Source organism: Pseudomonas sp. ANT_H4 (genome assembly GCF_008369295.1).
Classification (GTDB): Bacteria; Pseudomonadota; Gammaproteobacteria; order Pseudomonadales; family Pseudomonadaceae; genus Aquipseudomonas.
The window spans coordinates 1-228,522 of sequence record NZ_VOBG01000004.1 but is presented as its reverse complement, the minus strand read 5'-3'; the positions used below and the strand labels follow the sequence as shown (position 1 = coordinate 228,522).

General features: G+C 59.3%; 205 protein-coding genes, 1 tRNA gene, 1 other RNA gene and 4 pseudogenes (1 of these 211 only partly in view). 86 read left to right on the top strand and 125 right to left on the bottom strand.

Annotated elements, in window-relative coordinates; translation table 11 throughout:
• The 3 genes in view from FQ182_RS07380 to FQ182_RS07370 are tightly spaced (at most 4 nt apart) and all read left to right on the top strand, a layout consistent with a single transcriptional unit that may run on beyond the window.
• Positions 1–413, top strand: partial view of a circularly permuted type 2 ATP-grasp protein gene (locus FQ182_RS07380; protein WP_149412080.1) — the final stretch only. Its footprint begins 997 nt before the window's first position; the window shows 413 of its 1,410 coding nt (coding positions 998–1,410); its start codon lies beyond the left edge, outside the window; its stop codon occupies positions 411–413.
• A 4-nt stretch (positions 414–417) separates the two neighbouring features.
• Positions 418–1,368, top strand: a complete 951-nt coding sequence (locus FQ182_RS07375; RefSeq protein WP_149412079.1) for an alpha-E domain-containing protein — start codon at positions 418–420, stop codon at positions 1,366–1,368.
• Positions 1,365–2,168 carry a transglutaminase family protein gene (locus FQ182_RS07370; RefSeq protein ID WP_149412078.1) on the top strand — a complete coding sequence of 268 codons (804 nt, stop codon included), beginning with the start codon at positions 1,365–1,367 and terminating at the stop codon, positions 2,166–2,168. The genes FQ182_RS07375 and FQ182_RS07370 overlap by 4 nt, the downstream gene beginning before the upstream one ends.
• A 226-nt stretch (positions 2,169–2,394) precedes the next feature.
• Here the strand turns inward: FQ182_RS07370 and FQ182_RS07365 are convergent, their stop codons facing one another.
• Positions 2,395–3,195 carry a cytochrome c gene (locus FQ182_RS07365; protein WP_149412077.1) on the bottom strand — a complete coding sequence of 267 codons (801 nt, stop codon included), beginning with the start codon at positions 3,193–3,195 and terminating at the stop codon, positions 2,395–2,397.
• Positions 3,196–3,915: 720 nt separating this feature from the next.
• Here FQ182_RS07365 and FQ182_RS07360 point away from each other — a divergent pair.
• From FQ182_RS07360 to FQ182_RS07350, 3 genes are all read left to right on the top strand, one after another.
• Positions 3,916–5,121, top strand: coding sequence for an acetyl-CoA C-acetyltransferase (locus tag FQ182_RS07360; protein ID WP_149412076.1), 1,206 nt, complete (start codon positions 3,916–3,918; stop codon positions 5,119–5,121).
• A 16-nt stretch (positions 5,122–5,137) separates the two neighbouring features.
• On the top strand, positions 5,138–7,282 hold the full coding sequence (locus FQ182_RS07355) for a 3-hydroxyacyl-CoA dehydrogenase NAD-binding domain-containing protein (RefSeq protein WP_149412075.1): 2,145 nt from the start codon (positions 5,138–5,140) through the stop codon (positions 7,280–7,282).
• Positions 7,283–7,385: 103 nt separating this feature from the next.
• Complete coding sequence (locus FQ182_RS07350; RefSeq protein WP_149412074.1) at positions 7,386–8,108, top strand: amidotransferase; 723 nt, start codon at positions 7,386–7,388, stop codon at positions 8,106–8,108.
• A 21-nt stretch (positions 8,109–8,129) separates the two neighbouring features.
• Here the strand turns inward: FQ182_RS07350 and FQ182_RS07345 are convergent, their stop codons facing one another.
• From FQ182_RS07345 to FQ182_RS07335, 3 genes are all read right to left on the bottom strand, one after another.
• A complete protein-coding gene (locus tag FQ182_RS07345; RefSeq protein WP_149412073.1) occupies positions 8,130–9,101 on the bottom strand; it encodes a magnesium and cobalt transport protein CorA in 972 nt (323 codons plus the stop codon).
• 65 nt (positions 9,102–9,166) lie between these two features.
• The gene (locus FQ182_RS07340; RefSeq protein ID WP_149412072.1) at positions 9,167–9,889 is read right to left on the bottom strand and encodes a 1-acylglycerol-3-phosphate O-acyltransferase; all 723 of its coding nucleotides are present in this window, start codon (positions 9,887–9,889) and stop codon (positions 9,167–9,169) included.
• Between the two features lie 216 nt (positions 9,890–10,105).
• Positions 10,106–10,795, bottom strand: a complete 690-nt coding sequence (locus FQ182_RS07335) for a crotonase/enoyl-CoA hydratase family protein (protein ID WP_149412071.1) — start codon at positions 10,793–10,795, stop codon at positions 10,106–10,108.
• Positions 10,796–11,129: 334 nt separating this feature from the next.
• On the opposite strand from FQ182_RS07335, the gene FQ182_RS07330 reads away from it, so the two are divergent.
• Both FQ182_RS07330 and FQ182_RS07325 read left to right on the top strand, forming a co-directional pair.
• Positions 11,130–11,219 (top strand) — tRNA-Ser (locus FQ182_RS07330).
• Between the two features lie 262 nt (positions 11,220–11,481).
• A complete protein-coding gene (locus FQ182_RS07325) occupies positions 11,482–12,186 on the top strand; it encodes a DUF6602 domain-containing protein (RefSeq protein WP_149412070.1) in 705 nt (234 codons plus the stop codon).
• 262 nt (positions 12,187–12,448) lie between these two features.
• Here FQ182_RS07325 and FQ182_RS07320 read toward each other — a convergent pair whose 3' ends face one another.
• From FQ182_RS07320 to FQ182_RS07250, 14 genes are all read right to left on the bottom strand, one after another.
• Positions 12,449–13,966: a GNVR domain-containing protein gene (locus FQ182_RS07320; protein ID WP_149412069.1), complete on the bottom strand. Its 1,518-nt coding sequence runs from the start codon at positions 13,964–13,966 to the stop codon at positions 12,449–12,451.
• A 12-nt stretch (positions 13,967–13,978) separates the two neighbouring features.
• Positions 13,979–15,133, bottom strand: coding sequence for a beta-galactosidase (locus FQ182_RS07315; RefSeq protein ID WP_178114405.1), 1,155 nt, complete (start codon positions 15,131–15,133; stop codon positions 13,979–13,981).
• On the bottom strand, positions 15,120–15,860 hold the full coding sequence (locus FQ182_RS07310; protein ID WP_178114404.1) for a polysaccharide biosynthesis/export family protein: 741 nt from the start codon (positions 15,858–15,860) through the stop codon (positions 15,120–15,122). The genes FQ182_RS07315 and FQ182_RS07310 overlap by 14 nt, the downstream gene beginning before the upstream one ends.
• An 84-nt stretch (positions 15,861–15,944) precedes the next feature.
• On the bottom strand, positions 15,945–16,568 hold the full coding sequence (locus FQ182_RS07305; protein WP_149412066.1) for a hypothetical protein: 624 nt from the start codon (positions 16,566–16,568) through the stop codon (positions 15,945–15,947).
• A gap of 22 nt (positions 16,569–16,590) precedes the next feature.
• Positions 16,591–17,715, bottom strand: coding sequence for an acyltransferase (locus tag FQ182_RS07300; protein ID WP_149412065.1), 1,125 nt, complete (start codon positions 17,713–17,715; stop codon positions 16,591–16,593).
• A gap of 31 nt (positions 17,716–17,746) precedes the next feature.
• The gene (locus tag FQ182_RS07295; protein WP_149412064.1) at positions 17,747–18,988 is read right to left on the bottom strand and encodes a glycosyltransferase family 4 protein; all 1,242 of its coding nucleotides are present in this window, start codon (positions 18,986–18,988) and stop codon (positions 17,747–17,749) included.
• The gene (locus FQ182_RS07290) at positions 18,985–20,460 is read right to left on the bottom strand and encodes an O-antigen ligase (RefSeq protein WP_149412063.1); all 1,476 of its coding nucleotides are present in this window, start codon (positions 20,458–20,460) and stop codon (positions 18,985–18,987) included. Before FQ182_RS07290 ends, FQ182_RS07295 begins: the two co-directional genes overlap by 4 nt.
• On the bottom strand, positions 20,450–21,409 hold the full coding sequence (locus tag FQ182_RS07285; RefSeq protein WP_149412062.1) for a glycosyltransferase family 2 protein: 960 nt from the start codon (positions 21,407–21,409) through the stop codon (positions 20,450–20,452). The genes FQ182_RS07290 and FQ182_RS07285 overlap by 11 nt, the downstream gene beginning before the upstream one ends.
• Positions 21,406–22,245, bottom strand: coding sequence for an NAD(P)-dependent oxidoreductase (locus FQ182_RS07280; protein ID WP_149412061.1), 840 nt, complete (start codon positions 22,243–22,245; stop codon positions 21,406–21,408). The genes FQ182_RS07285 and FQ182_RS07280 overlap by 4 nt, the downstream gene beginning before the upstream one ends.
• Positions 22,242–23,198, bottom strand: coding sequence for a glycosyltransferase family 2 protein (locus FQ182_RS07275; protein WP_149412060.1), 957 nt, complete (start codon positions 23,196–23,198; stop codon positions 22,242–22,244). The genes FQ182_RS07280 and FQ182_RS07275 overlap by 4 nt, the downstream gene beginning before the upstream one ends.
• Positions 23,188–24,660, bottom strand: coding sequence for an exopolysaccharide biosynthesis polyprenyl glycosylphosphotransferase (locus tag FQ182_RS07270; RefSeq protein ID WP_149412059.1), 1,473 nt, complete (start codon positions 24,658–24,660; stop codon positions 23,188–23,190). Before FQ182_RS07270 ends, FQ182_RS07275 begins: the two co-directional genes overlap by 11 nt.
• Positions 24,661–24,705: 45 nt before the next feature.
• Positions 24,706–25,764, bottom strand: a complete 1,059-nt coding sequence (locus FQ182_RS07265) for a GDP-mannose 4,6-dehydratase (RefSeq protein ID WP_149412058.1) — start codon at positions 25,762–25,764, stop codon at positions 24,706–24,708.
• A 177-nt stretch (positions 25,765–25,941) separates the two neighbouring features.
• Positions 25,942–27,228 (bottom strand): lipopolysaccharide biosynthesis protein, encoded by a 1,287-nt coding sequence (locus FQ182_RS07260; protein ID WP_149412057.1) that lies wholly within the window; start codon positions 27,226–27,228, stop codon positions 25,942–25,944.
• 293 nt (positions 27,229–27,521) lie between these two features.
• Positions 27,522–27,881 carry a DUF2784 domain-containing protein gene (locus FQ182_RS07250; RefSeq protein WP_149412056.1) on the bottom strand — a complete coding sequence of 120 codons (360 nt, stop codon included), beginning with the start codon at positions 27,879–27,881 and terminating at the stop codon, positions 27,522–27,524.
• Positions 27,882–28,028: 147 nt separating this feature from the next.
• Between FQ182_RS07250 and FQ182_RS07245 the strand changes: the two genes are divergently transcribed.
• Both FQ182_RS07245 and FQ182_RS07240 read left to right on the top strand, forming a co-directional pair.
• Complete coding sequence (locus FQ182_RS07245) at positions 28,029–28,250, top strand: hypothetical protein (RefSeq protein WP_149412055.1); 222 nt, start codon at positions 28,029–28,031, stop codon at positions 28,248–28,250.
• A gap of 241 nt (positions 28,251–28,491) precedes the next feature.
• Positions 28,492–29,181: an HAD-IA family hydrolase gene (locus FQ182_RS07240; RefSeq protein WP_149412054.1), complete on the top strand. Its 690-nt coding sequence runs from the start codon at positions 28,492–28,494 to the stop codon at positions 29,179–29,181.
• Between the two features lie 623 nt (positions 29,182–29,804).
• On the opposite strand, the gene FQ182_RS07230 is transcribed toward FQ182_RS07240, so the two are convergent.
• A complete protein-coding gene (locus FQ182_RS07230) occupies positions 29,805–30,551 on the bottom strand; it encodes a 3-oxoacyl-ACP reductase family protein (protein ID WP_149412053.1) in 747 nt (248 codons plus the stop codon).
• Positions 30,552–30,678: 127 nt separating this feature from the next.
• On the opposite strand from FQ182_RS07230, the gene FQ182_RS07225 reads away from it, so the two are divergent.
• Positions 30,679–31,602 carry a LysR family transcriptional regulator gene (locus tag FQ182_RS07225; RefSeq protein ID WP_149412052.1) on the top strand — a complete coding sequence of 308 codons (924 nt, stop codon included), beginning with the start codon at positions 30,679–30,681 and terminating at the stop codon, positions 31,600–31,602.
• 12 nt (positions 31,603–31,614) lie between these two features.
• On the opposite strand, the gene FQ182_RS07220 is transcribed toward FQ182_RS07225, so the two are convergent.
• A complete protein-coding gene (locus tag FQ182_RS07220; protein WP_149412051.1) occupies positions 31,615–32,349 on the bottom strand; it encodes a phosphoadenylyl-sulfate reductase in 735 nt (244 codons plus the stop codon).
• Between the two features lie 153 nt (positions 32,350–32,502).
• Here FQ182_RS07220 and thrH point away from each other — a divergent pair, with 153 nt between their 5' ends.
• Positions 32,503–33,120 (top strand): bifunctional phosphoserine phosphatase/homoserine phosphotransferase ThrH, encoded by a 618-nt coding sequence (thrH, locus tag FQ182_RS07215; protein ID WP_149412050.1) that lies wholly within the window; start codon positions 32,503–32,505, stop codon positions 33,118–33,120.
• A gap of 109 nt (positions 33,121–33,229) precedes the next feature.
• On the opposite strand, the gene pabB is transcribed toward thrH, so the two are convergent.
• The 4 genes from pabB to FQ182_RS07195 form a co-directional block, all read right to left on the bottom strand.
• Positions 33,230–34,573, bottom strand: a complete 1,344-nt coding sequence (pabB, locus tag FQ182_RS07210) for an aminodeoxychorismate synthase component I (RefSeq protein ID WP_149412049.1) — start codon at positions 34,571–34,573, stop codon at positions 33,230–33,232.
• A 111-nt stretch (positions 34,574–34,684) separates the two neighbouring features.
• Positions 34,685–35,671: an alpha-L-glutamate ligase-like protein gene (locus FQ182_RS07205; RefSeq protein ID WP_149412048.1), complete on the bottom strand. Its 987-nt coding sequence runs from the start codon at positions 35,669–35,671 to the stop codon at positions 34,685–34,687.
• Positions 35,671–37,203 carry an inactive transglutaminase family protein gene (locus FQ182_RS07200; RefSeq protein WP_149412047.1) on the bottom strand — a complete coding sequence of 511 codons (1,533 nt, stop codon included), beginning with the start codon at positions 37,201–37,203 and terminating at the stop codon, positions 35,671–35,673. The genes FQ182_RS07205 and FQ182_RS07200 overlap by 1 nt, the downstream gene beginning before the upstream one ends.
• A gap of 5 nt (positions 37,204–37,208) precedes the next feature.
• Complete coding sequence (locus FQ182_RS07195) at positions 37,209–37,745, bottom strand: ATP-dependent zinc protease (RefSeq protein ID WP_149412046.1); 537 nt, start codon at positions 37,743–37,745, stop codon at positions 37,209–37,211.
• 272 nt (positions 37,746–38,017) lie between these two features.
• Between FQ182_RS07195 and FQ182_RS07190 the strand changes: the two genes are divergently transcribed.
• The 6 genes from FQ182_RS07190 to prpD all read left to right on the top strand — a co-directional run bounded on the left by FQ182_RS07190 (position 38,018) and on the right by prpD (position 46,345).
• Positions 38,018–38,740: a GntR family transcriptional regulator gene (locus FQ182_RS07190; protein ID WP_149412045.1), complete on the top strand. Its 723-nt coding sequence runs from the start codon at positions 38,018–38,020 to the stop codon at positions 38,738–38,740.
• The gene (prpB, locus tag FQ182_RS07185) at positions 38,737–39,630 is read left to right on the top strand and encodes a methylisocitrate lyase (protein ID WP_149412044.1); all 894 of its coding nucleotides are present in this window, start codon (positions 38,737–38,739) and stop codon (positions 39,628–39,630) included. Before FQ182_RS07190 ends, prpB begins: the two co-directional genes overlap by 4 nt.
• A 55-nt stretch (positions 39,631–39,685) precedes the next feature.
• Complete coding sequence (gene prpC / locus FQ182_RS07180) at positions 39,686–40,813, top strand: 2-methylcitrate synthase (RefSeq protein ID WP_149412043.1); 1,128 nt, start codon at positions 39,686–39,688, stop codon at positions 40,811–40,813.
• An 81-nt stretch (positions 40,814–40,894) separates the two neighbouring features.
• Positions 40,895–43,489, top strand: a complete 2,595-nt coding sequence (gene acnD / locus FQ182_RS07175; RefSeq protein ID WP_149412042.1) for a Fe/S-dependent 2-methylisocitrate dehydratase AcnD — start codon at positions 40,895–40,897, stop codon at positions 43,487–43,489.
• Between the two features lie 42 nt (positions 43,490–43,531).
• Complete coding sequence (gene prpF, locus FQ182_RS07170) at positions 43,532–44,722, top strand: 2-methylaconitate cis-trans isomerase PrpF (RefSeq protein WP_149412041.1); 1,191 nt, start codon at positions 43,532–43,534, stop codon at positions 44,720–44,722.
• Positions 44,723–44,860: 138 nt separating this feature from the next.
• Positions 44,861–46,345: a 2-methylcitrate dehydratase gene (prpD, locus tag FQ182_RS07165; RefSeq protein ID WP_149412040.1), complete on the top strand. Its 1,485-nt coding sequence runs from the start codon at positions 44,861–44,863 to the stop codon at positions 46,343–46,345.
• A 42-nt stretch (positions 46,346–46,387) separates the two neighbouring features.
• Here the strand turns inward: prpD and FQ182_RS07160 are convergent, their stop codons facing one another.
• Genes FQ182_RS07160 through FQ182_RS07140 form a run of 5 tightly spaced genes read right to left on the bottom strand, consistent with a single transcriptional unit; the run spans position 46,388 to position 51,850 of the window.
• Positions 46,388–47,116: an alanyl-tRNA editing protein gene (locus FQ182_RS07160; RefSeq protein WP_149412039.1), complete on the bottom strand. Its 729-nt coding sequence runs from the start codon at positions 47,114–47,116 to the stop codon at positions 46,388–46,390.
• Positions 47,117–47,118: 2 nt separating this feature from the next.
• Positions 47,119–48,111, bottom strand: coding sequence for a serine O-acetyltransferase (locus tag FQ182_RS07155; RefSeq protein ID WP_149412038.1), 993 nt, complete (start codon positions 48,109–48,111; stop codon positions 47,119–47,121).
• A 23-nt stretch (positions 48,112–48,134) separates the two neighbouring features.
• Positions 48,135–49,049: a PLP-dependent cysteine synthase family protein gene (locus FQ182_RS07150; RefSeq protein ID WP_149412181.1), complete on the bottom strand. Its 915-nt coding sequence runs from the start codon at positions 49,047–49,049 to the stop codon at positions 48,135–48,137.
• A gap of 24 nt (positions 49,050–49,073) precedes the next feature.
• Positions 49,074–50,933, bottom strand: coding sequence for a molybdopterin-synthase adenylyltransferase MoeB (gene moeB / locus FQ182_RS07145; RefSeq protein ID WP_149412037.1), 1,860 nt, complete (start codon positions 50,931–50,933; stop codon positions 49,074–49,076).
• A 23-nt stretch (positions 50,934–50,956) separates the two neighbouring features.
• Complete coding sequence (locus FQ182_RS07140) at positions 50,957–51,850, bottom strand: DMT family transporter (protein ID WP_178114408.1); 894 nt, start codon at positions 51,848–51,850, stop codon at positions 50,957–50,959.
• 150 nt (positions 51,851–52,000) lie between these two features.
• Between FQ182_RS07140 and FQ182_RS07135 the strand changes: the two genes are divergently transcribed.
• On the top strand, positions 52,001–53,425 hold the full coding sequence (locus FQ182_RS07135) for a PLP-dependent aminotransferase family protein (protein WP_149412035.1): 1,425 nt from the start codon (positions 52,001–52,003) through the stop codon (positions 53,423–53,425).
• Between the two features lie 56 nt (positions 53,426–53,481).
• Here the strand turns inward: FQ182_RS07135 and FQ182_RS07130 are convergent, their stop codons facing one another.
• The gene (locus tag FQ182_RS07130) at positions 53,482–54,300 is read right to left on the bottom strand and encodes a pyruvate, water dikinase regulatory protein (protein WP_149412034.1); all 819 of its coding nucleotides are present in this window, start codon (positions 54,298–54,300) and stop codon (positions 53,482–53,484) included.
• A 178-nt stretch (positions 54,301–54,478) separates the two neighbouring features.
• Between FQ182_RS07130 and ppsA the strand changes: the two genes are divergently transcribed.
• The 8 genes from ppsA (at position 54,479) to FQ182_RS07090 (ending at position 62,612) form a co-directional block, all read left to right on the top strand.
• The gene (gene ppsA, locus FQ182_RS07125) at positions 54,479–56,854 is read left to right on the top strand and encodes a phosphoenolpyruvate synthase (protein ID WP_149412033.1); all 2,376 of its coding nucleotides are present in this window, start codon (positions 54,479–54,481) and stop codon (positions 56,852–56,854) included.
• A 107-nt stretch (positions 56,855–56,961) separates the two neighbouring features.
• The gene (locus FQ182_RS07120; protein ID WP_149412032.1) at positions 56,962–57,951 is read left to right on the top strand and encodes an alpha/beta fold hydrolase; all 990 of its coding nucleotides are present in this window, start codon (positions 56,962–56,964) and stop codon (positions 57,949–57,951) included.
• A 221-nt stretch (positions 57,952–58,172) separates the two neighbouring features.
• Complete coding sequence (gene rraA / locus FQ182_RS07115) at positions 58,173–58,664, top strand: ribonuclease E activity regulator RraA (protein ID WP_133101682.1); 492 nt, start codon at positions 58,173–58,175, stop codon at positions 58,662–58,664.
• 25 nt (positions 58,665–58,689) lie between these two features.
• A complete protein-coding gene (locus tag FQ182_RS07110; protein WP_133101681.1) occupies positions 58,690–59,685 on the top strand; it encodes a zinc transporter ZntB in 996 nt (331 codons plus the stop codon).
• 85 nt (positions 59,686–59,770) lie between these two features.
• A complete protein-coding gene (locus FQ182_RS07105; RefSeq protein WP_133101680.1) occupies positions 59,771–60,016 on the top strand; it encodes a CrfX protein in 246 nt (81 codons plus the stop codon).
• Positions 60,017–60,018: 2 nt separating this feature from the next.
• Complete coding sequence (locus tag FQ182_RS07100) at positions 60,019–60,843, top strand: mechanosensitive ion channel domain-containing protein (RefSeq protein ID WP_133101679.1); 825 nt, start codon at positions 60,019–60,021, stop codon at positions 60,841–60,843.
• 87 nt (positions 60,844–60,930) lie between these two features.
• Positions 60,931–61,521: an RNA polymerase sigma factor SigX gene (sigX, locus tag FQ182_RS07095; protein WP_149412031.1), complete on the top strand. Its 591-nt coding sequence runs from the start codon at positions 60,931–60,933 to the stop codon at positions 61,519–61,521.
• Between the two features lie 107 nt (positions 61,522–61,628).
• Positions 61,629–62,612, top strand: coding sequence for an OmpA family protein (locus tag FQ182_RS07090; RefSeq protein WP_149412030.1), 984 nt, complete (start codon positions 61,629–61,631; stop codon positions 62,610–62,612).
• A 58-nt stretch (positions 62,613–62,670) separates the two neighbouring features.
• Here FQ182_RS07090 and cobA read toward each other — a convergent pair whose 3' ends face one another.
• From cobA to FQ182_RS07050, 8 genes and pseudogenes are all read right to left on the bottom strand, one after another.
• A complete protein-coding gene (gene cobA, locus FQ182_RS07085; RefSeq protein ID WP_149412029.1) occupies positions 62,671–63,408 on the bottom strand; it encodes a uroporphyrinogen-III C-methyltransferase in 738 nt (245 codons plus the stop codon).
• Between the two features lie 11 nt (positions 63,409–63,419).
• Positions 63,420–66,137, bottom strand: coding sequence for a nitrate reductase (locus FQ182_RS07080; protein ID WP_149412028.1), 2,718 nt, complete (start codon positions 66,135–66,137; stop codon positions 63,420–63,422).
• On the bottom strand, positions 66,137–66,454 hold the full coding sequence (nirD, locus tag FQ182_RS07075; protein ID WP_149412027.1) for a nitrite reductase small subunit NirD: 318 nt from the start codon (positions 66,452–66,454) through the stop codon (positions 66,137–66,139). The genes FQ182_RS07080 and nirD overlap by 1 nt, the downstream gene beginning before the upstream one ends.
• A complete protein-coding gene (gene nirB / locus FQ182_RS07070) occupies positions 66,451–68,904 on the bottom strand; it encodes a nitrite reductase large subunit NirB (RefSeq protein ID WP_149412026.1) in 2,454 nt (817 codons plus the stop codon). Before nirB ends, nirD begins: the two co-directional genes overlap by 4 nt.
• A 252-nt stretch (positions 68,905–69,156) precedes the next feature.
• A pseudogene (locus FQ182_RS07065) lies at positions 69,157–70,827 on the bottom strand (protein kinase).
• Positions 70,827–72,038, bottom strand: a complete 1,212-nt coding sequence (locus tag FQ182_RS07060) for a NarK/NasA family nitrate transporter (protein WP_149412025.1) — start codon at positions 72,036–72,038, stop codon at positions 70,827–70,829. The pseudogene FQ182_RS07065 and the gene FQ182_RS07060 overlap by 1 nt, the downstream one beginning before the upstream one ends.
• Positions 72,039–72,262: 224 nt before the next feature.
• Entirely contained in the window at positions 72,263–72,838 is a 576-nt protein-coding gene (locus tag FQ182_RS07055) for an ANTAR domain-containing response regulator (RefSeq protein ID WP_149412024.1), read from the bottom strand.
• Between the two features lie 15 nt (positions 72,839–72,853).
• Positions 72,854–74,080 carry a CmpA/NrtA family ABC transporter substrate-binding protein gene (locus FQ182_RS07050; protein WP_149412023.1) on the bottom strand — a complete coding sequence of 409 codons (1,227 nt, stop codon included), beginning with the start codon at positions 74,078–74,080 and terminating at the stop codon, positions 72,854–72,856.
• Between the two features lie 318 nt (positions 74,081–74,398).
• Between FQ182_RS07050 and sctC the strand changes: the two genes are divergently transcribed.
• The 4 genes from sctC to FQ182_RS07030 all read left to right on the top strand — a co-directional run bounded on the left by sctC (position 74,399) and on the right by FQ182_RS07030 (position 78,200).
• Positions 74,399–75,904 carry a type III secretion system outer membrane ring subunit SctC gene (gene sctC, locus FQ182_RS07045; RefSeq protein ID WP_149412022.1) on the top strand — a complete coding sequence of 502 codons (1,506 nt, stop codon included), beginning with the start codon at positions 74,399–74,401 and terminating at the stop codon, positions 75,902–75,904.
• 297 nt (positions 75,905–76,201) lie between these two features.
• A complete protein-coding gene (locus FQ182_RS07040; RefSeq protein WP_149412021.1) occupies positions 76,202–76,621 on the top strand; it encodes a winged helix-turn-helix domain-containing protein in 420 nt (139 codons plus the stop codon).
• Entirely contained in the window at positions 76,618–77,082 is a 465-nt protein-coding gene (locus tag FQ182_RS07035; RefSeq protein ID WP_149412020.1) for a transglycosylase SLT domain-containing protein, read from the top strand. The genes FQ182_RS07040 and FQ182_RS07035 overlap by 4 nt, the downstream gene beginning before the upstream one ends.
• A gap of 92 nt (positions 77,083–77,174) precedes the next feature.
• On the top strand, positions 77,175–78,200 hold the full coding sequence (locus FQ182_RS07030; RefSeq protein ID WP_149412019.1) for a quinone-dependent dihydroorotate dehydrogenase: 1,026 nt from the start codon (positions 77,175–77,177) through the stop codon (positions 78,198–78,200).
• A gap of 115 nt (positions 78,201–78,315) precedes the next feature.
• Here FQ182_RS07030 and rmf read toward each other — a convergent pair whose 3' ends face one another.
• A complete protein-coding gene (gene rmf, locus FQ182_RS07025; RefSeq protein ID WP_002553055.1) occupies positions 78,316–78,531 on the bottom strand; it encodes a ribosome modulation factor in 216 nt (71 codons plus the stop codon).
• 530 nt (positions 78,532–79,061) lie between these two features.
• Here rmf and rlmKL point away from each other — a divergent pair.
• A complete protein-coding gene (gene rlmKL, locus FQ182_RS07015) occupies positions 79,062–81,332 on the top strand; it encodes a bifunctional 23S rRNA (guanine(2069)-N(7))-methyltransferase RlmK/23S rRNA (guanine(2445)-N(2))-methyltransferase RlmL (RefSeq protein ID WP_149412018.1) in 2,271 nt (756 codons plus the stop codon).
• Positions 81,333–81,467: 135 nt separating this feature from the next.
• Positions 81,468–83,867, top strand: coding sequence for a GGDEF domain-containing protein (locus tag FQ182_RS07010; protein ID WP_149412017.1), 2,400 nt, complete (start codon positions 81,468–81,470; stop codon positions 83,865–83,867).
• Positions 83,868–83,931: 64 nt separating this feature from the next.
• On the opposite strand, the gene dacB is transcribed toward FQ182_RS07010, so the two are convergent.
• A complete protein-coding gene (dacB, locus tag FQ182_RS07005) occupies positions 83,932–85,392 on the bottom strand; it encodes a D-alanyl-D-alanine carboxypeptidase/D-alanyl-D-alanine-endopeptidase (RefSeq protein WP_149493975.1) in 1,461 nt (486 codons plus the stop codon).
• A gap of 235 nt (positions 85,393–85,627) precedes the next feature.
• Between dacB and FQ182_RS07000 the strand changes: the two genes are divergently transcribed.
• Complete coding sequence (locus FQ182_RS07000; RefSeq protein WP_133101662.1) at positions 85,628–85,972, top strand: YggL family protein; 345 nt, start codon at positions 85,628–85,630, stop codon at positions 85,970–85,972.
• 54 nt (positions 85,973–86,026) lie between these two features.
• Here the strand turns inward: FQ182_RS07000 and FQ182_RS06995 are convergent, their stop codons facing one another.
• Positions 86,027–87,217 (bottom strand): benzoate/H(+) symporter BenE family transporter, encoded by a 1,191-nt coding sequence (locus tag FQ182_RS06995; RefSeq protein ID WP_149412843.1) that lies wholly within the window; start codon positions 87,215–87,217, stop codon positions 86,027–86,029.
• 252 nt (positions 87,218–87,469) lie between these two features.
• Between FQ182_RS06995 and FQ182_RS06990 the strand changes: the two genes are divergently transcribed.
• Entirely contained in the window at positions 87,470–88,234 is a 765-nt protein-coding gene (locus FQ182_RS06990) for a GntR family transcriptional regulator (RefSeq protein ID WP_149412844.1), read from the top strand.
• A gap of 60 nt (positions 88,235–88,294) precedes the next feature.
• Here FQ182_RS06990 and guaD read toward each other — a convergent pair whose 3' ends face one another.
• From guaD to xdhA, 4 genes are read right to left on the bottom strand one after another with little or no spacing between them, the layout of a single operon-like run.
• Positions 88,295–89,599 (bottom strand): guanine deaminase, encoded by a 1,305-nt coding sequence (guaD, locus tag FQ182_RS06985; protein ID WP_149412845.1) that lies wholly within the window; start codon positions 89,597–89,599, stop codon positions 88,295–88,297.
• Between the two features lie 22 nt (positions 89,600–89,621).
• Positions 89,622–90,464 carry a xanthine dehydrogenase accessory protein XdhC gene (gene xdhC / locus FQ182_RS06980; RefSeq protein ID WP_149412846.1) on the bottom strand — a complete coding sequence of 281 codons (843 nt, stop codon included), beginning with the start codon at positions 90,462–90,464 and terminating at the stop codon, positions 89,622–89,624.
• Between the two features lie 12 nt (positions 90,465–90,476).
• On the bottom strand, positions 90,477–92,876 hold the full coding sequence (gene xdhB, locus FQ182_RS06975; RefSeq protein ID WP_149412847.1) for a xanthine dehydrogenase molybdopterin binding subunit: 2,400 nt from the start codon (positions 92,874–92,876) through the stop codon (positions 90,477–90,479).
• Complete coding sequence (gene xdhA, locus FQ182_RS06970; protein ID WP_149412848.1) at positions 92,869–94,323, bottom strand: xanthine dehydrogenase small subunit; 1,455 nt, start codon at positions 94,321–94,323, stop codon at positions 92,869–92,871. Before xdhA ends, xdhB begins: the two co-directional genes overlap by 8 nt.
• Before the next feature lie 280 nt (positions 94,324–94,603).
• On the opposite strand from xdhA, the gene FQ182_RS06965 reads away from it, so the two are divergent.
• The 6 genes from FQ182_RS06965 (at position 94,604) to ffs (ending at position 103,986) form a co-directional block, all read left to right on the top strand.
• Positions 94,604–95,263, top strand: coding sequence for a GntR family transcriptional regulator (locus FQ182_RS06965; protein ID WP_149412849.1), 660 nt, complete (start codon positions 94,604–94,606; stop codon positions 95,261–95,263).
• Positions 95,264–95,265: 2 nt separating this feature from the next.
• The gene (gene smc / locus FQ182_RS06960) at positions 95,266–98,754 is read left to right on the top strand and encodes a chromosome segregation protein SMC (RefSeq protein WP_149412850.1); all 3,489 of its coding nucleotides are present in this window, start codon (positions 95,266–95,268) and stop codon (positions 98,752–98,754) included.
• Between the two features lie 305 nt (positions 98,755–99,059).
• Complete coding sequence (gene zipA / locus FQ182_RS06955; RefSeq protein ID WP_149412851.1) at positions 99,060–99,908, top strand: cell division protein ZipA; 849 nt, start codon at positions 99,060–99,062, stop codon at positions 99,906–99,908.
• An 87-nt stretch (positions 99,909–99,995) separates the two neighbouring features.
• Positions 99,996–102,362: an NAD-dependent DNA ligase LigA gene (gene ligA / locus FQ182_RS06950; protein WP_149412852.1), complete on the top strand. Its 2,367-nt coding sequence runs from the start codon at positions 99,996–99,998 to the stop codon at positions 102,360–102,362.
• A 239-nt stretch (positions 102,363–102,601) separates the two neighbouring features.
• Positions 102,602–103,768, top strand: coding sequence for a putative zinc-binding metallopeptidase (locus FQ182_RS06945; protein WP_149412853.1), 1,167 nt, complete (start codon positions 102,602–102,604; stop codon positions 103,766–103,768).
• A gap of 121 nt (positions 103,769–103,889) precedes the next feature.
• An RNA gene (ffs, locus tag FQ182_RS06940) (signal recognition particle sRNA small type) lies at positions 103,890–103,986 on the top strand.
• Between the two features lie 174 nt (positions 103,987–104,160).
• Here the strand turns inward: ffs and FQ182_RS06935 are convergent.
• Positions 104,161–105,024: a LysR family transcriptional regulator gene (locus tag FQ182_RS06935; RefSeq protein WP_149412854.1), complete on the bottom strand. Its 864-nt coding sequence runs from the start codon at positions 105,022–105,024 to the stop codon at positions 104,161–104,163.
• A 102-nt stretch (positions 105,025–105,126) separates the two neighbouring features.
• On the opposite strand from FQ182_RS06935, the gene FQ182_RS06930 reads away from it, so the two are divergent.
• Positions 105,127–106,041: a DMT family transporter gene (locus FQ182_RS06930; RefSeq protein WP_149412855.1), complete on the top strand. Its 915-nt coding sequence runs from the start codon at positions 105,127–105,129 to the stop codon at positions 106,039–106,041.
• Between the two features lie 97 nt (positions 106,042–106,138).
• On the opposite strand, the gene FQ182_RS06925 is transcribed toward FQ182_RS06930, so the two are convergent.
• Complete coding sequence (locus tag FQ182_RS06925; RefSeq protein ID WP_149412856.1) at positions 106,139–106,453, bottom strand: helix-turn-helix domain-containing protein; 315 nt, start codon at positions 106,451–106,453, stop codon at positions 106,139–106,141.
• Between the two features lie 448 nt (positions 106,454–106,901).
• Between FQ182_RS06925 and FQ182_RS06920 the strand changes: the two genes are divergently transcribed.
• Positions 106,902–108,005 carry a methyl-accepting chemotaxis protein gene (locus tag FQ182_RS06920; RefSeq protein ID WP_149412857.1) on the top strand — a complete coding sequence of 368 codons (1,104 nt, stop codon included), beginning with the start codon at positions 106,902–106,904 and terminating at the stop codon, positions 108,003–108,005.
• Positions 108,006–108,023: 18 nt separating this feature from the next.
• Positions 108,024–109,715, top strand: a complete 1,692-nt coding sequence (locus FQ182_RS06915; protein ID WP_149412858.1) for a bifunctional diguanylate cyclase/phosphodiesterase — start codon at positions 108,024–108,026, stop codon at positions 109,713–109,715.
• On the opposite strand, the gene FQ182_RS06910 is transcribed toward FQ182_RS06915, so the two are convergent.
• Positions 109,696–110,454, bottom strand: coding sequence for an ABC transporter substrate-binding protein (locus FQ182_RS06910; protein ID WP_149412859.1), 759 nt, complete (start codon positions 110,452–110,454; stop codon positions 109,696–109,698). The two genes, FQ182_RS06915 and FQ182_RS06910, sit on opposite strands and share 20 nt — an antisense overlap.
• Positions 110,455–110,588: 134 nt before the next feature.
• Between FQ182_RS06910 and dnaX the strand changes: the two genes are divergently transcribed.
• The 5 genes from dnaX (at position 110,589) to FQ182_RS06885 (ending at position 116,263) form a co-directional block, all read left to right on the top strand.
• The gene (gene dnaX, locus FQ182_RS06905) at positions 110,589–112,664 is read left to right on the top strand and encodes a DNA polymerase III subunit gamma/tau (RefSeq protein WP_149412860.1); all 2,076 of its coding nucleotides are present in this window, start codon (positions 110,589–110,591) and stop codon (positions 112,662–112,664) included.
• A gap of 43 nt (positions 112,665–112,707) precedes the next feature.
• Complete coding sequence (locus tag FQ182_RS06900; RefSeq protein ID WP_133101643.1) at positions 112,708–113,046, top strand: YbaB/EbfC family nucleoid-associated protein; 339 nt, start codon at positions 112,708–112,710, stop codon at positions 113,044–113,046.
• A 267-nt stretch (positions 113,047–113,313) separates the two neighbouring features.
• The gene (locus tag FQ182_RS06895) at positions 113,314–114,348 is read left to right on the top strand and encodes an NADP-dependent oxidoreductase (protein WP_149412861.1); all 1,035 of its coding nucleotides are present in this window, start codon (positions 113,314–113,316) and stop codon (positions 114,346–114,348) included.
• Positions 114,349–114,414: 66 nt separating this feature from the next.
• Entirely contained in the window at positions 114,415–115,017 is a 603-nt protein-coding gene (gene recR / locus FQ182_RS06890; RefSeq protein ID WP_133101641.1) for a recombination mediator RecR, read from the top strand.
• 97 nt (positions 115,018–115,114) lie between these two features.
• A complete protein-coding gene (locus FQ182_RS06885) occupies positions 115,115–116,263 on the top strand; it encodes an acyl-CoA dehydrogenase family protein (protein ID WP_149412862.1) in 1,149 nt (382 codons plus the stop codon).
• A 5-nt stretch (positions 116,264–116,268) separates the two neighbouring features.
• Here FQ182_RS06885 and FQ182_RS06880 read toward each other — a convergent pair whose 3' ends face one another.
• Together FQ182_RS06880 and fnr are read right to left on the bottom strand one after the other, a co-directional pair.
• Positions 116,269–116,817 carry an adenine phosphoribosyltransferase gene (locus FQ182_RS06880; protein ID WP_149412863.1) on the bottom strand — a complete coding sequence of 183 codons (549 nt, stop codon included), beginning with the start codon at positions 116,815–116,817 and terminating at the stop codon, positions 116,269–116,271.
• A 79-nt stretch (positions 116,818–116,896) separates the two neighbouring features.
• Positions 116,897–117,631, bottom strand: coding sequence for a fumarate/nitrate reduction transcriptional regulator Fnr (gene fnr / locus FQ182_RS06875; protein WP_149412864.1), 735 nt, complete (start codon positions 117,629–117,631; stop codon positions 116,897–116,899).
• Positions 117,632–117,786: 155 nt separating this feature from the next.
• On the opposite strand from fnr, the gene FQ182_RS06870 reads away from it, so the two are divergent.
• Entirely contained in the window at positions 117,787–118,257 is a 471-nt protein-coding gene (locus FQ182_RS06870; RefSeq protein ID WP_149412865.1) for a hypothetical protein, read from the top strand.
• Positions 118,258–118,263: 6 nt separating this feature from the next.
• Here FQ182_RS06870 and hemN read toward each other — a convergent pair whose 3' ends face one another.
• The 14 genes from hemN to ccoN (FQ182_RS06800) all read right to left on the bottom strand — a co-directional run bounded on the left by hemN (position 118,264) and on the right by ccoN (FQ182_RS06800) (position 132,525).
• Entirely contained in the window at positions 118,264–119,646 is a 1,383-nt protein-coding gene (hemN, locus tag FQ182_RS06865; RefSeq protein WP_149412866.1) for an oxygen-independent coproporphyrinogen III oxidase, read from the bottom strand.
• 102 nt (positions 119,647–119,748) lie between these two features.
• A complete protein-coding gene (locus FQ182_RS06860; protein WP_149412867.1) occupies positions 119,749–120,432 on the bottom strand; it encodes a sulfite exporter TauE/SafE family protein in 684 nt (227 codons plus the stop codon).
• Entirely contained in the window at positions 120,425–120,652 is a 228-nt protein-coding gene (gene ccoS / locus FQ182_RS06855; protein WP_149412868.1) for a cbb3-type cytochrome oxidase assembly protein CcoS, read from the bottom strand. Before ccoS ends, FQ182_RS06860 begins: the two co-directional genes overlap by 8 nt.
• A 22-nt stretch (positions 120,653–120,674) precedes the next feature.
• A complete protein-coding gene (locus FQ182_RS06850) occupies positions 120,675–123,125 on the bottom strand; it encodes a heavy metal translocating P-type ATPase (protein ID WP_149412869.1) in 2,451 nt (816 codons plus the stop codon).
• Positions 123,126–123,236: 111 nt separating this feature from the next.
• Positions 123,237–123,776 carry a FixH family protein gene (locus tag FQ182_RS06845; protein WP_149412870.1) on the bottom strand — a complete coding sequence of 180 codons (540 nt, stop codon included), beginning with the start codon at positions 123,774–123,776 and terminating at the stop codon, positions 123,237–123,239.
• Positions 123,777–123,790: 14 nt separating this feature from the next.
• Positions 123,791–125,206: a cytochrome c oxidase accessory protein CcoG gene (ccoG, locus tag FQ182_RS06840; protein ID WP_149412871.1), complete on the bottom strand. Its 1,416-nt coding sequence runs from the start codon at positions 125,204–125,206 to the stop codon at positions 123,791–123,793.
• A gap of 359 nt (positions 125,207–125,565) precedes the next feature.
• Positions 125,566–126,543, bottom strand: a complete 978-nt coding sequence (gene ccoP, locus FQ182_RS06835) for a cytochrome-c oxidase, cbb3-type subunit III (RefSeq protein WP_149412872.1) — start codon at positions 126,541–126,543, stop codon at positions 125,566–125,568.
• Positions 126,540–126,725, bottom strand: coding sequence for a cbb3-type cytochrome c oxidase subunit 3 (locus tag FQ182_RS06830; protein WP_149412873.1), 186 nt, complete (start codon positions 126,723–126,725; stop codon positions 126,540–126,542). The genes ccoP (FQ182_RS06835) and FQ182_RS06830 overlap by 4 nt, the downstream gene beginning before the upstream one ends.
• Positions 126,726–126,730: 5 nt before the next feature.
• Positions 126,731–127,339 (bottom strand): cytochrome-c oxidase, cbb3-type subunit II, encoded by a 609-nt coding sequence (gene ccoO / locus FQ182_RS06825; protein ID WP_149412874.1) that lies wholly within the window; start codon positions 127,337–127,339, stop codon positions 126,731–126,733.
• The gene (gene ccoN / locus FQ182_RS06820; RefSeq protein WP_149412875.1) at positions 127,339–128,781 is read right to left on the bottom strand and encodes a cytochrome-c oxidase, cbb3-type subunit I; all 1,443 of its coding nucleotides are present in this window, start codon (positions 128,779–128,781) and stop codon (positions 127,339–127,341) included. The genes ccoO (FQ182_RS06825) and ccoN (FQ182_RS06820) overlap by 1 nt, the downstream gene beginning before the upstream one ends.
• A gap of 561 nt (positions 128,782–129,342) precedes the next feature.
• On the bottom strand, positions 129,343–130,263 hold the full coding sequence (ccoP, locus tag FQ182_RS06815; RefSeq protein ID WP_149412876.1) for a cytochrome-c oxidase, cbb3-type subunit III: 921 nt from the start codon (positions 130,261–130,263) through the stop codon (positions 129,343–129,345).
• Entirely contained in the window at positions 130,260–130,478 is a 219-nt protein-coding gene (locus FQ182_RS06810) for a cbb3-type cytochrome c oxidase subunit 3 (RefSeq protein WP_133101628.1), read from the bottom strand. Before FQ182_RS06810 ends, ccoP (FQ182_RS06815) begins: the two co-directional genes overlap by 4 nt.
• Before the next feature lie 3 nt (positions 130,479–130,481).
• A complete protein-coding gene (ccoO, locus tag FQ182_RS06805; protein ID WP_133101627.1) occupies positions 130,482–131,090 on the bottom strand; it encodes a cytochrome-c oxidase, cbb3-type subunit II in 609 nt (202 codons plus the stop codon).
• A 10-nt stretch (positions 131,091–131,100) separates the two neighbouring features.
• Entirely contained in the window at positions 131,101–132,525 is a 1,425-nt protein-coding gene (ccoN, locus tag FQ182_RS06800; RefSeq protein ID WP_133101626.1) for a cytochrome-c oxidase, cbb3-type subunit I, read from the bottom strand.
• 79 nt (positions 132,526–132,604) lie between these two features.
• Between ccoN (FQ182_RS06800) and FQ182_RS06795 the strand changes: the two genes are divergently transcribed.
• Positions 132,605–133,297: an alpha/beta family hydrolase gene (locus FQ182_RS06795; RefSeq protein WP_149412877.1), complete on the top strand. Its 693-nt coding sequence runs from the start codon at positions 132,605–132,607 to the stop codon at positions 133,295–133,297.
• Between the two features lie 85 nt (positions 133,298–133,382).
• Here FQ182_RS06795 and FQ182_RS06790 read toward each other — a convergent pair whose 3' ends face one another.
• A complete protein-coding gene (locus tag FQ182_RS06790; protein ID WP_149412878.1) occupies positions 133,383–134,948 on the bottom strand; it encodes a PAS domain-containing methyl-accepting chemotaxis protein in 1,566 nt (521 codons plus the stop codon).
• Positions 134,949–135,249: 301 nt separating this feature from the next.
• A complete protein-coding gene (gene acnA / locus FQ182_RS06785) occupies positions 135,250–137,991 on the bottom strand; it encodes an aconitate hydratase AcnA (protein WP_149412879.1) in 2,742 nt (913 codons plus the stop codon).
• Positions 137,992–138,183: 192 nt separating this feature from the next.
• Here acnA and rlmM point away from each other — a divergent pair, with 192 nt between their 5' ends.
• Positions 138,184–139,257, top strand: coding sequence for a 23S rRNA (cytidine(2498)-2'-O)-methyltransferase RlmM (rlmM, locus tag FQ182_RS06780; protein WP_149412880.1), 1,074 nt, complete (start codon positions 138,184–138,186; stop codon positions 139,255–139,257).
• 27 nt (positions 139,258–139,284) lie between these two features.
• A complete protein-coding gene (tusA, locus tag FQ182_RS06775) occupies positions 139,285–139,536 on the top strand; it encodes a sulfurtransferase TusA (RefSeq protein ID WP_133101612.1) in 252 nt (83 codons plus the stop codon).
• Here the strand turns inward: tusA and FQ182_RS06770 are convergent.
• Positions 139,533–140,933, bottom strand: coding sequence for an MATE family efflux transporter (locus FQ182_RS06770; protein ID WP_149412881.1), 1,401 nt, complete (start codon positions 140,931–140,933; stop codon positions 139,533–139,535). The two genes, tusA and FQ182_RS06770, sit on opposite strands and share 4 nt — an antisense overlap.
• A 143-nt stretch (positions 140,934–141,076) precedes the next feature.
• On the opposite strand from FQ182_RS06770, the gene pdxB reads away from it, so the two are divergent.
• Complete coding sequence (gene pdxB / locus FQ182_RS06765; RefSeq protein ID WP_149412882.1) at positions 141,077–142,219, top strand: 4-phosphoerythronate dehydrogenase PdxB; 1,143 nt, start codon at positions 141,077–141,079, stop codon at positions 142,217–142,219.
• A gap of 57 nt (positions 142,220–142,276) precedes the next feature.
• Here the strand turns inward: pdxB and FQ182_RS29710 are convergent, their stop codons facing one another.
• A complete protein-coding gene (locus FQ182_RS29710; protein ID WP_178114403.1) occupies positions 142,277–142,450 on the bottom strand; it encodes a PA1571 family protein in 174 nt (57 codons plus the stop codon).
• A 254-nt stretch (positions 142,451–142,704) separates the two neighbouring features.
• Between FQ182_RS29710 and FQ182_RS06760 the strand changes: the two genes are divergently transcribed.
• The gene (locus tag FQ182_RS06760; protein ID WP_149412883.1) at positions 142,705–144,480 is read left to right on the top strand and encodes an ABC transporter transmembrane domain-containing protein; all 1,776 of its coding nucleotides are present in this window, start codon (positions 142,705–142,707) and stop codon (positions 144,478–144,480) included.
• A 90-nt stretch (positions 144,481–144,570) separates the two neighbouring features.
• Here the strand turns inward: FQ182_RS06760 and FQ182_RS06755 are convergent, their stop codons facing one another.
• A complete protein-coding gene (locus tag FQ182_RS06755) occupies positions 144,571–146,499 on the bottom strand; it encodes a transglycosylase SLT domain-containing protein (protein ID WP_149412884.1) in 1,929 nt (642 codons plus the stop codon).
• Positions 146,500–146,711: 212 nt separating this feature from the next.
• Here FQ182_RS06755 and FQ182_RS06750 point away from each other — a divergent pair, with 212 nt between their 5' ends.
• Positions 146,712–148,622: an ATP-binding cassette domain-containing protein gene (locus FQ182_RS06750; protein ID WP_149412885.1), complete on the top strand. Its 1,911-nt coding sequence runs from the start codon at positions 146,712–146,714 to the stop codon at positions 148,620–148,622.
• 151 nt (positions 148,623–148,773) lie between these two features.
• Here FQ182_RS06750 and FQ182_RS06745 read toward each other — a convergent pair whose 3' ends face one another.
• Positions 148,774–149,211 carry a universal stress protein gene (locus FQ182_RS06745; protein ID WP_149412886.1) on the bottom strand — a complete coding sequence of 146 codons (438 nt, stop codon included), beginning with the start codon at positions 149,209–149,211 and terminating at the stop codon, positions 148,774–148,776.
• 104 nt (positions 149,212–149,315) lie between these two features.
• On the opposite strand from FQ182_RS06745, the gene FQ182_RS06740 reads away from it, so the two are divergent.
• The 7 genes from FQ182_RS06740 (at position 149,316) to FQ182_RS06710 (ending at position 157,726) form a co-directional block, all read left to right on the top strand.
• Complete coding sequence (locus FQ182_RS06740) at positions 149,316–149,753, top strand: hypothetical protein (protein ID WP_149412887.1); 438 nt, start codon at positions 149,316–149,318, stop codon at positions 149,751–149,753.
• Positions 149,754–150,269: 516 nt separating this feature from the next.
• Positions 150,270–152,417: a fatty acid oxidation complex subunit alpha FadB gene (gene fadB, locus FQ182_RS06735; RefSeq protein ID WP_149412888.1), complete on the top strand. Its 2,148-nt coding sequence runs from the start codon at positions 150,270–150,272 to the stop codon at positions 152,415–152,417.
• Between the two features lie 29 nt (positions 152,418–152,446).
• Positions 152,447–153,622, top strand: coding sequence for an acetyl-CoA C-acyltransferase FadA (gene fadA, locus FQ182_RS06730; RefSeq protein ID WP_133101602.1), 1,176 nt, complete (start codon positions 152,447–152,449; stop codon positions 153,620–153,622).
• 99 nt (positions 153,623–153,721) lie between these two features.
• Positions 153,722–153,958: a DUF1653 domain-containing protein gene (locus tag FQ182_RS06725; protein WP_010176359.1), complete on the top strand. Its 237-nt coding sequence runs from the start codon at positions 153,722–153,724 to the stop codon at positions 153,956–153,958.
• 114 nt (positions 153,959–154,072) lie between these two features.
• Positions 154,073–156,694: a type I DNA topoisomerase gene (gene topA, locus FQ182_RS06720; protein ID WP_149412889.1), complete on the top strand. Its 2,622-nt coding sequence runs from the start codon at positions 154,073–154,075 to the stop codon at positions 156,692–156,694.
• Positions 156,695–156,841: 147 nt separating this feature from the next.
• Positions 156,842–157,360, top strand: a complete 519-nt coding sequence (locus FQ182_RS06715) for a DUF6586 family protein (protein ID WP_149412890.1) — start codon at positions 156,842–156,844, stop codon at positions 157,358–157,360.
• 132 nt (positions 157,361–157,492) lie between these two features.
• Positions 157,493–157,726, top strand: coding sequence for a hypothetical protein (locus FQ182_RS06710; protein WP_149412891.1), 234 nt, complete (start codon positions 157,493–157,495; stop codon positions 157,724–157,726).
• Between the two features lie 161 nt (positions 157,727–157,887).
• On the opposite strand, the gene sulA is transcribed toward FQ182_RS06710, so the two are convergent.
• Both sulA and lexA read right to left on the bottom strand, forming a co-directional pair.
• Positions 157,888–158,364: an SOS-induced cell division inhibitor SulA gene (gene sulA, locus FQ182_RS06705; protein ID WP_149412892.1), complete on the bottom strand. Its 477-nt coding sequence runs from the start codon at positions 158,362–158,364 to the stop codon at positions 157,888–157,890.
• A gap of 10 nt (positions 158,365–158,374) precedes the next feature.
• The gene (gene lexA / locus FQ182_RS06700) at positions 158,375–158,983 is read right to left on the bottom strand and encodes a transcriptional repressor LexA (protein ID WP_003172575.1); all 609 of its coding nucleotides are present in this window, start codon (positions 158,981–158,983) and stop codon (positions 158,375–158,377) included.
• A gap of 263 nt (positions 158,984–159,246) precedes the next feature.
• Between lexA and FQ182_RS06695 the strand changes: the two genes are divergently transcribed.
• From FQ182_RS06695 to FQ182_RS06685, 3 genes are all read left to right on the top strand, one after another.
• On the top strand, positions 159,247–159,954 hold the full coding sequence (locus FQ182_RS06695) for a TetR/AcrR family transcriptional regulator (RefSeq protein WP_149412893.1): 708 nt from the start codon (positions 159,247–159,249) through the stop codon (positions 159,952–159,954).
• A gap of 170 nt (positions 159,955–160,124) precedes the next feature.
• Entirely contained in the window at positions 160,125–161,135 is a 1,011-nt protein-coding gene (nagZ, locus tag FQ182_RS06690) for a beta-N-acetylhexosaminidase (RefSeq protein ID WP_149412894.1), read from the top strand.
• Between the two features lie 220 nt (positions 161,136–161,355).
• The gene (locus FQ182_RS06685; RefSeq protein ID WP_149412895.1) at positions 161,356–164,652 is read left to right on the top strand and encodes a DEAD/DEAH box helicase; all 3,297 of its coding nucleotides are present in this window, start codon (positions 161,356–161,358) and stop codon (positions 164,650–164,652) included.
• Positions 164,653–164,713: 61 nt separating this feature from the next.
• Here FQ182_RS06685 and FQ182_RS06680 read toward each other — a convergent pair whose 3' ends face one another.
• Genes FQ182_RS06680 through mfd form a run of 3 tightly spaced genes read right to left on the bottom strand, consistent with a single transcriptional unit; the run spans position 164,714 to position 171,446 of the window.
• Positions 164,714–167,407, bottom strand: coding sequence for a DEAD/DEAH box helicase (locus FQ182_RS06680; protein WP_149412896.1), 2,694 nt, complete (start codon positions 167,405–167,407; stop codon positions 164,714–164,716).
• Positions 167,408–167,416: 9 nt separating this feature from the next.
• A complete protein-coding gene (locus tag FQ182_RS06675; RefSeq protein WP_149412897.1) occupies positions 167,417–167,986 on the bottom strand; it encodes a CsiV family protein in 570 nt (189 codons plus the stop codon).
• Positions 167,987–167,996: 10 nt separating this feature from the next.
• On the bottom strand, positions 167,997–171,446 hold the full coding sequence (gene mfd, locus FQ182_RS06670) for a transcription-repair coupling factor (RefSeq protein WP_149412898.1): 3,450 nt from the start codon (positions 171,444–171,446) through the stop codon (positions 167,997–167,999).
• A gap of 340 nt (positions 171,447–171,786) precedes the next feature.
• On the opposite strand from mfd, the gene FQ182_RS06665 reads away from it, so the two are divergent.
• A complete protein-coding gene (locus FQ182_RS06665; RefSeq protein WP_149412899.1) occupies positions 171,787–173,250 on the top strand; it encodes a glyceraldehyde-3-phosphate dehydrogenase in 1,464 nt (487 codons plus the stop codon).
• 64 nt (positions 173,251–173,314) lie between these two features.
• Here the strand turns inward: FQ182_RS06665 and FQ182_RS06660 are convergent, their stop codons facing one another.
• Positions 173,315–174,607, bottom strand: a complete 1,293-nt coding sequence (locus tag FQ182_RS06660; protein WP_149412900.1) for an MFS transporter — start codon at positions 174,605–174,607, stop codon at positions 173,315–173,317.
• 313 nt (positions 174,608–174,920) lie between these two features.
• On the opposite strand from FQ182_RS06660, the gene FQ182_RS06655 reads away from it, so the two are divergent.
• Both FQ182_RS06655 and sthA read left to right on the top strand, forming a co-directional pair.
• Entirely contained in the window at positions 174,921–175,892 is a 972-nt protein-coding gene (locus FQ182_RS06655; RefSeq protein ID WP_371923857.1) for an FAD:protein FMN transferase, read from the top strand.
• Positions 175,893–176,081: 189 nt separating this feature from the next.
• Positions 176,082–177,476 (top strand): Si-specific NAD(P)(+) transhydrogenase, encoded by a 1,395-nt coding sequence (sthA, locus tag FQ182_RS06650; protein WP_149412902.1) that lies wholly within the window; start codon positions 176,082–176,084, stop codon positions 177,474–177,476.
• Positions 177,477–177,518: 42 nt separating this feature from the next.
• Here the strand turns inward: sthA and FQ182_RS06645 are convergent, their stop codons facing one another.
• Together FQ182_RS06645 and FQ182_RS06640 are read right to left on the bottom strand one after the other, a co-directional pair.
• A complete protein-coding gene (locus FQ182_RS06645) occupies positions 177,519–178,241 on the bottom strand; it encodes a glycerophosphodiester phosphodiesterase family protein (protein WP_149412903.1) in 723 nt (240 codons plus the stop codon).
• A 66-nt stretch (positions 178,242–178,307) separates the two neighbouring features.
• Entirely contained in the window at positions 178,308–178,892 is a 585-nt protein-coding gene (locus FQ182_RS06640) for a PilZ domain-containing protein (protein WP_149412904.1), read from the bottom strand.
• A 94-nt stretch (positions 178,893–178,986) separates the two neighbouring features.
• On the opposite strand from FQ182_RS06640, the gene FQ182_RS06635 reads away from it, so the two are divergent.
• The 3 genes from FQ182_RS06635 to FQ182_RS06625 are packed head-to-tail and all read left to right on the top strand — an operon-like array spanning position 178,987 to position 182,232.
• A complete protein-coding gene (locus FQ182_RS06635; RefSeq protein ID WP_149412905.1) occupies positions 178,987–180,237 on the top strand; it encodes a lipoprotein-releasing ABC transporter permease subunit in 1,251 nt (416 codons plus the stop codon).
• A gap of 7 nt (positions 180,238–180,244) precedes the next feature.
• The gene (gene lolD / locus FQ182_RS06630) at positions 180,245–180,928 is read left to right on the top strand and encodes a lipoprotein-releasing ABC transporter ATP-binding protein LolD (protein ID WP_178114402.1); all 684 of its coding nucleotides are present in this window, start codon (positions 180,245–180,247) and stop codon (positions 180,926–180,928) included.
• Between the two features lie 59 nt (positions 180,929–180,987).
• Positions 180,988–182,232 (top strand): lipoprotein-releasing ABC transporter permease subunit, encoded by a 1,245-nt coding sequence (locus FQ182_RS06625; protein ID WP_149412907.1) that lies wholly within the window; start codon positions 180,988–180,990, stop codon positions 182,230–182,232.
• Between the two features lie 8 nt (positions 182,233–182,240).
• On the opposite strand, the gene FQ182_RS06620 is transcribed toward FQ182_RS06625, so the two are convergent.
• Together FQ182_RS06620 and FQ182_RS06615 are read right to left on the bottom strand one after the other, a co-directional pair.
• Positions 182,241–183,602 (bottom strand): heavy metal sensor histidine kinase, encoded by a 1,362-nt coding sequence (locus tag FQ182_RS06620; RefSeq protein WP_149412908.1) that lies wholly within the window; start codon positions 183,600–183,602, stop codon positions 182,241–182,243.
• Positions 183,602–184,282: a heavy metal response regulator transcription factor gene (locus FQ182_RS06615; RefSeq protein ID WP_149412909.1), complete on the bottom strand. Its 681-nt coding sequence runs from the start codon at positions 184,280–184,282 to the stop codon at positions 183,602–183,604. Before FQ182_RS06615 ends, FQ182_RS06620 begins: the two co-directional genes overlap by 1 nt.
• A 157-nt stretch (positions 184,283–184,439) precedes the next feature.
• Between FQ182_RS06615 and FQ182_RS06610 the strand changes: the two genes are divergently transcribed.
• The gene (locus FQ182_RS06610) at positions 184,440–184,970 is read left to right on the top strand and encodes a cupredoxin domain-containing protein (protein WP_149412910.1); all 531 of its coding nucleotides are present in this window, start codon (positions 184,440–184,442) and stop codon (positions 184,968–184,970) included.
• A gap of 69 nt (positions 184,971–185,039) precedes the next feature.
• Positions 185,040–185,870 carry an NADPH-dependent 7-cyano-7-deazaguanine reductase QueF gene (gene queF, locus FQ182_RS06605; protein ID WP_133101579.1) on the top strand — a complete coding sequence of 277 codons (831 nt, stop codon included), beginning with the start codon at positions 185,040–185,042 and terminating at the stop codon, positions 185,868–185,870.
• Positions 185,871–185,907: 37 nt separating this feature from the next.
• Here queF and FQ182_RS06600 read toward each other — a convergent pair whose 3' ends face one another.
• Both FQ182_RS06600 and FQ182_RS06595 read right to left on the bottom strand, forming a co-directional pair.
• Entirely contained in the window at positions 185,908–186,171 is a 264-nt protein-coding gene (locus FQ182_RS06600) for a DUF4404 family protein (RefSeq protein WP_149412911.1), read from the bottom strand.
• A gap of 122 nt (positions 186,172–186,293) precedes the next feature.
• Positions 186,294–186,905 (bottom strand): annotated as a pseudogene (locus FQ182_RS06595) (HAD family phosphatase).
• Positions 186,906–187,099: 194 nt separating this feature from the next.
• On the opposite strand from FQ182_RS06595, the gene FQ182_RS06590 reads away from it, so the two are divergent.
• The gene (locus FQ182_RS06590; RefSeq protein WP_149412912.1) at positions 187,100–187,786 is read left to right on the top strand and encodes a VacJ family lipoprotein; all 687 of its coding nucleotides are present in this window, start codon (positions 187,100–187,102) and stop codon (positions 187,784–187,786) included.
• Positions 187,787–187,845: 59 nt separating this feature from the next.
• On the opposite strand, the gene FQ182_RS06585 is transcribed toward FQ182_RS06590, so the two are convergent.
• Positions 187,846–188,145 carry a PilZ domain-containing protein gene (locus FQ182_RS06585; RefSeq protein ID WP_149412913.1) on the bottom strand — a complete coding sequence of 100 codons (300 nt, stop codon included), beginning with the start codon at positions 188,143–188,145 and terminating at the stop codon, positions 187,846–187,848.
• Between the two features lie 277 nt (positions 188,146–188,422).
• On the opposite strand from FQ182_RS06585, the gene rssB reads away from it, so the two are divergent.
• Both rssB and rssC read left to right on the top strand, forming a co-directional pair.
• Complete coding sequence (gene rssB / locus FQ182_RS06580) at positions 188,423–189,604, top strand: two-component system response regulator RssB (protein WP_149412914.1); 1,182 nt, start codon at positions 188,423–188,425, stop codon at positions 189,602–189,604.
• Positions 189,604–190,086 carry an anti-sigma factor antagonist RssC gene (gene rssC, locus FQ182_RS06575; RefSeq protein ID WP_133101573.1) on the top strand — a complete coding sequence of 161 codons (483 nt, stop codon included), beginning with the start codon at positions 189,604–189,606 and terminating at the stop codon, positions 190,084–190,086. Before rssB ends, rssC begins: the two co-directional genes overlap by 1 nt.
• Positions 190,087–190,152: 66 nt before the next feature.
• Here the strand turns inward: rssC and tal are convergent, their stop codons facing one another.
• Together tal and dusA are read right to left on the bottom strand one after the other, a co-directional pair.
• Positions 190,153–191,079, bottom strand: coding sequence for a transaldolase (tal, locus tag FQ182_RS06570; protein WP_133101572.1), 927 nt, complete (start codon positions 191,077–191,079; stop codon positions 190,153–190,155).
• A gap of 349 nt (positions 191,080–191,428) precedes the next feature.
• Complete coding sequence (dusA, locus tag FQ182_RS06565) at positions 191,429–192,439, bottom strand: tRNA dihydrouridine(20/20a) synthase DusA (RefSeq protein WP_149412915.1); 1,011 nt, start codon at positions 192,437–192,439, stop codon at positions 191,429–191,431.
• Positions 192,440–192,542: 103 nt separating this feature from the next.
• Here dusA and FQ182_RS06560 point away from each other — a divergent pair, with 103 nt between their 5' ends.
• On the top strand, positions 192,543–193,694 hold the full coding sequence (locus tag FQ182_RS06560; RefSeq protein ID WP_149412916.1) for a site-specific integrase: 1,152 nt from the start codon (positions 192,543–192,545) through the stop codon (positions 193,692–193,694).
• Here the strand turns inward: FQ182_RS06560 and FQ182_RS06555 are convergent.
• From FQ182_RS06555 to FQ182_RS06495, 13 genes are all read right to left on the bottom strand, one after another.
• Positions 193,669–193,944 (bottom strand): pyocin activator PrtN family protein, encoded by a 276-nt coding sequence (locus FQ182_RS06555; protein ID WP_149412917.1) that lies wholly within the window; start codon positions 193,942–193,944, stop codon positions 193,669–193,671. The two genes, FQ182_RS06560 and FQ182_RS06555, sit on opposite strands and share 26 nt — an antisense overlap.
• A 10-nt stretch (positions 193,945–193,954) precedes the next feature.
• Complete coding sequence (locus tag FQ182_RS06550) at positions 193,955–194,206, bottom strand: hypothetical protein (RefSeq protein WP_149412918.1); 252 nt, start codon at positions 194,204–194,206, stop codon at positions 193,955–193,957.
• Complete coding sequence (locus FQ182_RS06545) at positions 194,203–194,829, bottom strand: hypothetical protein (RefSeq protein WP_149412919.1); 627 nt, start codon at positions 194,827–194,829, stop codon at positions 194,203–194,205. Before FQ182_RS06545 ends, FQ182_RS06550 begins: the two co-directional genes overlap by 4 nt.
• A complete protein-coding gene (locus tag FQ182_RS06540; protein WP_149412920.1) occupies positions 194,822–196,501 on the bottom strand; it encodes a DNA cytosine methyltransferase in 1,680 nt (559 codons plus the stop codon). The genes FQ182_RS06545 and FQ182_RS06540 overlap by 8 nt, the downstream gene beginning before the upstream one ends.
• Positions 196,494–197,096 (bottom strand): hypothetical protein, encoded by a 603-nt coding sequence (locus tag FQ182_RS06535; RefSeq protein ID WP_149412921.1) that lies wholly within the window; start codon positions 197,094–197,096, stop codon positions 196,494–196,496. Before FQ182_RS06535 ends, FQ182_RS06540 begins: the two co-directional genes overlap by 8 nt.
• Positions 197,097–197,098: 2 nt before the next feature.
• Positions 197,099–197,419, bottom strand: a complete 321-nt coding sequence (locus FQ182_RS06530; RefSeq protein ID WP_149412922.1) for a hypothetical protein — start codon at positions 197,417–197,419, stop codon at positions 197,099–197,101.
• Positions 197,420–197,477: 58 nt separating this feature from the next.
• Positions 197,478–197,789, bottom strand: coding sequence for a hypothetical protein (locus tag FQ182_RS06525; protein WP_149412923.1), 312 nt, complete (start codon positions 197,787–197,789; stop codon positions 197,478–197,480).
• 43 nt (positions 197,790–197,832) lie between these two features.
• Entirely contained in the window at positions 197,833–200,550 is a 2,718-nt protein-coding gene (locus tag FQ182_RS06520; protein WP_178114407.1) for a toprim domain-containing protein, read from the bottom strand.
• A 12-nt stretch (positions 200,551–200,562) separates the two neighbouring features.
• Positions 200,563–200,796: a hypothetical protein gene (locus FQ182_RS06515; RefSeq protein WP_149412925.1), complete on the bottom strand. Its 234-nt coding sequence runs from the start codon at positions 200,794–200,796 to the stop codon at positions 200,563–200,565.
• A 76-nt stretch (positions 200,797–200,872) separates the two neighbouring features.
• Positions 200,873–201,244 carry a hypothetical protein gene (locus tag FQ182_RS06510; RefSeq protein WP_149412926.1) on the bottom strand — a complete coding sequence of 124 codons (372 nt, stop codon included), beginning with the start codon at positions 201,242–201,244 and terminating at the stop codon, positions 200,873–200,875.
• Positions 201,244–201,531, bottom strand: coding sequence for an ogr/Delta-like zinc finger family protein (locus tag FQ182_RS06505; protein WP_149412927.1), 288 nt, complete (start codon positions 201,529–201,531; stop codon positions 201,244–201,246). Before FQ182_RS06505 ends, FQ182_RS06510 begins: the two co-directional genes overlap by 1 nt.
• Positions 201,528–202,001 (bottom strand): YmfL family putative regulatory protein, encoded by a 474-nt coding sequence (locus tag FQ182_RS06500; protein ID WP_149412928.1) that lies wholly within the window; start codon positions 201,999–202,001, stop codon positions 201,528–201,530. Before FQ182_RS06500 ends, FQ182_RS06505 begins: the two co-directional genes overlap by 4 nt.
• 29 nt (positions 202,002–202,030) lie before the next feature.
• Positions 202,031–202,231, bottom strand: coding sequence for a DNA-binding protein (locus tag FQ182_RS06495; protein WP_149412961.1), 201 nt, complete (start codon positions 202,229–202,231; stop codon positions 202,031–202,033).
• An 85-nt stretch (positions 202,232–202,316) separates the two neighbouring features.
• Here FQ182_RS06495 and FQ182_RS06490 point away from each other — a divergent pair, with 85 nt between their 5' ends.
• The 3 genes from FQ182_RS06490 to FQ182_RS06485 all read left to right on the top strand — a co-directional run bounded on the left by FQ182_RS06490 (position 202,317) and on the right by FQ182_RS06485 (position 203,650).
• Positions 202,317–202,655, top strand: coding sequence for a helix-turn-helix domain-containing protein (locus FQ182_RS06490; protein ID WP_149412929.1), 339 nt, complete (start codon positions 202,317–202,319; stop codon positions 202,653–202,655).
• A 218-nt stretch (positions 202,656–202,873) separates the two neighbouring features.
• Positions 202,874–203,035: a hypothetical protein gene (locus tag FQ182_RS29705; protein WP_178114401.1), complete on the top strand. Its 162-nt coding sequence runs from the start codon at positions 202,874–202,876 to the stop codon at positions 203,033–203,035.
• 174 nt (positions 203,036–203,209) lie between these two features.
• Positions 203,210–203,650: a hypothetical protein gene (locus FQ182_RS06485; RefSeq protein ID WP_178114400.1), complete on the top strand. Its 441-nt coding sequence runs from the start codon at positions 203,210–203,212 to the stop codon at positions 203,648–203,650.
• A gap of 5 nt (positions 203,651–203,655) precedes the next feature.
• Here the strand turns inward: FQ182_RS06485 and FQ182_RS06480 are convergent, their stop codons facing one another.
• The 3 genes from FQ182_RS06480 to FQ182_RS06470 are packed head-to-tail and all read right to left on the bottom strand — an operon-like array spanning position 203,656 to position 207,899.
• On the bottom strand, positions 203,656–204,960 hold the full coding sequence (locus FQ182_RS06480; RefSeq protein ID WP_149412931.1) for a phage late control D family protein: 1,305 nt from the start codon (positions 204,958–204,960) through the stop codon (positions 203,656–203,658).
• Positions 204,957–205,397: a phage tail protein gene (locus FQ182_RS06475; protein ID WP_149412932.1), complete on the bottom strand. Its 441-nt coding sequence runs from the start codon at positions 205,395–205,397 to the stop codon at positions 204,957–204,959. Before FQ182_RS06475 ends, FQ182_RS06480 begins: the two co-directional genes overlap by 4 nt.
• 6 nt (positions 205,398–205,403) lie before the next feature.
• Positions 205,404–207,899, bottom strand: a complete 2,496-nt coding sequence (locus tag FQ182_RS06470; RefSeq protein WP_218575088.1) for a phage tail tape measure protein — start codon at positions 207,897–207,899, stop codon at positions 205,404–205,406.
• A 57-nt stretch (positions 207,900–207,956) separates the two neighbouring features.
• Here FQ182_RS06470 and FQ182_RS29985 point away from each other — a divergent pair, with 57 nt between their 5' ends.
• The gene (locus FQ182_RS29985) at positions 207,957–208,121 is read left to right on the top strand and encodes a hypothetical protein (protein WP_218575087.1); all 165 of its coding nucleotides are present in this window, start codon (positions 207,957–207,959) and stop codon (positions 208,119–208,121) included.
• A gap of 1 nt (position 208,122) precedes the next feature.
• Here FQ182_RS29985 and FQ182_RS06465 read toward each other — a convergent pair whose 3' ends face one another.
• The 23 genes and pseudogenes from FQ182_RS06465 to FQ182_RS06360 form a co-directional block, all read right to left on the bottom strand.
• On the bottom strand, positions 208,123–208,242 hold the full coding sequence (locus FQ182_RS06465; RefSeq protein WP_149412934.1) for a GpE family phage tail protein: 120 nt from the start codon (positions 208,240–208,242) through the stop codon (positions 208,123–208,125).
• Positions 208,243–208,250: 8 nt separating this feature from the next.
• Positions 208,251–208,577, bottom strand: coding sequence for a phage tail assembly protein (locus FQ182_RS06460; protein ID WP_149412935.1), 327 nt, complete (start codon positions 208,575–208,577; stop codon positions 208,251–208,253).
• Between the two features lie 49 nt (positions 208,578–208,626).
• Positions 208,627–209,142 carry a phage major tail tube protein gene (locus FQ182_RS06455; protein WP_149412936.1) on the bottom strand — a complete coding sequence of 172 codons (516 nt, stop codon included), beginning with the start codon at positions 209,140–209,142 and terminating at the stop codon, positions 208,627–208,629.
• Positions 209,143–209,199: 57 nt separating this feature from the next.
• The gene (locus FQ182_RS06450) at positions 209,200–210,375 is read right to left on the bottom strand and encodes a phage tail sheath protein (protein ID WP_149412937.1); all 1,176 of its coding nucleotides are present in this window, start codon (positions 210,373–210,375) and stop codon (positions 209,200–209,202) included.
• 91 nt (positions 210,376–210,466) lie between these two features.
• The gene (locus tag FQ182_RS06445) at positions 210,467–210,991 is read right to left on the bottom strand and encodes a tail fiber assembly protein (RefSeq protein ID WP_149412938.1); all 525 of its coding nucleotides are present in this window, start codon (positions 210,989–210,991) and stop codon (positions 210,467–210,469) included.
• Between the two features lie 1,292 nt (positions 210,992–212,283).
• Positions 212,284–213,099, bottom strand: a pseudogene (locus FQ182_RS30860) (phage tail protein); the annotation flags it as partial.
• Entirely contained in the window at positions 213,096–213,713 is a 618-nt protein-coding gene (locus tag FQ182_RS06435; protein WP_149412940.1) for a phage tail protein I, read from the bottom strand. The gene FQ182_RS06435 and the pseudogene FQ182_RS30860, both read right to left, overlap by 4 nt.
• The gene (locus tag FQ182_RS06430) at positions 213,713–214,624 is read right to left on the bottom strand and encodes a baseplate J/gp47 family protein (RefSeq protein ID WP_149412941.1); all 912 of its coding nucleotides are present in this window, start codon (positions 214,622–214,624) and stop codon (positions 213,713–213,715) included. The genes FQ182_RS06435 and FQ182_RS06430 overlap by 1 nt, the downstream gene beginning before the upstream one ends.
• The gene (locus FQ182_RS06425; RefSeq protein ID WP_149412942.1) at positions 214,621–214,965 is read right to left on the bottom strand and encodes a GPW/gp25 family protein; all 345 of its coding nucleotides are present in this window, start codon (positions 214,963–214,965) and stop codon (positions 214,621–214,623) included. Before FQ182_RS06425 ends, FQ182_RS06430 begins: the two co-directional genes overlap by 4 nt.
• Entirely contained in the window at positions 214,962–215,534 is a 573-nt protein-coding gene (locus FQ182_RS06420) for a phage baseplate assembly protein V (protein WP_149412943.1), read from the bottom strand. Before FQ182_RS06420 ends, FQ182_RS06425 begins: the two co-directional genes overlap by 4 nt.
• A gap of 72 nt (positions 215,535–215,606) precedes the next feature.
• Complete coding sequence (locus FQ182_RS06415) at positions 215,607–216,326, bottom strand: DUF4145 domain-containing protein (protein ID WP_149412944.1); 720 nt, start codon at positions 216,324–216,326, stop codon at positions 215,607–215,609.
• 91 nt (positions 216,327–216,417) lie between these two features.
• The gene (locus tag FQ182_RS06410) at positions 216,418–216,876 is read right to left on the bottom strand and encodes a phage virion morphogenesis protein (protein WP_149412945.1); all 459 of its coding nucleotides are present in this window, start codon (positions 216,874–216,876) and stop codon (positions 216,418–216,420) included.
• On the bottom strand, positions 216,866–217,348 hold the full coding sequence (locus FQ182_RS06405; RefSeq protein WP_149412946.1) for a phage tail protein: 483 nt from the start codon (positions 217,346–217,348) through the stop codon (positions 216,866–216,868). The genes FQ182_RS06410 and FQ182_RS06405 overlap by 11 nt, the downstream gene beginning before the upstream one ends.
• Positions 217,345–217,530: pseudogene (lysC, locus tag FQ182_RS29980) on the bottom strand (Rz1-like lysis system protein LysC); the annotation flags it as partial. The gene FQ182_RS06405 and the pseudogene lysC, both read right to left, overlap by 4 nt.
• Positions 217,445–217,888: an Rz-like lysis system protein LysB gene (lysB, locus tag FQ182_RS30165; RefSeq protein WP_149412947.1), complete on the bottom strand. Its 444-nt coding sequence runs from the start codon at positions 217,886–217,888 to the stop codon at positions 217,445–217,447. The pseudogene lysC and the gene lysB, both read right to left, overlap by 86 nt.
• Positions 217,885–218,088: a hypothetical protein gene (locus tag FQ182_RS06395; RefSeq protein ID WP_149412948.1), complete on the bottom strand. Its 204-nt coding sequence runs from the start codon at positions 218,086–218,088 to the stop codon at positions 217,885–217,887. Before FQ182_RS06395 ends, lysB begins: the two co-directional genes overlap by 4 nt.
• Complete coding sequence (locus FQ182_RS06390; RefSeq protein ID WP_149412949.1) at positions 218,085–218,927, bottom strand: N-acetylmuramidase family protein; 843 nt, start codon at positions 218,925–218,927, stop codon at positions 218,085–218,087. The genes FQ182_RS06395 and FQ182_RS06390 overlap by 4 nt, the downstream gene beginning before the upstream one ends.
• Positions 218,924–219,247: a phage holin, lambda family gene (locus tag FQ182_RS06385; RefSeq protein ID WP_178114399.1), complete on the bottom strand. Its 324-nt coding sequence runs from the start codon at positions 219,245–219,247 to the stop codon at positions 218,924–218,926. The genes FQ182_RS06390 and FQ182_RS06385 overlap by 4 nt, the downstream gene beginning before the upstream one ends.
• Before the next feature lie 45 nt (positions 219,248–219,292).
• A complete protein-coding gene (locus FQ182_RS06380; protein WP_149412951.1) occupies positions 219,293–219,505 on the bottom strand; it encodes a tail protein X in 213 nt (70 codons plus the stop codon).
• A complete protein-coding gene (locus FQ182_RS06375; protein WP_149412952.1) occupies positions 219,505–219,966 on the bottom strand; it encodes a head completion/stabilization protein in 462 nt (153 codons plus the stop codon). Before FQ182_RS06375 ends, FQ182_RS06380 begins: the two co-directional genes overlap by 1 nt.
• 102 nt (positions 219,967–220,068) lie before the next feature.
• Positions 220,069–220,770 (bottom strand): phage terminase small subunit, encoded by a 702-nt coding sequence (gene gpM, locus FQ182_RS06370; RefSeq protein WP_149412953.1) that lies wholly within the window; start codon positions 220,768–220,770, stop codon positions 220,069–220,071.
• A gap of 10 nt (positions 220,771–220,780) precedes the next feature.
• Complete coding sequence (locus tag FQ182_RS06365; protein ID WP_149412954.1) at positions 220,781–221,833, bottom strand: phage major capsid protein, P2 family; 1,053 nt, start codon at positions 221,831–221,833, stop codon at positions 220,781–220,783.
• Between the two features lie 46 nt (positions 221,834–221,879).
• Positions 221,880–222,725 carry a GPO family capsid scaffolding protein gene (locus FQ182_RS06360; protein ID WP_149412955.1) on the bottom strand — a complete coding sequence of 282 codons (846 nt, stop codon included), beginning with the start codon at positions 222,723–222,725 and terminating at the stop codon, positions 221,880–221,882.
• A 153-nt stretch (positions 222,726–222,878) separates the two neighbouring features.
• On the opposite strand from FQ182_RS06360, the gene FQ182_RS06355 reads away from it, so the two are divergent.
• On the top strand, positions 222,879–224,639 hold the full coding sequence (locus tag FQ182_RS06355) for a terminase ATPase subunit family protein (protein WP_149412956.1): 1,761 nt from the start codon (positions 222,879–222,881) through the stop codon (positions 224,637–224,639).
• Complete coding sequence (locus tag FQ182_RS06350; RefSeq protein ID WP_149412957.1) at positions 224,639–225,661, top strand: phage portal protein; 1,023 nt, start codon at positions 224,639–224,641, stop codon at positions 225,659–225,661. The genes FQ182_RS06355 and FQ182_RS06350 overlap by 1 nt, the downstream gene beginning before the upstream one ends.
• An 87-nt stretch (positions 225,662–225,748) precedes the next feature.
• On the opposite strand, the gene FQ182_RS06345 is transcribed toward FQ182_RS06350, so the two are convergent.
• Entirely contained in the window at positions 225,749–226,129 is a 381-nt protein-coding gene (locus FQ182_RS06345; RefSeq protein ID WP_178114398.1) for a DUF2513 domain-containing protein, read from the bottom strand.
• A 142-nt stretch (positions 226,130–226,271) separates the two neighbouring features.
• Between FQ182_RS06345 and FQ182_RS06340 the strand changes: the two genes are divergently transcribed.
• Together FQ182_RS06340 and FQ182_RS06335 are read left to right on the top strand one after the other, a co-directional pair.
• Complete coding sequence (locus tag FQ182_RS06340) at positions 226,272–226,547, top strand: BrnT family toxin (RefSeq protein ID WP_149412959.1); 276 nt, start codon at positions 226,272–226,274, stop codon at positions 226,545–226,547.
• A complete protein-coding gene (locus FQ182_RS06335; protein WP_149412960.1) occupies positions 226,525–226,833 on the top strand; it encodes a BrnA antitoxin family protein in 309 nt (102 codons plus the stop codon). The genes FQ182_RS06340 and FQ182_RS06335 overlap by 23 nt, the downstream gene beginning before the upstream one ends.
• Positions 226,834–228,522 lie beyond the last annotated feature (1,689 nt).

The following is a 228,522-nucleotide window of genomic DNA, read 5'->3' as shown; positions in this document are numbered from 1 at the left end:
AGCCGATCCTGAAGAATGTTCCGACCTTCCAGTGCCGTAAACCTGATGAATTGTCCTACGTGCTGGCCAACCTGCCTGAGCTGGTAGTCAAGGAAACCCAAGGCTCCGGCGGCTACGGCATGCTGGTAGGCCCGACCTCCAGCGCTGCAGAGATCGAAGCCTTCCGCGCGCGGATCAAGGCTAAACCCCACGCTTATATCGCCCAGCCGACCTTGTGCCTGTCCACCTGCCCGACCTTTGTCGAAAACGGCATTGCGCCCCGGCATATCGACCTGCGTCCGTTCGTGCTGTCCGGCAAGGAAACCCGCGTGGTACCCGGCGGCCTGACCCGTGTGGCGCTGCGTGAAGGCTCGCTGGTGGTCAACTCGTCCCAGGGCGGCGGCACCAAAGACACCTGGGTGGTTGAGGATTGATGCCATGTTGAGTCGAACTGCCTCGGATTTGTATTGGATGTCACGCTACCTGGAGCGCGCGGAAAACCTCGCACGGATGCTTGATGTCAGTTATTCGCTGTCGCTGATGCCCCAGGATGGGCGCGGCGATGGCCTGCACGAACTGGCGATGCCGCTGTTGATCACCGGCACCCTGGACGATTATCGCGAGCGCCACGGCGAACTGCATGCCGAGCGCCTGCTGCACTTTTTTGCTCTGGATGCCGCCAACCCGGCGAGTATCTACAGCTGCCTCGGTGCCGCCCGGGCCAGCGCCCATGCCGTGCGTGGGCGAATCACCGCTGACATGTGGGAAAACATCAACGCCACCTGGCTGGAGATTCGCGGTATTGCCCAGCAGGGCTTGAGCCGCTATGGCATGAGCCGTTTCTGCGAGTGGGTCAAGGAGCGCTCCCACCTGTTCCGCGGCGCCACCTACGGCACCATCATGCGCAACGACGCCTTCCGTTTTATTCGCCTGGGCACCTTTATCGAACGGGCTGACAACACCCTGCGCTTGCTGGACGCTCGATATGAAATGGCCGGCGATCAGGCCGAAGCCGTCATCGATGGCACTGCTCACGCCTATTACCAGTGGAGCGCGCTGCTGCGGGCCTTATCGTCGTTCGAGGCCTATACCGAGATTTACCGCGATGCTCCGGGTGCCCGACAGGTGGCTGAGTTGCTGCTGTTGCGGGCCGACGTTCCGCGTTCGCTACGGGCTTGCAGCGAGGAGATCGATCAGATCCTCGCCAGCCTGCCGGGTATCAACGGTCGTCCGGCCCAGCGCTTGGCCGCCGAGATGGACGCACGCCTGCGCTTTACTGCGATCGACGAAATCCTGGAGGAAGGCCTGCACGCCTGGCTGACCGACTTCATCCCGCTGGTGCGCCAGTTGGGTAACGCTATTCACAGTTCCTATCTGGAGGCGGCATGAGACTCTCCATCAGCCACGAAACCACCTACCACTACGAAGACCAGGTACGTGCCAGCATCCAGTATCTGCGCCTGACGCCCCACGACAGCGAGCGCCAGCATGTACTCAGCTGGCAACTGGACCTGCCGCGCCCGGTGCGAGCGCAATTGGACCCGTTCGGCAATATCCTGCATGTACTGACCCTGGATGAACCCCACGAAGCCATCATCATCTGCGCCCGTGGCCAGGTGGATATCGACGAGTTACGTGAGGCCGAGCATGAGAGCCAATCGGCGTTTCCGTTCCTGCGTTGCACCCGCTTGACGGAACCTGACGAAGCGCTGCGCAGCTTTGCCGAAAAGCAGTGCCAAAAGCGTCGAGATCGCAGCGCTTTGATCGACCTGATGCATGCTCTCAACCAGTACATGACCTACTCGCCGGGCGCCACCGAAGTCGACACCTGTGCCGCCCAGGCCTTCGCCGGTCGTGCGGGCGTTTGCCAGGATCACACCCACGCCTTCTTGGCCTGCGCTCGCAGCCTGGGGGTTCCGGCGCGGTATGTGTCGGGATATTTGTACAGCGAAGACAGCGAGCACCTGGCCAGTCACGCCTGGGCCGAAGCCTGGCTGGATGAAGCCTGGTACAGCTTCGACGTGACCAACCAAGTGGCCCGGCCGGAGCGGCATTTGAAGCTGGCGGTGGGGTTGGATTACCTGGATGCCTGCCCGGTACGCGGCATGCGGCGCGGCGGAGGCCATGAACAGATGCATGCCAAGGTGTTTGTGGCGCCAATGCCGATGTTTTCGGTGCAGCAGCAGTAGGATTTAGCCTGCTATTGCATGCTTGCTTGCAATGAGCATAGGTATTTACACATCGCGCAGCCCCGCTATTTTTCGTAGAAGCTGTCGAGCTTTAGCGAGGCGGCGTCGGGAGCGACCTAGTGTTGGGGTCTGATCTGGTGGCGGTGGTGCGGCCGACGTAGCCTCGCTAAAGCTCGGCAACTGCTACGGCGGTTCCTGCGATAAGGTCTTTCCAGTCACCTCAAGGCTACTGCTTACGCCCTGCCATATGCTTCAAATACCTCACCAGCAAATCCAGCTCGCTGTCTGGCAACACACTGGCCGCAAACGCTGGCATCTTCGCCTGGGGCCAATGCCTCATGCTCTGTGGATCACGAATGTAGCGCTTGAGGAAATCACCGCTGAAGTACTCGATCGGGCTGTAGGGGATATTCAGATCTGGCCCGACATGGGCATCACCGGCACCATTGAGCCGATGGCAGGCCAGGCAATTTTTCTGAAACAGCGCAAACCCCCGGTTGATCGGGTCATCCGCCGCCAGCTTGGGATCTGGCAACAATGCCGGGAAACGTTCGGCAACTGTCTTCAGCTGTTTGATTCCAGAGATCTGAAACGGCCATTGCTCGGGGCTGATATGGCCCGCTTGCGGGTTAGTCCAGACCAGATAAAACGGTCCGGCGCCAGGTTTGTCAGCTGCCAGTGCTGGCCACGGGTGAGCCGGATCTTCCACCGCCAGCCAGGCCCGGCTGCCGGTTTTTTCAAGCAGGGGAGCCGCCGTCAGCTCCGCGGCAAAGCCGTCGAGGGCCACTGCCTGCAGATGGTTTTCAGGTTGTACACCTGCAAGCAAAACTGCCAGCGGAACCGCACGATAGGTCATGGCGCGCTTGTAGGAAACGTCATAGGCGATCTGTACCGTTTGCGCAGCCGGGTGTTTGAGCAAATCAGCGGTTTGCCAGATTTTGCTGGTGTGATCCAACTCGATGGTCAACTGCGCAGCAGAGGCAGGCAAGGCCAGCAGCAGGGTCAAGAAGGCGATGATGTATTTCAAGGGCTGGCCCGCGATAGCTCACTGTTAACCGGCCTGACTTCCCAAGGCCGAAACCGTGGCTAACGATACCGGAAAACCACAAACAATCAGTACGCAAAAAGACAGCCCCTACGACGGGACAGCTGTACGCAATTTCCCGGTAGGTGCTGCCAAAGGCTGCATGCCTGGTGCTGTATGGGCACAGGTGGAGAATGAATCAGTCACCCAATGATCTTGGTCAGATTGGGCAAAATCAGAATCAGGGTGGTGGCGAAAAGAATGAGTCCCGCCTGACGTACTTTCGATTGTTTGAACATGGCTGACTGCCTTTTGTTGTTATTCCTGAGCGTCAAATGCGTGCCGGTACATTTCACTATGAAGGTCGAACATGTCGCTTTTCTTACAGGTGCCCCAGCAAAACCCGGTAGCCACCTTTTAAAGCTCCTACAAATTCAACCTTAGAGCCCTCGTTGTCCGTGGCTTAGATCCCTTTAATATCAACCGATATGAAAATCCTCTAAAAAATGCATGAGGCATATTGCCAGCTCGGCGGCAGCCCCTTGGCTAGACAGCTAAAACGATTAATCAGGGGTTTCCATTAGCCTCCTACCGTTCGTCTGAGCGTGCGCGTCAAGGTCAATGAGCGCTTCGGTCATTGAATACAACGCTTCTGCGCCTAAGGTAAGAGCACGGTCGGCTCTCGTCTTTGAGAGCTTCATTGCACAGCGGTTCGAGGACGACATGACCCAAGCTTTGATCTTTGATGCGATACGCACGCCCCGGGGCAAAGGCAAGGCCGATGGCGCCTTGCACAGTGTCAAGCCGGTGAACTTGGTGGCCGGGTTGCTGGCGGCGCTGCAGCAGCGCACAGGCCTCGACACTCGGCAGGTGGATGACATCGTCCTTGGCTGCGTCACTCCGGTGGGGGACCAGGGCGCGGACATCGCCAAGACCGCCGCGCTGGTGGCTGACTGGGACGTCAGCGTCGCCGGTGTGCAGATCAACCGTTTTTGTGCGTCCGGCCTGGAAGCGGTCAACCTCGGGGCGATGAAAGTGCGCTCCGGTTTCGAAGACCTGGTGGTGGTCGGCGGCGTTGAGTCCATGTCTCGTGTGCCCATGGGCAGCGACGGTGGCGCCTGGGTGCTGGACCCGCAAACCAACTTGCACAGCCACTTCACGCCTCAAGGCATCGGTGCTGACCTGATAGCGACCTTGGAAGGCTTCAGCCGTGAGGATGTCGACGGCTTTGCCTTGCACTCCCAGCAGAAAGCGGCGAGGGCACGTTCGGACGGCTCCTTCAAAAAATCGCTTATTGCGGTGCAAGACCAAAACGGCATCGTGCTGCTGGATCAGGACGAGTTCATTCGCGCCGACTCCACCCTGGAGGGCTTGGGCAAGCTCAAGCCCAGTTTCGAAATGATGGGCCAGATGGGTTTCGACGCCACCGCGTTGCGGGTCTACAGCCATGTGGAACGCATCAACCATGTGCACACACCGGGCAACAGCTCCGGAATCGTTGACGGCGCTGCGTTAATGCTGATCGGCTCCGAAGCCAAGGGTCGCGAATTGGGCCTGCAACCACGGGCGCGAATCGTCGCCACGGCGGTGACCAGCACCGATCCGACCATCATGCTCACCGGCCCAGCGCCTGCCACCCGCAAAGCCCTGGCCAAGGCCGGCTTGCGGGTTGAAGACATCGACCTCTTTGAGGTCAACGAAGCCTTTGCCTCGGTGGTGCTCAAGTTCATCAAGGACATGGGCATCGACGCCGCGCGGGTCAACGTTAATGGCGGCTCCATCGCCATGGGCCATCCCCTGGGCGCGACGGGTTGCGCGATCCTCGGCACCCTGCTCGACGAACTGGAGGTGCGCCAGCAGCGTTATGGCCTGGCCACCCTGTGCGTGGGCGGCGGCATGGGTATCGCTACCATTATCGAACGCCTCTGAGCCTAAGGAATTTGTCATGACCGATGCCATTCGTTACGAAAAAGGCCAGGACCAGATTGTGGTGCTGACCATGGACATGCCGGGCCAGAGCGCCAACACCATGAATGCGGTGTACCGCGAAGCCATGGCCGCCACCGTCGCACGCCTGGAAGCGGAAAAGGATTCGATTGCCGGAGTGATCATCACCTCGGCGAAAAAGACCTTCTTTGCCGGCGGCGACCTCACTGAATTGATCAAGATTGAAAAGCCCCACGCCAAGGCCTTCTACGACATGGTCCTGGGGTTGAAGGCGCAACTGCGCACCCTGGAGACTCTTGGCAAACCAGTGGTGGCGGCCATCAACGGCGCGGCCCTTGGCGGTGGCTGGGAGATTTGCCTGGCGTGCCAGCACCGCGTGGCGCTGGACCACAAGTCGGTACAGATAGGCTTGCCGGAAGTCACCCTCGGCCTGCTGCCGGGCGGTGGCGCAGTGGTGCGGATGGTGCGCATGCTGGGCTTGGAGAAAGCCTTGCCCTACTTGCTGGAGGGCAAAAAAGTCACGCCGCAACAGGCCTTGCAAGCTGGATTGATCGACGAGCTGGCGACGGATCGCGCCGAGCTGCTGGCCAAGTCCCGGGCCTGGATACTCGCCAACCCGACGGCCAAACAGCGTTGGGACGTCAGCGGCTACCAGATCCCCGGCGGTACGCCGTCGAGCCCGAAAGTCGCGCAAATGCTCGCCATCGCCCCATCGATTCTGCGCAGCAAAACCAATGGTTGTTTCCCGGCTCCGGAGAAAATTCTCTGCGCCGCCGTGGAGGGCGCCCAGGTTGATTTCGACACCGCGCAGTTGATCGAGACCCGCTACTTCACGGAGCTGACCACTGGCCAGGTGGCGAAAAACATGATCGGCACCTTCTGGTTCCAGCTCAATGAAATCAACGCTGGCGGTTCGCGACCACAAGGCTTCGCTCCATACGTCACACGCAAGGTCGGCATACTCGGCGCCGGGATGATGGGCGCGGGGATCGCCTACGCCAGCGCTTGTGCCGGGATCGAGGTGGTGCTTAAGGACGTCAACCTGGCCGCGGCAGAGAAGGGCAAGGCTCATTCTGCAGCGCTGCTGGACAAGAAGGTCAGCCGTGGGCAACTGACCGCCGAGCAGCGAGAAAGCACGCTGGCGCGGATTCATCCTGCAGAGCTCGATGCCGACCTTGCCGGCTGCGACCTGGTCATTGAAGCGGTATTTGAAGACCGAGACCTTAAGGCCAAGGTCTCGGCCGCCGCGCAACGGGTTGTCGGTGCCGACGCGGTGATCGCCTCAAATACTTCCACCTTGCCCATCGGTGGCTTGGCCAAAGCGGTGCCGGACCAGGGCAAGTTCATCGGTTTGCACTTCTTCAGCCCGGTGGAAAAAATGTCTCTGGTAGAGATCATCAAGGGCGCCAATACCAGCGACGAAACCCTGGCCCGAGGTTTCGATTTCGTACTGCAGATCAAGAAAACCCCGATCGTGGTCAACGACAGTCGCGGCTTCTTTACCTCGCGTGTGTTTGGCACCTTCACCAACGAAGGCATCACCATGCTCGGTGAAGGCGTGGCCGCGCCGATGATCGAGACTGAGGCGCGTAAGGCCGGCATGCCCGTTGGCCCGCTGGCGATTTCCGACGAGGTTTCCCTCAGCCTGATGAGCCATATCCGTCAGCAGACGGCCAAGGACCTGCAGGCCGAAGGTAAAACAATGCCTCAGCATCCGGCGTTCGCCGTGATTGATCTGTTGCTCAATGAATACAAGCGGCCTGGCAAGGCAGCCGGCGGCGGTTTTTACGAATACCCCAGCGGAGGGCAAAAACATTTGTGGCCGGAGCTGAAAAGTCGTTTCGAGAAAGCTGACCAGCAGATTTCGTCCCAGGATGTGCGGGACCGACTGCTGTTTATCCAGGCCATCGAGACGGTGCGGTGCGTGGAGGAAGGCGTACTGATGTCCACCGCCGATGCCAACGTCGGTTCGATTTTTGGTATTGGTTTTGCGGCCTGGAGTGGCGGGGCATTACAGTTCATTAATCAATATGGACTGAACGACTTTGTTGCGCGGGCGCGTTACCTGGCCGAGCAATATGGCGAGCGGTTTTCGCCGCCGGCCTTGTTGCTGGAAAAAGCGGCGCAGGGTGCGACGTTCTGACTGCAGCGAGGTAAAGACATAGGCTAGGGCTTGCCTTGCTGGGGTATTTCAAGGCAGGCTTCTTGCGTGTGCATTATTCCCATCACCGTGTCAGGTATTTTTTATGTCACTACGCGTCTGCATTCTGGAAACCGATATCCTGCGTCCGGAACTGGTCGATCAATATCAAGGTTACGGGCAGATGTTCCAGCGCCTGTTCTCCCAGCAGCCGATTGCTGCTGAGTTCACCGTCTACAACGTGATGCAGGGCGATTATCCGGCCGATGATCGGGTATTCGATGCGTACCTGGTGACGGGCAGCAAGGCCGACTCTTTTGCCACTGACCCGTGGATCGAAACCCTCAGGACGTACCTGCTGAAGCGCTATGAACGTGGCGACAAATTGCTAGGTATCTGCTTCGGGCATCAACTGCTGGCGCTGCTGCTGGGCGGCAAGAGCGAGCGGGCGACCCAGGGCTGGGGCGTGGGTATTCACAACTACAAACTGGCTGCCAAGGCTCCGTGGATGAGTCCGGTGGTGGAAGAACTGACACTGTTGATCAGCCACCAGGATCAGGTCACGGCGCTACCGGAAAACGCCACGGTCATCGCGTCCAGTGATTTCTGTCCGTTTGCCGCCTATCACATCAATGACCAGGTGTTGTGCTTCCAGGGTCATCCTGAGTTTATCCACGACTACTCGCGGGCACTGTTGGATATCCGCCAGCTACACCTGGGCGAACAGGTCTATCAGAAAGGTATGGCCAGCCTGGAGCATGACCACCACGGCGTGACCGTGGCGGAGTGGATGATGCGGTTTGTTGCGCACAAACCGCAGGTTGCCTGATCAATAAGCCTGCGGGGTGACTTACAACCACCCCGAACGCTTGAAACTTACCCACAACCCGATGCAGCCCGCCGCGATAAACCCTAATACGCCAAAATAACCGTAGTGCCATTGCAGCTCTGGCATGTTCTGGAAGTTCATCCCATAGATTCCGGCCACCGCCGTGGGGAACGCCAGGATCGCCGCCCAGGCGGCAAACTTGCGCTGCACCACGCTCTGTCGAGACGCTTCCAGCAACACCCCGATCTCAATGGTCTGGCTGGCGATATCCCGCAGGGTCGCCAGGTCTTCCATCTGCCGCGTGACGTGAATCTGCACATCGCGAAAATACGGGCGCATATTCTTGTCGATAAACGGAAAGCTCAGCCTCTGCAGTTCCTCACTGATCTCCACCATCGGCGCCACATAGCGGCGTAGTCGCAGCACATCGCGGCGCAGCCCGTGGAGATGCTGGACATCCCGTTCACTCAGGGAGTTGCATAGCACGTTGCGCTCCAGCTCATCGATTTCGGCATGAATCGCTTCGCTGACTGGCTGGTAGTTCTCGGTGACAAAATCCAGTATCGCGTAGAGTACGAAGTCTTCCCCGTGTTCCAGCAGCAATGGACGCGCCTCACAGCGTTGGCGCACGTAACCGTAGGACGCCGAGTGGCCATTGCGGGCAGTGATGATGTATCCGTTGCCGGCAAAGATATGGGTTTCGATAAACTCCAGCTTGCCTTCATGGCGAACCGGCGAGTAGGTCACGATAAACAGCGCATCGCCGAAGGTTTCCAGCTTGGGCCGGCTGTGTTTTTCCAGGGCATCTTCGATGGCCAGTTCATGCAGGTTGAACTGGCGTTGCAGATTGGCCAACTCCTGGGCGTTGGGCTCTTCGAGGCCAATCCAGACAAAATGGTCAGGCTTGGCGGCCCAGGCAGCACCTTCGTCGAGGGTGATGTTAGTGACTTTCTTCCCGGCGCTGTAGACGGCGGCGGCAACAACTCTACCCATAGTGCTGATCGCTTCTTTATTTGGATGGCTGCGGGCAGCTTAGCTTGAACAGGGCGCCAGCGGAGTCAGGTTGTTTGCAGCTGTTGATCCATTGCTGCAATACACACCACCATCTGCGCCCGACATTCCTCCATCAGTCGGGACATGTCATCTATCGTCAATCCGGCCGTAGGAATGGGCGGCAATGAACGAATCAACACATCACCACTGTTCCAGCGATTGAGCTTCATCTGCTTCACATAGGTACTGACGCACACCGGCACAATGGGCACGCCAGCGGCAATCGCCATTTGGAACGCACCTTTCTTGAACGCCAGCAGGGTTTCGCCGAGGTTGCGCGTACCTTCCGGGAACACCCATATCGAGGTGTCTTCGTGCTGCAACGTATGGGTGGTGGTGAGCATTGAACGCCGCGCCTTGAGGGCATTGCTCCGATCAATCAACACATTGCCCGCCAGCCAGAACAACTGCCCGAACAGCGGCACCCATTTCAAGCTCTTCTTGCCGATACACACGGTACGGTAGGGCACCACGTTACCGAATACGAACAAATCATAGTTGGACTGATGGTTGGCGATGATCACGCAGCTGTTGGGTTTGTCCCGCAGCGAGTCAACCTGGGCCTTGACCCGCAAGCGCAAAATCCACATCGCAGGCAACGCATAAAGGCGTGCACAAAGACGGCTATTGTCCGGGTTGAATGGCCGGCAAATCCCCAGCAGCACGCCCAGCACGCCAGCGACGATAAAATGCAGGCTCATCAATAACATGCGTACAGAGTAAAGCATCGATACGGCCCATTGGGACAAAAGGTGGCGCAGTGTACGGACGTGCACTGTATTCGGCAATTACCCCTGTAGAGGTAGGAGATGGGCGATGTTTAAGCGCATGTTTCAACATTCGGTGACAGACACTGTTTAGAGCGGTTGTGGCTCTTTTCAGAGTTGAGTGCAAGAAAAAGCCCGACTCAAGGTCGGGCTTCTAGTAATGCATGGGTTGTCGACTTAACCCAAGTGCTCCTGATCTTGAATGATCGCGCTATCCAGCGCTTCGAGCAGCGCCTTACGCACTTTCAGCTTGGTGTGCTTGTGGGCGTTCATATTGATTTTCTTCAACTGACGCGCCGCTTCCAACGCCGCTGCCTGCAGTTCTTCGGGTGCCACCACCTTGTCGAGGAAGCCGGCACTCAAAGCGTCTTGCGGGTTGAACATCTCGGCATTGATCACCGAGCGATGAAACGCCGACTTGCGCAGGCGATCGCGCGCCAACTCGATCCCGGCATGGTGCATGGTCATGCCGATCATCACTTCATTCAGGCCAATGCTGAACGGCCCTTCCACGCCAATCCGATAATCCGCCGACAACAACAGAAACGCGCCCTTGGCCACCGCGTGCCCAGGGCAAGCGACAATCACCGGGAAAGGGTGTGACAACAGGCGACGGGCCAGGGTCGAGCCCGACGTCACCAGGCTGACCGCCTCCTTGGGGCCGGCGGTCATCACTTTTAAATCGTAACCACCCGACAGAATCCCCGGCTGACCCGTGATGATCACCACTGCCCGATCTTTCTCGGCCTGATCCAGCGCTTCATTAAAGGCACCGACCACCGCAGGTGAAATGGCATTGACCTTGCCGTTGCTCAAGGTCAGGGTCGCGATACCGTCTTCGAGGTGGTAGGCAATCAACTCACTCATGACGCGATTCCTTTGTAATACATGTAATAGAAGTGCAGGCAGCAGACGTTACTCACCGCGCTCGCCCTGGTAAAGCGCCGTGACTGACTGGCCAGTCAGAATTTCCCCCAGCACCCGCCCGCGAGCAGCCTTAGGCAGGGCGCAGCAGCGACTCTAGGCAAGCGTTGTCTGTGCCTGAGAATGGCACAATCGTCTTGGTGAGTACGGCGCCTAATACGTCTGGAACGGTATAACCGTCTAAGCACATGAAAATTCTGAAAAAAACCTTTGCCATCAGAAAAGCTTTCGACTACATTAGCGCGCCTCGACAGACTGAATGAGTTTGACGAGATACGGTGAAGTGTCCGAGTGGCTTAAGGAGCACGCCTGGAAAGTGTGTATACAAGAAATTGTATCGAGAGTTCGAATCTCTCCTTCACCGCCACATTAAGTAAACACAAACCCCTGATTTTCCTAGAGAAAGTCGGGGATTTGTGGTTTTTGGCATCCAGAAAATTGCCCCATGGGAGCACCATGGGACTGGTGCTCCATTCTGGGGCGTAAAGAGGGACCTGTGACTGAGCGTGTAAGGGCCATTTCACCCGACCGTCGAGACTTGGATAAAGTGTGGCTACCTCTGGCCATTTGCAGCCGCTCACCGATTCCTAGAGAGTCACAATATTCATTTCCAAGAAAAGAGCACCTTAATGAAACCGCTAATTGAGTACTGTCAAGGGGCTGTTAAAGGGTTAAATGCTCAATACGAAATGACCAAGGTACTGGGACATTCTGCCACTGCGGGATCGGCGCGAGAGCGACTCATTCAGGACTTTCTTGTTGCACATCTTCCTGAAGTGACCAGCGTTGTAAGTGGAGTAATTATCGACTCGAATGGTCGACGTTCGAAACAGCAAGATATCGTATTAATGTTGAAGTCCATGCCTCGACTTCCGTTCGCTAGCGGCCACGACTTGATTTTCCAGGAGGGAACTGTAGCAACCTTCGAAATCAAAACAGAAATAACACCATCTGTTCTTGAGGCTGTAGCTCTCAATATTGAGAGCGTAAAAACGCTAATCCCTACTACGCTTGAGGGGGTTCAGCTTGGCGATCTAGATTGGCCGCACGCTAGGATATTGAGCGTTGTTCTCACATACGGAGGTTCTGCACTGGAGAGCATCGAGCGCAAACTTATAGAGCTTCCAGAGGCCTGCCAACCAGACGTGTACTTAGATCTCACAAAAGGGATATTTATCAAGAACGAAGGAATGTTATTTAACAAGGAAGGTAACAGTTCTTACCTTCGGTTTGATGATGCCGCCATTGGCCTTGCACGTCTGCTTGCGCTGTTGTCAAAGGTGACTGGTCGCTTAGTGATGCGCGGTGTGAAGTGGGACGCGTATATTTCATGACTGCTGGCGTACTGTGCTGGAGTTTACAACGCCCCCGTAGATGAATTTGCGAGTCAGTTTTTGGTCGATTTCGCCAGTTGAAGATAGATAGAACGCTGAATGCGAATAACGCCACTTATATAAAAAATGCCCCCGCATCGAAGCTAGGAGTGGGAGCATTTTTTTGTGAGCGAAGCCGTTAACGGTCCTCGGCGTCATCAACACCTAGCGGGCAAAACGCCCCGTGACCCGAGGGACAACGGGGCGTTCGTGCACAACCGTGTCAACCTAGTTGCGGCACCTTGGCGATCACCGTCAAGCCGAGATATCGCTGCACATCGGACTCGGATTTCAGGCTGTCATCCAAGATTTCGAAAACGAAAGCCAGGCCAATGCCACCGAGCAGACCACCCAATAGCACTCCGACCAGTACCAGCCAGAGCTTGGGGCTGACCGGGCGATTGTTCACCGAGGCCCAATTGACCACCGAAACGTTACCGATCTGGGCTTCGGCTTGTTGACTGAGAAAGCGGGTCTCCTCAAACCGTTCCAGGTACAACTTGCGACTGTCGCGCAACACACCAAGCTTCTGCTCCATCTCTTTGAATTGCGCTTCGATCCCATTGAGTTCGTTGAGCCGCTCGATATCCAGTTTCTCCTGCTGGGTCAGGGTCGCCAGGGCCTGACGGTAACCGGCCAGAGCGGACTCATTGCGCATCAGGTCATCGCGTAACCGAGCGTTGAGAGGGTTGATGCCGCGCTCGGAAGAGGCATAGCGCTGCCCCTTCTGCGAACTGATTTGCTGCTCGACCACGGCAATTTCCTGACGCAGCGGGACAATTTTTGGATCGTTTGCCGAGAGCCGGGAAATGGTTTCGGCTTCCGTGCGCTTGAGGTCGGTGAGTTGCTTGCTCAACTCGCTCAGGGCAAAACTGTTCGAGCTCTGCGCCCCAGTGAGTTCGGTGGTGCGCGGTACATTGTTCAATTGCTGGCGCAGCACCTCGTTCTGGCGCTCGGTCTGGTCGATCATCACTTGGGTGGTATCGATGTTCTTGCGTGCATCCTTGAGTTTGTCTATTTGCATGTTGCGCTGCAAATCGACATCGACCACCTGCCTTTCGCTGCGCAAGCTGCCCAGGCCACGCTCGGTCGTCTTGATCTGCGACTCCAGTTCATCCAGCTGGCTGGAAATAAAGCTGGTTTTCTCACGCTGGTAGATGCGAACTCGCTCCACCAGATAGCGTTTGACCAAGGTGTTGACCCCAAGCGCAGCCGCCTCTGCTGACTTGTTACGCAAGCTCACCTCGATGATATTGGAGCTTTTCACCGGCTCCGCCGAGAGATCGTTCTGCATCCGGCTCACTGCCCGGCTACGCAGGCTGCGGTCGGCCGACTGTGGAAAGAAGTAGCCTTCAATCGCGCTGTACATCTGGGTCAGGCCCTGGACCACACCCTTGGGCGTATACCAGGGATGCTCGACATCAATGCCGGGGAACAGTTTTTGCGGCGTGACCTCATCGACAACCTGTGCGGAGAGGTTCTCGCTGGTGAGGATGCCCGATTCGGAGTGAAGTTGCTCCTCACGCACCACAGACATCATCGGGGCGCGGAACTGGGTGCTGCTCAGTGTCGGCACATAGAGATCTTCCTGACCAATGCGTACCAGCAGACGCGCGGTCGACTCATAAGTCGCCGGAAACAGTTTCAGCCCGGCAAAGCCGCCGACCAGTGCTGCCAGGAAAAACCCGAGCACTACATAACGCCGTTTGAACAGAATATTGAGCACGTCCCGTATGGTCATGGCCACAGCCTCTTATTGTTTCAAATGACGAAAGATTTCAGCGGCAGGACGTTCGCTGCCGTCGGCACGGAACAGTCCGAAATTGCCCAGCCCATCGGGTGACGGGTAGTCTTCCAGGGAGAACCAGTACACCCGCTGAACATTAGCCGGCAACGCTTGATTGCCCTCGCCGAAGGGTACTTGAGTGAGGTGCTGGTTGATGTAATCCAGGGTCGCGACCATCCGCCTGGCCTGCTCGGCTTCAGTGACGCCGAGTTTATGATCGGCTACTACGTAGCCTTCTTCGGTGATCCAGATCGGCTTGTCCTTTGCGCCCTTGAGATTCATGAACAACTGCAGGTTGAATACCTTGCCGAGAAAGGCCGGATCGTCGGTGCTGCCGATAAAGCCCATGGCCGCAGGTTTCGACTCGTCCTTGTCCATGGCATCCGGCTCGCGAACACCTTCCTTCATGTCGAAGACATACGGATGCACGGCAAGGATGTCGAAGGTTCTGCCGTAATCCTTGTCGTTATCCCAGAGCTCCCACAGGTACTCGATGTCGGCTCGCGAGATACCGGCATGGACAATCTTGACCCGATCTCGCAGCCGTTCGGTTTCCTTATTGACCACCTGCATCATCGCTACAAACGCATCGGCGTCAGGCTCCGGCCCCCAGAACTGTTTGACGTTGGGCTCGTTCCATATCTGCCAATAGCCGATGGGCTTCAACCCTTGTGGGGCGTTGCCACCAGGGCCATAACGTTCGATGCAGGCACTGACGAAACGACCGAAGTCCTGGTAGGCGTCCTCGCTCGGCGCCAACTCGAAAACATCCCCAGCCTTGGTCTTGTCAACCAGAGCCCAGGTCGGGGCGTAGTGAACGATGGGCAATAACTCAATGCCTTCCTCGGAAGCTACCCGTACCAGGTTGTCGAGCTTGTCCCACTGATACGTGCCGCGCTGCGGCTCTGCCAGGCGCCACTCCCAGTCGATCCGCACGTGGGTGACGCCCAGGCTTTTGGCTTTCTTGAAGCGCTCGCGCAGTTGCTCCGGGTCACCACTGCCCCACATCGCGTTGATCCCCAGCACGGGTGCGGCTGCCTGGGCCAACTGCGCCAGCATTGCGCCCAACAGCACTATCAGCACCAGGCACTGACGCCACCCGCTTCGATCAGAAGGAGCCATCGGAAGAATCGCCCTTGTTGTAGTTGCGATTGACCGAGAAACCGAACTGTATGCCTTTGAACAGCACCAGGTCGGTGACGTATTGCTGAACCCACAGGTTGGCATTGGCGATTGGCGAACGCGGCACGTAGATCACGTCGTAAGGACTGAGCGCCACGCCCAGGTCGGATTTGCCCTGCGCGATCGCCTGGTCACTCAGGTCCAGGTGATAAGGCACTGGGCGCCCGTCCGGCATCTTGCGAATGAGTACGATCGATTGTGGGTGCGCTGTCGGGCGGAAACCACCGGCACGATAAATGGCCTGCATGACCGTGATGCCACCGTCCATGGGTACCACCTGCGGTACCGCCACTTCGCCACCGATGTAGGCGCGAAAGCCCTTGAAGGATTTGACGATCACCGAGACGCTGGGATCGTTGACGAGGCCCAGATAGCGACGTCTTATCTCTTCGCGCAGCTCATTGGGCGTCAGCCCAGCGGCCTTGATGTCATCGACCCGCTGCATGGTGATATAGCCATCCGGACGAACCGGCACCTGCTCGTTGTAGTCCTTGGCAACGTAAAACTTGATATCCAGGTCGTCCCCCGGACGAATCCGGTATTGCAACCCCGGCACGATCCCGTCGGCGCCCAATAGCGGCAAGCCGTCGGCACTTGGCATTTGTTGCGTTTCAATCGTCGAGCAGCCGGTTAACAACCCACCCAGCACCAACAGCGATGCGAGCACCCTTTTGCCTGTCCCCAACCATTCCATGATCGCCATTTATTTTTATTACTCCCCTGGTGAATAGCGGATGCCGTGCCTGCCTGCTCAAAGCCAGCGATAAAGCCAGCCGGGAATGAAATTGAGCGTACGGTTAAGCACAACCCCGAGTATCTTGCCGCCGCTTTCCTGAAGACGTTGACTGACATAACTGGCTGCCTGGTGCCGGGTTTTGTTGGCCTGCGCAACCAGGATGATGCCGTTCATGCTCTTGGCGGCGACGATCGCGACGGGTGCGAAAGTCGGCGATGGCATGTCCCACAGCACCAGATCGAAATGTTCATGCAGGCGCTCACTCAACGAGCCATGAGAGGTGCTCCCTCCCAGACCGAAAAGTTTCAGGCAACTGCTGGTCGACAGATTTATCTGCACCGCCGAATGATCCGGCACACGCAACCGACCGATATCACCCGCGAGCATTTCCGCTTCATCGGCAGTGGCGCTGACCTCAATCACCAGCACACTGCCGAACGCCATCGACAGCTGGCTGGCTGCCTGCCGGGTGATAAAGGACGCACCGACCTTGCGGGTGACACCAACGATCATCAATTGGGTCAAAGTGTGCGACTGCGCATCACGTAACACCCGGGCCATCAAATCCTGCATGGGGAGTGTCAGCCGGGCATCTTCGATATCCGGCGTCAACACAATTGGACGACTGATTGCATTCATGAATAGGTCCTTCCTTCAGTGCTCAGGCAAAGGCCCGGGTTAATCGCTTGCCTATCTCGATCACAGGTTTTTCCAGCAAGACGTGCACCGCATATCCCACTACGATCGTCGAGATACCCGCCAACACCGCCAGGCCGACACTGGCGAGCGGTGAAACGCTCACCATCAGGAACAACTTGCCGTAGCTGGCCAGTACGAATGGGTGGGTCAGGTAGATCGCATAGGACGCGTCACCAATCAGCACCATCGCGTCGCGTCGTTGCGGCACGATGCCGGCGCTGCGGTTCTTCAGCTCCCAGTTCAATCCCGCCAGCAGGAACGCCGCGTAGGCTCCGCCGAAGGCCAGGACCCGCACGGGTTGCTCGTGATTGATCAGCCCCGACTCAGCGAACATCCCGCCGATCATCAGCAGTGCACACCCGACCACTGCAGGCAGCATGACGCCCCAGCTGCTGGCCCGTTCGCGAATGCGAAAGACCCAGACACCGAGGGTGAATTGAATGATGTAGAGGGAGAACAGGTGATAGTCCCAAAGCTCGATCCCTGTGTAGTGAATCAGTGTCCATTTACCCAGCGCGAGCACCGAAAGTGCGAGCATCACCCAGAACAACGCGTCCATCTTCAGGAAACATGCCACCAGGAACACTATCGTGTAGAACACTAGTTCATGCTCGAGCGTCCAGCCAATGAACAGTAATGGGAGGTCGGCCTGGGGCAGCATCAACAAGGATTGGATAACACTCGCCCAGTCATGGCTGCCCGAGCCCATGGTCATCTGCGGGTTGTACAGCCAGAGCAGCATGACCAGGCATGTGAAGAGAAAATACATCGGCACGATTCGGAAAAACCGGCCGAGCAACCAGCGTTTTGGCTGAAACCGGCTATTGACCGTCACGTAGGTCATGATGAAACCACTGATGACGAAGAACATATCGGGTGCCGAGTAGCCGAAGCGCAAGGCATAGGTACTGTGAAAGTCCGCCAGCGCCGGCAGCTTGCGGGCAATGTCTTCTGCGTGATAGACCAGTACCATCAGCACCGCGAAGCCGCGCAGGCGTTGAACGCTGAGCAACTCGCCACGCTGCACCTCCCAGCGTGCGATGGCTTTGCTGTAAAAGCCGGCAAACTGCCGCAGTACGGCGTTCATGGACGCACCCGTCTTTTGAAGAATGTCTTCATCAACCAAGCTCCTGCAATGTGATCAATTGCTCTGATTGCGCAGCGACACGCTTGCTGCAACTCAGGTAAAGGCGACGCAGTGTGTCGATATGGCCATCGCGGCTATGCGCACGAACAACGTGAACGCGTGCCGCACGCCCGAGTCGGGTTAAGTCGCTCGGGTTGTCCAGGGCTCGCTGCAGTCCTGTCGCAAGCGCCCTGGCACTGACCTGTGCTGCCAGCAGCCCGGTTTCACCGTCCTGGACGTAGTCGGGAATGCCCCCTACCGGGAACGCCAGTACCGGTGTCTCGAACGACATGGCCTCAATACCCACCAAGGGACCAGGGTCGTCCCACACGGAAGGTAAAACGAACAGATCGGCATCCCGGTAGTACGCAGCCAGCTTTTGCGGTGTCAGCCACTCGATGAACTCGATTCTCTCGCTCAGGCCATGGCGATCGGCCAACACCTTGGCCGGCAACAACCGCGGACCACTGGTGATCGCCGTCAACCGCCAATTGCCGTGCACCCGCGCGAGTGCACGAATCAGCACCTCGAGCCCCTTGCCCTTGACCGCTTGGCCGGTAAACAGCAACCGCACCGGGCGATCTCCGGTTGCCAGCCCCGGGGCCTTGCCATAGGCCGGCTCGCCTTGCGCGACGTGATCGAAGCGGCTGAAATACGGCACCACGGACAAACGCTCGGCAGCAAAGCCATTGCTGAGCAAGACTCGTCGCATATGCTGACTGCCCACAACCGCGGCATCGAACCCCTGATAAAGCGTACGTTCGTGGAGCTTGCCTGGCAGGTCCATCAGCCGTGGAACACGCCCACCGGCCGACGGTGGGCCTATCACGCAGCCGTACAATGCACACGACCAACCGAGCGCACGCGCGCAACGGTCCCCCGCAAAACGCCGCCGACCGCGGCGCAGGCACATGGAGGTGTAGTCATGAAAGGAGCGCACCAACGCCAGCCCGCTTGAGACCAATGCTTCGAGCAAGGCGACATCGCTGCACAGATGCACATGGATCACATCCGGGCTCCAGGCACGTAGTTGCTCCACTGCCGCAAACGCAGACCCGGCACCCGCCAGCGAGATGATCTCGACACCCTGACTATCCAAATGCGCCGGCACCGACACGCCTTGATGCGCGAGCACAACCTGGTCACCGCAAGCAATCAACGCCCGGGCCAGGTCCAGGGCATAGTTGGGTAGCCCGCCGATGGATAACTCTTGCACCAGTAAAAGGACTCTCATGCTTTCACCTCAGCGACATTGCGCGCGGTCAGGCCCAGGGCAGGTGACGACGAATCGGTCAGGCCAAGCGTTAATAGCAACACCAGGGTGAAATGCATGTTTTGCAGCAGTAGCATGTCGACCATGGCGAACATGCAGTAGGCCGTCAGGGTGCCGACTGCGGCGAGGGCAAATATATCCGCCGACTCCTGCCCGCCGCGCCGCCAGCGACGCAGCAACTGGCGCAACACAACGACAATGAACGACAGATAACTGAGCAGTCCGATCAACCCTGTGTCGACGAGGATTTCCATGTAAGTGTTATGAGCGTGCAGCGACTGATAGCCCAGCTCGACATTCAGCGTCACGCCGCGGGTGAAGAACTCGTCGCGGAAATTACCCAGGCCAACCCCGAACAATGGGTTGTCGAACCAGACATCGCGGGCCACGCTCCAGATGATCAAGCGATCGTTCACCGCGTCCGCACGGCCGGGAATCAGGCCGGTGATCGTGCCATCCCAACTGGGCCACAGCCCCAGTCCGAGCGGCAAGGCAACCAACGCGACAATGGCGATCAGCAACAGCGGTTTCCACAGGCCTGGGCGCAGCACCAGGCCGATCGCCAGCAACGATCCCACCCCCCCGAGCAGACCGCCGCGCGAATCGGCGGCGATCAATCCGGCAATACTGATACCGATGCCGATCAACGACAGCCAGCGCAGATAAGTCGTGCGCGAGCAAAGCAAATGGGCAATGGCAATGTTCATCATCATCACCAGGTACATGGCCAGGCCCTGAGCGCCACCGAATGAGCTGCCGGCACGGCCCGACACGTCGAAGGTATGGCGTATCTGCGGTTCATCTCCAGTGGGCCCAGGCACCGGAATACCAAGCATGCCGGTGATGGTGTGGCCATTAGTGGCGGCCTCCACCAGCCCGTCGATGGCAAAAAAACTCGATACGCAAATCAGGGTCATGGCGATGAAACGCCAGAAGTGCTCGGCCGGACGAAACACCATCAGCAACACCGGCAGCACCACAAACCATTCAACAACGCGCAGCGATTGCTTGATGCTCGATCCAGGGTTGGTCGAACCTAGTTGGGCGAGAAACACCGCGACCACGAAAGGCAAGATCGCCCAGATCAGAAAAGGCACCTGGATGCGCCCCAGTCGCGGGCCATCCTGGCGTTGCAGCATGAATAGCCAGAGTGCGCACCAGACCACGATGATGGCATCGGCAGCATTCAGCGGAATACCGCCGAGGGTTTTCTGGATCGGAATCGCCAGGCTGATCACGAACGCCAGCAACAGCAACTTGGGCTGTTTGCTCAAGAGCAGGCTCGCGCCGATTGCCAGCGAGGCTCCGATGCCGGCGAGCGGCATATACACCGTCAGCAGCGATACCGCCAAACCTAGGACAACGGCCAAAATCACCCCGGGGGCCTGCACGCGCTCATGTATTCCCAATGGGGCCAAGGGTTCAGACGCCATGCAATGGCACCTCGATGCGAAACGGGTTGATCGAGATGACACGCACGTTGGCCCGCAGCAGCGCCAAGGCCTCGTCGCGCCGTCCAGGTCGCAGTAAACCGACCAGCAGGGCTCGAACGCTGGCCAGCAACATGACCGTATCGGTCAGCAGTTTCAGGACCAGCACCTCTCCTGCCGAACGGTGTTTGCGGTACAGGCGATAGCGACTGCGACGCAGCTCATAGCGCATGCGCAATGCGGTTTCGCTCAGGGCGCCAGGGCGATGACCACTAGGCGCGCGCCCGGACGAACTGCCACCGTGGTGCAACACACGACTTGCGGGCACCAACAGCAAGCGCCAGCCCTGGTTTCGTGCCCGCACACACCAGTCGACATCTTCGTCGTACATGAAGAAGCCTTCATCGAACAGGCCGACGCTGCCCAACAGTTCGCCTCGTATCATCATGCAGGCGCCGTGCAGACGCTCCAGTTCCAGCGGTGCTTCCTGGCCACAGGCTGGAAACTGCGGACCGCCATACAACCGCCGAAACATTTCCGGCAGTGTCGGGAAGCGGCACGGGAAGTCCTGGTCGGCACCGTCGCTGGCATTAACTACCCGGGCACTCACCGCACCGACTTCAGGTTGCGCTTCGAGCACCCGCAGCAGGCTGTCGAGCGTGCCGACCTCAACCTGTGCGTCGCTGTTGAGCAGCAACACGTAGTGACTCTGAAGGCCCCGGAGTACGAGGTTGTTACCGCCTCCAAACCCCAGATTCTGCGACGAAGCGATCAGCCGAACATCCGGGTGCCGGCTGGAGATCTGCGCCACACTGTCATCGCCCGAGGCGTTATCGACCACTACGATGCTGGTCTGAGCCAGGGTCGCGGGGAACGCCTTGAGCGAATCAATGCACTCGTTCACCAACTGAGCAGTGCGGTAGTTGACGATGGAAACAGTCAGGGACTTCATCCGCGTTTCTCCTTCAACAGTCGGTGCTCCTGACGCAGACGTGCCCCCAGGACATGACAATGAGTTTTCAGCCAGTTCGGTTTGGCCCCTGTGATACCGAACGCGCGTTCTGCCGCCTGCATGTCCAGCCAGAACGCGTCGACTTCACGCATGTCGTTGATCAGCAACTCGCCACCCCCGAAACCTTCCAGTAACCATTGCGCAATACGCCCGGTCGGCGTGCCGAAACCGGCACCGAGGTTGAAGATGCCCGGCACCGGTGCCTCAATTACTCGCACCAGCCAGCGTGCCAGCACCTCCACCGGGAGGAAGTCGCGCTCGACGAAGGGGCTCATGTCGAACACGATGCGCTGGCTGATGAACAAGCTGCGCAAGACCATGGCGAAAAAATTTCGCCGGCTATCGTCCAGCTCGTAACCAAAGATATTGCTCAGTCGCACAATGGTCAGCCGCGGCCCGAGTAGCTGCGACAAGGCGTTTTCAGTGAGCGCCTTGCCTACGCCATAAGGGTTCACCGGGTTGAGTACTCGCTCCTCATGCAAGCGCCCATCGCTGTCGGCGGGGCCATAGACCATCCGCGAGCTGGCCATGATGTAGTGCACATCTGGCAAGTGCTCCACGCGCCGGGCCAGGGCCAGCTCGAAATCCAGTGCCGGGTCGTAGCCGTTGCGCAATGCCGGGTTGTAGGCCAGGTTGAGCACCACGCGCACCTTGTCCGGCCAGGCATCCTCGTCCAGCGCCTGGCGGTGACCGATGAAGTGCCAGCCTGCGGTCTCCGGGCGCTCCTGCAAGGCACGGGAAATCAGGCTGGTGCTGCCAACGACGACGATGCTCATGGCTGATCCCAGAAGAACGAATGCATGCTCAACCGGCGCCGCCAGCCGAGCGGCAGCAAGCGATAGCGTTCGCCCAGTGAGTAGCCGAAATACTTCCCGGCGGTTCGCAATAGAATTGGCACCACCGCCAGCGGCTGCTTACGCTGCAAGGCGGCAGCAATCTCGCTTTTGACAAAACGCATGCCTTCGCCGGACGCCGCCAGTCGGGCCTGGCTCAGTTCGCTGTCCATGGCGATCAGAGTGCCGATATCGAAATAACGCTTGAGCTCCTGGACAATGCTGTAGTCGTGACTGTGAATCGCACGTGCCGCAGGTTGGTATACCCGTGCGTAGCCGCCTTTGAGCAAACGCGCGGCAACCGCCATGTCTTCGCCCAGGGGCAAGCGTTCGGGAAAACCGCCGACTTTTTCCAACGCCTCGCGCCGGTAGGCGGCAAAAGAATTGGAGCAGAACACCGCCTTGATCCCGGCATGAGCGATGTCGGCCAGCGTGGTTCGCTCTGCGCGGGCCGGGTAATTGAACTCACGGGCAAAACGCTCGGCTTCGGTGGCCCCGGCACGCGGCAGCTGACGGCCATACGCCAACGCTACCTGCGGGTCGGCGAAAGGCTGCAGTAATTGCGCCAGCCAGTCGCTGCCCTGCGGGCAGGCATCCTGCGTCAGGTACACCAGGTAGTCGCTGTCGGCACATAGCTGCGCCGCCAGATTTCGGGTCTTGCCGTGCCCGAACTCACGGCGCTGGATGCTCTGGACGTTGTAACCGGCACCCAGCACCAACGAGACGGTTTCGTCGGTCGACGCCGAGTCAACAAACAGCACCCGTTGGGGCGCATGTTCCAATGCCGCCAGCGCGGGCAACAATGCGCGCAAGTGCTCGGCGGCATTGAGGGTCAGAATCACGATACTGGTGCGCTCGACCAGTGAGGCAACGGCCTGTTGGGCATCAGAATGCATTGGCACCTCCGAAACCGCCAAACATGGTCTTGAACACGATCCACAGGTCCAGTTCCGGCGACCAGTTCTCGATGTACTGCACGTCGTAGACAAAACGTTCGGTCAGTGACTCTTCCGTAAACGTGTTGCCGCGCAGACCATTGACCTGGGCCCAGCCGGTGATGCCGGGGCGCACCTTATAACGCTCGACGAAATCCACAATAACGGTTTCATAGGTCCGATCGCCGGCCATGACCCCGGGAGGGTGCGGCCGAGGGCCGATGACCGACATATGGCCGAGCAATACATTTATAAACTGCGGAAACTCATCGAGGCTGGTACGCCGCAGGAAATTGCCCACGCGCGTGACCCGACTATCCGTGCGTTGTGTCAGGTTGATGGCTTTGCTGGCGGAGTCGGCGTCAAAACGCATACTGCGAAATTTGTAGATATCGAACATGCAATTGCGCAAGCCGTAGCGCTTCTGGGTAAACAACACTGGCCCGGGCGACTCGAGACGGATCAGCACGGCAATAATCAAACCCAATGGCAGGAACAGTGTCAGCACACAAAAAGCGAAGGTGATATCGAAAGCACGCTTGATCAGCCGCGCTTCGATCGGCAGCGGATTCATCCCCAGCAACAGCATATTGCCCGGACCCTGTGTCGGCCGATTGACGAAAGCGTGCCCCAGCACTGGCTCGTCCGGCGCCAGATAGACATTGCCCAGTTGCCCGCGCAGACGCGTGGCCAACGAGCTGACTCGGTCTCCGGCCTGGTTGGGCAGAGCGATGACGACCCCATCCACGTCCGCCGGCAATTGCTCAAGTTGCGCAGTGCCTCCGGCCAGCATTGGAAACGGCAGGTTGCTGCAATCAATCCGGGACTGGCGATCATCGATGAACCCGATAACCTCGATCCCCGACTCGTTCTCGGTCATGTAGCGCGAAATAGCCACGCCCTGTTCGCCGGCTCCGACAATCACCAGACGCACCTTGCGATCCCAGCCTCGCGTCAGTTTATCGACGACCCACCCTGCGAGTAGCCACAACAGCACCAGTGCCAGGGTGAGCTCCAGGTACATCACCGCCGGGAGCAGCGGTAAGTTGCCAACCCACATGAACAGCACGATAAACAGCGTCACTAGCACGCTGCCGAGCACCGCATAGACGATGCGCAGTGCTCGAACGTCATGCTTGGCGAAACCCTTGTAACCCCGTACCGGCAGCAAACTCATGCTGCATACCAGGGCCAGCCCGACCAGCCAGACACCAGACCAGTGAGCACCGTTGAGCAACCAGTACTGGCTGGCCAGCAGCAACGTTGCCAGAACCCCGCCACAGGCCCGGGTCAGGCGCACCAATAAAATCTCAAGACCATCTAGGGCCGCAGCGTCGAAACGTCGCGTCGGTTTTCCCCGAGCCCGGGCACAAGTGTCCCCCTCCTTCTGGGCTACGCCCAGAAGCGGTTCCGATACTGTCATTGCATTCTCCCCAGCCCCGCAAACTACGGGTATGGCCTACGAAGATCAGGAATCGAGAGGTCCGAACGGACTGGGTCGTTGTTCAACCAGCGCCGTAGTAAAAGTGTCGCTCTCAAGCTCCATCCGCTCACGCACGAGTACAGGCCCGAACAACTCCGAATAGCGCTCGAAATTATTACGGTACCAATCGACCAGCAGCGGGATGTCTGTATGCAGGCTGTGCCGTGGCGACCAGCCCATGGCCTGGAGCTTTTCCCATGAGACCGAGTAGCGGCCATCGTTGAAAGGACGATCCGGCACAAAGTCGATCAACTCGGACGAGTCCTTGCCAAAGGCGTTGCTGATCAACTCGGCTACCTCCAGGTTGGTGTATTCCTCGGTGGTGCCGATGTTGTAGACCTCGCCCACCGCACCGTGCTCGGCAACGAATACCACCGCTTCGGCGAAGTCCACGGCACTGAGGTAGTGGCGTCGATAGCTGCCATTTCCGTGCAAGGGCAAACGTCTTTCGGTCAACAGGTGGCTGATGAATCGCGGAATGATTTTTTCCGGGAACTGGCGGATGCCGTAGAGGTTGTTGGCTCGAATGATCACGATGGGCTCGTGATAGGACTGGACATAGCCTTGCAGAATCATCTCTGCCGCTGCCTTGGACGACGAGTAGGGGTTGGTCGGGCGCAAGACTTCATCCTCGCTCGCCGCACCACTCATGATCTGACCGTAAACCTCGTCGGTGCTGACATGAATGATCTTTTTTACCTTTTCCTGACGGCAAGCCTCCACCAGGCTGTGGGTCCCAAGGACATTGGTCCGGGTAAACTCCAGGGAGTTGCCAAAAGAGTTGTCGACATGGCTTTCGGCAGCCGCGTGAATGACCAGATCGGCCCCCTTCACGACACGCCGACACAAATCGAGATCTGTCACATCGCCAACCAGCAACTGGACGCGATTGGAAAAAACGTGATGGGAGATATTCCTGAAATCCCCGGCATACGTCATCTTGTCGAGGACCACTACCTTCGAACTCGGAAAGCGCCGACACACCTCATCAACAATATGCGACCCAGCAAAGCCCGCCCCGCCTGTAATGACTATTTTGCGCATAACCCGAATCTCCCCGATCACAGGACCGTTTAAGAATTCAACGTTTTAGACCCAGCCATAAGCCCCTTCTGGATACTGCGCAAACGGGGGCATGTCTCCACGCTTACTACTGCATTGACTGCCACACCAAAGGGCGGCACTTCAATATCAAAATACCATCACCAGCGCTTCTGAACTCTAGCTGCTCGCTATTGATTCACCAGTCGCACCACGGTTATTTTTTTTAAAAAATTGCAGCAATCCCAGCAACATCAAAAGGCCGGCAACATTTGAACCAAGGTATATCTGGGCCAGGGTGACAAGTGACAGTCGGTCACGCCAGAAGTAAGCCAAAACCACCACTACCAGCAGGATGGAGCCATGGTAGAACACGTTACTGACCGGAGCGCGAAGGGCCAGAAGGCCCAGTTGTACAGGCGCGGCACAGGCGACAGCTAACAGGCCGAGGGCCAGGAATACCAGCGCGGGAGCACCTGCGGTAAAGGGTTCGCCATACAGCTGACGCAGCAATGTGCCACCTTCAAAGGTGACCACAAGTAACAACACCAGAGCGGGAATCAGAAATAGCAACGCACGCCTGAACACATACGCCACAAAATCGTGTCCCTGCGCCTCTTTATAGTGCGCAATGAAGCGTGGACGAAAATAATTGGTCAGGGCAATGAGCAGCGGGTTGATCAGGTTGGTCAGCGCAACACAGGCGGCGTAGAGCCCGGTCTGGCCTTGCCCGCCACCCAGCAGTGCCAGCCATGGATACAATTGGACGCTGGCCACATGGCAAAGTCCGCCACCCACCAGCCAGGCGCCATAGCCAAAAAAATCACGCAAGCTCTTGCAGAGCGTTCCCGGACCAATGGCCACAAAGCGCTCTTGTACCATCGACAGGAACACAACAAATGCGATCCCGGAGACTGCGCCGATGGTCCAGAAAACGTTGTTGGCGTTCAGTCGATCGCTGGCCAGCAGCCAGCCCAGCAATACCAGTTGGCCAGCAGCCGTGAGCAGGTCAAGCAACAAGGCCGAAACAGAGCGGCCGATGACATAGAAATGTCGACGCAGAAACTCGCGCAGCACCAAACAGAAAACTGCTACCGGCAAGGCCGGCCAGAGCTCGGCCAGTATTCCCGTGCCGAGCACATGAAACAGCGTCAGGCCCAGTGCGACCACCAGACCCAGCAACAGCGTACCCAGCAAGGCCGCCGGAAACAGTTGCGCCTGCTCACCTTCCTGACGCGCTCGAAAATAGGTGTAGGGGGTGGCGATCAGCGTATCGCCCAGGGAAATAATCAAAAAGCAGAAGGTATAACCCAAGGCATATGCGCCCAGTGCCTCCTGCGAAACCCATCGACCGAGTGCCAGACCTGTAAGAAAGCTGGCCAGGCTTTGCGCGGCCTGCCCACCGATCACCCACAGGATGTCGTACACACGACCGAACCGGCGACTCACTGAGCGAATGCTTTGCATAGACCCGACCCCAAGAAGAGCTATTCCATCCCCGAACAACATCAAAAAAGGATACTGGCCCAGTGACAGTAACTCCCACTCAGAATGAATAGCTCCTCAGGCCCAGATTGGCAAACCATACACGGCGCAAAACAGCCGAACGGTCAGTTTCTGAGTTTGAAAGCCGAGTGGATACCGACTGTGGGCTACATGACTGCCCAAGAAGCACACCGAGACATCAGCCGCTATCTGATGCATCGATACAACTGGATTTGGCCCCACCCTTAAGCAAGGTCAAAGGGTAACGCAGACCATCAACATACCCGTCTGATCAACCGCACATACACCGCGATATTGATCAACAACACCAGGGCGCCCAGGCCCAGTTGGATCTGCGGGGTCAGCCCGGCGGGATAAATCAATGTGAGGATGTAGTGCTCGATAAAACCGCCGCCATAACCGTCTTGCCCGGCGAGGTGTCGGAACAGATTTTCCCAACTGGTCAGCGGGCAGGGCAGGTGGAAGACTTCGACGGCGACGCCCCACGCGGCAGCAGGCAGGTGCAGCCAGATGACGGGGCGCCACTTGAGGGCCAGCAGTGCGCCAAACAGTACGAACAGGATAAATAACAGGTGAAACAGCACCAGGCTGTCGGCGGCTAGGCGATAAAACATCATGAATTCCGTTTGCAGTGCAATTATTCGATCACGCAGGGCATGGACCAAGTGAGTGCAAGTGAATGATATCAATATGATATTGTTGTTCGCTGGCCGCTACTCGTCGAGCAGTGGTTGAAGCAATCATCAGACAAGGAAGCCGCAATGGCTCACGAAGTTAGTGTCAATTTTCACCAGAAAGTCGTCCTGAGCAAAGATATTGAAGTCGAGGTCAAGGCTGACGGCGCAAGGCTTGGGAAGATCCTGATCAGCAAGGGCAATATTGAATGGGTGCCTGCGGGTAATAGTGTCAACAAGCACCGTCTGAGCTGGAAGCAGTTTGCCGCGTTGATGGAAGATGAAGGTCAGGTTAAGAAAATCAAATAATCGGCCGTCTCTTGCGCCGTTATTAGCGCCGCGTTGTTTTGATGCTTGTGCTCGCTTGAGATAAGCGAGCCTTGGCGTTCCAGCTGATAGGTAGTGACTTCAGGCATCCGCTACCTTTCTGGTCGCAGATCCTTAACGGTTGCTTACAGGCAACCCCGGCCGTTATTGTGCTGAATCCTTTTAGTCTTCAACGTCTGCGGCGTGCTGCTGCGCCGACGTCCCTGCCAACGGATCTGTTGTGATGAACGCACCGCGTACTGCTGTCGGCCCGATCAAGGCCGTGATTTTCGATATGGACGGGTTGTTGCTGGACACTGAAGGCATCTACACCGAAGTCACGCAAATCATCGCCGAACGCTACGGTCGTACCTACGACTGGAGTATCAAGCAGCACATCATCGGGCGTGGCGCCCAGGACCTGGCCGAGTACGTGGTCAAGGCCCTGGAATTGCCGATTACACCCGCAGAATTCCTAGTGATCCGCGAGCCGCTGATGAGCGCGCGCTTCCCCAAAGCCCTCGGCATGCCGGGCGCTGAAGCGCTGGTGCGGCACTTGAAGGCCCACAACATTCCGATTGCCGTGGGTACCAGTTCATCGCGCAATTCCTTTGGCCACAAGACCACCCTGCATAAGGAATGGTTTAGTTTGTTCGACACCATCGTCACCGCCGACGACCCAGAAGTTGGTGCCGCCAAGCCTGCGCCGGACATCTTCCTCACCGCCGCCCGCCGTCTGGGCATAGCGCCCGAGAATTGCCTGGTGTTTGAAGATTCACCCTTCGGCGTCACCGCCGCCAAAGCCGCGAACATGACCGCCATCGCCGTGCCGGATGAAGCCATGGCCGACAGCAAGTACCACCACGCCGACCAGATCATCCGCCAGTTGGCGGACTTCGACCTTGCGGCTTACGGCTTGCCGCCGTTGCGCTGATCCACCTGGCTAAACCGGCATCCTTGCCGGTTTAGCCACTGCACAACACCTGTGTTCAGCCTCTGGTTTTATGGGCAGGCAGATCAAGAGCGAGATCAAAAGCCAGCGCCAATCCGCTTTTCTGTGGGGGCTGGCTCGCCTGCGATGGGCTCACAGGCACCGCATTCATCCAGGATGCCCGTGTCATCGTTAACGACCATCGCGAGCAAGCTCGCTCCTACAGGTGGCAGTAGATCCGCTCTTGCTTCTCACCACTCAGGTCGGCTACCAGGCCGCCGTGCTTTTGCTTTTGATCTTAGGCGCCCCGTTAAACCACGATGGCTGAACGCAGGTGTTGCGCAGTGGGTAAACCGGCAGGACGCCGGTTTAGCCGCGTTGGGCCAAGGATGGCCCGTCGCGGCGGCCCACGGAGCAATGCCGCAGAGAAGGCATGCCGAGCCACAGCGAGGCACCGAGTGGTGGGGCAAGAGCCTTTGGTTACTTTGGGCTTTTCAAAGTGACACGCCGTAAGGGCGTAACCCCAAGTCGCCCTGACCAAAATAACGGATATGTACCCAACCCAACCCAACAAGCCAACTCCCACATCTGATCTCTGTCAGATCAAAGAGTGCATTTCAGACCGATCAAGCACTGAACCCACCGTCAATCGTCAAACTCGCGCCAGTGATATACCCAGCTTCCGGCCCCACCAGATATGCCACAAAACTGGCAATCTCTTCTACGCGGCCATAACGCCCAACCGCCATGAGCCCGATCAGGCTCTCGGCAAAATCACCGTTGGCCGGATTCATATCAGTATCCACCGGGCCTGGCTGCACGTTGTTGATGGTAATCCCCCGAGGCCCCAGGTCCCTCGCCAGGCCTTTGGTCAAGCCCACCAGCGCCGCCTTGCTCATGGCATACGGACCACCACCGGCAAATGGCATGCGCTCGGCGTTGGTGCTGCCGATGTTGATGATGCGGCCACCTTCGCCCATATGCTTGGCTGCTTCCTGAGTGGCGATAAACACGCTGCGCACGTTGATGGCTAGGGTCTGGTCAAAGTCTTCCAGTTTGAAATCTTCCAGTGGCCCCACTGCCAGTACGCCGGCGTTGTTCACCAGGATATCCAGGCGCCCGAACGCTTCGACGGTAGCGCTGACCGCATTGCGAATGGCAGCGGCATCGGCGCTGTCAGCATGTATCGCCAGGGCTTTGCCGCCGTCGCTGATCACGCTGTTTTGCAAGTCTTGGGCCTTGGCCGCAGAGCTGACGTAGGTGAAGGCAACTGCTGCGCCTTGCGCCGCGAGGCGTTTGACGATGGCGGCACCGATGCCGCGGGAACCGCCCTGGATCAAGGCGACTTTGCCGCTGAGATTTTGTGTGGTCATGTCGATCTCCCAATTATTCAAGGCGGGGCTGCCTTGGTGTTGGCGCCGAGTATCGACCACACAACCCTGTCTCGGTAGACCGTGATTGCTATAGTCTGTGTAAACCAAAAGTTTAGAATGTGACGATATGGAAAGCTTTGGCAGTATCGAATGCTTCGTGCGCAGCGCTGAAGGTGGCAGCTTTGCCGAAGCCGCTCGGCACCTGAGCCTGACCCCGGCTGCCGTCGGCAAAAGCGTTGCCAAGCTGGAAGCGCGCCTGGGTGTGCGCTTGTTCCAGCGCAGCACCCGGCGCTTGACCCTGACCGAAGCCGGCAAGCTGTTTCTGGAGGAGGTCAGCAGTAGCCTCACCACCATCCAAAACGCCGTGGCCAACCTGGCCAGCGCCGAAGGACGGCCGGTGGGCACGCTCAAAGTCAGCATGGGCACTGTGTTCGGTAATCGCTATGTGATGCCGTTGCTGGGGGAGTTTCTGAAACGTTTCCCCGATATCAGCCCGGATTGGCATTTCGATAATCGCCAGGTGGACCTGATCGGCCAAGGCTTCGACGCCGCCATTGGCGGTGGTTTTGACCTGCCTCAAGGGGTGGTCGCGCGCAAATTGACCCCGGCTCACCGAGTTCTGGTGGCCTCACCGGATTACCTGGCGCGACGCCTGCCGGTGCTGTCGCCCGAGGACCTGGCACGGTGCAACGGCATCCTGATCCGCTCGCCACAAACCGGGCGAGTTCGTTCCTGGCAACTGACCAGTCGCAGTCACGAGCACCGGCCATTGGTGCTCAAGCCGGGAATGACCATGAGTGACTCCGAAGCCGCCTGCTGCGCCAGCGCCCAAGGCCTTGGCATTGCCTTGGTGAGCATGCCGATGGCGGTGCCATTCCTCGACAGCGGCGAGTTGCAGCGAGTCCTGCCGGACTGGTACGTCGACGACGGCAACATCTCTCTCTACTACGGCGAACACAAACTGCTGCCGGGCAAGACCCGGGCCTTCGTCGACTTCATCATCGAGCAGTTTGCCGAACAGCAATTGGGCCAGCGGTTCAGCGCAGTTTGACTGAGTTAAACCTCACCCCTTGCTGATGATATTCCCCGCATGTAGCCCGCATTCCTTCTGGGTTGCTTCTTCCCACCACCAACGGCCTTCGCGCTCGTGCTGGTTCGGCAACACCGGGCGGGTGCAGGGCTCGCAGCCGATGCTGATAAAGCCGCGTTCGTGCAGGCTGTTGTACGGCAATTCCAGCATGCGGATGTAGCCCCAGATCTCCTCGCTGGTCATTTGTGCCAGCGGGTTGAATTTGTACAGGGTGCGTTCCGGGGTGGAGAAGGCCGTGTCGATTTCCATCGCTGCCACTTGGCTGCGGGTGCCGGGGCTCTGGTCGCGGCGCTGGCCGGTGGCCCAGGCGCTGACGCTGGAGAGCTTGCGTCGCAGCGGTTCGATCTTGCGCACGCCGCAGCATTCACCATGGCCGTCCTTGTAGAAGCTGAACAGGCCCTTTTCCTTGACGAAAGGTTCCAGCTTGCTTTGGTCCGGGGAGATCAATTCGATATCGATTTTGTAGAAATCCCGCACTTGCTCGATAAACCGGTAGGTCTCCGGGTGCAGACGGCCGGTGTCGAGGCTGAACACCTTGACGTTTTTGTTCAGCTTCCAGGCCATGTCTACCAGCACCACGTCCTCGGCACCGCTGAAAGAGATCCACAAGTCGTCGCCGAACTGGCTGAACGCCAGTTTGAGGATGTCCTGGGCGGACTTGTTGGCATAAGTCGCGGCGAGTTCAGCGACGTCGAAGGCTTGGTTCATCAGGACGGTTCCTACAGGTCAGTGGCGCTGAGCGCTCTATAGGAGGCGATGGTAACAAAATCCGCTCTGCGTTGCGGCGGCGAGCATGAATCGCTAGAGTTCGGCAGTCCTTTTTTTGCTCGCTCAACTTAACAATATCAATGGGAGTGTGTTGTGGAAATTGCCTGTCTCGACCTGGAAGGGGTGCTGGTTCCGGAAATCTGGATCGCCTTCGCCGAAAAAACCGGTATTGAATCCCTGCGGGCCACCACTCGGGACATTCCCGACTACGACGTGCTGATGAAGCAACGCCTACGGATTCTCGACGAGCACGGCCTCAAACTTTCTGACATCCAGGAAGTGATCGCCACCCTCAAGCCGCTGGATGGCGCCATCGACTTCGTCACCTGGCTGCGCGAGCGCTTCCAGGTGGTGATTCTGTCGGATACGTTCTATGAGTTTTCCCAGCCGCTGATGAGCCAGTTGGGCTTTCCGACCTTGCTCTGCCATCGGTTGATTACCGACGAGAATGATCGGGTGGTGAGTTACCAGTTGCGTCAGAAAGATCCCAAGCGTCAGTCGGTGTTGGCTTTCAAGAGCCTGTACTACCGGGTGATTGCTGCCGGGGATTCCTACAACGACACCACTATGCTGGGCGAGGCCGACCAGGGCATCCTGTTCCACGCACCGGAGAATGTGATTCGCGAGTTCCCGCAGTTTCCGGCGGTGCATACATTTGAGGATTTGAAGCAGGAATTCATCAAGGCGTCGAATCGGCCGTTGAGCCTGTGATTCTCTGGTGACGGGAAGCTAAGAGACCTACGAACTTTGTAGGCTTCAATCTTGTGTCGAGGGGCTTTTTGTGGCGAGGGGGCAAGCCCCCTCGCCGCAGGGTATTTGGTTACAGCCCTTCCAAGGTTTCCAGCAATACTCGCACCTTGGTTATCGACTCTTGATACTCCGCCTGCCACTCGGAGTCGGCGACAATCCCGCCACCGCCCCAGCAACACACCTGCCCATCCTTGACCAGCAAGCTGCGAATGGCGATGGAGCTGTCCATCTCCCCGCGCACGTCCAGGTACAACAATGAGCCGCAGTACAGTCCGCGCCGGGTCGGTTCCAGTTCGTCAATAATCTGCATCGCGCGAATCTTCGGCGCGCCGGTGATCGAGCCGCCGGGGAAGCTGCCGGCGATCAGGTCCAGGGCGTCTTTATCAATCGCCAATTCGCCGGTGACGCTACTGACCAGATGGTGAACGTTGGGATAACTTTCCAGGCTGAACAACTCTGGCACCTTCACCGAGCCAGTGCGGCAGGTGCGGCCCAGATCGTTGCGCAGCAGATCGACGATCATCAGGTTTTCTGCACGATCCTTGGCGCTGGCCAGGAGTTCGGCGGCGTTGGCAGCGTCTTCGCTGGGTGTCAGCCCGCGCGGGCGCGTGCCCTTGATCGGCCGGGTTTCTACCTGGCGTTCGCTGACTTTGACGAAACGCTCGGGCGACAAACTCAGTACCGCGCCATCGTCCGGCAGGCTCTGGAACCCCGAAAACGGCGTTGGACAGGCTTCGCGCAGAGCGCAATAAGCTACCCACGGATCGCCGATGCAAGGCGCGCGAAAGCGTTGGGCGAAGTTGACCTGATAGCAGTCGCCAGCCTGGATGTAGTCCTGGATGCGGGCCAGGGCTTGTTCGTACGCCTCGGCGGTCAGGTCCGGGGTCATTGCGCCGTGCAGTTTGAAGGTGGCGGGCGCACTGGCGGCGGGCTGGCTGAATAGCGTCGCTAGGCGTTGCCGCTCGCCTTCGCTGAGTTTGGGGTGAAACACCAACTGGCTGGTAAGCGCCTGATGGTCGCTGATCAATGCCCAGGCATACAGGCCAAAGCGCGCATCGGGCAGGCGCAGATCATCCACGGCCTGATGCGGCAGCTGTTCTAGGTGACGGCCGAAGTCGTAGCTGAGGTAACCGATCAGCCCGCCGGCAAACGGCAGTTCATAAGGGGCGGGCAGGGAGGCTTCACCCAATAGCGTCAGGTTCTCCCGTAGCCGTTGCAGGAAATCGCTGCCGCTTTCATCCGGCCAAACCGCCAATGTCGCTTCCGGCCAGGCACTGAGCAAATCATAGCGACCACGCTCGGCACTCGGCCGGCCACTGTCTAGCAGCACCGCACCGGGGGCATGTCGAATAGCCGCGAAATACTCGGCAGGGTTGGCTCGGTAGGGCAGGGGGTGTACGGAACAGGTCAACATGCTGTGTGGATCAGCCTTGGGGGGTAGCTCCAAGCTCCAAGCTTCAAGCCACGAGTTAAATGACACAGCTGCTCTTTCTTGCAGCTCGTAGCTTGCCGCTTGTAGCTGCCTTTATCCTTCCACCGCCGGAATATGCCCAAACATCTCCTGCGCAAACTTCACCCGTTCTTCCGGCGTTTCCGTCACGCCGGCCGTCTTCAGCTCTTCCAGTCGCGCTTCCACTGCGTGGGTACGTAAGGTTAGGCCGCAGTCGTTGGCGATCTGGATATTCAGCCCCGGTCGGGCATTGAGTTCAAGGATCAACGGACCTTTTTCCTGGTCCAGCACCATGTCCACGCCGATATACCCCAGCCCGCACAGCTCATAGCAGCCCGCTGCGAGCTTCATGAAGCCGTCCCAGTTGGGCAACTGCACGCCATCCACCGCGTTGGTAGTGTCGGGGTGTTTGGTGATGATGTTGTTTAGCCAGGTACCGCGCAGGGTCAGGCCAGTGGCCAAGTCTACGCCGACGCCGATGGCGCCCTGGTGCAGGTTGGCCTTGCCGCCGGACTGACGGGTTGGCAGGCGCAGCATGGCCATCACCGGGTAGCCCATCAGCACGATGATGCGGATGTCCGGCACGCCTTCGTAGCTGATGCTTTTGAAAATTTGGTCCGGGACCACCCGGTATTCGATCAGCGCGCGATCGCGGTGGCCGCCCAGGGAATACAGGCCGGTGAGGATGCTGGAAATCTGGTGTTCGATTTCTTCATGGCTGATGATCTTGCCGGACACCGTGCGATAACGGCCTTCAAAGCGGTCGGCAATCACTAGGATGCCGTCACCGCCGGCGCCCTGGGCCGGCTTGATCACGAAGTCGCTGCGCCCGCCGATGATCTCGTCGAGCTTGTCGATTTCCTTCTCGGTGGAGATCACCCCGTATAGCTCCGGCACATGAATGCCGGCGGCGATGGCCCGTTCCTTGGTGATGATTTTGTCATCGACGATAGGATACAGGCTGCGCTTGTTGTACTTGAGTACGTAGTCGGCGTTACGCCGGTTGATGCCCATGATGCCCCGCGCTTCCAGGGCCTTCCAGGTCTTCCAGAAGCCGAACATTACGAGTCAGCCTTGATGAAGGCCTTGAAACGCACCAGTTCGGTCAGGCGGTAGCCGCGATAACGACCCATGGCCAGCATAAAGCCCACCAGGATCAGCAGGATCGCAGGGAAGGTGAAGACGAAGTAGATCAACTCCGGCACGCTCATGATCAGGTGCGCCAGGGACGCGGCGAACAGCGTGCCGATCGCTACTTTCATGGCATGGCCGCCACCGCGCTCTTCCCAGGTAATGGACAGGCGTTCGATGGTCATGGTCAGGATCACCATCGGGAACAGCGCAACCGACAGCCCGCGCTCCAGGCCCAGCTTATGGCTGAACAGGCTGATGGCCGCGATCAGCACCACCACGAAGGTCAGCACCACCGACAACCTCGGTAGCATCTGCAGCTTCAAGTGTTCCAGGTACGACCTGAGGGATAAGCCCAGCGCGGTAATAATGGTGAATAACACGATGCCGAAGCCCAACTGCGTCTCACGGAACGCCAGGGCAATCAGCACCGGCGTAAACGTGCCCAGGGTCTGCAGGCCGATCAGGTTGCGCAGGATCAGGATCACCAGCACGCCAATCGGGATCATCACCATGATCATGAAGGTCTGCTGGGTTTGCAGCGGCAGGCCGTAGAGCGAGTATTCGAGGAAGTTGGCGTCGGTGTTTTCGTCGGTCAGCTTGGCCAGGCGAATGGCGTTCATTTCGCTGTTGTTCAGGCTGAAGGTCACCATGGCCTTCTTGCCGCCGTCGACGGTGATCAGGTTTTCGTCACCGGTCCACCACAGCAGGCGGTCAGACGGCAGGCCTTGTTCGCCGGTGTCCGGGTTGAAGTACAGCCAGTCATTGCCATTGAAGCTGCGCAGCCACAGTTCTGGGGTTTGCGGCTGGTCGGCGACGAGGCGGATGGTGTGGACCTTTTCCACCGGCACGTGGGCGATGGACAGCAGCAGTTCGACAATCTTGGCTTTGTGCGGCGTCGAGGGGTCGCCCGCCAGCAGCAGCTTGACGTTGTCGTCGCTGAGGTTGTTGGTGCGTTTGATGGCTTCGCTGATAAAGGTTTCGACGTCCGCCGAGTGCTGGCGGATTGGCGCAAGCAGGGCTTCTGCGGCGATTTTTTCCGGGCCCTCGACGGCGATGCTGTCGCGGAAAGTCGGGCCCTTGACCTTGATCTTCTCGCCGCTGTAGCGCTTGGTTAGCACCAGGCGGTAGTAGAGGGTTTGGTTACCCTTGGCGCGGCGCGCCGACCAGGTGACCTTGCGATTGCCGTCGACGCGATTGACGCTCACTCCGTAGTTATTGGAGATGAAGCTTTCATTGAGGCTGACGTAATCGCGGCTCAGGGGCGGCACGAACATCTGGATCTTCACCGGGTCCTTGGCGTTGGCGACGAACTCGACCTTGGCGTCGATGTTCCACAGGTCGTCGGTGGCATCTTCGGTCACCGGGATGCCCAGGACGAAAATCTGATAGGCCGTGATCGAAATGCCCAGCACCACCAGGACAGCGATCAGGATTTTCAGGTGCAGATTAAGAGCGCGCATTGGGATTACTCGGCGGTATGAGCGTCGGTGGCGCAGGCAGGTTTGCCCGCCGCGTATTTAAGACTGGGGTCGACCAGCGCATCAAAGCGTTTCAAGGCTTCGGAGCCGATCAGCAGCGGGTATTGGAAAGCGCTGCGGTCAGTCAAGTTCACTTCGATGCTGCGTAAAGCGGTGCCCATGCAGATGTCCAGGGCAATCACTGGACGGGCGGTGTAGTTTTTGTCCTCATCGGGGTCGTAATCGCCGGCGCGGCGCTTGATCTTGCTGACGCGGGCCAGAGGACGTTCGATGGGGTGGGAGTGAGCGGTATCGATGGCGAGGTAGAAACGCACCCAGGATTCACCGTTGCGCTTGAAACGCTTGATGTCGCGGGCACTCAGGGAGGCGGTCTTGGCGCCGGTGTCGAGTTTGGCGGCGACTTCCAGGTCAATGCCGGCCAGTTTGGCGTATTCATTGAGGCCATACACGGTCTTCTCGGCGGCAGAGCCAAGGCCCGGTATAAACAGTAGGCAAAACAATAGGGGGAAGGGCTTGAGTCTCATAAATCCTGAGGCGGTGCAGTGCGATGTTTGATTCAAGGCGACTGGCATTGCTGCGCAAGCTCCCTCGTGCGCCTTTTCATCTTTGGATGTCAGGCAAATGCGGCGGGCATTCTAACATGAAGGTTTTCTGACGCCAGCGCTGGCAGGCGGCCATGCCCAGATAAAGAGCAAGGTGGGTTATTAGACGATTGTCGACAATATGTATTTATTCTTTGACTATCTTGGGCTGATTGGCTAGTTTTTGCGACATTGCTTTTAAAGGTGTCGACAATATGCTGGATCAGCTGGTAATTCCGGTCGCGGCGCAGGACGATTCCCAGACCATGTCGGAGAACGTCTTCCGGCGAATCCAGGCCGCCATCGTCAAGGGTGAAATCGCCCCTGGCAGCAAGATCTCCGAGCCGGAACTGGCGCGCACTTACGGTATCAGCCGTGGCCCGCTGCGCGAGGCGATTCACCGCCTGGAAGGCCAGCGCCTGCTGGTGCGCATCCCCCACGTGGGTGCGCGGGTGGTTTCCCTCAGCCAGGCCGAACTGGTGGAGCTCTACGAAATCCGCGAGTCCCTGGAAGGCATGGCTTGCCGGCTGGCTGCCGAGCGCATGACCGACGAAGAGATCGAGGAACTACGCCAGGTGCTGCACACCCACGAGCGCGATGCGGCGTTCCAGGCCGGCGTAGGCTACTACCAGCAGGAAGGTGACTTCGACTTTCATTACCGGATAATTCAAGGCGCCGGCAATCGCACCCTGACCCAAATGTTGTGCGGCGAGCTGTATCAGTTGGTGCGCATGTACCGCATCCAGTTTTCCGCTACCCCCAATCGTCCACGCCAGGCCTTTGCCGAGCATCATCGGATACTTGACGCGATTGCCGATCGCGACGGTGAACTGGCCGAATTGTTGATGCGCCGTCATATCGGCGCTTCCAAACGCAATATCGCGCGTCATTTCCCGGACAGCGCCCACCAGACAGCCACTCCACGAGGTGAGTCATGAGTTCCAACAACAAGAGCACTCCAGGCCAGCGCTTTCGCGATGCCGTCGCCAGCGAGCATCCGCTGCAAGTCGTTGGTGCGATCAACGCCAACCATGCCTTGCTGGCCAAGCGCGCCGGGTTCAAGGCGATTTACCTGTCCGGTGGCGGGGTGGCCGCAGGCTCCCTCGGCGTGCCGGACCTGGGCATTACCAGCCTGGATGACGTGCTGACCGATGTGCGCCGTATCACCGATGTCTGCGATCTGCCGCTGTTGGTGGATGTCGACACCGGTTTCGGCTCTTCGGCGTTCAACGTGGCGCGCACCGTCAAGTCGATGATCAAGTTTGGCGCGGCGGCGATCCATATTGAAGACCAGGTGGGCGCCAAGCGCTGCGGTCATCGCCCGAATAAAGAAATCGTCTCCCTGCAGGAAATGGTCGACCGCATCAAGGCAGCGGTCGACGCTCGCACCGATGACAGCTTCGTGATCATGGCCCGCACCGACGCCCTGGCCGTCGAAGGCCTGGAATCAGCCCTGGAACGTGCCGCCGCGTGCATCGAGGCCGGCGCCGATATGGTCTTCCCTGAAGCCATCACCGAACTGGACATGTACAAGCTGTTCGCCGCCCGCGTGAAGGCGCCGATCCTTGCCAACATCACCGAATTCGGCGCCACCGCGCTGTACACCGTCGAACAGTTGAAATCTGCCGATGTTTCCCTGGTGCTGTACCCGCTGTCGGCATTCCGGGCCATGAACAAGGCCGCCGAAAACGTCTACACCGCAATCCGTCGCGACGGCACCCAGCAGAACGTGATCGACACCATGCAAACCCGCATGGAGCTTTACGATCGCATCGACTACCACACCTTCGAGCAGAAGCTCGACGCGCTGTTTGCCGCCAAGAAGTAATGGTCCAAGCGCTTTTCCAGTAAAGAGCCTAATAAATACAAGATTGGAGATAACCATGGCTGAAGCAAAAGTATTGAGTGGCGCTGGCCTGCGTGGCCAGATCGCCGGGCAGACCGCACTGTCCACCGTGGGCCAGGCCGGCGCCGGCCTGACCTATCGCGGCTACGACGTGCGCGAACTGGCCGCCGACGCGCAGTTTGAAGAAGTCGCCTACCTGCTGCTGTACGGCGAACTGCCGACCAAAACCGAACTTGCTGCCTACAGCGCTAAGCTGAGCAAGCTGCGTGACCTGCCGCAAGCGCTGAAAGAAGTGCTGGAACGCATCCCCGCCGACGCCCACCCGATGGACGTGATGCGCACCGGTTGCTCGTTCCTGGGCAATATCGAGCCGGAGAAAGACTTCAGCGTGCAGCACGACATCACCGACCGCCTGCTGGCCGCGTTCCCGGCGATCATGTGCTACTGGTATCGCTTCAGTCACGAGGGTTTACGCACCAACTGCGTGACGGATGAGGCCTCCATCGGCGGCCACCTCCTGCACTTGTTGCATGACAAGAAGCCGAGCGAGTTGCACGTCAAGGTCATGAACGTCTCGCTGATTCTCTACGCCGAGCACGAATTCAACGCCTCCACCTTCACCGCACGGGTCTGTGCCTCGACCCTGTCGGACCTGTATTCCTGCGTCACCGCCGCCATCGGCTCCCTGCGCGGCCCGCTGCACGGCGGCGCCAACGAAGCGGCGATGGAGATGATCGAGCGTTTCTCTTCACCGCAAGAAGCCATCGAAGGCACTCTCGGCATGCTGGCGCGAAAGGACAAGATCATGGGCTTTGGCCACGCGATCTATAAAGACAACGACCCGCGCAATGAAGTGATCAAGGGCTGGTCGAAAAAACTCGCTGACGAGGTGGGCGACACGGTGTTGTTCCCGGTTTCCGAAGCCATCGACAAGACCATGTGGGAACAGAAGAAACTGTTTCCCAATGCCGACTTCTACCATGCCTCGGCGTACCACTTCATGGGCATCCCGACCAAACTGTTCACGCCGATTTTCGTCTGCTCGCGCCTGACCGGCTGGGCGGCTCATGTGTTCGAACAGCGTGCCAACAACCGCATCATCCGTCCGAGCGCCGAGTACACCGGCGTCGAACAGCGCAAGTTCGTGCCAATCGAACGTCGCTGAGTGGAGAAACCGCTGATCTCGGGGTGAAACCGGATCAGCACCGGTTCTTCCTTTTGCAACTACCGTGACCGAGTCCTGACGATGAACACTGAACACCGCAAACCGCTGCCCGGCAGCCGACTGGAATACTACGACGCCCAAGCGGCCGTCGATGCCATCACCCCCGGCGCCTACGCCACCTTGCCGTACACCTCCCGTGTGCTGGCAGAAAACCTCGTGCGCCGCTGCGACCCGGCGACCCTCAATGCGTCCCTTGGCCAACTGATCGACCGCAAGCGCGACCTCGACTTCCCGTGGTTCCCGGCCCGCGTGGTCTGTCACGACATTCTCGGCCAGACCGCCCTGGTGGACCTCGCCGGCCTGCGTGACGCCATTGCCCTGCAAGGCGGCGACCCATCCCAGGTCAACCCGGTGGTGCCGACCCAATTGATCGTCGACCACTCCCTGGCCGTGGAAAGTGGCGGTTTCGACCCGGACGCTTTTGAGAAAAACCGAGCCATCGAAGACCGCCGCAACGAAGACCGTTTCCACTTTATCGAGTGGACCAAAAAAGCCTTCAAGAACGTCGACGTGATCCCGCCGGGCAACGGCATCATGCACCAGATCAACCTGGAGAAAATGTCTCCGGTGATCCAGGTGCGTGACGGCGTGGCCTTCCCCGATACGTGCGTCGGCACCGACAGCCACACCCCTCACGTGGACGCCCTGGGCGTGATCGCCATCGGTGTTGGTGGCCTGGAAGCCGAGAGCGTGATGCTCGGCCGCGCCTCGTGGATGCGCCTGCCGGAGAGCGTCGGCGTCGAGTTGACGGGCAAGCTGCAACCGGGCATCACTGCCACCGACATGGTGCTGGCGTTGACCGAGTTCCTGCGTCAGCAAAAAGTCGTCGGCGCCTGGCTGGAATTCTTCGGTGAAGGCGCGTCGAAGCTGACCCTGGGCGACCGCGCCACCATCTCCAACATGGCCCCGGAATACGGCGCCACGGCGGCGATGTTCTACATCGACCAGCAAACCATCGCTTACCTGAAACTCACCGGCCGTGAAGACGAACAAGTCACCCTGGTGGAGCAGTACGCCCGTCACACCGGCTTGTGGGCAGATAGCCTCAAAGGCGCGCAATACGAGCGCGGGCTGACCTTTGACTTGTCCTCCGTCGTGCGCAACATGGCCGGCCCGAGTAACCCTCACGCCCGTGTCGCCACCAGCGACCTGGCGGCCAAGGGCATTTGCGGGCAGTGGGACGATGTGCCGGGGCAAATGCCCGACGGCGCGGTAATCATCGCCGCCATCACCAGTTGCACCAACACCAGCAACCCGCGCAACGTGATTGCCGCAGGCCTGCTGGCGCGCAACGCCAACAAGCTTGGGCTGGAACGCAAGCCGTGGGTCAAGTCGTCCCTGGCGCCGGGCTCCAAAACGGTGGCCATGTACCTCGACGAAGCCGGGTTGACCACGCAGCTTGAGCAACTGGGTTTTGGTGTGGTGGGATTTGCCTGCACCACCTGCAACGGTATGTCCGGCGCGCTGGACCCGGTGATCCAGCAAGAGATCATCGACCGTGACCTGTACGCCACCGCCGTGCTGTCGGGTAACCGCAACTTTGACGGACGGATTCACCCGTACGCCAAGCAGGCATTCCTCGCCTCGCCGCCGCTGGTAGTCGCCTACGCCATTGCTGGCACCATCCGTTTCGACATCGAAAAGGACGTGCTGGGCCTGGACGCCAATGGCCAGGAAATCCGCCTGAAAGACATCTGGCCCAGCGACGAAGAAATCGACGCGGTGGTCAAGGCGTCGGTCAAGCCGGAACAGTTCCGCCAGGTCTATATTCCGATGTTCGCTATCCACGAAGACACCGGCCCGAAAGTCGAGCCGCTGTATGACTGGCGCCCGCAAAGCACCTATATCCGCCGCCCGCCGTACTGGGAAGGCGCGTTGGCCGGTGCCCGTCCGCTCAAGGGCATGCGCCCGCTGGCGGTGCTGCCGGACAACATCACCACCGATCATCTGTCGCCGTCCAACGCCATCATGTTGGACAGCGCCGCCGGTGAATACCTGGCGAAAATGGGCCTGCCGGAAGTCGACTTCAACTCTTACGCAACCCACCGTGGCGACCACCTGACCGCCCAGCGCGCCACCTTCGCGAACCCGAAGCTGTTCAATGAAATGGTCGTCGAGAACGGCAAGGTCAAACAGGGCTCACTGACGCGCCTGGAGCCGGAAGGCAAGGTCACGCGGATGTGGGAAGCGATCGAAATCTACATGGAACGCAAGCAGCCGCTGATCATCATTGCAGGCCAGGACTATGGCCAGGGTTCGTCCCGGGACTGGGCAGCCAAAGGCGTGCGCCTGGCCGGTGTCGAGGCGATTGCCGCCGAAGGCTTCGAGCGTATCCACCGCACCAACCTGGTGGGCATGGGCGTGTTGCCGCTGGAGTTTTTCCCCGGCACTGACCGCAAGACGCTGGGTATTGATGGCAGCGAAACCTATGACGTGATCGGCGAGCGCACCCCGCGCGCCACGCTGACGTTGGTGATCAACCGCAAAAATGGCGAACGCGTCGAGGTGCCGATGACTTGCCGCCTCGACACCGCTGAAGAAGTGTCGATCTACGAGGCGGGTGGCGTGTTGCAACGTTTTGCCCAGGACTTCCTGGAATCGGCAGTGACCGCCTGATAACTGTGGCCGGGGTTTATACCCCGGCCCATGAGGAAAACCATGGCACACGTACCTCAGATCAAAATCCCCGCCATCTACATGCGTGGCGGCACCAGCAAGGGCGTATTTTTCAGCCTCAAGGACCTGCCCGAATCGGCCCAGGTGCACGGCGCGGCCCGCGATGCCTTGCTGCTGCGCGTGATCGGCAGCCCCGACCCTTACGACAAGCAAATTGACGGTATGGGCGGCGCCACGTCCAGCACCAGCAAAACCGTGATCCTCGCCAAAAGCACCCGTGCTGATCACGATGTGGATTACCTGTTTGGCCAGGTTTCCATCGACAAGCCTTTCGTCGACTGGAGCGGCAACTGCGGCAATCTGTCGGCGGCGGTGGGTTCCTTCGCCATCAGCAGCGGCCTGATGGACGCCGCACGTATTCCCCACAACGGCGTGGCCGTGGTGCGGATTTGGCAGGCCAATATCGCCAAGACCATCATCGCCCATGTACCGATCACCAACGGCGCGGTGCAGGAAACCGGTGACTTCGAACTGGACGGCGTGACCTTCCCTGCGGCTGAAGTGCAGTTGGAATTCATGGACCCGGCGGCAGAAGAAGAGGGCGGTGGTGGGTCGATGTTCCCTACCGGCAACCTGATCGACGACCTGGAAGTGCCCGGTGTCGGCACCTTCAAGGCCACACTGATCAATGCCGGGATTCCCACCATCTTCATCAACGCCCAGGACCTGGGCTACACCGGTACCGAGTTGCAGGGTGCGATCAATAGCGACCCGAAAGCCTTGGCGATGTTCGAGACCATTCGTGCCCACGGTGCGTTGCGTATGGGCTTGATCCAACATCTGGACGAAGCAGCCAAACGTCAGCACACGCCGAAGGTGGCGTTTGTGGCGCGGCCTGCGGACTATGTGGCGTCCAGCGGCAAAGCGATTGCGGCGGGCGATGTCGACCTGCTGGTGCGGGCGCTGTCCATGGGCAAGTTGCACCACGCGATGATGGGCACCGCGGCGGTGGCAATTGGCACGGCCGCGGCGATTTCCGGGACCTTGGTCAACCTTGCAGCGGGTGGTGTGGAACGCAGCGCCGTGCGCTTCGGACATCCGTCGGGCACCTTGCGCGTTGGCGCTGAAGCCAGCCAGATCAACGGCGAATGGGTCGTGAAAAAAGCCATCATGAGCCGCAGTGCGCGGGTGTTGATGGAAGGCTTCGTCCGTGTCCCGGGCGATGCTTTCTAAACCTGTGGCGAGCGGGCAAGCCCGCTCGCGACAACAAGCATCCAGCATCACCCATAAGAAAACCAACTGACCGTTGCCAACCCTGAACCGAGGTCCGAGCCGAATCCTTTAATCACGCCTAATCAGAGTGAGTTGAACATGAGCGCCAACGTCGACCAAAACAACCGCCCCGACTACGACCAGGTCCTGCAGGACATCGCCGACTACGTCTTGAACTTCAAGATCGATTCCCGCGATGCCCTGGACACCGCCCGCAACTGCCTGATGGATACCCTCGGTTGTGGCCTGCTGGCCCTGCGTTTCCCGGAGTGCACAAAGCACCTGGGACCTATCGTCGAGGGCACGGTGGTACCGTTTGGCGCTCGCGTACCGGGCACCTCGTTTCGTCTGGACCCGGTCAAGGCGGCCTGGGACATCGGTTGCATCGTGCGCTGGCTTGACTACAACGACACCTGGCTCGCCGCTGAATGGGGGCATCCATCCGATAACCTTGGCGGCATCCTTGCGGTGGCCGATCACCTTTCGCAAAAACGTGTGGCGCAAGGTGACGCACCGCTGACCGTGCGGGCGGTGCTGGACGCGATGATCATGGCCCATGAAATCCAGGGTGTGATCGCCCTGGAAAACTCCTTCAACCGCGTCGGCCTCGACCACGTGCTGCTGGTGAAAATCGCCTCCACTGCCGTCACCGCCAAGCTGATGGGCGCCAACCGCGAGCAACTGCTGTCGGCGCTGTCCCAGGCCTTTGTCGACGGCCAGGCCTTGCGCACGTATCGCCATGCGCCGAACGCTGGGTCGCGCAAGTCCTGGGCGGCGGGCGACGCATCAAGTCGCGGTGTGCGCCTGGCGGACATTGCCATGCGCGGCGAGATGGGTATTCCCGGTGTATTGAGCGCGCCGCAGTGGGGCTTTTATGATGTGCTGTTCAGCCATACCAACAAGGACCTGGCGCTCAAGCCCGAAGACAAGCGCGCCTTCAGCCTGTCCCAGCCCTACGGCACCTACGTGATGGAAAACGTGTTGTTCAAGATCAGCTTCCCGGCCGAGTTCCATGCACAGACAGCCTGTGAAGCGGCGGTGACCTTGCACCCGCTGGTCAAAAATCGTCTGCACGAGATTGACCGAATTGTCATCACCACCCACGAGTCGGCGATTCGCATCATCTCCAAGGTCGGTCAACTGGCCAACGCCGCCGACCGCGACCACTGTATCCAGTACATGACCGCCGTTCCCCTGGCGTTTGGCAACCTGGTGGCCGAGCAGTACGAAGATGATTTCCACGCCGCCCATCCGATCATCGATGAACTGCGCGAGAAGATGGAGATTGTCGAAGACCCCCGCTATAGCCTGGATTATCTCGCGCCCGACAAGCGCTCGATTGCCAATGCCTTGCAGGTGTTCTTCAAGGACGGCTCCAGCACCGAACAGGTGGTGGTGGAATACCCGATTGGCCATCGCCGTCGTCGGGCGGATGGAATTGCGTTGCTGGAAGACAAGTTCAAAGCCAACCTGGCGACGCGGTTTACCGCCCAACGCAGCGCCGAGATTTTTGCCTTGTGCAAGGATCAGGTGAGGCTTGAGGCGACGCCGGTAAACCGGTTTGTGGACCTGTTCGTGATCTGACCCCTGACCATTCCCACGCGCTGCGTGGGAATGGCATGGATGCTATTCAAACCGCAAAATCACCCTTCGATTGTGTTTGCTCTTCTTCTCGATTTTCTCGCAATACACCCGGCCGATTTCCTCGGTATTGATCACATGGGTGCCGCCACACGGCTGGATATCGATTCCGGCAATTTCAATCACCCGCACCGCGCCCTGGATCACGGGTGGCGCCACGGCTTGAGTGCGGGTGATCTGCAGCAATGTCGAGTACTCCGAGGCCGCCATCGACAGTGTCTTGACCTCGTGGGCCTGTTCGATCAGTGCGTTGAGGTCGCGGGTGATGGTGTCTTTATCGAGGGTCATTTCCGGTAGGTCGAAATCCAGGCGGCCCTTGTCAGCGCTGATGCTGCAACCGGTCACCGGCGCATCGATGATTGAACACAACAGGTGCAGGCATGTGTGCATTTTCATGTGCTGGTAGCGCCGTTCCCAGTCCAGGCTGGCATCTACCTCCACTCCGGCGCTCAACTGTTCGGGGCGATGCTCCACCTGATGCCAGATGATCGAGCGCAGCACCGGATCGCGTACCGTCCCAGTGACGTCCACCCGCGTGCCGTCTGGCAGAGTGAAGTAGCCGGTGTCTCCCGGTTGCCCACCGCCGGTGGGATAGAACAGCGTGTGTTCCAGGGCGATGCCGTGTTCACTCACCGCGATCACCCGGGCACTGAAGGCGTTCTGGTAGGGTGCGCTGTCGAACAGCGCCAGGGTTTCCATTGTGTGCACGGACATGTTCAACCTCCGACGATCAGTGGGCTGACTTGCAGCAGGTGCCGAACCATTGCGCTCAAGCCAGGGGGGGAAAGCAGGGTGATCTCAAACTCGGGCCCGCACACTTTCAGGTTCAGTGGCAGGCGTGTCGGGTGCGCAGGCGTCTCGAGGGTGTGCAGGCGAAACTGCAGGTGATGGCGCTCCTTGATCGTGGGCTCCAGCATCAGGCCGGGCAGGGGGTGAAAGTCGGCGTCCAGCACCGTGACCTTGTGGCTGGCGTTGACTTCGCCCACCACGTGCAGACGTTCGTCGAGGGCGAAGGCACCGAGATAATTGCTGTGGTCTGACTCATCGTTTTTTTGCAGTTGGATCTGGTTGACCACCTTGACCTTGGTGTCCGCTGGTACGTCCTGGGTGATGACGCAGGAGGGGCTGATAAACACGTTGTCGCCGATCAGCACATAGCCGAGCACCCGTGCTCCGGAACCGACCTCGACGTTGTTGCCCAGGCGCGGATGGCGCTTACCGTCAGGGTTGTTGGCGATGCCCCGGGCGCCGAGGGTCACGCCGCAGAGGATGTAGCAGTCGTTGCCGATCTCGCAGGTCTCGCCAATGACCGTGCCGTAGCCGTGGTCGAGCACAAAACGCCGGCCGATCCGCGCCGCCGGGTGGATCTCGGCGCCGGAGAGAATCTTGCCCTGGTTACTCAGCGTCAGTGCAATGGCTGAAAACACGCCGTTGGGCTGGTCGGGGAAATTCCACACCAGGTGCGCCAACCGGTAGTACAGCACCGCCTTGAACGAGGCGTAGGACTCCAGGATCAGTTCACTGCGACCACGGGACGCAGGGTCGCGCCAGGCGTAGGCGATCAAGTCCTCGGCCACCGCCTGCGCCGCCGTCTGGATCAGCGGCGCCAGATGGTCTTGCAACTGCTGCATCTGCGTCGGCGTGAGGGTCTTGATGAGGTGGGTGAACAACTCATCGTGCAGCTGTTGCATGTCAATAAAGCTTCCCATGGATGGCACCCCCCGTAATTTTGTTATTCGAAACAGGGCAGATAACTGTCGGCACTGTCGTAGACCATGGTCAGTACGACGGTGTCGGTAGGCAGTTCCGGCGCGAGCTTGGCGATGGCCACCATGTTGGCCGCCGACGACAGCCCCAGGCTGATGGCGTCGGTGCGCATGATGCGTTTGATCATCTCCAGGCATTCTTCCCGCGAGACCTTGAGCATGCCGTCAATCACTGCCAGGTTAAGAATGCTCGGGATCAAACCGATGGACAGGCCCTGGATATGGTGCGGGGCGTGGCGGTCGTTGAGCAGGTCGCACTCCTCTGGTTCCACCCCCATCACTCGAATCGCCGGCCAGGTGGTCTTGAGGGTTTCGCCGATACCGGTGATATGGCCGCCGGTGCCGATGCCGCCGACGAAGTAGTCCACCCGCAGTTCGCCAAAGGCGCGGATGATTTCCCGGGCGGTGGTGTCGCGGTGGGTTTGCGGGTTGGCGCCGTTACGCTGCTGGTTGAGCATCACGTAGCTGGGGTTTTCCAGTTGCAGTTCCATGCACTTTTCGCCGTGGGAGTTATTACCCAGGCGGCTGTCCGACAGCACCACCTTGGCGCCATACAGGCGCAGCAGTTTTTGCTTTTCCGGGCTGTAGTTGTCGGGAATCACCAGCGCTACCTTGTAGCCCCGCACATTGGCGGCCATCACCAGGCCGATCCCGGTGTTGCCACCGCTGGGCTCGATGATGGTTTGCCCCGAACCACGGATCAGGATGCCCCGGCGTTCCGCGTCGAGGATCATCCCCAGGGCGATGCGCGCCTTGTGACTGCCTCCGGGGTTGAGGGATTCAAGCTTGGCGTAGACCTCAATGCCGAGGTCTTCGGAGAACTGTTCCAGACGCACGATGGGCGTATGGCCAATGGCGTCGAGTATCGAGTTATGCAACATCAGATAGGAACCCATGGCCGGTAGTCAGTACAAAGGCATGTCGGGTTCGACGTCGCGAACCCAATGTTTCATGCCGCCTTCCAGCACGCGGGTGTTGGCGAAGCCGGCGGCCAGTAAAGTGCTGGCGGCCTGCTCAGCCCTGATCCCGGCGTAGCAGATCAGATAGTGGGTGTTGTCCCGGCTCAGGCTGTCGAGCTGGCCGTCGAGTTCGGCCAGGGGGATGTGCACCACGCCGGGTAATTTGCAGACTTCCAGTTCGCTGGCATCGCGTACGTCCAACAGCACGTCGGCGCTGCGCTGTTGTTCCAGCAGTTGCTTGAGCATGCGCGGTTTGATGTAGCGCTCTTCGGCCAGTGTTGGGGCGGCGCTCACCGCGTCGGCACATGCGGCGGCTGCCGGTTGCTCACTGTGGCGTAGCTCGGAGCAGCACAAGCAATCGGCACGGCGCTTGAAGCGAATTTCGCTGAACTTCATCGCCAGGGCATCAAAGCGCATCAACCGACCCGACAAAGGCTCCCCAATACCAATCAGCAGCTTGATCGCCTCGGTGGCCTGGATCATCCCGACCACGCCAGGCAGCACACCGATCACCCCGCCAGCGCTGCAATTGGGCGCCAGTTCTGCCGGTGGCGCATGGGGGAACAGGCAGCGATAGCACGGCCCGCCCTGGTAGTTGAGCACGCTGATCTGCCCGTCGAAACGGTAGATGGCGCCGTACACCAACGGCCTGCCCAACTGCACGCAGGCGTCGTTGACCAGGTAGCGGGTTTCAAAGTTGTCGGTGCCGTCGATCACCAGGTCATAGGCACCGACCAGCTCCATAGCGTTGTCGGCGTTGAGCGCAGTGTTGTGGGCATTGATCTGGATGTGGCGGTTGAGGTCCTGCAAGCGCTGCTTGGCAGATTCGACCTTGGGCATGCCCAGCGTGCTGTTGCCGTGGACGATCTGACGTTGCAGGTTGCTGCTTTCCACCACGTCGAAATCCACCAGCCCCAGGGTGCCGATGCCGGCTGCTGCCAGGTACAGGCTGATGGGTGAGCCCAGGCCGCCGGTACCGATGATCAGCACCTTGGCCTTTTTCAGGTTCAGTTGGCCTTTGCGACCGACGCCGGGCAGGGTGATGTGGCGCACGTAACGCTGCACTTCTTCATTGCTCAGTGGGTCGATGTCCATGCCGCCGGAGGTGGCGAGTATGACTTCGATCTCAGTGGGTTTGACCAGCTTGTCATCGGGCTCAAGTAACTCTCCATTGGCGGTGTAGAGGAAATGTTCCTTGAGCTGATCGTTCTTGTGCTTCAGGTGTTCGTGCAGTTGTGGATAGCGTTCACACAGACTTTCAATGACTTCGCGCAATGTCGATCCGGCACCCTCAAGGGTCGATCCTGGCAACTTGGCCACGCGGACCAGAATGTCGGGGAAAGAGACAGCGTTCATGTACAACTCCGTTTGCAGGTCGTTGAAGGGTTTGCGGGCGAAGCGGTTGCCGTCCCAGGCAAACAGCTTGGAACCCTGGGCCTTGCCCTGGCGGACATCCACAACCAGGTAGCTGACGAGATAGATAGGTTCTCCCATGAACAGGGCTTTGTCCTGGTCCTCGTCGCTGAAGTAGGCACCGACATCAGGGTGGGAGTGGTAGATCACGACCACCGGGTTATTGCTGTGAAAAGCCTTGTTCATCATCAGCGTGTCGGCCACCGAAAAGGTGTAGCCGTTGGCCGCGCTGCGTGGGTAAACCTGGGGATTCTTGCGGTGCAGTTCATTCTGGATATTGCTGCCCAGGTACACGCTGCCGTCGGCGAAGACGAAGCCGCAGCACTCATCGGGATACGTGCTGGCGGCGTGGGCGTAGATTTGTTCCAGGGCGTTGGGGCGGAGGACGTCCATGTTTCTCTCGCGTTGGTGGAAGGTCAATTTTTCTTGGCCAGGAGCTTTTCTATCGGCAGCTTGGTGATCGCAAAACCGACCAGCAGGACCGCCGAGTACAGCATCAAGTCCTTGGAGATTTCCACGCCTTCGTACCAGGCGCCGATGATCACGGCGAACACCGGGAAGATGATAAAGACAAAGGACAGGATGATCGGACTCAGGCGCTTGAGCAGCATGAAGTAGACAATAAACCCGCCGACCGAGGCCACCAGCCCGAGGTAGAACAGTGCGCTCCAGGAGCGCAGGGTGATGTCGTCGAAGGTCGGGGTTTCAAACCACAGGCCTGCGACAAATAGCATCAACCCAGCGATGCCAATGGGCAGGGTGTTGTAGGTGATAACACTGATGGCGCTGCCTTTTTGCTTGGTGATGACGTAGCACAAGGCATGCATGATCGCCGCGGTCAGAATCGCCAGCACGCCAAAGAGCTCGGCATGGTCCAGGTGCAGGCCCTGGCTCTTGATGATCATGTACAAGCTAGCGAAACCGATGCCGATCCCGATCACTTGGGAAAAGTAGATACGCTCACGCAGAAACAGCGCTGAGAAGATCAGGATAAATACCGGCATGCAGCTGAACAGTAGGGCTGTAAGGCCGGAGGAGACATGCATCTCGCCGTAGTTGAGCAGGTAATAGGGAATGCTGAAGTAGGAAAGGGTCACGAACACGAAGAACCAGCGGCTTTCTCGTGGGAACAGGATCGGCTCGCGCCGCACCCAGGCGAAACACAGGAACAGCGGGAAGGCGATCAGGAAACGCAGGCCCGCCGACGTCAGCGGCGGCACGCTTTCCACGGCAATTTTGATCCCCAGCCAGGTGGTGCCCCAACTCAGGCAGACAATGAGAAACATCACGCAGGTAATCAAACCAGCCAGCCACTGCTTGTGAGTTTTTGTTTTTTCAGCGTTTTCTAGAACGGCGGACATTGGCATCGTGACATTGCTTCCCTGTGACGGAATTGACCTCTATATTGAGAGCCTTAATCCGGTGATTGAACCCGTAAAAGCACACTATTAGGGCGAATGATGGCTGTCAAAACAAATATTGACATGGTGTCAATTATGCGAGAAGGGCTGTCCAGCGGTCAGGGCGTGAAGTACAAACGCCTATCCGATGTCATGGAGCGCGGCATTCTTGAAGGCTTGATCGAGCCGGGGCGAAAACTGCCGCCCCATCGGGTGCTTTCCGACAATCTCGGGGTAACCATCGGCACCATCAGCCGAGCCTATGGCGAACTGGAACGTCTCGGGCTGGTAGTGGCGCGGGTCGGTGACGGAACCTTCGTGCGCAAGCGTGGGATGGAGCGTCAGCGCGATGAAGGCTTTCGCAACTTCAGCGACGAGCCGCGCCAGTACTTCGACATGAGCCGCAACATGCATATCCCAGGGCAGGAGACGGCATTCCTGGCGCAGAGCTTTCAAAGCCTGGCGGGCAATGCCAAGTTTCTACAGGACATCAGCGCCTACACCCCGGATGCCGGGTTGCCCCGCTATCGCGCCGCTGGTGCGCGCTGGCTGATCCAGCAGCAATTCACGCCGATTCCCGAGCAGGTGATCTGCGTCAACGGCGGTCAGCATGGCTTGCTGTGCGCGATGATGGCCTTGTTGCGGGCCGGCGATACGGTGGTCACTGAGCAGTTGACCTATCCTGGGCTGATCACCGCCGCACGAATGCTCGGGATACGCTTGATCGGCTTGGAAATGGATGAAGAAGGCTTGCTGCCAGGGGCGCTGGATGACGTCTGTCGCAACCACCGGATATCGGCGTTGTACTGCACACCGACCATCCAGAATCCGACCACGGCGGTACTGTCAGTCGCCCGCCGGGAGGCGCTGGTGAAGGTGTGCCGTGAACACAACCTGCTGATCCTCGAAGACGAAGCCCATGGCGTGCTGGTGGAAGACCGTCCGCCACCCCTCAGCCATTTCGCCCCTGAGCGTACGATCCTGATCAGTAGTCTGAGCAAGGCGGTGTCGGCGGGATTGCGGGTTGGTTACGTGCATGCGCCGCCGGCGCTGGTCAGTCGCATCTCCGCCGCTTTGCGCTCCACCTGCTGGATGGCTACGCCGGTGACCCTGGAATTGGCGACCCAATGGATCGAAAACGGCACGGCGGACCATTTGCTGCGCCAGCAGATCAGTGAGATCAGCCGGCGCAAGGCGCTGGTCGAAGATCTATTGGTCGGTTTGGAATACCGCACCCATCTCAACAGCCCGCACTTCTGGATCGAAGTCCCTGAGCCGTGGCGAGCGTCGGAAATAGAGGCCGAACTCAAGCAGAACAATTACCTGATCGCCACCGCCGAGGCATTTGCTGTCGGGCAGACGGCGGTGCCGCAGTTTATTCGGGCGAGTATCTGCAATACATCGGGGGATGATCAGTTGTTGCGTGATGGGTTTGATGCGCTGGCGACAGCGTTGGGGCAGGGCGGCGGGCGGTTTTGTCTGTGAACTACCTGTGGCGAGGGGGCAAGCCCCCTCGCCACAGGTAGTTCAGGCAATGAGCATCACTTGAACCGCCGCTCAACCCCTTTTTCCACCAAAATCTTCGCCGAAATTTCTTCCACCGAAAAATGCGTGGAATTAATGTGCGCAATATTCTCCCTGCGGAACAAATTTTCCACTTCGCGCACTTCGAACTCGCACTGGGCGTAGCTTGAATAGCGGCTGTTGGGCTTGCGCTCGTTGCGGATGGCGGTGAGGCGATCCGGGTCGATGGTCAGGCCGAATAACTTGTGCTGATGGGCGCGCAGGGCAGCCGGCAGTTGCAGGTGCTCCATGTCATCTTCGGTCAGCGGGTAGTTGGCCGCGCGAATGCCGAATTGCATGGCCATGTACAGACAGGTCGGGGTCTTGCCGCAGCGGGACACGCCCACCAGGATCAGGTCGGCCTTGTCGTAGTAGTGGGTGCGGGCGCCATCGTCGTTGTCGAGGGCGAAGTTCACAGCCTCGATCCGCTCCATATAGTTGGAGTTGTGGCCAATGGAATGGGACTTGCCCACCGAGTATGAGGAATCTTCACTCAACTCCTGCTCCAGCGGCGCCAGGAAGGTGGAGAAGATGTCGATCATGAAACCATTGGAGGTTGCGAGGATCTCACGAATGTCCTGATTGACGATGGTGTCAAAAATGATCGGGCGAAAGCCGTCTTTTTCGGCGGCAAGATTGATTTGTTGTACCATAGCCCGCGCTTTATCCACGCTATCGATATAGGGACGCGTGAATTTGGCGAAGGTAATGTTTTCGAACTGCGCCAACAGGCTTTGCCCCAGGGTTTCGGCTGTGATGCCGGTGCCGTCGGAGATAAAGAAAGCAGATCGTTTCATTTGAGCCTTGGGCCTTAAGCTGATGACGAATCTTGGATATGATAGGCGCGATTTTGCCGGCACCCAGTGGCCCGCATTCTCACTTATTTTCCAGGTCCAGGCCACAAGCGCAGGTGTTTGCTCCTATTGAGCCGCCGGCGTCCTGAGCTTTTCCAACACAGTTAGTGGAGAGATCACCTTGGTAGAGTACGTAGTTTCCCTCGATAAGCTCGGTGTCCATGATGTAGAGCATGTGGGGGGCAAGAACGCATCCCTGGGCGAGATGATTAGTAATCTTGCGGGCGCTGGTGTTTCAGTGCCCGGTGGCTTTGCCACCACCGCCCAGGCTTACCGTGATTTCCTCGAATTGAGCGGTCTCAACGATCAAATTCACGCGGCCCTCGATGCATTGGACGTCGATGACATCAATGCCCTGGCCAAGACCGGCGCCCAGATCCGTCAGTGGATCATGGAAGCCGAGTTCCCCGAGAAGCTCAACGCCGAGATCCGCACCGCCTTCGCCACGCTGTCGGCGGGCAACCCCGACATGGCCGTCGCCGTGCGCTCCTCGGCCACCGCCGAAGACCTGCCCGACGCCTCGTTTGCCGGTCAGCAAGAGACCTTCCTGAACATTCGTGGTGTGGAAAACGTCATCCGAGCGGCCAAGGAAGTCTTCGCTTCGCTGTTCAACGACCGTGCCATTTCCTACCGTGTACACCAGGGTTTTGACCACAAGCTGGTGGCCTTGTCTGTCGGTGTACAGCGCATGGTGCGTTCGGAAACCGGTACTGCCGGCGTGATGTTCACCCTGGACACCGAATCAGGCTTCCGTGGCGTGGTGTTTATCACCGGCGCCTACGGCCTGGGAGAAACCGTCGTACAAGGCGCGGTCAACCCGGATGAGTTCTACGTCCACAAACACACGCTTGAAGCCGGTCGCCCTGCGATCCTGCGCCGCAACCTGGGCAGCAAGGCCATCAAGATGATCTACGGCGACGAGGCCAAGGCCGGTCGCTCGGTGAAAACCGTTGATGTCGACAAGGCCGAACGCGAGCGTTTCTGTCTGACCGACGCCGAAGTCAACGAACTGGCCAAACAGGCGATAATCATCGAGAAGCACTACAAGTGCCCGATGGATATCGAATGGGCCAAGGACGGCGACGACGGTAAGCTGTACATCGTTCAGGCTCGCCCTGAAACCGTGAAGAGCCGCACCTCGGCCAACGTCATGGAGCGCTACCTGCTGAAAGAAACCGGCACCGTGCTGGTTGAAGGCCGTGCCATCGGCCAGCGCATCGGCGCTGGCAAGGTGCGGATCATCAAGGACGTGTCCGAGATGGACAAGGTCCAGCCAGGTGACGTGCTGGTCTCGGACATGACCGACCCGGACTGGGAGCCGGTGATGAAACGCGCCAGCGCCATCGTCACCAACCGCGGCGGGCGTACCTGCCACGCGGCGATCATCGCTCGTGAGCTGGGGATTCCGGCCGTAGTGGGTTGCGGCAATGCCACCCAACTGTTGAAAGACGGCCAGGGCGTTACCGTGTCCTGCGCCGAAGGCGATACCGGTTTCATCTTTGAAGGTGAATTGGGCTTCGACATCAAGCAAAACTCTATTGAAGCCATGCCGGATCTGCCGTTCAAGATCATGATGAACGTCGGTAACCCGGACCGTGCTTTCGATTTCGCCCAGTTGCCGAACGCCGGTGTGGGCCTGGCCCGCCTGGAATTCATCATCAACCGGATGATCGGCGTGCACCCCAAGGCGCTGCTGAACTACGACGGCTTGCCGCAAGACATCAAGGACAGCGTCGACAAGCGCATCGCCGGCTACAACGACCCGGTGGGCTTCTACGTCGAGAAACTGGTGGAAGGCATCAGCACCCTGGCGGCGGCGTTCCACCCGAAAAAGGTCATCGTGCGCCTGTCGGACTTCAAGTCCAACGAATACGCCAACCTGATCGGCGGCAAGCTCTACGAGCCGGAAGAAGAAAACCCGATGCTGGGCTTTCGTGGCGCCTCGCGTTACATCAGCGAAGCCTTCCGTGACTGCTTCGAACTCGAATGCCGCGCCCTCAAGCGTGTGCGCAACGAGATGGGCCTGACCAACGTCGAGATCATGGTGCCGTTCGTGCGGACCTTGGGCGAAGCGAGCCAGGTGATCGACTTGCTGGCCGAAAATGGCCTGTCCCGTGGTGAAAACGGCCTGCGCGTGATCATGATGTGCGAGCTACCGTCCAATGCCATCCTGGCTGAAGAGTTCCTGGAATTCTTCGACGGTTTCTCCATCGGCTCCAACGACCTGACCCAGTTGACCCTGGGCCTGGACCGCGACTCCGGGATCATCGCCCACCTGTTCGACGAGCGTAATCCTGCGGTCAAAAAGCTGCTGGCCAACGCCATCCAGGCCTGCAACAAGGCCGGCAAGTACATCGGCATCTGCGGCCAAGGCCCTTCCGATCACCCCGACCTGGCCAAATGGCTGATGGAACAGGGCATCGAGAGCGTCTCGCTGAACCCCGATTCCGTGCTGGAAACCTGGTTCTTCCTGGCTGAAGGTCAAGCGCCGGCGTAAGCCGTAACATCAAAAGTGCCGGTCAATCGTAAGGGTTGGCCGGCATTTCTCATCCTGTACAGGGCGGAAATCCATCCGGACGCCGCCCTTTTTTGTGCAAGAACATTATGCAAAGCAGCAGCAACCTGTTTCCCGTCGCCTTGCTCAGCGCTGAGCGTCGTGGCGACCTGAGTGAAGATGTTTATCGTCTTAAACCCGGCAATAGCCCTGATGGCACCGTCGAGTTGGCCGTGACTCGCCTGGGCTTGGCCGATGCTGCGGAAAACCGCGGCGTGCCGGTGGTTCTATTACATGGCAGCTTCTCCAACCGACGTTTCTGGTATTCGCCCAAGGGCATTGGTCTTGGGGCTTATCTGGCGCGGCAGGGGTTTGATGTGTGGATACCGGAAATGCGCGGCCATGGCCTTTCGCGGCGCAACCAGGATTACGCCAAGAACCGCGTGGCCGACTATGCTCGTTACGATTTACCGGCCATTGCCGCGTTTGTTCGTGAGCAAAGCGCGCAGATTCCGCACTGGATCGGCCATTCCCTAGGCGGTACGACCTTGGCGGCGGCATTGGGCGGTCAGTATCTGGGAGCGCCGGCAGTGGCCTCCGTAGCGTTGTTTGGCTGCCAGGTCAGTCGGACTTATTGGCCATTGAAAATTCCTCCGGTGGAGTGGGGTGGGCGGTTCATTTTAAAACGTTTTGCTCAGCTCTCCGGCTCACGCCTCAAGCGTGGCCCTGAAGACGAACCCATCGGCCTGGCCCTGGAAAGCATGCGTTGGCACGGTTTATTCGGGCGCTTTGGCGACGCCGAGCGCGATTGGTGGAAAGGTTTGGCCGATGTGGACGTGCCGGTGCTGGCGGTAAGTGCTGCCGGCGATCATCAGGACCCGGCCTGGGCCTGCCGCAAGCTGTTCGAGCAAATGGGCTCCGAGCACCGTCAGTATCTGTGCCTGGGGCGCAAGCAAGGCTTTGCCGATGACTTCGGCCATGTGCAGATGCTGGTCAGCAAGGCGGCGCAGGCGCAGGTTTGGCCGCTGGTGCAGCGCTGGTTGAATGACCCGCTGGCACCGTTGGTCGCCGTGCAGCCCGAGGCGGTCGTGACAGTTTAAGGCAGAGGCTCTAACGAGGGCGTTTCACTCGTCCGCGCTTACGGCTAAGCTATGACGTCTTGTGCGGTTGCGGTCACATTCAGTCGTTGAGTGCGTGTTGTGTTCTTCGGCGGCGGGTCTGATCATTGCCGGCTTCAGGCTTAAAGATTCGTCGCTACGGTGCGTTTTCCTGATGTAACAGTGGATGTTCGACACCTTCTTTCCCCGACAGGAGCTTCTCGATGAACCATTACCTTACCCCCGATCTGTGCGATGCCTACCCGGAACTGGTGCAGGTGGTCGAGCCGATGTTCAGCAATTTCGGCGGCCGGGACTCCTTTGGTGGCGAGATCGTCACCATCAAGTGCTTCGAAGACAACTCCCTGGTCAAGGAACAGGCCGAGCTCAACGGCGCTGGCAAGGTGCTGGTGGTCGACGGCGGCGGATCCCTGCGTCGGGCGTTGTTGGGCGACATGATCGCTGAGAAGGCCGCGAAAAACGGCTGGGAAGGGCTGCTGATCTACGGTTGCATCCGTGACGTCGACGTCATCGCCCAGACCGATCTGGGCGTGCAGGCCCTGGCCAGCCACCCGATGAAGACTGACAAGCGCGGTATTGGCGATCTGAACGTGGCCGTGACCTTTGCCGGTGTGACCTTCCGTCCGGGTGAATATGTCTACGCCGACAATAATGGCGTGATTGTTTCGCCCAGCCCGCTAAAAATGCCTGAATAAATTGCTGTAGCCGATAGGGGTGAGGATGTTCGAGGAAGAAAACGCGCAGTGGGGGCTGGTGCATGCCCTGGTGCTGGACGGTAAAGGCGGTGCGCGTTCGATTGCCCGGACTGAGCTCGACGAATTGCAATTGCAGCCGCAGGAGAGCCTGTGGCTGCATTGGGATCGCAGCCATCCGCAGACCCAGACCTGGTTGCGCAAATCTAGTGGCTTGAGCGAATTCGCCTGTGACCTGCTGCTGGAGGAGAACACCCGTCCACGGCTGTTGCCGCTGTCGGATGCCGAATTGCTGCTGTTCCTGCGAGGGATCAATCTCAACCCTGGGGCTGAACCGGAAGACATGGTCTCGGTGCGAATTTTTGCCTCAAGGACGCGGGTCATCTCTCTGCGTTTACGCCCCTTGCGTGCAACCGATGAACTGTTGGTGCAGTTGGCGGATGGCAAAGGTCCGAAAACAGCCTCTGAATTGATCCTTTGTATGGCGCAGTACCTGACCAACAAAGTTCAGGACCTGGTCAGCGACCTCTCGGAAGTCGTCGACGCCGAAGAAGAAAAACTGGATACCGACGAACGGTACGCCCCCGAACATGGCAGCATTTTGCAAATCCGTCGGCGAGCCGCGGGGCTCAAGCGTTTCCTCGCGCCCCAGCGGGATATTTTCGCTCAGATGACACGCATCAAACTGCCCTGGTTCGTAGACGATGACGGCGACTACTGGAACGAATTGAACAACAGCCTGACCCGTTACCTGGAAGAGCTGGAGTTGACCCGGGAGCGCGTAGGGCTTGTGCTTGAGGCCGAAGGCCGACGCTTGAGCGTGCGTATGAGCCGCACCATGTACCGCTTCGGGATTATCACCGGGATCTTCCTGCCGATGAGTTTTCTCACCGGGCTTCTGGGGATTAACGTGGGGGGTATCCCGTTCTCTTCCAGCCCTTACGGGTTCCTGATTGCCTGCCTGATGATGATCTCGGTGGCGTTGGGGCAATGGTGGTTGTTCCGGCGTTTACGTTGGGTCTGACCTGAATGAGACCTGAACGGGGCAAGAGGTCATGTGACCTGAAGAATTTTACCCTCGTCTTTTAATTCACTTGCGAGAGGTCCCTATGCACGATCCGTTCGAACAGTCTTTGCGTGACATGCTTAACGCTTCGCCGCCCAACCGTGACGACGATGCCTGCCTTGGCCGCGTACTGAAAACTGCCAACCGTCAAGTCGGCGCGGGAGACCTGTTCGGTTTGCTTGGCCGTTGGTTGCCGGCATTGATGATGGCCCTGAACAACGGTTCGGCCCATGTTTCCCCGGTTTCCCGTCGTAAACCTATTGCTCGCACTGCTGATAAGGCTGATTGAATATGGAACTTGATCTCTGGACTCAGAGTCTGGTAACTGCAATGACCGCGTTGTGGACCAAGGTGGCGAATTTTATTCCCAACCTGTTTGGCGCGCTGGTATTGGTGCTGTTGGGTTTTGTCGTGGCCAAGCTGCTCGACACCCTGCTGTCCAAGCTGTTGGCCAAACTGGGCCTTGATCGCCTGATGGGCGGCACAGGCCTGACCAAGTTATTGGGGCGTGCCGGGCTCAAAGTGCCTATCTCGACACTGGTCGGCAAGATCGTTTATTGGTTCGTACTGCTGATTTTTCTGGTTTCTGCAGCGCAATCCCTTGGACTTGAGCGAGTTTCAGCTACGCTCGACATGCTGGCGCTGTATTTGCCGAAGGTATTCGGTGGCGCGCTGGTGTTGCTGGTAGGGGTTTTGCTGGCGCAACTGGCCAATGGGCTGGTGCGCGGTGCGGCTGAAGGCGTCGGTCTGGATTACGCCAGCGGTCTGGGGCGAATCGCTCAGGGGCTGGTGATTATCATCAGTATTTCAGTCGCGATCAGCCAGTTGGAGGTCAAGACTGACCTGCTTAACCATGTGATTGTGATTGTTTTGATTACCGTTGGTCTGGCCGTTGCGCTGGCCATGGGGTTGGGAAGCCGGGAAATTGCCGGTCAGATTCTTGCGGGAATTTATGTGCGTGAGTTGTATCAGGTTGGGCAGCACGTGCGTGTGGGCGAGGTCGAAGGGCAGATCGAAGAGATCGGCACGGTAAAAACTACAGTGCTGACCGATGATGGCGAACTAGTATCGTTGTCCAATCGAATTCTGCTGGAGCAGCAGGTAAGTAGCCGCTAACCCGGTAATCCCTGCTAATGTACGCCGCCGCAATCCTGGCTATCCAGGCTGTAGCGGACATTGACCTGACTGTCGGCACGACTTGTTTTGAATAAAGCCCAAACGCTGTCCACGCGCTATGACCCCCGTGAGCTCTCTGATGAGGAGTTGGTCGCGCGCTCGCACACGGAGCTGTTTCACGTAACACGCGCGTACGAAGAATTGATGCGCAGGTATCAACGCACGCTGTTCAACGTTTGTTCAAGATATTTGGGGAACGATCGTGATGCGGATGATGTCTGTCAGGAAGTGATGCTGAAGGTGTTGTATGGCTTGAAGAACTTCGAGGGTAAATCGAAGTTTAAGACCTGGCTCTATAGCATCACGTACAACGAATGCATCACGCAGTATCGTAAGGAACGGCGAAAGCGTCGCTTGATGGACGCCTTGAGTCTGGACCCCCTTGAGGAAGCGTCTGAAGAAAAGGCGCCGACACCTGAGGAGACGGGCGGGCTTGATCGCTGGTTGGTGCATGTGAATCCGATTGACCGGGAAATTTTGGTGCTACGATTTGTCGCAGAACTGGAATTTCAGGAAATTGCTGACATTATGCATATGGGTTTGAGTGCGACAAAAATGCGTTACAAACGTGCTCTTGATAAATTACGTGAGAAATTTGCGGACAGTACTGAAACTTAGTACGAGGCAAATATCTCTTACGTGTAGGCAAGTTCTGTTAGACTTGTCGCCGAGTTGTCCCCCGGTATGTGGGACTGCTTTACAATCACCAGATGGGGATTTAACGGATGAAACTGAAAAACACCTTGGGCTTGGCCATTGGTTCTCTTATTGCCGCAACTTCTTTCGGCGTTCTGGCACAAGGCCAAGGCGCAGTTGAAGGCGAGCTGTTCTACAAGAAGCAGTACAACGATAGCGTCAAGCACATCGAAGACGGCTTCAATCCTGGCGCTCGCATCGGTTACTTCCTGACCGACGACCTGTCGTTGAACTTGTCCTACGACAAGACCAACCACACCCGTTCGAACGACGGTACTGGCAACCAGAAGATCAAAGGTGATACCGGCAGCCTGTTGGCTACCTACCACTTCGGTCAGGCTGGCGTCGACTCCCTGCGTCCATACGTAGAAGGTGGTTTCGGTCACCAGAGCCGTGGCAACGTCAAAGCTGACGGCCACAGCGGTCGCGATCAGTCGACTCTGGCTATCGTTGGTACCGGTGTGAAGTACTACTTCACCAACAACCTGTTCGCACGTGCAGGCGTTGAAGCTGACCACAACCTGGACAACGGCAAGTGGGATTACTCCGCACTGGTCGGCCTGGGCGTCAACTTCGGCGGTAACGCTGGCGCAGCAGCACCAGCTCCTACCCCAGCACCAGCTCCAGAGCCAGTTCCAGAGCCAGAAGCTCCGGTTGCTCAGGTTGTTCGTGTTGAGCTGGACGTGAAGTTCGACTTCGACAAGTCGGTTGTTAAGCCTAACAGCTACGGCGACGTGAAAAACCTCGCTGACTTCATGAAGCAGTACCCACAAACCACTACCGTTGTTGAAGGTCACACTGACTCCGTCGGTCCTGACGCTTACAACCAGAAGCTGTCCCAGCGTCGTGCTGACGCTGTTAAGCAAGTCCTGGTCAAAGACGGTATTGACGCTGGCCGTGTGAGCTCGGTTGGTTACGGCGAATCCCGCCCAGTTGCTGATAACGCAACTGAAGCAGGCCGTGCTGTTAACCGTCGCGTAGAAGCATCGGTTGAAGCTCAAGCAGCTCAGTAATTACTGAGTTGTAGAAAAAATCCGGCTTAGGCCGGGTTTTTTTTGCCTGAAATTTGGCTCAGGCGCTTGCCAGCAAGGCAGCTTCAACCGCTGTTGCCGCGACTGCACCAATCACCAGGATCGCCGGGCTCTTCAAGACAAACGCCCTGGCATCATCATGCATACAGGCCAGGCTGCTGCGGCACTCCCGCTGCCCCGGCAACGAAGCATTTTCAATCATCGCCACCGGCATGTCGGCGGCCATGCCAGCCTCCAGCAACTGCTGCCGGATTTCCTCCAGCTTTGCCACGCCCATATAGACCACCAGCGTCGTACCGCCTTCGGCCAGTGCTCGCCAGTTGAGGCTGCTGTCGTCCTGTGTGTGGGCGGTGACCAGGGTCACGCCGCGGCTGACCCCACGCAATGTCAGCGGAATATCACAGTTGGTCGCCCCTGCCAGCCCGGCAGTAATGCCGTTGACCAGTTCCACCTCGACACCGCGCTCCCTGAGCCATAACGCTTCTTCGCCACCGCGCCCGAATATGCACGGATCGCCACCCTTGAGCCGCACCACGCACTTGCCCTGACGGGCATAACGCAGCATCAGGCGATGGATAAAATCCTGCGGTGTGGAGCGGCATCCGCCACGCTTGCCGACGGTGATCACCCGCGCGCTGGGGCAGTGTTCAAGCACCGCCGGGTTGACCAAATCATCAATCAGCACCACATCGGCCTCGTGCAGGGCCCGTACCGCCTTGAGGGTCAACAGCTCCGGATCACCGGGGCCAGCGCCCACCAACCAGACTTTTGCGTTCATGTTTATTGCCCTCACACACTGATTGCGATTGGCTGCTTGTTGCTGGCCAATAGTCGTTTGATTTCCGGCACACAGGAGCCGCATTGCGTGCCGCAGCCCAATTCCTGTTTCAGACCATTCAGGTCAAGGCCCCGGGCGATGCCGGTGCACACGGCGTTTTCACTGACGTTTTTGCAGTTGCACAAAATTTTATTGGCGGTAGAGCTTCCTGTGGCATTGCCCGGTGGCGCGCTCAATGGCGCCAGCAGCCAGCGACGCAGTTGCTCATCGGCCCGGCCTTCCAGCCACAGGCTTTGCAACCAGTGTCGGGCGAGGGTTTCGCCGGCCAGGCGAATTACGGTAATCCGGCCCTTCTCGATTTTCACTCGCTTGCCGATGGAGCGCCGTGGGTCGTCATAGGCCATGACCGGGCCGTCATTGAGGCCCAGCAGTTGATCGATACGTTTGAGCAACTGCAGGTCTGGCGCCTCGCTATGGGCTGCCCGGATCAGCAGGGCCGGACGTTCGCGACCGGTCAGGCTCAGGCTGACGTAGGCAAAGTCTTCGCACAGCGGGCGCAAGGCTTCAAAGTGTTGCTGGACGTCACCCTCAATCAGCGCGAACAGCTGCCAAGGCAATTGCACGGCTTCCAGGCGTACCCCGCTGTGTTTGAGTTCCGGTTGTTTCGACAAGGGATCGAACGCCGGTTGGGTCAGGGTGTTGACACCGCCCTTGAGAAAACGATCGCCCCAGTGCATCGGCAGGAATGCCTGGCCGGGACGCACACTGTCATCACTGGTCACGGCCATAATCACGCTGCCGCGACGGCTCTTCAGGTTGATCAGGTCACCTTCCTGGAGTCGATGCCGGCGCAACTCATCGGGGTGCAGGCTCAGCAAGGCTTCGCTGGCATGGCCGAACAACTGCGCGGCGGTGCCGGTGCGGCTCATGCCATGCCATTGATCCCGCAGGCGGCCGGTGATCAGGGTCAGGGGAAAGCGTGCGTCGCGCTGCTCCTTGGCGGCGCGGTAGGGATCGGCGACAAAATGCGCCCGACCACTTTCGGTCGGGAATACGCCATCGGTGTACAGCCGTGGTGTGCCCGTTTGCGCATTGGCCGGGAACGGCCATTGCTGGGGCCCGATCTGGTCGAGGAGGGCATGGCTGATGCCTGACAAATCCAGGTCGCGGCCGTGGGTCAGCACCTTGTATTCATCAAAGATCTGCGCCGGTTGTTCAAAGGAAAACAGGCTTGGCAAGCCTGGACGCAAACGTCGTTCCAGACGCTGAGCAAAATCCACGGTAATTGCCCAGTCGGGTCGTGCCTCGCCCGGAGGGACAATGGCTTGGCGCACGTGGGAAATACGCCGCTCGGAGTTGGTCACCGTGCCCTCTTTCTCCCCCCAACTGGCGGCTGGCAATAACAGGTCGGCGAAAGGTGCGGTTTCCGTGGTGCGGAAGGCTTCCTGCAAGACCACGAACGGGCACGCGGCCAGTGCCTGGCGCACGGCGTTCTGGTCTGGTAGGGATTGTGCGGGGTTGGTGCAGGCGATCCACAAGGCTTTGATCTTACCGGCCTGCACTTGTTCGAACAGTTCGATGGCGGTCAAACCGGTGCTGGCGGGCAGTTGCTCCACGCCCCAGTAGGCGGCCACTTGCGCTCGGTGTTCAGGATTGGTTGCTTCGCGATGCCCCGGCAGCAAGTTCGACAGGCTGCCGGTTTCCCTTCCACCCATGGCATTGGGCTGGCCGGTCAGGGAAAACGGCCCACAGCCTGGACGGCCGATCGTGCCAGTGGCCAGGTGCAGATTGATCAGGGCGCTGTTCTTTGCGCTGCCGGCGATGGACTGGTTGAGCCCCATGCACCACAACGACAAAAAGCTGGATGAGGTGCCGACCCATTCGGCGCATTGGCGCAATTGCTCGACGCTGATCCCGCACAGTTGCGTGACCATTTGCGGCGTGTAGTCATGCACTAGCCGTTTCAACTCTGCCAAGCCGTCGGTATGGGCCTGAATAAAGTCGCGATCGACCCACTCTTCCCACAGCAGCAGGTGCAAAACTCCATGGAACAGGGCGACATCGGTACCGGGCAGGATCGCCAGGTGCAGATCTGCCAGGTCACAGGTGTCGGTGCGCCGGGGGTCGATGACCACCACTTTCATGTCTGGACGACGGGCTTTGGCTTCCTCCAGCCGTCGGAACAACACCGGATGGGCGTAGGCCATGTTACTGCCCACGATCAGTACGCAATCGCTGGACTCCAGGTCTTCGTAGCTGCACGGCGGCGCATCGGCCCCCAGGCTGCGTTTGTAACCTACCACCGCCGACGACATGCACAGCCTGGAGTTACTGTCGATATTGTTGGTGCCTACCAGCGCCCGGGCCAGTTTGTTGAAGCTGTAGTAGTCCTCGGTCAGCAATTGCCCGGAAATGTAGAACGCCACGCTGTCGGGCCCGTGCTCGGCAATGGTCTCGGCAAACACGTTGGCCGCATGTTCCAGGGCGGTGTCCCAGTCGGTGCGGCCGCGGGCCAGGCCTTTGCCCAGGCGCAGTTCCGGGTACAACGCGCGCGCCGCCAGGTCGCCGGTCAGGTGTAGGCTGGCGCCCTTGCTGCACAGTTTTCCGAAGTTGGCCGGGTGCGTCGGATCGCCACTGACCCCGAGAATACGCTCGCCATCATGCTCGATCAGCACGCCGCAGCCGACTCCGCAATAACAGCAGGTCGAGGCGGTGGTCTGGCGGTTCATCAACCGGCGTCCCGCAGGGCCAGCATCACCCGGCCGTTTTCGACCCGGGCGTGATGATGGTGGGCGCAGCCGATGTCCGGGGCCTGAGCTTCACCGGACGCCAGGTCGATCTGCCAGTTGTGCAGCGGGCAGGCCACGCGTTTGCCGTAGATCAAACCCTGGGACAGCGGGCCGCCCTTGTGCGGGCAGCGGTCGTCAAGGGCGAAGACTTCGTCGTCACTGGTACGAAAAATCGCGATCTCGCCTTTCGGTCCTTTGATGATGCGCGAGCCGAGGGCGTTGATTTCTTCGAGGGCGCAGATATCCAGCCAGTTCATGCCAGTACCTCCAGCTGTTTGACGGAGATGGTGTCGAATTCCTTTTTCAGCAACGGCTGTTCCAGACGCTCTTTCCATGGGTCCTGTTCGAACGACAGGGAGAACTGCAGGCGTTCGTTAAGGGCCTGGCGCCGTGCCGGGTCTTCCAGTACGGCTTTCTTTATGTGCTCCATGCCGACTCGTTGCAGGTAGTGCACGGTGCGCTCCAGGTAGAAGGCCTCTTCGCGGTACAGCTGCAGGAACGCGCCGTTGTATTCGCGCACTTCTTCGGCAGTTTTCAGCTTGACGAAGAACTCGGCGACTTCTGTCTTGATCCCGCCGTTGCCGCCGATGTACATCTCCCAACCGGAATCGACACCGATGATTCCCACATCCTTGATCCCCGCTTCCGAGCAGTTGCGCGGGCAGCCGGAGACCGCCAGCTTGACCTTGTGGGGCGACCACATGTTGAATAGGTCATGTTCCAGCTCGATGCCCAGTTGCGTCGAATTTTGTGTGCCGAAGCGGCAGAACTCACTGCCGACGCAGGTCTTCACGGTGCGGATGGATTTTCCGTAGGCGTGCCCGGACGGCATATCGAGGTCTTTCCAGACCCCCGGCAAGTCCTGCTTCTTGATGCCCAGCAAATCGATGCGCTGCCCGCCGGTGACCTTGACCATCGGCACGTTGTACTTGTCGGCCACATCGGCGATACGGCGCAGTTCAGAGGGATTGGTCACACCGCCCCACATCCTCGGGACTACTGAGTAGGTGCCGTCTTTCTGAATGTTGGCGTGGGCCCGTTCGTTGATCAGCCTGGATTGCGGGTCGTCCTTGGCTTCGCCTGGCCAGGTGGAGATCAGGTAGTAGTTCAGCGCCGGGCGGCAAGTTGCGCAGCCGTTGGGGGTGCGCCAGTTCAGGTAGCTCATGGTGCCAGCGATGGTCAGCAGGTACTGGTCGCGGATGGCCTGGCGGATCTGCCCGTGGTTGTGGTCGCTGCAGCCGCAGATGGCTTTTTCGCTTTTCGGTTTGACGTCGGCCGCACCGCCCACGGTGTTGATCAGGATCTGTTCCACCAATCCTGCACAGGAACCGCAGGAGCTGGCGGCCTTGGTGTGCTTTTTGACGTCATCGACGCTGAACAGCCCGTGTTCCTGAATGGCCTTGACGATGGTGCCCTTGCACACGCCGTTACAACCGCAGACTTCGGCGTTGTCGGCCATGCTCATGGCCTTGTCCTGGCCTTGGTGGCCTACATCACCGATGGCATTTTCGCCAAACATCAGGTGGTCGCGAATCTCGCCAATGGCGTGGTTCTCACGGATCTGCCGGAAATACCAGCCGCCGTCTGCGGTGTCGCCGTACAGGCAAGCGCCAACGAGGATGTCGTCCTTGATCACCAGCTTCTTGTAGACGCCGCCAATGGGGTCGGAAAGGGTGATGGTTTCCGTGCCTTCGCCGCCCATGAAGTCCCCGGCGGAAAACAGGTCGATACCGGTGACTTTCAGTTTGGTCGAGGTCACCGAGCCCTGATAGCGAGCAAAGCCCAGCTGTGCGAGATGGTTGGCGCAGACCTTGGCTTGTTCGAACAGCGGCGCCACCAGGCCATAGGCAATCCCGCGATGGCTGGCGCACTCGCCGATGGCGTAGATGCGCGGGTCGTAGGTTTGCAGGGTGTCGTTGACCAGAATCCCGCGGTTGCAGGGGATGCCGGATTTTTCCGCGAGTTCGGTATTGGGACGGATGCCAGCGGCCATCACCACCAGGTCGGCGGGGATCACGTCGCCATTCTTGAACTGCACCGAGCCGACCCGACCGTTGCCTGCGTCGTGTAGGGCTGTGGTTTGTTCGCACAGACGGAACACCAGGCCACGGCTTTCCAGTTCGGTTTGCAGCAGTTGGCCGCTGGTCTTGTCCAGTTGCCGTTCCAGCAGCCATTCGCCGATATGCACCACCGTGACGTGCATGCCCCGCAGCATCAAGCCGTTGGCCGCTTCCAGACCCAGCAGGCCGCCGCCGATCACCACCGCGTGCTTGTGGGTCTTGGCGGTGTTGATCATCACTTGGGTGTCGGCGATGTCGCGGTAGCCGATCACACCCTGCAGGGTGTTGCCTGGGATTGGCAGGATAAAAGGCGTCGAACCGGTGGCGATCAGCAGGCGGTCGTACTCGGCTTCGCTGCCGTCCTCGGCGATGACTTTGCGTTTGACCCGGTCGATCTGCACCACTTTGCGGTTGAGCAACAGCTTGATGTTGTTGTCCAGGTACCAGCTCAGGTCGTTGAGCACGATCTCCTCGAAGGTCTGCTCTCCGGCCAGCACCGGCGACAGCAGGATACGGTTGTAGTTGGTGTGGGGCTCGGCGCCAAAGACGGTGATGTCGTACAGCTCGCTGCTCAGCTTGAGCAATTCTTCAAGGGTGCGAACCCCGGCCATGCCGTTGCCGATCATCACCAGTTTGAGTTTCTTCATGTCGTTCTCCGCAGGCTCGACAAATCACGCGCAAACAAAAAAAAGCGTCCCCGCTAGTTAGCTAGCGAGGACGCCTTTGTCCTGGTCCCGTTCTCTCGGGAAGCGCAGCCTTCGTCGTTGAAGGCTGGGCTGTATGTATGTTGTTGAGGAAGGTAATGCAGTGGTTGTGCCAAGTGGCGTGAAGCACGTATTTATTGGCTTGCGACGTTTTTTATCGATGTTGGCCTGCACCCATTCAAGGCGAGCCGCCCGTTAGTGGTGCAACAGCCAGTACAGCAGCACCATATTGATCAACAACGACACCAGCGCCAGCGTCCGCCAGACCTTCAGCGGCTCTCGCTCCAGCAGCGGTTTGGGTCGGATGCTCAACTCACGACGGTCGGCCTGCTCCAGCACCAGCAACCACTCTTCGGCGGTTTCGTAGCGTTGTTCGGGTTGCGCTGCTACGGCTTGTTCCAGGCTTTGTTGCAGCCACTCGGGCAGGTCCGGTCGATAACGACTGGCGCTGACAGGTGTGGTGAATTTTGGCCGTTGAAAGGCTTCGATTTCACCGTAGGGATAATGCCCAGTGAGCAGGTAATACAAGGTCACGCCAATGCTGTACAAGTCCTGTTGTGGGGTAGGACGGTCGCCGTTGAAGGCCTCGGGGGCGATGAAACTCGGTGTGCCCGGCAACAGGTGTGCGCGATCCTCGGAAAGTCCGGGACAGTAGGCCAGGCCAAAATCCAGCACGCGCAGTTCGCCGTCCTCTCCCAGCAGCAGATTTTCCGGCTTGATGTCGCGATGCAAGATCTGCCTTCGGTGCAACTGGCCGACGGCCCGCAGCAGGCGCTCGGCCAGGGACTGCCATTGCGCCAGTGGCAGCGGGCCGTGCTGCTTGAACAGTTCGGCGAGGGTTTGGCCTGCGTATTCACGCATCACGTAGTACAAATGCTGACGCCCGCTGGCTGAATGCACTTCAGGAAACGCCCGCCCGGCCACCCGGCGCAGAAACCATTCCTCCGCCAGCAAGGCTTGCGCAGCTTGCAGGTCATCATCATGGCTGACCGGCAAGGTCTTCAGCAGCCAAGCCTGTTGCTGGGCATCACGCACCCTATAGAGCAGGGACTGCCGGCTCTGCCCCAGCACTGCTTCCACCTGCCAGCCTTCGAAGTGTTGCCCCGGTTTCAACGCCGGGGGCAATGGCCACTGCTGCAACTGCACCAGAGCGTCGCCGAGGGTGGCGGCGCCGAGTTGGTCGATACGCACCAGCATCGCACTGGCATTGTCCTGGCTGCCGGCCAGATGAGCTGAGTTGACCAGGGTATTCACGGCCAGGCCCAGGTCCGTTTGTTCCCGCAGGATTGCGCTGATGGCGTGATCTCCCAGGGAGGCCCAGACGCCATCGCTGAGCAGCAGGAAGCATTCGCCCTCGCGCAGTTCTGCATCAAGGAAATCCACCACCAAGTGTTGATCCAGGCCAAGGGCGCGCTTGAGCACATGCTGCATGCCCGGTTGCTCCCATACGTGCTCTTCGCTGATGCGCAGCAATTGATCATCGAGCCAGCGGTAGACCCGACAGTCGCCGACATGGGCCAGGGTAAAACGCTGTCCGCGAAATACCAGGGCGCTGAGAGTGGTCAGCAGTGGCAGGCCGCCACCGTTGGCCTGCAACCAGCGGTTTTGCGCCAGCAGCAGGCGGTCCAGGGACTGGGCCACGCCCCAGGTTTGCGGCGTGGCGTAATAATCCAGGGCCAGGGCCTGCAAGGTCGAGCGCGCGGCCAGGCCGCCGTCGGCGCACTAGCTGACGCCGTCGGCAATGGCGCACAAATAGCCTTTGCTGGCGGCCAGTTCAGGAGCCGGGGTAACCAGGCGCAGGGCGTCCTGGTTTTCCGACCGTGGGCCGATGGCGCTGGCCTGGGCGAAACTCAGTTGCAGGCTCATCAGACTCGCGCAGCGGTGACCGCTGCCGAACCCCAGGTGGTTCTCCAGCGACGCTTGACGCCATACAGGCCGAACCAGGCCAACACACCCAGGCTGGCGAACAGCCAAAGCGCAATCTGATAGCTGCCGGTGCTTTGTTTGATTGCACCCATGCCTGCCGCCAGGGCAAAGCCGCCGATGCCGCCGGCCATGCCGATCAGGCCGGTCATCACGCCGATCTCACGACGAAAGCGCTGGGGCACCAGCTGGAACACCGCGCCGTTGCCAGCGCCGAGGCCAAGCATGGTACAGACGAACAGAGCGAGGGCTGCGTAGGAACTCGGCAGGTTGAAGCCCACCGCCGCGATGCAGATCGCCGCCACGCCGTACATGCCGAGCAGGGTGCGAATCCCGCCGAAACGATCCGCCAACGCGCCTCCCAAGGGACGCATCAGGCTGCCGCCAAACACGCAGGCGGCGGTGTAATAGCCAGCGGTCACCGGGCTCAAGCCGTATTGGTCGTTGAAGTAGCCGGGCAGGGCGCTGGCCAGGCCGATAAAGCCGCCGAAGGTCACGCTATAGAAGAACATGAACCACCAGCTGTCGCGGTCGCCCAGCGCCTTGAAATAGTCGGCCATGGATTTGGCTTTCGGTCGATCAGGCGCGTTGCGGGCCAGCCAGGCGAAGACAATCAGCGTCAGGATCAGCGGGATCAACGCGAAGCCAAATACATTGCTCCAGCCAAACGCAGCCGCCAGCACCGGTGCCAGCAAGGCGGCAAACACTGTGCCCGAGTTGCCCGCACCGGCAATGCCCAAGGCCTTGCCCTGATGTTCGGCGGGGTACCACTGGGAGGCCAGGGGCAGGGCGACGGCGAAAGAGGCGCCGGCCATGCCCAGGAACAGTCCCAGCAGCAGGGCTTGTTCATAGCTGTGAATGCCCAGTTTCCAGGCGACGAACAGCGCGCAGATGACAATTACCTGGCCGATCAGGCCGGCGGTCTTGGGCGAGAGCTTGTCTGCCAGCATGCCCATCAGGAATCGCAATATGGCGCCGGCCAGGATCGGCGTCGCCACCACCAGGCCGCGCTGCTGAGTGGTCAGTTGCAGGTCGGTGGCGATCTGCACCGCCAACGGGCCCAGCAGGTACCAGACCATGAAGCTCAGGTCGAAATACAGGAACGCGGCAAACAAGGTCGGGGTGTGACCGGATTTCCAGAAGCTTGATTTCATCACGCACCTCAGCGGTAAGGGGGCTTGTAAGAAGGCCTTGTGATGGAGCAGCTGGTTAGAGTCGCCCCACCGGCCCCGGGCTATGGGGCCAAAACGAAAAAACGCCGCCACCGGGGTTCGCGTGGGCAAACCGGGTGGGCGACGTCTTTGTCGTAGAGGGGGCAACCGCCGTTGGTTACCTGTGGTGATTACATAGCAAGAGCTGAGCCAATGTTGGTGTGAGGTCAGCCCAACAACTCACTCATGGCAATAATCTGCTCCGCCACTTGAATCAGCTTCTGCTGCCGGCTCATGGCCTGGCGGCGCATTAGGGTGTAGGCCTCTTCCTCATTGCAGTCCTTCATTTTCATCAACAGGCCCTTGGCCAGTTCGATGCGTTTGCGTTCCGCCAGTTGCTGGTCACGGGCCTGCAACTGCGCGCGCAAGGCCTGGTCGCTCTCGAAGCGAGCCATCGCCACGTCGAGGATCGGTTGCAGGCGCTGGGCCTGGATGCCTTCGACGATATAGGCGCTGACCCCGGACTTGATCGCCTGACGCATAACGTCTGGGTCGTGCTCGTCGGTAAACATCACGATGGGGCGCGGCTGGTCGCGGCTGACCAGCACCACTTGCTCCATCACATCTCGGCCCGGTGACTCGGTATCGATCAGAATCACATCCGGGCGCACCGTTTCGACCCGTGCTGGCAGGTCGATGGTCAGGCCGGACTCGTCGATGACTTCAAAACCGGCTTCAGTCAGCGCCGCCTTGAGGCGTCCGACTTTGCGCGGGGTGTCGTTGATCAGCAGGATACGCAGCATAAGGTCTGGCTCCTGTTAGCGTCGAGCAAGCTGGACGGTGTTGTCGACCATGGCATGCAGGCGGAAGCTGCGGGCATAGCCGGCCGGGTCCGAGCCATCCCAGACCTTGCCGTCGATCAGCTGGCTGCTGCGCATTTCTTTATCCCCGGCCGTAATACCCGCCGCCGTGGCGGCTTCACGATAGAGCGCCAACTGCTGTACCTGACGGGCGATAACCAGGTAATCAGGGTCTTCGCGCAATAAGCCCCAGCGACGAAATTGGGTCATGAACCACATGCCATCGGACAGATAGGGCAGGTTGACCTCGCCGCCTGCGTGAAAGCGCAGGGCGTGGGCATCCTGCCAATGGTTGCCCAGACCGTCGTCGTAGTTACCCAGCAAGCGCGGTTCGATGCAATCGAGCGGTGCGTCCAGATATTCACGGGCACTTAGCAAGTGTGCGGTAGAGCGGCGGTTTTCAGGGCTTTGTTCGATAAAACGACTGGCCTCCAGAATAGCCATCACCAATACGCGGGCAGTATTGGGGTATTGCTCGACGAAGGCCTTGGTGCAGCCGAGGACTTTTTCCGGATGATCCGGCCAGATCGCCTGGGTGGTGGCCAGGGTAAAGCCCTGGTTCTGTTTTACCGCACTGGCGCACCAGGGCTCGCCCACGCAAAAACCGTCAATCCGTCCGGCTTGCAGGTGCGCGACCATTTGCGGCGGCGGTACCACCACACTATTGACGTCCTGCAGCGGATGAATGCCTTGGCTGGCGAGCCAGTAATACAGCCACATGGCGTGTGTACCTGTGGGAAAGGTCTGGGCGAAGGTGAGTTTTGTTCGGCTTTGGTGCACGTGGCGATCCAGTGCCTCAGGACTGGTCACCCCTTGTTGTTGCAAACCGTGAGACAGGTTGATGCTCTGGCCGTTCTGGTTCAGCCCCATCAACACGGCCATGTCGGTGGGCGCCACACCGCCGATGCCCAGGTGCACGGCATAGATCAGTCCATACAGGCTGTGGGCCGCGTCCAGTTCGCCGCTGACCAGTTTGTCCCGCAGGTTGGCCCAGGATGACTGGCGCTTGAGGTTCAGCGTCAGTCCATAAGGCTGGGCGAAGCCCTGGGTTGCGGCAACTACTACCGAGGCGCAATCGCTCAAGGCCATGAAACCCAGGTTGAGGCTGCTCTTTTCCGGAGCATCGCTGCCGTTGACCCAGGCCAGTGGATCGCTCTTCTGGCTGTTGCCGACCGAATCATTCATCAACATCTACCTTTCATGACCTTCTTTCTCAAAAAAAGCGCCGTTCCTGCGGGCCGCTTGTGCAAGCAGCTCACGGGTAACGACGCCTTTGTCCTTGAGCCCGCTCCGTCGTTGGTGCGGGCTGCGATGACTTACGCAAAGCAAGGCACATGCCACGGCGCATGTTCGGGGGGGCTTGATCAACTTCCCATCAAGATTGCAGGTCGGAGGCCTTTCACTATGGCCGCTCCCTAATGCCAGGCCGCTCAGGAACCCCCGCGTGTACCTCGATCACTTTGCAGCAAAGATCTACAGCCGGCTCTCGGGTCGGCTTCCCTGATGTACCGCCTGACCGTATGCCTAGACTCGCGACGGTGGTTGCTCTGCTGCCTGCTGATGCTGGGCAGTGCGCCTGCCTTGGGCGAGGTTTATCAGGCGCATGATGAAAGCCTGCAGGCTTTTTTTACCGAGTTGTCAGTGCCATTGGGCCAACCCATCGTTGTCAGCAAGACGGCGTCTGGCAAACGAATCACCGGGCAGTACGATTTCGATCCTGTGCAACGCACCCTTGAGGAAGTTGCCCTGCAGCAAGGGTTGATCTGGTACAGCGACGGTCAGGTGCTCTATCTCTACGACGTCAGCGAGGCAAAAAGCGCGGTGGTCAGCCTGCGGCACATCTCGGTCGACATGTTGCGTGCGTTCATGCGGCGGACGGGTCTCAGCGAGGCGCGTTATCCCCTTCGCGAGGGGGGCGCACGGATGTTTTATGTTTCCGGGCCACCCAACTACGTCGATCAGGTGCTGCGCCTGGCCCAGTTGATGGACAGGCAGCGTGCCGAGTTGCGCATGGGGCCTCAGAAAATCGGCGTGGTTCAGGTGCTTAATACCCATGTCGCCGATCGTCAGTACGACATGGGAAGTGAACAGATCACCGTGCCGGGAATGGCCACGATGATCGGAAAACTGCTGGCTACCGAGCAGAAGAATGTCGCCCCAGGTCGTTCGCTGCAGTCAGGGTTGCTGGCCGACAAAAACATTTCAGTGATGGCTTACCCGGACACCAACAGCCTGCTGATCAAGGGGATGCCTGCGCAAGTGCGCTTTTTAGAGAGTCTGGTGGCGGAGCTGGACGTGCCCAAGCGTTCGGTTGAGGTGTCGCTATGGCTGGTGGACGTGGATCGACATGAATTCGAGCAAATGGGCATGGCCCCGGACGGCGATGGCAAGGGGCCGGACACGCAGCGGCAAGTGAGTCGCGTGCTGGCGCCCGTTGAGGACCGCGCTTTCATGGCACGGGTTCAGGCACTGGAGCGTCGTCGGCGAGCAAGGGTGGTGGCGTTGCCGGTGATTCTGACCCAGGAGAATGTGCCGGCGGTTTTCCATGACAACCAGACCCTTTATCTGCCCCGATCTGCTGAGGACAGCGATGAGTGGCAGCCGATCAACCATGGCACACAGGTCAGCGTCCTGCCGCGCTTCGCCGAGGCGAACGAAATCGAGATGCTGCTCACCATTGAGGATGGCCGCCAGATAGGAAAGGTTGGTGGTCGCGATGGGGCATCGGCGGCGGTTGGGCGTGTAGGCATCAATACCGTCGTCCGTGTGGCCCAGGGCAAGCGCCTGTTGCTGGGCAGTTTTCGGCGTGATGGCGAGGCTGCAAAGCGTAGTGCCATGTTCGGTCGCTACGACGGGCCAATGACCAACAGTGTGCGTCTGTTTTTGATCCAGGCCCAGGCCGTGGGTGACGAACTTAAGACCGCGACCGGGCAGGGGAGTCCGCCGCCGCTGACGGCTGCTCAATACGAGCACGTACAAGGCACCTTCACTCGCTCGTTCGAGCAATGAAATCAGGCGCTTTTTTCACTGAATTTTTGAGCCGCGTTGAAGAACTGTGCAACCTCGTTCACCAATGACAGGTGCACTCGGAGAGCGCCTTCTGTGCGCTCGCTCCCAAGAAGGTCTACCGGGGTTGCGTGCTGCTTGTATCGAAACGTCTTACAGGTTGTGTCCAGAACTCCTTGAGTTTATGGGCTTTTGCCTACGGTGTTCCAGGGAGCAGGTTTCTATAGTCGCGTCATCCCTAGTGGGGCAATGCTGAAATTAAGGAGCCGTGAATGTCCGTAGGCAGGTGCAGAGGTTTGAATGGTCGGCGTGGTTGATGGTTTGACGTCCGTCTCTTTGGCTTTTGGGCACTGGACGCTACAGGGTGACGGCAGGCTGACAGGCGATGGCTCGGATATTCAATTGCCTCCCAAGGAATGGCATGTATTGCGCCTGTTGCTCGCCTCGGCGGGCGTGCTGGTCACCAAGGATCGTTTGCTGGAACGGGTCTGGCCCCATGGCGAAGTCGCTGAGGAGTCCCTGACCCGCTGTATCTATTCGTTGCGCAAGCACCTCAAGGACAACAAGGGATTTATCACGACGGTATATGGCAAGGGCTATCGCTTCAGCTGTCCGGTAGTGGTGGTTGACGTGCCTGGCCAAACACTTGCTGGTCCTGGCATCGCCATTCACGTGTGCTCTGCCTGTGGGCAGGAGAGTAATTGGGGCGGTCTGACATGAAGAGGGCCTGGAGCAAGGTTATGCTGCTGGTTGCTCTGGCCGTGTCGAGTCAGGCTAAGGCTTACTGCTGGACCGAAGCTGCGAGCCAATATGATATAGAACCGGAGTTGTTGCAGGCCATTGCTGCCGTAGAGTCCGGTTATCGAGCCGAGGCCATGAATTACAGCAACAACAATGGCTCCCGTGATATTGGCCTGATGCAGATCAACAGCATTCATCTACCGCGCCTGCTCAAGCAAGGCATCACCGAACAGCGGTTACTGGGTGAGCCTTGCCTGTCGGTAGAAGTGGCGGCCTCCATTCTCGCTGACTTTATCAAGCAGTTTGGCTACAACTGGACGGCGGTGGGCTCCTACAATGTCGGCGCTGGGGAGGGCGCTCACCGGGAGGCGCTGCGGCTTCGTTATGCGCAAAAAATCTGGACGCGCTACGAAGAGTTGATGGCCGCGCGTAACGGATGATCGTGCTACCTGTGCGCCTCGCCTCGCGCGCACCCCGTCACCCCGGCTATAATCGGCGCCACCTTCCGCCGCCATCCGAGTCAAGCCCGCCCATGTATACCCTGGCCCGCCAGCTGTTGTTCAAACTTTCTCCGGAAACCTCCCACGATCTGTCCCTGGACCTGATCGGTGCCGGTGGCCGCCTGGGGCTCAATGGCCTGGTGTGCAAGGCGCCGACGAAGATGCCGGTCTCGGTGATGGGGCTCGACTTCCCCAACCCGGTAGGGCTGGCCGCAGGCCTGGACAAAAACGGTGCGGCCATCGACGGCTTTGCCCAGTTGGGGTTTGGTTTCGTCGAAATCGGCACCGTCACGCCTCGGCCGCAGCCGGGTAACCCCAAACCACGGATTTTCCGCCTGCCGGAAGCCGAGGCGATCATCAATCGCATGGGCTTCAATAACCTTGGCGTTGATCACCTGCTGTCGCGGGTTCAAGCCGCGAAGTACAAGGGTATCCTGGGTATCAATATCGGCAAGAACTTCGATACGCCCGTGGAACGTGCCGTGGATGACTACCTGATCTGCCTGGACAAGGTTTACGCCCATGCCAGCTATGTCACGGTCAATGTCAGTTCGCCCAATACTCCGGGCTTGCGCAGCCTGCAATTCGGTGACGCTCTCAAGCAACTGCTCGAAGCCTTGCGCCAGCGTCAGGAAGACCTGGCCGTGCGTCATGGCAAACGGGTGCCATTGGCGATCAAGATCGCTCCGGACATGAGTGACGAAGAAACCGTACTGGTGGCCCAGGCCCTGCTGGAATCGGGGATGGACGCGGTGATCGCCACCAACACCACCCTGAGCCGCGTCGGTGTCGAAGGCCTGGCCCACGGTGATGAGGCCGGTGGGCTTTCCGGTGCGCCGGTGCGCGACCAAAGTACCCATATCGTCAAGGTGCTGGCGGCCGAACTGGCGGGGCGGTTGCCGATCATTGCTGTCGGCGGCATCACCGAAGGCAAGCACGCCGCTGAGAAAATTGCTGCTGGCGCGAGCCTTGTGCAGCTGTATTCCGGTTTTATCTACAAGGGGCCGGCACTGATTCGCCAGTCAGTGGATGCGATCGCAGCATTACCACGAAACTGAAGGCATAAAAAAGGGCTCCTCGAAGGAGCCCTTGGGCCGAAGCCCGCCGCCCTGATGGGGCGTGCGTGGTTAAGTCGTTACATATTCAAGGTGGTGTCGGAATTAAGTGCCCTGATTAGCCGACGGCGTGAAGTTCGTTGAGCCTGTGGATCCCCGCAGTGCCGGTCATACCGTCCCAGTTGTCGCCACGTCCTTCTCGCCAGCCGTTGATCCAGGCTTGGCGTACCGACGGTAGAGTAAATGGGCAAAGCTCACGGGATTTGCCATGAACGCCATACTGATATCCGCGTAAAAATGCTCTTTCCAACGGATCACGCTTAAGTCTTCTCATAGGGTGTTTCCCTCACTTGTTGACTGTCTTGATATCCTTCAACCTCGTCTGAGGCCGGGCAGAGTTTTTCTGCCGTTGGTGCGCTCGCTGCCGGCGTGGCGAGCTAAGTGTTGGCACCGTGGCAGCGCCAACCTGTATTGAGTTCTAACCAATAGGTCACACGGATTCAATGATCGTTTTGTCATAAGGACGTAACGATAATGATGCTATGGCCATAAGCTGGGATGGCTTTTCGCCCCTTTTCCAGGCCAAAGCCAGCTATGATGTGCCCTGCAAAGAGGATGGGTTTAATCCTTTAGTGAGAATGTCCACCTGTTGCAGTCGGTTGTTATTCGACGAAGGGTAAGAATATTTCTTTTTGTTGCATCAAATACATGATCTGCCCCGTCAATATAGGCTCAAAGGGCCTGCAGCCGGGGTGGGACGGCACATTCGTGCCACACGAGCGCTCTTCAAGAAAAGCGCTTGATTGAAAACTGAACCGGCGATGCGTCGCCTGTTTACTTATTGCTGAAAAGCCTGGAATTCCCATGTCGGATCGTTACGAAATCTTCCTCACTTGCCCCAAGGGCCTTGAAGGCTTGCTGATCGAGGAAGCCGTCGGGCTTGGCCTTGAGGAGGCTCGCGAGCACACCTCAGCCGTGCGCGGCATGGCCGACATGGAGACTGCTTATCGCCTGTGCCTCTGGTCCCGTCTGGCCAACCGCGTGTTGCTGGTGCTCAAGCGCTTCCCTATGAAAGACGCCGAGGACCTTTACTACGGCGTACTGGATATCGAGTGGGGAGACCACATGCTTGCTGATGGCACCCTGGCGGTGGAGTTCAGCGGCCATGGCTCGGGCATCGACAACACCCACTTCGGCGCGCTGAAGGTCAAGGATGCGATTGTCGACAAGCTGCGCACCCCGACCGGCGAACGTCCGTCCATCGACAAGATCAACCCGGACCTACGTATTCACCTGCGCCTGGACCGTGGCGAAGCGATTCTCTCTCTTGACCTGTCCGGCCACAGCCTGCACCAGCGCGGTTACCGCCTGCAGCAGGGCGCCGCGCCGCTGAAAGAAAACCTGGCAGCAGCGATCCTGATCCGCTCCGGCTGGCCGCGCATTGCCGCCGAAGGCGGAGCGCTGACTGACCCGATGTGCGGCGTCGGTACCTTCCTGGTGGAAGGCGCGATGATCGCCGCCGACATGGCCCCTAACCTCAACCGTGAGTTGTGGGGCTTCACCGCCTGGCTCGGCCACGTCCCAGCCCTGTGGAAGAAGCTTCATACAGAGGCCAGCGAGCGTGCTGCCATCGGCATGGCCAAGCCACCGCTCTGGATTCGCGGTTACGAGGCTGACCCACGCTTGATGCAGCCGGCTCGTAACAATATCGATCGTGCTGGCCTGAGCCACTGGATCAAGGTTTATCAGGGTGAAGTCGCTACCTTCGAGCCGCGCCCGGACCAGAACCAGAAAGGGTTGGTGATCTGTAACCCGCCCTACGGCGAGCGTCTGGGTGATGAAGCTAGCCTGTTGTACCTTTATCAGAACCTCGGTGAACGCTTGCGTCAGGCCTGTTTGGGTTGGGAAGCGGCGGTGTTCACCGGCGCGCCGGACCTGGGCAAGCGCATGGGTATTCGCAGCCACAAACAGTATTCATTCTGGAACGGCGCCTTGCCGTGCAAGTTGCTGCTGATCAAGGTCACCCCGGACCAGTTCGTCACCGGCGAGCGCCGTACTCCGGAACAACGCCAGGCCGAGCGGGATCAAGCTGCCTACGATCAGGCGCCGACCGAGCCGCAAGAGCGCCAGTACAACAAGAACGGTAATCCGATCAAGCCAGTGCCAGCACCGGCTCCGGTCGTTGAGCAGGCGCGCTTGAGCGAAGGCGGGCAGATGTTCGCCAACCGTTTGCAGAAGAACCTGAAGTTGCTCGGCAAATGGGCCAAGCGCGAAGGCGTTGATTGCTACCGTGTGTACGATGCCGACATGCCGGAATACTCCATGGCCATCGACCTGTACCACGATTGGGTCCACGTCCAGGAATACGTCGCGCCCAAGTCCATCGACCCGGAAAAAGCCTCTGCGCGGATGTTCGATGCACTGGCGGCCATTCCCCAAGCGCTGGGCATCGACAAGAATCGCGTGGTGGTCAAGCGTCGCGAACGTCAAAGTGGCACTAAGCAGTACGAGCGCCAGAGTGCCCAGGGCAAGTTCACCGAAGTCAGCGAAGGCGGGGTGAAGCTGCTGGTCAACCTGACCGATTACCTGGACACCGGCCTGTTCCTCGACCACCGCCCTATGCGCATGCGCATCCAGAAAGAGGCCGCAGGCAAACGCTTCCTCAACCTGTATTGCTACACCGCCACTGCCAGTGTGCACGCGGCCAAGGGCGGTGCGCGCACCACCACCAGCGTCGACTTGTCGAAAACCTATCTGGACTGGGCGCGTCGCAACCTCTCGCTCAACGGTTTCTCCGACAAGAACCGCCTGGAGCAGGGTGACGTGATGGCCTGGCTGGAAGCCAGTCGCGATGAGTTCGACATGATCTTCATTGACCCGCCGACCTTCTCAAACTCCAAGCGCATGGAAGGTATCTTCGACGTACAACGCGACCACGTGCAGTTGCTCGACCTGGCCATGGCTCGCCTGGCGCCAGGTGGTGTGCTGTATTTCTCCAACAACTTCCGCAAGTTCCAGTTGGAGGAGAACCTCATCGAGCGTTATGCCGTCGAGGAAATCAGCGATAAAACCATCGATCCGGATTTTGCGCGCAATGCCAAGATCCACCGTGCCTGGAAAATCACCGCACGTTGATCGACCCTGAAGCCGCGAGCCTGGATTATTCCAAGCTCGCGGCTTTTTTGCGCTGGTCAAAACAGGACTCGGTGGTTATAACTTAACTCCTAGCCAAAATGACGCCCTTGCACGCTGGCGTTCTGAGTTTTGCTTATGCCGTTGCATGCCGTCCGCCCGAAAATTCTTGGCTTTATCAGCGAGCAGGCGTCGGCGTGGCTGGTGGCATTGGTTGTGCTGCTGGTGGGGCTGGCGCTCACAGCTGTGGTGGCGTGGGCTGCATCCAATCTCTATCAGCAACAGGTTCGCCAGCAATTTAAGTTGCTGGTCAGCGAGCGCTACAGCCGCCTGGACGAGCGCTTCGAAGACCAAGAGCAACGCCTCGACAGCCTGCGCCGCTTTTTCGTCAACTCTCATAATGTCTCCCGCGAAGAGTTCGATGGCTTCGCCCAGCCGTTGCTGCTGCGTGCGCGTGCCTATTCCTGGGCGCCGCGGATTTTTCGCGATCAGCGCTCCGGGTTTGAGCAAAAGGTTACCCGGCAGCGGGGTGCGGGTTTCGCCATTCGTGAGTTGAGCGTGGCCGGCACGTTGGTCCCAGCGACCGAACGGGACGAATATGTGCCGGTGTTGTACAGCCAGACCCAGAGTCTCCTTGGCTCGCCCCTGGGGTTTGATCTGCTGGCCCAGCCTTTGCGACGTTCGGTGGTCGAGCGTGCGCAACGTTCCGACACCATCGCCGTGTCGCAACCCATGCAGTTGGTGGGCGTGGAGCCGGCCTACGCGATGGGTGTGCTGCTGGTGGCGCCGGTGAGTGCACCGGTCACCGCCCAAATGCCCTCCAGTGAACCGTATGGCTACGTGATGGCGGTGATCAGCATGCGCCAACTGGTAGCCGACGGATTGCCCAAGGCGGATCGAGACAACCTGGTGATGCGGATTGTCGACACTTCTGACACGCAACAGCGGGTATTGTATGAATCGAACAATGCCGTGGGGGATGGCAATCTGGAGGCGATCCGCCGTCTGACCCTGGGCGACCATGTCTACGCCTTGAGCCTGCGCCCCAGCCAGGTATTCGAGCGGGCCACCCATTCCTCGGCAATCAGCATCCTGACAATGGGCAGTCTGCTCAGCCTGCTGCTCAGCGCCTTGCTCTACGTGCTGGTCAGCCAGCGTCAGCGGGCGTTGAAACTGGTACAGCAACGTACCGGCGAGTTGCGCCAGCGTGAGCACGAGCTGCGCGATGCCCACGGCCAATTGCGCAGCGTGCTCAATGCAGCAACTCAGGTGGCGATTATTGCCACTGACCTGCGCGGCGTCATCACTACCTTCAACGCCGGGGCCGAGCAAATGTTGGGGTATGAGGCCGCGCAGGTGCTCAATCATCTGACCATTGAGAGCCTGCACCTGGCGCCCGAGTTGGAAGTCCGCGCCACCCAGTTGAGCCAGGCGCTCGGAAAGCGGATCGTGCCGAGTCAGGCGATGCTGGTGGAAGGCGCTGACAGCCTGCACGAATCCCGCGAGTGGACCCTGGTGCGCAAGGATGGCAGTCAACTGACGGTGAATATGCTGGCGACGGCATTGCTTGATGACCATGGGTTGTGGATCGGCCACCTGGCGATTTGCCTAGATGTGACTGAGCAAAAGCGCGTCTATGAGGCGCTGGCGGCACGCGATCGCTTGCTGAAGAAACTCAGTGCCCATGTGCCCGGCGGGATTTTCCAGTTCGCCCTGGAGCCCAACGACAACTGGCGATTTATCTACGTCAGTGATGGTATTCGCGACATCTATGAAATTGATCCGGGGTTATTGCAGCAAGATGCAAAGCTAGTCTTCGAACGCCTTCATCCCCAGGATGCCGAACGGGTTCGTGCCTCCATCCGGTTGTCAGCGCTGCAAATGAGCCATTGGCGCGAAGAGTATCGGGTGCAGTTGCCGCGCCGGGGCCTGCGCTGGATTCGTGGCGAGGCCACCCCGGAAGAGTTGCCGGGCGGTGGCACACTGTGGCATGGCTATGTATCGGATATTTCCGACCTCAAACGCGTGGAGGAAGAGTTGCGGGCGCTGTCCATCACCGACTCTCTTACGGGTATCCATAACCGCCGTTACTTCCAGGACCGCCTGAAGGCCGAGATGGTCAGGGTCGAACGCACTGCGGGAACGTTGGCGGTGATCATGCTGGATATCGATCACTTCAAGCGTATCAATGACCAGTATGGTCATGCGGTAGGCGATGAGGTGCTGCAGGAGTTATGTCGGCGCATCAGTCTGCGCTTGCGTCGCAGTGACGTATTTTGTCGCCTGGGAGGCGAGGAGTTCATGGTGCTGTGCCCCAGCACTGATGGCGCCCAGGCCTACAGCCTGGCCCTTGAGTTGTGGCAAGCGCTGCGCCGTGTGCCCATGGCCCGCGTCGGCACGGTGACGGCGAGCTTTGGGGTTGCCAGTTGGCGGGTCGATGAAGGGATTGATGGCTTGCTGTTGCGCGCGGATTCAGGCGTGTATGCGGCCAAACAGGCGGGCAGGGATCGTGTGGAAGCCGAGCGGTTGCCGGCTTGAAGTCAAGGATCGCCCTGTAGCGAGCAAGCTTGCCCGCTCGCCACAATAAGCCCGCTCACCACAATTACAGTATCGGTGCGATGGCCGCCAATTTAGGCTGGCGATACAGGTCCAGTAGCACCTGATCCAGCACCGACGAAGCGCCCCACGGCCTCGGATCGTTGAGGATTGCCACCACTGCCCAGGTATTGCCATTGTTGTCGCGGCTGAAGCCGGCAATCGCCCGGACGGTGTTCAGGGTCCCTGTCTTGACGTGGGCTTCACCGCGCAGTGCGGTGGTCTTCAGGCGTTTGCGCATGGTGCCGTCGGTGCCGGCAATCGGCATCGAGCTGATGAACTCCGCCGAATACGGGCTTCTCCAGGCCGCCTGCAGCAAGGTCGCCATCTCGCGAGCGCTGACCCGTTCGGCGCGGGACAGGCCAGAACCGTTTTCCATCACCAGGTGCGGCGCAGTGATGCCTTTCTTCGCCAGCCACTGGCGCACCACGCGTTGGGCGGCCTTGGCATCGTCGCCATCGGCATCGTTGCGGTATTGCGCGCCGAGGCTGAGGAACAATTGCTGGGCCATGGTGTTGTTACTGTATTTGTTGATGTCGCGGATAATCTCCGCCAGGTCCGGGGAGAACGCGCGGGCCAGGACCTTGGCGTCTTTCGGTACCGGGGCGAGTACGTCGCGGCCCTGGATACTGCCTCCCAGCTCCTTCCAGATCGCCCGCACGGCGCCGGCGGTGTAGGTAGCGTGATCCAGTAATGACAGATAAGTCTGCGAGCTGCAGCCATCGCCCAACTGACCGCTGACTGTCACGGTGACGCTGCCGTCGGTGGCGGTCACCGGGTTGTAGCGCACGTCACCGGTGCACTGCTTGGTGCTGGCCACTTTCACCTGGTTATCGATGCGAATGCTGGCAATCGGCGGTTCCACCGAGATCAGCACCTTGCCCGAATCGTTGCGGGCGACAAAACGCAGGGCCTTGAGGTTGACCAGCAGGGCGTCAGGCTTGACCAGGAAAGGCTTGTTGGCGTCATTGCCGTCGTCATTGAACTCCGGCAATTGCGGCTGGACGAAAAAGTTGCGGTCCAGCACCAGGTCGCCAGTGACTTGCTGCACGCCATTGGCCCGCAGGTCGCGCATCAGCAGCCAGAGTTTTTCCATGTTCAGCTTGGGATCGCCACCGCCCTTGAGGTACAGGTTGCCACGCAATATGCCGCCACTGAGGGTGCCGTCGGTGTAGAACTCGGTTTTCCACTGGTGGTTGGGGCCGAGCATTTCGAGGGCGGCGTAGGTGGTGACCAACTTCATGGTCGAGGCCGGGTTGACCGATACGTCGGCGTTGAACACCGTTGCGGTGCCAGGGCCGTTGAGGGGAATCATCACCAGGGACAGCGCATTGTTTTGCAGCTTGGCCTTCTGGAGGGCTTCCTGGACCTTGGGGGGCAGGGTGGTATTGATCGGTGCGGCGCAAACGGAAAAGGCCAAGGGAAGCAGAAAGCCAGCCAGTAACAAGGGACGTAAAGATTTGATCATAAGAAATAAACCCTACTGCGAGGAGGGTGAAAAAAGCGAGGGCATGTGAACGAAAATCCCTCAGTGGTCATGAAAGTGTCGGCATTATGCCCCAAGGTGGAGTCACTTGTGCCTGAACGATAGCTGCTAATCACTGATTTTTTTACCAGTGGTACGCCACCGGTCCCAGAGAGACGGGCAAACCCCTGCTTAAACTGCTAAAGTGCCGCCCGTTATTACTTATGAGGATTGTTCCATGGCGACTAACCGTTCCCAGCGTCTGCGCAAAAAACTGTGCGTTGATGAATATCAAGAGCTGGGTTTCGAGCTGAACCTGGATTTCAAAGAAGGTTTGGACGACAAGGCTATCGACGCTTTCCTCGACGCATTCCTGAAAGAAGCGATGGAGGCCAACGGCCTCGGCTATGTTGGCGGCGATGACTACGGTCTGGTTTGCCTGCAGAAGCGTGGTTCGGTCAGCGAAGAACAGCGTGTTGCTGTTGAAGCCTGGCTCAAGGGCCGTAGCGAGCTGACCAGCGTTGAAGCCAGCCCGTTGCTGGACGTCTGGTACCCGGAAAAGCCGATCAATCCGGTAGCCTGATGTCATGAGACAGCGACCCGCCCGGGTCGCTGTTTCGTTTCAGGGTAGAAAGAATCAGGCCTTGCGCCAGTTCAGAATCACCAGCGTCAACACCCCCGCAACAATCCCCCAGAACGCCGAACCGATGGAAAACAACGTCAACCCCGACGCTGTGACCATAAAGGTGATCAGCGCTGCTTCCCGTTCCTTAGGCTCATTCATGGCAATGCTCAGGCCATTGATGATCGAGCCAAACAACGCCAATGCCGCAATCGACAGCACCAGTTCCTTTGGCAGCGCTGCGAACAATGCCGCCAGCGTTGCGCCAAACACCCCGGCAATCCCGTAGAAAATCCCACACCAGACCGCTGCGGTGTAACGCTTGTTGCGATCTTCGTGGGCATGGGGCCCGGTGCAGATGGCTGCGCTGATCGCTGCCAGGTTGATGCCGTGGGAGCCGAACGGTGCCAGCACCAGCGAGGCGAGCCCGGTGGTGGTGATCAGCGGCGAGGCCGGCACGTTATAGCCATCGGCCCGCAGTACGGCGATGCCAGGCATGTTTTGCGAGGTCATAGCCACCACTAACAGCGGAATGCCGATACTGATGGTCGCGGCCAGGGAAAAGTGTGGTGTGGTCCACACCGGCGTAGCCACTTCCAGGCTGAAACCGCTGAAATCCAGCAGGCCCATCAGGCCAGATAATGCCGTGCCAATCAGCAGCGCCGCCAGCACTGCATAACGCGGCGACAGGCGCTTGATGATCAGGTAAGTGAAAAACATCCCCAGCACCAGGGCGGTACGGTGTTGCGCCGCGACGAAAATCTCGCTGCCGATCTTGAACAAAATTCCCGCCAGCAAGGCCGCCGCCAGGGAGGCCGGAATGCGTTTGACCAGCTTTTCAAAACTGCTGGTGAGTCCGCAGATCGTCACCAACACTGCGCAGGTGATGTAGGCGCCAATGGCTTCGCCGTACGTCACGCCGCCAAGGCTGGTGATCAGCAGCGCCGCGCCGGGCGTCGACCAGGCGATGGTGATTGGCGTGCGGTAGCGCAGGGACAGACCGATGCTGCACACCGCCATGCCGATGGAAATCGCCCAGATCCACGACGAAATCTGCGCCGTGGTCAGGCCGGCGGCCTGGCCAGCCTGGAACATCAGCACCAGAGAGCTGGTGTAGCCGGTCATCATGGCAATGAAGCCGGCGACAATGGCCGAAGGCGAGGTATCGGCCAGTGGGCGCAAAGGCGCCTGGAGGACGTCGGACATGGGGCGGTGTTCCTTTATGCCTGGGAAGCGGTTTGTAGGAGCAAGCTCGCTCCTGCAAGGAAAAATTGCGGACTCAAGCCTAAACTCAAACGTAACGACTCATTGCAATACAGACGGCCGCGTAAACAGCCGTACAGTGTGTTGGCGCATTGGGTTGTGTACAATGTGCGCTGTTTTTAGGTGATACTTGCCAGCGAACCTTTGTTGTCGTATTACCGTTAATTCGCCGCCGTTCTCCCTACCCGAGTGCCCATGAACGAACAGTTGCAGCCCCTCAAGAAACAACCGCGAGCTGGCAAGGCCGGTCGCAGTGGAACCCAGGATGATATCGTCTACGCGCATATTTTCGAGGCTATCCTCGAACAACGCCTGGCGCCCGGTACCAAATTGAGTGAAGAAGCACTGGGCGAAATCTTCGGCGTCAGCCGCACCATCATTCGCCGCGCGCTGTCGCGTCTGGCCCATGAAGGCGTGGTGCTGCTGCGGCCCAATCGCGGTGCGGTGGTCGCAAGTCCAAGTGTTGATGAGGCGCGACAGGTATTCCTGGCCCGGCGTCTGGTAGAAAAGGCAATCACTGAACTGGCGGTGCAGCACGCCACGGCCGAGGAGTTGGCCCAGTTGCGGCAGATGGTCAACGACGAGCGCGACAGCTTTTCCCGCGGTGATCGTGGTGCCGGTATCCGTCTTTCAGGCGAGTTCCACTTGAAACTGGCCGAGGCGGCGAAGAATGCACCGTTGATTAGCTTCCAGCGCAGCCTGGTGTCCCAGACGTCGCTGATCATCGCCCAGTATGAAAGCGGCAACCGTTCGCACTGTTCCTACGATGAACACACCCAACTGATCGATGCCATCCAAGCGCGGGATGCGATATTGGCCGTGAACCTGATGATGCATCACATGGATCACATAGACAGCAAGCTCAACCTCGACGAGGAGAGCGCGTCGGATGATCTGCATGCGGTGTTCTCGCATTTGTTGCAGACCAAGAAGCCAGGGCGCTCGTCCGTAAAATTGTAAATCCGATCAAAAATGTGGGAGCGGGCTTGCTCCCACATTTGGTTTGTGGTGTCTGCTAAATCAACGCTGATGCACCAGTTGTCCCGCCGCATAGGTCTGCAACACCGCCCGATCATCCCCCAGCGTCATCAATACAAACAGCGTCTCGGCAATGGTATTGGCCTGCTTCAGGCGATAGCTGAGCAGCGGCGTGGCGTTGTAGTCCAGCACCAAAAAGTCTGCATCGGTGCCCGGTTGCAAGGTGCCGATCTTGTCATCCAGCCGCAGTGCCCGCGCACCGCTCAAGGTCGCCAGGTACAACGACTTGAACGGACTCAACCGCGCCCCTTGCAACTGCATCACCTTGTACGCCTCGTTCAGCGTCTGCAGCAGCGAGAAACTGGTGCCGCCGCCCACATCGGTACCCAGGCCGACATTCAGCTTGTGCTTCTCGGCCATCGGCAGATTGAACAAGCCGCTACCGAGGAAGAGGTTCGAGGTCGGGCAGAACGCTACCGCTGAACCCGCCTGCGCCAGCCGCGCACATTCGTCGTCGCACAAGTGCACACCGTGGGCGAACACCGAGCGCTCTCCTAGCAGTTTGTAATGGTCGTACACATCCAGATAACCGTTGCGCTCCGGGAATAGCTCCTTGACCCATTCGACCTCTTGCAAGTTTTCACTGATGTGAGTCTGCATGTACAAATCTGGATATTCCCCCAGTAACTGGCCGGCCAGTGTCAGTTGCTCAGGCGTACTGGTTGGTGCGAAACGTGGCGTCACCGCGTAGTGCAAACGGCCTTTGCCATGCCAGCGCTCGATCAGCGCCTTGCTTTCCTGGTAGCCGGATTCGGCCGTGTCGGTCAGATAGTCCGGCGCATTGCGGTCCATCATTACCTTGCCGGCGATCATGCGCAGGTCGAGTTTCTCGGCAGCTTCAAAAAACGAGTTCACTGATTGCGGGTGCACGCTGCCGAATACCAGGGCGGTGGTGGTGCCGTTGCGCAGCAGCTCCTTGATGAAAATATCCGCGACTTCTTCGGCATGGGCCTTGTCGGCGAATTGGCTTTCGCAAGGGAAAGTGTAGGTGTTGAGCCAATCCAGCAACTGCTCGCCATAGGCGCCGACCATGCCGGTTTGTGGCAGGTGGATATGGGTGTCGATCAGGCCGGGGGTGATCAGCGCGTCCTGATAATGGGTGACTTCGATATCGGCGGGCAGGCTGGCGAGTAATTCGCTGGCATGGCCCAGGGCGCTGATCTGGCCGTTGTCGATGACCAGCAGGCCGTCTTCGAAATACTCATAGGAGGCGTCGATGCCCACTTCAGCGGGATCGGCGATGCTGTGCAGAATGGCGGCACGGTAGGCTTTGCGAGTCAAAGGCATGGTCGTCTCAATTTGTGGCTTTTTAATTAGCAGCATGGCTGCGGCGCGAGGCCGGCAGCAGTTTTGCAATGGGTTCGGCACTGGCAGTGTGCTGGCCGAAATTGGCGTTATAGGTGGCGATGATTTCGCCGGCGATGGAGATGGCGATTTCCACAGGTAATTTGCCTTTGACCTCGCCCAGACCCATCGGGCAGCGCATGCGTTGTAGTTGCGCGGTGTCAAAGCCACGATCGCGCAGGCGATGTTCAAATTTGACCCGTTTGGTCTTCGAGCCGATCAGACCGAAGTAGGCAAAGTCATTGCGCTTGAGCAGGGCAGCGGTCAGCTCCAGGTCGAGTTGGTGATTGTGGGTCATGACGATGCAGTAACTGCCCACAGGCAGGGTGTCGATTTCATCCACAGGCTCTTCGGCGACGATTTTACGCACGCCCAGGGGGATGTGCTCCGGGAATTCCTGCTCCCGCGAATCAATCCAGCGCACCCGGCACGGCAGGCTGGCCAGCAGCGGCACCAGGGCGCGGCCGACATGCCCGGCGCCGAATACGGCGATTTGCGCCTGCACCTGGCCCATGGGTTCAAACAGCAGCACGGTCACGCCGCCGCAGCATTGGCCCAGGCTGGCGCCGAGGCTGAAGCGCTCCAGATGGGTGTTCTGCTGGCCACGGGTGAGCATGTCCCGGCCGATCTGCATCGCCTTGTATTCCAGGTGGCCGCCGCCGATGGTGTCAAAGGTCTGGGCTGCGCTGATGACCATCTTCGAGCCGGCATTGCGCGGCGTCGAGCCGAGCTCTTCGATGATGGTCACCAGCACGCAGGGCTCACCCTGGTGTTGCAGGTCGGCGAGGGCGCTGATCCAGTTGTTCATGGTCACCTCCGTTCAGAGCGAAGCCAATTCGGTTTCAGTTTCCACAGCCTTCGCTGCCTTCAACTGGCGCATCTGCTCACACCCCCACAACACCCGCTCCGGCGTTGCCGGTGCATCAATCTTCGGCTGATGGCGGTAGTCACCGAGGCTCGCTACGGCATCCTTTATCGCACACCAGGACGCAATGCCGAGCATGAACGGCGGCTCCCCCACGGCCTTGGAGTGAAACACCGTGTCTTCCGGGTTCTTGCGGTTTTCCACCAGTTTTACTCGCAGGTCCAGCGGCATGTCCGCCACCGCCGGAATTTTGTAGCTTGCCGGGCCGTTGGTCATCAGCTTGCCTTTGTTATTCCAGACAAGCTCTTCCATCGTCAGCCAGCCCATGCCCTGGATAAAACCGCCTTCCACCTGGCCGATGTCGATGGCCGGGTTCAGCGAAGCGCCGACATCATGAAGGATGTCGGTGCGCAGCATTTTGTATTCACCGGTCAGGGTATCGACGATCACCTCGCAACAGGCCGCGCCGAACGCGTAGTAATAGAACGGCCGACCCCGCGCCTGGCTGCGATCGTAGAAGATTTTTGGGGTCTTGTAGAATCCGGTGCTGGACAGCGACACCTGGCCGAAATACGCCTGCTGGATCAGCGTTTCGAAGGTGAGGATATGCTCGCGCACCCGGACATGCCCGTTGTGGAATTCGACGTCCGCCTCACTGACTTCATACTTGCGCGCGGCAAATTCCACCAGCCGTTGTTTGATGATTTCGGCGGCGTTCTGTGCGGCCTTGCCATTCAGGTCGGTACCGCTGGAGGCAGCGGTAGGCGAGGTGTTTGGCACCTTGTCGGTATTGGTGGCGGTGATCTGTACTCGGTCAATGTCGACCTGGAATACCTCGGCCACCACTTGCGCGACCTTGGTGTTCAAACCCTGGCCCATCTCGGTGCCGCCGTGGTTCAGGTGGATGCTGCCGTCGGTGTAGATGTGGATCAAGGCGCCTGCCTGGTTGAGGAAGCTGGCGGTGAACGAAATGCCGAATTTTACTGGCGTGAGTGCGAGGCCTTTTTTCAGGATCGGGCTGTCTGCGTTGTAGCGGCGGATCGCTTCGCGGCGCTCAAGGTATTGGCTGCTGGCCTCCAGTTCCGCAGTCATCTCTTCGAGCATATTGTGCTCGACAGTCTGGTAGTAGTGGGTGACGTTGCGCTCGGTCTTGCCGTAGTAGTTGACCTTGCGCACCGCCAGCGGGTCGAGGGCCAGATGGCGAGCGATGGCGTCCATCACTTCTTCAATGGCGACCATGCCCTGTGGGCCGCCGAACCCGCGATAAGCTGTATTGGAGGCGGTGTTGGTCTTGCAACGATGGCCGTTGATGGTGGCGTCGCCCAGGTAATATGAGTTGTCGGCGTGGAACATGGCACGGTCGACAATCGACGCCGACAGGTCCGGCGAGCAACCGCAGTTGCCGGCCAGTTCCAGCTGGATGCCGTGTAGGCGGCCGCGGTCGTCGAAACCCACGTCGTATTCGATATAGAAGGGGTGGCGCTTACCGGTCATCAGCATGTCTTCGACCCGGGGCAGGCGCATCTTGGTCGGCTGGCCGGTGAGGTGTGCGACCACCGCGCACAGGCACGCCGGGCTGGCGGCCTGGGTTTCCTTGCCGCCGAAACCGCCACCCATGCGGCGCATGTCGACCACGATCTTGTTCATCGACACGTCCAGCACTTCGGCCACCAGCTTCTGCACTTCGGTGGGGTTTTGCGTGGAGCAGTAGACGATCATGCCGCCGTCTTCGGTGGGCATCACCGAGGAAATCTGGGTTTCCAGGTAGAAGTGTTCCTGGCCGCCGATGTGCAGCGAGCCTTGAATGCGGTGTTCGGCAGTGGCCAAGGCGCCGGCTGAATCGCCGCGCTGGTGAGTGTGGCTGTCCAGTACAAAATGGCGTTTGCGCAGGGCTTCTACCACGTCCAGCACCGGCTCCAGGTCTTCGTATTCGATGATCGCGGCCATGGCCGCCTTGCGCGCAGTTTCCAGGTCGCGAGCAGCGACAGCCAGCACCGGTTGTCCAACGAATTGCACATCATCAATCGCCAGCAGCGGGTCGCCGGGCAGTAGCGGGCCGATGTCTTTCAGGCCCGGTACATCTTTGTGGGTGATGACGATGCGCACGCCTTCGAAGGCGTAGCAGGGCGCGGTGTTGATGCTGATGATTCTGGCGTGGGCGCGGTCGGAAAGGCGCGCATACAGGTGCAACTGATTGGGGAATTCCAGGCGGTCATCAATGTACTGCGCTTCGCCCGAGACGTGCTTGGCAGCGCTGTCGTGCTTGACGCTGCGGCCGACTCCGGTGGTCAGGTCCTTGGCAAACAGTTCGGCGAGTTCAGCTTGGGATTTTTCCACGGCGTGATGGTTAGACATAAGCGGTCACCCGAGTCTCGATGTGCGGCGTTTGCAGTTCGATGAAGTATTTGCGCAGCAGGTTTTGTGCGCTGAGCAGGCGGTATTCCTTGCTGGCGCGAAAGTCCGACAGCGGGGTGAAATCCTCGGCCAGGGCCGAGCAGGCTTTTTCCAGCGTCGCCGAACTCCATACGGAGCCGATCAATACGGTCTCACAGTTTTTTGCCCGTTTTGGGGTGGCTGCCATGCCGCCAAAGGCGACCCGGGCATCGGCGATCACACCGTTATCAATGCGCAGGTTAAAGGCGGCGCACACGGCGGAAATATCATCGTCCAGGCGTTTGGAGACCTTGTAGGCGCGAAACAGCTGCTCGGTGCTGGCGCGAGGCACGATGATCTTCTCGATGAATTCGCTGTCCTGGCGCGCGGTGACCCGGTAGTCGATGAAGTAGTCTTCCAGGGCCAGGGTACGGCGGGTCTCGCCCTTGCACAGTACGATCTGCGCACCGAGGGCGATCAGCAGTGGTGGCGAGTCACCAATGGGCGAGGCGTTGCCGATGTTGCCGCCCAGAGTGCCTTGGTTGCGGATTTGCAGGGAGGCGAAGCGGTGCAACAGTTCGCCGAAGTCGGGGTATTCATTATTCAGTGCGCTATAGCAGTCGGACAGCGACGTTGCCGCGCCGATTTCCAGGCGGTCGTCGAAGGTCTCGATGCGTTTCATTTCTTCAATATTGCCGACGTAGATCATCACCGGCAGCACACGGTGGAACTGGGTGACTTCCAGCGCCAGGTCGGTACCGCCAGCCAGCAGGCGGGCTTGCGGGTAGGCGTCGTAGAGGTCGGCCAAATCGGCGACGGTCAGCGGTACCAGGCAGCGTTTGTCGCCGCAGTTCAATTCACCGGTCTGGGTCGGAGCAATGCTCTTGAGGCGGGCGATGGTCTCGGCTTGGCGGCTGTCGAACTGGTCCTGGGGCTTGTTGCAGCAGGCTTGTTTGGCGGCGGCGAGAATGGGGCGATAGCCGGTGCAACGGCACAGGTTGCCAGCGAGAGCTTCGTTAGCCTTCTGGCTGTCGGGGGCGTCGCTGTTCTTTTGCAGCGCGAACAGTGACATCACAAAGCCGGGGGTGCAGAAGCCGCATTGCGAGCCGTGGCATTCGACCATGGCTTTTTGCACGCTGTGCAACTGGCCCTGGTGCTTGAGGTCTTCGACGCTGATCAGTTGTTTGCCATGCAGGGACGAGACAAAGGTCAGGCATGAGTTGAGACTGCGATAACGAATCTGCTCGGTGCCCCGGTCATCGGTGTGCAACTCGCCGACCACCACGGTACAGGCGCCACAGTCGCCGCTTGCGCAGCCTTCCTTGGTACCGGATTTGCCCAGGTGCTCACGCAGGTAGTTGAGCACAGTCAGGTTCGGGTCCAGGGCATGCTCGCTATGGAGCTCCTGGTTTAGTAAAAACTGGATCACGGAAGGCCTCGCAGACTCATTATTGTTGTTAACCGCTTTGCGCCGAATCTAGTCATGTCTGACTTTTCGGTCAACGATTTTCTGACCGTAAGGTCAAGAAAATGCGATTTCAACCTGTTTAATTATGGTCCAGATCTCTGGAGCCGCCGTTTTTGGGAGCTTCTGGGCTTTAACGATTGCTTATTTCATGCCAAATTCGGATCGGTGGGCCCTGCGCCATTAGCAGGCATTTGCGCTACACTGCCGCGCTTGTCTCGATAGAAGATTTTGAAGGGAAAACATGACGTTCAAGGCGCCGGATAGTCTTGCCGAGCAAATCGCTCACCACCTCGCCGAACGTATCATTCGCGGCGACCTCAAGCCTGGGGAGCGGATCCAGGAGCAGAAGGTCACACTGGCGCTCAATGTCAGCCGTGGTTCCGTGCGCGAAGCGTTGCTGATCCTTGAGCGGCGGCACTTGATCGCCATCCTGCCGCGCCGTGGCGCCCACGTCACTGAACTCACCGCCCACAAGGTGCAGAGCCTGTGTACGTTGATGGGCGAGCTGTACATCCTGCTGGGTAACGCAGTAGCCGAAGGCTGGCAGACCCAGGCCGACATGGCGCCGTTCGTGCAGATCCAGCAACGCTTGGTGAGCAGTTTCGAGCACCAGGACATCCGTGCCTTCGTTGAAGAAAGCTTCAACGTGATGCGCGCCGCCTATCCCTTCGCCAACAATCCGTATTTGCAGGAAACCGTCGAGAACCTGCAGCCGGCGATGAACCGCGCCTATTACCTGGCCCTGGATCAGCGCAAGGCAGAAATGAGCGAGTACCTGGCGCTGTTCGAGCAGTTGCTCGCCGCTGTATTGGCCCGTGACCTGCCGCAGATTCGCATGGTGCTCTCCGCTTATGGCCAGCGCAGTTGCTCGCTGGTCATTACTGCCCTGGCGGATGCCTAAGCGTGCGGCTCAAGTGCATCAAACTGGCGGGGTTCAAATCCTTCGTCGACCCGACCACGGTGAACTTCCCCAGTAACATGGCGGCAGTGGTGGGGCCCAATGGCTGCGGCAAGTCGAATATCATCGACGCCGTACGCTGGGTGATGGGCGAGAGCTCTGCAAAAAACCTGCGTGGCGAGTCGATGACCGACGTCATCTTCAATGGCTCCACCAGTCGTAAACCGGTGAGCCAGGCCAGCATCGAACTGGTGTTCGACAACTCCGACGGCACGCTGGTCGGTGAGTACGCCGCCTACGCGGAAATCTCCATTCGCCGCAAAGTGACCCGCGACAGCCAGAACAGTTACTTCCTCAACGGCACCAAGTGTCGGCGCCGGGACATTACCGACATCTTCCTTGGCACCGGCCTGGGCCCGCGCAGCTATTCGATCATCGAGCAGGGGATGATCTCCAAGCTAATCGAAGCCAAGCCTGAAGACCTGCGTAACTTTATCGAGGAAGCGGCCGGCATCTCCAAGTACAAGGAGCGCCGCCGCGAGACCGAAAACCGCATTCGCCGTACCCACGAAAACCTCGCCCGCCTGAGTGACTTGCGCGAAGAGCTTGAGCGTCAGCTTGAGCGTCTGCACCGCCAGGCTCAGGCCGCCGAGAAGTATCAGGAATACAAGGGCGAAGAACGCCAGCTCAAGGCCCAGTTGTCGGCGCTGCGCTGGCAGGCTTTAAACGAGCAGGTCGGCCAGCGCGAAGCGACCATCGGCACCCAGGAAATCAGCTTCGAGGCCCTGGTGGCCGAGCAACGCAACGCCGACGCCAGTATTGAGCGCCTGCGAGACGGTCACCATGACCTGTCTGAACGCTTCAATCTGGTGCAGGGGCGCTTCTATTCGGTGGGCGGTGACATCGCCAGGGTCGAACAGAGTATCCAGCACGGTCAGCAACGTTTGCGTCAGTTGCAGGAAGACTTGAAAGAGTCCGAGCGCGCCCGGCTGGAAACTGAATCCCACTTGGGCCACGACCGCACCTTGCTGCTGACCCTTGGCGAAGAGCTGGGCATGCTCACCCCCGAGCAGGAAGTCACCAGCGCCGCCGCCGAAGAAGCCGCCGCGACCCTGGAAGAATCAGAGACCACCATGCACGTTTGGCAAGAGCAGTGGGACGCCTTCAACCTGCGCTCCGCCGAACCGCGCCGACAGGCCGAGGTGCAGCAGTCGCGCATCCAGCAACTGGAAGCCAGCATGGAGCGCCTGGGCGAGCGCCAGCGTCGCCTGGGGGAAGAGCGCGTGTTACTCGCCGCCGACCCGGAGGACGCGGCGATCCTGGAGCTGAGCGAGCAATTGGCCGCCAGTGAAATGACCCTTGAAGAGCTGGAAGCCAGCGAAGAACAGCAGGTGGAGCGCCTGGAGCAACTGCGTCAGCAGCTGCAACAGGCGACTCAGGCGCAGCAGCAGGCCCAAGGCGACTTGCAGCGGCTTAACGGTCGATTGGCATCTCTTGAGGCATTGCAGCAAGCGGCACTGGACCCGGGCACCGGCACCGCCGAATGGCTGCGCGATCAGCATCTGGCCGAGCATGCGCGTTTGGCCGAAGGCTTGAAGGTTGAGGCCGGTTGGGAGCTGGCGGTGGAAACCGTGCTCGGCGCCGATCTGCAAGCGGTGTTGGTGGATGATTTTGGCGGTTTCGACTTGGCAGGTTTTGCCCAGGGTGATTTGCGCTTGCTCAGTCCGGCGGCGGACGGTGCGCGTGTGCCCGGCAGCCTGCTGGAAAAGGTCGAGGCGGCAATTGACCTGTCACCCTGGCTCGGTCAGGTCAAACCGGTGGAAACCCTTGAGCAAGCCTTGGCCTTGCGCGGCCAGTTGGCCAACGGCGAAAGCCTGATCAGCCGTGACGGCTACTGGATCGGCCGGCACTTCTTGCGGGTGCGTCGTGCCAGCGAAGCGGAAAGCGGCGTGCTGGCCCGAGGTCAGGAAATCGTCAATCTGATCGCCGAACGCGAAGAGCACGAAGCCACTCTCGAAACGCTGGAAAGCCAACTGCAAACCCTGCGCGCCACCCAGCGCCAGCAAGAGACCGGCCGCGAACACTTGCGTCGGTTATTGCAGGACGAAGCGCGCCAGCAAGGCGAATTGAAAGCCCAGCTGTCGGCGAGCAAGGCCAAGGTCGAGCAACTGACTTTGCGCCGCATCCGTCTTGATGAAGAAGTGGCCGAGATGGGCGAGCAGCGCGCCCTGGAACACGAACAAGTCGGTGAAGCACGCCTGCAATTGCAGGAAGCCCTCGACAGCATGGCACTGGACACTGAGCAACGCGAGTTGCTGCTGGCCCAGCGCGACAGCCTGCGCGAGCGCCTGGATCGGGTGCGTCAGGAGGCTCGCCAACACAAGGATCACGCCCATCAACTGGCGGTGCGCCTGGGTTCCTTGCGGGCACAACACGACTCCACGCGCCAGGCCCTTGAACGTCTAGAGATGCAGTCCGAGCGCCTGACCGAAAAGCGCGAGCAACTGAGCCTTAATCTGGAGGAGGGCGAAGCCCCGTTGGAAGAACTGCGGCTCAAGCTTGAAGAGTTGCTCGACAAGCGCATGACCGTCGACGAAGAACTCAAGACCGCACAAATCGCCCTGGAAGATGCCGACCGCGAACTGCGGGAAGCTGAAAAACGCCGGACCCAGGCTGAGCAACAATCACAACTGATCCGTGGCCAGCTCGAACAGCAGCGCATGGAATGGCAGGCGCTGACGGTGCGGCGCAAAACCCTGCAAGACCAGTTGCTGGAAGACGGTTACGACCTGCACGGCGTCCTCGCCACCTTGACTGTCCAGGCCAACGAGAAAGAGGCCGAGGAAGAACTTGAACGAATTGCTGCACGTATTCAAAGACTGGGGGCGATCAACCTCGCTGCCATCGATGAGTATCAGCAGCAGTCCGAACGCAAACGTTATCTGGACGCCCAGGACGCAGACCTGGTGGAAGCCCTCGATACCCTGGAAAACGTGATCCGCAAGATCGACAAGGAAACCCGTAACCGCTTCAAAGATACCTTTGATCAGATTAATAGCGGTTTACAGGCCTTATTCCCAAAAGTTTTCGGTGGCGGCAACGCTTACTTGGAACTGACGGGCGAAGATCTACTCGATACAGGGGTGACGATCATGGCGCGGCCTCCGGGCAAGAAGAACAGCACTATCCATTTGTTGTCCGGCGGCGAGAAGGCCCTGACCGCATTGGCGCTGGTATTTGCTATCTTCAAGTTGAACCCGGCGCCGTTTTGCATGCTCGACGAAGTTGACGCCCCGCTGGATGACGCTAACGTTGGACGGTATGCCCGACTGGTTAAAGAGATGTCCCAGACGGTGCAGTTCATCTATATCACCCACAACAAGATCGCCATGGAGATGGCTGATCAACTGATGGGGGTGACAATGCATGAACCGGGTTGTTCGCGGTTGGTGGCAGTGGATGTCGAAGAAGCGATGGCGATGGTGGACGCCTAGCGGCGAGCTGTTAGTTTCAAGCCGCAAGCTGCAAGTGAGTTGGCTTGAAGCCTGTAGCTTAGGGCTTGTAGCTCTCAGTTGGCGCCTGCTGTAGGAGATTGCCTATGTTGTCGAAAAGATGGCAAATCGACACAATTTGCGCCAACTGTGTAAAGTTATCTTTGGTCGTGCTAGTTTAATGTCAATTTATAGTATGCGTGGGCAAAACGTCATTCAGAACATAGAGTTGGCGCCACGTTTTAAAGCGGTTTGCACGGTGCTAAACCCCTTATTTTTCAGCATTTTTTATAGAGGCAAGGGATTACATGGAAATCGGTCTGCGCGAGTGGCTGATCGTCATCGGCATTATTGTCATTGCCGGTATTCTTTTTGATGGCTGGCGCCGGATGCGTGGCGGCAAGGGCAAGTTGAAATTCCGTCTGGATAGAAACCTGTCCAATTTGTCGGACGATGACAGCGGTACCGAATTGCTGGGGCCGCCCCGTGTCCTGGATACCCATAAAGAACCGCAACTGGACGAGCACGATCTGCCGTCGATGAACGCTCCCGTTCGGGAGCCAACAGGTAAGCGTGGCAAGCGTGGTGGCGAACCTCACCAGGGCGACCTGAACCTGAATCTCGACCTGGATGGTGGCCCGAGCATCAGCAGCCGCGACGACGATTTTCCGGACGAAGGCCAGCCGAAAAGCAGCCATCGTGAATCGGTGAAGGATCAGCCAGCCGCCGAAGAAGTTCTAGTGATCAGCGTGATCTGCCGTGACGCCGCCGGCTTCAAAGGCCCGGCCTTGTTGCAAAATATTCTGGAAAGTGGCCTGCGTTTTGGCGAGATGGATATTTTCCACCGCCACGAAAGCATGGCTGGCAACGGCGAAGTGCTGTTCTCCATGGCCAACGCGGTCAAGCCGGGCATCTTTGATCTGGACGATATCGACCATTTCAGCACCCCGGCGGTGAGCTTCTTCCTCGGCCTGCCAGGCCCGCGTCACCCCAAGCAGGCGTTCGACGTCATGGTGGCCGCAGCCCGTAAGCTGTCCCAGGAACTCAATGGCGAACTCAAGGACGACCAACGCAGCGTCCTGACCGCCCAGACCATCGAACACTACCGTCAGCGCATCGTCGAGTTCGAGCGTCGTGCCCTGACACAGAAACGCTGAGGCTTACCCCTCGGCGTTGTCGATAGAATAAGCGCACTAACATATTGAGCAGCTTCGGCTGCTCTTTTGCTTTATGAGAGAACACCCATGACCGCCGCCCATACCCGCATCCTCGAACTGCGCGCTGAACTGGATCAGCACAACTACCGTTACCACGTCCTCGACGAACCGAGCATTCCGGACGCCGAGTACGACCGGCTGTTCCACGAGCTCAAGGCATTGGAAGCCGAGCACCCGGATTTGGTAACCCGTGATTCGCCCACCCAGCGAGTCGGCAGCGCGGCGTTGTCAGCCTTCACTCAGGTGCGTCACGAAATCCCGATGCTCAGCCTGGGCAACGCCTTCGATGAAAGCACCATGCTGGAATTCGATCGCCGGGTAACCGAAGGCCTGGACCTGCCGGTGGGTGATCTGTTTGGCGGTGGAGCGGCGGTGGAATATAGCTGCGAGCCAAAGCTCGATGGCCTGGCGGTCAGCCTGCTGTATCAGGAGGGTGAGCTGGTGCGCGGCGCCACGCGTGGCGACGGTACTACTGGCGAAGACATCAGCGTCAACGTGCGCACCGTGCGCAATATTCCGCTCAAGTTGCAAGGCAAGGGCTGGCCGGCGACCCTGGAAGTGCGCGGCGAAGTGTTCATGTCCAAGGCCGGTTTCGAGCGGCTGAACGCCACGCAATTGGAAGTCGGCGGCAAGACCTTCGCCAACCCGCGCAACGCCGCCGCCGGCAGCCTGCGTCAGTTGGACTCGAAGATCACTGCCAGCCGCCCGCTGGAGTTCTGCTGCTATGGCCTCGGCCAGGTGACTGCCGATATCAGTGACACTCATATCGGCAACCTGCAGCAACTGCAAAAGTGGGGCATGCCCATCAGCCATGAGCTGAAGTTGGCCAAAGGTATCCAGGAATGCCTGGACTACTACCGCGATATCGGCGAGCGCCGTAATTCCTTGCCTTATGAAATTGACGGCGTGGTGTTCAAGGTCAACAGCCTCTCTTCCCAGCGTGAACTAGGCTTTCGCGCCCGGGAACCGCGTTGGGCGATTGCCCATAAATTCCCGGCGCTGGAAGAGCTCACCGAGCTGCTGGACGTTGAATTTCAGGTCGGCCGCACCGGCGCCGTGACGCCGGTGGCTCGCCTGAAACCGGTCAAGGTTGCTGGCGTGACAGTGTCGAACGCGACGTTGCACAACATGGACGAAGTGGCGCGCCTGGGCTTGATGATCGGCGACACAGTGATCATCCGTCGTGCCGGTGACGTGATTCCGCAGGTGGTTTCGGTGGTGGCCGAGCGTCGCCCGGAAAATGCCCGTGCGGTGCAGATTCCCGAGCGTTGCCCGGTGTGCGGTTCCCACGTCGAGCGTACGCAACTGGTTAAGCGCAGCAAGGGCAAGGAAACCATCAGCGAAGGTGCGGTGTACCGATGCGTTGGCCGGCTGGCCTGTGGTGCGCAGCTCAAACAGGCGATTATCCATTTTGTCTCTCGACGAGCCATGGACATTGATGGCCTGGGCGACAAGACCATTGAGCAGTTGGTGAATGAGAAACTGATCGGCTCGCCGGCGGACCTGTACAAGCTCAAGTACGAGCAGATCATCGATCTGGAAGGCTTTGCCGATGTCTCCAGCAAAAAACTGATCACCGCCATCGAAAACAGCAAGGCACCGACTCTGGCGCGGTTTATCTACGCCCTTGGCATTCCCGATGTCGGCGAGGAGACCGCCAAGGTGCTCGCTCGCTCCCTGGCCTCCCTTGAGCGCGTTCAGCAGGCGTTGCCGGAAGTGCTGACGTACTTGCCGGATGTTGGCCTGGAAGTGGCCCATGAAATCCATAGCTTCTTTGAAGACCGCCATAACCGGGAAGTCATTGGCGCCTTGCTGTCCAAGGACGAGTGCGGGCTGGAGTTGCAGGAGCAGGGCGACCTGAGCGCCGAGTTTGCGGCGAGTACCACGTTGGGCGGTCTGCTGGACAAGCTGCACGTGCCCTCGGTAGGTCCGGGCGCTGCGCAGAAACTGGCGGACAAGTTTGGCTCCCTGGATGGGGTGATCAAGGCCGATTGGCTGGACATGCGCCAGGCGTTGCCGGAGAAGCAGGCCAAGGCCGTGCGCGATTTCTTCGACATCGAAGAAAATGCCCGCCGGGCGTTGGCCATTGAGCAGCAGCTCAAGGACTTCGGTATGCACTGGCAGAGTGAAAAGAAAGTCGTCGAAGGCTTGCCTGAAGCGAGGCACACCTGGGTGCTCACCGGCTCCCTGGAGCTGATGAGTCGCGATGTCGCCAAGGAGAAGCTGGAAAGCCTTGGCGCCAAGGTGGCGGGTTCGGTGTCGGCGAAAACCCATTGCGTGGTAGCGGGGCCTGGGGCGGGCTCGAAGCTGGCCAAGGCCAGCGAGCTGGGGTTGAAGGTGTTGGATGAAGAGGCGTTCGTGGGGTTTTTGGCCAGGCACAACATCACCGTCTGATGTCTTTTGTTGCGAGGGGGCTTGCCCCCGTTGGGTTGCGTAGCAGCCCCAAAACCCAGCATCGAGTTCTGTCTGAAAAAAACTCGGTGACTTTATTAGGGCCGCTACGCAGCCCAGTGGGGGCAAGCCCCCTCGCTACAGGAAGTCCGCTTGTCACAAGTAATCGGTATTGAATAAAAACTGGAACGATTAGCGCATAACCATGATCTAGTCTTGGCATGTCCCAGGGAGAGATTGCCATGTACCGCTTCTTCGAGCAGCTCAGTTCGCGCATTGCTGCGCCGTTCATGGTCGAGCAGTCGCGCAACAGCAAGGTCTGGCAGTGTCGCTGTGGGCAGTCGCTGTTTTTTCGTAACAGCCAATGCCTGGCTTGTTCGGCATTGCTTGGGTATCAGCCGGAGCAGAGCCGGCTGTCGTCTCTCACGCCTGGGCCGTACGCTGGGACGTGGCAGTTGGATGCCGAGCCTGACTGTGGGTTGTTTCGCCGCTGCGCCAACCTCGACACCCCGGCCGCCTGCAACTGGCTGCTGCCCACCGATAACGGCCAAACCTTATGCGTGGCTTGCAGCCTGAACCGCACAATTCCCGACTTGTCGATCCCGGAGAACGCCGAGCGCTGGCGCAAAGTGGAAACCGCCAAGCGCCGTTTGGTGGCGCAACTCATCAGCTTGGGCCTGCAGGTCATTCCCAAGGCGGCCGATGAAGGCGCCGGCCTGTTTTTCGATTTTGTCGGCATCGACCTGGAAGGTAATGCACCCACCACCGGTCATGCCAACGGCCTTATCACCCTCGATATCAAGGAGGCCGACGATGCCCATCGCGAGAGTATTCGCGTGCAGATGCGCGAGCCCTACCGCACCTTGCTCGGTCACTTGCGCCATGAAGTGGGTCATTACTATTGGGATCGGCTGATCGTCAACGATCATTGGTTGGAGCCCTTCCGCCGGTTGTTCGGCGACGAGCGTGCCAGTTATGCCGACGCCCTGGATCATTACTATCAAAACGGCCCGCGCCCGGACTGGCAGCAAACCTGCGTCAGCGCCTACGCCACCATGCACCCCTGGGAAGACTGGGCAGAAACCTGGGCCCATTACCTGCACATGATGGATGCAGTGGACACGGCGCTGGGCTTTGGTATGAGCGCACGGGAGATGGACCTGGACTATCAGCCTTTTCCCCTTGGCACCCTCTACGATCCAGAGCATCCCGGCGCCGTGGCGTTCCTGTCGTTCGTCAATGCGTGGATCGAATTGGCGGCAATGCTCAACGAGCTATCACGCAGCATGGGGCAGCCGGATTTCTACCCGTTCGTGTTGCCACCGGCGGTGATTGCCAAGCTGCACTTTATCCACTTGGTGATCCAGCAAGAGGGTGGCAGGGCGGATGAGGTATTGCAGGCGCAATAACACAGCCGCGGGCAAGTGCTTGAGCCCCAACATTTTTTAATCCGGTGCAACGGTTGTAACTTCCGATCAGATCGGTACAATGGCGCGGCTTGCCGAGAGGCGAGTGTCGTTATGGTGACTCCATCGGTCCCCCCGCAACGATTACCCGTGAACCTGGTCAGAGCCGGAAGGCAGCAGCCACAGCGGGAACATTGTGTGCCGGGGTGTGGCTGGTGGGGTTGCCTCCATAACGTCCGCCCATGAGCGGATGTCGCTACAAAGCCGTACCCTGCGGTAAATCTCAAAAAATACTTTTCAATAACTTCGCTGATGCTCTCTGCGTAGTCATTTTGCGTGTCTGTCGTTTACCCACCGACGCAGCTCGACGGGTGCCTGAGTCAACTGGCGGCGCGTTAGCCGAACGTCTCCCGCAGCAACCCGGCGAATGCATCCCGGGCCAGGTGGCGCTGGGTGTCCTTGTGCCAGAACAGAAGATTGTCGACGGCCGCCAGTTCGTCAAAACGATAGGAAGTGAGCTGGTTGCTCTGTTCGTAACGGGCAAGGATGCCTTCCGGTGCCAGCGCTACGCCAACGCCAGCGCTGACGCAGCCGATGATCGTGCCCCAACTGGCATAGCTGGCGATGGCCGGCTTGATGTCGTGGGGTTTGAGCCAGTTTTCCAGGGCTGCTCGGTAAGGACAGCCCGGCGGCCAGACCAGCAAGGTGCGCCCTGCCAGGTCCCGTGCGTCCTTAATGGGGGCGCTGGTACTGCTTGCGATCAGCACCAGGCGTTCGCTGTAGACCACGCTCTGTTCGAGTTTTGGTCGTTTGGCCCCGGCGGCCACCAGGGCAGCATCGAGGCGATGGTGCTGCAAGTCATCGAGCAATTGCGACCAGGCGCCGGTGACCAGTTCTAGGGTCACCTCTGGATAACGCCGATGGTATTCGGCAAGTAATGGAGGCAGGCGGCCGCTGGCGCTGGATTCCACTGCGCCGATGCGCAATTTGCCGCGGGGGATGGCGTTGCTGTCGACGGCGCGTTTGGACTCCTCCACCAGGGCGAGAATACGCTCGCAGTAATCAAGGAACACTTCGCCTGCAGCGCTGATCGCCAACCCGCGTCCGGCACGAATAAACAGCGCCGTGCCCAGTTCGCTTTCCAGCTGCTTGATGCGCGTGGTGATGTTGGACGGTACGCAGTGCAGTTGCAGGGCGGCCTGGGCCACGCTGCCGGTTTGCGCCACGGCTCTCACCATCTTCAGTTGCGCCAGTTCCATCGCTCAGTTCCAGTGATTACAGAAGTCAGAATCGGTTAATTGTCCTGCGCCTTGCGCAGGGCAAGACTGACGGCGTTCCCATTCTGTTTCTGGACGCCATCGATGAATGCCCCGTCACCCGTAAAGCTTACGCTAGTCACCGCCAGCGTGATCCTCTGTTGGGCCTATTCACCCATCGGTATTCATTTGGGATTGCACAGCTACAGTCCTGGTCAGTTGGCCTTGTTGCGATTTTTGATTGCGTCGGTGTTCATGGCGGGCGTGGCGCTGGTTGTGCGCATTGATCGGCCGCGACTGCGGGATCTGCCGTGGCTGCTGGTGCTGGGTTTTTTCGGGATATTCCTGCATCACCTCTGCCTTAACGTTGGTCAGCAATGGGTCACGGCGGCGGCTTCCAGTGTGTTGGCGCAGTCAGTTCCGTTGTTCAGTGTGTTGGTGGCGTTTTTCTGTTTGAAGGAAGTGGTAAGTGGCTGGCGCTGGGGCTGTGTGTTGCTGGGGCTACTCGGAGTGTTAGTGGTGATCTGGGGCGATCATGGTGTAGGTGAGATCGACCCGCGCGGCCTGCTGATCTTGCTGGCGGCAATCTCCTGGAGTTTCTATTTTGCCATCCAGAAGCACTATTCCCGTCGCTACAGTCCGCTGACCAGCGTGTGCTACACGGTCTGGTCGGGGGCGTTGCTGCTTTGTTTCTATTTGCCCGGCCTGCCTGAGGCCGTGAGCCAGGCGCCGCTGCGGGTCAACCTGGCGGTGCTGGTGCTGGGTGTCTTCCCCAGCGCCCTGGCGTACCTGGCCTGGGCCTTTGTGTTAAAGCACGTTGAGGTCAGTCGCGCTTCGGTGGCCTTGTACCTGGTGCCGCCGGTGGCAATGGTGATGGCAGCGACGATGCTCGGCGAGCAGGTTTCCCTGCGGGTGCTGCTGGGCGGCCTGATCGTGTTGGTCAGTGTCGGCGCCATCAGCCTGGAAGGGCGCTGGCGAAGAAGAGCCAGTAAAGGCGTTGCCCAGCCTCAGCAAGTCTAGGGGGCTGTCCGGTCAGTTCATGTCAGGAGTCTTTAAGAAAAGAGCAGGCAGCGTAAGCTGCCTGCTCTTTTTATTACGGACGCTTCTGTTACGAGCTCTAAGGCTTGGACAAGGCCTGGTCTACCGCCGCAATCAGCTTTCCCAGATCATTCGGGGTGGCTTTTTGAATGACACCAAACAGATAAGCGCGCTGTTCATCCTCGTCGACCAGGTCTGCGAAAAAGACTTTCAGCTTCACTTCCAGCGCCTCTGCGAACAAGAACAGAGCCTCCACGCTGGGTGTATAGGTGCCGGTTTCGAAGCGGCTGATGGTTTTAGGGTCAAAACCGGTTTTTTCACCTAGTTCAGCCTGAGTAAGCCCTGCGACCTTGCGGTAACGTCTGATGGCTGGACCCAAACTTGAAATGTGCATCGCTCAATTCCCATTTAGAATCAAGAACTTAACGATAAATATTTGGATTAGACAACCGCTTGTACCATCACCTTTTCTTGCAAAATGTGATGTAATTCGTAGAATCAACATTTAGGACAAGTATTTAGTGGTCTCGTTTCAGAAGGCAGGTTTATGAAACAGGAAATCATTGTGCTCTCCTCGTTCACATAAATCGGACGCTTGGCAGGGACTTTAACGTCGCTCGTCAGCGCCACGCAGCATCCCGCCTCCCGTGCCAGATACCTGAATTCAAGCCTAGTTGATCTTCGTCGAATCAACGGTGAATCGCTGGGCAAAATCTTGGGTTTTCCGTCGATTGTGGCCAACTCGCCGATTGACGGCACAGCCTGTCTGGAAATACGAATCCGCCTGCGGGGCCTACCCGGCCGTCGGCAGAGCGATCGAACGCTGTCCATGGAGCTTTAACGTGCGTCTCAACTTGCCGGTCACCGCTGTTGAACAGACTTTTGGGGAGCAGCAACGGCTAATTTCCGCAACTGACGTCAACAGCCACATTACTTACTGCAACGCCGAGTTTGCCGCCATGAGCGGCTTTACCCAGGCGGAGCTGATCGGCAGCCCCCACAACCTGGTGCGCCATCCGGACATGCCGCCCGCAGTGTTCGAGCTGATGTGGAGTTACCTCAAGGCCGGTCACAGTTGGATGGGCGCCTGGGCTCAGCAGCGTCTGGGGCGACAGCTCGAACAGATTGTTCAGCACACACCCAACACCTTTTCCGATCCCATCAGTGCGTTGACCTACAGCGATGCGTTGGGCCCGGCTGCGCAGTTGGAAATGATCCTGATCAGCGAAGACGCGCGCTTGAAAACCGCCCTCACGCGCCTCAGCGACCTGGCCAGCCAAATGGCTGAAGCAGCCGCCGATTCCAGCGTGCTGTCGAGCAATACCGAGTCAGCCTTGTTGGAGCAACGCGCCGAAACTGACATGACCGCCGCCGCCATGACCGAAATGGCCGCCTCCATTGCCGAAGTCGCCGTGCATGTGCAGCAGACCGCCGGCGAAGCTCACACCGCCAATACCTTGGCCGAACAGGGCAGCGAGGTGGCCGGGACCTCCCGTGAGGCTATCCAGCTGCTGGCCGGTACCGTCACCCAGATCAACCAGGCTGTCGGCAATCTGGCCGGGCAGACTCAGGAAATTCGCGTGGCTGCGAGCATGATTCAGGCAATCGCCGATCAGACCAATCTGCTGGCCCTCAACGCTGCCATCGAAGCCGCACGGGCTGGCGAGCAGGGTCGCGGTTTTGCCGTGGTAGCCGATGAAGTGCGGGCGCTGGCGGGCAAGACCCGTGAGTCGACCCAGCAGATCCAGGGCATCATTCAGAACCTGCGGGCCGCCGCCTCCCAGGAGCAATCCCACGTCGCCGAGGAAGTTTCGCAACAAATCAACAACGTCGCCGCCACGGTGCAAAAGACAGCGGGCAATGCCAACGCTGCAGTCACCCGTGGCCGGGAACTTGAAAGCATCTCTTCCGGGTTGCGTGCCCTGGTCGAACGGTTCAACCGCTAGCCACCCAGAGCCTGACTCATGGATGAGAAATATCGCAGGGCCGTGGATGCCGCCGCCATTTTTTCCGAGACCGACCTGGCCGGCAGCATCACCTACGTCAATGATCAGTTCTGCAGCCTGTCCGGCTACAGCCGGAAGGAGTTGCTGGGGAAAAACCATCGGATACTCAGCTCCGGATTGCATCCGGCCGGGTTTTTCCAGGGCATGTGGCTCGCCATTACCCAGGGCAAGATCTGGCGTGGGGAAATTTGCAACCGGGCCAAGGATGGCACGCTTTATTGGGTCGACAGCACCATGGTGCCGCTGCTGGATGAGCGCACCGGGCAGGTGCAGAAGTATGTGTCGATTCGCTTTGATGTCAGCGAAAAACGCCAGTTGCTGCACACCTTGCAATGGCGGGTTGGCCACGATGTGCTGACCGGCTTGCCAAACCGCGCCTACCTTTCCGAATTGCTGATCCAGTCCCTGGAGTTTTCCCGCAGCGAGGACATTCCCTTGGCCGTGTGCATGCTCGACCTGGACGGCTTCAAGGCAGTTAACGATGGCTACGGTCACGCGTGTGGCGACCTGTTGCTGGTGGAAGTGGCCAGCCGCCTGCGAGAGATCATCCGTGGTGAGGACGTGGTCGCCCGGTTGGCTGGCGACGAGTTCGTGTTGATTCTGCGTTACGTACGGGATGCCGACGAACTGAACGCCGCCTTGTTGCGTATCCTCAAGTCCATCTCCGAGCCCTATTCGATCCAGGGCCTGGAGATCAACGTGTTCGCCAGCATCGGTGTCACGCTGTTTCCCTCTGATGACGAGGACGCCGACACCTTGCTACGCCACGCCGACCAGGCCATGTACGTAGCCAAGCAGAGCGGGCGTAACCGCTTCCAGCTGTTTGATGTGTCCCTGGAGCAGGAGGTCAAGGCCACCCACCAGACGGTGGAGCAGGTACGCCAGGCACTGGCGGCAGGTGAGTTGTGCCTGCATTACCATCCCAAGGTGAACCTGCGCTGCGGTACGGTGGTGGGTTTTGAAGCGCTGTTGCGCTGGCAGCATCCCGTGCGCGGCCTGGTGTTTCCGGGGGATTTCCTGCCGTTGATCGAGCAGACCGATCTGATTGTCGACGTGGGTGAGTGGGTGATGGACCAGGCGCTGGCGCAGATGCATCAGTGGCAGGGCGCAGGGCACTCCTGGTCGGTCAGCGTTAACATCGCGGCACGGCATTTCCAGCGGGCAGATTTTGTCGACCGATTACAGCAGTTGTTGGCGCAGCACCCCGAGGTTGCACCGCAGATGCTTGACCTGGAAATCGCTGAATCGGTAGCCATCGACAATATCCAGCGAGTCACCCATCACCTGGAAGCCTGCCAGGCGTTGGGGGTGCAGTTTTCCCTGGATGATTTCGGCACGGGTTACTCATCCTTGAGCTACCTCAAGCGGCTGCCGACCCAGACCATCAAGATCGACAAGTCGTTTGTGCGCGACATTCTCCATGACAAGGACGATCTGGCGCTGACCCAGGCCGTGATAGGCCTGGCCCGTGCGTTTGGCCGCGAAGTGATCGCCGAAGGCCTGGAGACCCTGGAGCATGGCCAGTTATTGATGCGCATGGGCTGTGAAGTGGCGCAGGGCTATTTTTTCGCCCGGCCGATGCCGGCTGCCGAGGTGCCGGGGTGGGTAGACGGCTTCTCGCTGTCATCTGCTACGGGGAGTCAGGTGTAGGGCTCGCTGTCCCGGTATACAGCTTGATGATCTCATCAACTTCCCCTGACATTTTCATCCGCCAGAGCGTGCTCAGAATCTCCTGAACCGGGAGGGCAGGGTCGTTGCGCACATAACAGCCCAGGCTTTGTTCCTCTACGACGGCCACTGTATGAAGTCGTTGCGCCACCGGCAGTTTCTGGTTGAAGCGATTCAGTGTCCACTCGTTGATGACCGCGTACTTGAAACGTCCGGCCACCAGTTTTTGCAGCACTTGCTCCTCGTTACGGGCGTCATCGCGCTTGAGTTGACCGCTGGCGAAGCGCGGTTCGAGGGTTGGGTAGCTGTAATTGAGCACCGTGCCGATCTGCTGCGGCGCCAGGCTGCCCAGTTGCACCGACAGCGGCGGCAAATGGGCGCTGACCAGCACATTGCGCTGGACCCACAGCGGGATACTCCAGCTGTAGTCGCCGGACAGATTGCTCAACCAGGCTTGCGTGACATAGCAGCGCACATCGATTTCTCCGTGCTCCATGGCGGGGGTGATGCGCGCCCGGGCCAGGACCTGGAACTGTGCCGGGCGGCCAACCTGGGTCGCCAGGCTCAGCATCAGGTCATACAAAATACCCTGGGTCGGCTGGCCCTGCTCGATTTGCACCATAGGCATGGCCCAGCTGTCGGAAATGGAGAAGCGCAAAGGTGCGGGCACAGCCAGGCTGACGGTGGTGATCATCCATAAGGCGCCCAGGACTACGCGCATAAACTCTCCGGGTTCAGCCCTTAATAGGGCTTGGTTAGACCAGCTTAGTCAGATTAGGCGAGCGTGCCGGATGCAATTTCCCCCTTGCTCCGCTAGCATTACCCGCTTCCGCTTCCCAGTTGCGACGGTTTTCGATGAGTTATCAGGTTCTTGCACGTAAATGGCGTCCGCGCTCGTTCCGCGAAATGGTCGGCCAGACCCATGTGCTCAAGGCTCTGATCAATGCCTTGGACAGCCAGCGGCTGCACCATGCCTACCTGTTCACCGGTACCCGGGGTGTCGGCAAGACCACCATCGCGCGGATCATCGCCAAGTGCCTGAACTGCGAAACTGGTATCACCTCGACGCCTTGTGGCACTTGCTCGGTGTGCCGGGAGATCGACGAAGGGCGCTTTATCGACTTGATCGAGATCGACGCCGCGAGCCGGACCAAGGTCGAAGACACCCGCGAATTGCTGGACAACGTGCAGTACGCGCCGAGCCGCGGCCGCTTCAAGGTCTACCTGATCGACGAAGTGCACATGCTTTCCACTCACTCCTTCAACGCGCTGTTGAAAACCCTGGAAGAGCCGCCGCCCTACGTTAAATTCATCCTGGCCACCACCGACCCGCAGAAACTTCCTGCAACCATTTTGTCGCGGTGCCTGCAGTTCTCCCTGAAGAACATGACTCCCGAGCGGGTGGTCGAGCATTTGACCCACGTCCTCGGTGTCGAGAACGTGCCGTTCGAAGACGACGCCCTGTGGTTGCTGGGCCGTGCCGCCGATGGCTCGATGCGCGACGCCATGAGCCTCACCGACCAGGCCATCGCCTTCGGTGAAGGCAAGGTCATGGCTGCTGACGTGCGGGCGATGCTCGGCACTCTCGATCATGGGCAAGTCTTTGACGTGCTGCACGCGCTGATCGAAGGCGATGCCAAGGCCTTGCTTGAAGCTGTGCGCCATCTGTCCGAGCAAGGCCCGGACTGGAATGGTGTGCTCTCGGAAATTCTCAACGTGCTGCACCGCGTCGCTATTGCCCAGGCGTTGCCTGAAAGCGTCGACAACGGTCATGGCGACCGCGATCGCGTGTTGGCGTTGGCCCAGGCGCTGCCGGCCGAAGATGTGCAGTTCTACTACCAGATGGGCCTGATCGGCCGCCGCGATTTGCCGCTGGCGCCGGACCCGCGTGGCGGTTTCGAAATGGTCCTGTTGCGCATGCTGGCGTTCAGGCCTGCGGACACGGCAGATGCGCCGAGACAGCCGCTAAAGCCAGTGGGGATCAGCCAGGCCACAGTTGATTCCGCCAAACCAGTGGCTGGCGCGGCGGTTGTCGCGCCAGTGGTTGCGCCAAGTATTGCGGCGCCGGAGGCTGTGGCACCTGCACCTGCACCTGCACCTGCACCTGCAGAGCCGGTGGCGCCTGTTGTCGTGCCAGAGCTGATTGTCGAGCCCGAGCCGTTGCCCGTGGTCGATCTGCCCTGGAACGACCCTATAGAGGCGGTAATCGAGCAGCAAGCGGCCGTCGAGCCTGTGCTCGAAACCACCGGCGAGCAGCCCGATCTCACGCCGATGCCGACGCCAACTCCGGACAGCATGGTGCCGGATGCGTCGGAATGGGCTTCGGCCCCCGTGCCCGAACCGACCATCGCCGACGTGGACGCGGCTACGCCGGGCGTCGACCTGGATGACGAACCGCCGCTGGACGAAGACTACATCGAGCCAGACATGGACTCGGCCTACAGCTATCTGGATGACCTGGCCAGCGAACACGCCGCCGAGCCGGCCCCAGAGCCCGAGCCGGAACCGGCGGCGATGCCGGCTACCGGCCTGGCGCTGCAATGGCTGGAGTTGTTCCCGAAACTGCCGATTTCCGGCATGACGGGCAGCATCGCCGCTAACTGCACCTTGATCGCTATTAATGGTGACCACTGGCTGCTGCACCTGGACCCGGCCCACAGCGCGCTGTTCAACGCCACCCAGCAGCGTCGATTGAACGATGCCCTGAACCAGTACCACGAGCGCACCCTGACGATCAGCATCGAGCTGATCAAGCCCGAGCAGGAAACCCCGGCCCAGGCCGGTTCCCGTCGCCGGGTAAACCGCCAGCGCGAGGCTGAAGAGTCGATCCAGGCTGATCCGCTCATCCAGCAGATGATGCAGCAGTTTGGCGCCGTGGTTCGCCACGATACTATTGAACCTGTCGAAGCCCCGGTAACCCAGGTTTCATAAGCTGGGGCTAATAATTGATCCACGTACTTTTGAGGTGATTCCCATGATGAAAGGTGGCATGGCCGGCCTGATGAAGCAGGCGCAGCAGATGCAGGAAAAGATGGCCAAGATGCAGGAAGAACTGGCCAACGCCGAAGTCACCGGTAAAGCCGGCGGCGATATGGTCAGCGTGGTAATGACCGGTCGTCACGACATCAAGCGCGTGACCATCGACCCAAGCGTGCTGCCAGGTGTGGGCGAAGACGATCTGGAAATGCTCGAGGCTCTGTTCGCCTCGGCCGTCAACGACGCCGTGCGCAAGATCGAAGCCAACAGCCAGGACAAAATGTCCGGGGTGACCGCTGGCATGCAACTGCCGCCGGGTATGAAACTGCCGTTCTGATTGGCGCGCGTGAACATGAAAATGCCAGGCATCGTGCCTGGCATTTTTTTTGCTGTGTAGATTGGCAGGGCCTGTCTATTGCGCAGCTGTCGAGTGAAACGAGGTTGCTCGGGGGCGACTTCGGTGCCTAGCTTGATTGCAGTGGTGTGGCCAACGTAGCCTTGCTGGGGCTCGACAACTGTACGCAGTTTTGTCGAACCTCGATGCCCTGGTCGGTGTCTGCACCCTATACCGTTGAATTTACTCACCGATAAAGGAGCCTCACTGATGACCGAAGCCCTGACCCTCAACCAGCGCATCGTTCTGGTCTCCCGCCCCCAGGGCGCGCCTGTACCAGAGAATTTTCGCCTGGAACGCGTGACCCTGCCGGATTTGGCCGATGGCCAGGTCCTGCTCAAGACGCTGTTCCTGTCCCTGGACCCCTACATGCGCGGTCGCATGAGTGATGCGCCGTCTTACGCGGCTCCCGTGGAAATCGGTGAGGTGATGACCGGTGGCGCTGTCAGCCGTATCGAACAGTCGCGCAACCCGAAATTCGAAGTGGGCGACCTGGTAGTAGGCTCCACCGGCTGGCAAAGCCACAGCATCTGTGATGGCCGCAATCTGATGCCGGTGCCCAATGGCCTGGCCAGCCCGTCCATGGCCTTGGGTGTGCTCGGCATGCCTGGCATGACTGCGTACATGGGCCTGACGGACATCGGCCAGCCCAAGGCTGGGGAAACCCTGGTGGTGGCGGCTGCGTCCGGCGCGGTGGGTTCGGTGGTCGGCCAGGTGGCCAAGCTCAAGGGCTTGCGCGTGGTCGGTGTGGCGGGCGGAGCGGATAAGTGCCGCTATGTGGTGGACGAGTTGGGCTTTGATGCCTGTATCGACCACAAGAGCGAGCATTTCGCCGATGAACTGGCCCAGGCCTGTTTCAACGGCGTGGACATCTACTTTGAAAGCGTCGGCGGCAAGGTGTTCGATGCGGTGGTGCCGTTGCTCAACCCCAAGGCGCGGATTCCTCTGTGTGGCCTGATCGCCGGCTACAACGCTCACGAAGCGCCCAGCGGTCCCGATCGGTTGCCGGCGCTGCAGCGCACCTTGTTGACCAAGCGCGTGCGGATTCAGGGTTTTATCGTGTTCGACGACTACGGCGACCGCCAGCCTGAATTCCTCAGCGCCATGGCGCCGTGGGTGCGCGATGGCAAGATCAAATTCCGCGAAGACGTGGTCGACGGCCTGGAGCAGGCGCCCGAAGCCTTTATCGGTTTGCTGGAAGGGCGCAATTTCGGCAAGTTGGTGGTGCGTGTTACAGAGGATTGAGCATTTGACGCTAATCCGGGGCGCGGGTATAAACCGCGTCTCGTTGTTTTGTCGGACCTTTCCCTCATGAGCTTCAGCCCCCTGATTCGTCAACTGATCGACGCTCTGCGCACTTTGCCAGGCGTCGGCCAGAAAACCGCCCAGCGCATGGCGCTGCAACTGCTGGAGCGTGATCGCAACGGTGGCTCCCGACTGGCCCTGGCTCTGAGTCAAGCCATGGAAGGTGTGGGCCATTGCCGTCAATGCCGCACCCTCACCGAAGAAGAACTCTGCCCGCAATGCGCCGACCCGCGTCGCGATGACACACTGCTGTGCGTGGTCGAAGGACCGATGGACGTCTATGCCGTGGAGCAGACCGGTTATCGCGGCCGTTACTTTGTGCTCAAGGGCCACTTGTCTCCGCTGGATGGCCTAGGCCCGGAGGCTATCGGTATTCCGCAGTTGGTAACGCGGATCGAACAGCAGGGCACCTTTACTGAAGTAATCCTGGCCACCAACCCCACGGTGGAAGGCGAAGCGACCGCTCACTACATCGCCCAACTGCTGGCCAACAAAGGCCTGATCACCTCGCGCATCGCCCACGGTGTACCGCTCGGTGGCGAGTTGGAATTGGTGGATGGCGGCACCCTGGCGCACTCGTTTGCCGGGCGCAAGCCTATCGTTCTTTGATGCTTTCAGTGTAGGAGCGAGGGCCCTACAGCATTGCATGCTTGAAAACCAAGCAAGCGCTTGGTAAGTTCGCTCCACCTCTGCGTGGAGCTTGCCGATGCCTGCCTATCAGGAATACTTCGATTCCAGCCACCAATTGGTTCGCGACAGCGTACGCCGTTTCGTCGAGCGCGAAATTCTGCCGGGCATCGAGCAATGGGAAGAAGCCGAAAGCTTTCCCAAGGCGTTGTACCTCAAGGCAGGCGCGGCGGGGATTCTCGGCATAGGCTATCCCGAAGCCCTGGGCGGTAGCCATGAAGGTGACCTGTTCGCCAAGGTCGTCGCCAGCGAAGAGCTGATGCGCTGCGGCTCTGGTGGGGTAGTGGCGGGGTTGGGCTCGCTGGATATCGGCCTGCCGCCCATCGTTAAATGGGCCCGGCCCGAGGTGCGAGAGCGTGTGGTGCCCCAGGTGTTGGCCGGTGAGAAGATCATGGCCCTGGCCGTCACCGAGCCCGCTGGCGGCTCCGATGTGGCTAACCTGCAAACCCGTGCGGTACGCGAGGGTGATTATTATCGGGTCAGTGGCAGCAAAACCTTTATCACCAGTGGCGTGCGTGCCGATTTCTACACCGTTGCGGTGCGTACCGGTAGCCCAGGTTTCGGTGGTATCAGCCTGCTGCTGATGGAAAAGGACACCCCTGGCTTCACCGTCGGCCAGCCGCTGAAAAAAATGGGCTGGTGGGCGTCGGACACGGCCGAGCTGTTCTTCGATGATTGCCAGGTGCCTGTCGGCAATCTGATCGGTGCCGAGAACATGGGCTTTGCCTGCATCATGGGCAACTTCCAGAGTGAGCGCCTGGCCCTGGCCTTAATGGCCAACATGACCGCGCAGCTGGCCCTGGAAGAAAGCCTGAAATGGGCTGCCCAGCGCGAAGCCTTCGGCAAGCCCATCGGCAAGTTCCAGGTGCTCAAGCATCGCCTGGCGGAAATGGCCACCGCCGTCGAAGTCTCCCGGGAATTTACCTATCGCCAGGCGGCGAAGATGGCCGCAGGCAAGAGCGTGATCAAAGAGATTTCCATGGCCAAGAACCTCGCCACCGACACCGCCGACCGCGTGACCTACGACGCGGTGCAGATCCTCGGTGGCTTGGGTTACATGCGTGGCAGCCTGGTGGAGCGGCTGTACCGCGACAACCGCATCCTGTCCATCGGCGGGGGAACCCGGGAAGTGATGAATGAAATCATCAGTAAGCAGATGGGGTTGTAACCGGATTATTTGTCCGTCAACGCAAACTGCGTCAAGCAAAACGTCGGGATACCCATGTCTTCCAACCTCTGCGAGCCACCCAGCTCCGGCAGGTCAATAATCGCCGCTGCTTCGAAAATCCGCGCGCCCATGCGTCGTGCCAGGTTGGCCGCGGCGATCAGGGTGCCGCCGGTGGCAATCAGGTCATCGAACATCAGCACCGAATCCCCTTCACACAGGCTGTCGGCATGGACTTCCAGGAAGGCTTCGCCGTATTCGGTCTGATAACCCTCGCTCAACACGTCTGCCGGCAACTTGCCCTGTTTACGGAACAGGATCAGTGGTTTGTTCAACTGATAGGCGATGATCGAACCGATCAGGAACCCGCGAGCATCCATCGCGCCGATGTGGGTGAACTCAGTTTCGACATAGCGGTGAACAAAGGTATCGGCTACCAGGCGCAAGGCCTTGGGCGACTGGAACAGCGGCGTGATATCGCGAAAGATCACCCCAGGCTTGGGGAAGTCGATAACTGGGCGAATCAGGGATTTGATGTCGAACGAATCGAAGACCATCGTCGAGGAGTCCTGGGAGGCAAGCGGACCCGCAGTATACCTGCGGCCTCGCCGGTTGGCGCGACCGCAAGTGTCTGGATCAGCCGTCGAGCGAACCACCGGCCAGCGCACAGAGCTGGATCGGGTCGAGGATATGCACTTCCTTGCCCTCGGCGGCGATCAGTTCGTTCTGCTGGAAGCGGGTGAATACGCGGGATACGGTTTCCACCGCCAGGCCCAGGTAATTACCGATTTCGTTGCGCGACATGCTTAGGCGGAACTGGTTGGCCGAGAAACCTCGGGCACGGAACCGCGCCGACAGGTTGACCAGGAAGGTGGCGATCCGCTCGTCGGCGGTTTTCTTCGACAGCAGCAGCATCATTTGCTGGTCGTCACGAATTTCCCGGCTCATGACCCGCATCAGTTGGCGGCGCAATTGCGGCAATTGCAGGGCCAGCTCATCGAGACGATCGAAGGGGATTTCACACACCGAAGTGGTTTCCAGGGCCTGGGCCGACACCGGGTGAATCTCGGTGTCCATGCCCGACAGACCGACCAGCTCGCTGGGCAGGTGGAAACCGGTGATTTGCTCTTCGCCGCCATCGCTCAGGCTGAAGGTCTTCAAGGCGCCGGAGCGAACGGCATAAACGGAATCGAACTTGTCACCCTGGCGAAACAGGAATTCACCTTTTTTCAGCGGGCGACCACGTTTAACGATGTCGTCCAGCGCATCCATGTCTTCCAGATTCAGCGAAAGTGGCAAGCAAAGCGGCGCCAGGCTGCAGTCCTTGCAATGAGCCTGGCTATGAGCGCGCAGTTTAACTGGCTCGGACATTTCTTAAATCCTTGTGGGAAAACACACATAATGGGTAAGGGTACAGCACTCGGGGGTCTTCAGGCCAGCGTGTACAAAAAACCAGCAAGGATGTAAAGATTATCCGCCAGCGGCCGATGTACTGCTATTAGCCCAAGAGCCAGGAGGCTCAATACATGCTTTCCATCGGTGGCAATCTCGCAGCCCGCACAAATGTTCAGACCCTGCCTGAGCCGAAAAAAGACAGCGTCGCAAGCGATGCGCCCGAGACGACTCTGCTCAGTGAACCCAAGGCGGTAGAGGGCGTGACCGTGACTTTTTCCGGGGCTTCGCTGAACGCTGCAGCCGCCGAGAAAGCCGCTAACGAGGATATCGACGACAGCGGGCTGGCGGATAACGTCAAGCAGTTGCTGAAGATGATCCGTCAACTCAAACAGCAGATCGTAGAAAAACAGGCGGAAATGGCGGCAGTGATGGCCGACAAGAGCCTTAGCCCTGATCAGGCCCAGGCCCGGCTAGGTGGCCTGCAAACAGCATTGAGCGGATTGCAGGCAGGCTTGACGGCGGCCCAGGCGTCTCTGCTCAAGGCGATAAAAGATATGAGTGCCGGTGATGCAGTCAAGACTGCATCTCTATCGATGAGCTAACCCGGATCAGATCACCCGGGAAAAACGCTGCTTATTCTGCTGATCCAGGTAGGCATCGAACACCATGCACACAGCGTGCACCAGCAAGCGCCCTGCGGGCAGCACGCGAATCCCCTGGGCGTCGAGTTCGATCAGGCCGTCACGGGCCATGGCTTCCAGTTGTGGCCACAGTTCGGCGAAATAGCCGCGAAAATCGATTGTGAAGAGCTGTTCGATCTCCTCGAACGCCAGGCTGAATTTGCAGAGCAACCGTTGAATGACTTCCCGCCGCAAACGGTCGTCCGTCGTACAGATCAGGCCGCGACTGGTGGCCAGTTGCGCGCCGGCCAGGGAGTTTTGGTAGTGGCTCAGGTCGCTGCTGTTCTGGCAGTACAGGTCACCAATCTGGCTGATAGCTGACACCCCAAGGCCGATCAGGTCGCAATGGCCATGGGTGGTGTAGCCCTGGAAATTGCGCTGCAAGGTGGATTCTTCCTGGGCGATGGCCAGTTCGTCGTCGGGCAGGGCGAAGTGGTCCATGCCGATGTAGCTGTAGCCGGCGGCGGCCAGTTGCTCGATGGTGTTTTGCTGCATTTTCAGTTTGTCGGCGGGTGCCGGAAGGTCTTCGCTGTTGATCCGCCGCTGGGACAGGAAGCGTTCTGGCAGGTGCGCGTAGTTGAACACCGACAGGCGGTCCGGCTGCAGGCTGATTATTTCGTCCATGGTGTGGGCGAAATGCTCCGGCGTCTGCTTGGGCAGACCGTAGATCAGGTCGATATTGATTGAGCGAAACTGCAAGGTCCGCGCAGCATCGATCACGGCGCGGGTTTCTTCCAGGCTTTGCAGGCGATTGACCGCCCGCTGCACATCGGGATCGAGGTCCTGCACGCCGATGCTGACGCGATTGAAGCCCAGTTCACGCAGCAGGCCCATGGTGGCCCAATCGGCTTCCCTTGGATCGATCTCGATGCCGTAGTCGCCGGAATCGTCGTCCAGCAGGTTGAAATGCTGGCGCAGCTTGGCCATCAACTGGCGCAGTTCGTCGTGGCTGAGAAAGGTCGGTGTACCGCCGCCAAAGTGCAATTGCTCCACTTGCTGGTTGGGGTCGAGGTGGCAGGCCACCAGTTGAATCTCCTGCTCCAGGCGTTGCAAATAGGCCTGGGCGCGCCCGCGGTCCTTAGTGATGACTTTGTTGCAGGCGCAGTAGTAGCAAATATTGGCGCAGAACGGCACGTGAACGTACAGCGACAATGGGCGAACGGCCTTTCGGCTGTCGCGCAGGGCGTGGAGTAGGTCGAAGGAGCCGACCTGGCTGTCGAATTGGACGGCGGTGGGGTACGAGGTGTAGCGCGGCCCCGCCAGACCGTAGCGATGAATAAGATCAGTGTCCCAACGAATGGCGTCGAGCATGCGGGCGTTTCCCGGAGTGACTAGTGGGCCGAGTCTAGGGGCTGGGCTGGACAGTCATCTTGATTTGCATCAACGGGGAGCGGCGCTATGCCACATAGCCTTTTAATGGCCCATCAGCCAGTGCTGGTGGGGGCCGGGCAGCGTCCAGACTCCGAACAGGATCACCAGCAAGCCACCCGTCATGCGCACGCTGCGTTTGCGCAGCAGGGCGGTTACCCGCTCGGCCGCGAGTCCTGTGGCCAGCAATACCGGCCAGGTGCCGAGGCCGAACGCCAGCATCAGCAGGCCGCTGTCCAATGCATTGCCCTGGCTGGCCGCCCACAGCAAGGTGCTGTAGACCAGCCCGCACGGCAACCAGCCCCACAGCGCGCCCAGCAGCAAGGCGCGGGGTAGGCTGGACACCGGCAGCAAACGGTTGGCAATCGGCTGGATATAGCGCCACAGGCCGCGACCGAGGCTTTCGATGCGAGTCAGGCCGCTCCACCAGCCAGCCAGGTACAGGCCCATGGTGATCAGCAACAGCCCGGCGAGGATACGCATGAACATCGCTGCCGGGCTGTTGGCCACCGCCCAGCCCGCCAGGCCGATCAGCACGCCTGCCGTGGCATAGCTGAGAATTCGCCCCAGATTGTAGGCCAGCAACAAGCGAAAGCGCCGGCTGCGCTGCTCCTTGGGGATCGCCAGGGTCAGCGCGCCCATCAGGCCACCGCACATGCCCAGGCAATGACCGCCGCCCAACAGGCCGAGGATTAGCGCTGAAACCAGTAACGGCGCCAGTTCAAGCATGGGGTGGGTCTTTGGGTTTGGCGGTTTGATCGGTGGTCGCCGGGCGATTGGCCTCATCGACCCCGGCCAGGTGATTGGGGTCCTGGTCGTCGAACAGCACGGTATGGGCCGGGCCGTCGAGGTCATCGTACTGACCGCTGTCCACCGCCCAGAAGAAGATGTAAATGGCGATGGCCACGATCAATAGCGCCGCCGGAATCATCACGTAAAGAGCTGGCATCTGTACTCCATGCCCACGCGGCTCAGGCCGGCAGCGGACGGGTTACGGGGGCGGGGGCCACGGCTGGCCCGCTCGGCAGGCGAGTCAGGCGCAGGGCGTTGAGCACCACGGTCAACGAACTGAGGGACATGCCAATCGCCGCCCAGATCGGCGTGATCCAGCCGAGGGCGGCAAATGGCAACATGAGGCCATTGTACAGACCGGCCCAGAGCAGGTTCTCAATGATTACTCGACGGGTACGTCGCGCCAGGCTGAAGGCTTGCACCAACGCGTCGAGGCGGTTGGACAGCAGCACGGCGTCGGCACTGGTTTTTGCCAGGTCCGTGGCTGAACCCATGGCCACGCTGATATCGGCGGCGGCCAGCACCGGCACGTCGTTGACGCCGTCGCCGAGCATCAGCACCTTGCGGCCTTCCTTGTGCAGTTGCTGCAGCACTTGCAACTTGTCATCCGGGCGCAGGCCGCCGTGGGCTTCGTCGATACCCAACTCGGCGGCAACGCTGGCGACCATCGGTGAACTGTCTCCTGACAGCAGCAGCGTACGCCAGCCCCGCGCCTTGCACGCGGCCAGCAATGCCGGGGCGTCGCTGCGCAAGCGGTCATCGAGGACAAACCAGGCCAGGGCGCCGTTGTTGTCGCCCAGCAGCAACCATTGCCCGGCTTTATCCGGCGAGGCGGGGATCGGGCAACCACTCAGCGCGCAGACAAAACCCGGCTGGCCTATGCGCAAGCGGCGCTCGCCGACCCGACCTTCGAGCCCCAGGCCCGGCGTACTGAGCACTTCGTCAGCTGCCAGCGGTGCGCGGCCGAAGGCGCGGGCAATTGGGTGTTCCGAACGATTTTCCAGGGCAGCAGCCAGGCCTAGGCACTCGTCACTGTCCAGCACGCTCAGTGGTCGGATTGCGCGCAACGCCAGTCGACCCTCGGTGAGGGTGCCGGTCTTGTCGAAAATAACTGTGTCGATCTGGTTCAGGCCTTCCAACACATGGCCGCGAGTGAGTAGCAAACCCAGTTTGTGCAGGGTGCCGGTAGCGGCGGTCAGCGCAGTGGGTGTCGCCAGGGACAGCGCGCAAGGGCAGGTCGCCACCAGCATCGCCAGGACGATCCAGAATGCCCGCGACGAATCCAGTTCCCACCACAGCAGGCCGATCACGGCGGCGGCAATCAGCGAGCACAGCAGGAACCATTGGGCGGCGCGGTCGGCGATTTCCGCCAGCCGGGGTTTCTCCGCCTGGGCTCGCTCCAGCAGGCGCACGATGGCTGACAGGCGCGTGTCGTGGCCCAGGGCGCGGACTTCCACGGTCAGTGCGCCTTCGACGTTCAGGGTGCCAGCGGTAACGGCGTCGCCAATTTGGCGAGGCTGCGGCAGGTATTCGCCGGTCAGCAGGGATTCGTCGATGCTCGACTGGCCGTCGAGGATCACCCCGTCCGCCGGCAGGATTGCCCCCGGGTGTACCAGCACTCGATCGCCAAGCGCCAACTCTCGGAGCAGGATGCGTTCGCTCTGGCCATCGCCGCTTAGACGCAGGCACGACGCAGGCAGCAGGTTGACCAACTGCGCCGTAGCGGCGGCAGTGCGCTCCCTGGCGCGACGCTCCAGGTAGCGCCCGGCCAGCAGGAACAGGGCGAACATGCCGACAGCATCGAAATACAGTTCGCCAACGCCGGTAATGGCGGTCCAGATACCCGCCAGGTACGCGCCGCCGATAGCCAGGGAAACCGAGACATCCATGGTCAGGTGGCGGGTACGCAGGTCGCGCATGGCGCCCTTGAAAAACGGCGCACAGCTGTAGAAAACGATGGGCGTGGTGAGAAACAGCGCGACCCAGCGCAGGATGATGTGCAACTCCGGGCTCAGGTCGATGTTGAATTCCGGCCAGGTGGCCATGGTTGCCATCATCGCCTGGAACCACAGCAGCCCAGCCACACCCAGTTGACGCAGGGCCAGGCGGTTTTCGCTGGCCAGTTGCTCGGCGGCGCGGTCGGCCTGATAAGGGTGGGCGGCGTAACCGATGTGGCGTAGTTCGCTGAGCAGTTGGCTCAACGGTAATTGCGCGTCTGCCCAGCGCACCTGCAATCGGTGGTTGGACAGGTTTAGCCGGGCCTCGGCCACAGCGGGCAGGCTACGCAGGTGTTTTTCGATCAACCAGCCACAGGCGGCGCAACTGATGCCTTCCATCAGCAAGGTGGCTTCGGCCAGGTCGCCGTCGTGACGTACGAAAGGTTTTTGCACGTCGGCACGGTCGTACAGCGCCAATTCGTCCACCAACTGCACCGGCAGCGCTTCGGGGTTCGCCGATGCTTCACTGCGGTGCTGGTAATAGCTTTCCAGACCACCAGCGACAATCGCCTCGGCCACGGCCTGGCAACCTGGGCAGCAAAGCTCGCGGGTCTGGCCGAGGATTACGGCGGTGAAGCGGCTGCCGGGCGGGACGGGGAGGGCGCAGTGGTAGCAGGGGGTTGGGGTGGTCATGGTCTGGATCTATGTCGGCTGGGAGGGCCTCATCGCGGGCAAGCCCGCTCCCACATTTGACCGCGATCAACTGTGGGAGCGGGCTTGCCCGCGATGCGCGATGCGCAGGATTTAGTTTTTCAGGTCTTCAGCACCCTGCAACGGTTCGTCACCGAGCATCAAGTCCTTGTCATGGCTGACATCTTCCTCTTCAAACATGCGCCAGGTCTTGCCGTCCTGCATACCCAGCAGCTCAACAAAACGACGACCTTCAACCTTGTCCGTCACTTGGCCAATGTAACGGCCCGGTTCGCTTTCGCTGCGAGCCAGGACGATCTTGCGATCCTTCTCCGGCTGGGTGGGCGAAATCAGGTTCAGCTCCACGGTGGCGGGCTGGCTGTTGCCGCTCAGGCGTAGCTCGACTTCGCCGGTCAGTGCATCCAGGTGCAGGGTGGCGCGCAGTTTCAGGGTTTGGGCCAGCAGTTCGCGGTCCAGAGAGCGGTTGATGCCTTTGCCGGCTTCGTAGTAGTTGTCGTTGACCAGGTTGTCCGGATTGTTCACCGCGATGGTCACCATGGTCAAGGTCAAGGTCACCGAGCAGGCCAGGATACCAATGATGATCCAGGGCCAGAGGTGCTTGTACCAGGGGCTTGCGGCAGTTGCTACGGGCATTGTTCTGCTCTCTTTTAACGAATTTGAGGGCCGATGAATCGGCTCTTGGCTTCAACGTGGACGCTGTCATCGTCGGCATCCTTGAGGATGAACTTGACCTCGTTGGTGCTGGACGGCATTTGCTCCGGCGCGCTCGACAGTTCCACCGGCATGCTGAAGATTTCCCCGGCAGCCACCTTGATCTCGCGTTTGCCTTGCAGCTTGAGGTCCGGCAGGCCGCTGGCGTCCAGCACATAGGTGTGGTCGCGCTGGTCCTTGTTCATGATTTTCAGGCTGTAGACGTTCTCGATCCGCCCTTCGGCGTTTTCGCGGTACAGCACCCGGTCCTTGCTGACGTCGAAACCCACTAGCGAACGCATGAAAAAAGCGGTGGCCAACAGGCTGATCATCGCCAGTAGCACCAGGGCATAGCCGATCAGGCGCGGGCGCAGCTTGTTGGTTTTCTGCCCGGATAGGTTGTGTTCGGTGGTGTAGCTGATCAACCCGCGAGGGTAATCCATCTTGTCCATGATGTTGTCGCAGGCGTCTATGCAGGCCGCGCAGCCGATGCACTCGACCTGCAGGCCGTCGCGGATGTCGATGCCAGTGGGGCAGACCTGCACACACATGGTGCAATCAATGCAGTCCCCCAGGCCCTGGGCCTTGTAGTCGATGCCTTTCTTGCGCGGGCCACGGCTTTCGCCACGGCGCGGATCGTAGGAGACGATCAGGGTGTCCTTGTCGAACATCACACTCTGGAAGCGCGCATAGGGGCACATATAAATGCACACTTGCTCGCGTAGCCAGCCGGCGTTGCCGTAGGTGGCGAGAGTGAAGAAACCGACCCAGAAATACGACCAGCCATCGGCTTGTCCGGTAAAAAACTCGAACACCAGCTCGCGAATCGGCGAGAAGTAGCCGACGAAGGTTATGCCGGTGACAAAGCCGATGAGTAGCCACAGGCTGTGCTTGCTGAACTTACGCAGTAACTTATTGGCGCTCATCGGCGCCTTGTCCAGCTTGATTCGCTGGTTGCGGTCGCCTTCGGTGACCTTTTCGCACCACATGTAGATCCAGGTCCACACGCTTTGCGGGCAGGTATAACCGCACCAGATACGCCCGGCGTACACGGTGATGAAGAACAGGCCAAACGCGGAAATAATCAGGATACCCGACAGCAGAATGAAATCCTGGGGCCAGAATGTCGCACCAAAAATAAAAAATTTACGCTCCGGCAGGTTCCACCAGACGGCCTGATGACCGCCCCAGTTCAGCCACACCGTGCCGAAATAAAGCAGGAACAACCCGGCGCCACCGAGCATCCGCAAATTGCGAAACAGTCCGGTGAAGGCACGGGTGTAGATTTTCTCCCGAGACGCGTAGAGATCGACGGAGTTGCTTGAGTTTTTGGCAGGCGGGGTAACGTCATGTACCGGAATCTGGTTGCTCATCATTGCATCCCACGGCAGTGGAGATTTGCCTCGGCCAGTACGTGCCAGTCGGGGTCAAAATAAGGGTGTTGCAGTGGCGCAATGATACGCCTGTAGTGCTGGCGAACGGGTGCGACCTTTGGTCGCGTTGGGAGAAATCAATTGATGGTGTAAATGACTTGAATCAATTGACAGGTGAAGTATGGACGTTTTTTGGGCGCGCAGGGCTCAATCCTGGATGATTGGCTCGTTGCTCATGGCTGTGCTTCGCTAAAAAACATCACCCTTGCAACTTGAGTGGCTATGGCGTTCCAGAGTAATGGCCAAAAAAACGGCCCCGCCAATTCTCACTGGCGGGGCCGTTTTATATTGCAGCTTGCTTACTTGGCGTCAGCGGCCTTTTCCCCATGGGACAGGCTGTAAACGTAAGCGGCCAGCAGGTGCACCTTGTCGTTGCCTTGCAACTGCTCTTGGGCAGGCATCTGGCCCTGGCGGCCGTAGCGGATGGTCTGCTGCAGTTGGGCGTAGCTTGAGCCGTAGATGAACGCGCCCGGATGAGTCAGGTCAGGCGCGCCCATGGCTGGTGTGCCTTTACCAGCAGGGCCGTGGCAGGCCACGCAGTTGGCGGCGAACAGTTTTTCACCGTTGGCTACGTCAGCCTTGGCGCCTTCCGGCAGCTTGCGGCCGTCGAGCTTGGTCAGTACGAAGCCGGAGACGTCTGCAACGCCTTGCTCGCCAATGACTTCGGCCCAACCTGGCATCACCGCGTGGCGACCCGCCATGATGGTGGTCTTGATGGTTTCCGGCTCGCCGCCCCAGCGCCAGTCGGCGTCGGTCAGGTTGGGGAAACCGTAGGCACCCTTGGCGTCGGAACCGTGGCACACCGAGCAGTTGGAGGCGAACAGACGGCCACCCATCTTCAAGGCTTGCGGGTCCTTGGCCACTTCCTCAATGGGCATGGAAGCGAACTTGGCGAAGATCGGGCCGAACTTGGCGTCCGACCTGGCCATTTCCTTTTCCCACTCGTGTACGCCGGTCCAGCCGCTTTGGCCGTTGGCGAACGGGGTTTGCTTGTCATTGTCGAGGTAGGCGTAGCCTGGCAGCAGGCCTTTCCAGTTGCCCAGGCCTGGGTACAGCACCAGGTAGCCGAGGGCGAAGATGATGGTGCCGACGAACAGCATGAACCACCATTTAGGCAGCGGGTTGTCGTATTCCTCGATCCCGTCGAACGAGTGGCCAACCGTCTCGTCCGTTTGCTCGACGCGCTGACCCTTGCGGGTCGACAGCAGCAGCCAGGTCAGGGCGAAGATGGTACCCAGACTGAGGACTGTGACGTACAGACTCCAGAACGTAGTCATTCTTTGTTACTCCTAGAAGCTTGCTCGACGTGCTTGATGGCTTCGGGATCATCCGCGAAAGGCAGCAAGGTCGCGTCTTCAAACTCTGACTTGCGCTTGGGGTTGAACACCCACAAGGCCAGGCCGATAAAGGCCACCATCACGACAACGGTGCCCAGGCCTCGAATCATCCCGATATCCATTTAGATCACCGTTTGCTTTTGATAATGGTGCCAAGGCCTTGCAGATAGGCCACCAGCGCGTCCATTTCGGTCTTGCCCTTCACGGCATCCTTGGCACCGGCGATGTCTTCGTCGGTGTAAGGCACGCCCAGGGTGCGCAAGACTTCCATTTTTTTCGCCGTGTCCTTGCCGTCGAGCTTGCTTTCCACGAGGAACGGGTACGCCGGCATTTTCGACTCAGGCACCACGTTGCGCGGGTTGTACAAGTGCGCACGCTGCCAGTCATCGGAGTAACGACCGCCGACACGGGCCAGGTCCGGACCGGTACGTTTGGAGCCCCACAGGAACGGGTGGTCCCAGACGCTTTCACCGGCGACCGAGTAGTGGCCGTAGCGTTCAGTCTCGGCGCGGAACGGCCGGATCATCTGCGAGTGGCAACCGACACAACCGTTGGCGATGTAAATGTCTCGGCCTTCCAGTTCAAGGGCGGTGCGCGGCTTCATGCCTTCCACCGGTTTGTTGGTTACGTCCTGGAAAAACAGCGGAACGATCTGGGTCAGACCGCCGATGCTCACGGCGATAACCATGAAGAAGGCCAGCAGGCCGATATTCTTCTCGACTACTTCATGCTTCATCAGTGAGCTCCAACGACAGCGATCTGAGCGGCGGCTTCAGCTTCAGCCGGGGTCGAGGCGCGAACGGTGCGCCAGACATTGTAGGCCATGAACAACATGCCGCTGGCAAAGAATGCACCGCCGATGGCGCGAACGATGAAACCAGGATGGCTGGCTTGCAGCGCTTCGACGAAGGAGTAGGTGAGGGTGCCGTCATCGTTGATTGCACGCCACATCAGGCCCTGGGTGATGCCGTTGACCCACATCGAGGCGATGTAGAGCACGGTACCGATGGTCGCGAGCCAGAAGTGCGTATTGATCAGGGCAGTACTGTGCATCTGCGCACGGCCGAAGACCTTGGGAATCATGTGGTACAGCGCGCCGATGGAGATCATCGCTACCCAACCGAGGGCGCCGGCGTGTACGTGGCCGATGGTCCAGTCGGTGTAGTGGGACAGCGAGTTGACCGTCTTGATGGCCATCATCGGCCCTTCGAAAGTCGACATGCCGTAGAACGCCAAAGACACCACGAGGAAGCGCAGGATCGGGTCGGTACGCAGCTTATGCCAGGCGCCCGAGAGGGTCATCATGCCGTTGATCATGCCGCCCCAGCTTGGGGCCAGCAGGATGATCGACATGGCCATGCCCAGGGACTGCGCCCAATCCGGCAATGCGGTGTAGTGCAAGTGGTGAGGACCGGCCCAGATGTACAGGGTGATCAGCGCCCAAAAGTGCACGATGGACAGGCGATAGGAGTAGATCGGACGCTCGGCCTGTTTGGGCACGAAGTAGTACATCATCCCCAGGAAGCCGGTGGTCAGGAAGAAACCTACGGCGTTGTGGCCGTACCACCATTGGATCATCGCGTCAGTCGCACCGGCGTATGCCGAGTAGGACTTGAAGAAACTCACCGGCAGGGACGCGTGGTTGACGATGTGCAGCATCGCCGTCACGACGATAAATGCGCCGTAGAACCAGTTGCCGACATAGATGTGCTTGGTCTTGCGCTTGACGATGGTGCCGAAGAACACGATGGCGTAGGTCACCCAGACGATCGCCAGAAGAATGGCAAGGGGCCATTCCAGTTCCGCGTATTCCTTGGTGGTGGTGAAACCCATTGGCAAGGTGATGATGGCGCCGACGATGACCGCTTGCCATCCCCAGAAGGTGAACGCGGCGAGGCTGTCGGAAATCAGTCGCGTCTGGCAGGTTCGCTGCACGACATAGTAGGAGGTGCCAAGCAGTGCACATCCGCCGAAGGCGAAGATCACCAGATTGGTGTGCAGCGGGCGTAGGCGTCCAAACGTCGTCCATGGCAGGTCGAAGTTCAACTCCGGCCAGACCAGTTGCGAGGCGATGAAGACACCGAGCCCCATGCCAAGGATCCCCCAGACCACCGTCATGATGGCGAACTGGCGGACTACCTTATAGTTATAAGCAGTCGGACTGATTGCTGTGCTCATTCTAAGGTTCCACGGTTTAGGTGTTTTATTAGGATAAAAATCGGCCGCAAGTATGTAGAAAGCGGGGATCCATTGCAACGCAACCTGACATGCGTCAAGGCGTTCCGAACCAGATTCTGCGCCCTTTCCATGTTTGGCGTAAGGACAAAATCCATAATGAAAAATTGATGAAGTGGACAGGAAAATAGGAGAGTCGAAGGTGCTTGTAACGAAGAGTGTGTAAACAAGCTGTTCAGGTGACGAATGGTCAGTGGCGCGACAGCCGGTAACTACCAGCCTTTGCGCCTGTCATAGAGCAGAAATGTCTAACCCATCGAGTGCAAGTCGGCCTGCGACCGGCCAATGCCGGTCCACTGTCGAAACAAGCGTAGACCCGAATGGCAGGAGGGGGAAGTTGTGCTTTGGGAGGGTGTGACAATAGGGCGCAGTCGCGCGGCTTCAAGCTTCAAGCTTTAAGCTGCAAGCAACAAGTTTGAAGCGGGAAGGTGTAGGGCGTGGCTGTTGAAAGCAGCTGCAAGATCCAAGTTTTGGGCTCTTCTCTTGCAGCTTGCAGCTTGCAGCTTACTCCTGCTTCTGAGACAGGCTATAGACGTACGCGGCCAGCAAATGCACCTTGTCATTGCCTTGCAGCACTTCCTGCGCCGGCATCTGGCCCTGGCGGCCATGGCGGATCGTCTGTTGCAACTGCGCCAGGCTGGTGCCGTAGATGAAACCGCCTGGCTGCGTCAGGTTCGGCGCGCCCATGGCTTCAACGCCATGGCCATCAGGACCGTGGCAGGCGACGCACGTAGTGCTGAACGCCACCTGGCCGGCCGCCATGTCGAGATTGCTGTCAGCAGGTAATGGCAGCTTGGCCAGATCGTGACGCACGTAGGCGGCAACGTTCTTGACCCCGTCTTCGCCCAGCACTTCACCCCAGGCCGGCATGGCAGCGTGACGACCGCTCATGATGGTGAGCTTGATCGCATCCGCCGAACCGCCCCAGCGCCAGTTGTTGTCCGCCAGGTTGGGGAAGCCGTAGGCGCCCTTGGCATCGGAGCCGTGGCACACCGCGCAGTTGGAGGCAAACAGGCGACCGCCCATTTTCAGCGCTTGCGGGTCTTTGGCGACTTCTTCCACGGGCATGGCTGCGAATTTGGCGAAGATAGGCCCAAACTTGGCGTCGGCCTTGGCCATTTCCTTGTCCCATTCCTTGGTCTGGGTCCAGCCGTCTTCATAGCCCGGCAACACGCCTTTCCAGTTGCCCAGGCCCGGATAGAGGATCAGGTAGCCGACGGCGAACAACAAAGTCCCGGCGAACAACATGAACCACCATTGGGGCAGGGGATTGTCGTACTCCTCAATCCCGTCGAAGGCGTGGCCCATGGTCTGGTCGACGCTGCCCTTGGTTTCGCCCTTGCGGGTACCAAACAACAGCCAGGTCAGGCCGATCAGGCTGCCGATGGTCAGTACACAGATCCATGTACTCCAGAAGGTAGTCATGGCCGAATGCTCCTTGTTACAGGCTCTTCGTGAGCGTCGGATGGGGTGCCGGTGGTGTTTGGCAACGGTTCATCGGCAAATGGCAGCAGGCAAGCCTCGGCGAACTCCGGGTTGCGCTTGGAGTTGAACACCCATAGCGACAGGCCGATGAAGGCAATTGCCACCACCAGCGTGCCGAGGCCGCGGATCATTCCGGTATCAAGTTCAAAACCCATGGTTCACCTCTTGCTCTTGATTGCAGTGCCGAGCACTTGCAGGTAGGAGACGAGTGCGTCCATTTCGGTCTTGCCCTTGAGGCTGTCCACGGCGGCGGTGATGTCCGCGTCGGTGTACGGCACGCCGAGGGTGCGCATGACCTTGAGCTTGGTTTCGGTGTGGCTGTTGTCGACCTGGGCGGTGACCAGCCATGGATAGGCCGGCATCTTCGATTCCGGCACCACGTTGCGCGGGTTGTACAAGTGCGCGCGGTGCCAGTCGTCCGAGTAGCGTGCGCCGACGCGAGCCAGGTCCGGCCCGGTGCGCTTGGAACCCCACAGGAACGGGTGATCCCAGACGCTTTCGCCGGCGACCGAGTAGTGACCATAACGCTCGGTCTCGGCACGGAACGGCCGGATCATCTGCGAGTGGCACTGTACGCAGCCTTCACGGATGTAGATGTCGCGACCTTCCAGTTGCAGCGCGGTGTAGGGCTTCATGCCTTCCACCGGTTTGTTGGTAACGTCCTGGAAGAACAGCGGGACGATCTGCGTCAGGCCGCCGATGCTCACGGCGAGCACCATCAGCAGCATCAGCAGGCCGACGTTCTTTTCAATAATTTCGTGTTTCATGACTGACTCCTCAGGCCATCTGCGCCGCAGCGGCGACTTCGGCAGGTTGTGCTGCCCGCACGGTGCGCCAGGTGTTCCAGGCCATCAGAAACATGCCGCTGAGGAAGATTGCACCGCCCACCAGCCGCACGACAAAGCCTGGGTGGCTGGCCACCAGGGTTTCGACGAAGGAGTAGGTCAGGGTGCCGTCTTCGTTGATTGCACGCCACATCAGGCCCTGGGCGATGCCGTTGACCCACATCGACGCGATGTAGAGCACGGTGCCGATGGTGGCTAGCCAGAAGTGCGCGTTGATCAAGCCGAGGCTGTACATCTGCTCGCGACCGAAGATTTTCGGGATCATGTGGTACAGCGCGCCGATGGAAATCATTGCTACCCAGCCCAGAGCGCCGGCGTGAACGTGGCCGATGGTCCAGTCGGTGTAGTGGGAGAGGGCGTTGACGGTCTTGATGGCCATCATCGGGCCTTCGAAGGTCGACATGCCATAGAACGCCAGGGAGACCACGAGGAAGCGCAGGATCGGGTCGCTGCGCAACTTATGCCAGGCGCCAGAGAGGGTCATCATGCCGTTGATCATGCCGCCCCAGCTCGGAGCCAGCAGCACCAGCGACATCACCATGCCCAGGGACTGTGCCCAGTCTGGCAGTGCGGTGTAGTGCAAGTGGTGAGGGCCGGCCCAGATGTAAAGGGTGATCAGTGCCCAGAAGTGCACGATGGACAAGCGATAGGAGTACACCGGACGCTCGGCCTGTTTCGGCACGAAGTAGTACATCATCCCCAGGAAGCCTGCAGTGAGGAAGAAGCCTACAGCGTTGTGGCCGTACCACCATTGCACCATGGCATCCGTCGCACCGCCGTACAGGGAGTAGGACTTGGTCAGGCTAACCGGGATTTCCAGGTTGTTGATGATATGCAGGATGGCTACGGTGATGATGAACGCACCGAAGAACCAGTTACCGACGTAGATATGTTTGGTATTGCGCTTCATCAACGTGCCGAAGAACACAATGGCGTAGGCCACCCAGACGATGGTGATCAGGATGTCGATCGGCCATTCCAGCTCGGCGTATTCCTTGGAGCTGGTGTAACCCAGAGGCAAGGAAATCGCAGCCAACAGGATGACCAGCTGCCAGCCCCAGAAGCAGAACGCGGCGACTTTCGGCGCGAACAACTGGGTTTGGCAGGTGCGTTGCACCGAGTAAAAGGACGCTGCAAACAGTGCGCAGCCGCCGAAGGCGAAGATCACCGCGTTAGTGTGCAACGGGCGCAAGCGACCGAAGCTGGTCCAAGGCAAGTTGAAGTTGAGTTCTGGCCATACCAACTGGGCTGCGAGAAAAACCCCGAGCCCCATTCCGACGATGCCCCAGACCACCGTCATAATGGCGAATTGGCGGACCACCTTGTAGTTATAGGCGGTACTGATTGTAGTGTTCATGGTTCCCCATCCACGGTTCAACCGAAGCAGGTGCGACACTTCGGCTGTAGTTATAGGCAGACTAAAAAGCGAGGCAAGCATGGGCAAAGAGCACAAGGCCAGTATTGACGAGGATCAATGGGCGCACTGTGTGCGTGAACATGGCTGGTTATGGGATGTTGCCTCAGGCGCGGTTTCTGGCGACCCGGTGACGCTGATTTTTGCCCATGGCGCCGGCGCGCCGATGGACAGCAGCTTCATGAACAATATGGCTGCGCGCCTTTCCGGCCGTGGCGTCAACGTGTTGCGCTTCGAGTTTCCCTACATGGCCCAACGGCGCCTGGATGGCGGCAGGCGCCCGCCCAACCCGGCCCCCAAACTGCTGGAGTCCTGGCGTGAGGTATATGCCCTGGTGCGACGACATGTCACTGGGCGCCTGGCCATCGGCGGCAAGTCCATGGGTGGGCGGATGGCCAGTATGCTGGCGGATGAAGTGGGGGCTGATGGGCTGGTGTGTTTAGGCTATCCATTTTATGCGGTGGGCAAGCCACAAAAGCCTCGGATCGAGCATTTGTCTGGGTTAAAAACGCACACCTTGATTGTCCAGGGCGAGCGTGATGCGCTGGGTAACCGCCAGGCAGTGGAAGGATATGCGCTATCGCCTAACATCGAGGTGATGTGGCTGGTGGCGGGGGATCATGACTTGAAGCCGTTGAAGGCTTCGGGATTCAGTCATGAACAGCATCTGGAGGCGGCGGCGGTGAAGGTCTCAAGTTTTCTTGGCGGCACTTAGGGCCCCATCGCGGGCAAGCCCGGCGCCCACATTTTGATGTGTGAATCCAGTCAAATGTGGGCGCTGGCTTGCCTGCGATAGCGGTCTAGCGGTTAAACCGCTCTACCAGAGAGTACTGAGTATTGGCGGTATGCGTCAGCTCTTCACTCAACTGCGCCGAGTTCAAAGCCTGCTCCGAAGTCTGATCCGCCAACAGCGCAATGGTGCTGATGTTGCGGCTGATCTCTTCGGCCACGGCGCTTTGCTCTTCGGTAGCGGCGGCGATCTGGGTGGTCATGTCGGTTATATTGGCCACTGCTTCGCTGATACCCACCAACGCCTGATCGGCCTCCATCACCTTCGCCACGCCTTCTTCGGCCTGGCGATGCCCAGCAGACATGGTCTGTACGGCGGTGCTGGCGGTCTGCTGCAGTTTGGCAATCAGGGCATGGATCTGCCCGGTGGACTCGCTGGTACGCTGGGCCAGTTGGCGCACTTCATCAGCCACCACGGCAAAGCCACGCCCCATCTCGCCGGCACGGGCCGCTTCGATGGCCGCGTTCAACGCCAGCAGGTTGGTCTGGTCGGCAATGCCCTTGATCACATCGACCACTCCGCCGATTTCGTCGCTGTCCTTGGCCAGTTGCGTCACGGTCAGCCCGGTTTCCCCGACTACCACCGACAGGCGCTGAATGGCTTCGCGGGTTTCCCCGGCGATATCGCGACCACGTCCGGTCAGGCGATTGGCTTCCTGGGTCGCATCGGCGGTGCGCTGCACGTGGCTGGCGACTTCCTGAGTCGTTGCGGCCATTTGATTGACGGCGGTGGCGACTTGTTCAGTCTCCACCCGCTGGCGTTCCAGGCCGCTGGAACTGTTATGAGCCAGCGTATTGGACTTGCGCGCCTGCTCGTTGAGGTGTTCGGCGGTGTCCTGCAAGCGGGTAAGGCAGGTCTTCAACCGTGCTTCCTGGCTGAGGATCGACATCTCCAGGCGCGCCTGGGCACCACGGCTGTCGGTGTACATCTGCGCGATCAGCGGGTCGGAGGTGGTTTGCTCGGTTAGGTGCAGCAAACGCTTGAGGCCGCGCTGTTGCCAGGACAGGCCGATCAGGCCTAGAGGTACGGAAAGCGCGGCGGCTAGGGCGAAGCCCCAGTGGGAGTCGAACCAGATTCCGATCAGGAAGCTCAACTGGCTGACCAGGATAAACGGCAGCCAGTCCTGCAGCACCGGCAGCCATTTATCACTGCTCGGGATGGCCGACTTACCCTGGTTGATGCGCTGGTAAAGCGCTTCGGCCCGGCGGATCTGCTCGGCGGAGGGCTTGACCCGAACCGACTCGTAGCCGACCACCTGATTGCCGTCGAAGACCGGTGTCATATAGGCGTTGACCCAATAGTGATCGCCGGTCTTGCAGCGGTTCTTGACGATGCCCATCCATGGCAAGCCTTGTTTGAGCGTGGACCACATGTGTGCAAAAACGGCCGCAGGTACATCCGGGTGACGAACCAGATTGTGCGGGGCACGCATCAGTTCGTCCCGGGAAAACCCACTGATCTCGACAAACGCGTCGTTGCAGTACGTGATCACGCCTTTGGCATCGGTGGTGGAAATCAACCGTTGCTGAGTGGGGAAGGTACGTTCGCGCTGGGTAACGGGTTGGTTATTACGCATGGTTGTTCAATCCACAAGGCTTTGACAGGTTGTCGACCATCGCAGGGTTTTATTTAACTTATTTTTGCAATAATCAGCGCGCCATCACACCGTGGCTCGCAGGTGCTGGCGCGGGCTGCTCTCTTGTGCTGATGTGGCGTTCAGCCAGCAAGCATCGGATAGGGAAACAGTCCGAAATACAGCGGATTCAAGCCAAAAAGCGTGGCAATCGCCGCGCTACCCAGGCTTGAACCGACCGCCACCCATGGCAAAAATGAGAACACCGCCTAATAAAGGCGGTGTTGTGTGTAGAACGTGTCAGTTACGAGGCAATCAATTGCCGTAACACATAGTGCAGAATCCCGCCCGCCTTGAAGTACTCGACTTCATTGAGGGTGTCGATCCGGCACAGCACGTCGACCTTCTCGCGGCTGCCATCTTCTCGGGTAATGACCAGCGTCAGGTTCATTCGTGGCTCGATCTGGGCATTGGTCAGCCCGAGAATGTTGATCTTCTCCTTACCGGTCAGCTTTAGCGCCTTACGGTTCTGGTCCAGCTTGAACTGCAACGGCAGCACGCCCATGCCCACCAGATTGGAACGATGAATTCGTTCGAAACTCTCGGCAATCACCGCTTTGACCCCCAGCAGGTTGGTGCCCTTGGCTGCCCAGTCGCGGCTCGACCCAGTGCCGTATTCCTGACCGGCGATGACCACCAGCGGCGTGCCGGACGCCTGGTATTTCATGGCCGCATCGTAGATCGGAATTTTCTCCCCGGTAGGGATATAGATCGTATTGCCGCCTTCCTCACCGCCGAGCATTTCGTTGCGGATGCGGATGTTGGCGAAGGTGCCGCGCATCATCACTTCATGATTGCCCCGGCGGGAGCCGTAGGAGTTGAAGTCCCTGGGCTCGACGCCTTGCTCACGCAGGTAATCCCCGGCGGGGCTGTCGGTCTTGATATTACCGGCGGGGGAGATGTGGTCGGTGGTCACCGAGTCCCCGAGCAAGGCCAAGACGTTGGCGCCCTGGATGTCCTTGATCACCGGCAGCGGGCCGGCAATGTCGTCAAAGAACGGTGGATGCTGGATATAGGTGGAGTCCTTCTGCCACACGTAAGTCGCAGCTTGCGGCACTTCAATAGCTTGCCATTGTTCATCGCCGGCAAACACATCGGCGTATTCCTTGTGGAACATGCTTGTGCTGACCTGTGCCACGGCGTCGGCAATTTCCTGGCTGCTGGGCCAGATGTCCCGCAGGTACACCGGCTTGCCGTCTTTGCCTTCACCCAGCGGCTCACTGCTGATGTCAATCCGCACGCTGCCGGCCAGGGCGTAAGCCACTACCAAGGGCGGGGAGGCCAGCCAGTTGGTTTTTACCAGCGGGTGAACCCGGCCTTCGAAGTTGCGGTTGCCCGAGAGCACCGAGGCCACGGTGAGGTCGGCTTTCAGGATGGCTTTTTCAATCGGTTCCGGCAACGGCCCGGAGTTGCCAATACAGGTGGTGCAACCGTAGCCCACCAAGGCAAAGCCCAGTTCGTCGAGGTACTGGGTCAAGCCGGCAGCGTTGTAGTAGTCGGTGACCACTTTGGAGCCTGGCGCCAGGGAGCTTTTCACCCACGGTTTGCGTTTGAGGCCTTTCTCGACTGCCTTTTTCGCCACCAGCCCGGCCGCCATCATCACGCTGGGGTTGGAGGTGTTGGTGCAGGAGGTAATCGCAGCGATCACCACCGCGCCGTTTTTCAGGCGATAGGTCTGGCCTTCGAAGTCGTAGTCCGTTTCACCGATCATATCGGCATTGCCTACGGCAACACCGCCGCCGCCTTCGCTTTCCAGGCGGCCTTCTTCCTTATTCGTCGGTTTGAATTGCAGGTCGAGGAAGTCGCTGAAGGCTTGGCCGACATCAGGTAGCGATACCCTGTCCTGTGGGCGTTTCGGCCCGGCGAGGCTGGCTTCGACGCTGCCCATGTCCAGGGCCAAGCTGTCGGTGAATACGGGTTCCTGGCCGGCGATACGCCACAGGCCCTGGACCTTGCTGTAGGCCTCCACCAGTTTCACGGTTTCGGCAGGGCGACCGGACAGGCGTAAGTAGTCCAGGGTCACGTCGTCCACCGGGAAGAAGCCACAGGTGGCGCCATACTCCGGGGCCATATTGGCGATGGTGGCGCGGTCGGCCAGTGGCAGGTCGGCGAGGCCGTCACCATAGAACTCGACGAATTTGCCCACCACACCTTTCTTGCGCAGCATTTGCGTGACCGTCAGCACCAGGTCGGTGGCGGTGATGCCTTCCTTGAGCTTGCCGGTTAATTTGAAGCCGATCACTTCCGGGATCAGCATCGACACCGGCTGGCCGAGCATCGCCGCTTCCGCTTCGATACCGCCCACGCCCCAGCCCAAAACGCCGAGGCCGTTGATCATGGTGGTGTGGGAGTCGGTGCCTACCAGAGTGTCAGGGAAGGCGTAGGTGCGGCCGTCCTCATCCTTGGTCCATACGGTGCGGCCGAGGTATTCCAGGTTGACCTGGTGGCAAATGCCAGTGCCCGGCGGGACTACCCTGAAGTTGTCGAAGGCACTTTGGCCCCAGCGCAGGAAGGCATAGCGCTCGCCGTTGCGCTGCATTTCAATGTCGACGTTCTGTTCAAAGGCGCCGGCACTGCCAAACTTGTCGACCATTACTGAGTGGTCGATCACCAGGTCCACCGGCGACAGCGGGTTGATGCGCTGCGGGTCACCGCCAGCCTTGGCCACGGCGGCGCGCATGGCGGCTAGGTCGACCACGGCGGGTACGCCGGTGAAGTCTTGCATCAGTACCCGTGCCGGGCGGTATTGAATCTCGCGGTCGGAGCGGCGCTCCTTGAGCCAGGCGGCCAGGGCCTTGAGGTCCGCCCCGGTGACGGTTTTTTCATCCTCCCAGCGCAGCAGGTTTTCCAGCAGCACTTTGAGGGACATAGGCAACTTGTCCAGATCACCCAGGCTCTTGGCGGCTTCGGGCAGGCTGAAGTAGTGGTAGGTCTTGTCGTCGATCTTTAAGGTTTTAAGGGTTCTCAGGCTATCAAGAGATGACATTGAAATGACTCCTTGTGGTCCGCACGGCTACGGACCTGACGGGGCGGGCAGAGCTTCTAACCTAGCCCTGTTTTAAGTAGCTGGCTAATTACTGGACTCTATTGAGAAGTCCAAGGTTCCGAAGTCGGCTATCATGCGCGCGTTTTCATGACAGGCATTGCGATAGCGCAATCCGGTGATCCAGGAGAGTTGATGAACACCCTTTTTATGCACTGCCGGCCGGGATTTGAAGGCGAAGTCTGTTCCGAAATCTCGGAACACGCCGCGCGCCTGAACGTCTCGGGCTACGCCAAGGCCAAGACCGGCAGCGCCTGCGCCGAATTTGTCTGCACCGAAGAAGATGGTGCCAAGCGCCTGATGCACGGCCAGCGCTTTGCCGAGCTGATCTTCCCAAGGCAGTGGGCGCGCGGGGTGTTTATCGACCTGCCGGAAACCGATCGCATCAGCGTAATCCTTGCTCACATGCAAGGCTTCCCGTTGTGCGGCAGCCTGTGGCTGGAAATGGTCGACACCAATGATGGCAAGGAACTGTCGAACTTCTGCAAAAAATTCGAAGGCCACCTGCGCAAGGCGCTGATGGCCGCTGGCAAGCTGGTGGAAGACGCCAGCAAGCCGCGTTTGCTGCTGACCTTCAAGAGCGGCCGTGAAGTGTTCATGGGATTGGCAGAGTCGAACAATTCGGCAATGTGGCCCATGGGTATTCCCCGCCTGAAATTTCCCCGGGACGCGCCAAGCCGCTCGACCTTGAAGCTGGAAGAGGCCTGGCACCACTTTATCCCCCGGGATCAGTGGGACGAGCGCCTGCACAGCGACATGACCGGCGTCGACCTGGGTGCTGCGCCCGGTGGCTGGACCTGGCAACTGGTCAATCGCGGCATGCTGGTGACCGCCATCGACAACGGCCCCATGGCCGAAAGCCTGATGGACACCGGCCTGGTGCAGCATTTGATGGCCGACGGCTTCATCTACACGCCCAAGCAGCCGGTGGACTGGATGGTCTGCGATATCGTCGAGAAACCGGCGCGTAACGCGGCCTTGTTGGAAACCTGGATTGGCGAGGGACATTGCCGTGAAGCGGTGGTCAACCTGAAACTGCCGATGAAACAGCGTTATGCCGAAGTGAAGCGCTTGCTTGAACGCATCGAGGAAGGCTTCAGGGCACGCGGCATTCGCGTGGAGATCGGCTGCAAGCAGCTGTACCACGACCGCGAAGAAGTGACCTGCCATTTGCGCCGATTGGATGTGAAAAAACCCAAGGCCCGGTAAACTGGCGGCCAGTTTCAGGAGTGAGTGATGAGCGACATTTTTGACACCGCCGTCGACGGTATCCTCGACGCCACCGGCCTCCACTGCCCGGAACCGGTAATGATGCTGCACCAGCACATCCGCGACCTGGCGCCTGGTGGTTTGCTCAAGGTCATCGCGACCGATCCCTCGACCCGTCGCGATATCCCCAAGTTCTGCGTGTTCCTCGACCATGAACTGGTGGACCAGCAGGAGCAGGCAGGCACCTACCTGTACTGGATTCGCAAGAAGTCCGTTTAAGCCCTGGCCTGCTCAAAACGAATCCGCTTGCGCGCACTGCGTGTCAGGCGGATCACCAGCATCACTGCTGCACAGCTCAACCCCACGATCAGCCCTTGCCACAAGCCGCTCGGACCACGGGCCTCGCCCAGCCAGTCCGTTAGCCCCAGCACGTAACCCACCGGCAGGCCCACGGCCCAATAAGCGAACAGGGTCAGGATCATGGTCACCCGTGTGTCCTGATAACCGCGCAAGGCGCCGGCGGCCGTGACCTGGATCGCATCGGAAAACTGGAACAGCGCAGAAAACACAATCAGCATCGCTGCTATCTGGATCACCATGGGGTCCGAGGTGTAGATGGTTGCGATCTGCTCGCGAAACAGCAACATCAGGCTGCAAGACACGCAGGCGTAGGCCAGTGCCGTGCCCATCCCCACGCCGGCGGCAAAGCGCGCTTCACGAGGCTCGCCACGGCCCAGGGCCTGGCCGACCCGTACGGTGACAGCCATGCTCAGGGAGTAGGGAATCATGAACACCAGGGAGCTGAAGTTCAGGGCGATCTGGTGCCCGGCTACCACCGTGGCGCCGAGACTGCCGATCAGCAGGGCGATCACCGCGAAGATGCTCGATTCGGCAAAGATCGCAATGCCAATGGGCAAGCCGATGTTCAGTACCCCCTTGATCACCGCCCATTGCGGCCAATCGAAGCGCTTGAACAACTCGCTCGATTGATAGACCGGCGCCCAGCGCGTCCAGGCGGCCAGGCCGAGCATCATCACCCACATCACGATCGCCGTGGCCCAGCCGCAACCGATGCCGCCCATTGCCGGTACGCCGAAATGCCCGTAGATGAACACATAGTTCAGCGGAATATTCAGCGCCAGCCCGCACAGACCCATGACCATGCTCGGCCGCGTTCGTCCTAGGCCATCACTGAAGCAGCGCAGCACGTAATACAGTGCAATCGCTGGCATGCCCGAGGCAATACCGTGCAGGTAACCCATGCTCGGCGTGATCAGTTCGGGGTCGACCTTCATGGCATGCAGGATCGGCTCGGCGCTGATCAGCAATAACAGTGCCGTGATCCCGACCACCAGCGCCAGCCACAACGACTGACGCACCAGCGGCCCGATCTCGCGGTGCTTGCCGGCGCCAAAGCGCTGGGCGACCTTCGGAGTGGTGGCCAGCAGGGTGCCGGTCATCAGCAGGTACACCGGAATCCAGATCGAGTTGCCCAGGGCCACCGCCGCCAGGTCTCTTGAGCTGACACGCCCGGCCATTACCGCATCGACAAAGCCCATGGCGGTAGTCGCCAGTTGCCCGATTATGATCGGTAGGGCCAGGGCCAGCAGGTTGCGCACTTCCAGGCGCACGCGGGCGGGGCGGGTGAGGGCGGGGGTATCAGCGGCAGTGTTCACGTACGTAGTCCAGAAAGGGGGGGAGCGCAGGACGGCGCATTCTACGCCTTGACGCATCGGTCAGGAAAAAACCTGTGTTGTGGATTTGTAAACGGTCTACCTTCCCACCCCTGTACACTGCTGATCCGCGAAAGGAGCCTGCCATGCTGATTGTTGCCGACGAAAATATCCCGCTGCTCGACGCCTTCTTCGAAGCGTTTGGCGAGATCCGACGGGTGCCCGGCCGTTCCATCGACTGCGCCACCCTTGAGCAAGCGGATGTGCTGTTGGTGCGTTCGGTCACTAACGTCAACCGCGCGTTGCTGCAAGGCACGCCGGTGCGCTTTGTTGGGACGTGCACCATTGGCACCGACCACCTGGACCTCGACTACTTCCAGCGGGCCGGCATCCAGTGGTCCAGCGCGCCGGGCTGCAATGCCCGTGGAGTGGTCGACTATGTGCTGGGCAGCCTGCTGACCTTGGCCGAGATCGAAGGAGTGGACCTGGCTCAACGCACTTACGGCGTAGTAGGTGCGGGTGAGGTCGGTGGGCGACTGGTCAAGGTCCTCAAGGGCCTGGGCTGGAATGTGCTGGTCTGCGACCCGCCACGGCAAGTCGCCGAAGACGGTGATTTCGTCAGCCTGGAACAGATTGTCGAGCAGTGCGACGTCATCAGCCTGCACACGCCGCTGAACAAGTCCGGCAATGGCTCCACTTGGCACCTGTTTGATCGTCAGCGTCTGAACCAACTCAAAACCGGCACCTGGCTGATCAACGCCAGCCGTGGCCCGGTGGTGGATAACTCGGCCCTCAAGGACGTGCTGCTGGAGCGCGAAGACCTGCAAGCGGTGCTGGATGTCTGGGAAGGCGAGCCACAGGTGGATGCCGAACTGGCCGACTTGTGTGTGTTGGCAACTCCGCACATTGCCGGTTATAGCCTCGATGGCAAGCAGCGCGGCACGGCCCAGATCTATCACGCGCTTTGTAAACATCTTGGGCAAGCACCGAGCATTCAGTTAAGCGACTTGCTGCCTGAGCCCTGGTTGGCTGAAGTCAGCCTCAATGCCAGCACCGATCCAACCCGGGCCTTGGCCATGTTGTGCCGCAGTGTCTACGACCCGCGCCGCGACGACGCGGATTTGCGTCGCAGCCTTGTGGGAACCTTGGAAGAGCAGCGCAAAGCGTTTGATCTGCTGCGCAAGCACTATCCTGAACGTCGGGAGATTGATGGGTTGAAGGTGCGGATCAACGGGGAGTCGGCGCAGTTGGGTGCTATCGTCACGGCACTCGGTGCGACGGTCTCCTGATATTCACGACCATAAAAAACCGGCCCTGTAGGCCGGTTCTGAAAGGGTGCGGGCGTATCAGCCTTGCTCGGCAGGCTTGACCAATTTTTGTTCCAGTTCTCGGCAAGCGTCCTGGATCATGTCTTCGGTAATCTGCACCTCGCGGCCTTGAGCGTCGATATACGAGCAAGGCAAATGCTGCGGTTGGCGGATCACTTCAATGTTGGCATCGCTGCTATTTTGCAAGGACATGGCCTGTCTCCTCATCAGGTTGTGTACCTACTCTAAAACCCCCGCATGACCGAGCTGTTACAGCGCCCTGCAAGATCGGCGGTTCGAGTCCCTAGTCCAGCAGAAGCCGCTACAGATTTCCAGCCGGACTTTAGACCGATAGCCTCTAGAAGCTATCGTTGATGAGCATAATTAACCTGACTCATTGTGATTTAGCCAAATTCCATTGAATTGCGGTGTAGGCTTGAGGCTGTTTCCATCAGGTGAAGTTCTCCATGCTCTCAGCCCCTCAACGCCGCGCCATTCGCCTGGCCAGCCGCTTTATCGCGCCTTATCGATGGCAGGCACTGGGTGCCTTGCTGGCGCTGATTGTCACCGCCGGCATCACCTTATCCATGGGGCAGGGTATCCGCCTGTTGGTGGACCAGGGGTTCATGACCCAATCACCCCATTTGCTCAACCAGTCCATCGGCTTGTTTATGATTCTGGTAGTGGGCCTGGCAGTGGGTACCTTTGCCCGCTTCTACCTGGTGTCGTGGATCGGCGAGCGTTGCGTGGCGGACATTCGACGGCAGGTATTCAACCACCTGATCTACCTGCATCCAGGCTTCTATGAAAACAACCGCAGCTCGGAAATCCAGTCGCGCCTGACCGCTGATACCACGTTGCTGCAATCGGTGATCGGTTCGTCGCTGTCCCTATTCCTGCGCAATGCCTTGATGGTGATCGGTGGGATCGTGCTGCTGTTCATCACCAACCCCAAGCTCACCAGCATCGTGGTGGTTGCGCTGCCGTTGGTGCTGGCGCCGATTCTGATTTTCGGTCGCCGGGTGCGCAGCCTGTCGCGGTTGAGCCAGGACCGCATCGCTGATGTCGGCAGCTACGTGTCGGAAACCCTTGGCCAGATCAAAACCGTTCAGGCCTACAACCACCAGCGCCAGGACGAACAGCGCTTCGCCGTGACCGTGGAAGAGGCCTTCGATACCGCGCGCAAGCGCATCGTCCAGCGCGCCTGGCTCATCACCCTGGTGATCGTGCTGGTACTGGGCGCCGTGGGCGTGATGCTCTGGGTTGGTGGTATGGACGTGATGGCAGGGCGCATATCCGGCGGCGAGCTGGCGGCCTTTGTGTTTTACAGCCTGATTGTCGGTAGCGCCTTCGGCACCCTGAGCGAAGTGATCGGCGAGCTGCAACGGGCGGCGGGCGCGGCAGAGCGTATTGCCGAGTTGTTGCAGTCGAGTAATGAAATCCAGGCGCCCGCCAATGGCACCGTCAAACTGCCTGAGCGGGTAAGCGGTAGCCTGGCGTTGCAAGATCTGAGCTTTTCCTACCCGTCACGTCCAGATCGCTTTGCCATCGAGGGCCTGAATCTGACCGTCAATGCAGGTGAAACCCTGGCATTGGTAGGGCCGTCCGGTGCCGGTAAATCAACCCTCTTCGACCTGCTGCTGCGCTTCTACGATCCACAACAAGGCCGCGTTATGCTGGAAGGCCACGCCCTTACCGAACTGGACCCGCTGGACCTGCGCCGCTGCTTCGCCCTGGTCTCCCAGAGCCCGGCGCTGTTCTTCGGCAGCATCGAAGAAAACATTCGTTACGGCAACCCCTCGGCCACGTTTGCCCAAGTCGAAGAAGCTGCTCGTATCGCCCACGCCCACGACTTCATCCTGCAAATGCCTGATGGCTACCAGACTCACCTGGGCGACGGCGGCATGGGCCTTTCCGGTGGTCAGCGCCAGCGCCTGGCTATCGCTCGCGCGCTGCTGGTGGACGCGCCTATCCTGCTGCTGGACGAAGCCACCAGCGCCCTTGATGCCCAGAGCGAACACTTGATCCAGCAAGCCTTGCCTCAATTGATGCAGGGTCGTACCACGCTGGTGATCGCCCATCGGTTGGCCACCGTGAAAAATGCCGACCGGATTGCAGTGATGGATCAGGGCAAGTTGGTGGCGGTGGGGACGCATCAACAATTAATTGCCAGTAACCCTCTGTATGCGCGGTTGGCGGCGTTGCAGTTCAGCGATGGGGACAGGGAGCCGCATACAGGTTAAATCGTCGGCCATAAAAAATGCCCGCATCTCTTAATGCGGGCATTTTCATTTCAGCTTGAAGCTCAAGGCTTGTCGCTTGCCACTGCCATCTTACTGATCATCAAAATACCGCTCATGCCAATCCACCAAAGGCTGTGGTGCGTTGAGCTTTTGCCCGTAGATCACCGAGTAAGACAGCACGTTCTGCACGTACTGGCGGGTTTCGTCGAATGGGATGCTTTCCACCCACACGTCGAAACTCAGGTGATCAGCGCCGCGCAGCCATTGGCGCACCCGGCCGGGGCCTGCGTTGTAGGCGGCAGAAGCGAGGACCCGGTTGCCATTGAATTGGCTGTGAACCTGGCTGAGGTACGCAGCGCCGAGCTGGATGTTCTTGTCCGGGTCCAGCACTTGCTGCGGTGAGGCTAGCGGGATGCTGAACTTGCGCGCGGTTTCCTTGGCGGTGGCGGGCATCAGTTGCATCAGGCCGCTGGCGCCGACGCCGGAGCGGGCGTCGTCCATGAAGGCGCTTTCCTGGCGGGTGATGGCAAACACCCAGCTTGAGTGCAGGCCGCGAACTTTGGCTTCGCGCACCAGGGTATCGCGGTGGGCCATGGGGAAACGGATGTCCAGGTCGTCCCAGTATTTTGCCTGGCTAATGGTGCGAATTGCCGGGAAATACCACTTCATGTCATAGGCCAGCTTGGCCTGGGCGACCATTTCATCGCGGTTGAAGTGGCGGCTGACGTGGTACCACTCGCGGCGGCCATCGACGATCTGGCCACGGGCGTAGAACTCCAGGGCGCGGCGTACGCCAGGGGTGTTACGTACCTTGTTGACCAGCGCCTGACTCATCACCAGTGGCTTGTTGTTCAACTGGTACGGAGCTTGGGAGCGATCCGCCGCGAGGAAACCGTAGAAGTCCCGCTCCTGCGCCAAGCCCTTGTACAGCACCAAGGCGTGCGGGTTTTTCGGTTCGGCCAACTCTAGGGCGCGGGCTTGCCAGTAGCGCCAGCGGTTGGTGGTGGCCAGGTCCTGGGGCAGTTTGCGAGTCAATTGATAAGCGTCTTCCCAGCGAGCGAGGCGCAACAGCAGCCGCAGGCGCCATTCGGAAACGGTGTTGTCCCGCAATTCCGGGTCGTATTTGGTCATCACGTCCAGGGCGCGAGGGTCGTAGCGTCGCGCCAGGGTCAAGCCGATTTCCCGGGCGATGGACACTTTTTCGTCACGGGAGAAATGCATGCTGGTGGCATACCCATCGAGCAAGGCCAAGGCCTTTTCGGGGTCCTGGCGTGCCAGGCGGCGAAGACCCAGGCCGACCGCGTCGGACATTGCCTCGGTCGCCGGCAGGAAGCGTGATGGGTCGCTGAGCAAGTCAGGCTTTTGCGCGACGTCCACCATCAGTCGGCCTTGGACGCCGAGGGTGGGCAGGGTTTTCACCAGGCTGTTGGCCAGCGCGTAGTTGCGCGCTTCGGCGGCCAGTTTGGTGCGGTCCCAGATTTTCTGTTCGGTCAGTTGGCCGTCAGCGGCCCATTGTCCAAACGTCGCATCGCAGGCGGCGGGTTGGGATTTACCGGTGAGCCACAGTTTCTCGGCAGTTTTATAGCCTTCGGCCTTGAGGTTGTGGCTTAGCTGGAACTGGCCATGGAGGCAGTCCAGTTCGGTGAAATTGAGCTTGGCGTCGTAGTACTTTTCAAAGGTCTGCCAGTCACCCCGTTCGGCCAGCCAGCGTAACCAGCGCAGTTTCATCCAGTTGGCCTGGGGCAGGTCGCCGTTTTTTGCCAGGAATTGTTCGATCTCCTGGTTGCTGGCGGATTTCAGTCGGGCGGTCAGTTCGTCGTAGGCCAGGTACGGCGTCAGCGGATAATCCGCCAGGGCCTGGCTGTATTGCATGTAAGGGCCAGTGTCGCCTTTGGCCAATGCCCGCTTGGCTTGATCGTAATATTGGCGTTGGGTGGTCAAGTCCACAGCCTGGGCGGTTTGAGCGGCAGTGGCGGAAAGAAGTAGGCAAGATAAAAAATTGAAAAGGCGACTGCGCATGAGACGTCCGTGCAGAGAAATCACGACTAGTGCCGACCCTGCCGACACTGATTACCTCTAGCTTAGCCTTTTGCCTGCAACCGGTGAAAGCTTTGCCGGCTGCTTCGTTCAAGTTCGCTGGAAATCTTCTGCAGAACATGTCGGCGGCGAAAATGCCGGCCGCCTCAGGCCCTAAGTCAGGTAGAATACGCGCCCAGTTTTTGGAGAAGCTCATGACCCTGCTCAAATTCAGCGATGTGTCCCTTGCTTTCGGCGCTATGCCGTTGTTGGACAAGGTGTCCTGGCAGATCGCCCGTGGTGAGCGGGTGTGTATCATCGGCCGCAACGGCACCGGCAAGTCCAGCATGATGAAGCTGGTAAAAGGCGACCAGAAGCCCGATGAAGGCTCTGTCTGGCGCGCCCCGGGCCTCAAGATTGGCGAATTGCCGCAAGAATTGCCGGTGGCCGACGAACGGACTGTGTTCGACGTGGTTGCCGAAGGCCTGGATGGTGTCGGTGAGTTGCTTGCGCAATACCACCACTTGAGCCAGAACATCGTCACCGCCGCTGACCTGGACAAGCTGATGCACGTCCAGCACGACCTCGAAGCCCGTGACGGCTGGCGCCTGCAGCAATTGGTCGACAGCACCCTCAGCCGCCTGCAACTGCCTGCCGACAAGACCCTCGCCGAATTGTCCGGCGGCTGGCGTCGTCGCGTCCTGCTGGCCCAGGCCCTGGTTTCCGAACCGGACCTGTTGCTGCTCGACGAACCGACTAACCACCTGGATATCGGCGCAATTGCCTGGCTGGAAGAAGCCCTCAAGGACTTCCAGGGCGCTGTGCTGTTTATCACGCACGACCGTTCCTTCCTGCAAAACCTAGCGACCCGCATCCTGGAACTGGATCGCGGTGGCCTGATCGACTGGGACGGCGACTACGCCAGCTTCCTGGTACATAAAGAGGCGGCTCTGTCGGCTGAAGATACCGCCAACGCGCTGTTCGACAAGAAGCTTGCCCAGGAAGAAGTCTGGATCCGGCAGGGCATCAAGGCGCGTCGCACCCGTAACGAAGGTCGCGTACGCGCCCTGAAAGCCCTGCGCAACGAGCGTAGCGAGCGTCGTGAGCGCACCGGCAAGGCCAACATTCAGCTGGATACCGCCGACAAGTCGGGTAAGCAGGTAATGGTCCTGGACAACGTGAGCTTCGCTCACCCGGGCGGCCCGTTCCTGATCAAGGACTTCTCGATGGTCCTGCAGCGCGGCGACCGCATTGGTTTGCTCGGCGCCAACGGTACCGGCAAGACCACCTTGCTCAAGCTGATGCTCAACGGCCTTCAACCGACCAGCGGTAAAGTGGAAGAGGGCACGCGCATCGACGTAGCCTACTTCGACCAGTTGCGTCACCAGTTGGACCTAGAGAAAACCGTGATCGACAACGTCGCCGAAGGTCGCGACTTTATCGATATCGACGGCCAGAGCCGCCACGTGCTGAGCTACCTGGGCGACTTCCTGTTCAGCCCGCAACGTGCACGTACGCCGGTCAAGGCATTGTCTGGCGGTGAGCGTGCGCGCCTGCTGTTGGCCAAGCTGTTCAGCAAACCGGCCAACCTGCTGGTGCTCGATGAACCGACCAACGACCTGGACGTGGAAACCCTGGAGCTGCTGGAAGAGGTCTTGTTGACTTTCAACGGCACCGTGCTGATGGTCAGTCACGATCGGGCATTCCTCGACAACGTGGTCACCAGCACCCTGGTCTTTGAAGGTGAAGGCAAGGTTCGCGAATACGTCGGTGGTTATCAGGACTGGCTGCGTCAGGGCGGCTCGCCGCGCCTGCTGGGCGTGACCGAAAGCAAATCCGGCAAGGCTGACCTGGCTTCGGCCGTGGTGACGCCGGCTGCCGCTGCTCCTGCAGAAGCACCGGTGGCAAAGAAGAAGCTCAGCTACAAGCTGCAGCGCGAGCTGGAAGCGTTGCCGGGTGATATCGACGCCAAGGAAAAGCAGATTGCTGGCGTCGAGGCCGAAATGGCTGACGCGAGTTTCTATCAGCGTCCTGCGGTTGAAACCGCCAAGGTCATTGCTTCCCTTGAGCAGTTGCAGGCTGAGTTGGACGTATTGGTTGAGCGTTGGGCCGAGCTGGATGCCTGATTGATTCTGCGGTAATAAAAAAACCCGGCGTGCACTTAGGTGAACGCCGGGTTTTTTGTAGGAACTAGTTTGCTCGTGATGCTCGTTAACGATAACGCGGGGTGCCTGACACGGTGAGGTGCTCTCAGGTTTTTCGCGAGCAAGCTCGCTCCTACACTGCTTTGATCAGTCTCACTGCCAGCACATCACATGGCGCGCCATGCAGCACATCATTGGCGGTGGAGCCCAGCAGCAAGGCCAGGCCATGACGGCCATGGCTGCCGACCACAATCAGGTCACAGCCTTGTTCCTTGGCCAGGTGATGGATTTCCTGGCGCGGCTGGCCGTAGGTCAGGTGGCTCTGATCTTTTTTCAGTGCCGGATACTTGGCAATCAATCGCTCAAGACGTTCTTTGGCTTGATCGAACTGTTGTTGTTGCAATTGTGAAAGGTCCATCGGTACATCGCCGCCAAAGGCCATGGCCATGGGCTCGACGATATGCACCAGGGACAGCTTGACGGTGTCGCCGGCAAGTTCAACGGCGCGTTTGATCACCGGATCGCACTCTTCGGTCAGATCCACAGCGACCAGAATATGTTGGTAGGGCATGAAGAGTTCCTCCAAAGGAAAGCGATAAGTTCAGTATGGCTGGTTTCAAGCGGATGGGCTTGCGTCAGGTCAAATCCGCTCATCAAGAATTCGGGAGTACACATATGACGGTCTGGATAGTGGTGTCAATCCTTGCGGTGGTTTTGAGCCCTCTGGCATGGCTGCGTCCATCGCGTCATTCGAGTGGACGCATGGCCCTGCGCATGGAGGCACGCCGCATTGGCCTGGCCATGCAACTGGCGCCCCAGGATTGGCCGCACTGGCTCAAGCAGGAGCCGCCGAGCCCGTGTGCGCAGTATCACCGGCCACGGCGCGGCAGCCGGCCTTCGATCTGGAGCTATTGGCAGTTGGAGCCGGGTGTGTGGGTCAACCAGTGGCAGGAAGTCTGCGTTGACGAGAAATTGTTGCCACATTTTGCGACGCTGCCCGACAACGTCTACAAGGTGGAGGCGGATGCGCAGATGATCACTTTGTACTGGGGTGAGAAGGGTGAGATGAGTGTTTTGCAGGACATTACTGCGTTGCTCAAGGCGCTGGCCTGAGGGGCGGTATGTTTTCGCGGGCAATAAAAAGCCCGATATCAACATCGGGCGGGGTTGGCCAGGCAGGCCGGAAACTCTTCAATGCTGGCTTTCATTTCACGCCGGATATTCATCCAAGCGTTCATGTGATCTTGCTAAGGTTGCCGCTAGCGTAGCTGCTGACGCCAGTCTGTACAGGCCTTCGCACGTATTTTCTTATTATTGATTGCGTGAATGGTTCGCCATCCATCCGCCTGCAACTTGCCCTCATGGTTCTGAAATGACTGAAAAGTCGCGTTTTTCAGGCCCTTTCGGGCGATTGACAATTGTCGGAATTTGGATGAAGGTGGCGTACCCAAATCAAACGGGCGTATGAATTGAGCGTTTGTATTAGCGAGCGCTTCTACAGAATCCCGACTATCGCGTTGGCGGGTGTGCCTGGCGAATTGGCGTTAGCATCGACGGTAACGTCAATGCTGAAGCTTGTGCCTGCGTCCGACGTGTACTGTTCAGCTTCCATATCGTGGAGATCAGTTGATGATTTACGAAGGTAAAGCCATCACGGTTAAGGCTCTTGAAAGTGGCATCGTCGAATTGAAATTCGACCTCAAGGGTGAGTCCGTCAACAAGTTCAACCGTCTAACCCTGAACGAACTGCGTCAGGCCGTAGACGCCATCAAAGCAGATGCTTCGGTCAAGGGCGTGATCGTTTCCAGCGGCAAGGACGTGTTTATCGTCGGCGCTGACATCACCGAATTCGTCGAGAGCTTCAAGCTGCCCGATGCCGAGCTTGTGGCTGGCAACCTCGAAGCCAACAAGATTTTCAGCGATTTCGAAGACCTCAACGTACCGACCGTTGCCGCGATCAATGGCATCGCCCTGGGCGGCGGTCTGGAAATGTGCCTGGCTGCGGACTACCGCGTCATGGCCACGACCGCGAAAATCGGTCTGCCGGAAGTCAAGCTGGGCATCTACCCAGGCTTTGGCGGTACCGTGCGCCTGCCGCGCATCATCGGTGCCGACAACGCCATCGAATGGATCGCCGCTGGCAAGGAAAACCGTGCTGAAGACGCGCTGAAAGTCGGCGCCGTCGATGCCGTGGTTGCTCCCGAGAAGCTGGCCGAAGCTGCACTGAGCCTGATCAAAGGCGCCATCAGCGGCGAATTTGACTACAAGGCCAAGCGTCAGCCGAAGCTGGAAAAACTCAAGCTCAACGCTATCGAACAAATGATGTCGTTCGAAACCGCCAAGGGTTTCGTCGCTGGCCAAGCCGGCCCGAACTACCCGGCGCCGGTTGAAGCCATCAAGACCATCCAGAAAGCTGCGAACTTCGGTCGCGACAAGGCGCTGGAAATCGAAGCCGCAGGTTTCGTCAAACTGGCCAAGACCTCTGCCGCGCAGAGCTTGATCGGTCTGTTCCTGAACGATCAGGAACTGAAGAAAAAGGCCAAGGTCTACGACGAAATCGCCAAGGACGTGAAACAGGCTGCCGTACTCGGCGCCGGTATCATGGGTGGCGGTATCGCCTATCAGTCGGCGTCCAAAGGCACGCCGATCCTGATGAAAGACATCAACGAGCACGGTATCGAGCAGGGTCTGGCAGAAGCCGCGAAACTGCTGGTGGGCCGCGTTGATAAAGGCCGCATGACTGCAGCCAAGATGGCCGAAGTGCTCAACGGCATTCGTCCGACCCTGTCCTACGGTGATTTCGGCCACGTCGACCTGGTGGTCGAAGCGGTTGTCGAGAGCCCGAAGGTCAAGCAGGCGGTACTGGCTGAAGTCGAGGCCCATGTCGGTGAAGACACCATCCTGGCTTCCAACACCTCGACCATTTCCATCACATTGCTGGCCAAGGCCCTCAAGCGTCCGGAAAACTTCGTCGGCATGCACTTCTTCAACCCGGTGCACATGATGCCGCTGGTGGAAGTGATCCGTGGCGAGAAGTCCAGTGAGCTGGCCGTTGCCACCACCGTGGCCTACGCCAAGAAAATGGGCAAGAACCCAATCGTCGTCAATGACTGCCCGGGCTTTTTGGTCAACCGTGTGCTGTTCCCGTACTTCGGCGGTTTCGCCAAGTTGGTCAGCGCTGGTGTGGACTTCGTCCGTATCGACAAGGTCATGGAAAAATTCGGCTGGCCAATGGGCCCGGCGTACCTGATGGACGTGGTCGGTATCGACACCGGCCACCACGGTCGCGACGTAATGGCTGAAGGCTTCCCGGACCGCATGAAAGACGACCGTCGTTCGGCCATCGATGCGCTCTACGAAGCCAAGCGCCTGGGCCAGAAGAATGGCAAGGGCTTCTACGCCTACGAAACCGACAAGCGCGGCAAGCAGAAGAAAGTCGCCGATCCGTCGGTGCTGGAAGTGCTCAAGCCGATCGTCTACGAACAGCGTGAAGTGTCCGACGAGGACATCATCAACTGGATGATGATCGCTCTGTGCCTGGAAACCGTGCGCTGCCTGGAAGACGGCATTGTCGAAACCGCTGCCGAAGCTGACATGGGTCTGGTCTACGGTATTGGTTTCCCTCCATTCCGTGGCGGTGCGCTGCGTTACATCGATTCGATCGGTGTGGCCGAGTTCGTTGCCCTGGCTGATCAGTACGCTGATTTGGGCCCGCTGTACCACCCGACTGCGAAGCTACGTGAGATGGCCAAAAACGGCCAGAGCTTCTTCGGTTAAGCGCCCAAACGACTAGAGCGAGAATATTTATGAGCTTGAATCCAAGAGACGTCGTGATTGTCGACTTCGGTCGCACTCCAATGGGCCGCTCCAAGGGCGGCATGCACCGCAACACCCGCGCCGAAGACATGTCGGCGCACCTGATCAGCAAGTTGCTGGAGCGCAACGTCAAGGTCGATCCGAGCGAAGTCGAAGACGTGATCTGGGGCTGTGTGAACCAGACCCTGGAGCAGGGCTGGAACATCGCGCGCATGGTGTCGCTGATGACACCGATCCCGCACACTGCTGCTGCCCAGACCGTCAGCCGCCTGTGTGGCTCGTCCATGAGTGCCTTGCACACTGCCGCGCAAGCGATCATGACCGGCAACGGTGATGTATTTGTGGTGGGTGGCGTCGAGCACATGGGCCACGTCAGCATGATGCACGGTGTCGATCCGAATCCGCACATGTCCCTCTACGCGGCGAAAGCCTCGGGCATGATGGGCTTGACCGCAGAAATGCTCGGCAAGATGCACGGCATCACCCGTGAGGCCCAGGACGCATTCGGCGTGCGCTCCCACCAGCTCGCCCACAAGGCGACCCTGGAAGGCAAGTTCAAGGATGAAATCATCCCGATGAACGGCTACGACGAGAACGGTTTCCTGAAACTGTTTGACTACGACGAAACCATTCGTCCGGACACCACCCTGGAAAGCCTGGCGGCCCTCAAGCCTGCCTTCAATCCCAAGGGCGGCACCGTGACAGCCGGTACTTCGTCGCAGATCACTGACGGTGCTTCGTGCATGATCGTGATGTCGGCCCAGCGTGCCCAGGACCTGGGTATTCAGCCGATGGCAGTGATTCGTTCGATGGCAGTGGCAGGTGTGGACCCGGCGATCATGGGCTATGGTCCAGTACCGGCCACACAAAAAGCACTGAAGCGCGCGGGCCTAACTATCTCCGACATCGACTTCTTCGAACTCAACGAAGCTTTCGCCGCACAGGCCCTGCCAGTGCTGAAAGATTTGAAAGTGCTCGACAAGATGAACGAGAAGGTTAACCTGCACGGCGGCGCGATTGCCCTGGGTCACCCATTCGGTTGCTCTGGCGCGCGAATCTCCGGCACGTTGCTTAACGTGATGAAGCAAAATGGCGGCAACCTCGGGGTAGCCACCATGTGCATTGGTCTCGGCCAAGGCATCTCCACCGTCTTCGAACGTATCTAAACGTTGTGTTGACGGAAGCCGGGGCCAAGTGCCCCGGTTTTTTGTTTTTTGGAAGTTTTTGTATTTTTTTTTTAACAAGTTTTGTAAGAGCGCCAGAGCATGAAAGTCGAACCCGGGCTCTACCAGCATTATAAAGGTCCGCAGTACCGCGTTTTTAATGTTGCGCGGCATTCCGAGACCGAAGAAGAAGTGGTGTTTTACCAAGCACTGTATGGCGATTACGGCTTTTGGGTGCGTCCCTTGAGCATGTTCCTGGAGACCGTCGAAGTTGACGGCGAGCAGGTCCCGCGCTTTGCTTTGATCCAGGTCGAACCGAGCCTTTTTTCAGCGCAATAAAGGCAGGCCGCGCGCAATGCTGCGCTTGACCTCACCTTGTTGCCACTATATATAGCGTTGCCGCGTCAGGCGCCAACCGCCTTTCACTTCTCGAATTCAGGAATTTTCCGATCCATGGGCAAATCGCTGGTCATTGTGGAATCCCCGGCTAAGGCCAAGACCATCAACAAGTACTTGGGTAACGAGTACGTGGTGAAGTCGAGTATCGGCCATATCCGAGACCTGCCCACCAGCGGTTCGGCTAGCGCCAGCAAGGAGCCTGCCGCCAAGCGCGGCAAGGCGGCTGCGGGCGAAGGTCCGGTACTAACGCCTAAAGAGAAAGCGCGCAAGCAGCTGGTCTCGCGCATGGGTGTCGATCCCGACCATGGCTGGAAAGCCCAGTACGAGATCCTCCCGGGCAAGGAAAAGGTCATCGAAGAGCTGCGCCGGCTCGCCAAGGATGCTGACATCATCTATCTCGCAACCGACTTGGATCGCGAGGGGGAAGCCATTGCCTGGCACCTGCGCGAAGCCATCGGTGGTGATGACAGCCGCTACAAGCGCGTGGTGTTTAACGAAATCACCAAGAAGGCGATTCAGGAAGCCTTCTCCAAGCCGGGCGAACTGGACATCGATCGGGTCAACGCTCAACAGGCCCGTCGTTTCCTCGACCGCGTCGTGGGTTACATGGTCTCGCCACTGCTGTGGGCGAAGATCGCCCGTGGTCTGTCCGCCGGCCGTGTGCAATCGGTAGCGGTGAAGCTGGTGGTGGAGCGTGAGCGCGAGATTCGTGCGTTCAACCCTGAAGAATACTGGGAAATCCATGCTGATCTCGGCAGCGCCAAGGGCGCAACCGTGCGCTTTGACGTGGCCCGCGAGAAAGGCGAGGCCTTCAAGCCGCTCAACGAAGCCCAGGCCATGGCCGCGCTGGAGAAGCTCAAGGCTTCCAGCTACAGCATCGTCAAGCGTGAAGACAAGCCCACCAGCAGCAAGCCTTCGGCGCCGTTCATCACCTCCACCTTGCAGCAGGCCGCGAGCAACCGGCTGGGCTTCGGCGTGAAGAAGACGATGATGATGGCCCAGCGTCTGTATGAAGCGGGCTACATCACCTATATGCGTACCGACTCCACCAACCTGTCGTTGGATGCAGTCGCGATGGCGCGTACTTATATTGAAGGCGAGTTCGGCAAGAAGTACCTGCCGGAAAACCCGAACGTCTACAGCAGCAAGGAAGGCGCACAAGAGGCTCACGAGGCGATTCGTCCGTCTGACGCCAACACCGAGCCAAGCAAACTGACTGGCATGGAACGTGACGCTGAGCGCCTCTACGAGTTGATCTGGCGACAGTTCCTGGCCTGCCAGATGCTGCCGGCACAATACCTGTCGACCACCGTCAGCGTCGCCGCTGGGGACTTCGAGTTGCGGGCCAAGGGCCGCATCCTCAAGTTCGATGGCTACACCCGCGTCATGCCGCAAATCGCCAAGCCGGGCGACGACGACGTGCTGCCGGACATGGCTCAGGGCGACGTGATGAAGCTGATCAAGCTTGATCCGACCCAGCACTTCACCAAGCCGCCGGCCCGTTATTCGGAAGCCAGCCTGGTGAAAGAGATGGAAAAACGCGGTATCGGTCGTCCTTCGACCTACGCGGCGATCATCTCCACCATCCAGGACCGTGGCTACGTGGCCCTGCATAACCGTCGTTTCTATTCGGAAAAGATGGGCGACATCGTTACCGAGCGTCTATCCGAGAGCTTCTCCAACCTGATGGACTACGGCTTCACCGCCGGTATGGAAGAGAACCTCGATGACGTTGCCCAGGGCGAACGCGACTGGAAAAACGTACTCGACGAGTTCTACGGTGACTTCAAGAAGAAACTGGAAGTCGCCGAAAGCGCTGAGAATGGCATGCGCGCCAACCAGCCGGTGATGACGGACATTGCGTGCCTCACCTGTGGGCGGCCGATGCAGATTCGTACTGCGTCCACCGGTGTATTCCTCGGTTGCTCGGGCTACAGCCTGCCGCCGAAAGAGCGTTGCAAGGCCACTGTCAACCTAGTGCCGGGTGACGAGATCGCTGCCGATGACGAGGGTGAATCTGAATCCCTGGTACTGCGCGGCAAGCACCGTTGCCCGATCTGCAGTACGGCGATGGACGCCTACCTGTTGGACGAGAAGCATAAGCTGCATATCTGCGGTAACAATCCGGATTGCAACGGCTACGAGATCGAGGAAGGTAGCTACCGTATCAAGGGCTACGAAGGCCCGAGCCTGGAATGCGACAAGTGCGGCAGCGAGATGCAGCTCAAGACGGGCCGTTTCGGCAAGTTCTTCGGTTGCACCAACCCGACCTGCAAGAACACCCGCAAACTGCTCAAAAGCGGTGATGCGGCGCCGCCGAAGATGGACCCGGTGAAGATGCCTGAACTCAAGTGCCAGAAGGTCAACGACACCTACATCCTGCGCGACGGTGCTTCTGGTTTGTTCCTGGCAGCCAGCCAGTTCCCGAAAAACCGTGAGACTCGCGCGCCACTGGTGATCGAGATCGTGCCCCACAAGGACGAGATCGATCCGAAGTACCACTTCCTCTGCGAAGCTCCGAAGAAAGATCCCGACGGTCGTCCGGCTGTGATCCGCTACAGCCGCAAGACCAAGGAGCAGTACGTACAGACCGAAGTCGAGGGCAAGCCTACCGGCTGGAAAGCGTTCTACGACGGTGGCAAGTGGAAGGTCGAGGACAAGCGTCAAGGCGCTTGATTCGGTTTGTAGGAGCGAGCTTGCTCGCGAAGGTCGTTAACGATAACGCGGGCATTCTGGCTAAACGCGTTATTCTTGAATTCTTCGCGAGCAAGCTCGCTCCTACACAGCCAGTATTACGCCTTATTCGTTGTGGAGACTGCCTTCATGGCCAACGAACTCTATACCCGTACCAACCAGAAAATTTACTTCGCGGGTTTGTCCCTGGAAGCCCTTGGCCGTGCGGAGGAGGGCAAGGAGATGAACGCTATCGCGCTGGTGCAGGCGGGGCGTGAATCGGCGTTGTTTCACCTTTATGGTGCGTTGCTGGGCTTGTGCCATGAAATCGCCGGGTTCTACCGCTTGCCTCAAGCCGGTGCGCCACGGGCCGAGATGATCCTGACCCGCGAAGTGCTGGAGTCCATGGCGATCCCGGAGTTGGCCGAACTGGTGGAAATGGCACAGAGCCCGGACAGTTGGCTGGCGCGTTTGTTGGTGGCCCATGCGGCGATGTTCCAGCCGCCACGGGTGCCGCACAAGCCCAAGGGCGATGTGACCCAACCGCTGATCGTGGCGGTGAGCCTGGAGGAGGGCCCGGCGCCGCTGAGCAGGGTAGAGCTGGAAAGCTGGCGCCAGGAACTGAAGAAACTGGCAATTCGGTTTCGGGATGGGCTTAACGAGTGCTAAGTCGCGCGCGCTCGATAGATCAATGATCACTCAATGTGAAAGCGGGCTTGTTGTGACGAGCCCGCTCGCCACAACAAGCCCGCTTGCCACAAGACTGATATAATCCCGGCCTTTCGTGGAGAACAGACTTTTATGCCAACTTCCTTTCTGGAAATTGTTGAATTGCCCGACGGCCGAATTGAGCTGCGCAGGGCTGAGGACGAGGGTTCTCTGGTGACTTTGGACTTCTCCGAGGACGCGAAGGCGTTCCTGCAAGGCCAGTACGTGGAAGTGGCAAAAGCCATGTTGAGCGTCGGTGTGCAGATGGCCGGGCGCCTGGCTGAAGGCGAGCCGGAGAAAGACGACGGCCCACGGATTCTTCACTGAGTCCGTCTGTCGGTTTTTTTTGGTGTGAGTCAAAGTTACAGACCGGCTTCTCAATCCTGGAGAAGCCTGGCGTCCATCGCAGGCACTGGCTGAAAGTCAGAGCTGCAATCGGACGGTCTTTCGTGCTTGCAGCGGTAACGCTTTGCGCGTGAACACCGGCTTTATCCAAGTCGAATATTCAAACTCTGTGCGTCGCCCGTGCGTGCTGCACTGATCAACTGTTGCCTGGCTGTTGTGCTCAGCGGGTTCAGCCAACTGACCACGGTGTGGCTTCGCCCCAGGCGTAAAGCTTCGCAAGTTAATTGCTGGGCGCTTTGAGTGCCCCGTGGTTGCAGCAGCAGGATACGCTCGCGATTCAGACCGGCGTCCCGTAACCAGGCCTGGGTCAGGCTTGAGGGCGGGGCGATCAAGGTCAGCCAGCGGGCGTCCTGTTCCTCGCTCAGTTCGCGAAGAATGGGGGCCAGCAGGCTCAGGCAGTTCCCGGCAGCGCCGCGCAACGACAATTCACTGAATGCCTCGGGTTCGGTGATCCAGGGTGACTCGACCGCTTCCTTGAGAATCGGCGCAAGGGGCTGGGCCATCATGAAGGCCTCAAACAACGGCAGTTGTGTGTGTTGCGGTGCGTGTGGAAACTGCATGATGCCTCCGTTAGCGGCGAATAACGCCGACACTCAAGCCTTCGATCACCAGATCCTGGTCTTTGAGGTTCACTTCAATGGGGGCGAACTCAGGGTTTTCGGCCAGGAGCCAGACCTTGCTGCCTTCACGCTTGAAGCGTTTTACCGTGACTTCATCACCGATGCGGGCGACGACGATCTGGCCATTACGGGCTTCGCGAGTGGTATGGACGGCCAACAAGTCACCGTCAAAAATACCGACATCCTTCATGCTCATGCCATGAACCCGCAGCAGATAGTCAGCGCGAGGGTGGAAGAATGTCGGGTTGATGTTGCAGGATTCTTCGACGTGCTGTTGGGCCAGGATCGGCGCACCGGCAGCAACACGGCCAATGATCGGCAGCGTCGATTCGTCGGCCTTGGCCTCGAAACCAGGGATGCGGATGCCTCTTGAAGCGCCTGGCGTCATCTCGATCGCGCCTTTGCGGGCGAGGGCCTTCAGGTGTTCTTCAGCGGCATTGGGTGACTTGAATCCCAGCTCCAGCGCAATTTCAGCCCGTGTCGGCGGATAACCGTTGTCGTCGAGGCAGCGCTTGATAAAAGCCAGAATCTCAGCTTGGCGTGGCGTCAGTTTTAGCATGTTGATCGCTCTGTCTTTTTATACAGTGACTGGGATTATATACAGTGAACTGCGCTTGGCAATCATCGTTTTTATTAACTCCGCTGGACGGTCATCCATCAGCCGTATAACGCTCCAGCGACAGCGCTGCCTACAGGCCCCGCCAGATGTGATTAAATAGTGATGAAATAGCTGACTGCTCAGCCGGAAAGCGGACCCGCAGGCTTGACAATACATAAGGTGAAACGTATGTTTCAAACAAGTGTTTGTCAGGCGGAGTAGCCATGGCCCAGTCGGAAACCGTTGAACGCATTCTCGATGCTGCCGAGCAGCTGTTCGCGGAAAAAGGATTTGCTGAAACCTCATTGCGGCTGATCACCAGCAAAGCCGGGGTCAACCTGGCGGCGGTGAACTATCATTTCGGCTCGAAAAAAGCCCTGATCCAGGCGGTGTTCTCGCGGTTCCTGGGGCCGTTCTGCGCCAGCCTTGATCGTGAACTGGAGCGCCGCCAGGCCAAGGCAGATCACAAGCCAAGCCTGGAAGACCTGCTGGAAATTCTCGTCGAGCAAGCGCTGGTGGTCCAGCCACGCAGCGGCAACGACCTATCGATCTTCATGCGCCTGCTGGGCCTGGCATTCAGCCAGAGCCAGGGGCATTTGCGTCGTTACCTGGAAGACATGTACGGCAAGGTGTTCCGCCGCTATATGCTGCTGGTCAACGAAGCAGCACCTCGCATCCCTCCTATCGAATTGTTTTGGCGCGTGCACTTCATGCTCGGCGCTGCAGCGTTCAGCATGTCCGGAATCAAGGCCTTGCGGGCGATTGCCGAAACCGACTTTGGCGTCAACACCTCCATCGAGCAGGTGATGCGCCTGATGGTGCCGTTCCTCGCGGCCGGCATGCGCGCCGAAACCGGCGTCACTGACCAGGCCATGGCCGCTGCCCAGTTGCGCCCGCGCAGCAAGTCGGCGCCAGCCGCCGCCAAGGTTTAACCGCTCTTGGGTGTGCGTGGCGGCTTGCATCCGCTAAGCTAGCCACCCATGCCGATTACAGCTATTTATCCACAACCCGTTGCTCTCGCCGAGCGTTCATTGCCAGGTTCAATTCTGGCGATGCGACCTCGCGAGGGCTTCGGTTTGCGCGCGTTATTTAAGGAAGGTTTATGACTGCTGCCCTGCAAGGTTCATTGATGGTGGACGTCGCCGGTACCTGGCTGACGGCTGAAGATCGCCACTTGTTGCGACAGCCTGAGGTAGGCGGCCTGATCATTTTTGCGCGCAATATCGAGCATCCACGCCAGGTGCGTGAGTTGAGCGCGGCGATTCGTGCCGTGCGCCCGGACGTGTTGTTGGCGGTCGATCAGGAAGGCGGTCGCGTTCAGCGTTTGCGCCAAGGTTTTGTGCGCCTGCCAGCCATGCGTGCCCTGGCCGATAACCCCAACGCCGAATACCTCGCTGAGCAATGTGGTTGGATCATGGCCACCGAAGTGCTGGCAGTTGGTCTGGACCTGAGCTTCGCCCCGGTGCTGGACCTGGATTACCAGCGCAGCGCCGTTGTTGGCAGCCGTTCATTCGAGGGCGATCCCGAGCGGGCCGCCTTGCTGGCTGGCGCCTTTATCCGCGGCATGAACAGCGCCGGCATGGCTGCTACGGGCAAGCACTTCCCCGGTCACGGCTGGGCTGAAGCCGATTCCCACGTTGCGATTCCCAATGATGAGCGCAGCCTGGAACAGATTAGGGCCAATGATCTGGTGCCTTTCGCACGGCTGAGCAAGCAGTTGGCCGCAGTGATGCCGGCCCATGTCATTTACCCACAAGTCGATGCACAACCCGCCGGCTTCTCTCGCCGCTGGCTGCAGGACATCCTGCGAGGTGAGTTGCAGTTCGACGGGGTGATTTTCAGTGACGACCTGTCCATGGCCGGTGCTCATGTGGTGGGTGACGCCGCCAGTCGTATCGAAGCGGCGCTGACCGCCGGTTGCGACATGGGCCTGGTGTGCAACGACCGCGCTGCTGCCGAGTTGGCCCTGAGCGCCGCCCAGCGCATGAAGGTCACACCGTCGGCCCGTATTGCTCGGATGCGCGGGCAAGGCATTGCCTCCATCGAATACAAGCAGGACCCACGCTGGCTGGCTGCTCTGGGCGCCCTCAGAGAAGCTCAACTGATCGATTAACGGGTTACGCGATTATCGGCGGCACCACTAGCGGGCGCCTGCACCCAGGGCCCGCACCTTGAAATCACCCGGCTGGCAAGAGTCTTGAATGGCTGATTGGGGCGTGTTTATTCACTTTTGTTGGTGTCAGATAAATCAGTCTTGAAGTGTGGTTTTTTCATAGTTCTCTGTGAGAAAAACCATATTGAAGAAATGTCCGGCTGCGATAACATCCCAGCCCATGACGATACTTATTGACCGAATTCTAGAACTGGACTGGGCTGAGCTTTTTGATCAGGGTACTTTTGATCGCGCCATCAATTACGCAAAGGATGACCGGGTCCAGATAGTGGATACGGGCTCGAACATCCTTCATGCGCAGTGTCGAGGTTCAGGTACAAACCTCTACCAGCAGATTATTTCACTGGAAGAATATTCAGGTTCGCCCAGGCTTGATTGTGAGTGCTCCTGCCCGATGGTCAGTGACTGCAAACACTGCGCTGCGGTCCTTATCTATCTTGAGACGACTTATTTCAAACAGTCGGCTGCCAATACTAATTCCCGTCTGAGCCCTGACCTTGAACGTTGGCTCAACAGCATTCCTGCCCCCGTCCCTGAGGTCGAGACTTACGCCAAGGGCGCCAATACCCGAGTGTTGTACAAGTTCCAGACAAGTCGGGTTGCAGGTCAGTGGTCATTGGCAGTGTACAAGGCACGTCAGCTGAAAAATGGCGGTCTGAGTGACATCAAGTCGCTCTATTCGTTGGACGAAACGTTGATACGTTCGCCTGCTTATCTCCTTGAGGTGGACAAGCGGATCGCGCGTTTGCTGCTGCTCGGCCAAACGTACGGTCGGTACAGCAGCAGTTATCCACTGGAGGGAGAGGCTGGTGCGCAAATCCTTGAACTGGCGATGAAGACCGGGAGATTGTTTTACGACTTCGATCCGGTGCAGTTGCTCACTTCGGGCCCCAGCCAAGTCGCCCATTTCAGATGGGTCGAGCAGCCCAATGGTGACTACCGCCCGCAGTGGCACAGTGCTGAGCAACCGCTGACTGATGTCCTGGCCCTCAAGCCACTCTATTACCTCGACCGCACGCGTATGGAGCTTGGGCCGCTGGAACACGATATGAATGCAACCCTGGCCTGCCATATGTGCCAGTTGCCCGAGATTCCCGCACGCGACGTTGCCCTGTTCAGCCATCGCATCAGCGCGGTGGCTTCGGCCATTCCTCCACCGCAGAAGCTGACTGAGCGAGTCATCGACGATATTGAACCACGAGCTTGCCTGACCTTGGGCAGTCATGAATCTCATTCCTACAATGCTGCTTACCACCGCCAGATGCCATCCATTGAGCATCGCGCAGCGTTGGCCTATCGCTATGGAGCGAGTCTTGGAAGTGATAAGGCCTCCACGGAAATCCTGCTGCTGACGGGCACCGAAACCCAGCGTATCCAGCGCAAGCCTGCCGCCGAAAAATCCCTGCGCAAGGCGCTTGCAGGGTTGGGGTTTGCCAAGGTAACCCGCAAGACCCAGGCGTTGCCCGAGAGTGCGGGAGAAATGTTTGACCTGCCCAGCGATGAGGCCTGGTTGAACTTCGTTGAGGCCGGTTTACCCGCACTGCGTGAGTCCGGTTGGGAAGTGATCATCAACCCCGGCTTTTACTACGACGTGGAAGCGGTGGACCACTGGTACGCGGACATCGAGGAGTCCCCCGGGCGGGAGTGGTTTGATCTGGAATTGGGTATTGAGGTCAATGGCGAGCGCCACAGCCTGCTGCCTATCGTTCTGAACTTGATGCGCCGTCAGCCGCAGTTGCTTCAACCGGCTTATCTGGCAGATCGCGATGATGACGAGCGCCTGCTGGTCGCTCTAGGTGCCGGTCAGAAAACCAAGGTTGCGCTGCCTTACGGACGCATCAAACCGTTGATGGCGACCCTTGGCGAACTCTATTTGCGTGAGCCCGAGGGGACCTCGCTGCGTCTGAATGCACCGGACGCTGCACGGCTGAGCGATCTGGATGGCATTCCTCTGGTATGGCAAGGCGGTGAGCGCCTGCGCAACTTTGCCAAACGCTTGAAGGACTCCACCCATGCCCATGTGCCCGCCCCCCAAGGGCTGAACGCCGAACTTCGAGGCTACCAGCTCGAAGGCCTGAACTGGATGCAGACTCTGCGTGAACTGGAAGTCGGCGGTATCCTGGGCGATGACATGGGCCTGGGCAAAACCCTGCAAGCTCTTGCGCATCTACTCTGCGAAAAACAGGTCGGTCGTTTGCTTACCCCTGCGCTGGCCGTCATGCCAACCAGTCTGATCCCCAACTGGCAGGATGAGGCCGCCCGTTTCACCCCACAACTCAAGGTGCTGGCACTGCATGGTGCTCAACGCCAGGAAGAGTTCACGCGTTTGACCGATTACGACGTGGTACTCACCACCTATGCGCTGCTGCCCCGGGACCTCGAAGTCTTGCAGGCGCAACGCTGGAGTGTGTTGATCCTGGACGAGGCGCAAAACATCAAGAACCCCAACAGCAAGGCCGCCCAGGCCGCACGGCAACTGGAAGCCGGTCAACGCTTGTGCCTTTCAGGAACGCCGCTGGAAAACCATTTGGGTGAGCTCTGGTCGTTGTTCCATTTCCTGTTGCCAGGATGGCTAGGCGACAGCAAAACCTTCAATCGTGATTACCGCACACCCATCGAAAAGCACGGTAACGTGCAGCGGATGCAGCACCTTACGGCCCGGATAAAACCCTTCCTGTTGCGCCGCAAAAAGGAACAGGTGGCGACTGAATTGCCGCCCAAGACCGAAATTGTCCACTGGGTGGACTTGAGCGACGCGCAACGGGATGTCTATGAAACCGTACGCGTGGCCATGGATAAAAAGGTGCGCGACGAGATCAGTCGCCATGGTGTGGCGCGCAGCCAGATCATCATTCTGGAAGCGCTGCTCAAGCTGCGGCAGGTGTGTTGTGACTTGCGGCTGGTCAAGTCGGCACCGGTCTTCAAAGTCGCTCGCGCAGGCACGGGAAAACTGGGCAGTTTGATGGAGATGGTGGAGGAGCTGCTCAGCGAGGGGCGGCGTATTTTGCTGTTCTCGCAATTCACCTCGATGTTGGCGCTGATTGAAGAAGAGTTGAAGCAGCGTCAGGTCGATTATTCGATCCTGACCGGTGAAACCCTTGATCGACGTACACCGGTCAAGAACTTCCAGGACGGCAAGACGCCGTTGTTCCTGATCAGTTTGAAGGCGGGCGGTACGGGCTTGAACCTGACGGCTGCCGATACGGTGATCCACTACGACCCGTGGTGGAACCCTGCGGTGGAAAACCAGGCGACGGATCGTGCTTACCGTATCGGGCAAGATAAGCCGGTGTTCGTCTACAAGATGATCGCCCGCGGTACGGTTGAGGAGAAAATTCAGGCATTGCAGCAGGAGAAAGCTGCTCTGGCCAGCGGCGTGCTTGAAGGCGGCGCCAGTACGGGCTGGAAGCTGGAACCGCGGGACATCGAGGCGCTGTTTGCTCCGTTGCCTGGCTGAAGACCAAGTCGCAGCCATCGCGGGTTTGCCCGCGATGACGGTTTAAGAGTCACCGTAAAAGTCAGCGCTTTTCCTGCTTATTGGGCAGCGGCGCAAACAGCGCTTCAATATCCTCATTGCCCAATTTCCAATCCCCGGTCGTCCGGCCATCCAGCACACCTGCAGCCAGATCAGCTTTCTCCTGCTGTAGCGCCTGAATCTTTTCCTCCACGGTGCCGCGGGCGATCATCTTATAGACGAACACCGGCTTCTCCTGGCCAATACGATACGCTCGGTCGGTGGCCTGGTTTTCCGTGGCGGGGTTCCACCATGGGTCGTAGTGGATCACCGTATCGGCTTCCGTCAGGTTAAGGCCAACGCCGCCAGCCTTGAGGCTGATTAGGAAGATCTGCAACTTGCCGCTCTGAAAGTCCTTCACCGGTGTGCGTCGATCCCGAGTCTGGCCGGTGAGCAGCGCATAGGCGACGCCGCGCTTTTTTAGTTCGATTTCGATCAGGCTGAGCATCGAGGTGAATTGGGAAAACAGCAGAATCCTGCGCCCTTCGGCAAACAGTTCCTCCAGCATTTCCATCAAACTGTCGAGCTTGCCGGAGCTGCTGCCGCGAGCGGGCAGGGTGGCGTCATTCACCAGCCGCAAATCGCAACATACCTGACGCAACTTCAGCAGCGCTTCCAGAATGATGATTTGACTGCGGGCCACGCCCTTGCGGGTAATCTCATCGCGGACTTTCTTGTCCATCGCCAAACGCATGGTTTCATACACATCACGCTGGGCCTCATTGAGTTCGACCCAGTGGATGATCTCGGTCTTGGGCGGCAGCTCCGTGGCCACCTGTTCCTTGGTACGGCGCAGTAGGAAAGGTTTAATCCGGCCGTTAAGGTGCTGTAATCGCACCTCGCTGGCGCGCTTTTCGATGGGCACGCGGTAGTCGCGGTTGAAGCTTTTCACGTCACCGAGCCAGCCCGGCAGCAGGAAGTGGAACAGCGACCAGAGTTCGCCCAAGTGGTTTTCCAGCGGCGTGCCACTCAGGCACAGGCGCTGGCGGGCATTCAGCTCGCGGGCGGCCTGGGCAGCCTTGCTGTTGGGGTTCTTGATGTACTGCGCTTCGTCGAGGATCAATACGTGCAGGGGCTGGGCGGCCAGTTGCTCGATGTCCTTGGGCAGCAGGGCGTAGGTCGTCAGCAGCAGGTCATAGTCCTGCAGTTGCGGGAAATGTTTCTTGCGCCCGGCACCGTACAGCGCGAGCACCTTGAGCTGCGGGGTGAAGTGCGCCGCTTCATCGAGCCAGTTGGGGATCAGGCTGGTGGGCATCACCACCATGCACGGCCGGTCCAGGCGCCCGGCGATTTTCTCGATGAGAATATGCGCCAGGGTTTGCAGGGTTTTACCCAGGCCCATGTCATCCGCAAGAATCCCGCCCACTTCCAGTTGCCGCAGCGACTGCATCCAGCTCAGGCCTTCCAGCTGATAGGGACGCAAGGTTGCGTTCAAGTCCTGCGGCGCGACAACGGCGAAGTCCTTGATGTCCCGCAGCCGCTGGGCGAAGTTGCGGATCTGATCACCGCCTTCCCATTGCAGTGGCAGGTCTTCCAGTGGGTTGAGGCGAATCGCGTCAGCCTTGGCCAGGCGCAAGGTGGTGGCGCCGGGCTCTTGCAGGTAAAACTCGCCAAGGGTGGCCAGCACCGGTTTCAGCCGGCCATAGGGCAGCGCCACTTGCAGCGGGCCGTGGCCGCCATTGGGTAGGCCGGGAATGTTGACCAGAATCAGCTCGTCATCGCGCCTGCGGGCAAGTTTTTCCGGATTGAGGATTTCGGTGTGGGAACGCATCAGGTTCAACAGGATTGGCAGCAGGCTCAGCCGTTCGCCGTTAACGATGATCCCCAGTTCCAGGTCGAACCAGTCGCGCTCCGGCACTTCGTCGACGGTGGCGTACCAGTCGTCCACGGTGCTGAGGTCGAAGCCGAAATCCTCATCGATCTGCAACTCCCAACACTGGGCCCGTAATCCGGGTGAAGCATTAAGGGTGAAATTCAGCCAAGCGCTGTCGTTGACCATCTCGAACAGTTCGCCTGCACTTTCCGGCAGAGCCTTGCTCTGGCGGGTGGCGATCTTGAAGCCGAGCAGGCGCAGTTGTTCGCGAAATTGCTGTTCGACCTCGGGGTGGCGCTTGATTCGCAGGCTTTGCGTTTCCTGGCGGACAATGATGTCGGCGTTCTTCTGGCCGCTGACGTAGTTGCCCTGGTAGTTGAAGGACAGCGCCGCGCGATGCTGGATATAACGCTGCATCTTGCCGTTACGCGGCTCGAAGGCGCTGAACTCGATACTGGCCAGCCACAATCGCGGGATGGGCTGCACGTTATCCAGCACCACTTGCGGCAGCACCACGCGGTTATCCAGCACTGCCTGGAGCTTCTCCAGCAACTCGGCATCCTGTGCCGCCGCCGGGTAGGCCAGGGTTTCCTGGACTTTAAGCAGCACCGCCGCAATGTGTTTGCAGTTGGTATGCACAGGGCAGGTGCAGCGGCTGTCCACCAGGATCAGCATGCCCTTGGTGGACTCGCGCAACGAGATGGTCTGGCGATAGACGTTGCCGCCGGAGCCTTCGCAACTGGCGATGATGGTGCTGTCGCCGGATTCGACGATGCGCACGCGGTTTTCCAGGGCGTAGCGCCGGCCACGCTCCAGGCTTTGCTCTTTGAAACGATTGGCCCACGAAGGGGCCAGGGGTTTGGTCAGCGACGACGTCAGGGGCATGGTGCTGGATCAGTCCTGAACATCGGGCCGCGCAGCGCTGGGCGGCTTGGCGGTCAGCGAAGTGATCTTGATCAGCAGCGCCAACTGGCCGTTATCCAGGTAGTTGAGCTGGTTGTTCTTGGTGTGGCTGGTTTGCTTGAGGTGTTCGCTGGCGGTTACGTTGCCATTGTTGTCGAACTGGTTGATCCAGAAACTCGCGTCCACGTCGGTAAAGCGCCCAAGTTGCAGCTTCAGGGTGCCCTGGAGGGGAAACTGGCCGAACTGCTCCGCACCGTCGCTGATGGCGATATTGACCGGCTGCTCGCCGAGGTTCTGTTCCCAGGCCTTGTGCAATAGCACGGTGTAGTTGCTGTCGGCGTTGAGCTTGTCGACGATGTTGTTCAGGCGCGGCGGGCTCATTTTGTCACTGCCCAGGCGTCGCGCCCCGGCGTCCCAGTCTTCCGGCGCCGCCCGGCTGCCGATCACCGGCTCGGCATTCTGGCGGACCAGGATCATTTCTACCTGATACAAACTATCGGCAAATGCCGCAGGTGCACACACCACTACCAACAACAGGCTCAGGATACGGAACAGGCGCATGGGGCGTCCTTCAAGCAGATTTCGGGATGAGTCGCTCAAACAGCGCCTCCAATGTATTAAAGCGCTCTTCGGCGCGTTCCATCGGCACCATGAACTTGAACAGCGTAGCCCCTTCGAACTTGTAGCGGTTGGGCTGGCCCTGAATCAACTTGATCAGTACCAACGGGTCCACCGGGGTTTGCGCCTCAAACTCGATGCGCCCGCCCTGAGGGCCGGCGTCGACCTTCTTGATCCCCAACTGCTCGGCCTGCAATTTGAGCAGGGTCAGGCGCACCAGGTTCTTGGTCGGTTCCGGCAACAGGCCGAAGCGGTCGATCATCTCCACTTGCAGGTCTTTTAGGCCTTCTTCGTCGGTAGCCGAGGCAATGCGTTTGTACAGGATCAGCCGTGCATGGACATCCGGCAGATAGTCTTCGGGAATCAACGCCGGTAAGCGCAGGTTGATTTCCGGGCCGCCGCCCAGGGGTTGATCGAGGTTCGGCTGCTCGCCCTTGCGGATGGCTTTCACCGCTCGTTCGAGCATTTCCATATAAAGGGTGAAACCCACGGCCTGGATTTGCCCGCTCTGGCCGTCGCCCAGCAACTCGCCGGCGCCACGGATTTCCAGGTCGTTGGTGGCCAGCACAAAGCCAGCCCCCAGGTCCTGGGTATTGGCGATGGCTTCCAGGCGCTTCTGTGCGTCGGAGGTGATTTGCTGGCGCGGTGGCGTCAGCAAATAGGCGTAGGCCTGGTGGTGACTGCGCCCGACCCGGCCGCGCAACTGGTGCAACTGCGCCAGGCCGAACTTGTCGGCGCGCTCGATGATGATGGTGTTGGCGCTCGGTACGTCGATGCCGGTCTCGATGATGGTCGAGGCGATCAGCACGTTGAAGCGCTTGTGGTAGAAGTCGCTCATCACCTGTTCGAGTTCGCGTTCGCGCATCTGCCCGTGGCCGATGGCGATCCGCGCTTCTGGCACCAGTTCGGCAAGGTCGGCGGCGCATTTCTCGATGGTTTTTACGTCGTTGTGCAGGTAGTAGGCCTGGCCGCCACGGAGCAGCTCGCGCAGCAGGGCTTCCTTGACCGTGCTTTTGTTCTGCTCCATGACGAAGGTGCGCACCGACAAACGCCGCGCTGGCGGCGTGGCGATGATCGAGAGGTCGCGCATGCCCGACACGGCCATGTTCAGCGTTCGCGGGATCGGCGTGGCGGTGAGAGTCAGGATGTCGACCTCACTGCGCAGGGCCTTGAGCTGTTCCTTCTGACGGACACCGAAGCGGTGTTCTTCGTCGATGATCACCAGGCCCAGGTTCTTGATCTTCACATCGTCCGACAGCAGCTTGTGGGTGCCGATGACGATGTCGATCTTGCCTTCGGCCAGATTGGCAATGGCCGCATTCACTTCCTTGGCCGACTTGAAGCGACTCATCACTTCCACGGTCACCGGCCAGTCGGCAAAGCGGTCGCGAAAGCTGTTGTAGTGCTGCTGAGCGAGCAGGGTGGTGGGTACCAGGATCGCCACCTGGCGGCCGCCATGCACGGCAATAAAGGCGGCGCGCATCGCCACCTCGGTCTTGCCGAAACCCACGTCGCCGCAGACCAGGCGGTCCATCGGCTTGGGGGCGAGCATGTCGGCGCGCACGGCGTCGATGGTGGTTTGCTGGTCCGGGGTTTCTTCGAAGGCGAAGCCGGCGCTGAAGGTCGCATAGTCGGCTTTTGGATCGGCGAAGGCATAGCCTTCGCGGGCCGCACGGCGGGCGTAGATATCCAGCAGCTCGACGGCGACGTCGCGCACTTGTTCGGCGGCCTTGCGCTTGGCTTTCTGCCAGGTTTCGGAGCCCAGGCGGTGCAACGGCGCCAGGGCGTCGTCGCTGCCGGTGTAGCGGGCAATGAGGTGCAGGTTGGCGACCGGCACGTAGAGCTTGGCGCCCTCGGCATATTCCATAGTGAGGAATTCGGCGACCTGGTTATCGATTTCCAGGGTCTGCAGGCCCAGGTAGCGGCCGACACCGTGATCGATATGCACCACCGGCGCGCCTTCGCGTAGCTCGGTGAGGTTTTTGATCACCGCGTCATTATTGCCGTCAGCACGTTTTTCCCGACGGCGACGCTGCATTACCCGCTGACCGAACAGCGGGCTTTCGGCAATCAGCGCCAGGGCCGGATTATCCAGCAGCAAACCTTCGTCCAGCGGGGCGATGGTGATCGCCAGGCGCTCTTTGCTGGCAATGAAATCCGGCCAGCTGTCGACGGTTTTCGGCCGCAGCTTCAAGCGTTCCAGCAGTTCCAGCAGAACCTCACGCCGGCCGGCGGATTCGGCGGTAAACAGCACGCGGCCGGAGAAGTCAGCGAGGAAATTGGACAAGGCTTCCAGTGGCTGGTTGGCCTTGGCTTCGATGGCCAGGTTCGGCAAGGCTTGCGCCGGGAAGCGTTCGCGGCCGACGCCGGTATCCACATCCTGCTGGCTGGCGACCACTCGCGGCCAATTTTTCAGCCGGGCGAAGCAGTCTTCCACCGGCAGGAACAGCTCGGCGGGTGGCAATAAAGGACGGGAGGGATCGACGCGGCGTTCTTCATAACGGTTGCGCACGTCATTCCAGAAGTTCTCCGCGGCCTGTTCGATGCCCGGCAGGGAGAACACCTGGGTGTCCTGGGGCAGGTAGTCGAAGAGGGTGGAGGTTTCGTCGAAGAACAGCGGCAGGTAGTACTCGATACCGGCAGGGGTAATCCCGCTGCTCAAGTCCTGGAAAATCGGGCAGCGGCGGAAGTCCACGTCAAAGCGCTCGCGAAAACGCGCCTTGAAGCGGGTGACGGCGTCTTTTTGCAGTGGGAATTCCCGAGCCGGCAGCAGCTTGATCGACTGCACCTTATCGATGGACCGCTGGTTTTCCGGGTCGAAGGTGCGCAGGGTTTCGATTTCGTCGTCGAACAGGTCGATCCGGTACGGCAGTTTGCTGCCCATCGGGAACAGGTCGATCAACGCTCCGCGTACCGCGAATTCGCCATGCTCGTACACCGTGTCGACGCAGCGATAGCCGCTGGCCTCAAGCCGTGTGCGCATTTGCTCGACGTCGAGCTTCTGGCCGATATCCAGTACCAGGCTGCTGCCCAGCAGGAACTTGGTCGGTGCCAGGCGGTGCAGGGCTGTGGTGATTGGCACCACCAGCACGCCATGAGCCAGTTCCGGCAGCCGGTACAGGCTGGCGATACGCTGGGAAATGATGTCCTGGTGCGGCGAGAACAGATCGTAGGGCAGGGTTTCCCAGTCGGGAAAGTGCAGCACCGGCAAGTCCGGGGCAAAGAAACTCAGCTCCTGTTCCAGCCGTTCGGCGCTTTGGCTGTCGGCGGTCAGCAGCAAGGTGAAGCGCTTGGCAGCGCTGGCAGCCTCGGCAATCGCCAGGCTCAGGGCTGCACCGGGGAGATTGCCCCAGTGCTGTTTACCTGCCGCGGCAGGGAGTAGCGGTAGACGCAGAACGGGCACGGAAGGTTGAGCTCCAAGCGTTGCGACAAAGTCGGTAATTGTAACGGCCTCGGGTGCCGCCTGTCAGTTGTAGACTGTGCCTAATACGTATTGAGGAAAATGTAGTGGCTAAGACAAACAATGGGGCCATTTAGCTCAATATGTAGTGCCGGATTAGCCATATGTTTCGGAGGGTTACGGACAAGTGGCCAAGGGCTCTCGCTTTGGGGGTGTCCTGAAGGCCGCGTATTTACTGGGCTGGCGCGGGGCGTGTGTTTTTCGCAAAGGGTTTTGTTGTGGCGCGCGCATTGCTCAGAGGGCGACTGGGCGGCATAATGTAGCCCCTTTTTTCAGCCCCTACATGTGGAAGGTTCCCGTGACTCAGAAGCCCGACCAGTGTCTTGGTGAATGGATCGACCGTGAAGCACTTGCGGAAGCGATGATTCCACTTATCGGTCAGCTATACCGCAATAACGGCGTGGTTAGCTCGATCTATGGCCGCAGCCTGATCAACCAGTCAGTCATCGCGATTCTCAAGGCTCATCGCTTTGCTCGCCACCGTCAGTCTGACGATGTCGAACTTTCCGTCCACGAAACATTCCCTCTGCTTAAAGCCATGAGCGAGCTCAAGCTCGGCGCGGCTTCGGTGGATCTCGGTAAATTGGCCGTCAAGTTCAAGGCCCAGGGCAATGGCCGAACTGCCGAGCAGTTCGTCCGTGAAGAAATGGCCGCTGTGGTTGGCCAGCAGGGCGCTTGCGCCCGTAAAGGCACCGACGTTGTCCTGTACGGTTTCGGTCGTATCGGCCGCCTGCTGGCGCGCATCCTGATCGAAAAAACCGGTGGCGGCGACGGCCTGCGCCTGCGTGCCATTGTTGTGCGTAAAGGTGCCGACAACGACCTGACCAAGCGCGCAAGCCTCTTGCGTCGCGATTCGGTGCACGGTTCGTTCAACGGCACCATTACCATCGACGAAGAAAACAACACCATCACCGCTAACGGTAACCTGATCCAGGTGATCTACGCGAAGAACCCGACCGAGGTGGATTACACCCAGTACGGCATCAAGAACGCACTGCTGGTGGACAACACCGGTGTGTGGCGTGACGCCGAGGGCTTGGGCCAGCACTTGGCCTGCCCGGGTATCGACCGCGTTGTTCTGACCGCGCCTGGCAAAGGCAAGCTGAAGAACATCGTTCACGGTATCAACCACGCTGAAATCACCGCTGACGACAAGATCGTGTCTGCCGCTTCCTGCACCACCAACGCCATCGTGCCGGTGCTCAAGGCTGTGAATGACAAGTTCGGCATCCTCAACGGTCACGTCGAAACCGTTCACTCGTACACCAACGACCAGAACCTGATCGACAACTTCCACAAGGGCGATCGCCGTGGCCGTAGCGCCGCGCTGAACATGGTGATCACTGAGACCGGTGCTGCCACCGCTGCTGCCAAGGCCCTGCCTGAGCTGGCTGGCAAGCTGACCGGTAACGCGATCCGTGTGCCGACGCCAAACGTGTCGATGGCTATCCTAAACCTCAACCTTGAGAAGCCAGCCACCCGTGAAGAGATGAACGAGTACCTGCGCTACATGGCGCTGCACTCTGATCTGCATAAGCAAATCGACTTCGTCAATTCCCAGGAAGTGGTCTCCACCGACTTCGTTGGCTCGCGCCATGCTGGCGTGGTGGACGCTGAAGCGACCATCTGCCAAGGCAACCGCGCTGTTCTGTACGTCTGGTACGACAACGAGTTCGGTTACAGCTGCCAGGTGGTTCGCGTGATGGAAGACATGGCCGGGGTCAACCCGCCAGCGTTCCCGCGCTAAGCATCAGCGGTAAATGAAAACGCCCCGATTAGTCGGGGCGTTTTTTTATCTGCGATTTAACCCCTTAGCGAGCTATAGCAGCCTCTGCGGTGCGTACTTCATGGCGATTACCCTTGAACAGCACCAGGGTTGCAACCAGCCCCAACACCGCCGCACCACTGAGCCAGATCCCCGGTGCCGCCTTGTTGTCCAGCACATGGATCAGGTAGGTACAGGCCGCCGGGGTAAAGCCGCCGAAGGTCGCGGTCGCCAGGCTGTAGGCCAGGGAGAAGCCGGTTGTACGTACTTCTACCGGCATGATTTCGGTCAGTGCTACGACCATGGCGCCGTTGTATGAGCCGTACAGGAACGACAGCCACAACAAGACAATCAGCAGGTGCGTAAAGCTCGGGTTGGCTACCAGCCAGGACAGCGCCGGGTAAGCGGTGAGGATTGCCAGAATGGTCGCGCCCAGCAGCAGCGGTTTACGGCCGATCTTGTCGGACACCGCACCCATCACCGGCAGCCAGATGAAGTTGGAGATGCCGATGCACACGGTTACCAGCAGCGCGTCGAAGTCCGACAGGTGCAATTCGGCCTTGCCGAAGGTCGGGGTGTAGGCGGTGATCAGGTAGAACGACACGGTAGTCATCACCACCAGCGCCATGCCCGCGAGCACAATGCCGAAGTTCTGGCCAATGGATCGGACGATTTCCTGCAGTGTAGGGCGGTGTTTGCGAGCCTGGAATTCCGGTGTTTCTTCCAGGGAACGACGAATCACGAAAATCACTGGTACGATCAGGCAACCGATCAGGAACGGCACGCGCCAGCCCCAGTCACCCATTTCTTCCGGGCTTAGCCAGTGGTTCAGGCTGACGCCCAGAAGGCCTGCGAATACCACTGCGGCTTGCTGGCTGGCGGACTGCCAACTGACGAAGAAGCCCTTGCGGCCGGGTGTGGCGATTTCCGCCAGATACACCGACACACCTCCCAGCTCGACACCGGCAGAAAAGCCTTGGAGCAGGCGGCCAAACAGCACGATCAACGGCGCGGCCACTCCCAGGGTGGCGTAGCCTGGAACGCAGGCAATCAGCACCGTACCGGCGGCCATCATTGCCAGGGTGATCACCAGGCCTTTTTTACGGCCGTGACGGTCGATGTAGGCACCGAGGAAAATCGCCCCCAGCGGGCGCATCAGGAACCCGGCACCGAAGGTGGCCAAAGACAGCATCAATGAAGCGAAGGCGCTGTCGGTAGGGAAGAAGGTCTTGGCAATGGCCGTGGCGTAGAAGCCATAGACCATGAAGTCGAACATTTCAAGGAAGTTGCCGCTGACAACGCGAAAGATCGCCTTGCCTTTGCCCGTGGTGGTGGACATGTCGTTTACTCAACTGGCTATCTTGTTGGAAATCCCTGGTCGCTACTCGTCCTGGCTGCAAAGTCTTGGCACGAGGCTGCTCTGAACAGTTTTGTAACGATATGTGTATCTTGCGGCGTGGGCAACAAAAACCGTTAGCAAGCTGGCTAATTACCGCAGCTGTTGTTTTTTCTGAAGCGATATCGCGGGCGGCTGAATGCCGCATAATGGCCAGTCCTGAAACTATGTTTGAGTACAGGCTCAATCAGTTCGATAGAGATAAGGTTTGATGCCCATGGGCGGTTTACGCGATGTAGTGGTTGTTTGTTTGGTAATGCTTACGGGTTGTAACGCTGCCCAGACCCTGGAAAGTTTTGGCGGCCCAACCATGGGCAGCACCTATTCGATCAAGTACGTCCGCGGCCCCGGTACGCCGGAACCAGCCGAGGTCCAGCGGCAGGTGGAAGCTATTCTCGGCGAGGTCGACCGGCAGATGTCGACCTACCGCAGTGATTCCGACATCGAGCGTTTCAACGACCTGCCGGCCAACAGCTGCCAGCGGATGCCGGAGCCGATCCTGCATCTGGTGCGCACGGGCGAGCAATTGTCCCAGGCCAGCGATGGTGCTTTCGATCTGACGGTCGAGCCGTTGATGAACCTCTGGGGCTTCGGCCCTCAGGCTCGCGAGATAAAAATACCGGACGCCACGACCCTTGCCGATGCCCGCCAGCGTGTCGGCCACCAGCATTTGCGCATCGATGGCAATCAACTGTGCAAGGACGCCGCCGTTGAGGTGGACTTCAACAGTATCGCCGCCGGTTACGCGGTAGACCGTATCGCCGAGCGGCTGAACCAGTTGGGCATCCACGACTACCTTGCCGAAGCCACCGGCGAACTCAAGGCTGCCGGCCGCAAGCCCGACGGATCACCCTGGCGCGTGGGCCTGGAAGAACCCCGCGACGACCAGCAAATCGCCGAGCGCATCATCGCCGTGGATGGCTTCGGTGTGTCGACATCGGGTGACTATCGCAATTATTTCCAGCAGGATGGTCGCCGGTATTCCCATACTCTGGATGCCCGTACCGGTGCGCCGATCTCCCATCAGTTGGCGTCGGTCACGGTGCTGCAACCGTCGGCGTTGATGGCCGATGGCCTGTCGACAGTGTTACTGGTCCTGGGGCCTGAGCAAGGCTGGGAATACGCAGAAAAACACCAGATAGCGGCGTTTTTTGTGATGCGCGAGGGGACTGGTTTTGTCACACGCAGCAACAAGGCATTTGAGCAACTGACGGCGCCCAAGCCATAACAAGCATTGTGTAGTAAAGGCAAAACTGGCCTACGACGCGACCAAGGGTTAATGTGCGCGGCGCTGAGGCTTATATAGACTGTGCCCTGGTTCACACACCTGAGCCACATTGATCCTTCATGACCGCTGGCCGCGGCATGATTTAGCCAGGCGCCCAACCGTGCGCCTGGCCTGTTCTGAGGAGTACGCATGGCTGTCTACAACTACGACGTGGTGGTACTGGGTTCCGGCCCAGCTGGAGAAGGTGCGGCGATGAACGCCGTGAAAGCAGGGCGCAAGGTGGCGATGGTCGATACCCGTCGCCAGGTTGGCGGTAACTGCACCCACCTGGGTACCATCCCGTCCAAGGCCTTGCGTCACTCGGTGCGCCAGATCATGCAGTTCAACACCAACCCGATGTTCCGGGCCATTGGTGAGCCGCGCTGGTTCTCGTTCCCGGACGTGCTCAAGAGCGCTGAAAAAGTCATTGCCAAACAAGTCGCCTCGCGTACCGGCTACTACGCCCGCAATCGCGTCGATCTGTTCTTCGGCACCGGCAGCTTCGCCGACGAGCAAACCATCGAAGTGGTCTGCGCCAATGGCGTGGTCGAAACACTGGTGGCCAAGCACATCATCATCGCCACGGGCTCGCGTCCGTACCGCCCGGTCGATATCGATTTTCATCACCCGCGTATCTACGATAGCGACACCATTCTTAGCCTGGGCCACACCCCGCGCAAACTGATCATCTATGGCGCCGGCGTGATTGGCTGTGAATACGCCTCGATCTTCAGTGGCCTGGGTGTACTGGTGGAACTGGTGGACAACCGCGACCAGTTGCTGAGCTTCCTCGACTCGGAAATTTCCCAGGCGTTGAGCTATCACTTCAGCAACAACAACATCACCGTGCGCCACAACGAGGAATACGACCGCGTTGAAGGCCTGGATAACGGTGTGATCCTGCATCTGAAGTCCGGCAAGAAGATCAAGGCCGACGCCTTGCTCTGGTGCAACGGCCGTACCGGCAACACCGACAAGCTGGGCATGGAGAACGTCGGGGTCAAGGTCAACAGCCGTGGTCAGATCGAGGTGGACGAGAACTATCGCACCTGCGTGACCAATATTTACGGTGCCGGTGACGTGATCGGCTGGCCGAGCCTGGCCAGTGCCGCCCACGACCAGGGCCGCTCGGCCGCTGGCAGTATTGTGGACAACGGCAGCTGGCGTTACGTCAACGATGTGCCGACCGGGATCTACACCATTCCCGAGATCAGCTCTATCGGCAAGAACGAGCACGAACTGACCAAGGCCAAGGTGCCTTACGAAGTGGGCAAGGCGTTCTTCAAGAGCATGGCTCGCGCACAGATTGCCGGTGAGCCCCAGGGCATGCTGAAGATCCTGTTTCATCGCGAGACTCTGGAAGTCCTTGGCGTGCATTGCTTCGGCTACCAGGCCTCGGAGATCGTGCACATCGGCCAGGCGATCATGAACCAGCCGGGTGAGCAAAATACCCTCAAGTATTTCGTCAACACCACGTTCAACTACCCGACCATGGCTGAAGCCTATCGAGTAGCGGCCTACGACGGCCTCAACCGGCTTTTTTGAGCGGCTCCGGCCGGTGGCCTGAGCCGGCCGGGGAGACCGATTTCAGTAATTCCCGAGGGTGGCAGTGGCCAAACCGGGAAAGTCTGTAATCAGGCTATCTACGCCGAAGTCGGCGAGCCTGCGCATCAGCGCCGGTTCGTTGACTGTCCACACGGACACGTGCAGCCCTTGGCGCTGGGCTTTGGCCAGTCGCTCAGGGGTGCACAATGTCCAGTTCAACGCCAGAATCTCACAGCCATAACTTTGCGCGACCTTCAATGGGTCGAGCCAGGCGTATTCGGCGACCAGCCCGCGAGACAGGTCCGGGGTGAGGTCCAGCGCCGCTTTCAATACTTCCCGCGAGCTTGAGGTCACCGTGACCTTGTCCATCAAGCCAAAACGCTGAGCCATTTCCCTGATCGCCAACACTGTGGTGGCGGCGCGGGTGCGTGAGGCACTTTTGACTTCCAGTTGCCAGTGGTCGAAATCGCACTGTTCGAAGAGTTCTTCCAGGCGCGGAATCGGGCACGGATTGACCCAGCCAGGGCCGCCCTTGCGTGCGTCGATCTTCACAAGGTCAGCCGCCGAATACTCAACCACTTTGCCGCGTCGTTCGGCAGTGCGCTTGAGGGTGGGGTCGTGGATGACCATCAGCTCGCCGTCCATGGACAGGTGCAAGTCCAGTTCGCAGCGTCGAACGCCGTGCTTGAGGCATTCCTGAAAGCTGGTCAGGGTGTTTTCCGGTGCTTCGCCTTTGGCACCGCGGTGGCCATAAATCAGGGTCACAATTGCTCCTTTACGCCAGGCGTCCTGGCGGGATGAATGGCACAGCGTGCCAGACGGTATTCGAATTCAGGTGTCTTGGGCTTCGCTTTGTTCCCGTGCCAGGCGTCGCTCCTGGGCCTGCTTCTGCAGGATATAGCGCGCCAGTAGCTGGCGTTGGGCGTCGGTCATGGCTTCGAATTCGGTGCCAACGTCAAAACGGTCCCCCCTGGCATCGCAATGGGTGACTTTGGCCCGCAACAGCAGGCCCAGCGCCTGGGGCATCAGCACCAGCTTGACCGCTACATGACTGTCGGGCGCCAGCGCCGTGGGGTGCTGGAACTCGATGCCACCTTCGGAGATGACCACCGGCTGCGGTGCGCCGATCTTGCCCAGCAGGCTCTGCGCCATGACCTGGCTGAGCAGGTCCATGCGTTTGTTCTGCACTTTGAGGAACGCGGCCAGGGTGCGGTCGTGCTCGCCGATCTGGCGCAGCAGGTGCTGGGATTCGAATTCACTCAGGTGCAATTCGCTGAGCAGATTGAACAGTTGGGAATCATCCAGCAACATTTCCTTGCTCTGCGCTTGCGCGGCAGACAGGCTGCTGATTTGGAGTGCGATCATGTCGTCGATACGGTAGTATTCGCGACGATCTTCTTCATCTAATGTCGACATGGCGAACCCAAGGTAGCGGTGATGGTCTGAGTGTAAAGCTGCTTACCTGACCCCGCCACAAGGACGTCTTCTTTTCCTTCGAACAAGCCCCGACATGTTCAGACCTCTCTTCGTATTTATTGGCACGCGTTATACCCGTGCAAAGCGTCGCAATCATTTTGTGTCGTTCATTTCCTTGACCTCAATGATCGGACTCGCCCTCGGGGTGGTCGTGATGATCGTGGTGCTTTCGGTGATGAACGGCTTCGATCATGAGATGCGCACCCGCGTACTGGGCATGGTGCCGCACGCGACCATCGAAACCGGTGAACCCATCAGTGACTGGCAAAGCCTGGCCACCAAGGTCAAGCAGAACCCGAAAGTGCTGGCGGTTGCGCCCTTTACCCAGATACAGGGCCTGTTGACCAACGACGGCAAGGTGCAGAAAGTCCTGCTCAATGCCATCGATCCGACCCAGGAGCGCACCGTTTCGATCATCGATAACTTCATGCAACAGGGCAAACTGGACGACTTGTCGCCCGGCAGCTTCGGCATTGTTATCGGCGACAGGGCGGCGGCCAAGCTAGGCGTGGGCATCGGTGACAAACTGACCTTCGTTGCCCCGGAAGTTACCGTGACCCCGGCCGGCATGTTCCCGCGCATGAAGCGTTTCACCGTGGTCGGCGTGTTTCACGTTGGCGCCGGCGAGATCGACGGCTTCCTCGGCCTGACCAACCTCACCGACCTGGCGCGCCTGCACCGCTGGAAGCCGGACCAGGTCCAGGGCCTGCGCCTGAAATTCAACGACCTGTTCGACGCGCCGCGCACTTCGTGGGAAATTGCCCAGCACTTGGGTGAAAGCCAGTTCTACGCCCGCGACTGGACCCGTACCCACGGCAACCTCTACCAGGCCATCCGCATGGAAAAAGCCATGATCGGCCTGCTGTTGCTGCTGATCGTCGCGGTTGCCGCCTTCAACATCATCTCCACACTGGTGATGGTGGTGAACGACAAGAAGGGCGATATCGCCATCCTGCGCACCCTTGGCGCCACGCCGGGACAGATCATGGCGATCTTCATGGTCCAGGGCACAGTGATTGGCGTGGTCGGTACCTTGATCGGTACGGTGGTGGGGATTTTCGCCGCATTGAACGTCAGCGCCGCCATCGCCGCCCTGGAAACGCTGATCGGCCACAAGTTCCTCAACGCCGACGTCTACTTCATCGACTACTTGCCGTCCCAGGTGCAGAGCCAGGACGTGTTGATGATTGGCGGCGCCGCGTTGGTCCTGAGTTTCCTTGCCACCCTGTATCCAGCCTGGCGCGCGGCACGTACCCAGCCAGCGCAGGCTTTACGTTATGAGTGAATCGGGCATGAGTGAAAAAGCAATCCTGAGCTGCCGCAACCTGGGCAAATCCTACGAGGAAGGCCCGGAATCCGTGGTGGTGCTGTCCAACCTGCAACTTGAACTGCATCCGGGCGAGCGCGTCGCGATCGTCGGCAGTTCCGGGTCTGGCAAAAGTACCTTGCTCAACCTGTTGGGTGGTCTTGATACACCATCCCAGGGCAGCGTCTGGCTGGCTGGTGAAGAGCTGTCGGCCTTGAACGAGAAGGCGCGCGGCCAGTTGCGCAATCGCTCGCTGGGTTTTGTGTACCAGTTCCACCACTTGCTGCCAGAGTTCACCGCCCTGGAAAACGTCTGCATGCCGCTGTTGATCGGCAAGACTGCTATTGCTGAAGCTCGTCAACGGGCCACGGCGTTGCTGGAGCGGGTCGGCCTGGGTCATCGTCTGGAGCACAAACCGTCGGAATTGTCCGGCGGCGAGCGCCAGCGTGTGGCGATTGCCCGCGCCCTGGTCAACAACCCAGGCCTGGTGATGCTCGATGAGCCCACCGGTAACCTCGACTCCCACACCGCCCAGGGCATCAAAGACTTGATGTTGGAACTGAGCACCCAGATGCGCACAGCGTTCCTGGTGGTGACCCATGACATGAGCATGGCCCGGCAGATGGACCGCGTGTTGCACCTGCAGGAAGGTCATCTGGTCGCCATCTGACCTGTGTCAAACCCGGGCGTCCGCGCCCGAGTTCTCTATTTTTTCAACGGTGCCCGCGAATGTTCAGACCGTTATCGATTTTCATCGGCACGCGCTATACCCGCGCCAAGCGCCGCAACCGTTTTGTTTCGTTTATCTCGATGACCTCGATGATTGGCCTCGCCCTGGGCGTGCTGGCGATGATCGTGGTGTTGTCGGTAATGAACGGCTTCCAGCGCGAAATGAGCACGCGCATCCTCGGCATGGTGCCTCATGCCACCATCGTTGGCGTCAATCCGATCAGCGATTGGCAGCCGGTAGCCGCTGCCGCGATGAAAAACCCCGAAGTGACCGCCGCCGTGCCGTTCACCGAGATGGAAGGCATGCTGTCCTATAAGGGGTCGATGCAGCCGATCCAGATCAGCGGCGTTGATCCGGCCCAGGAAGGCAAGGTCTCCATCGTTGCCCAGCATATTGTCCAGGGCCGTCTTGATGATCTGAAACCTGGCGAGTTTGGTGTGGTGATCGGCGAGATCACTGCTCGGCGCTTTCGTCTGAATGTCGGCGACAAACTGACTCTGATCGTCCCGGAAATCAGCAGCGCTCCTGGTGGTATCACCCCGCGCATGCAGCGTTTGAATGTGGTCGGTGTGTTCAAGGTGGGTGCCGAGCTGGATGGCTCCATGGCCTTGATCCACGTCGCCGATGCCGCGCAGATGCAGCATTGGGAACCGAATCAGGTGCAAAGCGTGCGCCTTGCCGTGAAAGATCTGTATGCGGCGCCCAAGGTTTCGGCGGACATCGCTGCCAGCCTCGGCGCGGACTACAAGGCGGACGACTGGACGCACACCCAGGGCAGCCTGTTCAGCGCGATGAAGATGGAAAAGACCATGATCGGTCTGCTGTTGCTGATGATCGTCGCCGTTGCCGCCTTCAACATCATCGCCACCTTGATCATGGTGGTGAACGACAAGGGCGCGGACATCGCGATCCTGCGCACCATCGGCGCGACGCCCTGGCAGATCATGGCGATCTTCATGGTCCAGGGTACGGTGATCGGTATTGTCGGTACCTTGATCGGCGGAGTGCTCGGTGTAATTGCGGCGCTGAATGTCAGTGAACTGGTGGGTTGGATGGAGCGGGTGACGGGGCAGCACATCTTCAGTTCCGATGTGTATTTCGTCAGCAACCTGCCTTCGGAGCTGCAAGGTGGCGATGTGTTGCTGATTTGCGGTGCCGGATTTGTGTTGAGTTTCCTTGCGACGATTTATCCGGCGTATCGGGCGGCGAAGATTGAGCCGGCGCATGCGCTGAGGTATTCCTGACCTGATCGTTAGGCTGTCTTGGGCAGCTCAATGACAAATCTTGTCCACCCGGTGCCTGATTCACACCGAATCTGCCCGCCATGGGCCTGCACAATTGACTGGGTAATTGCCAGTCCAAGCCCGGCATGTTCACTGCTCCCCTCATGCCGGGCCGGGTCCGCCCGGTAGAACCGATCAAACAACCTCGGCAGCAATGTCTGAGGAATGCCTTGCCCGGTATTTTCCACACTTAGTGTCACACCTTGGGCGGCCTCGTTCATCCTGACCCGGACCTCGCCACCCTGCGGGGTGAAGCGCAGCGCGTTATCCAGCAGGTTGGACAATGCACGGCGCAGCATGCTTCGATCGCCCGCCGTGCTGGCGGTACCGTCCCGAAGCAAGCTTATCTGAGTGTCCTCCGCCAGCGGCGCAAAAAACTCCAGCAACGCATCCACTTCATCGCCCAACGCCAAGGGTTCGCGCTTGGGAGCCAGCAACCCATGGTCCGCCTTGGCCAAGTACAGCATGTCATTGACCAACTGTGCCATCCACTGCAGCTCTTCCAGGTTGCTGTGCAGCGCCTCGCGGTAATCCTCCAGAAGCCGGGGTTGGGTGAGGATGACCTGAGTGTGGGTCAGCAGGTTCGACAGAGGCGTGCGCAGTTCATGGGCGATGTCGGCGGAGAACGCCGAGAGTCGCTGGAAGGCATCGTCCAGGCGACCGAGCATGGCGTTGAAGGCCTGGGCCAGTTCCGCCAGTTCTACGGGCATTTGTTCTTGGGGCAGGCGCTGGGCCAGGGAGTGTGCGGACACGCTGCCTGCCACTTCGCTCATCCGGCGCAAGGGGCGCAACCCACTGCGGGCTGCCCAGGCGCCGAGCAGGGCGGTGGCCAGGGCCGAGAGCCCGACGGTCAGCCAAATCAGGTGCTGCATGCGTTGCAGGAAGTGTTGGTGGTGGGTGATGTCGAGCATTAGGGTCAATTGTGGGGAGCCAGCGTTGCCAGGCACTAACGTCGCGTTATACACGCGGTAGTCCGTTCCAGCGTTTTGCAGGCTGTGCAGGCCGGGAGCTGCTGGCAAGTCTAGGGGGATCGCCGGCGAACTGTCGAACCAGCGCTGCCCATCGGCGGCGTTGATCCGCAGAGACAGGTCGGGTTGGTGGCTGAGTTCCTCTCGAAGTGCAGTTTCCCGTTGGGCAAATAGCTCAGGCGTGTCGGCGCCTTGTAGCCCGCTGCGCAGGGCCACCAGCTTGGCGTCGAGCAACTGTTGATCCAGTTCGATAAAGTGCGTCTCACTGGCATGGTTGAACAGCACGCCCGCCAACAGCGACACCACGGCCGTACACGCCGCAAAGAGCAGCGCCAGGCGGCTGGCCAGGGAAATCCGCTTCATCAACTGAACCGCTCCTCAAGCACATACCCCATGCCGCGCACGGTATGAATCAGCTTGTTGGGGAAACTATCGTCGACTTTCAGGCGCAGTCGGCGGATAGCTACTTCGATGATGTTGGTGTCGCTGTCGAAATTCATGTCCCAGACCTGGGAAGCAATCAGCGACTTGGGCAACACCTCGCCCTGGCGTCGCAAGAGCAGTTCCAGAAGGGAAAATTCTTTGGCTGTCAGGTCGATGCGCTGGCCATCCCGTTCTACCCGTCGGCGAATCAGGTCCAGGCGCAGGTCGGCCAGTTGCAGGCTGGTTTCCTGGGGCGCGCTGCTGCCACGGCGCAACAGGCTGCGCACTCGCGCCAGTAGCTCGGAGAAGGCGAAGGGCTTGACCAGGTAATCGTCGGCGCCCAGTTCCAGGCCGCGGACCCGGTCGTCCACGGCGTCTCGTGCGGTGAGGAACAGCACTGGGATATCGAGCCCGGCGCTGCGCACTGCCTGGAGGATTTGCCAGCCATCACGGCCCGGCAACATCACATCGAGGATCAACAGGTCGTAGTCGCCGGTCAGCGCCAGGTGCTGGCCGGTGGTGCCGTCGGCCACCAACTCGGTGTTGAACCCAGCTTCGGCGAGGCCCTGGCGCAGGTAGTGACCGGTTTTCGGTTGGTCTTCGACGATCAGTAGTTTCATGGGTGGCTCATGGCAACGGGTAACAGCAGGCTTTATACCGTGAGCGCCACGGTGCAGGCGCAACCTGACAAAGTTGTAATCTAACAGTCAGCTGGCTGGCAGCGGCGCATCCGTAGAGTTTTTCACAGGTTAATTCCAAACTTTCTGGAGAGTGAACATGTTTTTACGTAAATCCTGGCTGTTAGCGGGCTGCTTGCTGGTGTTGAGTGCTCCAGTCCTGGCATCCGGGGCTCACACCTATGCTTTCGGCGCGGCTGCGCCTGCCACCAAGGCCACGCGTACGGTAGAGGTGGTGCTACAGGACAATTCCTTCTCGCCCAAGTCCCTCGATGTAAAGGCCGGTGAGACCGTGCGCTTCGTGCTGGTCAATAAAGGCCAGTTGCTTCACGAATTCAATCTCGGCGACGCGGCCATGCACGCCAGTCACCAGAAGGAGATGCTGCAGATGCAGGCCAGCGGTATGTTGACGGCGACGGGCGTGAAGATGGGCAACATGGACCACAGCACCATGGGCCATGACAACATGGGCGGCATGAAACACGACGACCCCAATAGCGTGCTGGTGGAGCCAGGCAAAACCGCCGAGCTGACCTGGACTTTCAGCAAGGCCGGTGCCTTGGAGTTTGCCTGTAACATCCCCGGGCACTATCAGGCGGGCATGGTGGGTAAGCTCACCGTCAGTCAGTAAGCACCTGGCGTTCAAAGGCGGGAGCAAAGGCTGGTAGACTGGCGGGGTTTATTTAGCCAGGTTTCCGCCATGCATCCCGCAGCCGAACATTCGCCGCTGGGCAAGTCCAGTGAATACATTTCTACCTATACCCCTTCATTGCTGTTCCCGATTCCCCGTGCCGCCAAGTGGGCCGAGCTCGGCCTAAGCGCCGACACGCTGCCTTATAAGGGTGTGGATTTCTGGAACTGCTTTGAGTTGTCCTGGCTGTTGCCGTCCGGCAAGCCGGTGGTGGCTATCGGTGAATTCAGCATCCCGGCCGATTCGCCGAACATCATCGAGTCGAAATCGTTCAAGCTCTACCTCAACTCGCTGAATCAGACGGCGTTTGTCGATACGCAAAGCCTTGAGGCTACCTTGCGTACGGACCTGGGCACCGCCGCCGGAAAACCGGTTGGCGTGCGAATCCGAAGCCTTGGCGATGTGGAAGCCGAAGGCGTGGTCAGCCTGCCGGGCGTGTGCATTGATGATCTGGATATCAGCGTCAGCAACTACGAGCATCCGCGTCCGGAACTGTTGCGTTGTGATGAGTCGCGCATTGTGGAGGAGAGCGTTCACAGTCATCTGCTCAAATCCAACTGCCCGGTGACCAGCCAGCCTGATTGGGGCAGCGTGGCGGTGGAGTACCGCGGCGCGGCGTTGGATCACGCCAGCCTGCTGGAATACCTGGTGAGTTTTCGCCAGCATTCGGACTTTCATGAACAGTGTGTGGAACGGATCTTCCTGGATTTGCAGCGCTTGCTGAAACCGGAGAAATTGACGGTATATGCACGGTATGTACGTCGGGGTGGGTTGGATATCAATCCGTACCGCAGTACCGAGGCGGTGGAGTTCCAGAACTTGCGTCTGGCCCGCCAGTAACACTGGAAAGCCCCGCTTGATCGCGGGGCTTTTTGTGTCAGATCCCGATGTTGCCCAGGGTCAGCACGATGTTGCGCAAGGTCCCTGCAATGGCTGGGTGTTCCAGTTCAAAGCGTTCTACCGCGAGGTTCACGCCGTCGGCGAGGCTGGGATTCTGGGTGGTATTTTCGAGGTTCAGTTCCTGCTCAATCTGAGCCATCAACTCTTGCAGATTTTCACGCTCGGCTTCCGACAGCGGCGGATTCTGCTCCAATTGCTCGCGCAGGGTATTGAGCTGTTCTTGCAGTTCGCGGGCAGGCATGGCGTTCTTCCTTTTATCGATAGGCATTGGCATAGACCGCGGCACGCCGATAAAAGTCTATGGTCTGGCCTGTAGATTAATCCACTCCCGCGTGCTGTGCATGATCCTGATCAATCTGCCGCTCAGGGTTTCTCTCCCTTGAGCAGCCGCAGACTGATATCCGCGAGGCAAGTACCCAACTCGCCCAAGTGATCGATTACCGAGTGCACCCCCAGACCGTAAAGTGCCATCGTTGCCTTGGCGCGTTTGTGCTCGCGCTCCCGCTCGCTCAGCGCCTGCCATTGTGCAGGGGAGAGCCCGCATAGGGAGCCGCACGACGCCAGGCCTATGGTCCAGAGCCCGGCGTTGAGCCCCGACTGCAGCAGGCGTGGTTCACCGCTGACCAGAACGCAACCTTCCAGGCGTTCGATGTTCAAGTCCATCAAGGCTTGCCAGCAGGCGTGGGGTGCGGGCCAGCGGGTGGTAGCGGGCGTCGCTGCTTTAATCCAGCGAGGCAGCACGTCGGCCAGGGGCGTGGCGACGGCTGCGGGCAGTTCATCCAGCCAGGCGCAGGGCATGCCTTATTCTTCCAGGGATTGCAGGATCTTCAAGGCGCCCGGGGTGGCGTGGGTTTCGGTGTCGGGAGCGATGTCGGTGCGGGCCAGGGAACCAAAGTCCACCAGGCAGCCACTCAGGCCGAACAGTACGGCGGTCAAGGACGGGGCGCTGGCGACAACAATCTCGGCGTGGGGCATATCGACGTCCCTGAAATAGCAGTGACGCTATCGGACGCGGATGACAGGCAGGTTACATCAATTCCAATTGTAGGAATTTTGTACATTTTATGAATGACATTTTCCTAAGGCTGCCTAATCTAACACTTCCGTCATATACTGACGCCTAATTCAGGGCATAGCGCCCATGACAGATCATTCAAGGAGTTCAAGGTATGCGCTGGAGCCATTGTCTAGCTCAGCTATCCGTGTGTGCCAGTGTCCTGCTGGTTCCTTTCGCCGTCCAGGCCGCGGAAGACGATCCATGGGAAAACGTCAACCGCCCAATCTTTACCTTCAACGATACCGTTGATACTTATGCCCTCAAGCCTTTGGCTCAAGGCTATCAGTGGATCACCCCGCAGTTTGTTGAAGACGGTGTCCACAACTTCTTCCGCAATATCGGCGACGTCGGCAACCTTGCCAACAATGTGCTGCAACTCAAACCCCACGCCGCTGGCGTCGATACCGCCCGTTTGTTGGTGAACACCACGTTTGGCGTGCTGGGCGTCATCGATGTAGGCACTAAAATGGGGCTGCAGCGTAATGACGAAGACTTCGGTCAGACCCTCGGCTACTGGGGCGTCGGCAGCGGTCCGTACGTAATGCTGCCGCTGCTGGGCCCAAGCACCCTGCGTGACGCGCCGTCCAAGTATGTGGACAGCTTCACCGAACCGTACCGCTACATGAATGACATTGGGTGGCGCAACAGCGCCATGGGTCTCGACATCGTCGACACCCGTGCCAGCCTGCTGTCTGCTGAAAAGCTTATCAACGGCGACAAATACACTTTCATCCGCAATGCCTACCTGCAGAACCGCGAGTTCAAGGTAAAAGATGGCAAGGTTGTGGACGATTTTTAAGGTTTAAGTCTTAAATGAAAAAGGCGGCCTTCGGGTCGCCTTTTTTGTATGTGCTGATTTCAGTCCATCTTCAGGATCGATAGGCCGAGCTTCTGTTGGCCATCATCCAATTTCTGTACCCACACCACTTCGGTGTCAGCCTCCAGGCCTTTGAGTGCGGCATGCTCGGAATCGATGCGTACGCTTACCTTGTCCCCGATCTTGAATAGCTGTGGCGCCTGCACCTGCATTCCCGAGCTGGAAAGGTCCATGCACGTGGCGGCAATGACTTGCCCTGCATGGATAAGAGATACCTCGGCATCCACCCGCATGCGAATGAAATCACGCTTCTCAGCGTAGTCACGCTCGTTTCCGCTCATAGGTTTCATCCATCCATTGCGTTGTGGTTTTGTCTGTTCTTATAACTCCCGGTGATTTGCGATGTAAAGACGTCCGGCGACCATCGGCATGAGCTTGAAACCCCTGGCGGATGGGAGTACCGTCTGCGCCTTAGAAGGGCACCTCTGCTTTACCTTTGTGCGTGAGTTGAAAACTCATGTTTTGTAGGACAGAGAGGCTAGAAAGCGAATCCAGTAGTGTGAGCCAGGCCAAAGCCTGTCTGCCTACGCCAACCTAATTCTGGCGCCGTTTGCCCACATGCAGAAAACCAGTGCCACGCTGCTGATAATCGATGACGACGAAGTAGTGCGTGCGAGCCTCGCGGCCTATTTGGAAGACAGTGGCTTCAGCGTCCTGCAGGCCAGCAATGGCCTCCAGGGTCTTCAGGTGTTCGGGCGCGACAAGCCCGACCTTGTGATCTGCGACCTGCGCATGCCTCAGGTGGGCGGTCTCGAACTGATCCGCCAAGTCACCGACCTTTCCCCGCAGACGCCGGTCATTGTCGTGTCGGGTGCTGGCGTGATGAACGATGCTGTCGAGGCCTTGCGCCTGGGCGCCGCCGATTACCTGATCAAACCCCTGGAAGACCTGGCGGTGCTGGAGCACTCGGTGCGCCGTGCCCTTGATCGTTCGCGCCTGCTGCTGGAAAACCAGCGCTACCGCGAAAAGCTGGAAACAGCCAACCGAGAACTCGAAGCCAGCCTGAACCTGCTCCAGGAAGACCAGAACGCCGGTCGCCAGGTGCAGATGAACATGCTGCCGGTCAGCCCGTGGACCATCGACGAGTTCCAGTTTGCCCACCAGATCATCCCGTCGCTGTACCTATCGGGTGATTTTGTCGACTACTTCCGCGTTGATGAGCGGCGTGTCGCGTTCTACCTGGCTGATGTTTCCGGCCATGGTGCATCTTCTGCATTCGTGACCGTGTTGTTGAAATTCATGACCACACGGCTGTTGTTCGAATCCAAGCGCAACGGTACCTTGCCAGAGTTCACTCCTTCGCAAGTGCTGGGCCACATCAACCGAGGCCTGATCAGCTGCAAGCTGGGCAAGCACGTGACGATGGTGGGCGGCGTGATTGATGAAGAAACGGGTCTTCTGACCTACAGCATTGGCGGTCACCTGCCATTGCCGGTTTTGTATACTCCGGACAGTGTTCGTTATCTGGAAGGGCGTGGTTTGCCAGTGGGCTTGTTCAATGAAGCCACCTACGAAGACCACGTATTGGAACTGCCGCCGACCTTCAGCTTGACGCTGATGTCCGATGGCATTCTGGACCTTTTGCCAGAGCCTACACTCAAAGAGAAAGAAGCCGCCTTGCCTCAACGGGTCAGGTCGGCGGGCGGCAGCCTGGATGGCCTGCGGCAGGTTTTTGGATTGGCCACGCTGGGGGAGATGCCGGATGATATCGCCCTACTGGTGTTGAGCAGGAATCTTTGATGAGTACCGGAAGAATCCAGTTCGCCGAGCAAGACGGGACCTTTGTCCTGAAATTTGTCGGTGAAGTGCGCCTGACCTTGTGTTCGGCGCTGGATGCGACGATTGAGCGGATTTTCACTGCCCTGAACTTCTCGGCGATCGTGATCGATCTGACCGAAACCCGCAGCATCGATAGCACCACCCTTGGGCTGTTGGCCAAGTTGTCCATTCTGTCTCGGCAGAAGGTCGGACTGTTGCCGACCGTGGTCACCACCCACGAAGACATCACCCGGCTCCTGCAGTCCATGGGCTTCGATCAAGTGTTCAACATTGTTGATCGCCCGATCCCGTGCACGGAATGCCTGACCGACCTGCCGTCCCAGGATCAATCCGAGGAAGTGGTACGGATCAAGGTGCTGGAAGCTCACAAGATCCTGATGGGCTTGAACGACTCCAACCGCGAGGCGTTCCACGACCTGGTGAATGCGCTGGAGCGGCATTGATCTTATAGAATTGCAGCCACGAAAAAGGGCGGGCCCGCGAGGGTGCCGCCCTTTTTACCGTCGATTTTACAGCTTTGCGGTCAACAGCACTTCGAGTTTTTCCTGGTCACGAGCAAACTGACGGATGCCCTCGGCCAGCTTCTCGGTGGCCATCGCATCTTCGTTGGATTCCCAACGGAACTGCGCTTCAGTCATATGCACACGAGCTTCACCGGCATGGCCCGGCGCCAGTTTACGCTCCAGTTTGCCATTGTCGGCTGCCAGCTTCTCCAGCAGGTCGGGGCTGATGGTCAGGCGATCACAACCGGCCAACTCCTCGATCTGGCTCAGGTTGCGAAAGCTCGCCCCCATCACCACGGTCTTGTAGCCATTGGCCTTGTAGTAGTTGTAGATGCGCGTTACTGACTGCACGCCCGGATCATCGGTACCGGTGTAGTCGTTGCCATTAGCCTTTTTGTACCAGTCGTAAATACGGCCCACGAATGGCGAAATCAGGAATACGCCCGCTTCAGCACAAGCCACGGCTTGAGCGAAGGAGAACAGCAGAGTCAGGTTGGTCTGGATGCCTTCTTTTTCCAGTTGTTCGGCGGCGCGGATGCCTTCCCAAGTGGACGCGATCTTGATCAGTACGCGGTCACGGCCAATGCCGGCCTTTTCGTACAGGTCGATCAAGCGATGTGCGCGCTTGAGCACCGCATCGGTATCGAACGACAGGCGGGCATCCACCTCGGTGGAAATACGGCCGGGTACTACTTTCAGAATCTCTTGGCCGACGGCTACCGCAAAACGGTCGCTGGCCAGGCCGACGTCGCCATTGCAGTCAGCAACGCACTCGTCCAGCAACTTGGCATAACCTGCAATGGACGCCGCCTTGAGCAACAGCGAAGGGTTGGTGGTGGCATCCACCGGCTTGACGCGAGCGATAGCCTCGAAGTCGCCGGTATCGGCAACCACAGTGGTCATTTGTTTGAGTTGTTCCAGCTTGGAAGTCATGGGCGTGCTCTGTCCTATGGGTCTGATGACATTACCCGAGCGCCGACAGCCGCTCAAGGGTGCGAATGCGTTCAACGGCCCACAGCGGCAACAACCTGAAAACGGTTGTTTGAATGGCGGGCCTTGCTGGTAAATAGGAGGGCAAAAGGCGGGACAGGTTCAACCTAAGTAACCCAACGACGATTCGTCTAAAGGAGTGATTAGCCAGGGATGGTCATGACTCCCCACACACTCTCGGCCAGCCCAGCCCTTCTGGCGAGGGTACTTGCTCCCGTTGGGGTGCGAAGCGCCCCCAATTGAGCGACTGCGCTCTGTCAGAAAAAACGCGATCGGCTTCCGGGCTGTTCAGTTACCGCCCCTCCAGCAACCCCGCCGCCTGATCCAACAACGCCAGCGGATCGCTGGCCTTGTGAATATCCACCGACAACAACTGCCGAAACTTCCGCGCCCCCGGGAAGCCCGTGCCCAACCCCAGCACATGACGGGTAATGTGATGCATCGAGCCCCCTATCGCCAGATGCTCTGCTATATAAGGCCGCAACTGCGCCAACGCCTCGGCCCGACTGATCACCGGCGCCGTACTCCCAAACAGCTGTTGATCCACCTCGGCCAGCACATACGGGTTGTGATAGGCCTCTCGGCCCAGCATCACCCCGTCAAACGTCTGCAAATGCTCCTCACACTCCTCCAGCGTCTTGATCCCACCGTTGAGAATAATCTCAAGCTCGGCAAAATCGCGCTTCAACTGCGCCGCCACGTCATAACGCAACGGCGGGATGTCCCGATTCTCCTTGGGCGACAACCCCTCCAGAATCGCAATCCGCGCATGCACGGTAAAGCTGGTGCAGCCCGCGTCCTTCACTTGCCCGACAAAATCACACAGCTCGGGATAACTGTCCCGGCCATTGATCCCGATCCGATGCTTCACCGTCACCGGGATCGATACCGCATCACGCATCGCTTTCACGCAATCTGCTACCAGAGCAGGGTGAGCCATGAGGCAGGCGCCGATCATGTTGTTTTGTACGCGGTCGCTGGGGCAGCCGACGTTGAGGTTGGCCTCATCGTAACCTGCGGCCTGGGCCATACGGGCGCAGGCGGCTAGGTCCGCCGGGACACTACCGCCCAGCTGCAAGGCGAGCGGGTGTTCGGCATCGTTATGGCGCAGGAAACGCTCGTGGTCGCCGTGGAGGATGGCGCCGGTAGTGACCATCTCGGTGTAGAGGAGGGCGTGTTTGGAGAGTAGGCGCAGGAAGAAGCGGCAGTGGTGGTCGGTCCAATCCATCATGGGTGCAACGCTAAAGCGCCGAGACAGTGCGGGGCTTGATTCTGCTGGGCTAACGCTCTGTTTTTGAATCATTTTACTCAACGTGTTTTCAACGTGTTTTGGGGCGTTTTCAGGCGTTTTTTTAATCTGGGTGGTACGATGTACCACTCAAAAACTGACGCGTACCACTTTCGATATGGCGACTATCAGGGCAAGAAAACTGGCAGATGGGACTGTGAGCTACACGGCTCAGATCCGCATTAAGCGCGACGGAGTGCAAGTCTACCAAGAGAGCCAGACCTTCGCCCGAAAACAGGCTGCACAAGCTTGGGCACGTAAGCGCGAGTCGGAGCTGGATGAGCCTGGTGCGATCGAGCGGGCGAGCCGCAAGGGCGCCACGCTCAAAGAGATGACCGATCGCTACCTGGTCGAGGTTGAGAAAGCCCGGCCGCTGGGCAAAACCAAGCGCGCGACACTCAACGCCATCGGTGACACGTACCTGGGCGAGTTGACCGATACGGATATCAATACCCAGTGTCTGGTCGATTTCGCACTTTGGCGAATGAGCCTGGAGGGCGGCGGGGTCCAGCCGCAAACCGCCGGCAATGACCTGGCGCACCTCGGCGCTGTTCTGGCGATTGCCAAAGACGCATGGGGTTACCAGGTCGATCCGCTCGCCATGGGCGGTGCCCGACGGGTTCTACGAAAGCTGGGTTACAACCTGAAAAGCCGGGAGCGTGACCGCCGGCCGACTTTGGACGAGTTGGGAAAGGTGCTGACGCACTACGAGGCAATGCAGGTGAGGCGTCCAACCGTCATCAATATGCTGAAGGTCGTGGGCTTTGCCCTGTTCTCCACGCGCCGGCTGGATGAAATAACCCGTATTCGCTGGGCGGACGTCGACGAGTCGGGTCAGCGGGTGCAGGTGCGCGACATGAAGAATCCCGGGCAGAAGATCGGCAACGATGTTTGGTGTTACCTACCGGACGAGGCGTGGCAGATTCTCCAGACGATGCCAAAAGCCGGCGACGACATATTTCCCTACAGCCCTGAATCTATCTCCACGTCCTGGGCGAAAGCCTGCAAGTTCTTGAATATCGCTGACCTGCACTTCCACGACCTTCGCCATGAAGGCGTCAGTCGCCTGTTTGAAATGGATTGGGATATCCCACGTGTGGCGAGTGTCTCCGGGCACAGGGACTGGAATTCGATGAGGCGCTACACGCACCTGCGCGGGAAGGGTGACCGGTATGTCGGGTGGGAGTGGCACGAAAAGATATTGAGGGCGCCCGTCCAACTGGGCGCCGCATCAATGAAGTGGCTCAATAGGCGGGTTTTAACCCGTTGAGCTGGCTGTGCTCTTTAACCGCGGCGGCGCGCTGCAAGTCGAGGTAGGCCGCGAGGTCGGTTAGGTGGATGCCCTTCGCCGACTTCTGGCTTGGTTCCAGGCGGGTGATCGGCAGCTTGATCTGACCACTCATCACCTTGCGCTGGAACATGTCCGGCGTCAGGTGCGTGAAGTAATCCCGGCACACCAGCTCCAGCGAGATAATCGCCTGCCCGTCGTATTGGGCCATGAGGATAAAGGCTGTGTTCATGGTGGTCCCCTTACATCCGAAACGATTGATGAATGAACGCCGGCGGCGCTTTGTGTTCTGCGGGTTTCGCCCCATCACCCTGGATCTCGCAAACGAACCGATGCCGCTTCCGGTTGGGCGCAGTCAGGGCCTCGGTCAGGCCTGGCACGACGTCGGTGCATTGCTCGTAGGCGTAAGGGCCAGTCCAGCTATCAGCCTTCACCACCTGGCAATCCGTTCGGGTCGCATCCGCGCACAGGTAAAGCAAAAGGAATACGGTCATGGTGCATTACTCGCGCCGCAGTTCGGGCAGTCGTTGAAGCGCTGACGGTCGCTGAGGAAGCGTCCGCAGCCTTCGCAGTTGGTGAGGTTGCTGTATGTCCTTGTGCGCTGGACCTTGATCTTGGGCAACCGCAGGCCAGCAGCCCGGAGCGCCTGTTTGTGATCGAGCAGCGAAGCCCGCACAACCGGGCGCGAGCGAGCAGCAATGTAGCCGCACGGCCAGAGATCAAAGCCCTGCGACTGGTAACGCCGTGCGTCCTCGCCGCCAGGGTGAATTGCGCCTTCCAGATCGGCAGTCGGACCAGACCCACCGAGCCAGACCAGGTCGTTTCCATCCCAGTCACGTGCGTAGGACACATAGAAACGGCCGTCCGTGTTGCGGTAGGTCTCAGCTTCGGAGCGGGTGAGGTACTGGCAATCAACTCCGGTTTCTGACTGAGCCCGCGTGTAGCTCACGGGCAGTGGCAAATCGGTTTCTCTGCACTCGTACTGCTTCAATGCGTGTTCCCACGTGAACTGCTCTGCCTCTTCGAGATTCGAGGTATAGCCACCACCGTTGCGCCAAAACATCGCCCGGCTACCGACATTGCTGCGGCTGTCCTGCAAGAAGAAGAGCTCAGACATGATCAGCCCCCTGCTGGGCCACGCTCAGCGCGATCGCCACTGGCTGCACCCAGATCGGCATGCTGTTGAGCATGAAGGTTTCGCCGGCTTGGGCCAGCAACAGGGTGGTACCCATCACATGGGCGATTGCTTCGGCGGCTGCCGGTGGAACTGCGTTACCGATTCGCTCGCGCCAGGCTTGGTCGCTCAGGCCGTCCAACTCAAACAGCTCCTCGGGCTCGACCAGACTTTGCAGCGCGGCCAGCTCCAGCGTGGTGAACGGCCTGTGCCAGGTGCCGTCGAGGCTTTCGATGACGCAGGTCAACCGCTCGTTGGCTTCCGGCATGCGTGGATCTGCAACTGACCACCGGCCATTGTCCTGGCGGGCGCTTGCGGAAACGGCGCCGCACTGGTCGTTCCAGCTGGTGACGCCGTAGTGTCCACCGGTCAAGTAGGCATCGCCCTTGCCGCGCTTCATGCCCGGGCGTGGGTCTTGAACAGCGAAAGCGCCCTGACCGGTGGTGCTGCCAGAAATTACCGTGCGTGAGGCGCCATCCCACTGGGCCACGTTGTACTTGGCGTGCCCAATGCCTGGGTCGCGCGGGTCAGCAACGCTGAACGTTCCTTGCCCGGGCGACTTGACGCCAATCACCGCGCCGCTGGTTTCGTCCCAGCGTCGGACGCCGTACTGCTGGTATTGCAGGGCACCGGTCCTGGCCCGTGGATCGGCCACCGAGAACTTGCCATTGGTTGGGCCGCTGCGTGCGGCGACGGTACCGGCGGTTTCGCTCCAGTCGTGAACGCCGAGGAAGCCATCCCGGAACTGGGGAACAATGGCCAGGTCGCGCAGATAGCCGTCCTCGATCGCTAAGTCATTCAGGCAGCGCCAGTCCTTGCCGGCTTCGACCAGTGCCAGGCGTACCCAGGTTTTCCATTGCAGTGCTGGAACCCTGTGCATTGGGCCAGCGGTGGCAACGTCACCGGCCATTGGCATACGGCCCAGGATCGAACCCACAGACTTGAGCGTCTTTTTCTCTGGCTCGTACAGGAAGGGCGGCACCTTTTCGATGTGCCTGGCCACCAGCAAGAAGCGCTTGCGGCTCTGGGCCAGGCCGCCGATAACGCCGCAATCGTGTGTGGTTTCTGCAACTGCATAACCGTAGTGGTTCAGCAGCTTGTTGATCTGGTCCAGCAGGTGACGGCCACGGGTGGCCAGGCGTGGCACGTTCTCGAAAACGATCAACGATACCGGGTCATCCTTCCAGGCCTCGCACATGAGCCACACGCAGCGCAGCGTCAACTCGTTGAGGGCCTGGTACTTAGGGGTCAGGCTCATGGTCTCGGACAGCAAGCCCGATGCGCCTTTGCAGGGGCTGGAGATAAACACCGCGTCGGGGCGCTGGTAGCCAGCAGCCTTGCGCACATCGTCGGGGCCAGCCTCAACCCATCCAGGTGGCGGCTGCTTGCCGTGGAAGGCGGTGTACATACCGAGGGTGAACAGGTCCAAAAGCGTACCAGGCACACCAGACAGCCGTTGGAAGTCGCGCAACCCGGCCGGGTCAACGTCGATGCCGCCGATGCACTGCCATTCGGCTTGCAGGTTGCCCACCACGGGCTTGGCGTTGTTGAACCCTTTGGCGCCGCCGCCGAGGCCGCAGCAGAAGTGGAAATGCTTGAAAATACGCTTAAGCATTGGACACCTCGACTGCCTTCAACTTCGCCTTGCGTGCGGACTCGTATTCGCTCGCGAGAATCTCCACCGCGCCGTCAATCCATCCGCAGGTGGGCTTCCCGGCCGCTACTTTAGTCAGGTGTTCGGCTTCATCGATCTGAAAGCCCAGATGAAAGTAGGCGGTGCCGTCGAGTTCAAGCTTGAGCCCGCCGCTCATGAGCAAGTTGCCCGTGTTTACCCCCAACCGTTGCCAATACTCATGGGTGCTGAGGCGTTTGGGGCAATGCTCTTCCCACAAGTCAATGAGGCGTTTGTGCTCAGCCCGAATTGCTGCGCGATCTTCCTTGGATATGCCTTTGGCAAGCTTGGCGGTGCTGCGCAGTGAGCGGTAGCCATAGTCATCAGGGCGGCACCAGTGTGCATCCTGCTCAGCACCGCCTGTAAGTTTCACACCACCCGCAAAGTGGGAAGTGATGTCCCGCATCGGTGCGACTTTGCCGCCTAACAGTGAGCCGAGCACCGTCATTTGGGCGATGAGAACATCTTTCTGAAAGTAAAACTCGCGAACAATTGCGACGGTTGCTGGCTCGCTGGATTTGTAGAAAAAATCGGACATGATCACTGCTCTCCCTGTACGGTTTCGTTAGGGACCGGCTCTGTAGACCAGCCAAGGGTGCGCCGCAGCTTCATGAGGTCTAGGGCTTTCTGCGCTCGTTCAGCGATGAACGTCGGGTACGAGCTGTCGCCAGCGGCCAGGTCTTCAACTAACTCTTCTAAGGCATTCATGGCCGCGAGCTCATGGCCGCGACTCCAAGAGATGACTTCGCCGCCATCTACCTCTTTCGGCACAGCAGATCCTTGGGCACCACGGATAACAATGGTGTCGTAGCGAGGTGTGGTAGCCTCTGCGGTACCGCCTTTGGGTTGATTCACTTGCATGGTGCTTCTCCTTTGGGTGGTCGGTGTCGAGGGGTTGCAGCCCCTCGGCACCACCTTCTTACTGGCTTTCGCCGGTTGGGTTTTGCTTGCGCACCAGGTGCAGCAGCAGGTTTTCAAACTCTACAAATTCATCCGTTTCCGACTGCCACTCCAGGACTGCCTGGATCTGCTCACGGCTGCACTCCAGCACTAGGAACTCTCTTTCAGTTGCCGCACGAACCTCCAGAATTGCGACCAGCCCGGCAGGGTCATAGGCTTCAGCGTGAACAATTTTCCCGGACTCGTTAAACCAGGCCTTCAGCTCTTTCAGATGTCGAAGGCGGTTGGTTTCCCCGTCTTGGCCGTCACCGGTGATGACTTGTATGTGCATGGTGCTTCTCCTTTGGGTGGTTGATGTCGAGGGTTTGCAGCCCCTACGCGCCCTGGAAAACCCAGCAGCGCGTGGTTTTCGGTTTATCGAAAGCGTCCAGCAATCGCGCCGAGTTGACGGGCTTGTTCGACTCCAGAAACTTGGGTGATTTACTGCTCTTGAGCAGGCGTTTCAGGTCGCTCAGCGGGGGAACCTGCTGCCGCTTGTTGGCTGCCATCTCCACGAACTCGTTGAGGTTCACGGCGATCAGGCCATCGCGACGCGCATGGTTGAGCGCGCCTTTCTCGTCCATGCCATTGAGGAATTCGTACAGGTCCCAAAACTCGCGCACGGTCGGGTGGTCGGCGTTGATTGCTTGCTGCCGCTCCAGGGCCATGCGGCTGATCTCGGCATGAGCGAGGGCCGTTCGACGTTCGCCGAGGGGCACCACCCCGGCCAGTGCGTCTACCAGGCTGCGCAGTTGGCCGTGGTTCTTGGCGATACGCACGGTACGGACGCCGGGCAGGGCCAGCAGCTCCTGCTCGTAGCGGGAGGTGTTTTCCTCCAGCAGGCGCATGGTGTCGGCTTCGCGTTGCAGCGCCTTGACCAGGAAGCCGCTGATGCTGTCCATCGGCATACGCTCCAACTGCTCGGCGTACTGCTTGGTTTCCGGGGTGTGGTGTTCGCGCGTCAGATGGACATGGCAGATACGCTGCAGGATCGGTTCCGAGGCGTTCACCGGGTTGTTCTGCGCGATCAGCAGGGCGGCGCGGAACGGCGGTTCGTGGGTATCATTGCCGTTGTTTTTCACGCCAGTGGAGCGAACACTCCGGCCGTTGTAGGCGGTTTTCAGTTCGTCCCAGTCGAAGTGTTTAACCGGCTGGCCTTCCTTTTGCTCACGCTCCGACTCAATCAGCACCACTGGCAAGTTGCTAACCTGCGAAAAGTTACGCGCACGGCTTGCGGCGGTCGCTTTGGACGGGTCAAAGCCTTCGTAATCAGTACGCCCGACCGACTTCCACAGCAGCTCCACCAGGGTGGTCTTGCCTGAGCCGGCTTCTCCCACCAGCTCCAGGAACATCAGTGACTTGTGGATCTGGCGAATCTGCTCGGCGTGCAATGCCCCCAACCACCAGGCCAGTACCACCAGCCCCTGCACCCCAAAGCAGCGCCAGTAGATCTCGAACCAACCTTCGTTGTATTCATTGAGGTCGGTATTGATGTGCAACACGGGCGACTGGCTCTGCGACTTGATGCTCAGCTTCCCAAGATCGAAAAAGTCTTCCTTGTTGCGCACCTGCACCGCGCCGCCGAAGAAGGCCAGATCGTTGAACACATAAGCACCGTGCTCGCGGCTGTAGCCGATCCACTCGATGGTGTTGACGGTTTTCAGGCAGTCCAGCTGGGGCGCCAAAATCCGCTTCAGTTGTTGGGCGCTGCCCTCGAACATCGCGCCGTTGGAGACGTTGAGCAGGCGATTTGCGAACTCAGGCGCCGACGTGAGCTGCTTGGCCGTGAACGTGCTTTTGATGGCAGGCCCTTGCGGGCGCTCGATACGGAAGTAGTACCAAGCCTCATCGGTCAGGTCGTTGCGCATGTAGTACAGCGCCTGGAAATTGCAGTTGGCGATGCTGGTCACTGAGCCGGATTGGCGCAGTGCCTTGTAGCGCTTTTGTTCGTCGTTTAGCAGTTGGTCTTCATGGCGCTCTGAACTCTCCAGATCGCCCATGGCGCGGTCGTACTTATCAAGGTCCAGCCGAAACCAGTACAGGCGCTTGCGGAATGTAAAATTGAATTCCTTGCGCTCGTCGCGCAGGTAGATGAGGAAACCCTTTTCCTCAGCCGAGTCGGCAAGCAACAGATCGCCGTGGTGGCGGGCCTCATCAAGGTCTTGCTCGATACGCTCGGCACGTTTGTCGTCGCCCTCGATCGATTTCCACCGTTGGTGCAGGTCGTTCCAGTCGACCTTTTTGGCATTGGGCTGCGGGATCACCGCCGCTTTGCAGGTGAAACCCAGGTCGCGTGCTTCCTTCGCCCAGCGGCGCATGTTGGCCTTGGCGACGGGCTCGTTATCCAGTGCCCATACCAGCAGCGGCAAGCGCTTGCCAGCGTCGTGGCGTAGCTTTACCAGGGCTTTAAGCGAATCAATCGGGCAGGGTGCGCTGGACATCATCGACACGGCCGACGTGTCGTTATGCAGCAATGCAATAGAGTCGAAGATCCCTTCAACTATAAACAGCTCATCTACCTCCAGCAGGTCCACGCTCGGTGGGCACCACCAAACGCCCTTGTAACCGGTCAGGCCTTCGCCGGTCGGACGGAAGCGCGCTTTCATCTTTCCGAATCGGTCTGGCCGGTCTATCAGGCGTTCCCAGTACCCACCTTTTTCTAGGGCGAAACGCACCGTGGCGCTGCCGATGTTCTGCCGGCCATCCCAGTAGTTGTCCTGGGTGAACCAACCGGCGATCAGCTCAAACTTGAAGCCCCGCGCAAACTCAAGGTAGGCGCGCGCCGTGGCAAGCGGATTATCCGGCGTCGACGGGGCGGTCTTGCTCCAGTCGTTGAACAAGTCGTCGTAGACGTCCTTTACGTGGACGCGGTGGTCGCATTTCTCCGGCCGTCCGCAGATCAGCGTCCAGGGCGAATCGTAGAAGGTGTACAGGGTCTTCTGGCCGCAGGCAGGGCAAACACCCTTGCGCATGTAATTGGTGTGGGCCATGTGCTTGAGCTGGTAGTCCCGCTCAATGCGTTGGATGACGTCGGCTCGCAGCCTTTGTTCCATTTCCATCGTGGCTTACTTCGCTTCGTCGAGACTGTGTTTAAGGGCGCCAATCAGGCTTTTTCGTGCGGCCAACGCGGGGAAGGCCACCAGCAACGAGCCGTGCCGCAAACCCTCGGGGATCATGCGAAAGCGGTCGTCATACCAATGCTCGTTGAACAGCAACGCGTACTGCGCGCGCAGGTCCTGGAGCAGTGCCTCGGCCTGGTCGCGGGGCAGTTTTGCGGTGATGGCGATGTCGATTTCCATGGTCCACCTCGGATTGCGGGCAAAGCTCACCCAAACCCATTGGAGACGGGGCAGGGCGGGGGTTTAAAAGGGAGCGTTACTGAGGGTGTTGCTTGTATTCGGTGTTGCGCTGGTCGAGCAGCTTCTGTGGCAAAAACCGAGCTGATACCGGGAAGCGTTGACCTGCGAGAACGTCCACCAAGTGGACACGGGTACTGTCCGAGCCACTGGCCCAGTCGATGCCAATCCAACGGCGCTTTTTGATGACCTGCAATTCAGTCCAGGCGTTATGGACCAGCTTGGGCGCCATGAATACTGGCACTTCCAGTGCAAGGGTCAGATGCCGGATGCAGCGATCAAACAACAAATCGCAATCCACCAAGTGTTCTGCTTCATGGCGTTTCAGGTAGGCGAAAGCAGCTTGTTGCATGCTGCTGCGGTAGTCATGAGTCTGTTGATCGAGTTTCATCACGCGCGCTCCATTTCCAGTTGATCCAGCAGATCGGGTTGATCGTTGGCTGTTTTCATTGCCTGGCGACGAATGACCACATCTGCAACTGGAAGGCGGACAGCCGGGTTTGGCATGCCGCTGGGGCTCAGTTCATGGGTCATTTGAAATTCAGCACGCACGGCCCAGCCGCACGCTTCGTTGGTGCATTGCATATAGGTGATACGCAGGAAAATATGCTGCCCTTCGCTGGTGCGGATGCGCATGCGGCCGTGGCAGTGGGGGCAGACCAGTTTGTAAGTGCTCACTGGACAGCTCCTTTGCTGTAAAGCTGGATGGTCGCGAACACCTCGGCGTAGCGGGCGGACATGTAAGTGATCAGGGCACTGATGATCGCGTCGGCCTCACGCTTTTCGATGATTCCGTCATCCAGGGCGGCAGACATGATCTGGTCGACCTTGCCCCGCTTGGCCGAAGCCTTGAGCGAGCGGCTGTACAGTTCCACGTTGTCCAGGTTCTGCGGGATGCTCAGCGGCACGAACATGCCGCCGTACATTGCCGCGATGTAGTCAGCCAGGAACGTAGTTCCGGCGACCTGCTCCAGACGGTGAATGTGTTCGTCGGTCAGCGGGCGGCTGCCAGCGTTCTCGTAGGCCTGGTTGTCGAACTTCTTGATTGGCATGCCGAGGTCTGCCGAGGCGTACGACCGACCGCCTGGGTAGGCGCCGATGACGGCCATAACGACGCTCTTTCTGCTGTCTAGAACTGGGCGTTTCATCTTCTGGTTTCCCCTTGGAGCCAGAGGCCCTAGTTTGTAATCACGCCGTCTTTGATTCCGAGCAGAACAGCTGCTCGATGCGCTTCACCACGACGACCTTTCTTGCGGCCGTTGAGCAAATCGCTGACCAGATTTCTGTTCAGCTCATATTTGCGACAGAACTCGGCAATGCTCACACCGTTGCGGTCAAGAGCCGCGCGGGCTTGCTCGGGTGTAAGGGGGGCGGGCATAGTGTTCATGTGTGTTCGTTCGTGTTGATGTGGGGCCATTCTTGAATATAAAAATGTTCAAGTCAATAGAAGGTTGAGCAGAAAAATGTACATTTCTGAAGGAGTGGGCGATCGCCTGAGAGAAGAGCGCGATCGCTTAGGCCTGAATCAGACCGATTTTGGGGCGTTGGGGAGCGTCAGTCGTGGGACACAAAAGGCGTACGAACTGGGCATGAATTCGCCAGATCTGCGTTATCTGTCAGCGCTTGAAAGGGCGGGGGTGGATGTTCACTACGTACTGACAGGTTCCAAGGCCCTGCTTTCAGAGGATGCGATCGATAGCGTCGAATCCAAAATTATTGAAAGTTACCGCTCGCTTTCCGACGGCGATAAAGCGTCCGTTGTGCGACTCACCAATGCATTGGCAGTAGCGCCGGCTCATTAAGTTTTCCGCCGTATCAACGGTTCAGGGGCAGGCACTTGTCTCACCTCTCGATGTACTACACCTACTTGCTTCTCTGCCCACAGCGTCCGTCGCTTTTTATTGCATGGCAGGGGTGGTGACACACTCAAACATGCAGAGAATCGTTCGTTCGCCGGGTGTTTTCGACGGTACTACTGATGGTGCCGGGCGCCCGTTACGTGTTGTAAAGGGAGTAGGACATGTTGGTGAACAGCGATGCAGAGACCAATCAAGCCGAAGGCGGTGAAGACCAGCGTTTAACAACAGCTGAGCTGCATCTGGTGAAGGGGTTCAGGCAGCTAAGCGAAGAACACCGGAACGACATCCTTCGGTTTATTGATGTGCTCTTGAGCGCTCAGTAGGGGGGAAAGCCCGGTCCGCCGGGCTTTTAAGTAGGACAAATGCGGTGCAAGTCAGGCGTGCAGCTATTGCCGAAACAGTGATTGCCCAATAGCCTATGTGCCTTGGCAACACATCAGATGCGAAGGTATCAAGGAATGATCCAGAGAGGGACTGTTGTGAGAACCGATTTACTGATGGTAGTTGGTACCGGCTTGGCACTACTGGCGCTCTCTACCAATGCGCTCGCCGAACCCTGCGATACTGTGCTTGCTGCCCTCCAGCAGGAGCGCCACCTGTCCCAGGTCAAGCAGACCGAAGGCAAACAAACCACTGAGTATCTCGACGGCCCGAACATCGCTCTGTCTCTCAGCTGCGCCTTGGGCAAACCCAACATCGCCGTCACCTGGGATGGCCCAGCACCAGACCAGGGCTTTTATGACCTGGTCGGCCGTACCGGCAGCCTGGTTTCAACCCGGTCCGCCGCTGACGTTGTGAAGGCCTCCAAGCAGTGCCGTAAAGAGGCCCTGAAGGACGAAAGCGAAATTGCCACTGTCGAGCAAAAAGGCCTGGCCATTGAATGCCAAGCCTTCGCCCGTGACGGTGGTGGCACGACCATTACCGTGTTTTCCGAGTAACGTCCCTACGCTTTGGCCCCGCTGCTTGGAGGGTCGTCCGCCTCGGCCCTCACCGCCTGCAACCGCTTCCACTCCCGATCCACGGCGCGCTTCGCCGTGTTCTTGTTGGTGTACAGCCACAACAACCGTCTCGGCTTGGCCTGGTCTCCTGCCGCCATGGTCTTCTCTTTACCGGTGGTCTCTTCGCGGTAGTAGGCGATGATCCCGGTGTAACTCACTTTATTGTCTTCCGCCAAATCCTCGACGGTATCTTCTGGCAGCTTGCTTTCCAGCTCCAGGCTCATGGTGTACCCGCTGTCCGGGCTGAGGCTGTGTTGCACATTGCCGCCGTACCAGATGATTTCGTCGATTTCGTCTTTCACACCCTGGAGTGTATAGGTCAGCTCCGGAATCAGATCGGGCCGGCCAGCCGCCAGGGTGTAGCTGAGGGTGGCACTGCCGCGACGCAGTCGGTTGAACTCGGCTCTGGCGGCGCGCAGGGCTGACTGTTTGTCGCTGTAGGTGTGGCGCAAGTCCTTGAGGTTTTCGCCACCGCCGGCAATGGCTTCTTGTTTCTTCGCGCTGTTCACGTCGTAGAAGTAGGCCCGCACACCGTCGTAGCTGTCGCGGTCGGCTTGTAAGTAGCGGTGCTGGTCGCCATCGGCACGGGTCAGGGTGATGTGGGGCAGGTCCAGGCCGCTGGCGGTCTTGCCGCCGCCAGCTGGCAGACACAGCAGGCAACCTGCCTTGACGCTGGCCACCGCGTCGAATTCTTCCCCCAGCCGGCTGATGAGATTGGCATCCGATTCGTTAGCCTGGTCGAGCTGCAGGATGGGCAGGCCGTCTAAGGCTCCGGCAATGGTGGCGGTGAGGCCGTTGCCAATGGCGATATCGCCCAAGACGTCGCCAAGGGTGGTATTGCTCCAGCTGCGTTCGCGTTTTGTTTTCAGACCCTTGCGCAGGTCGGCTGACCGAGCGCGAATGCTCAGCACATCCGGGGCACCACTGTGCTCGGTTTCGTCGACGGTGTACGTGCCTTTGTCCACCAGGCCGGTGTCGCTCCAGCCCAACCACAATCGCAATACCGCGCCTTTGGGCGGAATCGACAACAGGCCGTCGTGGTCGCTGAGCGTGATGCTGAGCTGGTCGGCTTCGATACCCCGGTTATCTGTCAGCTCCAGGCCCATCAACCGCGGGCTGACGATCCGGGCGATGTCGTTGCCGTCGACAGTCAAGCGGAAAGCCGGTATTGGATATGCCGCATCGCGCTTGTAGCGATCGACGGTGTCTTTCAAGAACCCAGTGACTCGGGAAAGGGTGGCTTCGATCATAGCAACCTGCGCAGGATGTTGACGCCGACGGCGGTACCGGCGCCGAGCAGGTCGATACGGTCATCGTCGATACGTTTGAGGGACAAGTTGAACTCAATACGCCGAGGCGTACCGTCGCGAAAGAATAGGGTCTTGGTTTCGCTGAGGCTTTCGATCACCCAGAGGCCGTAAATTCGGCCACTTCCCTCGACCATCGGCCAGGCCTTACCGGTGTTTGCCATCAGCCGTATAACGTCCAGGCTGAGGGCACTGCCGGCGAGTTCCGGGAGGATGATGCCAGGCAGCGTGATGGTGTCATCACCACGTCCGAGGAACTGCCGCGCAGGTACCGCACCTATCCGGCTGTTGCTTGCGTGACGCCATTCGGTTTGGCGTTGGAGTTCCTGGTAGGCGGCGGTCGATAGGCTGAATACGAACATGCCTAGTGCGAGCATCATGTGGGGTTACTCCAGGTCAGACAGTTTGCTACGGGTTCGGGCGCCTTTCTCGCTGTCGATGCGGGCAAGCTCTGCGCGCACTGCCCGCGCAATCGCCATGGCGTCCATTCCCAGTGCGGGATGGATATTGATTTCGTATTGATCGTGGCTGTCGTAGCTGGGGCTGTTCATGGCGCTGATGGGAGGTCGGTCATCGACCGCCAAGGCGGTACCGCTCATTGTCCCGAGGGTCATGGCTCCAGCGGCGGTGAGCTGTTTGCTGAAAGAGGTTAGCGCCGCCAGCGGACCCCCTTCACCTTTTTCAAGCCCCTGCGTCAGGCCGGCCATGGTGAAGCCGCCCAGTTCTGCAAACACGAGTGATGGACTGTGGATTCCGAGTTTTTCCTTGAACCATCCGATGGTCGAATCACCGATCGATACGATAGTGTCTTTCACCAAACCCATGCCGGAGAGCAGGCCATTGATCAGGCCGTTGACGATCATGCTGCCGAACTCGGTGAAACGTGACGGTAGCTCAATGCCCAGGTAACTGAGCACCCCGGCGAAGGCCTGGTAAACCAGTCCGAGGGGACTGAAATTCACAAGCGTGGCGATGATGCCGCCGATGCCCCCGTCGAATCCCGCTTTGATTTCTGTCCAGGCGTTGCTGAAATACAGCTTCACTGCGTCCCAGTTCCGGTAGATCAGGTAAGCGCCGCCGGCAATCGCCGCGACCACAGCGGCGATGATCAGAACAATCGGGTTGGCCGCCAGGCCCCACAGAGCAATACCCACCGTCCGCACGGCGGTCAATAGCGCGCCACCCATGGTCACGGCTAGCAAACGAATACCCTGCATCAGCATCGGTATTGCGTTTTTCGCGAGACCGATCAGCGTAGGAAATAGCCGTTGTGCTACACCCACAACGCCCGCGCTCTTGAGGCCAAATAAGGCCATGCCGTAACTGACCACGGCGAAGGGGCCGATCAAGCTGGCCAGGGTCAAGGCCAGCGCGCCGAAGACGCCGGCCAGCACGCCGACCACCATCAGGGTTTTCACCATGGCAGCGGCAGCGGCTGGGTTTTCCTTCATCCAGGCGGTTACACCTTTGATAGCGGCGGTGATGCTTCTCAGCGCCTCGATGTAGGTGGGCAGAATGGCTTGGCTCATTTCACGGTAGGCATTGGCCTTCTGAGCGAGCAACTCCAGTTCCATACCCTGAGCGGTATTCATGCCCTTGTCATAGAGTTGGTCAATGCCATCGGCCCCGGCATTCAGCTTGGCATTTTTGTGAATCTGCTCGCGTTGCAGGTACATCTGTGCGAACAAATTGGATGCGGTGCGGTTGGAGAAGATACTGCCGATGCTATCCAGTACCTGTTTTTTGTCCGTGATGCCTTTGGCGGCCAACTGCGGCAACAGAATTTTTTCCATCCACTCAAACTGGTTTTCCCGGAAAAGCTCGCTGCCTTTGATCGCTCCGACGTCCAGAAAGGCTATCTGGCCGGCCTTGTCGTGTTTGACCTTCGATGGGTCGACCAGCCCCAGCTTTTCCATGTTGTTGGCGGCGCGCTTAGTGGTCTTGCCCTGATAGACGTTGGAATAGGCACTCATCATGGCCGTACCCACGCGGTGTCCACCCATCTCCTGCACCAGTGGTTCCATCTGGTAGTAGAAGGCCTCGTCTTTGATGCCCTTGGCTGCGACGCCGCCAGTTTTGATTACGTTCAGCCACTCATTCGGTCCAACACGGCCCCCTGTGGCAGTAAGGACCTTCTGCACGATATCGGCCTGATTAATGAAGGCCTCTTTGCTGGCAAGGCCGCCGCGCAGCTCGATCACCTTGAGCATGTCCATGAACTTGCGTTCGTTGTCGGCGCCTTCTTCTTCGCCGTACATGGCGTGGTTGGCAAACTTCATTTTTGCCAGGGTAGGGGCGACCATTTCCGCTTCATGCTCGTCGGCGAACACGGTCATGGCGTCGCGCACCAACGTCAGGTTCTCGGTGACGCTGGTGCCGTAGGTTTTCATGCGTTTGGCAAATTCGATCGCTTTGCCCGTGTCTTCCTGCCCTAACCCCAGGGCGGCGACGCGATTCTCTTCAAGTGCGAATTGTTTGCCCTCCTGCAAAGGGGCATACAGCCCACGACCTATACCGTAGGCCATCGCTGTGCCGGCAGCACCGCCCATGGCGGCCGAGCCGGCGAGTTGTTGGCGCTGGTCGTACCTTCCACGTGCCTTGGCTCGTGCCTGTTCCGCGCGGCCGATAGCCGCCAGGCGGTCTCTTTGCGTTTTAAGGGCGCGGTTGGCTGCGTCGACCTCTCTTTTCAATCGTGCTTCGTGTTCTCCGAGTTTGTTGGCAGCGATGCCGGCAGCCTTGAGCCTTGCCGCATGGGGAGACAAAGCGCGGCGTTGTTCCTGCAACTTTCCGGTGAGGTCGCGGACAGCCTCATGGGCTCTCCTGAAGTCATTTTTAAACTTACCCGATGCTGCTCCACCACTGGCACGCATGGCGGCCTTCATCTGACGTAGCTGTTCCTGCGCCTGATTGAGCTTTGTGGCGGTAGCGGTAATGGCGCCTTGCTGCTTTTTGTACGAACTGATGTCAGCCTGCTGATTGTTCAGGGCCTTGACCTGATCGCGAGCTGCCTTCAGCGCCTTGGCCGTATCGTTGCTGCCGGCCATGATACGGCGCAACGGGCGGGTGGCTTTGTCGATGGCGTCGAGCAACACGCGCAGTCTTAAATCATTCGCCATCGACGCTACTCCTAATCCGCGCCCGTTCGCGCCAGTCCATCAGTTCTTGCAGGCCCAGCCGATCCATGTCGGTAGGCGCCCAATGAAAAACCACGGCCAGGTCGGCCATGGCGTCCTCTACATACCGAGGGATGCTTCCGTTTTCGCCGACTTCTGCAACAAAAAACTGATGACCTTGCTGCCGATGGCGACCAGGTCAGCAGGGTCCAGAGCGGCGGCTTCCTGTGGGGTGAGGGTGGGCGTGCTGATACGCGGCAGGACTTTGATCAGGCTGGCGACGTCAAGGTTGAGTAGGTCGCCCAAGCTGACGCCGCGCAGTTCGCCGGAGGACGGTTTACGCAGGGTAATCGTCTCGATCATCGTCTGGCCGCGTTGAATCGGTGTATCGAGGGTGATGATGTTGTCGTTGACGCCTGCTTGTTCTGGGGTGTCTTGGGATTTCATCGGTACAGCTCCTGATGTCGGTTGAAATTGCAAATCTAGGTTCGGAGGGTCAGATGCCCAGGGCGTTGCGCTGTTTCTCCAACATATCGACGCCACCGACCTTCTCGATGAAGTTGAGCAGGTCGATTTCAATGATTTCCTCGTTGTCGACGGTCAACTTGTAGTAAGTGCAGGTGGTTTTGATGGTGTGTTCTGTGTCTTCGCCTGGCTTTGCTTCGCCCATCTCTATGCTCTCGTGACGGCCACGCAAAACGATTTCAACAGCGCTGACTTCGCCTGTGTCGTCCTGCTCAAAGGCGCCGGTAAAGCGCAGCGCCACGCCCGAAGCGTTCACCATGGCGAACTGTTTCAGGCTGATCAGATCCAGGCCGCCGGTCTTCCATTCGAATTGGATACCGTCGTCGGAAAAGCCCAGGTCAGCCTTTACCGGACCGTTCATGCCGCCGCCGCGATAGGCTTCCATCTTCCGACCGAGGGGAGGCAGGGTGACGGACTTCACCACCCCCCTGTAGATGTTGGCGTCGTTGAACAGCATGAGGTTCTTAAGTTTGCGTGGCAGTGCCATGGCGGTGTTCTCCGGGTATTTGGCGTGGGGTTAACTCCCCTTGCGGGGAGGCCCGGTTTAGCTGTTGATCTTGCTGGCGAACGTCATCAGATAGCGGTCGGTAATGCGCTGGCGCAAGGTGAGGTCTTCCAGGGGCGGCACAGGCGTGTAGTCGTAATCGATCGTCAGCTTGCCGGCCTTGAGGGTGTCCTTGTCGTTGATGTCTTCCGGGTACCAGCAATTGCCGCCAATCAGGTAGCCCTGGGCGATCAGCTCACGGAACTTGGCGTTGATGCCGTCGATAATGTCTTTGACCAGGGATGCATGCATGGGCTTATCCACTGCCCACATGTGCGCCTCGGCCATGGTGTCGGCGAGGATCTGCGCGGTACGGGTGTAGTTTTCGAAGGCGAACAGCGGATCGTCGCTGCACGTACGGCTACCCCAGAAGCGGAAGCCGCCCTCGTTGATGAGGGTGGTGACCTCGTTGCTGTTGAGGTAGTTGGCGTCGGTGGCCGGGTTTTGCAGATCCCAGAACACGTCGGCGCTGATGCCGGTCACGCCGTTGACGGCAACGTTGGAGAGGGTCTTGTGCCAGCCGGTTTCCTGATCGATCTTCGCGCGCAAGCCCAGGGCGCGCGCCGTGGCAGCGGCGGTGACGGTCTTGCTGGTGACGGTGTCCCAATTGAGGAAGTCCGGCCAGATCACCATGACTTCACGGGCGCCGAAGTTCTCGCGGTAGGCGACCACCTCTTCCTTGGTTTTGCAGCTCCAGGCGCTGACGTACGCGAAGGCGCGCAGGTCCTGGGCAATCGATACCAGGGCGGTGGCCACTGGCAAACTGTCGAGGCCTGGTACGCCGAGGATGCGCGGCGTCATGCCCACTCGGGCCTTGGCGGCGAGCAGGGCTTTCATGCCGGTGTACTGGCCGTTGGTGTTAGTGGTGCCGATCAAGGCGCTGGTGGTGGTGGCTTCGTCTGCGCCTTCCTTGACCCGCACCACGATGACGTAGGGCTTGGTCTGATCGCTGATGGCTTGCAGGCTGGTCGCCAGGGTGCCTTTGACGCCAGCTTTGCCGATGGCGGCTTGAACGCTGGTCAGCAGTACTGGGGTGTCCAGCGGGAAAGCGAGCGGGTCCGCATCTTCAGCCGTGCAAACCAGGCCGATGACTGCGGTGGGGATGGTGCGAATGGGGCGGGTGCCGTCGTTGAGTTCGATGACCCGCACGCCGTGGAGATAGTCTGAACCGGCCATGGGTGGTTGCCTGCGCTGTGATGGAATGACAGTGCACAGGCTGCCGCGCGCGCGCCGGTTGGGCGAGCGCGGGGGCTTGTAGGGGAAGGGGTTACAGGTTCGAGCTGGCGATCCAGTCGGGGGCAATTGGACGATGTTCGGTGTCCGGGAAGTCCTTCGAGGCAGGCCAATCACGCAAATCGAGGCGATAGCGCTGCAACTCTTGATACTGCTCAGCAGTAAGCGTTGTAGGCCGATCTGCCTCCAGCTCGTCGCGATGGCGCGTGACCAGGCTATCACTGGCCGATAATTGACGGTCACGCCAGGCGCGCTCCTGCTGCTGCGCGTCCTCAGGCGTCACCTCGGGCGTGATCCATGCCGGCCGTCCGTGGTCATCGGCGCCACGACGCATACCGGGCGGCGGCGCCGCCTGACCGAATGCTTGCCAGTCTTCGGTCGTTACTTCGACGGCATCCTCCGGCCATGTGCCCGCAGCGTCATAGGCTGGGCGCTCGGACAAAAAGAGAAAACCGCAATCACGGGAGCTGTAATAAATAACCTCGGGCTTTGGGGGCTCCGGGGTCTCATAAACCACCTCAAGGGGGTTGGAGACGGGCGTTTCTGCTTGGTTATCCATGTTTAATTTCCGATAGCTAAGATCAGCGGTTTAACAAGCGATTGAGTGCCCGTGCCAAACCATTGCGGGAAAATTTTAACGCCCAGGCGGTCCCAAGTGACCATCTGAAACATCTGGTCAGACTGGGTGTTGTCAGTGGTAGAACGCGTAAAGACACCGGCAAAAAGGCATTGATTAGGGAATGGCACAGGGTGACTGATTGCCGGATAGGCGACAGTTTCAGCACCGCTGATTGGCCCCTCGTACCACTGAAGGTAAAGCGGAGTACCGTCCTTGGTTGGAATCAGCACACGACCATTCGGCTGCAAAGCGACGGTGGCCAATACGTCTGCGATATTGCCCTCGTGAAACAGCTTCTTGTCGCCCCATACCAGATCGCCGACAGAGGACATCTTCAGGTAACGCGCAAACTTGGCCGACCAATTGAAAAGCAGACCTGGTGCGTACTTCATATCAGTTTGCGTGTTGCCAACTTCTTGAGCTTCCCGGATCTCAGCGGCACCGCCCGCACCATCCCCACCATTGTCGGCGCCGGCGGGTATTGGACTTGACAGAATCGGGCGTTGACGACTGACTGAGCCGGTCCGCAAGGACGTCGACACGTCTGCCTTCGACGCAAGTGCCGCTGTCACAGTGGTGGCATAGGTATTGACCGCAGACCACACAAAGGCAGTGCTAGCCAACTGCGTCGTATTGGTGCCAGCCGCAGCAGTCGGGGCTGTTGGCGTACCCGACAAAGCAGGGCTGGCCAAGTCTGCTTTTAGTGCAAGGGATGCCGTGACAGTCGTTGCGTAGGCGTTAATCGCTGAGTACGTAAACGCAGTGGTAGCCAACTGAGTGGTACTGGTGCCAACGGTTGCTGTCGGCGCAGTTGGGGTGCCAGTGAAGGACGGGCTTGCCAAGTTGGCTTTGAGTGACGGGTTGAAGTTTCCAGCGTGGTACACAACTTTGCTGCCCCACAGCAACTCGCCTACGCTCGACATCGCTAAGTCGCGAGCCAGCAACCCTTGCCAGTGGAAAAGTATCCGGGGTGCGTATTCAAAATCTGTTTTAGAGCCCGCAACCTCTTGAGCCTCGCGAATCTGCAATGCCCCGCCGTTTCCAGTGCCGTCAATCCCACCCGGCAGCGGCGCCGCCAATGCCGGCAACTGCTGACTTACCACGTCGACGCGAAGCCCGTTAGTAATGCCATGCCCGGCCAGCGTGGTGGGGTTCGTGCCAGCAATAACGCGGCCGTACTTGTCGACGGTCAAAACCGAATAGGCACCTGCGCTGATACCGGTTTTGCCCGCGACCATTTCGAACGTCAGCGCGGTGGTCCCAAGAACAATCGGTGCGTCCGTGACCAACTGCCAGACACTATCTCCATTCGCCGTGCCCATTTCGACACTGACAAACAGCCCCGGCGTAATCTCGACGCTGGCGTCCGCGTCTTGGGTCCGCTTCCAGACACCGGCAGCTGAAACGGTATACAAGCCGTTATCTTTAGCAGCGGCCTGATTCTTTACCAGGACCCTTGCGTCCGCCGGTAACGGCACACCGTCGATTGGCTGTACGCCATTCAGTGCGATGTTTGCAGTGGTGGCCACCAACGCTGAATGCTTGAAGTCTAGCTTCGCCAATGCCTCGACGACCGTGGTGTCGACATACTCACGAGTCGCCAGCACAACGCTGGGATCAATCCTCAACTCAATATTGGCCGTGCTGCTCACGATCAAGTTGATCCGAATCACCTGTGTCCGCCCCGACCCCTGGGTGAGCAGCGGTTTGAAGGTTGGTGCGCAATTGGCAACGGCAACCATGTCTCCATCCGCGTCGTACAGAGCAAGTTCACGCACCCACCAACCGCCGACGCTCTCTGGGATGATCTGCTCGGCGATAATTACGCTGGCGTTGCCCGGGTCCACTTTGACCTGGTTGAGCGGTGCACGGCGGCGCTCGTTGATCAGTTTTGTTTGTGTACGGCTGGGAATCGGGTCCGTGCCGTTGGCATCACCCACGGCCATCTGGGCGAAGGTCCAGGCCGTACCAAGGGCCGCAGCGTTAGCCTGTTTGGCTTCGCCGACGGCGGTGAGAATCGCGAAGAACTGGCTGTTTTGGTCGGTCATGAGTAGATGTCCATCGTGTCGATATGATGTTCGCGGCCACCGATGCGAAACGCGCCGCTGACGTCGATGTCGCGTTGCGTCGGTGGGTAAACGCTGAGTTCGTCGCCTTCGTACACGCAGGCCCCGATGAACACGGTGCCGGTGCTTTCCAGGCTGATCGCCAGGCCTGTCAGGTGGCGAGTGAGGGGCTTGGCGTCATCAATCAGCCAAGTCAGCTCCTGGTACATTTCTTCGGTGATGCCGGTGTCCAGCACGCCGATCTTCAAGGCAAAGGTGGCAGGCACGCCTTCCGGCACGGTCTCCCACCACTCCATCACCTCGATCAGGTAGCCCAACGGCTCGACGACGCGGCGCAATGCGCCGATGGTGCCTTTGTGTGCGTGGATGTAGCGGGATGAACGAATGGCCGCGCGCTTGGTGGCCTCGGTCCAGTTGCTGTCCCAGCGGTCGACGGAGAAGGCCCAGGCCAGGTAGGGCAGCACAGACACCGGGCAGGTATCCGGGTTGCACAACTGCCGCAGTGGGATCGGTACGCGCTGAATCTGTGCGAGCGCCTGCGCCGCCTGACGCTCAAGCGGCGTGGAGTTTCCCGGAAGCAGCTGCTGAGCGGCCATTACTCGGCACCCCTGGTGACGGTCACGCTGGTGCAGTAGGGCGCTTGGGCCTTGGTGGCAACGATGTCGACCCAGTTTTCCAGTACGACCTTGCGTACACCCTCGACAAACAGCGCGGCGTGCAGGGCGGATTCCGACACTTCCATTGCCAGGCGCCGACGTTGGCTGACGTATGCCAGCAAGCGTTGCTCAGCAGCGGCGATAATCGGTTCCGACTCGGGGCCGCTGGTGAGCAGATACAGCTTGGCTTTGACCTGGTAGCGGAGGATTTGCGCGCCCTGGACTGTCAGGCGGTCGCCCACCGGACGGCGGTCATCGTCGCTTAGGTAGGTTTTGACCGCTGCGATCAGATCGGCCGGTGCCGTGCCATCGCCGAGCAGCGATTGCACGGTGACAACCGCCACAGCCGGCGATGGGCTTTCAGCAGTGGCATCGGCAACCCGACCATCTGCGCCTCGGGCGTGGAAGATGTAGCTGTTACGCGGCCCGGCTGTACTAAGCCCTTCCCAGGACATTTGCGCCCGTTCGCGTAAGCTTTCGTCGCTCTCCATTAGCCGCGCTACAGGCGGGACTGCCATTGGTTTGGCTTCCTGAACCACCAGGCGCTGGACATTGAAGTTGCCCGCCAGTTGATCCAGATCGGGGCCCTTAGCGAGGGCCAGCAGGTTCGCCATGGATGCCTCATTCACCCGCTGACGCCAGATGGTTTCGCGGTAGGCGTTCTCCTGCAGCAGCTTTGCCATGGGCTCCGACTCCATGTCGAGGCGGGCGGCAATCTCGGCCTGCTCCTCGATCGGCCACAGGCTGATCATGTAGGCCTTACGCTCGGCCAGGATCAATTCGAAGTCGATCTGCTCGACGATTTGCGGCGCCGGGAGCTGGCTGAGGTCAATCGCAGCAAAGGAATTCATACGCTCGCTCCCAGTCGTAGCGGCACGCTCATGCTCAGTTGCTCATTGGTGTCGACGATGGTGCCTTCCAGCTCCAGCACCGACTGACCTTGAAGGTTCGCGCCGAGGAACTGCACGCGGCTGAGGCTGATACGGGTCTCCCAACGCATCAACGCCATGACCGTGGCCGCGTACACGCGCAGGCGCGTGGCGTCGTTGAAGGGGTGGTCTACCAGCTCGGGCAGCAGGCTGCCGTATTCGCGGCGCATCACTCGGGTGCCGATGCGGGTGGTGAGGATGTCTGTTATGCACTGGCTGATATGGTCCAGAGTGCCGATGGCTGCGCCGGTTTCTCGGTTCATTCTGGTTTTCCCGTCTTCGCGTTGCCCACCAGCACGCCGCCGTGCAGGTGCTTGACCAGGCTGATGTTGGCCGCGATCACGTCAGCGGAGACGGTCACGGTGCCGGTGACGTTCTGGTTGCCGGTTTGGGTGTAGTCGCCTTGGTGCGTGATATCGCCGACGAGATTGATGCCGCCCGTGCTGACCAGGTTGGTGGTACCGCCGTCGGCCAGGGCCGCGTTGAGGTGATGGGCGACGCTGTCGTACTCGATCACTGTGCCGTCGGCGTAGGTGCGACGGTGCAGGCCGGCGCGGTTGCCGTTGGCGGGGATGTGATCGCTGGGCAAGCCAGTGATGACAACGCCGTTGGCGAGCTGGCCGGATGGGCTGAACAGGATCACCTGTTCGTCGACGGTGGGCGGGTCCCAGTCACGGTCGGACCCCGCGCGCAGGGCCAGCCATGGCAGCCAGGCGGTGGTCAGTGCTCCGGTTTTAACCTGCACGCGCGGGGGCTCCATCTGCACAGCGGCGATGACGCCGAAGCGGATGAGGTTTTCTAGCATGCGGGAGAGGGCGGCGAAGTCGTTCATGGCGCCGATGGTGGCGCCACGCGCGTGGGAGTGCAGCTTAAACGGGTTGTAAAGTTCCGCAGTACAAGTTAGCTAAGCCGCCGGTTTTGGTTGTTTTTTGGTACGGGGGGGGCGAGCAGGGATATCTCCTGTCAAATCAAGAGCCGCTTTTCCTGTAACCACGACTCGATAGATATATTGCTCAAGTGTCGCAATTAGTATTTCGAATGCTTTGCGGTCAGGTGCCCAACCGCGATGTGCGGCAGCATTCCCCGCATTGGTAACAACGGCAAGCGTGTTAGCTTCTGTCTCCCCGATGTAACCTTCTTTAGTTAGCTCTATGACTTTATCTTCGAATGAAAGATTGGGGTCTATTTTTAGGATTTCCGTAGTTCGATCAAAGGCAGTCCTCAAACCAACTGATGCGAGTATGAAGGATCCGGCTTCATAGGCTTGATAGACTTCATACAAGATAGCGTGAAGTGGTGGGTCGGTTTTAGCTATGTCCCATATCCAATCAGGCTTTTGGCTTTTTTTCTCTGGGACCGGGTAAGTTTCAATTGTTCGCGGATGGGAAATTATGGTTTCACCAGTTACGGGGTGATAGTCATTGTCCCACTCTTCAGAGTTCCAACTGCTCTGGTGATAAAAAACTGTTTCGCAGCCGGCGCATTGGAGTAGCTTGTGATCTATCTGGCCATCCATATAGTTTCTTCCGTCCTCCACACTCCACGGTTGATCGAATTGACCATGAATAATGCATTTTCTTTCCCCGTCGCATCTCGGGCAGTGTGCACGGAAGGTTTCTGTCATTTTTTGAACAACTCCATTCTGTTCGGGTTCAGCTTCGCTCAGTTGCGGGCTAATCTTTCGATGAGTTTTTACACCGACCGAGCAATGGAGTCTATGCAGTTAAGTGAGTGAGCAAGCTGTCTCGGATCAGATCGATGTCCGATTGTGTAAAACCCAGTACCTCACGTTGGTCATAGCGCACGTCCGGTGCTCCGCGCTCGGCACGATCTTTCAAACCATACTGGTGAACCCTGGCAATCCGGGCGATACGCCCGGTGAACCCAACCGTAACGGCATTGCTATCACCACGGACCTTCAGGTATGACGCTGTCCGTAGCTTCTTGAACATCGCCAGCTTCCGACGAATACGTCCCTGTTTTCCGCGCAGGTCTCGCTTTTTACGCGGGGCAAATTTGCTCCCGTCCGGGTTTTTCTGGGCCATTACTCGTTTCTGCTGACTTCGACGCAGCTCCTGTCCAATGCTGCGGGCAAGTTGACTGCGCGCACCAGGCTCCAGCCGCTTCAACAGCACTGCCGCCCAGGTCTCCAGCGCCTCCAGGTTACTTGCCATCAGGCACTATCCATTCACTGGTGTTGCCCTGGGCTCCGGGCTTCCAGTTCGGATCGAGGTAACCCGCCACTCGCTGCGGTTCGTTCGGGTGCTTGACGGTGGTGTTGCCCTGGTCGTCCTTGCCGACCACCACCCGCTCTGTCAGCGACAGGGTCAGGCTTAGGTCCACCTTGTTCTTGTCCAGAATGTCGGCTTCGAACTGGATGCCGTCTTTGACTTTGTCGAGGTTCTCCAGCAACTCGGATTGGTTGACGCTGAGCCAGCCCAGGATCGGCAGGATCACGCTGTCGGGGTGGCCGGCGAACTCGGTGAGGATGATCTGCAGGTCAAAGCTGTATTCAAACGACAGGGAGTGGGCAGCGGTGCAACGGACCTTGCCATTGTCGATGAAGATCAACAGACGGTCGGGGTTGTGCTTGAACTCGGCGACGGTGGCCAGGAGGTGAGCGCGCAGGCTTTCGGGCTTGTTCATGGGGTGGCCTGCTGGTGTTTGTAGACCATGTCGACCTGTGCAGCGCAATCGGCCCAAGCGGCTTCGGCGCGGTCCTGGTCGGTGAGTTGGTCGCCGTTACTGAGTGGACGGGTCGCCGGCAGGACGCACGGCACCACGGCCGGACAGCCAGTCACGATAAGCGGCGGCGCCGGTGAGGGCGGGGCGCTCGCGCAGCCGGCGAGCAGCGTCAGGCAAAGGCTGATCAGCCCAATTGCGGAGTTCGTCGTTTTCACGTTTCAGTACCTCAATGGTTCGCTCGCGATTTGCCAGGCCCTGACGCAGTTGGTCCTGCTGGCCGCGCAGGATGCTCTGTGCATCGCGTTCCTGTTTCAGGGTGGTGGTGAGAGTTTTGGCGGCGAAAAGGTTGCGATCAGCGTCTTCGCGGGCGGTTTTGGCTGCGTGCTGTGCCAGCTCGGTCTGGCCTTCGGCGATGTTTATGCGCGCTTCCTGGCCCCAGATCAGCAGCGCCAGGGCGCCGAGAAGGGCGATGCCATACAGAGCCTGGCGCAGGGTGCTCACGCTCGGTGCCAGCCGAGCTTGTTCATGGCGGCGGTGTCGAGCTGTTTGATGGGGCCGCGCACGATCACGGCCCTCGCGCCGTTCATTATCTGAATGGATTCGGCCAGCAGCTGCATGTCGTCCTCCTCGGACGACTCCGGCACCACCAGCACGTCACCGTCCTGCACCCGTAGTTTTTCCACTGCGTCGAAGTCGATCATGCCGCCACCCCTTGTCCGCATTCGCAGCCGGCGTGACGCTCGTAGGCGCGCTGGAGCTTGGTGTCGTAGAGATTGCGTAGGTAGTCCGGCCCGTTGTAGAGCTTGGCGAACTCGGCCCATTTGCGGGCTTTGAGGGTCTTGTGTAGCACCGGGTCGGTCTCGATGAAGCGGGTGAATGCGTCGAACTGCTGTGATTCGCTGGCACTCATTGCCCCCACAAAGTCCTGCACGCTGGCATAGCCGAGGCGCTTCCAGTGGAAGCCCATGATCTGGAAGGCGCCCCAGGAAGCCGACTCCAGGGCGGCGGTGTCATCAATCAGGCGGGCCATGGCCAGGCGTTGGTGCTCGGCGGTACCGCCGATGTATCCGCCAGGTTTTGGGTTGACCAGGGCGGGGTTGGCGGTGGCGAGCTGGTCGGCGTGGCGCTTGAGTTCGGCCGGGTCATCGCCCGCGTTTCGAACTATGGCGATCTGACGGTGCATGATGTGCCGTTCGAACAGGATCACCGGCTTGCCGTTGTCCAGAAAGCCCTTTCCCTTGGATTCCACCTCATTGACTGCGTAGATGCTCGCCAGCGGCACTCCGAGGCGTTCGGCAGCGGTCACCAGGTCATTGTTGCGCAGCAACTGGGCGCAGTCGCCGCCGGCAAGGCTGGTTTGCGTCTTGTTGCCGGCTACACCATCGGCGACCAGACCGACCTTGATCTGGTAAGCGCGAACGGCAGCCTCGGTAGCATCGCCGTAGTCACCATCCGGCACCAGGCTGGCGCCGTGCTTGTTGAGATTCTTTTGCAGCATCAGCACCGCTTGCGAGCGGTCGTCGTGGCGGAGGGTGGTCATAGTTGCTCTACCTTGCGGTTGAAAAACCTCTTGGCCGCAGCGCGGGTGCCTTCAACGCCGAGCAAGCCGATTACCCCACCGAAAAACGGCGCAGTAGATGTCGGAATGCCGATCAGCGCCAAGCCATGGCTGGCTGCCAATGCCAAGGTTCCGCACAACGGAGCCTCGACCACCATGCGGCGCAGCGTGCCGCCGCCGTACATGATCCGCAGGGCGGCGATGATCAAGGCGAGGACTCCGGCATAAAGAGTCGGCCAGTTCTGTTCGAGCCAGGCGGCGAGCCAGGCCCAGGTGTCGGGACGGTCAGGCATGCGCTTCATTCCGTTGTCCAGGGTTGGTGGGTTCAAGGGCTTGGTGCTGCGGTGTCAGTCCCATAGGTTCACCATCTGCCGCTGCGGGGCACTGGCTTGGGCTTCGGGCATGTTGACGGCAAGGCCTTGCGGCAAAATGGGGCCGTGATCGGCCAGGCCGGGGTTGGCTTCAAGCACGGCCTCGGTCACGCCTGCGGTGCGGCCGTAGTGCCGCCAGCAGAGGGCGTCGACCGTGTCGTTTTGATTGGTGCGGACGGCGACGGGCATCAGATCAGATCCACTGTGGTGCGGGACCGCCCGAGGAAGTCGCGCACGGCCCAGCGCAGGTCGCGGCGGTAATCGTCGATGTTCGGGGTGAGTGCTTCAGCTTTGTCGCTGCCGGTGTTGGTAGCGCTGTAGTCGCGGAAGCGTTCGCAGACTTCGGCACCGGTACCGGACTCAATCGCACGGCGGTAGAGGTGGACCTTTACCGACACGTCCTTGATGCGATCCCCCGGCACATCAGCCAGGGTGGAGTAGCCGGCGGCTTGTTGGGCGGTTCGCCACTCGCTCAATTCGTTGTTGAGGTTGATCGCGGCTGCAATCACTGCGGTTTCCAAGCGGGCTGGGGTGACGCTGGCGTCGATGCGCAAGGTGGCGCGCAGGCCGTCCAGGTCAATCGACGGCCAGAACAGGTCGGTATTGATATGACCGCTGTCGACGGTTCCGCTGGCTACAAATGCGCTCATGACTGCACTCGAAAATAGGTCGCCGGTGGTCGGGGCTTCACGTTCAGGAGGAGCGGCCTGGCCGATCCGCCCCGAGCCGGCGGGGTGCGTGGGGACGCTCGGTTAACTGCCTGGGGCAGTGTGTTTCTTTAGGAGACGCTCGACGCGCTCCAGATCCTTTTTGCCGCCGCATTTGCTGTGCAAGTCGATGGCTTTGGCCAGGTGCTGCTTGGCCTCTGTCAGGGCTACCAGGTTGCCGGCAACTGCATCATCAGGAATGGCTGCCAGGGCCTTTCCAAGCGCCAGGTACAGCTTGGCGCGAGCCTGGTCCGGCATGTCCTGTTCAGCAGTGATGTGTTGGGCTTGCTCAAGAATCTCAAGCGGGAATCGATCGCCCGCCTTCTGTGCTTTGAGGGCGGCTTCGGCGATCTCTTCTGCGATCAAGGTGCCGGTGGTGCGTTCGAAGCGGTCCGGCATTTTCAGACCGTGCTTGATGACGTATTCAGCGATGACCAGCGCGCCGCCGTAGCCGCCAGCATCAATGCACCAAAGCATGATGGTAGTGAGCACTTCATCTTGGGCACCGTTGCCGGCGGCCAGCACACCTTGCACGTAGGGCCCGTACTCAGGAATCAGTAGCGCCTTGAGTTCGGCTTTGCCCTGGTTGGACTGCACCTGCTTGAGACGCGCACGGTGCTGGGCCAGTTGGGCCAACTGGTGCTCGTAGGCAGTAGCGCCTTCCATTGACGTGGCCGGCGCAGTTGCGGCGGACTCAATGGCTGCACGTTTGCGCAGCTGGTTGCGTTGGGCTGGTGTCTGGTGCATGGCGCGCCTCTTATGCCCCGGTAGGAGCTGGATAGTTGACGGCCGTGATGTTTTCAACCAGCGCTACCAAGCCGAAGTCTTCGATGACATAGGCCTCGTTCGAGGACTGGTAGTCGGCGACACGATCCAACTCGGGTTCGTCTTTCAGGTGACGGCGACGGGCACCGTTCTGGTAGTAGATCGACAGGTTGCTTAGGGTGGTGATCAGCACGGTGTTATCCGGGAAGAACGGAGCGTCCACCACTGGCAGGCCACCCAGGCGGGCGCGGCTGACGATTTCTTGAGCGGCGTTCTCTTCTTGGTTGGAATCCGCGCCCTTTTCCACAGCGGCAAGCAGCTTGCTGTGCATGAGGTTGCGCGAAACCATAACGCGCAGGTCCGGGCGGGTGCGGTGCCATGGGTCGAGCATCTGGATGGCATCGAATACCAGCCCGTCGAGGTTGGCGTAATCACCCTCGAACACGGTGTCGACGCCCGCGACCTTGATGACTTTGCGGGGGCCGATGGTGGCAGCGTCCAGCACGCGGTCATCGGCGCTTAGGCGGATCTTTTGCAACCAGCCGATGTTGACGTCTTGCAACAGAGGGTTGGCGGCACGGTTGGTGGTCGCAGCGGCGCTGGTGCCGTTGAAGCCGATCATGATGCGGTCCAGCGCCTGGCGCAGGATGATCGCGTTGCTCAGCTTGACTTGGAAGTCGGGAAACTTGGCCCAGGCATCCAGCAGGGCATAGGGGAACGCGCTGTCGAAGTTCGTCTGCTTGCAGACGTAGCTGTCCTTGCTCAGCGTGCTACGGCTCAACGGGCTGCGAGGGGTGCCACCGGAGGTATCTGTGCGGCTTGCAACCGGGCCATTGACACCCAGCAGCAGAGCTTCGCCTGACTGCTCGTCGACGCCAATGATGTTGATCTGTTTCAGGAAACCATCGGATTCCTGCACCGCAACTTCCAGTTTTTGCTGGATGCTGGGGTCGACGCTGAATTTTTCGTGGGCACTGGCTACGCCATTGAGCAGGGCGATCTGCACGGCCAGGGCGGCGAAGGCGAAGCGTGTTTCTTTACGCATGGGGGTGTTCTCCGGTGAATAGGCTTGTCGGTGTTGGGCCGTGGGTTCAGTAAGCAGTCAGTACGGTGCCTGCACCGCCAGTGCTGTGCGGGCGCTGTGGCTGGCTGAGGTCAGCGGTTTGGCCGAGCTTGGTTTTGAGCTCTTTCAGCTCGGTATCCAGGCTGGTGAACTGCTTTTTCAGATCTACCAAGGCCTTGCTTGAAGCGTCGGCTTGCTCAGCCTGTTGGGTGGCGAGGGTTACCAGGCTTTCCAGCGCTTCACCGATGTCGGAGAAAGTGTTGGCATCCTTGCCATCCTTGTCCTTGCTCAGTTTGATGAACTCACCGAGCTTGGCCTTGATTGCTGCAAAAGCACTCGGCTGGTCGGTGACTTCTTCGAATTCGAGTGAGGCTTCCTCGGCAGCGCTGAACAGGTTGTCTTTGTCCTGTTTGCGTCCGGCCAAGGTGCCATGTGTAGCGCTGAAGCTCAGGGCTTCGGTGCCCAAGCTGGCTGGAGTGTCAGTGATGGCGAGGCCGACCAGGTAGGCCTTGCCGCTATCGGCAAACTTCGGTTGGATCTCGACCGAGGTGTAGACCTTTTGACCGGCCTTATTCAAGGCCAGCAGCGCGTCATTGGGTTCGAGCTGGGCGAACAACGCCAGTTTCTTGATGCCGGCAATGTCGACTTCTTCAGCCTTAAGCGCCACTACGTCGCCGTAAGCGCCAAATTCGCCACCGGGCCAGTAACCCTTGATGTGTTCGCAGTTGATGCGAGCGCCATAGGTGTTCTGGCTGTACTGCGAGGCCATGTCGTCAATCCAGCTCCGCTCGATGATGCGGCCATCGGTGGTCGCGCCTTCTACGGCAATGCGGGTCCACTTGGAGCGGAATTTCTGTTTGGTGCTGCTGGCCATGGGGAGTCCTCAGTGCGGTGGCGGCGAACTGCCGTTGCGATGTGGGCATGGTCGGCAGCTGCGGCCTCGCGGGCAACGAGCCGCACTTGTAGAGCAAGGCTCTACAGGGAGCGGGGCGGGTGTACCACGCGCGCGGGAGGCAGCATCTGCGCCATGAATGCTCTCGCTGAAATTCCCGTCCGTGATAACCGTCGCCAGGCCAAATTTTTGTACTGGACGGGTTGGCGCATCACTGAAATTGCCGAATACCTGGACGAAAAAGAGAAGACCGTCCACAGCTGGAAGGCCCGTGACGAATGGGACCGGGCGGATAACGTCGAGCGTATTGGGGGGGCGCTGGAGGCGCGGTTGGTGCAGTTGATCCTGAAGGACGGCAAGACCAGTGGCGACTTCAAGGAAATTGACCTGCTCCACCGGCAGTTGGAGCGCCAGGCCCGTATTGAGCGGTTCCAGGGCGGCGGTACCGAGGCTGAGCTAAACCCGAAACTGAATGACCGCAACAGCGGGCCGAAGAAAAAGCCGAGCCGCAATGAGTTCAGCGAGGAGCATATCGATCTGCTCACTCAGGCGTTTATCGATGGGTGCTTCGGCTATCAACTGGATTGGTACAAGGCTGGTAATCAGCGCACCAGGGCCATCCTTAAAAGTCGGCAGATCGGGGCGACGTTCTACTTCGCCCGGGAGGCATTGATTGATGCCCTGACCACGGGGCGTAACCAGATTTTCCTGTCTGCTTCGAAGAATCAGGCACACATTTTCAAGTCGTACATTCAGTCCTTTGCCAGAGAGGTGGCCGGCGTTGAGCTGACCGGCGATCCCATCACGCTGGCGAACGGCGCCGAGCTGCACTTCCTGGGCACCAACGCACGAACCGCCCAGGGCTACCACGGCAACTTCTACTTCGACGAATTCTTCTGGACGTTCAAGTTTAAGGAGCTGAACAAGGTCGCCTCGGGTATGGCGATGCAGAAACAGTATCGCCGAACCTACTTCAGCACACCGTCGAGCATGGCCCATGAGGCCTACACGTTCTGGACGGGGGAGCGTTTCAACAAGGGCAAGCCTGCAGCTAACCGTATATCTCTGGATGTATCCCACGATGCCCTGCAACAGGGGCGGTTGTGCGAGGACAAGGTGTGGAGGCAGATCGTCACGATTCTGGACGCCGAGCAGCGCGGCTGTGACCGGTTTGACCTTGAGGAGCTGCGCCAAGAGTACGACGCCGAAGCCTTCCAGAACTTGCTGATGTGCCAGTTTGTGGATGACGGGGCGAGCATCTTCCCTCTGTCGATGTTGCAGTCATGCATGGTGGACAGTTGGGTCGATTGGGCAGAGGACTACAGGCCAATGGCGCCGCGCCCGCTGGCCGACCGCCAGGTGTGGTTGGGCTATGACCCAGCCGAAACGGGCGATAGCTCTGGCCTGGTGGTTGTGGCGCCGCCGATGGTGCCAGGCGGTAAGTTCCGGGTGCTTGAGCGGCACCAGTTCCGTGGCATGGACTTCGCGGCGCAGGCCGAGTCAATCCGAATGGTGACCCAGCGTTATTGGGTGACCTATATCGGCATCGATACAACAGGCATGGGATCAGGCGTGGCGCAGCTGGTGCGGCAGTTCTTCCCAGGACTGACAACGTTCAGCTATTCGCCAGAGGTGAAGTCGCGCCTGGTGATGAAGGCCTACGACGTGATCAGCAAGGGCCGAATGGAGTTTGACGCCGGCTGGACGGACTTCGCGCAATCACTGATGGCTATCCGCAAAACCATCACCGCCAGCGGCCGGCAGTTCACCTATACCGCCGGGCGTAGCGAATCCACCGGCCACGCCGACCTGGCCTGGGCGCTTTTCCATGCACTACACCACGAACCGCTCGAAGGGCAGACGGCTGCCAATACCGGGCGGATGGAGCTTTTTTGATGAGTACAAACAATGGGGTGGCGGTTGCCACTGAGCAGGCGGTGAGTGAGCACAAGTCGGTGGCGTTCACGTTCGGCGAGCCGGAGTCGGTGCTGTCGGCGCGGGAGATATTCGACTCGCTGGAGTGCTGGTTTAACGGGCGCTGGTATGAGCCGCCGTTGTCGCTGGATGGGTTGGCACGCTCGGTTAAGGCCAGTGTGCACCTTGACTCGGGGCTGCGCTTCAAGCGCAACCAGCTGACCCGCACGTTCATCCCGCACAAGCTGCTGAGCCGCGAGGCGTTTGACCAGTACGCCCAGGACTACTTGGCATTGGGCAATGGTTATGTTGAGGCGCGGCGGTCATTGCTGGGCTCGACGGTAGCGCTCAAGCCAGCGCTGGCGAAGTACATGCGGGTAGGGAAGGACGAGCGCTATTTCCAGGTGCAGGGCTGGAAGAGTGAGCACGAGTTTGACCAGGGCAGCGTGTTCCATTTGCGTGAGCTGGATCTGCACCAGGAAATTTACGGGTTGCCGGAGTGGCTGTGTGCACTGCAATCGGCACTGTTGAACCAGTCGGCGACGTTGTTCCGCCGCAAGTATTACGAGAACGGTAGCCATGCCGGTTTCATCCTGTACATGACGGACGCGGCACAAAACGAATCCGACATTGATGACCTGCGCACGGCGTTGAAAAACTCCAAGGGGCCGGGCAACTTCCGCAACCTGTTTGTGTACGCGCCGAATGGGAAGAAGGAGGGCATTCAACTGATACCGGTGAGCGAGGTGTCGGCAAAGGACGAATTCAACTCGATCAAGGATCAAACCCAGGGAGATGTGCTTGCTGCGTTGCGGGTCTATCCCCAACTGATGGGCATCGTGCCGAAGAACGCGGGGGGATTTGGCTCTCCGAAGGAAGCGGGGGAGGTCTGGGCCACCCTGGAGCTTGAGCCGATTCAGACACGCCTGGCCCTTCTCAATGATTGGGTCGGCGAGGAAGTCGTGCGCTTCAAACCCTTTGATCTTGGAGCGAGGGAGAAATAGTACCCCCGTGCAGTAAACGAGGCGGCGAGCTGGTGCGCTAACACCCGCTCGACGCTGAATCACTCGAACGTGCCGAGTGCTCCAGGGTTAAAGTTCAATGCCTGTGTGTTTTTCCAACTGTTTTTTAACGAGTCCTTTCGCAAGATTCCCCAGTAACTCCAGAGTAAACCCACCCGCTTTGAGGGCTCCCTCCTTGGTCGTGGCCCAAATCTTATCGTCTCGGACTGAGTCAGCAAAGTCATGGCCCTTCGAGGTAAGGCTACGGAATGTGAAACCTCTGCTGGTTGGGTTTCGCCCGGCGGTATCAATCCAACCATTTTCAGCAATTAGATTGAAGTGATAACTGATTTGGTGGGCAGTGTACCCATCAACTTGGAAGTCATTCTCAATGTCGTTGGATACCATGATAGCGCCAGGTTTTAGCTCCCACGACTCCAGCTTCAGGATGATGGCACGGATTAAGTCCATATCTCTTTGCATTGCATTCAACTCACGGCAGGTTTGATTACAGAGGGGCCAGTATAGGCAGGAAGACGTGCATCGGTGGGATTCGGCCACCTTACCAATTCCAACCCTTGTGCTGGTCATTTATTGTGGGTACAGTAATGTCATGCAGATTACTTATGACCCAGCCAAAGACGCTCGCAACGTTGAAGAACGTGGACTCCCATTTGCCCAAGTGCGGGACTTTGAATGGTCTACGGCCTTGATCGTGGAAGATGATCGCTTCGACTACGGCGAGTGCCGGTATCGGGCGATGGGGTACATAGAGGATCGGCTGCATGTCGTGGTGTTCACCCCTCGGGGCGATGCGGTTCACGTCATCAGTTTTCGTAAAGCCAACAAACGGGAGGTCAAAAGCTATGACCAAGAAACTCAATCCTGAGATGGTCGATACGGCAAACCCTGAATGGTCGGCCAAGGACTTTGCCAAGGCCAAGCCAGCCAGCGACGTGTTGGCGGGGCTGTTTGGCAAGGCTCAGGCAAAGGAAATGCTCAAACCAAAGCGTGGTCGGCCAAAGTCGACAGCCACTAAAGAACACGTCAATGTTCGCTTTGATCCTGAGGTGCTGGAGCAATTCAGAGCCTCTGGGCCTGGCTGGCAAACGCGAATGAACGCTGCCCTGGCTGACTGGCTCAAAACACACACACCAGATGAATTGAAGGCGTAGTCACCCGAGTTCATCACCGAAACAATGAGCCGCCCATGAGGCGGCTTTTTGCTGTCTGGAGATTGGCTCTCCCATGGCAAAAGTCCGCCCCGAAACGATGACATTTCGCCCGTCAGCGGCGTTAAAAAGCCCAGTTCAACATAGCATTTGAAGAGTGTCACGGCAAGCCTAAAGGACCGTTCGGTCCAGTGAATACGGGGCTTTAAGGTGTGTGAGGCTCTGTCGGAGCGGGCATCTGCTGGGGCGGTCGATTGGTCTTGGGGAGCTGGCGTTCCACATATTGAGATTGAGGGAGTTGACGTGCTACATGTCTGGGCCAGTGACGTGCTTCAGCACCTGGCGCGCGCCGTCGTCCCCCCACCTCGCCTGCGGGCTAAATGGGTCGTTTATTCTGCGCCCCTGCGGACCACTTCTAGCGGCTCAGGCTGGGCGCTTGCTTGGCGTTATGGGGAGGTTGAAAGCCTGCGGAACCCTGCACCGAGGGGTGTTTCTTCAAAAGGTCTGGGGCGTCGCCGTGCAGGTAGAGGGGGGGTATTTCAAAAAGAGTAATTTCAGTAACCACGTCTGAGTAACGGGCTGGAGGCCGCGTATTCCGTGGGGGGCGGTATTACAAAAAGGAGTAACAAAGAAGTAATTGAAAAGGTAATTATTTTGCAACCTGTTGTTTTTAAAGGGTTTTTATAGATATAGGAATTACATTTATAAAGAGTAATCAGATTACTTCAATATTACTTAAAGATTACCTTTTGGCTGAATGTAAAACCCCTTTATTTTCAACGGCTTGAGCGTAAAAAATTGTCAAGATTACTTATGTTACTCTTTTTTTTGCCCCCTCTAGATTTCGAATTTCAGCCCCCTATACGTGTGATGCGCACGCGTACTGCTTGCAGTGTTTCGTAGATGGTTGTGACTGAGTGGGTGTTGGCAGGATTGGAGCGACAGGCACGCGCGTAGGGCGTCGTCTGCCCTTTCGGAATGCTGGATTTGAATGGTGGGTGGTACGAAAGTGGTACTTGATTTTATGAGGTGCGCTGTCAGGCTTGTATTACATGGCCTGTAGAGTTAGCTGTTCCAATCCATCATAGGGGCGACGGAGAAGCGGCGGGAGAGTGAAGCAGTTTGTAGGGGCATTGGGGGATCTGAATCAGAAAGGCGAAGGATAGCAGTTTATCAGGGATGAGGTGGTGGTGTTGGGAGAGGCCTATTGTTCTGGCCCGGTGCATTCTTGGTCCACTATTCCGTCAACGTCATCACCTGGAGCGAGGGCGGCGCTGCGCGGGCTCATGTATAGGGGCGAGCCTCTCAGTACGAGAGTGCTGAAAGGCCGCTAACTTGTAGCTGTATTGCAAATCAATTCTGGTTCGAAGCGTGCGGTTCGTAGACGGAGTGGCCCGATGCAAAAAAGATTGAGGGGGATGGTTGACCGCAGGATTTAATCCTGTATTATTCGCCTCCCGCTAACGAGAGATCGGAAGCGCAAGTGGTTGAAGTTACAGAGGAAACTTTGAAAGCTTCTTAAAATAACCGCTTGACAGCAACAGAGGCTGCTGTAGAATGCGCCGCTCGGTTGAGACGAAAGATCTTAACCAACCGCTCTTTAACAACTGAATCAAGCAATTCGTGTGGGTGCTTGTGGAGTCAGACTGATAGTCAACAAGATTATCAGCATCACAAGTTACTCCGCGAGAA

Coding starts and splice junctions, on each gene's coding strand:
- FQ182_RS06885 (WP_149412862.1), top strand. CDS start 115,115: ATGCCTGCCTATCAGGAATACTTCGATTCCAGCCACCAATTGGTTCGC.
- FQ182_RS07355 (WP_149412075.1), top strand. CDS start 5,138: ATGACCGATGCCATTCGTTACGAAAAAGGCCAGGACCAGATTGTGGTG.
- FQ182_RS06965 (WP_149412849.1), top strand. CDS start 94,604: ATGACGTTCAAGGCGCCGGATAGTCTTGCCGAGCAAATCGCTCACCAC.
- tal (WP_133101572.1), bottom strand. CDS start 191,079: ATGACTTCCAAGCTGGAACAACTCAAACAAATGACCACTGTGGTTGCC.
- rlmM (WP_149412880.1), top strand. CDS start 138,184: ATGAACACCCTTTTTATGCACTGCCGGCCGGGATTTGAAGGCGAAGTC.
- FQ182_RS06660 (WP_149412900.1), bottom strand. CDS start 174,607: ATGTCCACCACCACGGGCAAAGGCAAGGCGATCTTTCGCGTTGTCAGC.
- FQ182_RS07105 (WP_133101680.1), top strand. CDS start 59,771: ATGCACGATCCGTTCGAACAGTCTTTGCGTGACATGCTTAACGCTTCG.
- FQ182_RS07265 (WP_149412058.1), bottom strand. CDS start 25,764: ATGCGCAAAATAGTCATTACAGGCGGGGCGGGCTTTGCTGGGTCGCAT.
- FQ182_RS07370 (WP_149412078.1), top strand. CDS start 1,365: ATGAGACTCTCCATCAGCCACGAAACCACCTACCACTACGAAGACCAG.
- FQ182_RS29705 (WP_178114401.1), top strand. CDS start 202,874: ATGTTGGTGAACAGCGATGCAGAGACCAATCAAGCCGAAGGCGGTGAA.
- FQ182_RS06590 (WP_149412912.1), top strand. CDS start 187,100: ATGCGCTGGAGCCATTGTCTAGCTCAGCTATCCGTGTGTGCCAGTGTC.
- FQ182_RS06915 (WP_149412858.1), top strand. CDS start 108,024: ATGGATGAGAAATATCGCAGGGCCGTGGATGCCGCCGCCATTTTTTCC.
- FQ182_RS06475 (WP_149412932.1), bottom strand. CDS start 205,397: ATGATGCTCGCACTAGGCATGTTCGTATTCAGCCTATCGACCGCCGCC.
- FQ182_RS06930 (WP_149412855.1), top strand. CDS start 105,127: ATGAATGCCCCGTCACCCGTAAAGCTTACGCTAGTCACCGCCAGCGTG.
- rssB (WP_149412914.1), top strand. CDS start 188,423: ATGCAGAAAACCAGTGCCACGCTGCTGATAATCGATGACGACGAAGTA.
- FQ182_RS06360 (WP_149412955.1), bottom strand. CDS start 222,725: ATGGCCAGCAGCACCAAACAGAAATTCCGCTCCAAGTGGACCCGCATT.
- fnr (WP_149412864.1), bottom strand. CDS start 117,631: ATGTCCGAGCCAGTTAAACTGCGCGCTCATAGCCAGGCTCATTGCAAG.
- FQ182_RS07220 (WP_149412051.1), bottom strand. CDS start 32,349: ATGAACCAAGCCTTCGACGTCGCTGAACTCGCCGCGACTTATGCCAAC.
- ccoO (WP_133101627.1), bottom strand. CDS start 131,090: ATGAAACACGAAATTATTGAAAAGAACGTCGGCCTGCTGATGCTGCTG.
- queF (WP_133101579.1), top strand. CDS start 185,040: ATGCATCCCGCAGCCGAACATTCGCCGCTGGGCAAGTCCAGTGAATAC.
- FQ182_RS06860 (WP_149412867.1), bottom strand. CDS start 120,432: ATGCTTGAACTGGCGCCGTTACTGGTTTCAGCGCTAATCCTCGGCCTG.
- FQ182_RS07110 (WP_133101681.1), top strand. CDS start 58,690: ATGTTCGAGGAAGAAAACGCGCAGTGGGGGCTGGTGCATGCCCTGGTG.
- FQ182_RS06500 (WP_149412928.1), bottom strand. CDS start 202,001: ATGAAACGCCCAGTTCTAGACAGCAGAAAGAGCGTCGTTATGGCCGTC.
- FQ182_RS06415 (WP_149412944.1), bottom strand. CDS start 216,326: ATGACAGAAACCTTCCGTGCACACTGCCCGAGATGCGACGGGGAAAGA.
- FQ182_RS07360 (WP_149412076.1), top strand. CDS start 3,916: ATGACCCAAGCTTTGATCTTTGATGCGATACGCACGCCCCGGGGCAAA.
- ccoO (WP_149412874.1), bottom strand. CDS start 127,339: ATGAAGCATGAAGTAGTCGAGAAGAATATCGGCCTGCTGGCCTTCTTC.
- ccoN (WP_149412875.1), bottom strand. CDS start 128,781: ATGAGCACAGCAATCAGTCCGACTGCTTATAACTATAAGGTAGTCCGC.
- FQ182_RS07375 (WP_149412079.1), top strand. CDS start 418: ATGTTGAGTCGAACTGCCTCGGATTTGTATTGGATGTCACGCTACCTG.
- FQ182_RS06395 (WP_149412948.1), bottom strand. CDS start 218,088: ATGATCGACTTCGACGCAGTGGAAAAACTACGGGTGCAGGACGGTGAC.
- FQ182_RS06870 (WP_149412865.1), top strand. CDS start 117,787: ATGCTTTCCATCGGTGGCAATCTCGCAGCCCGCACAAATGTTCAGACC.
- FQ182_RS06540 (WP_149412920.1), bottom strand. CDS start 196,501: ATGCTTAAGCGTATTTTCAAGCATTTCCACTTCTGCTGCGGCCTCGGC.
- FQ182_RS06480 (WP_149412931.1), bottom strand. CDS start 204,960: ATGATCGAAGCCACCCTTTCCCGAGTCACTGGGTTCTTGAAAGACACC.
- guaD (WP_149412845.1), bottom strand. CDS start 89,599: ATGCCTTTGACTCGCAAAGCCTACCGTGCCGCCATTCTGCACAGCATC.
- FQ182_RS06525 (WP_149412923.1), bottom strand. CDS start 197,789: ATGCACATACAAGTCATCACCGGTGACGGCCAAGACGGGGAAACCAAC.
- FQ182_RS06355 (WP_149412956.1), top strand. CDS start 222,879: ATGAATGCTCTCGCTGAAATTCCCGTCCGTGATAACCGTCGCCAGGCC.
- prpB (WP_149412044.1), top strand. CDS start 38,737: ATGAGTTCCAACAACAAGAGCACTCCAGGCCAGCGCTTTCGCGATGCC.
- FQ182_RS06550 (WP_149412918.1), bottom strand. CDS start 194,206: ATGACCGTATTCCTTTTGCTTTACCTGTGCGCGGATGCGACCCGAACG.
- rssC (WP_133101573.1), top strand. CDS start 189,604: ATGAGTACCGGAAGAATCCAGTTCGCCGAGCAAGACGGGACCTTTGTC.
- FQ182_RS06410 (WP_149412945.1), bottom strand. CDS start 216,876: ATGGCAAGTAACCTGGAGGCGCTGGAGACCTGGGCGGCAGTGCTGTTG.
- FQ182_RS06420 (WP_149412943.1), bottom strand. CDS start 215,534: ATGAACGACTTCGCCGCCCTCTCCCGCATGCTAGAAAACCTCATCCGC.
- FQ182_RS06490 (WP_149412929.1), top strand. CDS start 202,317: ATGTACATTTCTGAAGGAGTGGGCGATCGCCTGAGAGAAGAGCGCGAT.
- FQ182_RS07345 (WP_149412073.1), bottom strand. CDS start 9,101: ATGGGTAGAGTTGTTGCCGCCGCCGTCTACAGCGCCGGGAAGAAAGTC.
- FQ182_RS06445 (WP_149412938.1), bottom strand. CDS start 210,991: ATGGATAACCAAGCAGAAACGCCCGTCTCCAACCCCCTTGAGGTGGTT.
- FQ182_RS07295 (WP_149412064.1), bottom strand. CDS start 18,988: ATGAGAGTCCTTTTACTGGTGCAAGAGTTATCCATCGGCGGGCTACCC.
- FQ182_RS07000 (WP_133101662.1), top strand. CDS start 85,628: ATGGCGACTAACCGTTCCCAGCGTCTGCGCAAAAAACTGTGCGTTGAT.
- FQ182_RS07230 (WP_149412053.1), bottom strand. CDS start 30,551: ATGACCACACAAAATCTCAGCGGCAAAGTCGCCTTGATCCAGGGCGGT.
- FQ182_RS06895 (WP_149412861.1), top strand. CDS start 113,314: ATGACCGAAGCCCTGACCCTCAACCAGCGCATCGTTCTGGTCTCCCGC.
- FQ182_RS06510 (WP_149412926.1), bottom strand. CDS start 201,244: ATGAAACTCGATCAACAGACTCATGACTACCGCAGCAGCATGCAACAA.
- FQ182_RS07350 (WP_149412074.1), top strand. CDS start 7,386: ATGTCACTACGCGTCTGCATTCTGGAAACCGATATCCTGCGTCCGGAA.
- FQ182_RS06460 (WP_149412935.1), bottom strand. CDS start 208,577: ATGAAATCCCAAGACACCCCAGAACAAGCAGGCGTCAACGACAACATC.
- FQ182_RS07250 (WP_149412056.1), bottom strand. CDS start 27,881: ATGTTTTATCGCCTAGCCGCCGACAGCCTGGTGCTGTTTCACCTGTTA.
- FQ182_RS06830 (WP_149412873.1), bottom strand. CDS start 126,725: ATGGATATCGGGATGATTCGAGGCCTGGGCACCGTTGTCGTGATGGTG.
- FQ182_RS06530 (WP_149412922.1), bottom strand. CDS start 197,419: ATGCAAGTGAATCAACCCAAAGGCGGTACCGCAGAGGCTACCACACCT.
- pabB (WP_149412049.1), bottom strand. CDS start 34,573: ATGTTGACCTGTTCCGTACACCCCCTGCCCTACCGAGCCAACCCTGCC.
- dacB (WP_149493975.1), bottom strand. CDS start 85,392: ATGATCAAATCTTTACGTCCCTTGTTACTGGCTGGCTTTCTGCTTCCC.
- FQ182_RS06495 (WP_149412961.1), bottom strand. CDS start 202,231: ATGCCCGCCCCCCTTACACCCGAGCAAGCCCGCGCGGCTCTTGACCGC.
- lolD (WP_178114402.1), top strand. CDS start 180,245: ATGAGTGAAAAAGCAATCCTGAGCTGCCGCAACCTGGGCAAATCCTAC.
- FQ182_RS06990 (WP_149412844.1), top strand. CDS start 87,470: ATGAACGAACAGTTGCAGCCCCTCAAGAAACAACCGCGAGCTGGCAAG.
- FQ182_RS06925 (WP_149412856.1), bottom strand. CDS start 106,453: ATGCACATTTCAAGTTTGGGTCCAGCCATCAGACGTTACCGCAAGGTC.
- FQ182_RS06755 (WP_149412884.1), bottom strand. CDS start 146,499: ATGCGCAGTCGCCTTTTCAATTTTTTATCTTGCCTACTTCTTTCCGCC.
- FQ182_RS07060 (WP_149412025.1), bottom strand. CDS start 72,038: ATGAAATCAAGCTTCTGGAAATCCGGTCACACCCCGACCTTGTTTGCC.
- FQ182_RS07200 (WP_149412047.1), bottom strand. CDS start 37,203: ATGCGCGCTCTTAATCTGCACCTGAAAATCCTGATCGCTGTCCTGGTG.
- FQ182_RS07055 (WP_149412024.1), bottom strand. CDS start 72,838: ATGCTGCGTATCCTGCTGATCAACGACACCCCGCGCAAAGTCGGACGC.
- FQ182_RS06535 (WP_149412921.1), bottom strand. CDS start 197,096: ATGTCCGATTTTTTCTACAAATCCAGCGAGCCAGCAACCGTCGCAATT.
- FQ182_RS06560 (WP_149412916.1), top strand. CDS start 192,543: ATGGCGACTATCAGGGCAAGAAAACTGGCAGATGGGACTGTGAGCTAC.
- FQ182_RS06635 (WP_149412905.1), top strand. CDS start 178,987: ATGTTCAGACCTCTCTTCGTATTTATTGGCACGCGTTATACCCGTGCA.
- FQ182_RS06350 (WP_149412957.1), top strand. CDS start 224,639: ATGAGTACAAACAATGGGGTGGCGGTTGCCACTGAGCAGGCGGTGAGT.
- FQ182_RS06485 (WP_178114400.1), top strand. CDS start 203,210: ATGGTAGTTGGTACCGGCTTGGCACTACTGGCGCTCTCTACCAATGCG.
- FQ182_RS07130 (WP_149412034.1), bottom strand. CDS start 54,300: ATGAAACGATCTGCTTTCTTTATCTCCGACGGCACCGGCATCACAGCC.
- sulA (WP_149412892.1), bottom strand. CDS start 158,364: ATGCAGTTTCCACACGCACCGCAACACACACAACTGCCGTTGTTTGAG.
- FQ182_RS07135 (WP_149412035.1), top strand. CDS start 52,001: ATGGCTGTCAAAACAAATATTGACATGGTGTCAATTATGCGAGAAGGG.
- FQ182_RS06555 (WP_149412917.1), bottom strand. CDS start 193,944: ATGAACACAGCCTTTATCCTCATGGCCCAATACGACGGGCAGGCGATT.
- FQ182_RS07040 (WP_149412021.1), top strand. CDS start 76,202: ATGGTCGGCGTGGTTGATGGTTTGACGTCCGTCTCTTTGGCTTTTGGG.
- FQ182_RS06545 (WP_149412919.1), bottom strand. CDS start 194,829: ATGTCTGAGCTCTTCTTCTTGCAGGACAGCCGCAGCAATGTCGGTAGC.
- lexA (WP_003172575.1), bottom strand. CDS start 158,983: ATGCTAAAACTGACGCCACGCCAAGCTGAGATTCTGGCTTTTATCAAG.
- FQ182_RS06760 (WP_149412883.1), top strand. CDS start 142,705: ATGCTCTCAGCCCCTCAACGCCGCGCCATTCGCCTGGCCAGCCGCTTT.
- FQ182_RS06935 (WP_149412854.1), bottom strand. CDS start 105,024: ATGGAACTGGCGCAACTGAAGATGGTGAGAGCCGTGGCGCAAACCGGC.
- FQ182_RS07245 (WP_149412055.1), top strand. CDS start 28,029: ATGGCTCACGAAGTTAGTGTCAATTTTCACCAGAAAGTCGTCCTGAGC.
- FQ182_RS06435 (WP_149412940.1), bottom strand. CDS start 213,713: ATGGCCGCTCAGCAGCTGCTTCCGGGAAACTCCACGCCGCTTGAGCGT.
- FQ182_RS07155 (WP_149412038.1), bottom strand. CDS start 48,111: ATGGGAAGCTTTATTGACATGCAACAGCTGCACGATGAGTTGTTCACC.
- FQ182_RS06340 (WP_149412959.1), top strand. CDS start 226,272: ATGCAGATTACTTATGACCCAGCCAAAGACGCTCGCAACGTTGAAGAA.
- FQ182_RS06810 (WP_133101628.1), bottom strand. CDS start 130,478: ATGGGTTTTGAACTTGATACCGGAATGATCCGCGGCCTCGGCACGCTG.
- FQ182_RS07195 (WP_149412046.1), bottom strand. CDS start 37,745: ATGAGACTCAAGCCCTTCCCCCTATTGTTTTGCCTACTGTTTATACCG.
- FQ182_RS06365 (WP_149412954.1), bottom strand. CDS start 221,833: ATGCGTAAAGAAACACGCTTCGCCTTCGCCGCCCTGGCCGTGCAGATC.
- xdhB (WP_149412847.1), bottom strand. CDS start 92,876: ATGTCTAACCATCACGCCGTGGAAAAATCCCAAGCTGAACTCGCCGAA.
- ccoS (WP_149412868.1), bottom strand. CDS start 120,652: ATGCCAGCTCTTTACGTGATGATTCCGGCGGCGCTATTGATCGTGGCC.
- fadB (WP_149412888.1), top strand. CDS start 150,270: ATGATTTACGAAGGTAAAGCCATCACGGTTAAGGCTCTTGAAAGTGGC.
- FQ182_RS06655 (WP_371923857.1), top strand. CDS start 174,921: ATGCTTACGGGTTGTAACGCTGCCCAGACCCTGGAAAGTTTTGGCGGC.
- FQ182_RS07030 (WP_149412019.1), top strand. CDS start 77,175: ATGTATACCCTGGCCCGCCAGCTGTTGTTCAAACTTTCTCCGGAAACC.
- FQ182_RS06880 (WP_149412863.1), bottom strand. CDS start 116,817: ATGGTCTTCGATTCGTTCGACATCAAATCCCTGATTCGCCCAGTTATC.
- FQ182_RS06745 (WP_149412886.1), bottom strand. CDS start 149,211: ATGCCCTACCAACATATTCTGGTCGCTGTGGATCTGACCGAAGAGTGC.
- ccoP (WP_149412872.1), bottom strand. CDS start 126,543: ATGACTACGTTCTGGAGTCTGTACGTCACAGTCCTCAGTCTGGGTACC.
- FQ182_RS06910 (WP_149412859.1), bottom strand. CDS start 110,454: ATGCGCGTAGTCCTGGGCGCCTTATGGATGATCACCACCGTCAGCCTG.
- FQ182_RS06465 (WP_149412934.1), bottom strand. CDS start 208,242: ATGGCCGACCTGGCCGTGGTTTTTCATTGGGCGCCTACCGACATGGAT.
- FQ182_RS07240 (WP_149412054.1), top strand. CDS start 28,492: ATGAACGCACCGCGTACTGCTGTCGGCCCGATCAAGGCCGTGATTTTC.
- FQ182_RS06385 (WP_178114399.1), bottom strand. CDS start 219,247: ATGAAGCGCATGCCTGACCGTCCCGACACCTGGGCCTGGCTCGCCGCC.
- FQ182_RS06710 (WP_149412891.1), top strand. CDS start 157,493: ATGCCAACTTCCTTTCTGGAAATTGTTGAATTGCCCGACGGCCGAATT.
- FQ182_RS29710 (WP_178114403.1), bottom strand. CDS start 142,450: ATGTCCTTGCAAAATAGCAGCGATGCCAACATTGAAGTGATCCGCCAA.
- FQ182_RS07050 (WP_149412023.1), bottom strand. CDS start 74,080: ATGAATGATTCGGTCGGCAACAGCCAGAAGAGCGATCCACTGGCCTGG.
- FQ182_RS07150 (WP_149412181.1), bottom strand. CDS start 49,049: ATGTTGCATAACTCGATACTCGACGCCATTGGCCATACGCCCATCGTG.
- rraA (WP_133101682.1), top strand. CDS start 58,173: ATGAACCATTACCTTACCCCCGATCTGTGCGATGCCTACCCGGAACTG.
- FQ182_RS06585 (WP_149412913.1), bottom strand. CDS start 188,145: ATGAGCGGAAACGAGCGTGACTACGCTGAGAAGCGTGATTTCATTCGC.
- cobA (WP_149412029.1), bottom strand. CDS start 63,408: ATGAACGCAAAAGTCTGGTTGGTGGGCGCTGGCCCCGGTGATCCGGAG.
- FQ182_RS06615 (WP_149412909.1), bottom strand. CDS start 184,282: ATGAAACTACTGATCGTCGAAGACCAACCGAAAACCGGTCACTACCTG.
- FQ182_RS07290 (WP_149412063.1), bottom strand. CDS start 20,460: ATGGCGTCTGAACCCTTGGCCCCATTGGGAATACATGAGCGCGTGCAG.
- FQ182_RS07300 (WP_149412065.1), bottom strand. CDS start 17,715: ATGAACGCCGTACTGCGGCAGTTTGCCGGCTTTTACAGCAAAGCCATC.
- FQ182_RS06790 (WP_149412878.1), bottom strand. CDS start 134,948: ATGCGTAATAACCAACCCGTTACCCAGCGCGAACGTACCTTCCCCACT.
- FQ182_RS07090 (WP_149412030.1), top strand. CDS start 61,629: ATGAAACTGAAAAACACCTTGGGCTTGGCCATTGGTTCTCTTATTGCC.
- nagZ (WP_149412894.1), top strand. CDS start 160,125: ATGACTGCTGCCCTGCAAGGTTCATTGATGGTGGACGTCGCCGGTACC.
- FQ182_RS07260 (WP_149412057.1), bottom strand. CDS start 27,228: ATGCAAAGCATTCGCTCAGTGAGTCGCCGGTTCGGTCGTGTGTACGAC.
- FQ182_RS06600 (WP_149412911.1), bottom strand. CDS start 186,171: ATGCCTGCCCGCGAACTGCAAGAACAGCTCAATACCCTGCGCGAGCAA.
- FQ182_RS06795 (WP_149412877.1), top strand. CDS start 132,605: ATGGGCAAAGAGCACAAGGCCAGTATTGACGAGGATCAATGGGCGCAC.
- FQ182_RS07335 (WP_149412071.1), bottom strand. CDS start 10,795: ATGAGTGAGTTGATTGCCTACCACCTCGAAGACGGTATCGCGACCCTG.
- prpF (WP_149412041.1), top strand. CDS start 43,532: ATGGCACACGTACCTCAGATCAAAATCCCCGCCATCTACATGCGTGGC.
- FQ182_RS06515 (WP_149412925.1), bottom strand. CDS start 200,796: ATGGAAATCGACATCGCCATCACCGCAAAACTGCCCCGCGACCAGGCC.
- FQ182_RS06625 (WP_149412907.1), top strand. CDS start 180,988: ATGTTCAGACCGTTATCGATTTTCATCGGCACGCGCTATACCCGCGCC.
- nirD (WP_149412027.1), bottom strand. CDS start 66,454: ATGAACTGGCTGGATATCTGCGCCCTCGAAGAAATCAACGCCCTCGGC.
- FQ182_RS06850 (WP_149412869.1), bottom strand. CDS start 123,125: ATGACCACCCCAACCCCCTGCTACCACTGCGCCCTCCCCGTCCCGCCC.
- FQ182_RS06640 (WP_149412904.1), bottom strand. CDS start 178,892: ATGTCGACATTAGATGAAGAAGATCGTCGCGAATACTACCGTATCGAC.
- FQ182_RS06455 (WP_149412936.1), bottom strand. CDS start 209,142: ATGGCACTGCCACGCAAACTTAAGAACCTCATGCTGTTCAACGACGCC.
- FQ182_RS07205 (WP_149412048.1), bottom strand. CDS start 35,671: ATGTTCGGCTTCTGGAAGACCTGGAAGGCCCTGGAAGCGCGGGGCATC.
- FQ182_RS06610 (WP_149412910.1), top strand. CDS start 184,440: ATGTTTTTACGTAAATCCTGGCTGTTAGCGGGCTGCTTGCTGGTGTTG.
- FQ182_RS07275 (WP_149412060.1), bottom strand. CDS start 23,198: ATGCATTCTGATGCCCAACAGGCCGTTGCCTCACTGGTCGAGCGCACC.
- FQ182_RS07270 (WP_149412059.1), bottom strand. CDS start 24,660: ATGACAGTATCGGAACCGCTTCTGGGCGTAGCCCAGAAGGAGGGGGAC.
- FQ182_RS06900 (WP_133101643.1), top strand. CDS start 112,708: ATGATGAAAGGTGGCATGGCCGGCCTGATGAAGCAGGCGCAGCAGATG.
- nirB (WP_149412026.1), bottom strand. CDS start 68,904: ATGAAGAAACTCAAACTGGTGATGATCGGCAACGGCATGGCCGGGGTT.
- FQ182_RS06695 (WP_149412893.1), top strand. CDS start 159,247: ATGGCCCAGTCGGAAACCGTTGAACGCATTCTCGATGCTGCCGAGCAG.
- FQ182_RS06425 (WP_149412942.1), bottom strand. CDS start 214,965: ATGAACCGAGAAACCGGCGCAGCCATCGGCACTCTGGACCATATCAGC.
- FQ182_RS07320 (WP_149412069.1), bottom strand. CDS start 13,966: ATGACCATACGGGACGTGCTCAATATTCTGTTCAAACGGCGTTATGTA.
- FQ182_RS06715 (WP_149412890.1), top strand. CDS start 156,842: ATGGCCAACGAACTCTATACCCGTACCAACCAGAAAATTTACTTCGCG.
- sctC (WP_149412022.1), top strand. CDS start 74,399: ATGTACCGCCTGACCGTATGCCTAGACTCGCGACGGTGGTTGCTCTGC.
- FQ182_RS07225 (WP_149412052.1), top strand. CDS start 30,679: ATGGAAAGCTTTGGCAGTATCGAATGCTTCGTGCGCAGCGCTGAAGGT.
- FQ182_RS07010 (WP_149412017.1), top strand. CDS start 81,468: ATGCCGTTGCATGCCGTCCGCCCGAAAATTCTTGGCTTTATCAGCGAG.
- pdxB (WP_149412882.1), top strand. CDS start 141,077: ATGCTGATTGTTGCCGACGAAAATATCCCGCTGCTCGACGCCTTCTTC.
- FQ182_RS07315 (WP_178114405.1), bottom strand. CDS start 15,133: ATGGCTCCTTCTGATCGAAGCGGGTGGCGTCAGTGCCTGGTGCTGATA.
- recR (WP_133101641.1), top strand. CDS start 114,415: ATGAGCTTCAGCCCCCTGATTCGTCAACTGATCGACGCTCTGCGCACT.
- FQ182_RS06740 (WP_149412887.1), top strand. CDS start 149,316: ATGACGGTCTGGATAGTGGTGTCAATCCTTGCGGTGGTTTTGAGCCCT.
- prpD (WP_149412040.1), top strand. CDS start 44,861: ATGAGCGCCAACGTCGACCAAAACAACCGCCCCGACTACGACCAGGTC.
- FQ182_RS06845 (WP_149412870.1), bottom strand. CDS start 123,776: ATGCCCGTAGCAACTGCCGCAAGCCCCTGGTACAAGCACCTCTGGCCC.
- zipA (WP_149412851.1), top strand. CDS start 99,060: ATGGAAATCGGTCTGCGCGAGTGGCTGATCGTCATCGGCATTATTGTC.
- FQ182_RS06680 (WP_149412896.1), bottom strand. CDS start 167,407: ATGCCCCTGACGTCGTCGCTGACCAAACCCCTGGCCCCTTCGTGGGCC.
- moeB (WP_149412037.1), bottom strand. CDS start 50,933: ATGGACGTCCTCCGCCCCAACGCCCTGGAACAAATCTACGCCCACGCC.
- FQ182_RS06430 (WP_149412941.1), bottom strand. CDS start 214,624: ATGAATTCCTTTGCTGCGATTGACCTCAGCCAGCTCCCGGCGCCGCAA.
- topA (WP_149412889.1), top strand. CDS start 154,073: ATGGGCAAATCGCTGGTCATTGTGGAATCCCCGGCTAAGGCCAAGACC.
- FQ182_RS07280 (WP_149412061.1), bottom strand. CDS start 22,245: ATGAGCATCGTCGTCGTTGGCAGCACCAGCCTGATTTCCCGTGCCTTG.
- FQ182_RS07285 (WP_149412062.1), bottom strand. CDS start 21,409: ATGAAGTCCCTGACTGTTTCCATCGTCAACTACCGCACTGCTCAGTTG.
- sthA (WP_149412902.1), top strand. CDS start 176,082: ATGGCTGTCTACAACTACGACGTGGTGGTACTGGGTTCCGGCCCAGCT.
- FQ182_RS06345 (WP_178114398.1), bottom strand. CDS start 226,129: ATGGACTTAATCCGTGCCATCATCCTGAAGCTGGAGTCGTGGGAGCTA.
- FQ182_RS07190 (WP_149412045.1), top strand. CDS start 38,018: ATGCTGGATCAGCTGGTAATTCCGGTCGCGGCGCAGGACGATTCCCAG.
- FQ182_RS07160 (WP_149412039.1), bottom strand. CDS start 47,116: ATGTCCGTGCACACAATGGAAACCCTGGCGCTGTTCGACAGCGCACCC.
- xdhC (WP_149412846.1), bottom strand. CDS start 90,464: ATGAACAACTGGATCAGCGCCCTCGCCGACCTGCAACACCAGGGTGAG.
- prpC (WP_149412043.1), top strand. CDS start 39,686: ATGGCTGAAGCAAAAGTATTGAGTGGCGCTGGCCTGCGTGGCCAGATC.
- FQ182_RS06405 (WP_149412946.1), bottom strand. CDS start 217,348: ATGAACAAGCCCGAAAGCCTGCGCGCTCACCTCCTGGCCACCGTCGCC.
- FQ182_RS06520 (WP_178114407.1), bottom strand. CDS start 200,550: ATGGAACAAAGGCTGCGAGCCGACGTCATCCAACGCATTGAGCGGGAC.
- FQ182_RS07305 (WP_149412066.1), bottom strand. CDS start 16,568: ATGAATGCAATCAGTCGTCCAATTGTGTTGACGCCGGATATCGAAGAT.
- rlmKL (WP_149412018.1), top strand. CDS start 79,062: ATGTCGGATCGTTACGAAATCTTCCTCACTTGCCCCAAGGGCCTTGAA.
- FQ182_RS06665 (WP_149412899.1), top strand. CDS start 171,787: ATGTGGAAGGTTCCCGTGACTCAGAAGCCCGACCAGTGTCTTGGTGAA.
- FQ182_RS07325 (WP_149412070.1), top strand. CDS start 11,482: ATGAAACCGCTAATTGAGTACTGTCAAGGGGCTGTTAAAGGGTTAAAT.
- ccoP (WP_149412876.1), bottom strand. CDS start 130,263: ATGACTACCTTCTGGAGTACATGGATCTGTGTACTGACCATCGGCAGC.
- gpM (WP_149412953.1), bottom strand. CDS start 220,770: ATGCACCAGACACCAGCCCAACGCAACCAGCTGCGCAAACGTGCAGCC.
- FQ182_RS06375 (WP_149412952.1), bottom strand. CDS start 219,966: ATGAGCGCATTTGTAGCCAGCGGAACCGTCGACAGCGGTCATATCAAT.
- FQ182_RS06945 (WP_149412853.1), top strand. CDS start 102,602: ATGTACCGCTTCTTCGAGCAGCTCAGTTCGCGCATTGCTGCGCCGTTC.
- dusA (WP_149412915.1), bottom strand. CDS start 192,439: ATGATTCAAAAACAGAGCGTTAGCCCAGCAGAATCAAGCCCCGCACTG.
- FQ182_RS06450 (WP_149412937.1), bottom strand. CDS start 210,375: ATGGCCGGTTCAGACTATCTCCACGGCGTGCGGGTCATCGAACTCAAC.
- FQ182_RS06685 (WP_149412895.1), top strand. CDS start 161,356: ATGACGATACTTATTGACCGAATTCTAGAACTGGACTGGGCTGAGCTT.
- rmf (WP_002553055.1), bottom strand. CDS start 78,531: ATGAGAAGACTTAAGCGTGATCCGTTGGAAAGAGCATTTTTACGCGGA.
- FQ182_RS06995 (WP_149412843.1), bottom strand. CDS start 87,217: ATGTCCGACGTCCTCCAGGCGCCTTTGCGCCCACTGGCCGATACCTCG.
- acnD (WP_149412042.1), top strand. CDS start 40,895: ATGAACACTGAACACCGCAAACCGCTGCCCGGCAGCCGACTGGAATAC.
- FQ182_RS07080 (WP_149412028.1), bottom strand. CDS start 66,137: ATGAACCGCCAGACCACCGCCTCGACCTGCTGTTATTGCGGAGTCGGC.
- dnaX (WP_149412860.1), top strand. CDS start 110,589: ATGAGTTATCAGGTTCTTGCACGTAAATGGCGTCCGCGCTCGTTCCGC.
- ccoG (WP_149412871.1), bottom strand. CDS start 125,206: ATGAGCAACCAGATTCCGGTACATGACGTTACCCCGCCTGCCAAAAAC.
- fadA (WP_133101602.1), top strand. CDS start 152,447: ATGAGCTTGAATCCAAGAGACGTCGTGATTGTCGACTTCGGTCGCACT.
- hemN (WP_149412866.1), bottom strand. CDS start 119,646: ATGCTCGACGCCATTCGTTGGGACACTGATCTTATTCATCGCTACGGT.
- FQ182_RS06750 (WP_149412885.1), top strand. CDS start 146,712: ATGACCCTGCTCAAATTCAGCGATGTGTCCCTTGCTTTCGGCGCTATG.
- FQ182_RS06380 (WP_149412951.1), bottom strand. CDS start 219,505: ATGCCCGTCGCCGTCCGCACCAATCAAAACGACACGGTCGACGCCCTC.
- FQ182_RS06335 (WP_149412960.1), top strand. CDS start 226,525: ATGACCAAGAAACTCAATCCTGAGATGGTCGATACGGCAAACCCTGAA.
- FQ182_RS06620 (WP_149412908.1), bottom strand. CDS start 183,602: ATGAAGCGGATTTCCCTGGCCAGCCGCCTGGCGCTGCTCTTTGCGGCG.
- FQ182_RS06470 (WP_218575088.1), bottom strand. CDS start 207,899: ATGAAGGCCGCCATGCGTGCCAGTGGTGGAGCAGCATCGGGTAAGTTT.
- FQ182_RS07120 (WP_149412032.1), top strand. CDS start 56,962: ATGCAAAGCAGCAGCAACCTGTTTCCCGTCGCCTTGCTCAGCGCTGAG.
- FQ182_RS06725 (WP_010176359.1), top strand. CDS start 153,722: ATGAAAGTCGAACCCGGGCTCTACCAGCATTATAAAGGTCCGCAGTAC.
- FQ182_RS06390 (WP_149412949.1), bottom strand. CDS start 218,927: ATGACCACCCTCCGCCACGACGACCGCTCGCAAGCGGTGCTGATGCTG.
- ligA (WP_149412852.1), top strand. CDS start 99,996: ATGACCGCCGCCCATACCCGCATCCTCGAACTGCGCGCTGAACTGGAT.
- tusA (WP_133101612.1), top strand. CDS start 139,285: ATGAGCGACATTTTTGACACCGCCGTCGACGGTATCCTCGACGCCACC.
- acnA (WP_149412879.1), bottom strand. CDS start 137,991: ATGTCATCTCTTGATAGCCTGAGAACCCTTAAAACCTTAAAGATCGAC.
- FQ182_RS07035 (WP_149412020.1), top strand. CDS start 76,618: ATGAAGAGGGCCTGGAGCAAGGTTATGCTGCTGGTTGCTCTGGCCGTG.
- FQ182_RS07340 (WP_149412072.1), bottom strand. CDS start 9,889: ATGCTTTACTCTGTACGCATGTTATTGATGAGCCTGCATTTTATCGTC.
- FQ182_RS07100 (WP_133101679.1), top strand. CDS start 60,019: ATGGAACTTGATCTCTGGACTCAGAGTCTGGTAACTGCAATGACCGCG.
- ccoN (WP_133101626.1), bottom strand. CDS start 132,525: ATGAACACTACAATCAGTACCGCCTATAACTACAAGGTGGTCCGCCAA.
- FQ182_RS06675 (WP_149412897.1), bottom strand. CDS start 167,986: ATGCGCCTGTTCCGTATCCTGAGCCTGTTGTTGGTAGTGGTGTGTGCA.